General features: G+C 74.0%; 216 protein-coding genes and 1 pseudogene (2 of these 217 cut by a window edge). 98 read left to right on the forward strand and 119 right to left on the reverse strand.

Annotated elements, in window-relative coordinates:
* Positions 1-396: the start of a S8 family serine peptidase gene (locus ABD158_RS04375; RefSeq protein WP_344004250.1), read on the reverse strand. Its footprint begins 1,104 nt before the window's first position; only the first 396 of its 1,500 coding nucleotides appear in the window; its start codon is at positions 394-396; its stop codon lies beyond the left edge, outside the window.
* Positions 397-477: 81 nt separating this feature from the next.
* Here ABD158_RS04375 and galK point away from each other — a divergent pair, with 81 nt between their 5' ends.
* The gene (gene galK / locus ABD158_RS04380) at positions 478-1,677 is read left to right on the forward strand and encodes a galactokinase (RefSeq protein ID WP_344004252.1); all 1,200 of its coding nucleotides are present in this window, start codon (positions 478-480) and stop codon (positions 1,675-1,677) included.
* Positions 1,678-1,690: 13 nt separating this feature from the next.
* On the opposite strand, the gene ABD158_RS04385 is transcribed toward galK, so the two are convergent.
* The 4 genes from ABD158_RS04385 to ABD158_RS04400 are packed head-to-tail and all read right to left on the reverse strand — an operon-like array spanning position 1,691 to position 5,522.
* A complete protein-coding gene (locus ABD158_RS04385; RefSeq protein ID WP_344004255.1) occupies positions 1,691-2,374 on the reverse strand; it encodes a GntR family transcriptional regulator in 684 nt (227 codons plus the stop codon).
* Positions 2,355-3,326: an EamA family transporter gene (locus ABD158_RS04390; protein ID WP_344004258.1), complete on the reverse strand. Its 972-nt coding sequence runs from the start codon at positions 3,324-3,326 to the stop codon at positions 2,355-2,357. The genes ABD158_RS04385 and ABD158_RS04390 overlap by 20 nt, the downstream gene beginning before the upstream one ends.
* A 43-nt stretch (positions 3,327-3,369) precedes the next feature.
* Positions 3,370-4,698, reverse strand: coding sequence for a DUF2252 domain-containing protein (locus ABD158_RS04395; RefSeq protein ID WP_344004261.1), 1,329 nt, complete (start codon positions 4,696-4,698; stop codon positions 3,370-3,372).
* On the reverse strand, positions 4,695-5,522 hold the full coding sequence (locus tag ABD158_RS04400; RefSeq protein WP_344004263.1) for a hypothetical protein: 828 nt from the start codon (positions 5,520-5,522) through the stop codon (positions 4,695-4,697). Before ABD158_RS04400 ends, ABD158_RS04395 begins: the two co-directional genes overlap by 4 nt.
* A gap of 85 nt (positions 5,523-5,607) precedes the next feature.
* Here ABD158_RS04400 and ABD158_RS04405 point away from each other — a divergent pair, with 85 nt between their 5' ends.
* Both ABD158_RS04405 and ABD158_RS04410 read left to right on the forward strand, forming a co-directional pair.
* A complete protein-coding gene (locus ABD158_RS04405; RefSeq protein WP_344004265.1) occupies positions 5,608-5,907 on the forward strand; it encodes a YiaA/YiaB family inner membrane protein in 300 nt (99 codons plus the stop codon).
* Positions 5,908-5,960: 53 nt separating this feature from the next.
* Complete coding sequence (locus ABD158_RS04410; protein ID WP_344004269.1) at positions 5,961-6,977, forward strand: hypothetical protein; 1,017 nt, start codon at positions 5,961-5,963, stop codon at positions 6,975-6,977.
* 111 nt (positions 6,978-7,088) lie between these two features.
* On the opposite strand, the gene ABD158_RS04415 is transcribed toward ABD158_RS04410, so the two are convergent.
* Both ABD158_RS04415 and ABD158_RS04420 read right to left on the reverse strand, forming a co-directional pair.
* Positions 7,089-8,312: an acyl-CoA dehydrogenase family protein gene (locus ABD158_RS04415; RefSeq protein WP_344004271.1), complete on the reverse strand. Its 1,224-nt coding sequence runs from the start codon at positions 8,310-8,312 to the stop codon at positions 7,089-7,091.
* 58 nt (positions 8,313-8,370) lie between these two features.
* Positions 8,371-9,750, reverse strand: coding sequence for an acyl-CoA dehydrogenase family protein (locus ABD158_RS04420; RefSeq protein ID WP_344004273.1), 1,380 nt, complete (start codon positions 9,748-9,750; stop codon positions 8,371-8,373).
* An 81-nt stretch (positions 9,751-9,831) separates the two neighbouring features.
* Here ABD158_RS04420 and def point away from each other — a divergent pair, with 81 nt between their 5' ends.
* The gene (gene def, locus ABD158_RS04425) at positions 9,832-10,434 is read left to right on the forward strand and encodes a peptide deformylase (protein ID WP_344004276.1); all 603 of its coding nucleotides are present in this window, start codon (positions 9,832-9,834) and stop codon (positions 10,432-10,434) included.
* A gap of 42 nt (positions 10,435-10,476) precedes the next feature.
* Here the strand turns inward: def and ABD158_RS04430 are convergent, their stop codons facing one another.
* Genes ABD158_RS04430 through cobA form a run of 3 tightly spaced genes read right to left on the reverse strand, consistent with a single transcriptional unit; the run spans position 10,477 to position 12,901 of the window.
* Positions 10,477-10,857, reverse strand: a complete 381-nt coding sequence (locus tag ABD158_RS04430) for a hypothetical protein (RefSeq protein ID WP_344004279.1) — start codon at positions 10,855-10,857, stop codon at positions 10,477-10,479.
* On the reverse strand, positions 10,854-11,657 hold the full coding sequence (locus ABD158_RS04435; protein ID WP_344004282.1) for a TrmH family RNA methyltransferase: 804 nt from the start codon (positions 11,655-11,657) through the stop codon (positions 10,854-10,856). Before ABD158_RS04435 ends, ABD158_RS04430 begins: the two co-directional genes overlap by 4 nt.
* Positions 11,657-12,901: a uroporphyrinogen-III C-methyltransferase gene (gene cobA, locus ABD158_RS04440; protein ID WP_425573134.1), complete on the reverse strand. Its 1,245-nt coding sequence runs from the start codon at positions 12,899-12,901 to the stop codon at positions 11,657-11,659. Before cobA ends, ABD158_RS04435 begins: the two co-directional genes overlap by 1 nt.
* Positions 12,902-13,050: 149 nt before the next feature.
* Between cobA and ABD158_RS04445 the strand changes: the two genes are divergently transcribed.
* On the forward strand, positions 13,051-13,575 hold the full coding sequence (locus ABD158_RS04445; protein ID WP_344004288.1) for a YbhB/YbcL family Raf kinase inhibitor-like protein: 525 nt from the start codon (positions 13,051-13,053) through the stop codon (positions 13,573-13,575).
* Positions 13,576-13,674: 99 nt separating this feature from the next.
* Here ABD158_RS04445 and ABD158_RS04450 read toward each other — a convergent pair whose 3' ends face one another.
* Both ABD158_RS04450 and ABD158_RS04455 read right to left on the reverse strand, forming a co-directional pair.
* Entirely contained in the window at positions 13,675-14,343 is a 669-nt protein-coding gene (locus tag ABD158_RS04450; protein ID WP_344004290.1) for a CE1759 family FMN reductase, read from the reverse strand.
* Entirely contained in the window at positions 14,340-15,422 is a 1,083-nt protein-coding gene (locus tag ABD158_RS04455; RefSeq protein WP_344004292.1) for an LLM class flavin-dependent oxidoreductase, read from the reverse strand. Before ABD158_RS04455 ends, ABD158_RS04450 begins: the two co-directional genes overlap by 4 nt.
* A gap of 96 nt (positions 15,423-15,518) precedes the next feature.
* Here ABD158_RS04455 and ABD158_RS04460 point away from each other — a divergent pair, with 96 nt between their 5' ends.
* The 4 genes from ABD158_RS04460 to ABD158_RS04475 are packed head-to-tail and all read left to right on the forward strand — an operon-like array spanning position 15,519 to position 19,332.
* Positions 15,519-16,763, forward strand: coding sequence for a tetratricopeptide repeat protein (locus tag ABD158_RS04460; RefSeq protein WP_344004294.1), 1,245 nt, complete (start codon positions 15,519-15,521; stop codon positions 16,761-16,763).
* On the forward strand, positions 16,760-17,815 hold the full coding sequence (locus tag ABD158_RS04465; RefSeq protein ID WP_344004297.1) for a tetratricopeptide repeat protein: 1,056 nt from the start codon (positions 16,760-16,762) through the stop codon (positions 17,813-17,815). The genes ABD158_RS04460 and ABD158_RS04465 overlap by 4 nt, the downstream gene beginning before the upstream one ends.
* Positions 17,812-18,813 (forward strand): tetratricopeptide repeat protein, encoded by a 1,002-nt coding sequence (locus ABD158_RS04470; RefSeq protein WP_344004299.1) that lies wholly within the window; start codon positions 17,812-17,814, stop codon positions 18,811-18,813. Before ABD158_RS04465 ends, ABD158_RS04470 begins: the two co-directional genes overlap by 4 nt.
* Before the next feature lie 60 nt (positions 18,814-18,873).
* Positions 18,874-19,332, forward strand: a complete 459-nt coding sequence (locus ABD158_RS04475; protein WP_344004301.1) for a Fur family transcriptional regulator — start codon at positions 18,874-18,876, stop codon at positions 19,330-19,332.
* A gap of 66 nt (positions 19,333-19,398) precedes the next feature.
* Here the strand turns inward: ABD158_RS04475 and katG are convergent, their stop codons facing one another.
* Positions 19,399-21,666 (reverse strand): catalase/peroxidase HPI, encoded by a 2,268-nt coding sequence (gene katG, locus ABD158_RS04480; RefSeq protein WP_344004303.1) that lies wholly within the window; start codon positions 21,664-21,666, stop codon positions 19,399-19,401.
* Positions 21,667-21,856: 190 nt separating this feature from the next.
* Here katG and ABD158_RS04485 point away from each other — a divergent pair, with 190 nt between their 5' ends.
* Positions 21,857-23,377 (forward strand): catalase, encoded by a 1,521-nt coding sequence (locus tag ABD158_RS04485; protein ID WP_344004305.1) that lies wholly within the window; start codon positions 21,857-21,859, stop codon positions 23,375-23,377.
* A 1,586-nt stretch (positions 23,378-24,963) separates the two neighbouring features.
* Here ABD158_RS04485 and ABD158_RS04490 read toward each other — a convergent pair.
* The 6 genes from ABD158_RS04490 to ABD158_RS04515 are packed head-to-tail and all read right to left on the reverse strand — an operon-like array spanning position 24,964 to position 33,524.
* Positions 24,964-26,676 (reverse strand): L-lactate permease, encoded by a 1,713-nt coding sequence (locus ABD158_RS04490; protein WP_344004308.1) that lies wholly within the window; start codon positions 26,674-26,676, stop codon positions 24,964-24,966.
* A gap of 34 nt (positions 26,677-26,710) precedes the next feature.
* Positions 26,711-28,141, reverse strand: coding sequence for a glycolate oxidase subunit GlcF (gene glcF, locus ABD158_RS04495; protein ID WP_344004311.1), 1,431 nt, complete (start codon positions 28,139-28,141; stop codon positions 26,711-26,713).
* The gene (locus tag ABD158_RS04500) at positions 28,141-29,424 is read right to left on the reverse strand and encodes an FAD-binding oxidoreductase (protein ID WP_344004314.1); all 1,284 of its coding nucleotides are present in this window, start codon (positions 29,422-29,424) and stop codon (positions 28,141-28,143) included. The genes glcF and ABD158_RS04500 overlap by 1 nt, the downstream gene beginning before the upstream one ends.
* On the reverse strand, positions 29,424-30,890 hold the full coding sequence (locus ABD158_RS04505) for an FAD-linked oxidase C-terminal domain-containing protein (protein ID WP_344004317.1): 1,467 nt from the start codon (positions 30,888-30,890) through the stop codon (positions 29,424-29,426). The genes ABD158_RS04500 and ABD158_RS04505 overlap by 1 nt, the downstream gene beginning before the upstream one ends.
* Before the next feature lie 28 nt (positions 30,891-30,918).
* Positions 30,919-31,350 carry a GlcG/HbpS family heme-binding protein gene (locus tag ABD158_RS04510; protein WP_344004320.1) on the reverse strand — a complete coding sequence of 144 codons (432 nt, stop codon included), beginning with the start codon at positions 31,348-31,350 and terminating at the stop codon, positions 30,919-30,921.
* Positions 31,347-33,524 carry a malate synthase G gene (locus tag ABD158_RS04515; RefSeq protein ID WP_344004322.1) on the reverse strand — a complete coding sequence of 726 codons (2,178 nt, stop codon included), beginning with the start codon at positions 33,522-33,524 and terminating at the stop codon, positions 31,347-31,349. The genes ABD158_RS04510 and ABD158_RS04515 overlap by 4 nt, the downstream gene beginning before the upstream one ends.
* 107 nt (positions 33,525-33,631) lie before the next feature.
* Here ABD158_RS04515 and ABD158_RS04520 point away from each other — a divergent pair, with 107 nt between their 5' ends.
* Together ABD158_RS04520 and ABD158_RS04525 are read left to right on the forward strand one after the other, a co-directional pair.
* Positions 33,632-34,405: an IclR family transcriptional regulator gene (locus ABD158_RS04520; protein ID WP_344004326.1), complete on the forward strand. Its 774-nt coding sequence runs from the start codon at positions 33,632-33,634 to the stop codon at positions 34,403-34,405.
* Positions 34,406-34,443: 38 nt separating this feature from the next.
* Positions 34,444-35,415 carry an alpha/beta hydrolase gene (locus ABD158_RS04525; RefSeq protein ID WP_344004329.1) on the forward strand — a complete coding sequence of 324 codons (972 nt, stop codon included), beginning with the start codon at positions 34,444-34,446 and terminating at the stop codon, positions 35,413-35,415.
* Here ABD158_RS04525 and ABD158_RS04530 read toward each other — a convergent pair.
* From ABD158_RS04530 to ABD158_RS04545, 4 genes are all read right to left on the reverse strand, one after another.
* The gene (locus ABD158_RS04530; protein ID WP_344004330.1) at positions 35,412-36,194 is read right to left on the reverse strand and encodes a sulfite exporter TauE/SafE family protein; all 783 of its coding nucleotides are present in this window, start codon (positions 36,192-36,194) and stop codon (positions 35,412-35,414) included. The two genes, ABD158_RS04525 and ABD158_RS04530, sit on opposite strands and share 4 nt — an antisense overlap.
* Entirely contained in the window at positions 36,191-37,318 is a 1,128-nt protein-coding gene (locus tag ABD158_RS04535; RefSeq protein ID WP_344004333.1) for an SPFH domain-containing protein, read from the reverse strand. Before ABD158_RS04535 ends, ABD158_RS04530 begins: the two co-directional genes overlap by 4 nt.
* A 91-nt stretch (positions 37,319-37,409) precedes the next feature.
* The gene (locus ABD158_RS04540; protein WP_344004336.1) at positions 37,410-37,871 is read right to left on the reverse strand and encodes an NfeD family protein; all 462 of its coding nucleotides are present in this window, start codon (positions 37,869-37,871) and stop codon (positions 37,410-37,412) included.
* Between the two features lie 9 nt (positions 37,872-37,880).
* Entirely contained in the window at positions 37,881-38,675 is a 795-nt protein-coding gene (locus ABD158_RS04545) for an ABC transporter ATP-binding protein (RefSeq protein ID WP_344004339.1), read from the reverse strand.
* Positions 38,676-38,763: 88 nt separating this feature from the next.
* Between ABD158_RS04545 and ABD158_RS04550 the strand changes: the two genes are divergently transcribed.
* Entirely contained in the window at positions 38,764-39,528 is a 765-nt protein-coding gene (locus ABD158_RS04550) for a hypothetical protein (RefSeq protein WP_344004342.1), read from the forward strand.
* Between the two features lie 24 nt (positions 39,529-39,552).
* Positions 39,553-40,773, forward strand: coding sequence for a phosphoserine phosphatase SerB (serB, locus tag ABD158_RS04555; RefSeq protein WP_344004345.1), 1,221 nt, complete (start codon positions 39,553-39,555; stop codon positions 40,771-40,773).
* Positions 40,774-40,825: 52 nt separating this feature from the next.
* On the opposite strand, the gene ABD158_RS04560 is transcribed toward serB, so the two are convergent.
* Positions 40,826-41,389, reverse strand: coding sequence for a SixA phosphatase family protein (locus tag ABD158_RS04560; RefSeq protein ID WP_344004348.1), 564 nt, complete (start codon positions 41,387-41,389; stop codon positions 40,826-40,828).
* Positions 41,390-41,412: 23 nt separating this feature from the next.
* Here ABD158_RS04560 and ABD158_RS04565 point away from each other — a divergent pair, with 23 nt between their 5' ends.
* Positions 41,413-42,486: a cyanophycinase gene (locus tag ABD158_RS04565; RefSeq protein ID WP_344004351.1), complete on the forward strand. Its 1,074-nt coding sequence runs from the start codon at positions 41,413-41,415 to the stop codon at positions 42,484-42,486.
* A complete protein-coding gene (gene cphA / locus ABD158_RS04570) occupies positions 42,483-45,248 on the forward strand; it encodes a cyanophycin synthetase (protein ID WP_344004354.1) in 2,766 nt (921 codons plus the stop codon). Before ABD158_RS04565 ends, cphA begins: the two co-directional genes overlap by 4 nt.
* Here the strand turns inward: cphA and ABD158_RS04575 are convergent.
* The 5 genes from ABD158_RS04575 to ABD158_RS04595 form a co-directional block, all read right to left on the reverse strand.
* Positions 45,232-46,581 carry a hypothetical protein gene (locus tag ABD158_RS04575; RefSeq protein ID WP_344004357.1) on the reverse strand — a complete coding sequence of 450 codons (1,350 nt, stop codon included), beginning with the start codon at positions 46,579-46,581 and terminating at the stop codon, positions 45,232-45,234. The genes cphA and ABD158_RS04575 overlap by 17 nt on opposite strands.
* A gap of 139 nt (positions 46,582-46,720) precedes the next feature.
* Positions 46,721-48,427 carry a Mur ligase family protein gene (locus tag ABD158_RS04580; RefSeq protein ID WP_344004359.1) on the reverse strand — a complete coding sequence of 569 codons (1,707 nt, stop codon included), beginning with the start codon at positions 48,425-48,427 and terminating at the stop codon, positions 46,721-46,723.
* 16 nt (positions 48,428-48,443) lie between these two features.
* Positions 48,444-49,217 carry an enoyl-ACP reductase FabI gene (gene fabI / locus ABD158_RS04585; RefSeq protein ID WP_344004362.1) on the reverse strand — a complete coding sequence of 258 codons (774 nt, stop codon included), beginning with the start codon at positions 49,215-49,217 and terminating at the stop codon, positions 48,444-48,446.
* A 47-nt stretch (positions 49,218-49,264) separates the two neighbouring features.
* Entirely contained in the window at positions 49,265-49,969 is a 705-nt protein-coding gene (locus tag ABD158_RS04590; protein ID WP_344004364.1) for a beta-ketoacyl-ACP reductase, read from the reverse strand.
* Between the two features lie 45 nt (positions 49,970-50,014).
* The gene (locus ABD158_RS04595; RefSeq protein ID WP_344004366.1) at positions 50,015-50,227 is read right to left on the reverse strand and encodes a dodecin; all 213 of its coding nucleotides are present in this window, start codon (positions 50,225-50,227) and stop codon (positions 50,015-50,017) included.
* A gap of 74 nt (positions 50,228-50,301) precedes the next feature.
* Between ABD158_RS04595 and ABD158_RS04600 the strand changes: the two genes are divergently transcribed.
* Together ABD158_RS04600 and ABD158_RS04605 are read left to right on the forward strand one after the other, a co-directional pair.
* Entirely contained in the window at positions 50,302-50,628 is a 327-nt protein-coding gene (locus tag ABD158_RS04600; protein WP_344004369.1) for a DUF3099 domain-containing protein, read from the forward strand.
* Between the two features lie 207 nt (positions 50,629-50,835).
* Complete coding sequence (locus ABD158_RS04605) at positions 50,836-51,066, forward strand: hypothetical protein (RefSeq protein ID WP_344004372.1); 231 nt, start codon at positions 50,836-50,838, stop codon at positions 51,064-51,066.
* A 13-nt stretch (positions 51,067-51,079) separates the two neighbouring features.
* Here the strand turns inward: ABD158_RS04605 and moaA are convergent, their stop codons facing one another.
* A complete protein-coding gene (gene moaA / locus ABD158_RS04610; protein ID WP_344004375.1) occupies positions 51,080-52,078 on the reverse strand; it encodes a GTP 3',8-cyclase MoaA in 999 nt (332 codons plus the stop codon).
* A 56-nt stretch (positions 52,079-52,134) separates the two neighbouring features.
* Here moaA and ABD158_RS04615 point away from each other — a divergent pair, with 56 nt between their 5' ends.
* Positions 52,135-52,971, forward strand: a complete 837-nt coding sequence (locus tag ABD158_RS04615; protein ID WP_344004378.1) for an SURF1 family cytochrome oxidase biogenesis protein — start codon at positions 52,135-52,137, stop codon at positions 52,969-52,971.
* A gap of 6 nt (positions 52,972-52,977) precedes the next feature.
* Here ABD158_RS04615 and ABD158_RS04620 read toward each other — a convergent pair whose 3' ends face one another.
* The gene (locus ABD158_RS04620) at positions 52,978-53,733 is read right to left on the reverse strand and encodes an SDR family oxidoreductase (RefSeq protein WP_344004380.1); all 756 of its coding nucleotides are present in this window, start codon (positions 53,731-53,733) and stop codon (positions 52,978-52,980) included.
* Between the two features lie 587 nt (positions 53,734-54,320).
* Positions 54,321-56,204, reverse strand: coding sequence for an ABC transporter ATP-binding protein (locus ABD158_RS04625; RefSeq protein WP_344004383.1), 1,884 nt, complete (start codon positions 56,202-56,204; stop codon positions 54,321-54,323).
* Positions 56,205-56,398: 194 nt separating this feature from the next.
* Here ABD158_RS04625 and ABD158_RS04630 point away from each other — a divergent pair, with 194 nt between their 5' ends.
* A complete protein-coding gene (locus tag ABD158_RS04630) occupies positions 56,399-57,979 on the forward strand; it encodes an adenylate/guanylate cyclase domain-containing protein (RefSeq protein WP_344004385.1) in 1,581 nt (526 codons plus the stop codon).
* On the opposite strand, the gene ABD158_RS04635 is transcribed toward ABD158_RS04630, so the two are convergent.
* From ABD158_RS04635 to ABD158_RS04710, 16 genes are all read right to left on the reverse strand, one after another.
* Positions 57,952-59,550: an ABC-F family ATP-binding cassette domain-containing protein gene (locus tag ABD158_RS04635; protein ID WP_344004387.1), complete on the reverse strand. Its 1,599-nt coding sequence runs from the start codon at positions 59,548-59,550 to the stop codon at positions 57,952-57,954. The two genes, ABD158_RS04630 and ABD158_RS04635, sit on opposite strands and share 28 nt — an antisense overlap.
* A 90-nt stretch (positions 59,551-59,640) precedes the next feature.
* On the reverse strand, positions 59,641-60,609 hold the full coding sequence (locus ABD158_RS04640) for a hypothetical protein (protein WP_344004389.1): 969 nt from the start codon (positions 60,607-60,609) through the stop codon (positions 59,641-59,643).
* Between the two features lie 62 nt (positions 60,610-60,671).
* Positions 60,672-62,438: an esterase/lipase family protein gene (locus tag ABD158_RS04645; protein WP_344004391.1), complete on the reverse strand. Its 1,767-nt coding sequence runs from the start codon at positions 62,436-62,438 to the stop codon at positions 60,672-60,674.
* Positions 62,439-62,572: 134 nt separating this feature from the next.
* A complete protein-coding gene (locus ABD158_RS04650) occupies positions 62,573-63,478 on the reverse strand; it encodes a phosphotransferase (protein ID WP_344004393.1) in 906 nt (301 codons plus the stop codon).
* A 26-nt stretch (positions 63,479-63,504) separates the two neighbouring features.
* On the reverse strand, positions 63,505-64,146 hold the full coding sequence (locus ABD158_RS04655) for an acVLRF1 family peptidyl-tRNA hydrolase (protein ID WP_344004396.1): 642 nt from the start codon (positions 64,144-64,146) through the stop codon (positions 63,505-63,507).
* Complete coding sequence (locus ABD158_RS04660; RefSeq protein WP_344004399.1) at positions 64,143-64,685, reverse strand: GNAT family N-acetyltransferase; 543 nt, start codon at positions 64,683-64,685, stop codon at positions 64,143-64,145. Before ABD158_RS04660 ends, ABD158_RS04655 begins: the two co-directional genes overlap by 4 nt.
* Positions 64,682-66,481 carry a sulfatase-like hydrolase/transferase gene (locus tag ABD158_RS04665; RefSeq protein WP_344004402.1) on the reverse strand — a complete coding sequence of 600 codons (1,800 nt, stop codon included), beginning with the start codon at positions 66,479-66,481 and terminating at the stop codon, positions 64,682-64,684. Before ABD158_RS04665 ends, ABD158_RS04660 begins: the two co-directional genes overlap by 4 nt.
* 89 nt (positions 66,482-66,570) lie before the next feature.
* Complete coding sequence (locus tag ABD158_RS04670) at positions 66,571-67,098, reverse strand: ASCH domain-containing protein (RefSeq protein ID WP_344004405.1); 528 nt, start codon at positions 67,096-67,098, stop codon at positions 66,571-66,573.
* 7 nt (positions 67,099-67,105) lie between these two features.
* Positions 67,106-67,534, reverse strand: coding sequence for a metal-sulfur cluster assembly factor (locus tag ABD158_RS04675; protein WP_344004407.1), 429 nt, complete (start codon positions 67,532-67,534; stop codon positions 67,106-67,108).
* Complete coding sequence (sufU, locus tag ABD158_RS04680) at positions 67,531-68,004, reverse strand: Fe-S cluster assembly sulfur transfer protein SufU (RefSeq protein ID WP_344004409.1); 474 nt, start codon at positions 68,002-68,004, stop codon at positions 67,531-67,533. The genes ABD158_RS04675 and sufU overlap by 4 nt, the downstream gene beginning before the upstream one ends.
* Positions 68,001-69,281 carry a SufS family cysteine desulfurase gene (locus ABD158_RS04685; RefSeq protein WP_344004412.1) on the reverse strand — a complete coding sequence of 427 codons (1,281 nt, stop codon included), beginning with the start codon at positions 69,279-69,281 and terminating at the stop codon, positions 68,001-68,003. The genes sufU and ABD158_RS04685 overlap by 4 nt, the downstream gene beginning before the upstream one ends.
* Positions 69,282-69,330: 49 nt before the next feature.
* Entirely contained in the window at positions 69,331-70,092 is a 762-nt protein-coding gene (gene sufC, locus ABD158_RS04690) for a Fe-S cluster assembly ATPase SufC (protein WP_344004414.1), read from the reverse strand.
* A gap of 51 nt (positions 70,093-70,143) precedes the next feature.
* A complete protein-coding gene (locus ABD158_RS04695; protein WP_344004417.1) occupies positions 70,144-70,536 on the reverse strand; it encodes a non-heme iron oxygenase ferredoxin subunit in 393 nt (130 codons plus the stop codon).
* On the reverse strand, positions 70,533-71,750 hold the full coding sequence (gene sufD, locus ABD158_RS04700) for a Fe-S cluster assembly protein SufD (RefSeq protein ID WP_344004420.1): 1,218 nt from the start codon (positions 71,748-71,750) through the stop codon (positions 70,533-70,535). The genes ABD158_RS04695 and sufD overlap by 4 nt, the downstream gene beginning before the upstream one ends.
* A gap of 73 nt (positions 71,751-71,823) precedes the next feature.
* Complete coding sequence (gene sufB / locus ABD158_RS04705; protein ID WP_344005299.1) at positions 71,824-73,233, reverse strand: Fe-S cluster assembly protein SufB; 1,410 nt, start codon at positions 73,231-73,233, stop codon at positions 71,824-71,826.
* A gap of 64 nt (positions 73,234-73,297) precedes the next feature.
* On the reverse strand, positions 73,298-73,993 hold the full coding sequence (locus tag ABD158_RS04710; RefSeq protein WP_344004422.1) for a helix-turn-helix transcriptional regulator: 696 nt from the start codon (positions 73,991-73,993) through the stop codon (positions 73,298-73,300).
* 131 nt (positions 73,994-74,124) lie between these two features.
* On the opposite strand from ABD158_RS04710, the gene ABD158_RS04715 reads away from it, so the two are divergent.
* Genes ABD158_RS04715 through ABD158_RS04725 form a run of 3 tightly spaced genes read left to right on the forward strand, consistent with a single transcriptional unit; the run spans position 74,125 to position 76,815 of the window.
* Positions 74,125-75,105, forward strand: coding sequence for an ABC transporter ATP-binding protein (locus ABD158_RS04715; protein ID WP_344004424.1), 981 nt, complete (start codon positions 74,125-74,127; stop codon positions 75,103-75,105).
* A complete protein-coding gene (locus tag ABD158_RS04720) occupies positions 75,102-75,878 on the forward strand; it encodes an ABC transporter permease (protein WP_344004426.1) in 777 nt (258 codons plus the stop codon). The genes ABD158_RS04715 and ABD158_RS04720 overlap by 4 nt, the downstream gene beginning before the upstream one ends.
* Before the next feature lie 16 nt (positions 75,879-75,894).
* The gene (locus ABD158_RS04725; RefSeq protein WP_344004428.1) at positions 75,895-76,815 is read left to right on the forward strand and encodes a COX15/CtaA family protein; all 921 of its coding nucleotides are present in this window, start codon (positions 75,895-75,897) and stop codon (positions 76,813-76,815) included.
* 147 nt (positions 76,816-76,962) lie between these two features.
* On the opposite strand, the gene ABD158_RS04730 is transcribed toward ABD158_RS04725, so the two are convergent.
* Entirely contained in the window at positions 76,963-77,919 is a 957-nt protein-coding gene (locus tag ABD158_RS04730; RefSeq protein ID WP_344004430.1) for a heme o synthase, read from the reverse strand.
* A 295-nt stretch (positions 77,920-78,214) separates the two neighbouring features.
* On the opposite strand from ABD158_RS04730, the gene tkt reads away from it, so the two are divergent.
* The 5 genes from tkt to ABD158_RS04755 are packed head-to-tail and all read left to right on the forward strand — an operon-like array spanning position 78,215 to position 84,499.
* Positions 78,215-80,239 carry a transketolase gene (tkt, locus tag ABD158_RS04735; protein ID WP_425573155.1) on the forward strand — a complete coding sequence of 675 codons (2,025 nt, stop codon included), beginning with the start codon at positions 78,215-78,217 and terminating at the stop codon, positions 80,237-80,239.
* A gap of 40 nt (positions 80,240-80,279) precedes the next feature.
* Entirely contained in the window at positions 80,280-81,383 is a 1,104-nt protein-coding gene (gene tal / locus ABD158_RS04740) for a transaldolase (RefSeq protein WP_344004434.1), read from the forward strand.
* A complete protein-coding gene (gene pgi, locus ABD158_RS04745) occupies positions 81,380-83,086 on the forward strand; it encodes a glucose-6-phosphate isomerase (protein WP_344004437.1) in 1,707 nt (568 codons plus the stop codon). The genes tal and pgi overlap by 4 nt, the downstream gene beginning before the upstream one ends.
* Complete coding sequence (gene pgl / locus ABD158_RS04750; RefSeq protein WP_344004439.1) at positions 83,083-83,829, forward strand: 6-phosphogluconolactonase; 747 nt, start codon at positions 83,083-83,085, stop codon at positions 83,827-83,829. Before pgi ends, pgl begins: the two co-directional genes overlap by 4 nt.
* A gap of 49 nt (positions 83,830-83,878) precedes the next feature.
* A complete protein-coding gene (locus ABD158_RS04755) occupies positions 83,879-84,499 on the forward strand; it encodes an alpha/beta hydrolase (protein ID WP_344004441.1) in 621 nt (206 codons plus the stop codon).
* A gap of 13 nt (positions 84,500-84,512) precedes the next feature.
* On the opposite strand, the gene ABD158_RS04760 is transcribed toward ABD158_RS04755, so the two are convergent.
* The 11 genes from ABD158_RS04760 to uvrA all read right to left on the reverse strand — a co-directional run bounded on the left by ABD158_RS04760 (position 84,513) and on the right by uvrA (position 96,981).
* Positions 84,513-84,878, reverse strand: coding sequence for an RNA polymerase-binding protein RbpA (locus ABD158_RS04760; protein WP_344004444.1), 366 nt, complete (start codon positions 84,876-84,878; stop codon positions 84,513-84,515).
* Positions 84,879-84,971: 93 nt separating this feature from the next.
* Positions 84,972-85,211: a preprotein translocase subunit SecG gene (gene secG, locus ABD158_RS04765; protein ID WP_344004447.1), complete on the reverse strand. Its 240-nt coding sequence runs from the start codon at positions 85,209-85,211 to the stop codon at positions 84,972-84,974.
* Between the two features lie 30 nt (positions 85,212-85,241).
* Positions 85,242-86,012: a triose-phosphate isomerase gene (tpiA, locus tag ABD158_RS04770; RefSeq protein WP_344005301.1), complete on the reverse strand. Its 771-nt coding sequence runs from the start codon at positions 86,010-86,012 to the stop codon at positions 85,242-85,244.
* Between the two features lie 23 nt (positions 86,013-86,035).
* Positions 86,036-87,277, reverse strand: coding sequence for a phosphoglycerate kinase (locus ABD158_RS04775; RefSeq protein WP_425573137.1), 1,242 nt, complete (start codon positions 87,275-87,277; stop codon positions 86,036-86,038).
* A 1-nt stretch (position 87,278) separates the two neighbouring features.
* A complete protein-coding gene (gene gap / locus ABD158_RS04780; RefSeq protein WP_344004450.1) occupies positions 87,279-88,274 on the reverse strand; it encodes a type I glyceraldehyde-3-phosphate dehydrogenase in 996 nt (331 codons plus the stop codon).
* A 114-nt stretch (positions 88,275-88,388) separates the two neighbouring features.
* A complete protein-coding gene (whiA, locus tag ABD158_RS04785; protein ID WP_344004453.1) occupies positions 88,389-89,375 on the reverse strand; it encodes a DNA-binding protein WhiA in 987 nt (328 codons plus the stop codon).
* Between the two features lie 76 nt (positions 89,376-89,451).
* Positions 89,452-90,408 (reverse strand): gluconeogenesis factor YvcK family protein, encoded by a 957-nt coding sequence (locus ABD158_RS04790; protein WP_344004456.1) that lies wholly within the window; start codon positions 90,406-90,408, stop codon positions 89,452-89,454.
* Between the two features lie 2 nt (positions 90,409-90,410).
* Complete coding sequence (gene rapZ / locus ABD158_RS04795; protein ID WP_344005303.1) at positions 90,411-91,253, reverse strand: RNase adapter RapZ; 843 nt, start codon at positions 91,251-91,253, stop codon at positions 90,411-90,413.
* 68 nt (positions 91,254-91,321) lie between these two features.
* Positions 91,322-93,385: an excinuclease ABC subunit UvrC gene (gene uvrC / locus ABD158_RS04800; RefSeq protein ID WP_344004459.1), complete on the reverse strand. Its 2,064-nt coding sequence runs from the start codon at positions 93,383-93,385 to the stop codon at positions 91,322-91,324.
* A gap of 50 nt (positions 93,386-93,435) precedes the next feature.
* Entirely contained in the window at positions 93,436-93,885 is a 450-nt protein-coding gene (locus ABD158_RS04805) for a Rieske (2Fe-2S) protein (protein ID WP_344004461.1), read from the reverse strand.
* 30 nt (positions 93,886-93,915) lie between these two features.
* Positions 93,916-96,981, reverse strand: coding sequence for an excinuclease ABC subunit UvrA (gene uvrA, locus ABD158_RS04810; protein ID WP_344004463.1), 3,066 nt, complete (start codon positions 96,979-96,981; stop codon positions 93,916-93,918).
* A 196-nt stretch (positions 96,982-97,177) separates the two neighbouring features.
* On the opposite strand from uvrA, the gene ABD158_RS04815 reads away from it, so the two are divergent.
* The 5 genes from ABD158_RS04815 to ABD158_RS04835 all read left to right on the forward strand — a co-directional run bounded on the left by ABD158_RS04815 (position 97,178) and on the right by ABD158_RS04835 (position 101,145).
* Positions 97,178-97,888 carry a maleylpyruvate isomerase family mycothiol-dependent enzyme gene (locus ABD158_RS04815; RefSeq protein WP_344004466.1) on the forward strand — a complete coding sequence of 237 codons (711 nt, stop codon included), beginning with the start codon at positions 97,178-97,180 and terminating at the stop codon, positions 97,886-97,888.
* Positions 97,882-98,583 carry an MBL fold metallo-hydrolase gene (locus tag ABD158_RS04820; RefSeq protein WP_344004469.1) on the forward strand — a complete coding sequence of 234 codons (702 nt, stop codon included), beginning with the start codon at positions 97,882-97,884 and terminating at the stop codon, positions 98,581-98,583. The genes ABD158_RS04815 and ABD158_RS04820 overlap by 7 nt, the downstream gene beginning before the upstream one ends.
* Positions 98,580-99,521 carry a DMT family transporter gene (locus ABD158_RS04825; RefSeq protein WP_344004472.1) on the forward strand — a complete coding sequence of 314 codons (942 nt, stop codon included), beginning with the start codon at positions 98,580-98,582 and terminating at the stop codon, positions 99,519-99,521. Before ABD158_RS04820 ends, ABD158_RS04825 begins: the two co-directional genes overlap by 4 nt.
* Before the next feature lie 182 nt (positions 99,522-99,703).
* Complete coding sequence (gene map, locus ABD158_RS04830; protein ID WP_344004475.1) at positions 99,704-100,483, forward strand: type I methionyl aminopeptidase; 780 nt, start codon at positions 99,704-99,706, stop codon at positions 100,481-100,483.
* Complete coding sequence (locus tag ABD158_RS04835) at positions 100,480-101,145, forward strand: class I SAM-dependent methyltransferase (RefSeq protein ID WP_344004478.1); 666 nt, start codon at positions 100,480-100,482, stop codon at positions 101,143-101,145. Before map ends, ABD158_RS04835 begins: the two co-directional genes overlap by 4 nt.
* Here ABD158_RS04835 and ABD158_RS04840 read toward each other — a convergent pair.
* From ABD158_RS04840 to ABD158_RS04855, 4 genes are all read right to left on the reverse strand, one after another.
* Positions 101,138-102,244 (reverse strand): prenyltransferase, encoded by a 1,107-nt coding sequence (locus ABD158_RS04840; RefSeq protein WP_344004481.1) that lies wholly within the window; start codon positions 102,242-102,244, stop codon positions 101,138-101,140. The two genes, ABD158_RS04835 and ABD158_RS04840, sit on opposite strands and share 8 nt — an antisense overlap.
* Entirely contained in the window at positions 102,241-102,954 is a 714-nt protein-coding gene (locus ABD158_RS04845) for a class I SAM-dependent methyltransferase (protein WP_344004484.1), read from the reverse strand. The genes ABD158_RS04840 and ABD158_RS04845 overlap by 4 nt, the downstream gene beginning before the upstream one ends.
* Positions 102,941-104,194, reverse strand: coding sequence for a glycosyltransferase family 4 protein (locus tag ABD158_RS04850; RefSeq protein WP_344004487.1), 1,254 nt, complete (start codon positions 104,192-104,194; stop codon positions 102,941-102,943). The genes ABD158_RS04845 and ABD158_RS04850 overlap by 14 nt, the downstream gene beginning before the upstream one ends.
* Positions 104,195-104,262: 68 nt before the next feature.
* Positions 104,263-105,306, reverse strand: a complete 1,044-nt coding sequence (locus ABD158_RS04855) for an NAD(P)/FAD-dependent oxidoreductase (RefSeq protein WP_344004490.1) — start codon at positions 105,304-105,306, stop codon at positions 104,263-104,265.
* 68 nt (positions 105,307-105,374) lie between these two features.
* On the opposite strand from ABD158_RS04855, the gene ABD158_RS04860 reads away from it, so the two are divergent.
* Positions 105,375-106,436, forward strand: a complete 1,062-nt coding sequence (locus ABD158_RS04860) for an AbrB family transcriptional regulator (RefSeq protein WP_344004493.1) — start codon at positions 105,375-105,377, stop codon at positions 106,434-106,436.
* Here ABD158_RS04860 and ABD158_RS04865 read toward each other — a convergent pair.
* The 4 genes from ABD158_RS04865 to uvrB all read right to left on the reverse strand — a co-directional run bounded on the left by ABD158_RS04865 (position 106,387) and on the right by uvrB (position 110,931).
* Positions 106,387-107,676, reverse strand: a complete 1,290-nt coding sequence (locus ABD158_RS04865; RefSeq protein WP_344004496.1) for an MFS transporter — start codon at positions 107,674-107,676, stop codon at positions 106,387-106,389. The two genes, ABD158_RS04860 and ABD158_RS04865, sit on opposite strands and share 50 nt — an antisense overlap.
* A gap of 43 nt (positions 107,677-107,719) precedes the next feature.
* A complete protein-coding gene (locus ABD158_RS04870) occupies positions 107,720-108,277 on the reverse strand; it encodes a hemerythrin domain-containing protein (RefSeq protein ID WP_344004499.1) in 558 nt (185 codons plus the stop codon).
* A gap of 85 nt (positions 108,278-108,362) precedes the next feature.
* Positions 108,363-108,800 carry a VOC family protein gene (locus ABD158_RS04875; RefSeq protein ID WP_344004502.1) on the reverse strand — a complete coding sequence of 146 codons (438 nt, stop codon included), beginning with the start codon at positions 108,798-108,800 and terminating at the stop codon, positions 108,363-108,365.
* A gap of 10 nt (positions 108,801-108,810) precedes the next feature.
* Entirely contained in the window at positions 108,811-110,931 is a 2,121-nt protein-coding gene (gene uvrB, locus ABD158_RS04880; protein WP_344004505.1) for an excinuclease ABC subunit UvrB, read from the reverse strand.
* A gap of 154 nt (positions 110,932-111,085) precedes the next feature.
* On the opposite strand from uvrB, the gene ABD158_RS04885 reads away from it, so the two are divergent.
* The 3 genes from ABD158_RS04885 to ABD158_RS04895 all read left to right on the forward strand — a co-directional run bounded on the left by ABD158_RS04885 (position 111,086) and on the right by ABD158_RS04895 (position 114,043).
* A complete protein-coding gene (locus ABD158_RS04885; RefSeq protein ID WP_344004507.1) occupies positions 111,086-111,916 on the forward strand; it encodes an aminoglycoside phosphotransferase/kinase family protein in 831 nt (276 codons plus the stop codon).
* Between the two features lie 123 nt (positions 111,917-112,039).
* Complete coding sequence (locus ABD158_RS04890; protein WP_344004508.1) at positions 112,040-112,927, forward strand: hypothetical protein; 888 nt, start codon at positions 112,040-112,042, stop codon at positions 112,925-112,927.
* 216 nt (positions 112,928-113,143) lie between these two features.
* On the forward strand, positions 113,144-114,043 hold the full coding sequence (locus tag ABD158_RS04895; RefSeq protein ID WP_344004510.1) for an alkaline phosphatase family protein: 900 nt from the start codon (positions 113,144-113,146) through the stop codon (positions 114,041-114,043).
* Between the two features lie 24 nt (positions 114,044-114,067).
* Here ABD158_RS04895 and ABD158_RS04900 read toward each other — a convergent pair whose 3' ends face one another.
* Positions 114,068-115,462 (reverse strand): M14 family zinc carboxypeptidase, encoded by a 1,395-nt coding sequence (locus ABD158_RS04900; protein WP_344004513.1) that lies wholly within the window; start codon positions 115,460-115,462, stop codon positions 114,068-114,070.
* A 187-nt stretch (positions 115,463-115,649) separates the two neighbouring features.
* Here ABD158_RS04900 and ABD158_RS04905 point away from each other — a divergent pair, with 187 nt between their 5' ends.
* The gene (locus tag ABD158_RS04905; RefSeq protein WP_425573156.1) at positions 115,650-116,855 is read left to right on the forward strand and encodes a phospholipase D-like domain-containing protein; all 1,206 of its coding nucleotides are present in this window, start codon (positions 115,650-115,652) and stop codon (positions 116,853-116,855) included.
* Between the two features lie 177 nt (positions 116,856-117,032).
* Here ABD158_RS04905 and ABD158_RS04910 read toward each other — a convergent pair whose 3' ends face one another.
* Both ABD158_RS04910 and ABD158_RS04915 read right to left on the reverse strand, forming a co-directional pair.
* On the reverse strand, positions 117,033-117,962 hold the full coding sequence (locus ABD158_RS04910; RefSeq protein ID WP_344004519.1) for a DNA-3-methyladenine glycosylase family protein: 930 nt from the start codon (positions 117,960-117,962) through the stop codon (positions 117,033-117,035).
* Between the two features lie 23 nt (positions 117,963-117,985).
* Positions 117,986-119,356, reverse strand: coding sequence for a class I adenylate-forming enzyme family protein (locus ABD158_RS04915; protein ID WP_344004522.1), 1,371 nt, complete (start codon positions 119,354-119,356; stop codon positions 117,986-117,988).
* Between the two features lie 143 nt (positions 119,357-119,499).
* On the opposite strand from ABD158_RS04915, the gene ABD158_RS04920 reads away from it, so the two are divergent.
* The 11 genes from ABD158_RS04920 (at position 119,500) to ABD158_RS04970 (ending at position 130,355) form a co-directional block, all read left to right on the forward strand.
* Positions 119,500-120,351 carry an amidohydrolase family protein gene (locus ABD158_RS04920; protein ID WP_344004525.1) on the forward strand — a complete coding sequence of 284 codons (852 nt, stop codon included), beginning with the start codon at positions 119,500-119,502 and terminating at the stop codon, positions 120,349-120,351.
* A 71-nt stretch (positions 120,352-120,422) separates the two neighbouring features.
* Positions 120,423-120,947, forward strand: coding sequence for an MSMEG_0572/Sll0783 family nitrogen starvation response protein (locus ABD158_RS04925; protein WP_299055414.1), 525 nt, complete (start codon positions 120,423-120,425; stop codon positions 120,945-120,947).
* Positions 120,948-120,957: 10 nt separating this feature from the next.
* Positions 120,958-122,022, forward strand: coding sequence for an MSMEG_0568 family radical SAM protein (locus ABD158_RS04930; protein WP_344004529.1), 1,065 nt, complete (start codon positions 120,958-120,960; stop codon positions 122,020-122,022).
* Positions 122,022-123,455 (forward strand): MSMEG_0567/sll0787 family protein, encoded by a 1,434-nt coding sequence (locus tag ABD158_RS04935; protein WP_344004531.1) that lies wholly within the window; start codon positions 122,022-122,024, stop codon positions 123,453-123,455. The genes ABD158_RS04930 and ABD158_RS04935 overlap by 1 nt, the downstream gene beginning before the upstream one ends.
* Positions 123,452-124,327 carry a carbon-nitrogen hydrolase family protein gene (locus tag ABD158_RS04940; protein ID WP_344004534.1) on the forward strand — a complete coding sequence of 292 codons (876 nt, stop codon included), beginning with the start codon at positions 123,452-123,454 and terminating at the stop codon, positions 124,325-124,327. The genes ABD158_RS04935 and ABD158_RS04940 overlap by 4 nt, the downstream gene beginning before the upstream one ends.
* Positions 124,320-124,634 carry an MSMEG_0570 family nitrogen starvation response protein gene (locus ABD158_RS04945; protein ID WP_344004537.1) on the forward strand — a complete coding sequence of 105 codons (315 nt, stop codon included), beginning with the start codon at positions 124,320-124,322 and terminating at the stop codon, positions 124,632-124,634. The genes ABD158_RS04940 and ABD158_RS04945 overlap by 8 nt, the downstream gene beginning before the upstream one ends.
* Positions 124,631-125,971: an MSMEG_0569 family flavin-dependent oxidoreductase gene (locus ABD158_RS04950; protein WP_344004540.1), complete on the forward strand. Its 1,341-nt coding sequence runs from the start codon at positions 124,631-124,633 to the stop codon at positions 125,969-125,971. The genes ABD158_RS04945 and ABD158_RS04950 overlap by 4 nt, the downstream gene beginning before the upstream one ends.
* A gap of 11 nt (positions 125,972-125,982) precedes the next feature.
* Entirely contained in the window at positions 125,983-126,819 is an 837-nt protein-coding gene (locus ABD158_RS04955; RefSeq protein ID WP_344004543.1) for a carbon-nitrogen hydrolase family protein, read from the forward strand.
* A 25-nt stretch (positions 126,820-126,844) separates the two neighbouring features.
* Positions 126,845-127,936 (forward strand): MSMEG_0565 family glycosyltransferase, encoded by a 1,092-nt coding sequence (locus ABD158_RS04960; protein WP_344004545.1) that lies wholly within the window; start codon positions 126,845-126,847, stop codon positions 127,934-127,936.
* A gap of 73 nt (positions 127,937-128,009) precedes the next feature.
* Positions 128,010-129,557 (forward strand): ATP-dependent DNA ligase, encoded by a 1,548-nt coding sequence (locus tag ABD158_RS04965; protein WP_344004548.1) that lies wholly within the window; start codon positions 128,010-128,012, stop codon positions 129,555-129,557.
* 102 nt (positions 129,558-129,659) lie between these two features.
* Positions 129,660-130,355, forward strand: a complete 696-nt coding sequence (locus ABD158_RS04970; RefSeq protein ID WP_344004551.1) for a TetR/AcrR family transcriptional regulator — start codon at positions 129,660-129,662, stop codon at positions 130,353-130,355.
* A gap of 88 nt (positions 130,356-130,443) precedes the next feature.
* Here ABD158_RS04970 and ABD158_RS04975 read toward each other — a convergent pair whose 3' ends face one another.
* Positions 130,444-131,727 (reverse strand): acetyl-CoA C-acetyltransferase, encoded by a 1,284-nt coding sequence (locus ABD158_RS04975; RefSeq protein ID WP_344004554.1) that lies wholly within the window; start codon positions 131,725-131,727, stop codon positions 130,444-130,446.
* Positions 131,728-131,920: 193 nt separating this feature from the next.
* Here ABD158_RS04975 and ABD158_RS04980 point away from each other — a divergent pair, with 193 nt between their 5' ends.
* Together ABD158_RS04980 and ABD158_RS04985 are read left to right on the forward strand one after the other, a co-directional pair.
* The gene (locus ABD158_RS04980; protein ID WP_344004557.1) at positions 131,921-133,273 is read left to right on the forward strand and encodes a 3-oxoacyl-ACP reductase; all 1,353 of its coding nucleotides are present in this window, start codon (positions 131,921-131,923) and stop codon (positions 133,271-133,273) included.
* A gap of 1 nt (position 133,274) precedes the next feature.
* Positions 133,275-134,177, forward strand: coding sequence for a MaoC/PaaZ C-terminal domain-containing protein (locus ABD158_RS04985; RefSeq protein WP_344004560.1), 903 nt, complete (start codon positions 133,275-133,277; stop codon positions 134,175-134,177).
* Positions 134,178-134,207: 30 nt separating this feature from the next.
* Here the strand turns inward: ABD158_RS04985 and ABD158_RS04990 are convergent, their stop codons facing one another.
* From ABD158_RS04990 to ABD158_RS05020, 7 genes are all read right to left on the reverse strand, one after another.
* The gene (locus ABD158_RS04990) at positions 134,208-135,599 is read right to left on the reverse strand and encodes a peptidoglycan DD-metalloendopeptidase family protein (RefSeq protein ID WP_344004562.1); all 1,392 of its coding nucleotides are present in this window, start codon (positions 135,597-135,599) and stop codon (positions 134,208-134,210) included.
* 141 nt (positions 135,600-135,740) lie between these two features.
* Positions 135,741-136,616 (reverse strand): acyl-CoA thioesterase, encoded by an 876-nt coding sequence (locus ABD158_RS04995; protein WP_344004565.1) that lies wholly within the window; start codon positions 136,614-136,616, stop codon positions 135,741-135,743.
* A 69-nt stretch (positions 136,617-136,685) separates the two neighbouring features.
* A complete protein-coding gene (locus tag ABD158_RS05000; RefSeq protein ID WP_344004568.1) occupies positions 136,686-137,633 on the reverse strand; it encodes a proteasome assembly chaperone family protein in 948 nt (315 codons plus the stop codon).
* A 61-nt stretch (positions 137,634-137,694) separates the two neighbouring features.
* Positions 137,695-139,023 carry a hypothetical protein gene (locus ABD158_RS05005; protein WP_344004571.1) on the reverse strand — a complete coding sequence of 443 codons (1,329 nt, stop codon included), beginning with the start codon at positions 139,021-139,023 and terminating at the stop codon, positions 137,695-137,697.
* Entirely contained in the window at positions 139,007-140,944 is a 1,938-nt protein-coding gene (gene dxs / locus ABD158_RS05010; RefSeq protein ID WP_344004573.1) for a 1-deoxy-D-xylulose-5-phosphate synthase, read from the reverse strand. The genes ABD158_RS05005 and dxs overlap by 17 nt, the downstream gene beginning before the upstream one ends.
* A 24-nt stretch (positions 140,945-140,968) precedes the next feature.
* The gene (locus ABD158_RS05015) at positions 140,969-141,904 is read right to left on the reverse strand and encodes an SMP-30/gluconolactonase/LRE family protein (protein ID WP_344004575.1); all 936 of its coding nucleotides are present in this window, start codon (positions 141,902-141,904) and stop codon (positions 140,969-140,971) included.
* Positions 141,901-142,326, reverse strand: coding sequence for an NUDIX hydrolase (locus tag ABD158_RS05020; protein ID WP_344004578.1), 426 nt, complete (start codon positions 142,324-142,326; stop codon positions 141,901-141,903). Before ABD158_RS05020 ends, ABD158_RS05015 begins: the two co-directional genes overlap by 4 nt.
* 35 nt (positions 142,327-142,361) lie before the next feature.
* Here ABD158_RS05020 and ABD158_RS05025 point away from each other — a divergent pair, with 35 nt between their 5' ends.
* On the forward strand, positions 142,362-143,234 hold the full coding sequence (locus ABD158_RS05025) for an ATP-grasp domain-containing protein (RefSeq protein WP_344004581.1): 873 nt from the start codon (positions 142,362-142,364) through the stop codon (positions 143,232-143,234).
* A 20-nt stretch (positions 143,235-143,254) separates the two neighbouring features.
* Here the strand turns inward: ABD158_RS05025 and ABD158_RS05030 are convergent, their stop codons facing one another.
* Genes ABD158_RS05030 through ABD158_RS05040 form a run of 3 tightly spaced genes read right to left on the reverse strand, consistent with a single transcriptional unit; the run spans position 143,255 to position 144,398 of the window.
* Complete coding sequence (locus tag ABD158_RS05030; RefSeq protein ID WP_344004584.1) at positions 143,255-143,575, reverse strand: putative quinol monooxygenase; 321 nt, start codon at positions 143,573-143,575, stop codon at positions 143,255-143,257.
* Between the two features lie 24 nt (positions 143,576-143,599).
* A complete protein-coding gene (locus ABD158_RS05035; RefSeq protein WP_344004587.1) occupies positions 143,600-143,956 on the reverse strand; it encodes a nuclear transport factor 2 family protein in 357 nt (118 codons plus the stop codon).
* 37 nt (positions 143,957-143,993) lie between these two features.
* Positions 143,994-144,398, reverse strand: coding sequence for a YjbQ family protein (locus tag ABD158_RS05040; protein ID WP_344004589.1), 405 nt, complete (start codon positions 144,396-144,398; stop codon positions 143,994-143,996).
* Positions 144,399-144,506: 108 nt separating this feature from the next.
* Here ABD158_RS05040 and ABD158_RS05045 point away from each other — a divergent pair, with 108 nt between their 5' ends.
* Entirely contained in the window at positions 144,507-145,013 is a 507-nt protein-coding gene (locus tag ABD158_RS05045) for a VanZ family protein (protein ID WP_344004592.1), read from the forward strand.
* A gap of 36 nt (positions 145,014-145,049) precedes the next feature.
* Here the strand turns inward: ABD158_RS05045 and ABD158_RS05050 are convergent.
* Positions 145,050-145,217, reverse strand: a pseudogene (locus tag ABD158_RS05050) (thiamine-binding protein); the annotation flags it as partial.
* 58 nt (positions 145,218-145,275) lie between these two features.
* Between ABD158_RS05050 and ABD158_RS05055 the strand changes: the two are divergent.
* From ABD158_RS05055 to ABD158_RS19245, 6 genes are all read left to right on the forward strand, one after another.
* Positions 145,276-146,706, forward strand: a complete 1,431-nt coding sequence (locus tag ABD158_RS05055) for a recombinase family protein (RefSeq protein ID WP_344004594.1) — start codon at positions 145,276-145,278, stop codon at positions 146,704-146,706.
* Between the two features lie 754 nt (positions 146,707-147,460).
* On the forward strand, positions 147,461-148,486 hold the full coding sequence (locus tag ABD158_RS05060; RefSeq protein ID WP_344004597.1) for a hypothetical protein: 1,026 nt from the start codon (positions 147,461-147,463) through the stop codon (positions 148,484-148,486).
* A 375-nt stretch (positions 148,487-148,861) separates the two neighbouring features.
* The gene (locus tag ABD158_RS05065) at positions 148,862-149,356 is read left to right on the forward strand and encodes a hypothetical protein (protein ID WP_344004600.1); all 495 of its coding nucleotides are present in this window, start codon (positions 148,862-148,864) and stop codon (positions 149,354-149,356) included.
* Positions 149,357-149,393: 37 nt separating this feature from the next.
* On the forward strand, positions 149,394-150,107 hold the full coding sequence (locus ABD158_RS05070; RefSeq protein WP_344004603.1) for a hypothetical protein: 714 nt from the start codon (positions 149,394-149,396) through the stop codon (positions 150,105-150,107).
* Positions 150,104-150,271 carry a hypothetical protein gene (locus tag ABD158_RS05075; RefSeq protein ID WP_344004606.1) on the forward strand — a complete coding sequence of 56 codons (168 nt, stop codon included), beginning with the start codon at positions 150,104-150,106 and terminating at the stop codon, positions 150,269-150,271. Before ABD158_RS05070 ends, ABD158_RS05075 begins: the two co-directional genes overlap by 4 nt.
* Before the next feature lie 360 nt (positions 150,272-150,631).
* The gene (locus ABD158_RS19245) at positions 150,632-151,549 is read left to right on the forward strand and encodes a MerR family transcriptional regulator (protein ID WP_425573138.1); all 918 of its coding nucleotides are present in this window, start codon (positions 150,632-150,634) and stop codon (positions 151,547-151,549) included.
* A 297-nt stretch (positions 151,550-151,846) separates the two neighbouring features.
* Here the strand turns inward: ABD158_RS19245 and ABD158_RS05085 are convergent, their stop codons facing one another.
* The gene (locus tag ABD158_RS05085; RefSeq protein WP_344004609.1) at positions 151,847-152,605 is read right to left on the reverse strand and encodes a hypothetical protein; all 759 of its coding nucleotides are present in this window, start codon (positions 152,603-152,605) and stop codon (positions 151,847-151,849) included.
* Between the two features lie 223 nt (positions 152,606-152,828).
* Between ABD158_RS05085 and ABD158_RS05090 the strand changes: the two genes are divergently transcribed.
* A complete protein-coding gene (locus tag ABD158_RS05090) occupies positions 152,829-154,856 on the forward strand; it encodes a hypothetical protein (protein ID WP_344004612.1) in 2,028 nt (675 codons plus the stop codon).
* 80 nt (positions 154,857-154,936) lie between these two features.
* Entirely contained in the window at positions 154,937-155,704 is a 768-nt protein-coding gene (locus ABD158_RS05095; protein ID WP_344004615.1) for a hypothetical protein, read from the forward strand.
* Positions 155,705-155,785: 81 nt separating this feature from the next.
* Here ABD158_RS05095 and ABD158_RS05100 read toward each other — a convergent pair whose 3' ends face one another.
* The 5 genes from ABD158_RS05100 to ABD158_RS05120 all read right to left on the reverse strand — a co-directional run bounded on the left by ABD158_RS05100 (position 155,786) and on the right by ABD158_RS05120 (position 160,904).
* Complete coding sequence (locus ABD158_RS05100; RefSeq protein ID WP_344004617.1) at positions 155,786-156,094, reverse strand: thiamine-binding protein; 309 nt, start codon at positions 156,092-156,094, stop codon at positions 155,786-155,788.
* Positions 156,095-156,121: 27 nt separating this feature from the next.
* Positions 156,122-156,268 carry a thiamine-binding protein gene (locus tag ABD158_RS05105; protein ID WP_344004619.1) on the reverse strand — a complete coding sequence of 49 codons (147 nt, stop codon included), beginning with the start codon at positions 156,266-156,268 and terminating at the stop codon, positions 156,122-156,124.
* A gap of 50 nt (positions 156,269-156,318) precedes the next feature.
* A complete protein-coding gene (locus tag ABD158_RS05110; RefSeq protein ID WP_344004621.1) occupies positions 156,319-157,248 on the reverse strand; it encodes a TauD/TfdA dioxygenase family protein in 930 nt (309 codons plus the stop codon).
* Positions 157,249-157,307: 59 nt separating this feature from the next.
* Positions 157,308-158,012 carry a sulfite exporter TauE/SafE family protein gene (locus ABD158_RS05115; protein WP_344004624.1) on the reverse strand — a complete coding sequence of 235 codons (705 nt, stop codon included), beginning with the start codon at positions 158,010-158,012 and terminating at the stop codon, positions 157,308-157,310.
* A 75-nt stretch (positions 158,013-158,087) separates the two neighbouring features.
* A complete protein-coding gene (locus ABD158_RS05120; protein WP_344004627.1) occupies positions 158,088-160,904 on the reverse strand; it encodes an aconitate hydratase in 2,817 nt (938 codons plus the stop codon).
* A 191-nt stretch (positions 160,905-161,095) separates the two neighbouring features.
* Here ABD158_RS05120 and ABD158_RS05125 point away from each other — a divergent pair, with 191 nt between their 5' ends.
* Positions 161,096-161,731, forward strand: coding sequence for a GNAT family N-acetyltransferase (locus tag ABD158_RS05125; protein WP_344004629.1), 636 nt, complete (start codon positions 161,096-161,098; stop codon positions 161,729-161,731).
* On the opposite strand, the gene ABD158_RS05130 is transcribed toward ABD158_RS05125, so the two are convergent.
* From ABD158_RS05130 to ABD158_RS05150, 5 genes are all read right to left on the reverse strand, one after another.
* Positions 161,692-162,279: a hypothetical protein gene (locus ABD158_RS05130; protein ID WP_344004631.1), complete on the reverse strand. Its 588-nt coding sequence runs from the start codon at positions 162,277-162,279 to the stop codon at positions 161,692-161,694. The two genes, ABD158_RS05125 and ABD158_RS05130, sit on opposite strands and share 40 nt — an antisense overlap.
* 8 nt (positions 162,280-162,287) lie before the next feature.
* A complete protein-coding gene (locus ABD158_RS05135; protein WP_344004634.1) occupies positions 162,288-164,228 on the reverse strand; it encodes an alpha/beta hydrolase in 1,941 nt (646 codons plus the stop codon).
* Positions 164,225-164,527 (reverse strand): hypothetical protein, encoded by a 303-nt coding sequence (locus ABD158_RS05140; RefSeq protein WP_344004637.1) that lies wholly within the window; start codon positions 164,525-164,527, stop codon positions 164,225-164,227. The genes ABD158_RS05135 and ABD158_RS05140 overlap by 4 nt, the downstream gene beginning before the upstream one ends.
* A complete protein-coding gene (locus ABD158_RS05145; protein WP_344004639.1) occupies positions 164,524-165,177 on the reverse strand; it encodes a hypothetical protein in 654 nt (217 codons plus the stop codon). The genes ABD158_RS05140 and ABD158_RS05145 overlap by 4 nt, the downstream gene beginning before the upstream one ends.
* A 66-nt stretch (positions 165,178-165,243) precedes the next feature.
* Positions 165,244-166,392 carry a hypothetical protein gene (locus tag ABD158_RS05150; protein WP_344004641.1) on the reverse strand — a complete coding sequence of 383 codons (1,149 nt, stop codon included), beginning with the start codon at positions 166,390-166,392 and terminating at the stop codon, positions 165,244-165,246.
* Between the two features lie 21 nt (positions 166,393-166,413).
* On the opposite strand from ABD158_RS05150, the gene ABD158_RS05155 reads away from it, so the two are divergent.
* On the forward strand, positions 166,414-166,863 hold the full coding sequence (locus tag ABD158_RS05155; RefSeq protein ID WP_344004643.1) for a MarR family winged helix-turn-helix transcriptional regulator: 450 nt from the start codon (positions 166,414-166,416) through the stop codon (positions 166,861-166,863).
* A gap of 36 nt (positions 166,864-166,899) precedes the next feature.
* On the opposite strand, the gene ABD158_RS05160 is transcribed toward ABD158_RS05155, so the two are convergent.
* From ABD158_RS05160 to ABD158_RS05170, 3 genes are read right to left on the reverse strand one after another with little or no spacing between them, the layout of a single operon-like run.
* Positions 166,900-168,399, reverse strand: coding sequence for a hypothetical protein (locus ABD158_RS05160; RefSeq protein WP_344004646.1), 1,500 nt, complete (start codon positions 168,397-168,399; stop codon positions 166,900-166,902).
* Between the two features lie 10 nt (positions 168,400-168,409).
* Positions 168,410-169,591 carry a class I SAM-dependent RNA methyltransferase gene (locus ABD158_RS05165; RefSeq protein WP_344005305.1) on the reverse strand — a complete coding sequence of 394 codons (1,182 nt, stop codon included), beginning with the start codon at positions 169,589-169,591 and terminating at the stop codon, positions 168,410-168,412.
* Positions 169,588-171,645, reverse strand: coding sequence for an APC family permease (locus ABD158_RS05170; RefSeq protein ID WP_425573140.1), 2,058 nt, complete (start codon positions 171,643-171,645; stop codon positions 169,588-169,590). Before ABD158_RS05170 ends, ABD158_RS05165 begins: the two co-directional genes overlap by 4 nt.
* Before the next feature lie 18 nt (positions 171,646-171,663).
* Between ABD158_RS05170 and ABD158_RS05175 the strand changes: the two genes are divergently transcribed.
* Together ABD158_RS05175 and ABD158_RS05180 are read left to right on the forward strand one after the other, a co-directional pair.
* The gene (locus tag ABD158_RS05175) at positions 171,664-172,377 is read left to right on the forward strand and encodes a potassium channel family protein (RefSeq protein ID WP_425573141.1); all 714 of its coding nucleotides are present in this window, start codon (positions 171,664-171,666) and stop codon (positions 172,375-172,377) included.
* Positions 172,378-172,387: 10 nt separating this feature from the next.
* Positions 172,388-173,062 carry a potassium channel family protein gene (locus tag ABD158_RS05180; protein ID WP_344004651.1) on the forward strand — a complete coding sequence of 225 codons (675 nt, stop codon included), beginning with the start codon at positions 172,388-172,390 and terminating at the stop codon, positions 173,060-173,062.
* 43 nt (positions 173,063-173,105) lie between these two features.
* Here ABD158_RS05180 and ABD158_RS05185 read toward each other — a convergent pair whose 3' ends face one another.
* The 4 genes from ABD158_RS05185 to dut all read right to left on the reverse strand — a co-directional run bounded on the left by ABD158_RS05185 (position 173,106) and on the right by dut (position 175,449).
* Positions 173,106-173,837: a DUF3159 domain-containing protein gene (locus tag ABD158_RS05185; RefSeq protein WP_344004653.1), complete on the reverse strand. Its 732-nt coding sequence runs from the start codon at positions 173,835-173,837 to the stop codon at positions 173,106-173,108.
* Positions 173,834-174,226: an OB-fold nucleic acid binding domain-containing protein gene (locus tag ABD158_RS05190; RefSeq protein WP_344004656.1), complete on the reverse strand. Its 393-nt coding sequence runs from the start codon at positions 174,224-174,226 to the stop codon at positions 173,834-173,836. Before ABD158_RS05190 ends, ABD158_RS05185 begins: the two co-directional genes overlap by 4 nt.
* A 4-nt stretch (positions 174,227-174,230) precedes the next feature.
* Complete coding sequence (locus tag ABD158_RS05195) at positions 174,231-174,887, reverse strand: DUF3710 domain-containing protein (RefSeq protein WP_344004659.1); 657 nt, start codon at positions 174,885-174,887, stop codon at positions 174,231-174,233.
* Between the two features lie 94 nt (positions 174,888-174,981).
* Complete coding sequence (gene dut, locus ABD158_RS05200; RefSeq protein ID WP_344004662.1) at positions 174,982-175,449, reverse strand: dUTP diphosphatase; 468 nt, start codon at positions 175,447-175,449, stop codon at positions 174,982-174,984.
* 37 nt (positions 175,450-175,486) lie between these two features.
* Here dut and ABD158_RS05205 point away from each other — a divergent pair, with 37 nt between their 5' ends.
* Together ABD158_RS05205 and ABD158_RS05210 are read left to right on the forward strand one after the other, a co-directional pair.
* A complete protein-coding gene (locus ABD158_RS05205; protein ID WP_344004665.1) occupies positions 175,487-175,954 on the forward strand; it encodes a DUF3093 domain-containing protein in 468 nt (155 codons plus the stop codon).
* A gap of 10 nt (positions 175,955-175,964) precedes the next feature.
* Complete coding sequence (locus ABD158_RS05210) at positions 175,965-176,291, forward strand: DUF4235 domain-containing protein (RefSeq protein WP_344004667.1); 327 nt, start codon at positions 175,965-175,967, stop codon at positions 176,289-176,291.
* A gap of 119 nt (positions 176,292-176,410) precedes the next feature.
* Here the strand turns inward: ABD158_RS05210 and ABD158_RS05215 are convergent, their stop codons facing one another.
* The 3 genes from ABD158_RS05215 to ABD158_RS05225 all read right to left on the reverse strand — a co-directional run bounded on the left by ABD158_RS05215 (position 176,411) and on the right by ABD158_RS05225 (position 178,823).
* Entirely contained in the window at positions 176,411-176,701 is a 291-nt protein-coding gene (locus ABD158_RS05215; protein ID WP_344004670.1) for a DUF4193 domain-containing protein, read from the reverse strand.
* A 122-nt stretch (positions 176,702-176,823) separates the two neighbouring features.
* Positions 176,824-177,675: an inositol monophosphatase family protein gene (locus ABD158_RS05220; RefSeq protein ID WP_344004673.1), complete on the reverse strand. Its 852-nt coding sequence runs from the start codon at positions 177,673-177,675 to the stop codon at positions 176,824-176,826.
* Positions 177,672-178,823: a ferrochelatase gene (locus tag ABD158_RS05225; protein WP_344004676.1), complete on the reverse strand. Its 1,152-nt coding sequence runs from the start codon at positions 178,821-178,823 to the stop codon at positions 177,672-177,674. Before ABD158_RS05225 ends, ABD158_RS05220 begins: the two co-directional genes overlap by 4 nt.
* 1,398 nt (positions 178,824-180,221) lie before the next feature.
* Between ABD158_RS05225 and ABD158_RS05230 the strand changes: the two genes are divergently transcribed.
* The 8 genes from ABD158_RS05230 to ABD158_RS05265 all read left to right on the forward strand — a co-directional run bounded on the left by ABD158_RS05230 (position 180,222) and on the right by ABD158_RS05265 (position 187,850).
* A complete protein-coding gene (locus ABD158_RS05230; RefSeq protein ID WP_344004679.1) occupies positions 180,222-180,857 on the forward strand; it encodes a GntR family transcriptional regulator in 636 nt (211 codons plus the stop codon).
* Between the two features lie 65 nt (positions 180,858-180,922).
* Positions 180,923-182,164 (forward strand): NRAMP family divalent metal transporter, encoded by a 1,242-nt coding sequence (locus ABD158_RS05235; RefSeq protein ID WP_344004681.1) that lies wholly within the window; start codon positions 180,923-180,925, stop codon positions 182,162-182,164.
* Between the two features lies 1 nt (position 182,165).
* Positions 182,166-182,969, forward strand: a complete 804-nt coding sequence (locus ABD158_RS05240; protein WP_344004683.1) for a LamB/YcsF family protein — start codon at positions 182,166-182,168, stop codon at positions 182,967-182,969.
* Complete coding sequence (locus ABD158_RS05245) at positions 182,966-183,604, forward strand: 5-oxoprolinase subunit B family protein (RefSeq protein ID WP_344004686.1); 639 nt, start codon at positions 182,966-182,968, stop codon at positions 183,602-183,604. Before ABD158_RS05240 ends, ABD158_RS05245 begins: the two co-directional genes overlap by 4 nt.
* The gene (locus tag ABD158_RS05250) at positions 183,601-184,494 is read left to right on the forward strand and encodes a 5-oxoprolinase subunit C family protein (RefSeq protein ID WP_344004689.1); all 894 of its coding nucleotides are present in this window, start codon (positions 183,601-183,603) and stop codon (positions 184,492-184,494) included. Before ABD158_RS05245 ends, ABD158_RS05250 begins: the two co-directional genes overlap by 4 nt.
* Positions 184,491-185,288, forward strand: a complete 798-nt coding sequence (locus ABD158_RS05255; RefSeq protein ID WP_344004690.1) for a putative hydro-lyase — start codon at positions 184,491-184,493, stop codon at positions 185,286-185,288. The genes ABD158_RS05250 and ABD158_RS05255 overlap by 4 nt, the downstream gene beginning before the upstream one ends.
* 22 nt (positions 185,289-185,310) lie before the next feature.
* Positions 185,311-186,543: an MFS transporter gene (locus tag ABD158_RS05260; protein ID WP_344004693.1), complete on the forward strand. Its 1,233-nt coding sequence runs from the start codon at positions 185,311-185,313 to the stop codon at positions 186,541-186,543.
* A complete protein-coding gene (locus ABD158_RS05265; RefSeq protein ID WP_344004695.1) occupies positions 186,540-187,850 on the forward strand; it encodes a D-arabinono-1,4-lactone oxidase in 1,311 nt (436 codons plus the stop codon). Before ABD158_RS05260 ends, ABD158_RS05265 begins: the two co-directional genes overlap by 4 nt.
* A 76-nt stretch (positions 187,851-187,926) precedes the next feature.
* Here ABD158_RS05265 and ABD158_RS05270 read toward each other — a convergent pair whose 3' ends face one another.
* Entirely contained in the window at positions 187,927-188,562 is a 636-nt protein-coding gene (locus tag ABD158_RS05270; protein WP_344004697.1) for a trimeric intracellular cation channel family protein, read from the reverse strand.
* Positions 188,563-188,660: 98 nt separating this feature from the next.
* Here ABD158_RS05270 and sepH point away from each other — a divergent pair, with 98 nt between their 5' ends.
* The 5 genes from sepH to ABD158_RS05295 all read left to right on the forward strand — a co-directional run bounded on the left by sepH (position 188,661) and on the right by ABD158_RS05295 (position 197,181).
* Positions 188,661-189,686, forward strand: coding sequence for a septation protein SepH (sepH, locus tag ABD158_RS05275; RefSeq protein ID WP_344004700.1), 1,026 nt, complete (start codon positions 188,661-188,663; stop codon positions 189,684-189,686).
* 74 nt (positions 189,687-189,760) lie between these two features.
* Positions 189,761-191,761 (forward strand): SDR family oxidoreductase, encoded by a 2,001-nt coding sequence (locus ABD158_RS05280; protein ID WP_344004703.1) that lies wholly within the window; start codon positions 189,761-189,763, stop codon positions 191,759-191,761.
* A gap of 24 nt (positions 191,762-191,785) precedes the next feature.
* The gene (dhaK, locus tag ABD158_RS05285; protein ID WP_344004705.1) at positions 191,786-193,489 is read left to right on the forward strand and encodes a dihydroxyacetone kinase subunit DhaK; all 1,704 of its coding nucleotides are present in this window, start codon (positions 191,786-191,788) and stop codon (positions 193,487-193,489) included.
* Positions 193,490-194,089: 600 nt separating this feature from the next.
* Entirely contained in the window at positions 194,090-195,409 is a 1,320-nt protein-coding gene (locus ABD158_RS05290; RefSeq protein ID WP_344004707.1) for an AAA family ATPase, read from the forward strand.
* A gap of 1,457 nt (positions 195,410-196,866) precedes the next feature.
* Entirely contained in the window at positions 196,867-197,181 is a 315-nt protein-coding gene (locus ABD158_RS05295; RefSeq protein WP_344004710.1) for a hypothetical protein, read from the forward strand.
* A gap of 511 nt (positions 197,182-197,692) precedes the next feature.
* On the opposite strand, the gene ABD158_RS19250 is transcribed toward ABD158_RS05295, so the two are convergent.
* From ABD158_RS19250 to ABD158_RS05320, 6 genes are all read right to left on the reverse strand, one after another.
* Entirely contained in the window at positions 197,693-197,941 is a 249-nt protein-coding gene (locus ABD158_RS19250) for a recombinase family protein (RefSeq protein WP_425573142.1), read from the reverse strand.
* Complete coding sequence (locus ABD158_RS05300; protein ID WP_344004713.1) at positions 197,839-198,474, reverse strand: recombinase family protein; 636 nt, start codon at positions 198,472-198,474, stop codon at positions 197,839-197,841. Before ABD158_RS05300 ends, ABD158_RS19250 begins: the two co-directional genes overlap by 103 nt.
* Positions 198,475-198,728: 254 nt before the next feature.
* Positions 198,729-199,646, reverse strand: coding sequence for an aldo/keto reductase (locus ABD158_RS05305; RefSeq protein WP_344004716.1), 918 nt, complete (start codon positions 199,644-199,646; stop codon positions 198,729-198,731).
* Positions 199,643-200,524, reverse strand: coding sequence for a sulfurtransferase (locus tag ABD158_RS05310; protein ID WP_344005307.1), 882 nt, complete (start codon positions 200,522-200,524; stop codon positions 199,643-199,645). Before ABD158_RS05310 ends, ABD158_RS05305 begins: the two co-directional genes overlap by 4 nt.
* Positions 200,518-201,528, reverse strand: a complete 1,011-nt coding sequence (locus tag ABD158_RS05315; protein ID WP_344004719.1) for an aldo/keto reductase family protein — start codon at positions 201,526-201,528, stop codon at positions 200,518-200,520. Before ABD158_RS05315 ends, ABD158_RS05310 begins: the two co-directional genes overlap by 7 nt.
* Positions 201,529-201,570: 42 nt before the next feature.
* Positions 201,571-202,251 (reverse strand): ribonuclease H family protein, encoded by a 681-nt coding sequence (locus tag ABD158_RS05320; RefSeq protein ID WP_344004722.1) that lies wholly within the window; start codon positions 202,249-202,251, stop codon positions 201,571-201,573.
* Between the two features lie 87 nt (positions 202,252-202,338).
* Between ABD158_RS05320 and ABD158_RS05325 the strand changes: the two genes are divergently transcribed.
* From ABD158_RS05325 to ABD158_RS05345, 5 genes are all read left to right on the forward strand, one after another.
* Entirely contained in the window at positions 202,339-203,004 is a 666-nt protein-coding gene (locus ABD158_RS05325; RefSeq protein ID WP_344004725.1) for a thymidine kinase, read from the forward strand.
* 55 nt (positions 203,005-203,059) lie between these two features.
* A complete protein-coding gene (locus ABD158_RS05330) occupies positions 203,060-203,281 on the forward strand; it encodes a hypothetical protein (protein WP_344004727.1) in 222 nt (73 codons plus the stop codon).
* A gap of 65 nt (positions 203,282-203,346) precedes the next feature.
* Complete coding sequence (locus ABD158_RS05335) at positions 203,347-204,024, forward strand: response regulator transcription factor (RefSeq protein ID WP_344004729.1); 678 nt, start codon at positions 203,347-203,349, stop codon at positions 204,022-204,024.
* Positions 204,017-205,411 (forward strand): sensor histidine kinase, encoded by a 1,395-nt coding sequence (locus ABD158_RS05340; RefSeq protein WP_344004732.1) that lies wholly within the window; start codon positions 204,017-204,019, stop codon positions 205,409-205,411. Before ABD158_RS05335 ends, ABD158_RS05340 begins: the two co-directional genes overlap by 8 nt.
* An 89-nt stretch (positions 205,412-205,500) precedes the next feature.
* Positions 205,501-206,115, forward strand: coding sequence for a PepSY domain-containing protein (locus ABD158_RS05345; RefSeq protein ID WP_344004734.1), 615 nt, complete (start codon positions 205,501-205,503; stop codon positions 206,113-206,115).
* A 34-nt stretch (positions 206,116-206,149) separates the two neighbouring features.
* On the opposite strand, the gene ABD158_RS05350 is transcribed toward ABD158_RS05345, so the two are convergent.
* From ABD158_RS05350 to ABD158_RS05360, 3 genes are read right to left on the reverse strand one after another with little or no spacing between them, the layout of a single operon-like run.
* Complete coding sequence (locus ABD158_RS05350) at positions 206,150-207,286, reverse strand: alkaline phosphatase family protein (RefSeq protein ID WP_344004736.1); 1,137 nt, start codon at positions 207,284-207,286, stop codon at positions 206,150-206,152.
* Positions 207,283-207,864 carry a DUF5998 family protein gene (locus ABD158_RS05355; RefSeq protein WP_344004738.1) on the reverse strand — a complete coding sequence of 194 codons (582 nt, stop codon included), beginning with the start codon at positions 207,862-207,864 and terminating at the stop codon, positions 207,283-207,285. The genes ABD158_RS05350 and ABD158_RS05355 overlap by 4 nt, the downstream gene beginning before the upstream one ends.
* 23 nt (positions 207,865-207,887) lie before the next feature.
* Positions 207,888-210,641: a bifunctional acetate--CoA ligase family protein/GNAT family N-acetyltransferase gene (locus ABD158_RS05360; protein WP_344004740.1), complete on the reverse strand. Its 2,754-nt coding sequence runs from the start codon at positions 210,639-210,641 to the stop codon at positions 207,888-207,890.
* Between the two features lie 66 nt (positions 210,642-210,707).
* Here ABD158_RS05360 and ABD158_RS05365 point away from each other — a divergent pair, with 66 nt between their 5' ends.
* From ABD158_RS05365 to ABD158_RS05380, 4 genes are read left to right on the forward strand one after another with little or no spacing between them, the layout of a single operon-like run.
* Complete coding sequence (locus ABD158_RS05365) at positions 210,708-213,236, forward strand: DNA gyrase/topoisomerase IV subunit A (RefSeq protein ID WP_344004743.1); 2,529 nt, start codon at positions 210,708-210,710, stop codon at positions 213,234-213,236.
* Positions 213,237-213,240: 4 nt separating this feature from the next.
* A complete protein-coding gene (locus tag ABD158_RS05370; RefSeq protein ID WP_344004746.1) occupies positions 213,241-213,987 on the forward strand; it encodes an LppX_LprAFG lipoprotein in 747 nt (248 codons plus the stop codon).
* A gap of 10 nt (positions 213,988-213,997) precedes the next feature.
* The gene (locus ABD158_RS05375; RefSeq protein ID WP_344004749.1) at positions 213,998-215,776 is read left to right on the forward strand and encodes an MFS transporter; all 1,779 of its coding nucleotides are present in this window, start codon (positions 213,998-214,000) and stop codon (positions 215,774-215,776) included.
* Positions 215,777-215,797: 21 nt separating this feature from the next.
* Positions 215,798-216,292 carry a beta-class carbonic anhydrase gene (locus tag ABD158_RS05380; RefSeq protein ID WP_344004751.1) on the forward strand — a complete coding sequence of 165 codons (495 nt, stop codon included), beginning with the start codon at positions 215,798-215,800 and terminating at the stop codon, positions 216,290-216,292.
* A gap of 39 nt (positions 216,293-216,331) precedes the next feature.
* Here ABD158_RS05380 and ABD158_RS05385 read toward each other — a convergent pair whose 3' ends face one another.
* On the reverse strand, positions 216,332-218,395 hold the full coding sequence (locus ABD158_RS05385; protein WP_344005309.1) for a DNA gyrase/topoisomerase IV subunit B: 2,064 nt from the start codon (positions 218,393-218,395) through the stop codon (positions 216,332-216,334).
* A 269-nt stretch (positions 218,396-218,664) separates the two neighbouring features.
* Here ABD158_RS05385 and ABD158_RS05390 point away from each other — a divergent pair, with 269 nt between their 5' ends.
* Positions 218,665-218,889, forward strand: coding sequence for a DUF7455 domain-containing protein (locus tag ABD158_RS05390; RefSeq protein ID WP_425573145.1), 225 nt, complete (start codon positions 218,665-218,667; stop codon positions 218,887-218,889).
* Between the two features lie 112 nt (positions 218,890-219,001).
* The gene (locus tag ABD158_RS05395) at positions 219,002-219,478 is read left to right on the forward strand and encodes a DUF456 domain-containing protein (RefSeq protein ID WP_344004754.1); all 477 of its coding nucleotides are present in this window, start codon (positions 219,002-219,004) and stop codon (positions 219,476-219,478) included.
* Here the strand turns inward: ABD158_RS05395 and egtD are convergent, their stop codons facing one another.
* The 4 genes from egtD to egtA form a co-directional block, all read right to left on the reverse strand.
* Positions 219,479-220,444 (reverse strand): L-histidine N(alpha)-methyltransferase, encoded by a 966-nt coding sequence (gene egtD, locus ABD158_RS05400; RefSeq protein WP_344004757.1) that lies wholly within the window; start codon positions 220,442-220,444, stop codon positions 219,479-219,481.
* Between the two features lie 164 nt (positions 220,445-220,608).
* Positions 220,609-221,307, reverse strand: coding sequence for an ergothioneine biosynthesis protein EgtC (gene egtC, locus ABD158_RS05405; RefSeq protein ID WP_344004759.1), 699 nt, complete (start codon positions 221,305-221,307; stop codon positions 220,609-220,611).
* Between the two features lie 2 nt (positions 221,308-221,309).
* The gene (gene egtB, locus ABD158_RS05410) at positions 221,310-222,623 is read right to left on the reverse strand and encodes an ergothioneine biosynthesis protein EgtB (RefSeq protein WP_344004762.1); all 1,314 of its coding nucleotides are present in this window, start codon (positions 222,621-222,623) and stop codon (positions 221,310-221,312) included.
* The gene (gene egtA / locus ABD158_RS05415; RefSeq protein ID WP_344004764.1) at positions 222,616-223,839 is read right to left on the reverse strand and encodes an ergothioneine biosynthesis glutamate--cysteine ligase EgtA; all 1,224 of its coding nucleotides are present in this window, start codon (positions 223,837-223,839) and stop codon (positions 222,616-222,618) included. The genes egtB and egtA overlap by 8 nt, the downstream gene beginning before the upstream one ends.
* Before the next feature lie 444 nt (positions 223,840-224,283).
* Here egtA and ABD158_RS05420 point away from each other — a divergent pair, with 444 nt between their 5' ends.
* From ABD158_RS05420 to ABD158_RS05450, 7 genes are all read left to right on the forward strand, one after another.
* Positions 224,284-225,045, forward strand: coding sequence for a FlgD immunoglobulin-like domain containing protein (locus ABD158_RS05420; protein ID WP_344004766.1), 762 nt, complete (start codon positions 224,284-224,286; stop codon positions 225,043-225,045).
* A 121-nt stretch (positions 225,046-225,166) separates the two neighbouring features.
* Positions 225,167-226,255 (forward strand): FlgD immunoglobulin-like domain containing protein, encoded by a 1,089-nt coding sequence (locus ABD158_RS05425; protein WP_344004769.1) that lies wholly within the window; start codon positions 225,167-225,169, stop codon positions 226,253-226,255.
* Between the two features lie 27 nt (positions 226,256-226,282).
* Positions 226,283-226,531: a hypothetical protein gene (locus tag ABD158_RS05430; RefSeq protein ID WP_344004772.1), complete on the forward strand. Its 249-nt coding sequence runs from the start codon at positions 226,283-226,285 to the stop codon at positions 226,529-226,531.
* A gap of 257 nt (positions 226,532-226,788) precedes the next feature.
* Entirely contained in the window at positions 226,789-226,992 is a 204-nt protein-coding gene (locus ABD158_RS05435) for a hypothetical protein (protein ID WP_344004775.1), read from the forward strand.
* A complete protein-coding gene (locus ABD158_RS05440) occupies positions 226,989-227,402 on the forward strand; it encodes a hypothetical protein (protein ID WP_344004778.1) in 414 nt (137 codons plus the stop codon). The genes ABD158_RS05435 and ABD158_RS05440 overlap by 4 nt, the downstream gene beginning before the upstream one ends.
* Entirely contained in the window at positions 227,399-227,701 is a 303-nt protein-coding gene (locus ABD158_RS05445; protein ID WP_344004781.1) for a hypothetical protein, read from the forward strand. Before ABD158_RS05440 ends, ABD158_RS05445 begins: the two co-directional genes overlap by 4 nt.
* Positions 227,698-227,943 carry the 5' portion of a hypothetical protein gene (locus ABD158_RS05450; protein ID WP_344004784.1) on the forward strand. The gene runs 30 nt beyond the window's last position, so the window shows 246 of its 276 coding nt (coding positions 1-246); its start codon is at positions 227,698-227,700; the stop codon falls past the right edge of the window. The genes ABD158_RS05445 and ABD158_RS05450 overlap by 4 nt, the downstream gene beginning before the upstream one ends.

The raw sequence follows: 227,943 nt of genomic DNA on the forward strand, positions 1-227,943 counted from the left end.
CGAGGTCTCCTGCGTCAGCTCGACGGGCTGGTTGCCCTCGAGGTAGGTCACGCCGGGCTCCGTGCGGGCCGCGGCGACCTGGGCCGCGGTGCCGCGGGCCACGACGACGCCGATCCGGTCGAAGGACATCGTGCGCTGCAGGCCGCTCGCCGCGACGGCCTCCTCGGCGGCCTCGAGGTCGGTGCCGTGGACCAGCACCGTGGTGCGCTCGGCCCCCGTGAGGTCGTCGAGCTCGCCGGCCAGGAAGCCCTGCACGTCCGCGAGCGAGGACGCCCGTGGGGGCTCGGGGGCGGCGGGGACGGCCGAGGCGGTGGTGGTGGCCTGGGCGGCCAGGGCCGGCACGAGGAGGGCGGCGAGGGCCGCTCCCAGGGCTGCCGGGCGGGCGGTGCGACGCATGGAGGGGTCTCCTGTCGTGGGCTACCGGTCGGTATACCAACGTGCGGGCCCCGCGGAGGTCACGCCCTAGGGTGGTCCCCCGTGGAGATCCTGGACCCCGGCTCGCCGATGGCGCTCGCCGAGAGCACCCGCACGGCGTTCACCGACTGGACCGGGCGACGGCCCGAGGTCGTGGTCCGCGCGCCCGGACGGGTCAACCTGATCGGGGAGCACGTCGACTACGCGGGCGGGCCGGTGCTGCCGATGGCGCTGCCGCACGCGACGTACGCCGCGGCCGCCCGCCGCGAGGACGGGCTGCTGCGCCTGCGCAGTGCCGCCGACGGCGCGGACGACTGGGAGGGACCGGTCTCCGGCCTCGGCCCCGGGTCGGTCCCCGGCTGGGCGGCGTACGCCGCGGGGGTCGTGTGGGCGCTGCGGGAGGACGGCGTCGCGCCCGACGTGCTCCGCGGGGGCCTCGACGTCGCCGTGGGGTCGACGGTCCCGCGGGGGGCCGGCCTGTCCAGCTCGGCGGCGCTGCTGTGCGCGGTGGGGGTCACGGTCACCGAGGCCGCCGGTCTCGGGCTCGACGACGCGCTGCGCGCCCGCGTCGTGGCCGCCGGCATCCGGGCCGAGGCCGAGATGGCCGGTGCCCCGACCGGCGGGATGGACCAGACGGTGTCGGTCTACGCCCGGCGCGGACACCTGCTCCTCGTCGACTTCGGTGCCCCGGACCCCGTCGCCGGCCGCCGTCACGTCGCGTCCGGCGTCGAGCAGGCCGGGCTCGCCCTGCTGGTCGTCGACACCCGGGTCTCCCACGCCCTCGGCGACGGCGCCTACGCCGAGCGCCGCGCCGACTGCGACCGGGCCGCGCGGCTGCTCGGTCGCGCGCACCTCGCCCACGCGGGGCTCGACGAGGTCGCCGGCCTGCCCGACGACCGGGTGCGGCGCCGCGCCCGCCATGTCGTCTCCGAGACGGCGCGGGTCCACGAGGTCGTCGCCGCGCTCGAGGCCGAGGACTGGGCCGGCGTCGGCCGGGCGATGGACGCCTCCCACGCCTCCCTCCGCGACGACCACGAGGTCTCGGCCCCCGAGCTCGACGTCACCGTCGAGGTCGCCCGGGAGGCCGGGGCGCTCGGGGCGCGGATGACCGGCGGCGGGTTCGGCGGCTCCGCGATCGCGCTGGTGCCGCGCGAGCACCTCCCCGGCGTGGCGGCCGCCCTCGCCGCGGCGTACGAGGGGCGCGGCTGGCGCGCGCCCCACCTGCTGCTGGCGGAGCCCGCCGCCGGCGCCGCCCACTGCTGAGCGGCCCCGGGCCTCAGCCGGGCGGGCGGTCCGTGGTCCCCGCGGCCCGTCGCCCTGCGCGGATCACCTCGGTCGAGTGCGCGAGGTGCGACCGGACCGCGTCCAGGGAGCCGGCCCGGACCTCGCGCAGGTAGGCCCGGTGCTCGGCGGCGAGCGCCCCCGGCCCGTAGTGGGGCCGGACGTGACGCAGCAGCAGGAGCAGCTCGGCGTCGAGGGCCGCGTGCGCCTCCGCGATCCGGGGGCTGCCGGCGGCGTCGACGAGCGCGCGGTGCACGCCGGCGTGCGCGCGGGCCGTGGCGGCCCAGTCGGCGCCGGCCTCGGCAGCGGCGAGCTCCGCCAGCGCGGCATCGAGGGGCCCGGTCACCTGCGGCGGCCAGGCGCTCCCGTGGGTCTCGAGGAGCAGCCGCACGGCCTCGGTCTCGAGGGCGCAGCGCAGCTGCTGCAGCGCGACGAGCGCGGCGTCGTCGAGCTCGGCCACGCGCGCCCCGCGGTAGGCGACCGGGGTGACGAGGCGCTCGGCGGCCAGGGTCGCGAGCGCGCTGCGCAGGGTGTGGCGGGAGACCCCGTGGCGCACGGCCAGCTCCTCCTGCCGCAGGGGGGTCCCGGGCGGCAGGTCCCCCTCCAGGACGGCACGGCGCAGCTCGGCCGCCAGGGCCGCGGCCGTGGTCGGGCCCGGGTCAGGCCGGCGCGAGGGCACGGTCCACCCCCCGGCGGGCGGGGGCGGTCAGCACCACGAGACCCAGGGCGATCAGCAGCAGGCCCGCCGTCGCGGGGGCGGTCAGCCGCTCCCCCAGGACCAGGAGGCCCAGCAGGGTCGCGGTCAGGGGCTCGGCCAGCGTGAGGGTCGAGGCGGTGGTGGCCCGCAGCCGGGCCAGGCCCCAGCCGAAGAGGAGGTAGGCGACGGTGGTCGTCACCACCCCGAGCCACACCACGAGCAGCAGGCCCCGGGCGCCCAGCAGCGCCGGGCCCGTCGTCGCGAGCAGCAGCGGCACGCCGGCGAGTGCCGCGACGCCGAACATCGAGCCCATCGCCGTCACCGGCCCCCAGCCGCGGTCGAGCAGCAGCTTGCCGGCGACCGCGTACAGCGCGTACGCCGCCCCGGCCCCGACCGAGGCCAGCACCCCGCCCGCACCCACCGCGCCGGGTCCCCCACCCGCGCCCGCGTCGGCGCCGCCGACGAGCCCGCCGACCAGCACCACCCCCGCCAGGGCGACCGTCGTGGCCACGACCCAGCGACCGGTCGGCCACCGGCGGCGCACCAGACCCTCGAGGAGGCCGGTGGCGACCGGCGCGGTGCCGAGAGCCACCACGGTGCCGACCGCGACGCCGTTGGCGGAGGTCCCGGCGAAGAAGGCGGGCTGGTAGGCGAGGACCCCGACGGCCCCCAGCGCCACGAGGCCCGGCACCACCGGACGCGCGGCCCGCCCGCCCGCAGGCGCCCGCGGCTCTCGACAGGCCGGGTCGGACGCCTGCCGCCGGCGGGCCACCGTCACCAGGGCGAGCAGCCCCAGCAGCCCTCCGCCCAGCGCGATCCGCGCGGCGCCGACCGCGAGGGGCGAGGCGTCGGTGTCCGCGAGGGCGACGGCGCTGCCGGTGCTGGCGAAGCAGACCGCGGCGGCCAGGACCGCGAGGTGGGGCAGGACCGTCACGGGGAAATTGTTACACAATCCGCCCTGCCAGCGCGTGCGGCCCTCAGGTCGCGCGCACGCCCACCTGCCCCTCGCGGAACGCCTCGACGAACAGGGCGTGGTCGGTGCGGACCTGCTCGGCGTAGGCCAGCCCGAAGTCGACGACCCACTCCGTGAACTCGCGCCGCCGCCCGCGCAGGCTGCGCTCGACGGCGTCCTCGACCTGGAAGTCGACGAGGGTCTGGTCGGAGTCGGAGTCGGACGCGCAGTGGATCTTGGCGGTGGCCCGCCCGAGGTCGGCGACCACGCCGTTGATGTCGTCCGGCTCGGTGAGGTCGCCCCAGTCCAGGTCGATCTCGTACGGCGAGACCTCCGAGACGACGAACCCGACACCGTCGATCTCGGTGTGGCCGAGCAGCGGGTCGGTGTGGGCCTGGAGCGCCCGCTGCGACACGACGGTCCGCTGGCCCTCGTGGTCGAAGTAGGCCTCGACGGCCTCCTCGTCGACGAACCGGCTCATCGCCGGGGTGTTGGCCTGCTTCATCGACAGCACCACGTCGTTGTCGAGGGCCTCGCTGTAGCCCTCGACGAGGAGGCTGTACGCCGGGAGGCCGGCGCTGCCGATGCCGAACCCGGACTTCCCGACCACGTCGTGCAGCCGGTAGAAGAGGTCGCGGTCGAAGCGCTTGTGGTCGGGGATGGTGCGCAGGTAGTCGCGGAAGGCCTTCTCGACCCGGCGCCGCTCCGGCGCCCCGAGGCGCCGGGTGGTGGCGTCGTCGCGGAACGTGCGGTCGCCCTTGCTGGTGGTCGTGAGCCGCGCGAGCAGGTCGCCGCGCTTCTGCTGCCGCGCGACCTCCAGGGCCGCCAGGATCGGCCCCTGGGTGTTGTCGAGGCGCAGCGCGAAGTCCTGGTCGTCCTGGGTGTCGCGGTAGCGGTCGACCTGCCCCAGGTAGCCGCGCAGGTACGTGCGGACCAGCCGGCGGACCTCGTCGGTCGGGAGCGCCTTCTGCCAGCCGACGAGGGCGAGCGAGGCCGCGAACCGGCGCAGGTCCCAGGTGAAGCTGCCCAGGTAGGCCTCGTCGAAGTCGTTGACGTCGAACACCAGGCGGCCGTCGGAGTCGAGGTAGGTGCCGAAGTTCTCCACGTGGAGGTCGCCGTGCACCCAGATGTGCCCGGACCGCTCGTCCGCGTAGGGGTCCTCCTGCCCGGTGACGTCGGCGTAGAACAGGCAGGCGGTGCCGCGGTAGAACGCGTGGGGGTCGGCCGACATCTTGCGGAACTTGCCCCGGAAGGCGACCGGGTCGGCCTTCATCAGGGGCGCGAACGCGTCGCCCAGCGTCGAGACGATGGTCTCGGTCCGCGCACGGGCGCGGTCGGTCGTGGTGCGGCTCATCGGGTCTCCCGGGTGCTGGTGGTCTCGGTGGTGGGTGCGGGCGGCGGCCCGGAGGCCGGAGCGGGGCGGGGCGGTGGGCCGCCGGGGCCGGAGCCGGGAGGCCATCCGGGGGGTCCCTCGGGGCGTGGCCCTCGAGGCGGGCCGGGTGGCGGGCCGGGAGGTCGCGCCGGCGGCGGGCCGCCCGGCGGGCGTGCGCTCGGCGGGCGCTCGGTGGGCGGGCGGACCCCGGAGGCACGCAGCTCCAGCGCGGCGAGCTCGCGGACGATGGCCGGGTCGCCGTCGCGCCAGCGCTCGGCGACGTCGTCGCCCACCCGGCGAAGGGCGGCCAGGGGCTGGCGGGCCAGGGCCCGCAGCGCGAGCAGGTCGAGCTCGGCGGCGCCGAGCGGGGACCGTCCCCCCAGGCGGCGGACGGCGAAGGACTCCCGCACGAACGCGATCCTCCCCGGCAGGTAGACGAATGCGATGAGGGCGACCGGGAGCACGGCCACCACCACCCCCGCCCAGAAGGCGAGCCGGTCGACGGCCGCGGACGCGTCGGCGCCGGCGTCGGCCATCGTCCGCGCCCCGTCGGCGGCGTCCTCGAACGGCGTGGCGACCTCCCCCCCGACCAGGGGCACGCCGCCGAGGAACTCGCCGGCGGACTCCAGACCGCCGCCGAGCCCGGACCCGGCCCGCTCGACGTCGTCGGCCGGGCCGGCGAGGCCACCGACCGCGTCGTGGACCCGGGTCGCGAGCCACACCGCCGCGACGAGGACGGCGACGAACAGCAGGTCACCCAGCACCTGGCGGGCGAGGCGCGCGGGCTGGGCGGCGTACAGGCTCATGGGGGCATCCTTGAGCACGGGCACTCACGCGGTCGAGTACGCCGGCCGGTGGGTCGGGCGCGGTCGCGGCCGCACGCTGGTCGCCATGACCTCCACCGAGAAGAAGACCCCGTCCTCGCCCACGACCACCGCCTTCTACGCGCAGGCGGCCATCTCCTTCGGGCTCGCGCTCGTCGCGATGGTCGGGGCCGTGCTCTACCTGCCCGTCGACCCGTGGATCCGCGCGTTCCTCGCCCTCGGCACGCTGTACCTGACGACGTCGGCGTTCACGCTCGCCAAGTGCGTGCGCGACGCCCAGGAGAGCCAGGCGGTCATGACCCGGCTCGACCAGGCACGGGTGGACGCGATCCTGAGCCAGCACGACCCGTTCCGCCCCCTGGCGTGAGCCGGTGCGTGCTTGAATCGACGGAATCCACCCCGACGCAGGAGGCAACGCCCGTGGCGCGCAAGAACCCGATCGGCAAGATCAAGGACGCGGCGAAGGACACCATCTCCACGGCCCACGACGTCGGGAAGGGCGTCGCCAGTCAGGTCAGCCGCACCGCGGTCGGTCTCGCCGGCGAGGCCATCGGGGTCGTGCGCGACCGCGTGCTCCCCCAGGAGCCCGACCGCCCGGCTTCGCCGCGGACCCCCGAGCCCAACGTCGCGGCCGACGTCGCCCGCACGGCCACCCCGCCCGCCAAGCGCCTGACGGACGCCTCGGCCCCGGTCCCCGCGCCCGCGAAGAAGACGGCCGCGAAGAAGACGGCGACGAAGAAGAGCGCGACGAAGGCGCCCGCCGCGAAGGCGCCTTCGACGACCACCGCGAAGGCGCCCGCGACGAAGACCGCCACCACCAAGGCCCCCGCCGCGAAGAAGGCGACCGCGACGAAGGCGACCGCGACGAAGGCGACCGCGAAGAAGGCGACCGCGAAGAAGGCGACGAGCGCCCCGACCCCGGCGGACGTCGCCGACACGGTCGGCACCCGGACGGCGGCCTCCGCGGCCGCGGTCGAGGTCCCGGCCGCCACGACGGAGGCTCCCACCACGAAGAAGGCGACCACGAAGAAGACGGCCACGAAGAAGGCCACGAAGAAGACCGCCGCCACGAAGAAGACCGCCGCCACGAAGAAGACCGCCGCCACGAAGAAGACGGCCGCGACGAAGACCCCGGCGAGGACGGCGGCCCAGGTCGCCTCGGCCTCGGGCTCCGAGGTCACCACCCCGGTCGGCACGACCGGTGCGGCGCCGGGCGAGAACCCGGCCACCGGCCTCTCCGACCTCCAGCAGCCGGGCACGGAGCCGATCATGGACCCGGCCACCGCGAAGGCCGCCCGCAGCGAGGCCGAGACCATGCGGGCCGCGGCGCAGAGCCCGGCGGAGACGTCGGCTGCGGACGCCGCCGACGAGCCCGCCGCCAAGCCCGACGCCAAGTCCGACGACAAGCCCGCCGAGGGCGGGTCGGCGTCGTCCTGATCGCAGCAGCACCGACGACGCAGCCGGCGACCTCCCCCCAGGGTGGTCGCCGGCTGTCCGTCCCCCTCCGGCGCGGCCGCGTGACGCGGGGCGCGTCGTGACCCGTGGCCGCTACTTCAGCTCGGCGCTGCTCAGCCCGAGCACTCGGCGCGCGATGATGAGCTGCTGGATCTGCTGGGTGCCCTCGAAGATGTCCAGGATCTTGGAGTCGCGTGCCCACTTCTCGAGCAGCTCGCCCTCGCCGTAGCCGATGGCGCCGCACAGCTCGACGCACCCGAGGGTGACGGCCGAGCCGACGCGTCCGGCCTTGGCCTTCGCCATCGACGCCTGCAGCGAGTTCGGCTTGCGGTTGTCGGCCATCCACGCGGCCTGGAGGGTGAGCAGCCGGGCGCCCTCCCAGTCCGACTCGAGGTCGAGGAAGGTCTTCGCGGCGGCGTGCTGCACGTGGCCCGGCCGGTCGTAGTCGACCTCGACCCCCGCCTCGGCCAGCAGCTCGCGGGTCAGGTCGAGGGCGGCGCGGGCACAGCCCACCGCCATGGCGGCGACCAGCGGACGCGTGTTGTCGAAGGTCGCCATCGCCCCGGCGAATCCCTGCTTGACGTCGACCTCGGGCGAGCCCAGCAGGTTCTCGGCGGGCACCCGGCAGTCGTCGAAGATGATCGTGGCGGTGTCGGAGGACTTGATGCCCAGCTTGTGCTCGAGCCGCTCGACGCGCATGCCGGGGGTGTCCTTCGGCACGACGAACGACTTGATCGCCGCGCGGCCCTTCGACTTGTCCAGCGTGGCCCACACGACCACGGCGTCGCAGCGACCGCCGGCGGTGACGTAGATCTTCTCGCCGTTGATGACGTACTCGTCGCCGTCCTTGACCGCGGTGGTGGAGATGTTCGCGGAGTCCGAGCCGACACCGGGCTCGGTGATCGCCATCCCGGCCCAGACGCCCGCGAACCGCTCACGCTGCTCGGCGTTGGCGACCGAGGCGATGGCGGAGTTGCCGAGGCCCTGGCGCGGCATCGACAGCAGGAGGCCGACGTCACCCCAGCACATCTCGGCGATCGAGAGCGCGGAGGCCATGTTGGCGCCGTTGCGGGTGCGGCCGTCGTCGTCGGCGCGGTCGGTCGATGCGTCGCGGCTCACGCCCGACGCCCCGGCTCCCCCGGTGGCGCCGGAGTCGGAGACCCCGTCGACCATCGCGGCGAGCATGTCGAGCTCCTTGGGGTACTCGTGCTCGGCCTTTTCGTACTTGCGCGAGACCGGGCGCAGCATGTTCATCGCCAGCTGGTGGGCCTGGTCGACGAGCGCGCGGTGCTTCTTCGGCGTGTCGAGGTTGATCATCGTCGTCTCCTGGTCGAGAGGGGGTGGGGGTCGAACGGTCAAGGTCGGGCGGGACGCCTCAGACCAGGACCGCGCCCTCCATGACGCCGATCGAGCGCAGGTCGCGGTACCAGCGCTCCACCGGGTGCTCCTTGACGAAGCCGTGCCCGCCGAGCAGCTGCACGCCGTCGAGGCCGATCCGCATCCCGTGCTCGCCGCAGGCGCGCCGGGCCAGCGCCACCTCGCGGGAGAAGTCGCGTCCCTGGGCCGCACGGGAGGCGGCCTGGTAGGTGAGCAGCCGCATCGCCTCGAGCTCGGTGGCGATGTCGGCGACCATGAAGGCCACCGACTGGCGGTGGGCCACGGGCTCGCCGAAGGCCTTGCGCTCCTTGACGTACGGCGTGACGTAGTCGAGGACGGCCTGCCCGACGCCGAGCGACAGGGCGCACCACGCCAGGCGCGACAGCCGCACGCACTCGGCGTACGTCGAGCCGTCGGCGTCGCCCAGCAGGTTCTCGGCCGGCACCCGCACCCCGTCGAGGTGCAGGCGGCCCAGGCTCGCGGCCCGGACGCCCATGGCGGGGTCGGACTCGATCCGGACGCCGTCGGTGGCGGACTCGACGAGGAACAGCGCCGGGGAGGCGTGCCCGCCGCCGTCGTCGACCAGCGCGCCGACGACGAAGAGCTCGGCGGTCACCGCGAGCGGGACCAGCGCCTTCGTCCCGTCCAGGACGTACGACGAGCCGTCGCGGCGCGCCGTGGTGGTGGGGGCGAGGACGTCGAACAGCACCTGGGGCTCGGTGAGCGCCAGCGCGGCGGCGGGCGGCTCGTCACCGGTGAAGGCCGGGAGGTAGGTCTGCTGCTGGTCGTCGGTGCCCCACAGCGAGATCGCGGTGGCGACGGACCCGGGCGCGAGGGTCGCCACGGCGAGGCCCAGGTCGCCGCGGGCGAGGGCCTCCGCGACCAGGGTGCCGGCCATCGCGGAGCGCTCCTCCGAGATCCCGCCGAGCGACTCGGGCACGCCGAGGGTCTGCAGCCCGAGCTCGCGGGCCGCGGCCAGCACCTCCTCGGGGGCGGTGCAGGACTCGTCGGCCTCCGCGGCCGCGGGGCGCACCACCTCCTCGGCCAGCTCGGTGGCCACGTCGACGAGCATCTGCTCGTCCTCGGTGGGGGTCAGGTCGAAGACCCCCGGCCGGGTCGTGGCCGGCACACGGGTCCCCGGCGTGCCGCGGCGCCCGGCGCGGGTGAAGGCGCGGCCGGCGGCACCGGCCGTCGTGAAGCCCGTCCGGGCGATGGTGAACACGCCCTTCTCGGTCTGCTTGCGGATCCCGAGACGGTCGAGGACGTCGCTGCGCGCGACGGCCCCCAGGGCGGCGATCACGTGGCCCAGGGGGTCGCGGCGCTCGGTGGAGGCGACGCCGTGACGGCGGGTCGAGCGGCTGGGGGTGGTGGTGGCCATGGCTTCACTGTAACTCGGAGTTACACAGTGCGCCACAGTCTCGCCTCCGGAGCCGTCCGGAGGCTGGCTACGATGCCGCGCATGCCCGACGAGGACGCCCCCGCGCTCGCCCCGCACGGACCGCTGCCGACCGGCGGGACCGTCCGGCCCATCACCCGGTGGGGCACCCCGGTGATGCACCGGGTCAACACCGCGGTCACGGCGTACGACGAGGAGCTGCGCTCGCTGGTCGCCGACATGGTCGCGACGATGTACGCCGCCGACGGCGTCGGCCTGGCCGCCTGCCAGATCGGGGAGGACGCGGCGGTGTTCTGCTTCGACTGCCCCGACGAGGACGGCCAGCGGGTCGTCGGCGTCGTGTGCAACCCCGAGCTGACCCTGCCGGAGGGCGCCGAGCGCCAGCTCGACGACGGTGACGAGGGCTGCCTGTCGTTCCCGGGCGCCTTCGTGGCGTGCCCGCGGCCCGACACCGCGACGGTCACCGGCACCGGGCTCGACGGGGAGCCGGTCTCCTTCACCGGGACGGGCCTGCTCGCCCGCTGCCTGCAGCACGAGACCGACCACACCCGCGGCACCGTCTTCGGGGACCGCCTGCCGACCAAGCTGCGCAAGCGCCTCACGAAGGAGCACGACCGGTCGGCCGAGGAGTTCGGCGAGGACTGGCCGGTCGGCGAGGTCTCCTGACCCCTGGTCGCGACGGGCGCCCCGGCGGCCGGGACCGGCGGCTCAGGAGCAGATCCCGCCGAGCCGGCCCACGCCCGTGAGCAGGTGGTAGCCGCCGAGGCCCCCGAGGAGCACCACCAGCCCGAGCAGCGTCTGGGTCCCGCAGCGACGCTCCGGGCTCCGGCGCACGTGGGCGACGACGCCGAGCAGGACCAGGACCACCGCGGAGGAGCCGGCCACCAGGTCGGCCCAGTCGACCGAGGCGCAGCCGACCAGGCGCGCGACGGGGCCGGTGACCAGGCCGCGCCACGCGATGACGAAGCCGGCCACCACCGGCAGCACCGCCCACCACAGCGGCTCCGGCACCCGCCGCCACGGGGCCGGCCGCGCCGGCCGGCCGGGGGTGCCCGGGGTGCCGGGCTCGCCGGGGGCGCCCGTGCTCACCGGCGCGCCGCCACGTAGCAGGCGACCGCCGACGCGGCCGCGACGTTGAGGGAGTCGATGCCCGCGGCCATCGGGATCACCGCGCGCCTGTCGGCCGCGGACTGCCAGCGCTCGGAGAGCCCGTGCCCCTCGGTGCCCAGCACCAGGGCGAGACGGTCCACCCCGGCGACCGCGTCGGTGATGTCGACGGCGTCGTCGGCGAGCGTGAGCGCGACCGTGGTGAATCCCGCCGCGCCGAGCTGCGGCAGGGCGTCGTACCAGTCGGGCAGGCGGGTCCACGGCAGCGCGAAGACCGCGCCCATGCCCACCTTGACCGCCCGGCGGTACAGCGGGTCGGCGCAGCGCGGGGAGAGCAGGACCGCGTCGAAGCCGAGCGCGGCGCCGCTGCGGAAGACGGCCCCGACGTTGGTGTGGTCGACGATGTCCTCGAGCACCAGCACCGAGCGGGCGCCGTCGAGCACGTCGGCGACCCCGGGGAGCGGGCGGCGCTCCAGCGAGGCGAGCGCTCCCCGGTGGACGTGGAAGCCGGTGACCTGCTCGGCCAGCGCCTCGTCCACGACGTAGCAGGGCGCTCCGGTCGTGGCGAGGACGTCGGCCAGGCCGTCGAGCCAGCGGGGCGCCATGAGGAAGGACCGCGGCGCGTGGCCGCCCTCCACCGCGCGGCGGACCACCTTCTCCCCCTCGGCGAGGAACAGCCCGTGCTCGGCCTCGAGGTGGCGCCGGAGCTGGACGTCGCGCAGGTCGCGGTAGTCCGCGAGGCGGGGGTCGTCGGGGTCGGTGACGGTGACGAGCTCCGCCATCAGGCGTCCGCTGCTCCCCCGACGCGCGCGCCGACCGCCACCCCGACGACCGGGCCCACGACGATGATCGCCGGCGGCCGGACCGCCTGGGCCTCGATGTCGGCGGCGAGCCGCCCGAGGGTCGTGACGACGAGTCGCTCGGTGGGCATGGTGCCCTCGACGACGACCGCGACCGGCTCCTCGGAGGAGCGGCCGTGGGCGACGAGGACCTCCGCGATGGCCGGGGCGTTCTCGACGGCCATCATCAGCACGAGCGTCCCGCGCAGGCGTGCGACCGCCGGCCACACCACGAGGGAGTCGGGGTGGTCGGGCGGGAGGTGCCCGGAGATCACGGTGAAGTCGTGAGCGACGCCGCGGTGGGTCACCGGGATCCCGAGCCGTGCCGGGACGGCGAGCGCCGAGCTGAGGCCGGGCACGACGGAGACCGGCACCCCGGCCTCGCGGCACGCCAGCACCTCCTCGAACCCGCGACCGAAGACGAAGCCGTCACCGCCCTTGAAGCGGACCACCCGTCGCCCGGCGCGCGCCTGCTCCACGAGCGTGGCGTTGATCTGCTCCTGCTTGACGTGGCGGCCTCGCGGCAGCTTGGCGACGTCGATGATCTCGACGTCGGAGGGCAGCTCGTCGAGCAGCTCGCGCGGCGCGAGCCGGTCGGCCACCACGACGTCGGCGCTCGCGAGCGCGTCCCGGGCGGCGAGGCTGGTCAGCGCGGGGTCGCCGGGGCCGCCGCCGACGAGCACGACCTCGCCGGGCCGGACGACGGGCGCGCCGGGCCGGTCGAGCGAGCCGTCGCGCAGGCCGTCGAGCACGGCGTCGCGCACCGCGGCGGAGCGTCGGGGCTCCCGGTTGGCGAGCACCGCGATCCCGAGGTCGCCGTACCGGCCCTGCGCGGGGGTCCAGGCCGTGGCCTCGGAGGCGTCGTCGGCGCGGACGCAGAAGACCCGACGCTCCTCGGCCGCCGCGCTCACGGCGGCGTTGACGTCCGGGTCGTCGGTGGCGGCGACGGCGTACCAGGCCTCGTCCAGGTCGGCGGCCGTGAACGCGCGGGCGTGCCACGTGATCTCGTGGGCGAGGCCCTCGAGGGCCGGGGTGACGTCGGGGGCCACGACGACGACGTCGGCGCCGGCCGCGATCAGGGTCGGCACGCGCCGCTGGGCGACCTGTCCCCCGCCCACGACCACGACACGGCGGCCGCCCAGGCGGAGGCCGGCGAGGTACGGCGGGTGGTCGCTCACGGGCCCCATCCTCGCGGATGCGCCCGTCCGGTCCCCACGGTGGTCGGCCCCCGGGTCGCCCGGGTCGGCCCAGGGGCCCGGTCAGGGGCCGGCCCGGGGGCCGAGGCGGACCCGGCGAAGGGTGGTCCGAGTTTCAACTCCCGGCTAGGTTCGGTGTCATGAGCCTCGACCGACCCGTGCACCCCGACCCCTACGAGCTGCTGCCGGCGACCGCCTCCTTCGAGGTGACGAGCACCGACGTCGCCGACGGCCAGCCGCTCGCCCCCGCCCAGGTCGCGGGCGAGGACGGCAACGTCTCGCCGCAGCTGAGCTGGTCCGGTGCCCCCGAGGGCACCAAGTCGTTCGTCGTGTCGTGCTTCGACCCCGACGCCCCGACCCCGAGCGGCTTCTGGCACTGGGGCCTCGTCGACATCCCGGCCGACGTGACCTCGCTGGAGACGGGCGCCGCCTCGGGCCAGCTGCCCGCCGGTGCGTTCCAGCTCCGCAACGACGGCGGCGAGCACGGCTTCATGGGCGCCGCCCCGCCGGAGGGCGACCAGGTCCACCGCTACTACTTCGTGGTCCACGCCGTCGGCGAGGAGAAGCTCGGCATCGACGAGTCCGCCTCCTTCGCCGTGATGTCGTTCAACCTCGCCTTCAAGACCCTCGGCCGCGCGATCCTCACCGGCACCTACCAGCACTGAGGGCCTCGGCCCCGGCCGAGCACCCGACCGACGACCCACGCGACAGGGCCCGCACCGACCTCGGTGCGGGCCCTGTCGGGCACCTGGTCCGGCTCGAGGTCAGCGGGGGTGGAGCAGCTGCTCGAACGGGACGGGCTCGGGGAGGTCCTCGACGACGTCCGGGCCGCCCGTGGGGTCGCCGGTGGGCACCGCCCGCAGCGGCGCACGACGGGCCGGCCGGCCGGCGACGGCGTCCGCGAGCTCGCCGGCGGCCCGGGTGATGCGGGTCTCGAGCGCGTCGGCGCCGTCGGCACCGGCGGCGGCGCCGAAGTCCTCGCTGGCCGCGAAGACCCCGGTGGGCACGACGACGGCGCGCAGGTAGGCGAACAGCGGCCGCAGGGCGTGGTCGAGCACCAGCGAGTGGCGCGCGGTGCCCGCGGTGGCCGCGACCAGCACCGGGGTGCCGACGAGGGCGTCGGGCTCGAGGGAGTCGACGAACGTCTTGAACAGCCCCGAGTAGGACGCGGTGAAGACCGGCGTCGCGACGACCAGGGCGTCGGCGCGGCGCACGGCGGCGAGCGCGCCGGCCAGGTCGCCCGCGGCGAAGCCCGTCAGCATCCGGTCGGCCAGCGCGTGCGCCAGCGGCCGCAGCGGGACGTGGGTCACCTCGACCCGCTCCCCCGCCCCCTCCAGCGCCGCGACGGTGGCGGCGCCGAGGCGCTCGGCGAGCATGGCGGTCGACGAGGGTTCCGAGAGTCCGGCCGAGACGACCACCAGCGCGCGCGTCACGCGGCCACCTCCTCGCGGGCGGCCAGGCGCGAGGAGTGGGTGGGCGCGTCCGGGACGTGGGCGCCGCGGCCCTCCGCGAAGCCCGCGCGCAGGTCGGGGAGGATCTCGCCGAGCAGGTCGAGCTGCTCGAGCACCGTCGCGAGCGGCAGCCCGGCGTGGTCGATGAGGAAGAGCTGGCGCTGGTAGTCGCCGACGTAGTCGCGGAACGACAGGGTGCGCTCCAGCACCTGCTGCGGCGAGCCGACGGTCAGCGGGGTCTGCCGCGAGAAGTCCTCCAGCGACGGACCGTGGCCGTAGACCGGCGCGTTGTCGAAGTAGGGCCGGAACTCGCGCACGGCGTCCTGGCTGTTGCGGCGCATGAAGAACTGCCCGCCGAGGCCGACGATCGCCTGGTCGGCCGAGCCGTGGCCGTAGTGCTCGAAGCGGCGGCGGTAGAGGGCGACCATCTGCTGGGTGTGCGAGGCCGGCCAGAAGATGTGGTTGTGGAAGAAGCCGTCGCCGTAGTAGGCCGCCTGCTCGGCGATCTCCGGGGTGCGGATCGACCCGTGCCAGACGAACGGCGGAAGCCCGTCGAGCGGGCGCGGGGTCGCGGTGAACCCGCGCAGCGGCGTCCGGAAGCGGCCCTCCCAGTCCACGACCTCCTCGCGCCACAGACGGTGGAGCAGCGCGTAGTTCTCGACGGCGAGCTCGACGCCGCGGCGGATGTCCTTGCCGAACCAGGGGTAGACCGGCCCGGTGTTGCCGCGGCCCATCATCAGGTCCATGCGGCCCTCGGTGAGGTGCTGGAGGGTGCCGTAGTCCTCGGCCAGGCGCACGGGGTCGGTGGTCGTGATCAGCGTCGTGGAGGTCGACAGCACGATCCGCTCGGTCTGCGCGGCGATGAACGCCATCGTGGTCGTGGGCGAGGACGCCACGAACGGCGGGTTGTGGTGCTGGCCGACGGCGACGACGTCGAGGCCCACCTCCTCGGCCTTCCGCGCGATCGCAACCTGCGCGACGATGCGCTCGTGCTCGGTCGGGGTGCGACCGGTGGTGGGGTCGGTGGTGACGTCCCCGACGCTGAAGATCCCGATCTGCATGACTGCCTCCGGCTGACTGACGTGATTCGTTGTTGAAAGTCGAACAATAGCCCCAACGGACGGCGACCCCACGTTGTTCCGGCCTAACCTCGTCGTGTGACCGACCTGATCGCCAGCCTGCAGCGCGCCGTCGACGCCGCCCCCGACGACCTCGTCCTGCGCCTGCACCTCGCCGAGCAGCTCGTCGCCGCCGGCCGCGGGGCCGAGGCGGTCCCCCACGCCGCCGCCGTGCTCCAGCAGGACCCCGCCTCGACCGCCGCCCGCACCCTGATGCAGCAGGCCCTCTCCCCCGCCGACACGGGCGAGCCGCCGCTGCCCGAGTCCCAGGTGCAGCCCCAGCAGCCCCAGCAGCCCGAGGAGGAGCGCCCGGCCGGCTTCGACTGGACCCGCGCCGAGGAGGACCTCGGCTCCCCGGTCGCGCCCATGTTCGCGGAGTCCTCGGAGACGACCTCCGAGGTCCCGGCGTACGACGTGGAGCGCTCGCGGATCACGCTCGCCGACGTGGGCGGGATGACCGAGGTCAAGAAGCGCCTCCACGCGGCGTTCCTGGCGCCCATGCGCAACGAGAGGCTGCGGCGGATGTACCGCAAGAGCCTGCGCGGCGGTCTGCTGCTCTACGGACCGCCCGGGGTCGGCAAGACGTTCATCGCCCGTGCGCTCGCGGGCGAGCTGGACGCCCGCTTCCTCACCGTGGGGATGTCCGACATCCTCGACCGGTGGTTCGGCGCCAGCGAGCGCAACCTGCACGAGCTGTTCGAGACCGCCCGGGCCAGCGCCCCGTGCGTGCTGTTCCTCGACGAGATCGACGCCCTGGGGCGCAAGCGTGGTCTGTCCAACAGCGACATGCTGCGCACCACCGTCAACCAGCTGCTGCTCGAGCTCGACAGCGTCGCCGACGACAACGACGGCGTCTTCGTGCTGGCCGCGACCAACACCCCCTGGGACGTCGACCCCGCGCTGCGCCGGCCCGGGCGGCTCGACCGCACGTTGCTGGTGCTGCCCCCGGACCGCGAGGCCCGGGAGGCGATCTGGCAGACCCACCTGCGCGAGCGACCCGTGGCGGGCGTCGACGTACGACGGCTGGCGAGGCTCACCGACGGCTACACCGGCGCCGACATCGCCCACCTCTGCGACAGCGCCGCCGAGCTCGCGCTGATGGACTCCGTGGCCGCCGACGAGCCGCGGATGATCTCCCAGCGCGACCTCGAGGCCGCGCTCTCCGAGCTGCGACCGTCGGTCGGGCCGTGGTTCGAGTCCGCGCGCAACGTCGCGATGTTCGCCAACGACGACGGCAGCTACGACGAGCTGCTGACCTACCTGCGCACGCACAAGCGGCTGTGAGCGGACCGGCCGACCACCGCGGCCGGGTCGCCCTCCTCCTCGACCTCGGCCGGTACGTCGAGGCGCGTGCCGCGGTCGAGCGCGCGCTCGCCGAGTCGCCCGACGACCCGGCCCTGCTGGTGGCGTACGCGGACGCCCTGGCCGGCACCGGGGACCACGCGTCCGCGCTGGCCTCCGCCGGGCGGGCGGTCGCGCTCGCGCCGGACGACCCTGCGGCCCACCGCCGCCGCGCCATCGCACTGGCCCGGCTCGGCGACCACGCCGACGCCACGGTCGCGGCCCGCCAGGTCGTCCGTCTCGCCCCCGAGGACTGGTCGGCCCACACCCTGCTCGCGACGTGCGCGGCCGAGGATCCCGCCACGCGCGAGGAGGCCTGGGAGGCGTCGGGCCGGGCCGTCACCCTCGGGCCCACCGTCGCGGAGGCCCACGCCGCCGTCGGGTTCGTCGCCACGCGCCGTGGGGACCGCGCCGCGGCCGTACGCGCCTACCGCGCCGCTCTCGCGCTCAAGCCCGACCACGCCACCTCGATCCACAACCTGGGACTCCTGGAGGGCGGCACGGACCTCGCCCGGGTGGCTCGGGGTGTCGCGGGCGCCCTGCGGCTGGAGCCGCAGAACCCCGACTTCCGCGCCACCGTGGACCGCTGGACGTGGCGCACGGTGGCCGGCGCCTGGGCCGCGCCCCTCGCCGCGCTCCTCGTCGTGGTGCCGGCGTCCCTCGACAACCCCGCGGAGCAGGCCGGGTCCTCCTTCCCGACGTCGGCGTTCAGCGCCGTCCTGCTGGTCGGCGTGCTCGCGACGTGGTGGACGGTGACGCTCGTGCGGCTCCCGCGCGGCGTGCGCCGGCGGGGCGCGGCGTACGTGCGCGACGACCCCGGGCTGCTCGCGATGCTCGTGGCGACCGCGCTGGGCGTGGGCGGTGTGCTGCTGATCGGGTTCTCGCCGCGGGAGGGGCCGCGGGTGGTCCTCACGACCGTCGTGGTGCTCGCCGTCCACCTGGCGACCCTGACCGCGGCGCTCGTGGTCCGGTCACGACGGGGGGTGGTGCGGTGACCCCGGCCGACCGGGACCGCGCCCGCGCCCGGCTCGACGCGCTCCTGGAGCTGGGCCGCCACCGTGAGGCCCTCGACGCCGTCCGCACACTGCTCGCGGAGGAGCCGGACGCCGCGCTGCTGCACGGCCAGGCGAGCCGGGCGCTCACGGGCCTCGGGGACCACCGCGGCGCGCTCGAGGCCGCCGGCCGCGCCGCTGCGCTCGCTCCTGCCTGGCCCTGGGCCCACCGGCTCTGCGCCACGGCCCTGCTCGAGCTGGGTCGGCCCCAGGAGGCGGCGCGGGCCGCTCACGAGGCCGTCCGCCTGCAGCCGGACCGTGCGGTCAACCACGAGGTCTACGCCCAGGTGCTGGTCGATGCGCCGGGGGGCCTGCCGACGGCCTGGCTCGCGGCGCTCCACGCGGTCCGCCTGGCTCCGGACGACGCCGGGTCCCACTTCACGGTCGGCTACGTCGCCGGACGGCGCCGCGACGCCCGCACGGCGATCGAGGCCTACCGCCGCACCCTCGCGATCGACCCCGAGCACGCCACCGCGCTGCACAACCTGGCCCTCCTCGAGTCGGGCACCTCGCTGCGGCGGCGCGCGGACGGGCTCGCGGGCGCACTGCGGCTGGACCCCCAGCGCCGCGCCTTCCACGCCACCGCCGACGCCTGGGCGGACCGCGTCGTGCGCCGCGCGTGGCTCGGGTCCCTCGCCGCGCTGCTCGTCGCGGCGCTGACCGGCTGGGGCGGCCTCGCCGGTCTCGTGCTGCTCGGTCTGTGGTGGCGACGGCTCATGCGTCAGGTCCCGGTCGGCATGCGACGCCTCGTCCGCGACCGGGCGCCGCGCAGCGCCTACCCCGCGCTGCTGGCCGCGGCGACCGTCCTCACCTGCCTGCTGGCGCTGGCGACCACCGTGGCGCCGCTGGACGCCGGCCAGCGCTGGGCGCTCGCCGCCCAGGCGACGTGGCCGACCGTCGCGCTGGCCGCCTGGGGACTGCTGCGGCGCCGCCCGGGGTGACCTGCGACCCCTTTTCTTGATCGGTTCCAGAAACGGTGCTGTAGTGGTGTCGTGCACCCCGTGTCCGAGCACCCGACCCCCGAGGCCGTCCTGCGGTCCGCGGGCCTGCGGGTGACCCGGCCGCGGACGGCGGTCCTGCGGGCCCTCGCCGGCGCCCCCCACTCCGGGGCGGACGCCGTCCTGGGCGCCGTGCGGAGCGAGGCGGAGGTCTCGACCCAGGCCGTGTACGACGTGCTCAACACGCTCACCGCCCACGGCGTGATCCGTCGGTTCCAGCCCGCCGGCTCCGTGGCCCGCTACGAGCTGCGGACGCGGGACAACCACCACCACCTCGTGTGCCGCGGCTGCGGCAGCGTCACCGACGTCGACTGCGCCGTCGGCGAGGCGCCCTGCCTGGACCCGGTGGAGGTCGGCCCGTCGACCGCGGGGTTCGTGGTCGACGAGGCCGAGGTGACCTTCTGGGGTCTCTGCGCGGCGTGCGGCGTCGCCGCCGCCCCGGCCGCTCCCGCCCGGTCCTGACGGCGCGACCGGCGACGGCCGACCCCCGGAGGGGCCGGCCGCGGCCGATGGCGGCCCGGGCTCGGCTCAGCCCGCCGTGACGTCGTAGCGGTCGCTCATCATCACCTTGTCCCACACCGCGACGAAATCGGCCACGAAGCGGTCGTGGGCGTCGCTGGCGGCATAGACCTCGGCGACGGCGCGCAGCTGGGCGTTCGAGCCGAAGACGAGGTCGTTGCGGGTGGCGCGGAAGGCCGTCCCGCCCCCGTCACGGTGCTGCAGCGTGAACGTCGTCCCGGCGTCGTCGGCCTTCGCCCACTCGAGGTCGGTGCTGGTGAGCGCGTCGAGGAAGTCGGTGCTGAGCACCCCGACCCGGTCGGTGAAGACCCCCTCGTCGGAGCCGTCGTGGTTGCAGCCCAGGACCCGCAGGCCCGCGGTGAGCACGACCCACTCGGGGGCGGTCAGGCCCAGCAGCGCCGCACGGTCCAGAGCCATCTCCTCGGGCGCGAGGGTGGAGACGCTCGAGAACTCCGGCATCACGTAGTTGCGGAACCCGTCGACGACCGGGGCCAGCCACTGGAACTGGGTGACGTCGGTCTGGTCCTGCCGCGCGTCGACCCGGCCCGGGGTGAAGGGCACCGACACCTCGGTGCCCCCGGCCGCGGCCGCGTCCTCGATCGCGACGCATCCGGCCAGCACGATCACGTCGGCGAGGCTCACCGTCGCCTCCCCCGCGGCGTTGAACGCGTCGGTCACCTCGCGCAGGCGCGCCACCACGGGCACCGTGCGGGCGTTGACGGCCCAGTCCCGCTGCGGCTCCAGCGCGATGCGAGCACCGTTCGCGCCGCCCCGCTTGTCGGTCCCGCGGAAGGTCGCCGCCGAGGAGAAGGCGGTGAAGGCCAGGTCCGAGGTCGACAGACCGGTGTCGCGCACGGCCTGCGCGAGGCGCGCGATCTCGGCCTCGCCGACGACGGCGTGCTCCCACGCCGGCAGCGGGTCCTGCCAGATGAAGTCCTCCTGGGCCACCTCGGGCCCGAGGTAGCGGGACTTGGGCCCCATGTCGCGGTGGGTGAGCTTGTGCCAGGCCTTCGAAAACTCCTGGGTGAAGTAGTCGAAGTCGGCCAGGAACCGCTCGCAGATCTCGCGGTAGACCGGGTCGACCTTCAGCGCGATGTCGCTGGTCATCATCATCAGCGGGTGCTCGACGCCCTCCAGGTGCGCGTCGGGCGTCGTCGGCGCGTCCGCGTCGGCCGGCATCCACTGCAGGGCGCCGGCGGGGCTGCGGGTCTGCACCCACTCGTGGCCGAAGAGGTTCTCGAGGTAGCTGTTGTCCCACTGCGTGGGGTTCTGGGTCCAGGAGCCCTCGATGCCGTTGGTCATCGTGTGCTCGGCGTTGCCCGACCCCTCGGGGTTGTGCCAGCCCAGGCCCATGGCCTCCATCGGCGCGATCTCCGGCGGCGGGCCGATCCGGTCGGTGCTCACCTGGCCGTGGCTCTTGCCGAAGGCGTGGCCGCCGGCGATGAGCGCCACCGTCTCCTCGTCGTTCATCGCCATCCGCCCGAACGTGATGCGGATGTCGACCGCGGACGCCGCCGGGTCGCCGTCGCCGAGCGGGCCCTCGGGGTTGACGTAGATGATCGAGGAGTGCGAGGCGGCCAGCGGCTGCTGCAGCTCGTAGTCGCTGCTGCCCGGCTCCCCGGTCCAGCGCTGGTCGCGGGCGACCATGTCGTCCTGGGCGTCGGGGTGCATGTTGTTGATCCACTCGGGGCCCCAGTAGGTGCGGTCGTCGGCCTCGTAGGAGTCACGACGCCCGCCCGCGAACCCGGTCGTGGGGAAGCCCATGATCTCGAGCGCGCAGTTGCCGGTGAGGATCATCAGGTCGGCCCACGACAGCGCGTTGCCGTACTTCTTCTTGATCGGCCAGAGCAGGCGGCGGGACTTGTCGGTGTTGCCGTTGTCCCACCAGCTGCTGATCGGCGCGAAGCGCTGGAGCGCCTGGCCGGCGCCGCCGCGACCGTCGGCGATCCGGTAGGTGCCGGCGGAGTGCCAGGCCATGCGGATCATCTGCGGCGCGTAGTTGCCGTAGTCCGAGGGCCACCACGACACCGAGGTCGTGAGGAAGCGCTTGATGTCGGCCTTCAGCTCGTCGAGGTCGAGGGCCTCGAAGGCGGACCGGTAGTCGAAGTCGCGCAGCGGGTCGGCCTGCGGGCCGTCGGTGTGCAGCTGCTCCACCCGCAGGCGGTCGGGGTACCAGTCCTGCAGGGTGGGTCGCGAGGTCTGCGCGCCGCCGATGGTGTTGCCACCAAAGGGGCACTTGCCCGCCAGCACGTCCTCGTACTCGGCGTAGTCGGTCATGTCGTCCGTCTCCTCAAGGTCGGTGGGGCTCGCCTCGGTGTGCCCCGCCGTCCGTGTACCCCCTCCGGGCCCCTGTCGGACCGGTCGTGCATGGATCGTCCGGGACCGGGTACGGCGCTCCGGGTCTCGTCGCGCACGGGACCCGGGCCCGACCAGCCCCGAGCGACCCCGAGCGAACGAGGAGCGACGCATGACCGAGACCACCACGCACGGCCTGAACGGCGGCTCCACGACCGGCAGCGGCGCCCCCGCGCCGAGCGACCGCAACAGCCTGACGCTGGGCCACACCGGCCCGATCCTGCTCCACGACCACCACCTGATCGAGCAGATGGCCCACTTCAACCGCGAGCGCGTGCCGGAGCGCAACGTGCACGCGAAGGGCAGCGGCGCCTTCGGCACCTTCACCACCACCGAGGACGTCAGCCGCTGGACCAAGGCGGCGCTGTTCCAGCCCGGCGTCGAGACCGAGATGCTCGCCCGCTTCTCCACGGTCGCCGGCGAGCAGGGCTCCCCCGACACGTGGCGCGACCCGCGCGGCTTCGCGCTGAAGTTCTACACGACCGAGGGCAACTACGACCTCGTCGGCAACAACACCCCAGTGTTCTTCGTGCGGGACACCATGAAGTTCCAGCACTTCATCCGCAGCCAGAAGCGTCGGGGCGCCAACGGCCTGCGCGACAACGACATGCAGTGGGACTTCTGGACGCTCAACCCGGAGTCGGCCCACCAGGTCACCTACCTGATGGGCGACCGCGGGGTGCCCGCGTCGTGGCGCGAGATGAACGGCTACGGCTCCCACACCTTCATGTGGATCAACGCCGCCGGTGAGCGGTCGTGGGTGAAGTACCACTTCATCTCCGACCAGGGGGTGCGGAACCTGACCCAGGAGGCCGCCAACCAGATCGCCGGCGAGGACAGCGACTTCCACCGTCGCGACCTGTTCGACACGATCGCCGCGGGCGACTTCCCCTCCTGGACCCTGCACGTCCAGGTGATGCCCTACGAGGACGCGAAGACCTACCGCATCAACCCGTTCGACCTGACGAAGGTGTGGCCTCGTGGCGACTACCCGCTGATCAAGGTCGGCACGATGCGGCTCGACCGCAACCCCGACAACCACTTCGCGCAGATCGAGCAGGCCGCGTTCGAGCCGTCCTCGGTGGTCCCGGGCATCGGGTTCAGCCCCGACAAGATGCTGCTCGGCCGGGTCTTCTCCTACGCCGACACCCACCGCTACCGGATCGGCCCGAACTACCAGCAGCTCCCGGTCAACCGCCACCGCGTCGAGGGTGCGTACACGTACCAGTTCGACGGCCCGATGGCCTACGACCACGCGGGCGACCGGTCGAAGTACGCGCCGAACTCCTACGGCGACCCGTACTCCGACCTCACCGGCACCCCGGAGGACTCCTGGGAGGCCGACGGCGAGATGGTGCGCACGGCGTACGAGCTGCGGCCCGACGACGACGACTTCTCGCAGGCCGGCGCGCTGGTGCGCGAGGTCTGGGACGACGCGCAGCGCGAGCGCTTCGTCGGCAACGTCGCGGGCCACGTCCTCGGCGGCGTGAGCGACGAGATCCTGCCGAAGGTGTTCGAGTACTGGAAGTCGGTCGACCCCGACACCGGCAAGCGCATCGAGGAGGCCGTGCACGCGGGCCGGGACGAGAAGGCCCCGGCCCCCGGCCCCACCGAGCGCGTCGGCGTCATCTGAGCCCACCGCCCGACCCGACGGCCCCGTCACCTCGCGGTGACGGGGCCGTCGCGCGTCCCCGCCGCTGCCCGAGCCCGACCGCAGGTCGAGGCACCCGCCCCCGGAGGTCGAGGCGCCCGGGTCCGGAGGTCGAGGTGCCCGGCGGCGACGCAGGAGCCGACGGGCCACGAGACCCCCGCAACCCGCACACCGAACCCGCCCGTCTTCAGGTCGAGGTGACACGAGCCCCCCGCACCACGAAGACCGCGAACGTCACCAGGTCTCGTGGCTCACCCGCTCGTACCTCGCGGGCTCACACCTCGACCTCCGACGGGTCGACGCGCCCGGCTCCGGAGGTCGAGGTGCCCGACGGCGACGCAGGAGCCGACGGGCCACGAGACCCCACGACCCGCACGCCGACCCGCCCGACGGGAGGTCGAGGCGCCACGAGACCCCCGCCCCACGAAGACCCTGAACGTCGCCGGGTCTCGTGGCTCACCCGCTCGTACCTCGCGGGCTCACACCTCGACCACCGACAGGTCCAAGCGCACGAGCTCCGGAGGTCGAGGCGCCCGACGGCGACGCAGGAGCCGACGGGCCATGAGACCCCCGCAACCCGCACACCGAACCCGCCCGTCTTCAGGTCGAGGTGACACGAGCCCCCCCGCACCAGGAAGACCCTGACCGTCACCAGGTCTCGTGGCTCACCCGCTCGTACCTCGCGGGTTCACACCTCGACCTCCGACAGGTCGAAACGCCCGAGCTCCGGAGGTCGAGGTGCCCGACGGCGACGCAGGAGCCGACGGGCCACGAGACCCCACGACCCGCACGCCGACCCGCCCGACGGGAGGTCGAGGCGCCACGAGACCCCCGCCCCACGAAGACCCTGAACGTCGCCGGGTCTCGTGGCTCACCCGCTCGTACCTCGCGGGCTCACACCTCGACCACCGACAGGTCCAAGCGCCCAACCGGCTTCGGAGGTCGAGGTGCCCGACGGCGACGCAGGAGCCGACGGGCCACGAGACCCCCCGCACCACGAAGACCGCGAACGTCACCGGGTCTCGTGGCTCACCCGCTCGTACCTCGCGGGTTCACACCTCGACCTCCGACGGGTCGACGCGCCGGGCTCCGGAGGTCGAGGCGCCCGACGGCGACGCAGGAGCCGACGGGCCACGAGACCCCCCGCAACACGAAGACCCTGAACGTCACCAGGTCTCGTGGCTCACCCGCTCGTACCTCGCGGGCTCACACCTCGACCTCCGACAGGTCCATGCGCCCGGCTTCGGAGGTCGAGGCGCCCGACGGCGACGCAGGAGCCGCCGGGCCACGAGACCCCACGACCCACACGCCGACCCGCCCAACGGGCGGTCGAGGCGCCACGAGCCACCGCACCACGAAGACCCTGAACGTCACCAGGTCTCGTGGCTCACCCGCTCGTGCCTCGCGGGCTCACACCTCGACCACCGAGGGCGGCTCGCGCCTCGACCTCCGGCGCGTCGGGTGGTGCTGCTGCGCGGGTCGGTCACGGGTCCGGACGTGGAAGATCGGTGCCACCAGGTGACACCGATCTTCCCCTCAGCACCCGTCGCCGGGCGTGCTCCGTGGCATCAGGGGGCCTGCGGGACCATCCAGTCGAGGACCGGGGTGGCCTGGAGGCCGACCAGGATGCACATGCCGACCAGCAGGATCAGGCTCCAGCCGATGACCTTGCGGAAGATGTCGCCCTCCCGGCCCGCGAGACCGACGGCGGCCGCGGCGATGGCGAGGTTCTGGGGGCTGACCATCTTGCCGAGCACGCCGCCCGAGGTGTTGGCCGACGCCATCAGGACCGGGTCGAGGCCCGCCTGGGCGGCGGTCTGGACCTGCAGGGCGCCGAAGAGGGCGTTGGCGGAGGTGTCGGACCCGGTGACGGCCACGCCGATCCAGCCGAGGATCGGCGAGAGGATGGCGAACGCCGCGCCGGTCTGGGCGAGCCAGGCGCCGAGCGAGACCGTCATGCCCGACAGGTTCAGCACGTAGGCCAGCGCCAGCACCGCCATGACGGTGAGGATGGCCCACTTCAGCTCGGCGTAGGTGCCGGCGTAGGTCCGCAGGCCCTGCGCGGGCGAGACCTTCAGCACCAGCATCGTCAGCAGGCCGGCGAGGATCATCAGCGTGCCCGCGGCGGGCAGCCAGTTGAAGGTGAACGTCGTCGTCGAGACGGCCTCCCCGGCGGGGTTCAGCACCTCGAGGCCCGGCCAGCTGAAGGCGACGGTCCAGGGCTCGGCGGCGAAGAACTCCTTGACCGCCGGGATGTTCACGACCGAGAAGATCGCAATGATGATCAGGTACGGCGCGTAGGCCTTGGTCACGTCGGCCGTCGAGTCGGTGGCCGGACCGCCCTGCGCGGTGGCGACGCCGCCGGCGGACCCGGTGGACCCGGCGGTCGACCCGGAGGTCGACTTCGCGTTCTGGCGGATGTCCTCCTCCGAGGCCGCGACGATCTCGGAGGGCTGCCACACGCGGCTCAGCGCGACGACCGCGAGCGCGCCGCCGAGGGCGGCGATGATGTCGGCGAGCGGCACGGAGATGAAGTTCGCGGCGACGTACTGCGAGAGCGCGAAGGCGACGCCGCAGACGATGGCGGGCAGCCAGGTCTGGCGGACGCCGCGCTTGCCGTCGACGACGAGCACGAGGATCAGCGGCACGAAGATGGCCAGGATCGGGGTCTGCCGACCGACCATCGCGCCGAGGGTCTCGACGGTGAGGCGCGAGTCGTCGTTGACGCCCGAGGTCACGGCCGCGAGGGTCACGATCGGGGTGGCGAGGGCGCCGAAGGCGACCGGGGCGGTGTTGGCGATCAGCGCGACCACCGCGGCCTTGATCGGCTGGAACCCGAGCGCCATCAGCATCACCACGGTGATCGCCACCGGGGTGCCGAAGCCGGCCAGCGCCTCGAGCAGCGCGCCGAAGCAGAACGCGATGATGATCGCCTGCACCCGCTGGTCGGGGCTGACCTTCTCGAAGGAGCGCCGCAGCACGTCGAAGTGGCCCGACGCGACGGTCAGGTTGTAGACCCAGATCGCGTTGATGACGATCCACAGGATCGGGAAGAACCCGAAGACCGCCCCCTGGGTCGTGGCGAGCAGGGCCTGCCCCACGGGCATGGAGAAGGCGAGCACGGCGAGGACGATGGTCACGGCGAGCGAGATCAGGCCCGCCTGCCACGCCTTCATCCGCAGCGCGCCCAGCAGGACGAACAGCGTGATCAGCGGTACGGCGGCGACGAGCGCGCTGAGGGTCAGCGAGCCGCCGACGGCGTCGAGGTCCTGCTGGAACATGGGGCTCCCGAGGAAGTGGTGGGGTGGGCGGGGGTCAGCGGTCCATCAGGGTCGACAGCGGCGCGCCGTGGATCGACGCGTCGAGGACCTCGATGGTGTGGGCCATCCCCATGGGGCGGCTGCCGTTCTGCTCGGCGTGCCGGTCCAGGGACGCGGTGACCTGCATGAGGCAGCCGGGGTTGGCGGTGACGAGCAGCTCGGCGCCGGTCTTCACGATGTTGGCCGCCTTGCGGTCCCCGAGCTCCTGGGCCGGCTCGGGGTGCAGGATGTTGTAGATCCCCGCGGAGCCGCAGCAGATCTCCGCCTCGGGGATCTCCTTGAGCGTGAGCCCGGGGATGTCGGTCAGGAGGTCGCGCGGCTGCTTCCGGATGCCCTGGGCGTGGGCGAGGTGGCAGGCGTCGTGGTAGGCGATCGTGACGTCGAGCGGGTGCCGCTCGGCGCGCGGACCGAGCTCGAGCAGCACCTCGGAGACGTCGCGCACCAGCTCGGCGAACCGCCGCGCCCGATCGGCGTACGCCGGCTCGTCGGCGAGCAGCTCGGCGTACTCCTTCATGGTGGAGCCGCAGCCGGCGGCGTTCACGACGATCCGCTCGACGCCGGCGTCGTCGAAGGCGTCCACGAGGGCCTTCGCGAAGGCCTTGCCCTCGTCCTCGCGTCCGGCGTGCACCGACAGCGCCCCGCAGCAGCCCTGGTCCTGCGGGACCACGACGTCGCAGCCCTCGGCGCGCAGGACGCGGGCGGTGGCGGCGTTGACGCCGGGGAAGAACGCACCCTGGACGCAGCCGACCAGCATGCCGACGGTCATCCGACGCTCGCCGATCGCCGTGATGTGCGCGGGCAGCGGCATCGCCTTGCCCAGGCGCGGCGCCAGCTTCTCCATCGCGGCGAGCTGGGGCGCGAGGCGCTCGAGCAGGCCGGTCCGGCGCACCGCCCGGTCGAGGCCGGTGCGCTGCATCACCTTCAGCGGGCCGCGCATCAGCCGCAGCCGCTTCGGGTGGGGGAACAGCGAGAAGATCAGGCCCCGCAGCGCCTTCTCGGAGGCGCTGCGCTCGTGGTGGCGCTCGACCTGCGCGCGGGTCTGCTCGATGAGGGTGTCGTACTGGACGCCCGACGGGCAGGCGGTCACGCACGCCATGCACCCCAGGCAGGCGTCGAAGTGGCCGACCATCTCGTCGGTCATCGGCTCGCCCTCGAGGCCCTCCTTCATCAGGTAGATCCGCCCGCGGGGGCTGTCCATCTCCTCGCCCCACAGCACGTAGGTCGGGCAGGTCGGCAGGCAGAACCCGCAGTGCACGCAGTCGCCGATCAGGGCCGCGTCGGGCGGGCTCTTCTCGTCGAAGGCGCCGGCCCGGGGGCCGCCGAGCACGTCGGCGGGGTCGACGGCGAGGGGGTCGGCCCCCTGGGTGCCGGCCATGCCGTCGACGTTGGTGGCCTCACGCCGTTGCGTGGCCGGGTCCTGCGTCATCAGATGCCTCCCACGAAGCGTCCCGGCGCCAGCCGGCGCTCGGGGTCGAACTGGTCCTTGACCCGGCGCATCAGCGCGATCGCCGGCACCGGGCCCCACACGTCGACGGCGTCCTTCACCGCGGCGGGGGCGTCGACCACCGTCGTCGCGCCGCCGTGCTCGGCGCTGGCCCGGCGCAGCCGCGTCAGCACCGTGGCGACCTCGTCGACGCCGGTCGCGGACGGCAGGGCGACGTACACCACGCCGGAGCCCGCGGAGCCGCGCACCTCGGCGGGGGTGCCCGCGAGGGCGCCCAGCACGTCGGCGAGACCGGAGAGGCCGAAGGTCACCTTCAGCGCGACCGCGCGGTCGTCGCCGCGGGCCGTCGGGTCCCAGGGGTACGTCGCGCCCCCGGCCGGGGCGTCCTCGGACACCCCGACGTCGCCGGCGAGGGGGCCGAGGATCGCCGACAGCTCGTCGACGCGGCCCTGCACGCCGGACTCGCGGCCCTCGAGCAGGACGGAGACGGCCCCGGCTCCGCCGGCCCAGCCGACCTCGACCGCGGCCGGCACGACCTGGCTGTGGACCGCGGCCTGCGCGAGGGCGAGGGCCCCGGCCGGGTCGGCCGCGCGGGCGGTGACCCAGCGGGACGCGGCCGGCAGCGGGTGGAGCCGGAAGGTGGCGTCGACGACGACGCCGAGGGTGCCCATCGAGCCGATCAGCAGCTTGCCGAGGTCGTAGCCCGCGACGTTCTTGACCACCCGGCCGCCGGCCTTCGCGACGACGCCGTCGTGGCGGACCATCGTGACCCCGATGAGCAGGTCGCGCGCCGTGCCGACCGCCGTACGACGGGCTCCGCTGGCGTTGGTGGCCAGCATCCCGCCGATGGTCGCGCCGGCCACGGTCTCGTCGACGGTGAGACGCTGCCGCTCCCCCGCCACCGTCTCCTGCACGCAGGCCAGCGGGGTGCCGGCGCGGGCCTGCACGATCAGGTCGCCGGCCGCGTGGTCGACGACCTCGTCGAGCCCGCCGAGGTCGAGGAGGACGTCGACGCCGGCCGGGGGCAGTCCCCAGGTCGACTTGGTGCCGGCACCGCGCGGGACGACGCGCAGGCCGTGGGCGGCGGCCGCCCGCATCGTCCCCGCGACCTGCTCGGTGTCGCCCGGACGGGCCACGACGAGCGGCGCGACGCCGTCGACGTGGTCGGCCGGGTCCGCGTCACGCACGTCGGCGCAGGCCGAGCCCAGCGCCTCCCGCGCGGCGGCGTCGAGGGCGGGTGCCTCCGGTCGTGCCGAGGAGGTCATCAGAACACCTCCGCCAGGCCCGCCGCCTGCAACGGGTGCGCGCCCTTGTGACGTCCGGGGACCTCGCCGCACAGCCGCGGGGTCGGGAACAGCTTGCCGGGGTTGGAGATGCCGGCGGGGTCGAAGGCGCAGCGCACGAGCTGCATGGTGTCGAGGTCGGCGTCGGTGTACATCCGCGGCATGTACTTGGCCTTGTCCATGCCCACGCCGTGCTCCCCGGTGATCGAGCCGCCGTGGGAGATGCACAGGTCGAGGATCGCGCCGGAGACCTCCTCCGCCGCCTCGCCCGCGCCCTCCACGGAGTCGTCGAAGAGGACCAGCGGGTGCAGGTTGCCGTCCCCGGCGTGGAAGACGTTGGCCACCCGGACCCCCGAGGACCGCGACAGCTCGTCGATCGCGGTGAGCACCTCGGGCAGCGCGGTGCGTGGGATCACGCCGTCCTGGACGATGTAGTCGGGGCTGATGCGGCCCACGGCGGCGAAGGCGGACTTGCGGCCACGCCAGATCAGCGCCCGCTCGGTCGGGTCGGTCGCGACCCGGATCTCGAAGGCGCCGGCCTCGCGGCACATCGCCTCGACGTCGTCGAACTCGGCACCCACGTCGGCGGCCGAGCCGTCGAGCTCGATGACCAGCACGGCGCCGGCGCCGTCGGGGTAGCCGCAGGCCGTCGCGGCCTCGGCGGCCTCGATGGCGAGCGCGTCCATCATCTCGATGGCGGCGGGCACGATGCCGGCGGCGATGATCGCGGACGTCGCCGCACCGGCCTGGTCGGTGCTCCCGAAGCCCACCAGGAGCGTGCGGACGTCCTCGGGCAGCCGGGTCAGCTTGACCTCGACGGTGGTGACGATGCCGAGCGTGCCCTCCGAGCCGATGACGGCTCCGAGAAGGTCGTAGCCCGGGGTGTCGGGCGCGGTGCTGCCGAGCCGGACGGTCTCGCCGTCCGGGGCGACGAAGTCCGCGGCCGCGACGTGGTTGGCGGTGAAGCCGTACTTCAGGCAGTGCGCCCCGCCGGAGTTCTCCGCGACGTTGCCGCCGATCGAGCAGATCTGCTGGCTCGAGGGGTCCGGCGCGTAGTAGTAGCCCTCGGGGGTCGCGGCCCGGGTGACGTCGAGGTTGATCACGCCCGGCTCGACGACGGCCCGCTGGTCGGCCCGGCGCACCTCGCGGATCTCCCGCATCCGGGAGGTCACCACCAGCACGCCCTCCGCGTGGGGCAGCGCCCCGCCGGACAGGCCGGTGCCCGAGCCGCGCGCGACGTAGGGCACGCCGTGCTCGGCGCAGGCCGCGACGACCGCGCCGAGCTGCTCGGCGTCCTCCGGGACGACCACCAGCGCCGGGGTGACCCGGTAGTGGGCCAGCCCGTCGCACTCGTAGGTGCGCAGCCGGGTGCGGTCGTCGATGACGCCCTCGGCCGGGATCCGGCGCCGGGCGACGGCGGTGACTGCGTCGATCTCCTGCTGACCCATGCGGGCCTCCCCGTTGGTGTGGGCGGTCTCAGTCGACCTGGGCGACCAGGCCGGCGGCCTCGATGCCGGCGACGGCGGCGGCCTCGTCGTTGTCGGAGGTGTCGCCCGTGACGCCGACGGCGCCGAGGAGGGCCCCGTGGGCGTCGCGCACCAGCACACCGCCCGGCACGGGCACGAGCGCCCCGCCGACGGCGTGGGTCACGGCCGCGACGAAGTACGCCTGCTGCTCGGCGCGGCCCATGATCGAGCGCGAGCCCATCCCGAGGGCGAGGGCGCCGTGGGCCTTGCCGTGGCCGATCGCGAAGCGACCGATGGACGCGCCGTCCTCGCGCTCCACGGCCACGACGTGACCACCGGGGTCGAGGACGACGACGGTCAGGGGCTTGAAGCCCTGCTCGCGGCCGTGCGCGCGGGCGGCGGCGACGAGGGTGCGGGCGGTCTCGAGGTCGAGCTGGCTCATGCGGACTCCTGGGTCTTCGCGAGGGCACGCTGGCGGTGCAGGATGGGCTCGGTGTAGCCGCTGGGCTGCGCGAGTCCGTCGAGGACCAGCGCCTGGGCCGCGGCGAACGCCGGGCCGTCGAAGCCGGGCGCCATCGGGGTGTAGCCCGGGTCGTCGGCGTTCTGGGAGTCGACGACCGCAGCCATCTTGCGCAGCGTCGCCTCGACCTGGTCACGGGTCACGACGCCGTGGTGCAGCCAGTTGGCCACGTGCTGGGCGGAGATCCGGCAGGTCGCACGGTCCTCCATCAGCGGCTCGCCGGAGAGGTCGGGCACCTTCGAGCAGCCCACCCCCGCGTCGACCCAGCGCACGACGTAGCCGAGCAGGCTCTGCAGGTTGTTCTCGATCTCCGCCGTGCGGTCCTCCCCGGACCAGTCGCCGGCGTCGCCGAGCGGGAGCACGAGCAGCTGCTCGCGGGGCACCCGGCGCCCGCCGGCGGCGAGCTCCTCCTGCCGGGCCTTCACGTCGACCTGGTGGTAGTGCAGCGCGTGCACGGTCGCGGCCGTCGGCGACGGCACCCACGCGCAGGTCGCGCCGGCCCGCGGGTGGCCGATCTTGGCCTCGTACATCGCGGCGAGGCTGTCGGGCGCGGCCCACATGCCCTTGCCGATCTGCGCGCGCCCGAGCAGGCCGCACTCGAGACCGACGTCGACGTTGAGGTCCTCGTAGGCCGCGATCCAGTCGGTCTGCTTCATGTCGGCCTTGCGGACGACGGGGCCGGCGTGCATCGAGGTGTGGATGTCGTCGCCGGTGCGGTCGAGGAAGCCGGTGTTGATGAACACCACCCGCTCGCGGGCCCGCTCGATGCAGGCCTTGAGGTTGAGCGAGGTGCGGCGCTCCTCGTCCATGATCCCCATCTTGATCGTCAGCGGCGCCATGCCGAGGAGCTCCTCGACGCGGGCGAAGAGGTCGACGGCGAGCTGGACCTCGTCGGGGCCGTGCATCTTCGGCTTCACCACGTAGGCGGCGCCGGTCCGCGAGTTGGGGCGCTCGGTGCGGCCCTGCACGTCCTTGAGACTGCCCAGGCCGGTCATGACGGCGTCGAGCAGGCCCTCCGGCACGGGCGCGCCGTCGGGGTCGAGCACGGCGTCGGTGGTCATGAGGTGGCCCACCTGGCGGATGAACAGCAGCGAGCGGCCGTGGAGGGTGACCTCGCCGGAGCCGTCGGGCGCGGTGTAGACGCGGTCGTCGTTCATCGCCCGGGTGAAGGTCGTCCCGTTCTTGGTGACCTCCTCGGCGAGGGTGCCGTCCATCAGCCGCATCCAGTTGCGGTAGCCGAGCACCTTGTCCGCGGCGTCGACGGCCGCGACCGAGTCCTCGAGGTCCATGATCGTGGAGACGGCGGACTCCAGCAGCAGGTCCTTGACCCCGGCCCGGTCGGTGCTGCCGATCCGGTCCTCGGCGTCGACCTGGATCTCGACGTGCAGGCCGTGGTGCACCAGCACGACGGCGGTGGGTGCGGCGGCGTCGCCGGAGTAGCCGACGAGCTGCTGCGGCTCCGCGAGGCGTCGCGGCTCGCCGTCGACGGTCGCGGCGAGGCCCTCGCCGTCCACGGCGTACGCCGTGACGTCGGCGTGGGACGCGCCGGCCAGCGGCCAGTGCGCGTCGAGCAGCTCGCGCCCGCGGCGGATGACCTCGTCGCCGCGCGCCCGGCTGTAGCCCTCGCCCGGGGCGAGCTCGCCGTCGGTGGGGACCACGTCGGAGCCGTAGAGCGCGTCGTACAGCGAGCCCCAGCGGGCGTTGACCGCGTTGGTGGCGAAGCGGGCGTTGAGCAGCGGCACGACGAGCTGCGGGCCGGGGATCCGGGCCACCTCGGGGTCGACGCCCTCGGTGGTGACCGCGACCTCGTCGGGCTCGTCGAGCAGGTAGCCGAGCTCGCGCAGGAACGCGGTGTAGGCGTCGCGGTCCGGCGTGCCCGGGTGCGCGCGGTGCCAGTCGTCGAGCGCGGCCTGGATCTCGTCGCGGCGCGCGAGGAGCTCGCGGTGCCGCGGAGCGAGGTCGGCGACCAGCGCCGTCAGCCCGTCCCAGAAGGCCTGCGGGTCGATGCCCGACCCCGGCAGGGCCTCCTCCTCGACGAACCGGTGGAGCTTTCCTGCGACCTGAAGGCCGCCCGCCCGGACGTGCTGGCCCGCCATGTGACTCCCTGTCCTCGTCGCCGGAGGGCCACGAAGCCCTTGCCGACGATTCCGCATTGTGGAAATGTTCTTCCTGTCAACGGAAAACTACGGAGGCGCGCGCGGGCATGTCAACCGTCACACCGAGACCGCAGGGCCGCGGCGGCGTGCAGTCGCTGCACCGTTCGCTCGACCTCATCGAGATGCTCGCCTCGCGCGGCGGGGCGCTGCCCATCGCCGACCTCGCGGAGGCCACCGGCATCGCGCTGCCGACCACGCACCGGCTCCTGGCCACGCTGCGTGCCCGCGGCTACGTGCGACAGCTGCCCGACCGCCGCTACGCCCTCGGCTTCCGCCTCGTGCCCCTGGGCGCGACCGCCGGCTCGGTGGTCGGCGCCGGCGCCGAGCGGGCGCTGGCGCGCCTGGTCGACGAGCTGGGCGAGACCGCCAACCTCGCGGTCCTCGACGGCGACCGGGTCGCCTACGTCGCGCAGGTGCCCGGCCGCCACGCGATGCGGATGTTCACCGAGGTCGGCCGCCGCGTGGATCCCCACTGCACCGCGGTCGGCAAGGCGATGCTCGCGCGGATGCCGCGGGAGCGGGCGCGGGCGATCCTGACCCGGACCGGCCTGGCCCCGCGCACGCCGCGCACGGTCACCGACGTCGACGTGCTGTGCGACCTGCTCGACGAGGTCCGTGCCCAGGGCTACGCGATGGACGAGGAGGAGCAGGAGATCGGCGTGCGCTGCGTCGCGGTGGCCGTGCCGACGACCGACGAGTCGACCCCCCGGGTCGGCCTGTCGGTGTCCGGGCCCGCCCCGCGGATGACCGACGAGCTGGTCGCGCGGGCGGTGCCCCTGCTGACCCGGACCGCGCAGGACATGGCCGGCGACCTCGCCTGAGCGCGGGCTCCCGGACCCGGGGTGCGATCATCGGCGCCATGCCGGATCCGGTCACCGACGTGCTGGGACCGCCGTACACGGCGGAGACGATCGGGCTCGCCCCCGACGCGGAGGGCGAGGTGGTCGCCACGCTGGTCCACCGACCCGCCGTCGGCCCCGCCCGGGGGGCCGTGCTGCACGTGCACGGCTTCGCGGACTACTTCTTCCAGGACGCCTTCGCGACCTGGCTGAGCGAGCGCGGCTGGGACGTCTACGCCCTCGACCTGCGCAAGTACGGCCGGTCCCTGCGGCCCCACCAGACGCCCACCGACGTCGACGACCTCCGCACCTACGGCGAGGAGCTCGACGCCGCGTGGTCGCGCGTGACGGAGCGTGACGGCCACGACCACGTGGTGGTGTCCGCGCACAGCACCGGGGCGCCCGTGGTGGCCCTGTGGGCCCACGACCGGTCCGAGGCGCTGCGCGGCGTGCTGGCCGGGATGGTCCTGAACTCCCCCTGGCTCGACCTGGCCGGGCCCTGGTGGCTGCGCACCGTCGGCACCCGCGCCATCGACCTCGTCGGCGGCGTACGGCCGGCGGTCGTCGTGCCCCGCACCATCGACGGCGGCTACGGCCGCAGCCTGCACGTCGAGTTCGGCGGGAGCCACGACTACGACCTCGCGTGGAAGCCGATCGACTCCTTCCCGGTCCGCTTCGGCTGGCTGCGCGCCGTACGACGGGCCCACGCCGAGCTGCACCGCGGCATCGACCTGCCGTGCCCGGTGCTCGTGCTGACCTCGGACCGCAGCACCGTCCCCCCGCTGTCGGACGACGACCTCGCGACGAGCGACGTCGTCCTCGACGTGGAGCAGATGTGGCGGTGGGCGCCGCGCCTCGGCCGGCGCGTCGAGGTCGTGGCCGTCGAGGGCGCCGTCCACGACGTCGTGCTCTCGCGCGAGCCCGCCCTGGGACGGGTGTACGCCGAGCTGGACCGCTGGCTCGCGGCGTTCGCCGAGACCCCGGCGCCCTAGCTGCTGACGAGGAACGACACGACGGCGGCCAGGCCGACGACGACGATCACCGCACGCAGGGCGACCGCCGGCAGGCGCCGTCCGACGGTCGCGCCCAGCTGGGCCCCGACCACCGCGCCGACGCCGACGAGCAGCACGATCGTCCAGTCGATGTAGGGCTCGACGAGGAAGTGCACCGCGACGAAGACGACGCCGGAGACGCCGTTGACGATCGCCGCCAGCACGTTCTTCACACCGTTGAGGCGCTGGAGGTCCTCCTCGATGCCGATCCCCATCACGGCCATCAGCAGGACGCCCTGCGCGGCGCCGAAGTAGCCGCCGTACACGCCGGTCAGCCCCACCGAGGGCCAGACCCACCAGGCGCCGTTCTCGGGCAGACCACCGGCGGAGGCGTGGCGCCGCGCGACCCAGCGCGACACCCAGGGCTGGACCACCACGAGCCCGACGCCCAGCAGGACCAGCACCGGCACGATCGCCGAGAACGCGTCCTCGGGCAGCGACAGCAGCAGCGCCGCGCCGGCGATGGCGCCGAGGAACGACGCGGCGCCGAGGCGCAGCACGCGACCGCGCTGGCCCTTCAGCTCGCGGCGGTAGCCGATGGCCCCCGAGATCGACCCGGGCACCAGGCCGATCGAGTTGGAGACGTTGGCGGTGACCGGCGGCACCCCGAACGCAACCAGGGTCGGGAAGGTGATCAGGGTGCCGGACCCGACGACGGTGTTGATCAGGCCCGCCGCGAGGCCCGCGAGGACGATCGCGGCGATCTCGACGGGGCTCACGCGCTGCCGGGCGCCCCGGTCTCGGTGTCGCCGGGGCCGTCCGTCGCCGGGCGCGACGAGCCGGGGTTGGCGGCGCTCTCGGCCTCGGCGATCGCGGCCCGCACGTCGGCCCGGGCCTCGGAGAGGCTGGCGTCGGAGTGCGACTCGGTCGCGGAGAGGGCGTCGTCGCCGGTGGGGACCCGCACGCGGGGCCCGTCGACCTCGGCAGGGATGCCGGCCGCCGAGCCGCCGAACGTCGAGCCGAGACCCTCGAGGGCCTTGGTGATCTCGCTCGGGACGATCCACACCTTGTTGGCGTCGCCCTCGGCGATCTTGGGCATCATCTGCAGGTACTGGTAGGCCAGCAGCGACTGGTCGGGGCGGCCGTCGTGGATCGCCTGGAAGACGGTCTGGATGGCCTGGCCCTCTCCCTGCGCCCGCAGGATCGACGACTCGCGGTCGGCCTGGGCCCGCAGGATGGCCGACTCCCGGTCGCCCTCCGCGGAGAGGATGGCGGCCTGCTTGTTGCCCTCGGCGGAGAGGATCGCCGACTGGCGCTGGCCCTCGGCGGTGAGGATGGCGGCCCGCTTGTCGCGGTCGGCGCGCATCTGCTTCTCCATCGAGTCCTTGATCGAGGGCGGCGGGTCGATGCCCTTGATCTCGACGCGCCCGACCCGGATGCCCCACTTGCCCGTGGCCTCGTCGAGCACCCCGCGCAGCCCGCCGTTGATGGAGTCGCGGCTGGTCAGGGTGTCCTCGAGCGTCATGCCGCCGACGATGTTGCGCAGCGTCGTCATCGTCAGCTGCTCGACGGCCTGGATGTAGTCGCCGATCTCGTACGTCGCCGCGACCGGGTCGGTGACCCGGAAGTAGATGACCGTGTCGATCGAGACGGTCAGGTTGTCCTCGGTGATCACCGGCTGCGGCGGGAACGACACGACCCGCTCCCGCAGGTCGATCAGGTAGCGGGTCTTGTCGATGAACGGGACGATCAGGTTCAGCCCGGCGGGCAGCGTGGACTTGTACTTGCCGAAGCGCTCCACGATGCCGGCGCGTGCCTGCGGCACGATCTTGACGGTCTTGGCCAGCACGGCGACCGCGAACAACGCGATCAGCACCAGCAGGACGAGGACGGTGATGCCCACGAGTTCCCCCTCGGGTCGGCGTCGGCCAAGGCTACCCGTGGGCCACCCGGGTCCCGGGTGGGAGGGGCGGGCGGGGCCGCGACCCGGTGGGTCAGCCCTCGAGGCGCGGCACGGGGTGCACGTACGCCGTGGCGCCGCGGATCTCGAACACCTCGACGGTCTCGCCGGCCGTGATGGTGAGGTGCTCGTCGTACGGCGCGGCGCTCCACACCTCGCCGTCGAGCCGGACCCGGCCGTGGCTCAGCGCCGACACGTCCTCGGTGACGAGAGCCCGCTGGCCGACGAGCTTGGTGTGGCCGTGCTGCAGGTCGGGGCCGGAGTGCAGCCGCTTCACGACCGAGGGCCTCACCAGGGCGAGCATCGCGACCGAGACCCCGGCGAAGGCCAGCACCTGCAGCGCCGCGGGGGCGCCGACGAGCGCGACGGCCATCCCGGCGACCGCGCCGGCGGCGAGCATCAGCAGGATCAGGTCGAACCCGAGCGTCTCGGCGGCCGCGAGCAGCACGCCGGCACCGAGCCAGACCTGCCACGCGTGCTCGCTGAACCACTCCATCGCCCGAGCCTAGCGCTGGCGGGTGCGGCGGCGGGCGGCCCAGCGGCCGTCCTCGTGGCTCAGCGCCAGGGGCATCCCGAAGGTCGCCGAGAGCGACTCCGGGGTGAGCACGTCCTCGATCTCCCCGGCCTCGACGACCTTGCCCTGGCGCAGCAGCAGCGCGTGGGTGAAGCCCGGCGGGATCTCCTCGACGTGGTGCGAGACCAGGATCGTCGCGGGCGAGTCGGGGTCGTAGGCCAGCGTCGAGAGCGTCGAGACCAGGTCCTCGCGCCCGCCGAGGTCGAGGCCGGCGGCGGGCTCGTCGAGCAGCAGCAGCTCGGGGTCGGTCATCAGGGCCCGGGCCACCAGGACCCGCTTGCGCTCGCCCTCCGAGAGGGTGCCGAAGGTGCGCTCGGCGAGGTGGGCCACCCCGACCTCGCGCAACAGGTCGTCGGCACGCGAGTGGTCGAGGTCGTCGTAGGACTCGCGCCAGCGCCCCACCACGGCGTACGACGCGGACAGGACCAGGTCGCGGACGGTCTCGCCGCGCGGGATCCGCTCCGCGAGCGCGGCGCTGGTGAGGCCGATGCGGGGGCGCAGCTCGAAGACGTCGACACGGCCGATCAGCTCGCCCAGCACGCCGACGGCACCCGAGGTGGGGTGGACCTGGGCGGCCGCGACCTGCATCAGGGTCGTCTTGCCGGCGCCGTTGGGCCCGAGGATCACCCAGCGCTCCCCGTCCTTGACGACCCAGGTGACGCCGTCGAGCAGGGTGGCCTGCCCCCGCCGCACGACGACGTCGGCGAGCTCTAGGACCGCAGGCATGGCCGCACCCTACCCAGCCCGCGCCGCCGGTCCGTGCACCACCGGCCCGGGCACCGCCGGGCGCCGGCGGATCACCTAGCCTGCCGCGGTGGACGCAGGACTCCCCGACGCCGCCGGTCTCGCGTGGTGGCTCACCGCCTGGCTGCGCGGCTCGGTCAGCCCCGACGACGCGCTGGCGGGCATCACCGGCGACGACGCCCCCCACCGGGTCGTCGGCCTCCCGGCCGGCGCCGACCCCTCCGGGGACGGCGTGGGGTGGGCCCTGGCCGTGGGGGCGCTGCGCTCGGCCGGCGCCGAGGAGGCGGGCCTCGCCCTCCCCGTCGACGGCGACCCCGTGGGTCTCGGCGGCCCGGGACCGTTCAACGTCGCCGCGCTCGAGGTCGGCGAGGCCGTCGTGCTCGGCCCGTTGCTGCCCGGCCAGGACGGCTGGGGCCTGGTGCCCGACCGCACCGGCCACGGCGTGCTGTGGCGGGCGCTGCGCGCCCGGCGGCGCCAGCTGGTGGACCTCGGCCAGGCCGACCGCGACCTCCGCGCGGCGCTCGGCACCGGCGCGGGCGCGCTGGCCGACCTCGACGTGGCCCGCTGGCGTCCCGAGGTCGCGGACGAGCTCATGGACCTGCGCCGCCGCTCGCGGGACCTCGTCGCCCCGCCCGGCACGCCCACCCGGTGCACCGAGCTCGCCGCCCGCGCCCTGCAGGTGCTGGGTATCGTCGACCTGGCCCTCGTCGACGACGGCGGCGCCCTGAGCGTCGCCGAGGCCGTCGCCCGCCGCGACGCGCTGGAGCCGCTGGCCCGCGCCGGGCGCCGCGCGCTGGTCGCGGCCTGCTCCCCCGAGGTGTGGCCGCCGGCGTGACCCGTGGTCGATAGCCTCACGGTGATGACCGCCGAGACCAGCGGGGACACCGCTCCCCCCACGCGCACGGACACGCTGCTGGTCACCCTGACGGGGCCCGACCGGCCGGGGGTCACCTCGCAGCTCCTCGCCACGCTGGCCCGGGCGGGCGTGGAGGTGGTCGACCTCGAGCAGATCATCCTGCGGCGCCGGCTGGTGCTCGGCGTGCTGGTCACGGTCCCCTCGGCCCTCGACGAGCTCGCGTCCCGGGTCGAGCAGGTGGCCGCCGAGCTCGGGATGCAGGTCGAGCTCGAGCGCGGCACGGGCGACAACTCGGCACGACCGCGCGGCCGCTCCCACGTCACGGTCATCGGTGCGCCGCTGCTGGCCACGGCGATGGCCGAGATCACCGCGCTGATCGCCGGCACGGGCGCCAACATCGACCGGATCGAGCGCATGGCGCGCTACCCCGTGACGGCCATCGAGCTCCACGTGTCCGGCGCCGACCCCGACGTGCTGCGCACGCTGCTCGCCGAGGCCTCGGCGAGGCTCGGCGTCGACCTCGCGGTGCAGCCCGCCGGGCTGCAGCGTCGCGGCCGGCGCCTGATCGTCATGGACGTCGACTCCACCCTGGTGCAGGGCGAGGTGATCGAGATGCTGGCGCGTCGCGCGGGCTGCGAGGACGAGGTGCGCGAGGTCACCGAGGCCGCGATGCGCGGCGAGCTCGACTTCGCCGAGTCCCTGCACGCCCGGGTGGAGCGCCTGGCGGGCGTCCCCGAGAGCGCCCTCGACGAGGTGTACGACGAGCTGCGCCTGGCCCGCGGGGCCCGCACGATGGTGCGCACCCTGCGCCGGCTGGGCTACCGCTTCGCGATCGTCTCCGGCGGCTTCAGCCAGGTCACGGACCGGCTGGCCGCCGACCTCGGCATCGACTACGCGCGCGCCAACACCCTCGAGGTCGTCGACGGCCGGCTGACCGGGCGGATCCTCGGCGAGGTCGTCGACCGGCCGGGCAAGGCCCGGGCGCTGCGCGAGTTCGCCCGTGCCGCGGGCATCGACGTGAGCGCGACCATCGCCGTCGGGGACGGCGCCAACGACCTGGACATGCTGGCCGCCGCCGGCCTGGGCATCGCCTACAACGCCAAGCCCGCGGTCCGCGAGGCCGCGGACACCTCGGTCAACGTGCCCTACCTCGACACGATCGTCTACCTCCTCGGCATCTCCCGCGAGGAGGTCGAGGCCGCCGACGCGGCGGACCTCGACTGAGTCGGCCGGTCGGGCTGGCCGAGCGGGGCGGCCCGACCGGGCCGACCGGCGCTCAGCCCCGGCCGACGTGCAGGGCGCGCACGGTGGCGCGGCCCCCGGCGAGGTCCGCCCAGTCCCCGGTCACGTCGAGCACGCAGGTGGCGCTCGTGGGGTACGCCGAGGCGATCGTCGCCCGCGCGGCCGGGTCTCCGTCGCCGTCGTCGAGCCACACCGCCAGCGCGTGCATGGTGGGGTTGTGGCCGAGGACCACGAGCGTGCCGACCGTCGGCGCGACCCGTCGTACGGCCTCGAGGACGACCTCCTCGTCGGCGAGGTAGAGCGCCCGGTCCAGCTCGGGCTCGAGCGACCACCCCGCCGCGGCCGCGACGGCCTCCCAGGTCTGTTCGGTGCGCCGGGCGGCCGAGACGAGCGCCGCCTGCGGGGCCACGCCGCGCGCGGCCAGCCACGCGCCCGCGTCGGCGGCGTCGAGGTGCCCGCGGTCGCTCAGCGTGCGCTCGAAGTCGGTGGCGCCCTGCCGCTCCGCCTTCGCGTGGCGCATCACGACCAGGGTGCGCGTGGCGGACGGGCCCCGGGGGTCGTCGGACGCGTCCGGGCGGACTGTCGCAGGGGGGACCATGACCACACCCTAGGGTGATCGCCATGTCCCGAGGACCCCTCATGATCATCGGCGGCGCCGAGGACAAGCTGCGCGGACGCGCCATCCTCAAGGCGTTCGTGGCCGCCGCCGGGGGCCCCGAGGCCCGGATCGCCGTGATCCCCACCGCGTCGTCGCTCGGCCCCGAGATCGTCGAGGTGTACGACGCGCTGTTCCGCCGCGAGGGCGCCGGCGAGGTGGTCGCGGTGCGGCCGGAGACCCGCGAGCAGGCCCACGACGAGGCCCTCGTGGCCGCGCTGGAGGCCGCGACCGGGGTCTTCATGACCGGCGGCAACCAGCTCAAGCTGTCCGCCACGGTGTGCGGCACCCCGGTCGGCGACGCGATCGTCGCCGCCCACGAGCGCGGCGCGGTCGTCGCCGGCACCTCGGCCGGCGCCAGCATCCAGTCGAGCCACATGGTCGCCTTCGGCGGCCCCGGCTCCACCCCGAAGCAGCGGATGACGCAGGTGGCCGCGGGCCTGGGCCTGCTCGGCGACTCCGTCATCGACCAGCACTTCGACCAGCGCAACCGCTACGGGCGCCTGCTGATGATCACCGCCCAGTCCCCGCAGCTGCTCGGCATCGGCGTCGACGAGGACACCGCCGCGATCGTCGAGCACGAGGTCGCCGAGGACGGCACCGAGCGTCAGGTGCTGCGGGCCCTCGGCCGCGGCGCGGTCACGATCTTTGACCCCTCGCGCATCGTCACCGACGCCTACGAGGCCAAGCGCAACTCCCCGATCCTCGCGAGCGGGGTCGTGCTGCACGTGCTGCCGCAGCCGGCCCGGTTCGACCTGACCAGCCGGACGCTGGTGCCCCGCGAGACCCGGGTCGACGCCGAGGACGCCGCCGAGCTCGCCGAGGCCGGCGCCGACCTGCGCCGCATGGCCCGCGACATCACCCGCGACATCGCCGCCGACGACGTCTCCCCCACCCAGCTGCGCCGCCGACTGGCGCGGAAGGCCCGGCGCGGCCGACCCGAGACCCCGACCGTCAGCCCGAGCGAGAACCCGACCGAGACCCCCGAGACCCCCGAGACCCCCGACAGCCAGGACGCCCAGGACGGAGCCCCCCGATGACCGAGCGCCCCACCCCCGACCTCACGATCGTCGAGACGCGCGTCTACCGCGGGGCCAACGTGTGGTCCTACGACCGGGCGATCCACCTCGTGGTCGACCTCGGCGTGCTCGAGGAGTACCCGACCAACACGCTGCCCGGCTTCACCGACCACCTGGTCGAGATGCTGCCGGGCCTGCGGGAGCACACCTGCTCGCGCCGCAAGCGCGGCGGGTTCGTCGAGCGACTGCACGAGGGCACCTGGCTGGGCCACGTGGCGGAGCACTGCGCCCTCGCCCTCCAACAGGTCGTGGGCCACGACATCCGTCGCGGCAAGACCCGGATGGTCAAGGGTCACCCCGGTCGCTACAACGTGATCTTCGGCTACGCCGACGAGCAGGTCGGGCTGGCCGCCGGGCGCCTCGCCGTCCGGCTGGTGAACCACCTCGTGGAGGCCGACCCCGGCTTCGACTGGGAGGTCGAGCTCGACGAGTTCATCCGTCGCGCGCAGCGCACGGCGTTCGGTCCCTCGACCCAGGCGATCCTGGACGAGGCCGTGTCCCGCGACATCCCGTGGATCCGGCTCAACCAGCACTCCCTCGTGCAGCTCGGGCAGGGCGTCCACGCGAAGCGGATCCGGGCGACGATGACCTCGGAGACCTCCGCCATCGCGGTCGACGTCGCCTCCGACAAGGACCTCACGACCAAGCTCCTCGGCGCCGCCGGGCTGCCGGTGCCGAAGCAGGACTCGGTGCGCACCGTCGAGCAGGCCGTGCGCGTCGCCGACCGGATCGGCTACCCCGTCGTCGTGAAGCCCCTCGACGGCAACCACGGCCGCGGCGTGTGCCTGGACCTGCAGGACGCCGACGAGGTCCGGGAGGCCTTCGAGACCGCCAAGGCGCAGTCGCGGCGCGGCTGGATCGTCGTGGAGTCGTTCGTCACCGGCAAGGACTACCGCTGCCTGATCATCGACGGCCGGATGGCCGCGGTCGCCGAGCGCGTGCCGGCGTCGGTGACCGGCGACGGCACGAGCACCGTCGAGCAGCTCGTCGAGGACGCCAACTCCGACCCCCGGCGCGGCGTGGGCCACGAGAAGGTCCTCACCCGGATCAAGGTCGACGCGGCCGCCGTCGAGCTGGTCCGCGACCAGGGCCTGGAGATGACCGACGTCCCCGAGCGGGGTGCGACCGTCAAGCTCGCCCTGACCGGCAACATGTCGACCGGCGGCATCTCGATCGACCGCACCTTCGAGGCCCACCCCGAGAACGTCGAGATCGCCGAGGAGGCGGCCCGGATGATCGGGCTCGACATCGCCGGGATCGACTTCATCTGCCCCGACATCACCCAGCCGGTCCGCGAGGCCGGCGGCGCGATCTGCGAGGTCAACGCGGCCCCCGGCTTCCGGATGCACACCCACCCGACGATCGGCGAGCCGCAGTTCATCGCGAAGCCCGTCGTGGACATGCTGTTCCCGCCCGGTGCGCCGTCGCGGATCCCGATCGTCGCGGTGACCGGCACCAACGGCAAGACGACGACGTCGCGGATGATCTCCCACATCTTCAAGGGCATGGGCCGCAAGGTGGGGATGACCTCGACCGACGGCGTCGTCATCGACGAGCGCCTGCTGATCCGCGCCGACGCCTCGGGACCGCGCTCGGCGCGGATGGTGCTGCAGAACCCCCGGGTCGACATGGCGGTCTTCGAGGTGGCCCGCGGCGGGATCCTGCGCGAGGGCCTGGGCTACGAGCGCAACGACGTCGCGGTCGTGGTCAACGTCGCCCCCGACCACCTCGGCCTGCGCGGCATCGACACCGTCGAGCAGCTCGCCGACGTCAAGGCGGTGCTCGTCGAGGCCGTGCCCCGCACCGGGGCGGCCGTGCTGAACGCCGACGACCCGCTGGTGCGCGAGATGCGCCGCAAGTGCTCGGGCGAGGTCGTGTGGTTCTCGATGTCGGAGCCCGGCACCGAGGTCCGCGACATGATCGACGCCCACTGCCGCCGCGGCGGCAAGGCGCTGGTGCTGGAGCCGTCGGACCGCGGCGAGATGATCGTGGTGCGCCACGGCCGTCGGGAGATGCAGCTGGCGTGGACCCACCTGCTGCCCGCGACCTTCGGCGGCCGGGCGCGGATGAACGTCCAGAACACCCTCGCGGCCGCGGCCGCGGCGTTCGCCCAGGGCGCGCCGCTGCACGACATCCGTCAGGGCCTGCGCACCTTCTCGACCAACTACTACCTCTCCCCCGGCCGGCTCAACGAGGTCGAGGTGCAGGGCGTCAACGTCATCGTCGACTACTGCCACAACGCGCCCGGCATGGCGATGCTCGGCGACTTCGTCGACCGGGTCGGCGACTCGCTGTCGTCGTCGCACGACCTGGCCCGTCCGTCACGGATCGGCATCATCGCGACCGCCGGCGACCGCCGCGACGACGACATGCGCGAGCTCGGGCGGATCGCCGCCCGCCACTTCGACGTGGTGATCGTCCGCGAGGACGAGCAGCTGCGCGGCCGCGAGCGGGGCGAGGTCGCCCGCTTCGTCACCGAGGGCGTCCGCGAGGCGATCGAGGCCGGCGCGCGCTGCAAGCAGGTCGAGGAGGTCCTCGAGGAGATCGAGGCCGTGCGCCACGCCATGAGCCGCGCCAACCGGGGCGACCTGGTCGTGGTCTGCGTCGACAAGCACGCCCAGGTGATGAGCGAGCTGGAGAACTGGTCCAACCAGGCCTACGCCGGGTCCGGCGCCTCGGAGGACTCGCCGGGCGCCGACCCCGACTTCAGCCCCGAGGCCTGAGGTCCAGCGCGGCGCGCACGAGGGCGGTGGTCTGGCGGACCATCGCGGTGCGCCGTGACTCGTACGACCGTCCACTCAGGCGGTCCCCGGCGGGCAGGCCCAGCACCGGGGTGTGCACGTGGCCCCCGACGTGGGGGCTGCGCCGCCCGTCGCGCAGCAGCGTGGCGCGGTAGGCGATCTCGTTGGACAGGTAGTCGCCGGGGCTACCGGCGACCGCCAGGAAGCCGGGGGTGGGTCCGGAGCGGGTCGTGCGCGTCTCGCCCGTGGCGGGGTCGCGCTCGGTGATCTCGGGGTTGACGACCACGTCGTAGCGGCCGGTGTCGCGGCGCGCCATCGCGCCCACGGGGAGGTCGGTGCGGGTGAACTGCGGCTGCGGGCGGACCGTGGGGTAGCCGGGCGGGATGGGCGCCAGCCCGGTGAGCTCGACGTTCGCGTTGTCGGCGAAGCCGCCGCGGTTGGCGCCGTTCCACACCTCGAGGTCGAACTGCTCGGGTCGCCCCTGACTGACGGTGACGAGGGCGTCGAGACCCTGGCGGGCGTCGGGGTCGCGCCGCACGAACGGGGCCAGGGTGCGCTCGACCTCACCGGCGGCGAAGTCGTCCCAGCGGACCGGGAACACCGCGGTCTCGAGTCGGACCGGCCCGTCGGCGGTGCGGACCACCCGGCCGTCGAGGGCGATCGCGGTGGCCCCGGAGGGGTTGCCGATCCGGGCGTCGACGTCGAGCGTGAACGGGTCGAAGCCCGTGACCACGACGCGGGTCGCGCCACGGGCCGTGGGGACCCGGAGCGTGTCCTGGCCGCGGCTGGTGGTCTCGAGGCGGTCGGTGAGCCCGCCGACGCCGAGGTCGCGCTCGGCGGCCCACTGGGCGAGGACCCGGGTCATCGCCACCCGCGCCCAGTACAGGGGGCGGTCGTCGCCGCCGGGCAGGGAGCCGCGCACGCGGCGCTCCCCCTGGGCGCGCTCGGTCGCCCAGCGCCACAGCCCCCGACCCGCGTCCTGGACGACCGGGCGCGCGGCGGCGACGGAGCCGGTGTCGCACAGCGCCCGGGCGAAGGCCGCGACCGCCTCGTCGGCGGTGCTGCGGCGCAGGATCGCCCGCGGCTGCGGCCGGGTGAGCCGCTCCTGCTCGACCGTGGGCTCCAGCCCGGTGTCGAGGCACCCCGCGGGTGCCGCCACCGCCGCCGACAGCACCACCGCCGGCGCCGCCGCCGGCGTCGCTGCCGGCGTCGCTGCCGGCGTCGCTGCCGGCGTCACCGCCGTGGCCGGCGCCGCCAGCGCGACGGCGGCGAGCGCTCCCGCGACGGCGGTGCTCGCCAGGACGGGACGGCGCACGACAGGACGGCGCAGGACAGGACGGCGCAGGACAGGACGGCGCAGGACAGGACGGCGCAGGACAGGACGGCGCAGGACAGGACGGCGCAGGACAGGACGGGGACCCCGAGAGTCGGTCATGGCCCAGTTCTACACCGTGCTAGACCGCGGCCCGGACCTTGGCGGCCAGCTCCGCCGGCCCGTCCGGGGTGGCCCCGACGGAGGCCAGCCAGTCATAGACCTCCTGGCGCTCGGCGTGGCACATCAGGCCGATCACGTCACCGGGCGCGGCGCGCCCGACGAGGGCCTGCAGCGCCGCCAGCTCGGTGGGGTACGACGGGACGTCGGTGACGCCGACGCGCTCCGCGCCGGCACGCATGAGGGTCTCGAGCTCGTCGGTCGTGCGGCCCCGCAGGTAGCGCTCCTTGTGGCCGATGACCATGACGTCGGAGTCGCGGGCACCGATCTCGGCGAGGGTGTCGATGAGCTCGTCGGTGCGGTCGCCGACGACGCCGAGGCCGAGCAGGACCCTCGCGCCCGGACGTCGTACGCCGTCCATGATCTCGAGCAGGGCCTCGAGGCCGGCCTCGTTGTGGGCGAGGTCCATGACGACGGTCAGGTCACCGTCCTCGGTGGGCAGCGTGAAGGTGTTCATGCGGCCGGGGTTGTGCTCGGCGTCGGGCAGGAACCCCCGCAGGCCGGTCACCACGCTCGCACGGTCGAGGCCGATCGCGAGGCCCGCGGAGGCCGCGGCGAGGGCGTTCTCGACGTTGAAGCGCGAGAGCCCGGCGAGGGTCATGGGCACGTCGACGAGCTCGACGAGGGGGTCGGCGTCGGTGCCGGAGTCGAGGACGCTGACGAAGCCGTCGATGACCGTGGTCGCGCGCCCGCCGTCGGCGAGGACCTCGCGGATCGCCGGGGAGTCGGGGTCGCGGGAGAAGACCCAGGGCCGGGCGCGGGTGACGTGGCGCATGGCGAGCACGCGGGGGTCGTCGGCGTTGAGGACGGCCCACCCGTCGGGGCGGGTGATCTGGGGCACCACCGACTTGACCTCCGCCAGCTGGTCGACGGTGTCGATGCCGTGCAGGCCGAGGTGGTCGGCGGTGACGTTGGTGACGACGGAGACGTCGTTGCGGGTCAGTCCGATGCCCTTGAGGAGGATGCCACCGCGGGCCGTCTCGGTGACGGCGAGCTGCACCTCCGGGTGCGCGAGCACGCGGCCGGCGCCGCTGGGCCCGGAGTAGTCGCCGCTCTCGACCATGACGCCGTCGACGTAGATGCCGTCGGTGTTGGACCAGCCGACGAGGCGACCGTCGACGCGGGCCATGTGGGCGACCCACCGCGACGTGGTGGTCTTGCCGTTGGTGCCGGTCACGGCGACGACGGGCACGCGCGGGGTCAGGGTGCGCGGGCGCTCGCCGGGCTCGCTGGCGGCGACGCGGGCCGCGGCGTGCTCGACGACGGCCTCCACGTCGGTGCCGGGCCCGCCCTCCTGCAGGGCGTCGAGGACGGCGCCGACGGCGCGACCCATCTCCTGGGCGCGCTCGCGGTGGCGCCAGGGGAAGGCCACGACGAGCCGGTCGGGCTCGGCGGTGGGGCGCACCCGGACCCCGAGGCGGCGGGTGCCGGCCTCGGCGGCGAGCGCGCGCACGAGGCGCGCCAGGGCCCGGGCCACGAAGCGCTGGCGGAAGCCGCTCCCGGCCGGACCGGGCCGGGCGGCCGGGAGCCCGATGCGGGCCGCGAACCGCGTGGCGGTGTCCTCCGGCACCCCGGCGAGGCCGGAGACGTCGAGCGTCAGCTTGATGGCCGCGCGGGGGAAGTAGAGGTTCGGTCCCTCGAGGACACGGAGCTCGACGAGTGAGGTCACCGGAGGAAACTACAAGTCAGGCGCCGATGGCGTGGAAGCCCCCGTCGACGTGGACGATCTCGCCGGTGGTGGCCGGGAACAGGTCCGAGAGCAGCGCGCACACGGCACGGGCGGTGGGGCCCTGGTCGCCGTTGTCCCAGCCGAGCGGCGCGCGCTCGTCCCAGGTGGCCTCGAGCTTCTCGAAGCCGGGGATCGCCTTCGCGGCCAGCGTCTTCAGGGGCCCGGCGGAGACGAGGTTGACCCGGACGCCCTCGCGGCCGAGGTCGCGGGCGAGGTAGCGGGAGGTCGACTCCAGCGCGGCCTTGGCCACGCCCATCCAGTCGTACGCCGGCCAGGCGACGGTGGCGTCGAAGGTGAGGCCCACGACCGACGACCCCGCACCCATCAGCGGGCGGGCGGCCTCGGTGAGGGACTTCAACGAGTACGCCGAGACCTGGACGGCCTGGGCGACGTCCTCCCACGGGCCCGCGGTGAAGTCGCCGCCGAGCAGCGTCTCGGGGTTGCCGTAGGCGATCGAGTGCACGAGCCCGTCGAGTCGCTCGACGCCGTGGCCGCGCAGGGTCTCGGCGAGCCCGTCGAGGTGGCCGGTGTCGGTGACGTCGAGCTCGAGGACGACGGGCTCGGTCGGGAGCCGCTTGGCGATGCGCCGGGTGATGCCGAGCGCGCGGCCGAAGTTGGAGATCAGGACGGTGGCGCCCTGCTCCTGCGCGAACCTCGCGGTCGCGAAGCCGATGGAGGAGTCCATCGTGACGCCGGCGACGAGGACGGTCTTGCCGTCGAGGATGCCCATGGTGGTGCCTTTCTGCGGCGGGGAGGGGGTCGGTGCCGGACGGTCGGTCAGTGGCCCATGCCGAGGCCGCCGTCGACGGGGATCACCGCGCCGGAGACGTACGCGGCGGCGTCGGAGGCCAGCCACACGACGGTGCCGGCGACCTCGTCGGGCGAGGCGAACCGGCCCAGGGGGATCTGCGCGCGGTAGGCGGCCTGCTGCTCCTCGGGGAGCCCGGCGGTCATGTCGGTCTCGACGTAGCCGGGGGCGACGACGTTGGTGGTGATCGAGCGGCTGCCGAGCTCGCGGGTCAGCGAGCGCGCGATGCCGATGAGACCGGCCTTCGAGGCGGCGTAGTTGACCTGGCCGGGCGAGCCGAGGAGGGCGACGACCGACGACATCAGCACGATGCGGCCGCGGCGCATGCGCAGCATGCCCTTGGAGGCTCGCTTCACCAGGCGGAAGGTCCCGGTGAGGTTGGTCTCGAGGACGCCGGACCACTGCTCCTCGCTCATGCGCAGGAGCAGGGTGTCGTCGGTGATGCCGGCGTTGGCGACCAGGACCTCGACGGGTCCGTGCTTCTCCTCGATCTCGGCGAACGCCGCCTCGACGGCGGCGGGATCGGTCAGGTCGCACCTCAGGTCGAGGGCGCCCTCGGGGCCGCCCCCGCCCCGGGAGGTCACGGCGACCTGGTCCCCCTGGGCCAGGAACGCCTCCGCGACGGCTCGCCCGATCCCGCGGCTGCCTCCGGTCACCAGCACTGATCTGCTCACGGCCCGGACGCTATCGACTACCGACGGGTAAGGACGATCCGCGCCTCACTCGTCCTCGAGGCGGAAGCCGAGCTTGAGCCCGACCTGGAAGTGGTCGACCTGGCCGTCGAGGACGTGGCCGCGCACCTGGGTCACCTCGAACCAGTCGACGTGGCGCAGGGTCTTGCTGGCGCGCTCCACGGCGTTGCGGATCGCGGCGTCGATGCCGTCGGGAGAGGTGCCGACGACCTCGGAGATGCGGTACGTGCGGTTGGTCATGCGGGGCCTCCTGGTGGGTGCCGGTGGGTACCGGAACGACGGGTCACGTGACACTACCGACGTAGGATGGAGCCATGGCAGGTCTGCAGAAGAGAAGCGACGCGAACGCCGTACGCATCACCACTGCAGCCGGTGATCCGCGCGAGGACCAGCGCCGCCGTCAGCGCAACTACCTGGCCTCGATGAGCCTGCGCACCGTCTGCTTCGTGGGCGCGCTGGTCGTGACCGGGCCGTTCCGCTGGGTGCTGGTCGCCGGAGCCATCTTCCTGCCCTACGTCGCGGTGGTGCTGGCCAACGCCGTGACCCGCCGCGAGGACGACTTCGTGCTCTCGCCGTTCTCCCCCGACACCCCCGAGCTCACCGCCGGGCCCTCGCACGAGGGCGGCTCCGCCACCCGCTGAGGGCCGTCCGCCGAGGTCCGCCCGCGGCGTCGCGACGAACTCGTTGGCATCGCCCGAGCCCCGTGCCAGACTGGCTCGGCCCGGTCCGGTCACCCCCGTCCGAGCCGGGTCCCGGTGCCGGACGGCCTCCCCCGTGGTCGTCCGGCACCGCGGTCTTCCGGCGTCACCACGGTCCGGGCCGCACCCCACCCCCTGAGGAGGCGACGCGTGGACGACCGTCCCGGTCCCGCGCGACCCACGTGCTCGGCCCGCGGCTGCACGAGCAGCGCCGTGTGGGCGCTGCGGTGGAACAACCCGCGGATCCACACCCCTGAGCGCCGCAAGGTCTGGCTGGCCTGCGACGAGCATCGCACGAGCCTCGGCGACTTCCTGACCGCGCGGGGATTCCTGAAGGAGACCCGGCCCCACGACGGGCCCGGCGACGAGGTGGCGGACTAGCCGAGGCCGCGGACTAGCCGCCGATCGCCGACATCGGGCGGTCCGGCTGCAGGAACGACGGGTCGTCGATGCCGTGGCCGGCGGCCTTGCCCCACATCGCGACGCGCCAGCGCTCCGCGATCTCGGCGTCGGAGGCCCCGCCGCGCAGCGCGGCCCGCAGGTCGGACTCCTCGCGGGCGAACAGGCAGGTCCGCACCTGGCCGTCGGCGGTCAGGCGCACCCGGTCGCACGCGCCGCAGAACGGGCGCGTGACGGAGGCGATGATGCCGACGGTGCCGGGGCCGCCGTCGACGGTGAACAGCTCGGCCGGGGCGGAGCCTCGGGGCTCCTCCGCCGGCGTGAGCACGAACTCCCGCTCGAGTCGCTCGAGCGTCTCCTCGGCGGTGACCATCGCCTCGCGGCTCCAGCCGTGCTGGGCGTCGAGCGGCATCTGCTCGATGATCCGGAGCTCGTAGCCCTCGGCCAGCGCCCAGCGCAGCAGCTCGGGTGCCTGGTCGTCGTTGGTCCCGCGCAGGAGGACGGCATTGATCTTGACCGGTCCCAGGCCGGCGGCCCTCGCGGCGGCGAGGCCGGCGACGACGTCGTGCAGGCGGTCGCGCCGGGTGATCTCCGCGAAGGTCTCGGCGCGGATCGTGTCGAGGCTGGCGTTGACGCGCGTCAGGCCGGCGTCCTTGAGGGCCTGCGCGGTCCGCGCCAGGCCCAGCGCGTTGGTGGTCAGGGACATCTCGACGTCGGGGTGCTCGGCGTGGACGCGCGAGACGATGTCGAGCAGGCCCCGACGCACCAGCGGCTCCCCGCCGGTGAAGCGCACCTCCTCGACACCGAGCAGGCCGACCCCGATACCGACGAGGCGCACGACCTCGTCGTCGGTGAGCACCTGTTCCGTCGGGAGCCAGTCGAGACCCTCCGGCGGCATGCAGTACGAGCAGCGGAGGTTGCAGCGATCCGTGAGGGAGACCCGGAGGTCGGTCGCGACACGGCCGTACCGGTCGGCAAGCTGCAGGGGAACCATTGCTCCACCCTACGTGGCGGGGGCCACACGCAGGGTCGCCGGATAGCCTCGTGGACGTGGGTTCGTTCCGCTTCCTCCTCACCCGGCGGTGGGTGCTGTTCTTCGTCGTCGTGGGCCTGCTGACCTGGCTGGCGTACGCCCTGGGCGGCTGGCAGTTCGACCGGCTCCACGAGCGTCAGGACCGCAACGCCGTCATCGCGCGCAACGAGGCCGCCCCGCCGGCGCCCCCGGCCGAGCTGATGACCACCGGCGGCGACGTCTCCGCCGCGGACCAGTGGCGGCGCGTGGAGGCCACCGGCACGTACGCCGTGGAGGACACGGTGATCGTGCGCTACCGCACCCGTGAGGGCCAGGCCGGCGTCAACGTGGTCGTGCCCCTCGAGACGGCCGAGGGCCCGTCCCTGCTCGTCGACCGAGGCTGGGTCGCGACGAGCAACCGCGGCGCGACGGTCGCCGACGTGCCCGCGCCGCCGGAGGGTGAGGTCACGGTCGTGGGCTGGCTGCGCACCAACGCGACCGGCGACAGCTCCGCGGTCACCGACAACTCCACGCGCGCCATCTCCTCGGCGCGGATCGGCCCTGCACTGGACCGCGAGGTGTACGGCGGCTTCGTCGACCTCGACTCCGAGGACCCCGCGCCCGAGGTCGCTCCGTCCCCGAACGGCCTGCCCGAGCTCAGCGAGGGCCCCCACTTCTTCTACGGGCTGCAGTGGTGGTTCTTCGGCCTGCTCGCGATCGTGGGCTTCGGCTACCTCGCCTACGACGAGTGGCGGGGCCGCCCCGGGGGCAGCCGGCCCCGCGCCGCGCGCACCCCGCGCGAGAAGCGTCCGAAGCGGTCCAACCACCCCCACCACCCCAGCAACGCGGACCGGGACCAGACGCCCGTCGCGTGAGCGGGCTCAGAGTGAGCGGAGCATCCCGCCGTCGACCGGGACCGCCGTACCCGTGACGAAGGAGGCGGCCGGGGACAGCAGGAAGGCCGCCACGCGGCCGAACTCCTCGGGCTCCCCGTAGCGGCCGAGCGGGATGGAGGCCAGGGCGCGCTCGCGGGCGGCTGCGGGGTCGCCGGTGGCCTCGTCCAGCTCGGCGACCCGCTCGGTGCCGACGCGTCCCGGCAGCAGGCTGTTGACGCGGACACCGCGGTCGCCGACCTCGTCGGCGAGGGTCTTGGCGACCATCGCCAGGCCGGGGCGCAGGCCGTTGCTGATGGCCATGCCACCGAGCGGCGACCGGACGCTGCTGGACAGCACGAGCGCCAGCGCGCCCCCGTCCTCGACGTGGGCGGCGACCGTCCGCGCGACCCGGACCGCCCCGAGGAACACCGACTCGAACGACCGTGTCCAGTCGTCGTCCGCGGTCCCGAGCACCGAGCCCGGTGGCGGTCCTCCGACGCTGACGAGGGCGCCGTCCAGGCGGCCCCACCGGTCTCGGGCGGCGGTGACGAGGGCCTCGGGCGTGTCGGGGTCGGCGTTGTCCGCCACCCGCGTGGCGCACGACTCCCCCAGCGCCGCCCGGGCGGCGTCGAGGCTCACCGCGGAGCGACCGGACAGCAGGACCCGGGCCCCCTCCGCGACGAGCACGTCCGCGGTCGCTCGGCCGAGGCCCCGCGCACCCCCGGTCACCACGAACACCTTGCCGCTGAGCCCCAGGTCCATGGGTCCCAGGCTAGGGGCGCCCGGGCCCGCGCGCGGTCGCAGACCCCCACACCCGAACGCCGACACCGGAGGTCGAGGTGCCCGCCGTCGAGGCACGAGACGACGGGCCACGAGACCCCCCACACCCGAACACCGGCGTGAAGGCCACCGGGTCTCGTGGCTCGTCGCCAAGGCTCCTCGCACCTCGACCACCGGAGGTCGAGGTGCCCGCCATCGAGGCACGAGACGACGGGCCACGAGACCCCCCACACCCGAACACCGGCGTGAAGGCCACCCGGTCTCGTGGCTCGTCGCCAAGGCTCCTCGCACCTCGACCACCGGAGGTCGAGGTGCCCGACGTCGAGGCACGAGACGACGGGCCACGAGACCCCCCGCGGCCGAACGCCAACACCGGAGGTCACCGGGTCTCGTGGCTCCTCGCCAGAGCTCCTCGCACCTCGACCACCGGAGGTCGAGGTGCCCGGCGTCGAGGCACGAGACGACAGGCCACGAGACCTCCCGCGGCCGAACGCCAACACCGGAGGTCACCGGGTCTCGTGGCTCGTCGCCAGAGCTCCTCGCACCTCGACCACCGGCCGGGTGGGTGGTCAGGTGGTGGCGGGCTCGGTGTCGTCGAGGAACTGGGTGGCGTGCAGCTGGGCGTAGAGACCGCCGCGCTCGAGGAGCTCGGCATGCGTGCCGGACTGGACGACGCGGCCGCGCTCGAGGACGACGATCCGGTCGGCGTGGCGCACGGTCGACAGGCGGTGCGCGATGACCAGGGAGGTCCGACCCTCGAGGGCCGCGTCCAACGCCTTCTGGACCGCGCGCTCGGACTCGCCGTCGAGGTGGGCCGTCGCCTCGTCGAGGACGACGATCGGCGGGGCCTTGAGCAGCAGCCGGGCGATCGCGAGACGCTGACGCTCGCCGCCGGAGAGCCGGTAGCCCCGGTCCCCCACGACCGTGCCGAGGCCCTCCGGCAGACGTCGCACGAGGTCGCCGACCTGGGCGGCCTCGAGGGCGTCCCACATCGCCTCGTCACTCGCCCCGGGCCGGGCGTAGCGCAGGTTGGCGCGGATCGTCTCGTGGAACATGTGCGCGTCCTGGGTCACGTAGCCCACGGCGTCCTCGAGGGACTGCAGGGTCAGGTCGCGCACGTCGCGCCCACCGACGCGCACCGTGCCGGAGCCCACGTCGTACAGCCGCGCGACGAGGTGGGTGATCGTCGACTTGCCGGCGCCGGAGGGGCCCACCAGGGCGACCATCTGGCCGGGCTCGACGCGCAGGGAGACGTCGTGCAGGACGGGCTTGTGCTCGGCCTCGTCCTCGCGCTCGACGCCCTCGAGCGAGGCCAGGGAGACCTCGGAGGCGCGCGGGTAGGTGAACCCGACGTGGTCGAGCTCGACGCCCGAGGACCCGGGGGGCAGCGGAGTGGCGCCGGCCCGCTCGGTGACCGTGGAGGGCAGGTCGAGGACCTCGAAGACGCGCTCGAAGCTGACCAGCGCCGTCATGATGTCGATGCGCACGTTGGCGAGCCCCTGCAGTGGACCCAGCAGGCGCAGGAGCAGGGTGGCCAGCGCCCCGAGCGTGCCGATGGTGACGGCGTCGTTCAGCGCGAGGTGGCCGCCGATGCCGTAGACCATGGCCGTCGCGATCGCCGGCACCGTCATCATGGCGGCGCCGAAGATCCGGGTCAGCAACGTGATCCGCACGCCGAGGTCGCGCACCTGCGCGGCCTTGCCGGCGAAGGACTCGTCCTCCTCCTCGCGGCGGCCGAAGAGCTTGAGCAGCATGGCGCCGCCCACGTTGAACCGCTCGGTCATCACGTTGCCAAGCTCGGCGTTGGCCTCCATCTGCTGCCGGGTCAGGCCGGTCAGGCGGGTGCCCACCCAGCGGGAGATGCCGAAGAGGATCGGGAAGGTCGCGAGGCACAGCAGGGTCACCTGCCAGCTGAGCGCGATCATCGTGATGCCCACGACGACGACCGCGATCACGTTGGAGACCGTGCCGGACAGCGTGGAGGTGAAGGCCCGCTGGGCGCCGATGACGTCGTTGTTGAGGCGCGAGACGAGCGCCCCGGTCTGGGTGCGGGTGAAGAACGCCAGCGACTGCCGCTGGACGTGGCCGAACACCCGGGTGCGGAGGTCGAAGATCAGGCCCTCGCCGATGCGGGACGACAGCCAGCCCATGCCCACCGACAGCAGCGCGCTCAGCAGCGCCGTGCCCACCATCGCCAGCGCCAGGGCGGTGACGAGCGCCGGGTCGCCGCCGAGGATGCCGTCGTCGATGATGTACTTCACGAGCAGCGGCGTGACGACGAGCAGCCCCGCGTCGACCACGGTCAGCGCCAGGAACACCGCGATGATCCGCTTGTGCGGGCCCGCGAACCCGACGACACGGCGCAGCGTGTCCCGCTTCAGCCGGCTGCTCGCGACGGACCGGTCGGTCCGCAGGTGCCGCCAGGCCATCCCCACCCCGGTCATCCCGGACATCGCGACACCTCCTCGTCCTCGTCATCTCGTGCGTGGCCCAGGTCCAGCCCTGGCTCAACGCCGGGGCCACCCACCCTGTTCCCGAACCGGGCACCGCTCAGCGTGCTCCCTCGAGCGCGGTCGAGGTCAACCCTCGCCGCGAGGTTCGCGGGTCACGTCCGGTGCACACCTGTACTGCTCTACGCTCTGCCCTGATGGACACCCCCGTGCCGACCCGCCGCGGGCGCCGATCGCCGTTCGGCTCCCTGCTCCTCGGCACGCCCGAGCAGGGGCGGCGTGTGCTTCGCGTCCGGGTCCAGGTGCTGCTCACGGTCCTGCTGGTCTCGACGAACGTCATCGGCGCCGTGATCGTCGTGGGCGTCTCGGTCCTCGTCGTGCCGGGACCGGCGCCCAACGACGACCTGCTGCTGGCCGCCGCGATCGCCATCCCGGTCTACGTGGGCGTCGCCGTGCTCGTGGGGGCGCTGTGGGGCACGGCGTGGGCGCTGCGGGCACTGCGCTGGGCGAGCGAGGGCCGCGAGCCCTCGGAGCAGGACCGGCGCCGCGCGCTGCGGGTCCCGCTGCGCCTGACCGCCATCCAGGGAGTCCTCTGGGCGACCGCGGCCGGGCTCTTCACCGTGCTCACCGTGATCCTGCAGCCGGACCTGTGGATCGCGGTCGCCCTCACCGCGTCGATCTCCGGGGTGGTCGTCTGCGCGATCGCCTACCTGTTCTCCGAGTTCGCGCTGCGCCCCATCGCCGCCCGCGCCCTGTCGGGCCACGGCCCGCCCCTCGACCGCGGCTCCGGCGTACGACGGCGCATGATGCTGTTCTGGGCCCTGGGCACCGCCGTCCCCACCGCCGGGCTGATGGTCGTCGCGCTGCTGTCCTTCGGCCGCGAGGACATCAGCCTCGCCCGGCTCCGCGTGATCGTGCTCGTGCTGGCCGGCGTGGTCCTCGTCTTCGGGGCGATGATCACGCTGCTCAACGCCCGTGCGGTCGTCGCCCCCATCCTCGCCGTGCGCGACGCGCTCGCCCTGGTGGAGCGCGGCGACCTGGACGTCGAGGTGGTCGTGTACGACGGCACCGAGCTGGGCCGCCTGCAGGCCGGGTTCAACGAGATGGTCACGGGCATGAAGGAGCGCGAGCGCATCCGCGACCTCTTCGGACGCCACGTCGGGCAGGAGGTCGCCGAGGCCGCCGTACGACGGGAGGTCGAGCTCGGCGGCGAGGTCCGCACCGTCTCGGTGCTGTTCATCGACCTGGTCGGCTCGACGTCGTTCGCCGACACCCACCGGCCCGCCGAGGTGGTCGAGGTGCTCAACCGGTTCCTCGCGGTCGTCGTCGACGAGATCGACCGCGGGCGCGGCCTGGTCAACAAGTTCCTGGGCGACGGCGTGCTCGCGGTCTTCGGCGCGCCCGTCGACCACGACGACCACGCGGGCGCGGCGCTCGCGGCCGCCCGCAGGATGGCGGCGCGCCTGCTCGACGAGGTGCCCGAGATCCGCGCCGGCGTCGGGGTCGCGACGGGCGAGGTCGTCGCCGGCAACGTCGGCGACGCCAAGCGCTTCGAGTACACCGTGATCGGCGACGCGGTGAACACCGCCGCCCGACTGACCGAGCTCGCCAAGGAGGTGGAGGGCTGCATCCTCGTCGCCTGCACCTCGGTCGAGGCCGCCGACGGCGACGAGCCGACCCACTGGGTCGATTACGAGCGGGTCACCCTGCGCGGCCGCGGGGAGCCCACGCCCACCGCGGTGCTGGCCCCTCAGGCCAGGGCGACCAGGTCGGCGTAGTCGGCGTTCCAGTGGTCCTCGACGCCGTCGGGGAGCAGCAGCACCCGGTCGGGCTCGAGCGCGTTGACCGCGCCCTCGTCGTGGCTGACCAGGATGATCGCGCCCTCGTAGGAGCGGATCGCGGCCAGCACCTCCTCGCGGGACGCGGGGTCCAGGTTGTTGGTCGGCTCGTCGAGGAGCAGCACGTTGGCCGACGACACGACGAGGATCGCCAGTGCGAGACGGGTCTTCTCCCCACCGGAGAGCACCCCGGCGGGCTTGGTGGCGTCGTCGCCGGAGAACAGGAACGAGCCCAGCACGGTCCGTGACTCGGTGTCGGTGAGCTGGGGCGCCGCGTGGCGCATGTTCTCCAGCACCGACAGCGAGGTGTCGAGCGTCTCGTGCTCCTGGGCGTAGTAGCCCAGCTTGAGCCCGTGGCCGGGCACGACCTCGCCGGTGTCGGCGGCGTCGACGCCCGCGAGCATCCGCAGCATCGTCGTCTTGCCCGCACCGTTGAGGCCGAGGATCACGACGCGGCTGCCGCGGTCGATCGCGAGGTCGACGTCGGTGAACACCTCGAGCGAGCCGTACGACTTCGACAGCCCCGCGGCGGTGAGCGGCGTGCGGCCGCAGGCGGCGGGCTTGGGGAACGCGATCTTGGCGACCTTGTCGGCGCGGCGCTCGCCCTCGACCCCCGCCATCATCTTCTCGGCGCGCTTGAGCATCGACTGGGCCGCCTGGGCCTTCGTCGCCTTCGCGCGCATCTTGTTGGCCTGGTCGGTGAGCGTCTTCGCCTTGGACTCGGCGTTGGCGCGCTCACGCTTGCGGCGCTTCTCGTCGGTCTCGCGCTGCGTCAGGTAGCGGCGCCAGCCCATGTTGTAGACGTCCATCAGGCCGCGGTTGGCGTCGAGGTGGAGCACCTTGTTGACCGTGTCCTCGAGCAGCGCGTTGTCGTGGCTGATCACGATGAACCCGCCCGAGTAGGACTTGAGGAACTCGCGCAGCCAGACGATGGAGTCCGCGTCGAGGTGGTTGGTCGGCTCGTCGAGGATCAGGACCTCGGCCGAGCTGAAGAGGATCCGGGCGAGCTCCACACGGCGGCGCTGGCCGCCGGAGAGCGTGCGTAGCGGCTGGCCGAGGATGCGGTCCTCGAGCCCCAGGCTGGCGGCGATGGTCGCGGCCTCGGACTCCGCCGCGTACCCGCCGCCGGCGTGGAGCTCGTCCTCGGCGCGCGAGTAGCGGCGCATGGCCTTCTCGCGGGTCGCGGGGTCGTCGCTCATCATGTCCTGCTCGGCGCGCCGCATCTTCGCGACGGCGGTGTCGAGTCCGCGGGCGGACAGGATGCGGTCGCGGGCGAGGACGTCGAGGTCGCCGGTGCGGGGGTCCTGGGGGAGGTAGCCGATCTCGCCGGTCACCGACACGGAGCCGGACGCCGGCAGGGCGTCGCCGGCGAGCACCTTGGTGAGGGTGGTCTTGCCGGCGCCGTTGCGGCCCACGAGGCCGACCTTGTCGCCGGGGCCGACCCGGAAGCTGACGTCCTCCATCAGGAGCCTGGCACCGACCCGGATCTCGAGCTTCTGGGCGGTGATCATGGCGTGCCTCATCGTACGGCGGTCCGCGTCCGTCGCGCGCATCGCCGGACCGGGCGTGACGGGCGTCTCAGCCCGCCCGGACACGATCCGTCAGCCGACGACCTCGGGCACGAACGCGGCCAGGGCCGCCGTGGCGAGCGGGGTCGCCACCGTGAGCAGCGTGAGGGGGTTGCGCAGGATCCCCGCGTCGAGCCGGTGCATCGCGAGCAGGGCCGTCCGGGTCGCGAGCGCCGCCGGGTCCCCCGCCGTCGCCGAGCTGGGCGGCACGCGCGCATCGATCACGGCCTGGACCGTGGACCGCCACGCCGCCACCAGGGGCAGCACGACGACGGCCGCGAAGAGGGCCCAGAGCGCGCCGTACAGCAGCACGTCGGTCGTGCTGAAGGAGCTCGAGAGCTGTGCTGCGGTTCGGTCGGAGCCGGTCTGCGACAGCCACAGGCTGCGCAACGCCCCGGTCGGCACCACCGCGACGGTGACGAAGGTCGCCAGCGCCAGGGCCACGGAGACGATCCGGTCCCACGTCTGGGCCAGGGCCGCGAGGTCGACGTCGGTCGAGTCGGCCGATCGCGTCGTGCGGGAGCCGACGCGGCTCGCATCCAGGGACCGGCGGCAGCACCGGACCTCGCGGTGGCTCGACCAGGTCAGGGCGACCCAGGGCGAGGCACTGACCAGCCCGAGAACGACGACGACCTCGAGTCGGAGCTCCATCCCGTCCGACCAGAGCGTGTTGTCGCCGACCACACGGCCGACCAGCAGGCCCAGGAACAGCGCCCAGAGCAGTGCGGCGAGGCCGTAGCGGACAGCAGGTGCTCCGGTCGCGCCGGGCACCCCGGCCGGGGTGGCGTCCCTCCGCGCCCAGCGGAGACGCACGACCCCGCGGATCCCGAGCAGCAGCGCTGCCGCGACACCGAGCGCCACGGTCGCCTTCCAGACGCGCCACTCGCGTGCGCCCACCTCGCACGGAGCGCAGTCGGCGGGCAGGACCTCCGTGCGCGGGTCCATGTCGAGCGCGAGCACGAGGACGACCACCACGGCCAGGAGCAGGAAGGACGAGAGCACCGGGAGATGGCCGGCGACCCCCTTCCACCAGGTCGCCGGGGACCGCGTCCCGCGGGGACCCATCAGGTCGTCGCGTCGGGCGGCACCCGCTCGACGCCCAGCCGGAACGTCCCGCGGAAGCCGGTCCCGGCGACCCGGAACAGCCACGCCCCGGAGTCGCCCTCGACCGGCGTCGCCTCCTGCACGTCCGGGGACGGCCCGCCCTCGTCCCCCAGCGCCTCGCCCGCGGCGCGGGAGGCGGTCTCGGCTGCCTGCTCCGACGTCGCCAGCCGCGACGAGGTGCCCGGCCCCAGCCGCCGCGAGTCGGTGTGGACGAAGACGCGGATCGGGCTCCCGGGGAAGACCTGCACGAAGTACTGCTTGCGGAAGACGATCGTGTCCGAGGCCGCCACGCCGAGGCTGTCGCGCTCGGTCACGCTCACGTCGAGACGGAACACCAGCTCGGGGTCCAAGGGGTCGAGGACGTCGCGCTCGTCCACCCAGCCCTCCCAGATCAGACGCTCCCCGGGCCGGTCACCGGCCCAGTACGTCGTGTCGTCCCCGTCCTCCGCGAGGGGGCGGGCCAGCTCTTCGGCCAGGGCCGGCAACGGGTCGTCCAGGGCGGCCGAGCGGAACGGCCCGTAGCAGTTCTGCGCCTCCGGTGACTGGTGGAACAGGTCGAAGTCGGGGCCCCGCGGCTTGATCCGGACCCCGAGGTACAGCTCCGAGCGCCCGAACGTGTCCAGGCCCGTGAGGACCCGGGCCTCCTCCAGCGACAGCCGGACGTGGTGCGTGCCGTGCAGGAACCGCATGGCGATCTCGTAGGCCTCGCGCGACGTCACGAGCGAGTCCTCCCCGCCGTGGCACTTGTGCACGAACGTGCGCGGCGACCCCGGGAGCTGCGCCGCCGACTGCTTGACGAGGCCGTCGCTGCGGTTCGTCAGCAGCGTGCCCTCGTCGAACAGTGAGGCGAGCCGGTTGCCGGCCGAGGCGACGGCGACCCCGTACGAGCGGAAGTCGGTGCCGACGACGGTCAGGATCCGCCGGGGATCGAACGTCCTCACGACCTCGTGGAAGACCTTCTGTCGCGGGTCGAACGCCGCGAGCTCGTCGGCCGCTCCGCCGGGCACCGCGCTCGTCAGCCAGCGCGGCAGGATCTGGAAGGCGATGCCGCGGTGGGGGGTCCCCAGCGTGACCACCTTGTGGATCACCGCCCCCGGGTGGGGATGCCGGAGCGGCGCCGAGCCGGGCGCCGTCCCGACCTGCCCCTGCTCCGCGCGATGCGCTGCGGACAGCTGCCGGATCGCCTGGCCGGTGATCAGCCCGCCCATGCTGTGGGCGACGACGTCGACCCCGTCGAACGGCGCCCCGGTGACCGCGGCCACCCGGCGGATCAGGTGGATCAGCCGCAGGAGACCGTCCGCGAACGTCGTCATCGATCGTGGCTCGAGGTCGTAGTAGCGGTAGATCCACAGCGTCCCCGCGATCCCGCCGACGCGAGCGGCGAGCGAGCGGGCCTGGTCGGGGTCGAGGACGATCCGGTCGCCCCCGACGTCGCCGGGGTCGAAACCGGCGCACTCCTCCGGGCCGGGCACGGGTCGTCGGTGGTAGCTCACCACGTTGGTGGCGTCGACGTAGCGGAGCCGCGGGGCCTTCACCGCCCGGAGGACGAACCCCTCGTAGATGAAGTTCTCTCCCCGCTTGCCGGGGTAGACCGAGCCCTCGTTGAAGCCCTGGTAGGGGTTGCGCTGCTCGTCGCCCACGCCCAGCGAGCCGAAGCCCCGCACGAGGACGAGCGGGCGTGGTCTCCCCAGGGTGGGGGCCGGGGTGGTGGTCATGGGATCGGACACGGGTCACTCCTGTCTCGCAGGACGACGCCCGAGCGCTCTGGTCTACCGTTATCCGCCTCCCGCGGTGGTGCGTCAACAGCTCGGGGGCCGCTGGCGCCTCTGCCTTCGCGCAAGGCTGCGGGAGGGGTCGAGTCCTACAGCAGCGCCTCGACGTGCGCGGCCTGGCGGGCCAGGGCCCGCAGGTGCGGCGCCACCGCGGGGTGGCGCAGCTTGCCGGCGAGGGCGCCCTCGCCGCCCGCGACGCGCGACAACGCCCACTCGGCGCGCGAGAGCACCGTGAGCACCGCGGTGGTGCGGGCGCCGAGGGCGGCCTCCTCGCGGGTGGCCACGCCGGTCGGGAGCCCGCCGACGTAGGCGTCGAGCAGCGGGTCGAGCTCCTCGCGCGTCGACAGCGACCAGTAGCCGAGGTCCGCCCCCACCGGGCCCCGGCCGAGGGTCCCCCAGTCGACGGCGAGGACCTGGTCCCCGTCGCGGCCGAGCAGGTTGGCGGGCGTCGGGTCGCCGTGCTGGGCCACCTGCGGCAGCGCGGCGGCCCGACCGAGCAGGACGTCGCGCCGGCGCCACAGGTGGTCGGCGACGTCGGCCGCGGTGGTGCGCGCGAGGGTCGGCCACCCGCCGTTGCGCTCGACCCGTCGGACCCGGTCAGCCAGCGGGTCGCGCGCCAGCCAGGTCGCCGCCGGCAGCGTCAGGCCCGCGAACCGGCCCAGCGCCCGTGCGACGAACAGCCCGGTGAGCGGCTCGGTGCCGACGCGCCGGTGGCGCAGTGTCACGCCCTCGCCGTCCTCGTCGACGGCGAGCGCCTCGGGCCCCCGCAGACCGGGGCTGTCGCGCACCAGCCCGGCCCGGGCCACCTCCGCGGCTCGGCGCCAGTACGCCGCGTGGCCGGGCTCGTCGAGCTCGGGCGGGTCGTCGGGACCGGGCGGCACGAGCCGGGTCACGACGCACGGCCCGTCGGGGCCGTCCGGGTCGCACCACACACCCAGCACCGACGGGGAGGAGCCCGACGGCAGGGGCTCCCAGGCCGGGTCCGGCACCCACATGGCCGCGATGCTCCCACAGCGGGGCCTCAGCGCGGGGCGTTCGCGACCTCGACGCGCAGGGCGCGTGCGTCGTCGACCGCGGCGTCGAGCACCACCCGACGTGGCTCCGCCACCTCCAGCCACGGCCCTCGCGGCTCCAGACGTCGCAGCCGCGGGTCGGCGAGCACCGCCTCGACGGCCTCCCGGTCACCCCCGCGGGCCACCGGTCCCAGCCCGTCGAGCAGCCGTGCGGCCACCTCGGCCGCGGCCTCGAACGCGACGCGCGCCTGCCCCGCACGGCGCCGCGCGAACCGCTGCTGGGACTGGCCCCCGGCCGCCGTGCGGCCCTGCACGTGGCGGCTCCCCGTCTTCGTCGCGGTGACCGTCTCCCCCGCGAGCCGCGCCACCGCGAACCCGCCGCGCCGCACCAGCAGGACGCCCCAGTCGGCCGGGAGCGCGGCGGCGGCCGCCGCGGGCAGGGCGCCCGCCACCGCGTCGGGGGTGGCGGGCCCGTCGTACGCCGCACCGAGCGGGAGGTGCGCGACGAACCAGGCTCCGTCGTCCGCGTCCCCGCGCAGCGCGCCGTCGACGACACCGAGGCGCGTCGGCCCGTGGGACGCGGCGAAGTTCCCCCACCAGCGCGGCCACCGGGCGCCGGGGACCACGACGGTCCGCGCGACCGCGCTCACGACGCCCCGGCCGCGGGGTAGCGCCCGTCGTCGAGCGGGACGTCGGACCAGGCGTGGCGCACCACGCCGTCGGCCGGGTTGAGACGCCGGCCCCGGTCCACGAGGCCGGCGCGCGCGGCGACCGCCCCCGAGGCCGGGTTGTGCGCGTCGACCCAGGCGACGCACGGGCGGTCCGGCGCGACCTCGCGCGCCGCCTCGAGCGCCGCGGCGAGCAGCAGCCCGGCGTACCCCCGGCCCTGGTGGGCGGGGGCGACCCGGTAGTTGAGGTTCCAGTGGTCGGCGCCGCCGCGCACGTGGTGCTGGGCGCCGCCCGAGCCGACGACCTCGCCGCTCGCCGCCAGGCGCACCGTCCAGTAGCTGAGCCCCTCGGCCCACCGCTCCTCGGCCCGGCGGGCGTAGGCGCGGGTCGCCGCCACGTCGGCGTGGCGCCCGGTGGGCTCGTGGGCCCACATCGCCGGGTCGCCCAGCTGGGGCCACAGCTCCTCGGCGTCCGTCACCGCCATCGGCGTCAGCAGCAGCGGACCGGCCGCGACCCTCACCGCCGCTCCGCCCCCACTGGGTCCAGCACGAACGGCACCTCCTCGCCCGCACGCACCACCACCTCGCGCGGCCGCGACGAGGACTCCACCCGCCCGTCGGAGTACATCGCGCCGCGCACCGTGAACCGCAGGGGCGCGCTGTCGCGGCGCAGCGTCGCGAGCGGCGCGTCGGTCTCCTCGAGCCACTCCAGCAGCACCTCGCCCAGCTCGGCCACGAGCTCGGGGCGACGCGCCGCGAGGTCGGTGGTCTCCCCCGGGTCGTCGGTGACGTCGTACAGGCGGAATCGGCGGTCCTCGTAGGTGTAGCGCAGCTTCCAACGGGCGCGCCACACCGCCGACTCCGGCCGCTGGTCGCGCCCCTTCGCCAGCAGGTAGCCCGGCAGGTGGGCGAACCGGGCGCGCGGCACCGTCTCCCCCGTCGCGACCGCGCGCGTCAGGCTGGCACCGTCGGGGGTGACGCGCGCGGGCATCTGGTGGTCGGCCCAGTCGAGGAACGTCGGGTAGAGGTCGGTCACGTCCACCGGGGTCGGGTTGACGGTGCCGCCCGCGACCAGGTCCTCGTCGCCGCTCCACACGATCCACGGCACCCGCACGCCGCCCTCGTCGAGCTCGCCCTTCTGGCCGCGCAGCGGTCTGTTGCGCCCGCCGACGTCGGTGCGCCCCCCGTTGTCGGAGACCAGCACCACGACGGTGTTGTCCGCCAGCACCTCCCCGGGCCGTCGGGGGTCGGGCGTGGACTCGAGGTGGTCGACGAGACGACCGACGGTCTGGTCCATCCCCTCCAGCAGGGCGGCGTACGACGGTCGCGTGCCCGGGCGCCCGCGCCACTCCCCGTCGGACGTCGGCTCGGCGGTCGTCCACCGGTCGTCGCGGGCGGCCCGCCGGTCGAGGGCCGCCATCAGGTCGCGCCGCGGCTGGGCGGGCCCCACGGGCGTGTGGACCGCGTAGTGGGACATCACGGCCAGGAAGGGCTGCGCGGCCTGGGCGTCGATCGCGGCGAGGGTGGCGTCGGCGACCGCGTCCGTCAGGTGCTTGCGGGTGCCGACGAGGGCGTCGAGGTCGGCGGCCGCGGAGTCGGGCGAGAACGGCGCGACGACCTCGTCGACGTACTCGCGGGTGTAGTCGCCGGCCCACGGGTCCAGCGACCGGAAGACCGTGCGGTCGAACTCCTGGCCCTGCGCGTGGTACTGCCCGACCACCCCGGCGCGCGTGCCGCCCAGGTTCAGGTCGAACCCGTGGTCGCTCACCACGTCCTCGGCGAAGCGCGTGACGTGGAACTTGCCCGTCCACGAGGTGGCGTACCCGGCGCCCTGCATCGCCTCGCCGAGGGTGACCGCGTCGTCGGGCAGCACCAGCCGGTCGTCCTGGCGGCCCTGCGGCGGGCCCACGAGCTCGCGGTCGCCGCCGCGGTCGAGGCCGCCGACGAGGAAGACGTTGTTGTCCGGGCGCGGGGCCGCCATGCCGGTCAGCAGCGCCATCCGGGTGGGCGAGCAGTTCGGCCCGGCGTACGCGTGGTCGAAGACGGCACCCTCGGCCGCGAGCCGGTCGATCGCGGGGGTGTGCACGAGGGGGTTGCCCTCGCCGCCGTTGACCAGCCCGGTGCCCAGGTCGCCCCAGCCGAGGTCGTCGGCCAGGACCAGCACCACGTTGGGCGGCGGCTCGACGGCCCCCTGCGCCACTCGGGCGTCGGGCTCCTCGTCGGAGCCGGAGCCGGGGCTGGTGAGCACCAGCGCCGGGGCGCACGCGAGCAGGCCCACGACGGCGGCGACGGCCAGGCGGCGGCGGGTGCGTCCCACGCTCGGCCCCCCTCGCCCCCTGCCCACGCTCCCCCCGGCGCAGGTCGCGACCAGGGTACGGGCGCACCCCGGCCGGCCGGGGGCCGGCCTCAGCGGCGAGGTGCGCGGGGGTGCAGGAGCCGGAAGCGCTCCAGGACCACCGGCATGTCGGGCCGGAACCCGCGACCCGTGGGGTCCTGGACGGTGAAGAACCGCTCGTGGTCGGTGCGCCACTGGGCGAGCGTGCGGTCGCCCTCGCCCTCGGCCCAGGCGTGGTCCTCACCGACCTCGTCGAAGGCGACGACGGCCACGTCGGTCACCCCGATCAGCGCCCGTGGCCGACCGCTGCCGTCGAGGACGATGCCGAGGGTGCCCCGCTCCGGCAGCGGCTCACCGGTGGCCGTGTAGTCCTCCGCGGCGCTGGCGGTCGCGGTCTTGGTGCCCTCGAGCACCAGTCCGAGCAGCTCGTCGGCGGTGACGCGGTCGGCGCCGAAGGCCCACGCGGGCGGGCGGACGGACGCGATCACCGAGGGCCCGAGGTAGCCGGGCAGGGACTCGAGCTTGGCGCGACGGCGCGCCTCGACCCAGAAGGTCTCGACCGCCGCGTCGGAGGCCTCGACGAGGTCCGGGTCGCTCACCGCCCGCTCAGACGTTGAAGCCGAGGGCGCGCAGCTGCTCGCGGCCGTCCTCGGTGATCTTGTCCGGGCCCCACGGCGGCATCCACACCCAGTTGATGGCGGCCTCGGCCACCAGGCCCTCCAGGGCGGCGGCCGTCTGGTCCTGGATGACGTCCGTCAGCGGGCAGGCCGCCGAGGTCAGCGTCATGTCGATGACGGCGTTGGAGTGCTCGTCGACGTGCACGCCGTAGACCAGGCCGAGGTCGACGACGTTGATCCCGAGCTCGGGGTCGACGACGTCCTTCATCGCCTCGGTGACCTCCTCGGGGGTCACGGTCGAGGCGGGCGCCGCGGCGCCGTCCACGTGGACGGCGGGCAGGTCGCCGTGGTCGACGGCCTGCTGCAGGTCCTGGTCGACGGACCCGGTCGTGGCGGTGTCGGTGCTCTGGTCGGTCATCGTGCTCCTTCGTTGTCGACGGTGGTGGCGCCGGCGCGGACGAGGGCGTCGCGCCACGCCATCCAGCCCAGCAGGGCGCACTTGATGCGGGCGGGGAACTTCGCGACGCCGGCGAACGCGACGCCGTCCTCGAGGACGTCCTCGTCGGGCTCCACGGCGCCCTTGCTCTGCATCAGCGCGAGGAACTCCTGGTGCACGGCGAGCGCGTCGTCGACGCGCTTGCCGATGAGCAGGTCGCTCATCACCGAGGTCGAGGCCTGGGAGATCGAGCAGCCGACCGCGTCGTACGACACGTCGCCGACCACGCCGTCGGCCACGTGGACCCGGAGGGTGACCTCGTCGCCGCAGGTCGGGTTCACGTGGTGGACCTCGGCCTCGTAGGGCTCGCGCAGGCCCGCGTGCAGCGGGTTCTTGTAGTGGTCGAGGATGATCTCCTGATACAGCGCGTCCAGGTCCTGCCCGCCGGTCATGCGCTCACCTTCCCGGTCACGCCGAAGTAGCGGCGCGTCTCCTCGAGGCCCTCGAGGAAGGCGTCGATCTCGGCCGGGGTGGTGTAGAGGTACGACGACATCCGCGTCGTGGACTGCACGCCGAACCGCGCGTGGGCGGGCCGCGCGCAGTGGTGCCCGGCCCGCACGGCGATGCCGCGGGAGTCGAGCACCTGGGCCACGTCGTGCGGGTGGACGCCGTCGAGCTCGAACGAGATCGCCCCGCCGCGGTCGGCCGCGTCCAGCGGGCCGAGGACCCGGACGCCCCCCATGTCCGCGAGACCGGCGAGGGCCTGCGCGGTGAGGGCCCGCTCGTGGGCGTGCACGGCCTCCATGCCGACGTCGCCGAGGTAGCGCAGCGCCGCGCCGAGGCCGACGGCCTCCACGATCGGCGGCGTGCCGGCCTCGAACTTGTGCGGCAGCGGCGCGTACGTGGAGGACTCCATGCGCACGGTCTCGATCATCTCGCCGCCCCCGAGGAACGGCGGCAGCGCGTCGAGCAGCGCGCGGGAGCCCCACAGCACGCCGATGCCGGTCGGGCCGACGGTCTTGTGGCCGGTGAAGACCAGCGCGTCGGGGCGCGAGTCGGCGGGCATCGACTGCAGGTCGACCGGCATCTGCGGCACGGCCTGCGAGGCGTCCACGACGACGACGGCCCCCACGGCGTGGGCCCGGCGGGCGATGTCGGCGACGTCGTTGACGGTGCCCAGCATGTTGGACACCCAGGTCAGGGAGACCACCTTGGTGCGCTCGGTGATCAGCGACTCGACGTCGGCCGGGTCGAGCCGGCCGTCCTCGGTGAGGCCGATCCAGCGCAGGGTGGCGCCGGTGCGCTGGGTGAGCAGCTGCCACGGGACGATGTTGGAGTGGTGCTCCATCTCGGTGATGAGCACCTCGTCGCCCTCGCCGACCTGGTGGTCGCCGGCCCACGCCATGGTGTTGGCCAGCAGGTTCAGCGCCTCGGAGGCGTTCTTGGTGAAGACCACCTCGTCGCGCGAGGGGGCGCCGATGAACGACGCGACCGTGTCGCGACCCGCCTCGAACGCCTCCGAGGACTCCGCGCCGAGCTGGTGCATGGCGCGGGCCACGTTGGCGTTGTGGTTCTCCAGGTGGTCCACCATCGCGTCGATCACGCACTGCGGCTTCTGCGAGGTGTTGGCGCTGTCGAGGTAGACCAGCGGCCGGTCACCCGCCAGGGTGCGCTCGAGGATGGGGAAGTCCTTGCGGACCACCTCCAGCTCGGGGAGCAGGCCGTCCATGCTCGTCACCTCGTCCTTCGTCTCGTGCGGTCGTGTGGCCCGGCGGCGGTCAGGCCGTCGCGGCCTTCGTGTACTTGTCGTAGCCCTCGGCCTCGAGCTGGTCGGCCAGCTCGGGCCCGCCCTGCTCGGCGATCCGGCCGTTCACGAACACGTGGACGACGTCGGGGGTGATGTAGCGCAGGATGCGCGTGTAGTGCGTGATCAGCAGGACGCCGCGGTCGCCCTTGTCGGAGAACCGGTTGACGCCCTCGGAGACGATGCGCAGCGCGTCGATGTCGAGGCCGGAGTCGGTCTCGTCGAGGATCGCGACCTTGGGGTCGAGCAGCTCGAGCTGGGCGATCTCGTGGCGCTTCTTCTCGCCGCCGGAGAAGCCCTCGTTGACCGAGCGCTGGGAGAAGGTGGGGTCGAGGTCGACGCGCTCGAGGGTGGCGTTGACGTCCTTCACCCAGGTGCGCAGCTTCGGCGCCTCGCCGTCGATGGCGGTCTTCGCGGTGCGCAGGAAGTTGGCCACGGACACGCCGGGCACCTCGACCGGGTACTGCATCGCGAGGAACACCCCGGCGCGGGCGCGCTCGTCGACGGTCATCGCCAGCACGTCCTCGCCGTCGAGGGTGACCGAGCCGCCGGTGACCTCGTACTTCGGGTGACCGGCGATCGAGTAGGCGAGGGTCGACTTGCCGGACCCGTTCGGGCCCATGATCGCGTGGACCTGGCCCGACTCGATGGTCAGCGTGACGCCCTTGAGGATCTCCTTGGGGCCGTCCTCGGTGGCGACCGAGACGTGCAGGTCGGTGATCTCCAGCGTGCTCAATTCAATCTCCTGGTGACTGCGTGGTGCGTAGGAACGTGGGTGGGTCGGGCCTCAGCCCGGGGTGACGCCGTTCAGGGTGCGGGTGGGGTCGACGTAGACCCCGTCGTCGCGGACCTCGACCGGGAAGATCGCGACCGGCTCCGTGGCGGGCAGGCCCGTCGGGCGGCCGGTGCGCATGTCGAACATCGACCCGTGCAGCCAGCACTCGATCTGGCAGCTGCCGTCGACGACGGTGACCTCGCCCTCGGCGAGCGCGACCGCGGCGTGGGAGCACAGGTTCTCGATCGCGAGGACCTCGTCGCCGTCGCGCGCGACCGCGATCTCGAGCTCGCCGACCGTCACGGCCAGCCCCTCGTCGGTCGGGACCTCGTCGAGGGCGCAGACCCGCGTGAAGGCGGGCCCCGTCCCCGGGTCGGTCTCGGGCCCGGTCTCCTGGGCGCTCATGCGACCGGGCCGGTCGACACGGGGGCGTAGCCCTTCAGCACGTTGCGCTCGAGCTCGGACTCGACGGTGCTCATCAGCTGGTCCTCGAGCGCGGGCACGCCGACCTTGCGGATCAGGTCGTTGAAGAAGCCGAAGATCACCAGGCGGCGGGCCTCGGACTCCGAGATGCCGCGTGAGCGGAGGTAGAACAGCTGCAGGTCGTCGAAGCGACCGACGGTCGACGCGTGACCCGCGCCCTCGATCTCGCCGGTCTCGATCTCCAGGTTCGGCACGGAGTCGGCCTGGCAGCCGTCGGTCAGCACGAGGTTGCGGTTCTCCTCGTAGGACTCGATGCCCTCGGCGATCTTGCGGATCAGCACGTTGCCGACCCAGACGGTGCGCGCCTTGGCGCCCTGGAGCGCGCCCTTGTAGACGACGTTGCTCTTGGTGCGCGGCGCGGTGTGGTCGGCGAACAGCCGGTGCTCGAGGTGCTGGCCCTCGTCGGCGAAGTACAGGCCGAGGAGCTCGGCCTCGCCGCCGGGGCCGGCGTAGGTGACGTTGGCGTCCATGCGGACGACGTCGCCGCCGAAGGTCACCGCGACGTGCTTGTACGACGCGTCGCGGCCGACGCTGGCCTGCTGGTGGGTCAGGTGCACCGCGTCGTCGGCCCAGTCCTGCAGCGAGACGACCGACACCTGCGCACCGTCGCCCACCACGACCTCGACGACCTGCGCAAGCGACGCCGAGCCGGTGTGGTTGAGCACGACGACCGCGCGGCTGTGGTGCCCGAAGCGCAGCACCACGTGGCTGCCCGAGGTGGTCGCGGCGTCGGTGCCGCTGACCTCGACCATCACCGGCTCGGTGAGCTCGGCCTCGGCCGGCACGTCCACGAGCAGCGTCTCGGTGAGCTCCGCGAGCACCCGCGCGGACACCAGCGTGTTGGGCACCAGGCCGCTGGCGCCGCGCAGCCCGCGGGCCTCCTCGCCGCCCACCGTCGCCACCCGCACGCCCTCGGGCGCGCTCCACGTGGCGCTCACCGCGTCACCCGCGAGGGTGGCGTCGGCGTGCAGCCCGTGGAGGCGCTTGAGGGGCGTGAAGCGCCAGATCTCCTCGCGGCCGGTCGGCACCGGGTGGGCGTCGACGTCGAACGAGCCCTCGGGGTGCAGGTGGCTGTCCACCCGCGCCATCTCGAGCGCGCTCTCGGCCGCCCGGGCGGTCTGGTCGGTCACAGTCACGTGGGGTGTACCTCTTCTGGGGTGAGCGGGTGCGTGCGGGGAGGCCCGGCGGGCCGGGTGGGAGCGGGGGCGGTCAGCCGACCGCGCCCTCCATCTGCAGCTCGATGAGCCGGTTGAGCTCGAGGGCGTACTCCATCGGCAGCTCCTTGGCGATCGGCTCGACGAAGCCGCGGACGATCATCGCCATGGCCTCGTCCTCCTCCATGCCTCGCGACATGAGGTAGAAGAGCTGGTCGTCGGAGACCTTCGAGACGCTGGCCTCGTGGCCCATCGACACGTCGTCCTCGCGGATGTCGACGTAGGGATAGGTGTCGGAGCGGCTGATCTGGTCGACCAGCAGCGCGTCGCACAGCACGTTGGACTTGGAGCCGTGCGCGCCCTCGTTGACCTGGATCAGGCCACGGTACGACGTGCGCCCACCACCGCGGGCCACCGACTTGCTCAGGATCGAGCTGGAGGTGTGGGGGGCGGCGTGCACCATCTTGGCGCCGGCGTCCTGGTGCTGGCCCTCGCCCGCGAAGGCGATGGACAGCGTCTCGCCCTTGGCGTGCTCGCCCATGAGGTAGACGGCCGGGTACTTCATCGTCACCTTGGAGCCGATGTTGCCGTCGACCCACTCCATCGTCGCGCCGGCGTCGCAGGTCGCGCGCTTGGTGACCAGGTTGTAGACGTTGTTGGACCAGTTCTGGATCGTCGTGTAGCGGCAGCGGCCGCCCTTCTTGACGATGATCTCGACGACTGCGGAGTGCAGCGAGTCCGAGGAGTAGATCGGCGCGGTGCAGCCCTCGACGTAGTGCACGTAGGCGTCCTCGTCGACGATGATCAGCGTCCGCTCGAACTGGCCCATGTTCTCGGTGTTGATCCGGAAGTAGGCCTGCAGCGGGATGTCGACGTGCACGCCCGGCGGCACGTAGATGAAGGAGCCGCCCGACCAGACGGCCGTGTTGAGCGCGGCGAACTTGTTGTCGCCGACCGGGATCACCGTGCCGAAGTACTCGCGGAACAGCTCCTCGTGCTCGCGCAGGGCGGTGTCGGTGTCGACGAAGATGACGCCCTTCTCCTCGAGGTCCTCGCGGATCGAGTGGTAGACGACCTCCGACTCGTACTGCGCGGCGACACCGGAGACGAGGCGCTGCTTCTCCGCCTCGGGGATGCCGAGCTTGTCGTAGGTGTTCTTGATGTCCTCGGGGAGGTCGTCCCACGTGGCGGCCTGCTTCTCGGAGGACCGCACGAAGTACTTGATGTTGTCGAAGTCGATGCCGTCGAGGTCGGAGCCCCAGGTCGGCATGGGCTTGCGACCGAAGAGCTTGTGGCCCTTCATGCGCAGGTCGAGCATCCAGCGCGGCTCGTTCTTCAGCGCCGAGATGTCGGACACGACCTCCTCGGAGAGGCCACGCTTGGCCACGGAGCCGGCGGCGTCGGAATCGCTCCAGCCGAACTCGTAGCGGCCGATGCCCTCGAGGCCGGGGTTGAGCTCTTCGATGCTGGGCTGGGTCTCGGTCGTCACAGGGACGCTCCATCCTTGCTGTCGGTGGTGCTCTGCTGACTCATGGGGTGAACGCCGTGCGCGTCCGGGGACTTCCCGGGCGGGCGGGCAGGTCGGGGATCGACGTGGTGCACACGCCGTCGCCGTGGGCGATGGTCGCCAGGCGCTGCACGTGGCGGCCCAGGACGTGGGAGATCGCCTCGGTCTCGGCCTCGCACAGCTGCGGGAACTCGTGCGCCACGTGGGCCACGGGGCAGTGCTGCTGGCACAGCTGGTGCCCGATCGGGAGGTCGCGCACGCCCGCGGCGTACCCGCCGTCGGTGAGCACCTGCGCCAGCGCCTCGGCGGGGTCGCGGTCCGGCTCGGTGGCCATCAGGCGGGCGTGGTCGCGCTCGACGAACGCGACCCGGCGCCGCGCGAAGGCCATGACGGCCTCGTCGCCGCCGGTCTCGGCGAGGTAGCGCAGCGCCTGCGCGGCGAGGTCGTCGTAGGCCTGGTCGAAGTGGTCGCGGCCGGCGGGCGTCAGCGAGAAGACCCGCGCGGGCCGGCCGCGGCCGCGGGCGCCGCGCACCCGCTGCTGGGCGGAGTCCACGGACCCCTCGGCGACGAGCTGGTCGAGGTGCCGGCGCACCGCGGCGGGCGTGAGCCCGAGCCGGTCGGCCAGCTGGGCCGCGGTCGAGGCGCCGTTCTCGAGGATGGAGCGCGCCACGCGGGCGCGCGTCGGCGCGTCCGTCGGGGTCTCGCTCCTCAATTCCACAACACGAGTGTGACCTTATTGGTGGGAGGCCTTCAAGCAAGGGTCACCTAAGCCCGGTCCGGTGCTCGGACCGGAGCCCGTGCGGGAGGCGCCCGGGACCCCGTCCCGGGCGGGGCTCCTAGACTCGACGGGTGAGCCGCGCCGACCTGCCGACCCCCGACGGGGGCCCCGCCGTGGTCGTCGAGGACCTCGTCATGCGCTACGGCGGCACGACGGCCGTCGACGGTCTCTCGCTGGAGGTCCCCCGGGGCTCGATCACCGCGGTCCTGGGCCCCAACGGCGCCGGGAAGACCACCACCCTCGAGACCTGCGAGGGCTACCGCCGTCCCCAGTCCGGACGCGTCCGGGTGCTCGGCCTCGACCCGGTGCGCCAGCGGCGCGAGCTGCTGCCCCGCGTGGGCGTGATGCTGCAGGCCGGGGGCGCGTGGTCGGGCGTGCGCGCCGACGAGATGCTGCGCCACGTCGCCGCCCTGCACGCCCACCCGCTCGAGGTCGGCATGCTCGTGGAGCGGCTCGGGCTCGCCGAGTGCGGCCGGACGCCGTACCGCCGGCTCTCCGGCGGCCAGCAGCAGCGGCTCGGGCTCGCGATGGCGGTCGTCGGGCGCCCCGAGCTGCTGTTCGTCGACGAGCCCACCGCGGGCATGGACCCGGCTGTGCGGCGCACCACCTGGGACCTGCTGCACGAGCTGCAGCGCGACGGCGTCACCACCGTGCTCACGACGCACTACATGGAGGAGGCCGAGCGTCTCGCCGACCTCGTCCACCTCGTCGACCGGGGCCGCGTCGTGGAGTCCGGCTCGCCGATGCAGCTCGTCCGCGGCCGCGGCGACGCCACGATCCGCCTGGTCGTCACCCAGCCCTTCCCGCCCGGCGCGCCCGAGTCGCTCGCGACCGCCCTGGGCCACGGCACGGAGGTCACCCCGGTCGACGAGCGCAGCCTGGTCGTGACCGGTCCCGCCGACGCCTCGACCCTCGCCGTGGTCTCCGCCTGGTGCGAGCGGCACGGCGTGGTGCCCGAGTCGCTCACCCTGGGCCGGATGACCCTCGAGGACGTGTTCCTCGCCCTCACCGGCCGCGGGCTGGCCCCCGTCGCCGCGGAGCCCGCCGCGTGAGCGCCCCCGGCACCTTCGCCCCCCGACCCGGCGCCGCGCCCTACGCGTCGATGGTGCGCACCCAGGCCGCGATGGAAACCCGGCTGCTGCTCCGCAACGGCGAGCAGCTGCTCGTCGCGGTCGTCATCCCGCTGATCGCGCTCATCGGCGGCGTCGTCGCGGCCAACCGGCTCGGCATCGACCTGGGCGGCGAGCGCGCCGTCGACGCCCTGACCCCGGGGGTGCTCGCGCTGGCCGTGATGTCGACCGCCTTCACCTCGCTGGCGATCGCGACCGGCTTCGAGCGTCGCTACGGGCTGCTGAAGCGGCTCGGCGCCTCCCCGCTCCCCCGCTCCGGCCTGCTGCTGGGCAAGGTCGGGGGGCTCCTGGTGGTCCAGGTCGTGCAGTGGGTCGTCCTCGGGGTCGCGGCGCTGCTGCTCGGCTGGTCGCCCCACCTCGGCGGCGTGCTGCTCGCCGTGCCGTGCGCGCTGCTCGGGACCGCGGCGTTCGCGTCGCTCGCCCTGGTCGTCGCGGGCACGCTGCGCGCGGAGGCGACCCTGGCCGTCGCCAACCTGGTCTACCTGCTGCTGCTCGCCGGCGGCGCGGTCCTGCTCCCGCGGTCGTCGTACGGCGGCGCCTCGGAGGTCCTCGTCGTGCTGCCGTCGGCGGCCCTGGGCGACGCCCTGCGGGGGGCGATGCTGGACGGGTCGCCGGGGTTCGTGCCGCTGCTCGTCCTCACCGCGTGGGCCCTCGGGGCCGCGGCCCTGGCCTCGCGGTCCTTCCGCTGGGAGTAGCGGGGACAATGGTCGCGTGAGCTCCCTGCTGCGCCCCCTGGACCGTCTCGTGCCGTGGCTGTGGCCCCTCGCGGTCGCCGACCTCGTGGCCAACGTCCTCATCGTGGTCACCGGCGGCGCGGTCCGGCTCACCTCCTCCGGGCTGGGCTGCCCGACGTGGCCCCGCTGCACCGAGGACTCCTACGTCTCCCACGGCGAGCTGGGGCTGCACGGCGCGATCGAGTTCGGCAACCGGCTGCTGACCTTCGCGCTGGCGGTGGTCGCGATCCTCGCGCTCGTCGCCGCGTGGCGCTCCGGCCGCCGCCGCGCGACCCGGCTCGCGCTCGTCGTCTTCCTCGGCATCCCCGCGCAGGCCGTGCTCGGCGGGATCACCGTGCTGACGCAGCTCAACCCGTGGGTCGTGGCCGGGCACTTCCTGGTGTCGATGGCGCTGATCGCCGTGTGCGTCCTGCTGCTCGACGAGCTGCGCGGCCCCGAGCGCGGCGCCGCGCCGCTGGGCGTCCGGCGGCTGACGCTGGTGACCTTCGCCCTCGGGTGGCTCTCGCTGTACCTCGGCACGGTCGTCACCGGCTCCGGCCCCCACGCCGGCGACCTCGACGCCCGCCGTACCGGCCTGGACCCGCAGCTGATGTCCCACGTCCACGCCTGGTCGGTCTACGTGCTCGTCGCGGCCACCGTCGTCCTGGTCGTCGTCGCCCGCCGCCGGGGCGCCGCCGGGGTGGCCTCGGCCGCGACGCTGCTGCTGGGCCTTGAGCTCGCGCAGGGCGTCGTCGGCTTCGTGCAGTACTTCACCGACCTGCCGGTCGTCCTCGTGGCGATCCACATGCTCGGCGCCGCGCTGATCTCGGCCTCCCTGGCCCACGTCGTGCTCGCGGGCCGACCGCTCGCCCGTGCGGGGTCCGCCCGCGCCGCCGACCTCGCCACCGCCTCGCGCTGAGGCGCGGGCCCGCCGGCCCGGGCTGCCGGCGTCGGCGGTCACGACGTCGACGGCGGCGGGCCCACACCCCCGTGACCGGGCCCACCGCCGTCACGTGGAGAGACGCGTCGGCGACCGGATCGGTTGCGTCCGGGCCCGAGGTCGTCGTCAGCCGCCGATGAGCGGGTCGAGGGCGACCGCGACGAAGAGCAGCGACAGGTACAGGTTCGAGCTGTGGAAGAGCCGCATCGGGCGGATCAGGGCGAGGTCCTCGGTGCCGCGGGCGCGGCGGTAGAGGGCGACGGCCTCGTAGAGGAACACGGCGCCGAGGACGCCGGCGGCGAGCGGGTAGAACCAGCTGGTGTCGGCCACCGGCCACAGCAGCAGCGAGGTCGCGACCATGACGACGCTGTAGGCCACGATCTGCACCGCCACGCGCTGCGCGGGCAGGATCACGGGCAGCATCGGCACGTCGACCTGGCGGTAGTCCTCGCGGTAGCGCAGCGCCAGCGCCCAGGTGTGCGGGGGCGTCCAGAAGAACACCACCAGGAACAGCACGACGGGCGTCCACGCGAGCGAGCCCGTCACGGCCGTCCAGCCGATCAGGGCGGGGAAGCAGCCGGCGAGGCCGCCCCACACGATGTTCTGGGCCGTCCGGCGCTTCAGCACCATCGTGTAGACGAAGACGTAGAAGGCGTTGGCGAGCACCGACAGCGTCGCGGAGAGCCAGTTGACCCACACCGCCAGCACCACGGTCGAGACGACGCCGAGCACCAGTCCGAAGACCAGTGCCGAGCGCGGCGAGACGATGTGGCGCGGCAGCGCACGGCGCCGGGTGCGGCGCATCTGCTCGTCGATGTCGCGGTCGTAGACGCAGTTGAAGACGGACGCCGACCCGGCGGACAGGGTGCCGCCGACCACGGTCGCGACGACCAGGCCGAGGGGCGGGATGCCCCGGGCGGCGTAGAACATCACCGGGACCGTCGTCAGCAGCAGCAGCTCGATGACCCGGGGCTTGGTCAGCCCGACGTACGCCGCGACCACGTCGCGCAGCGACGCCTTCTCCTCGGGTCCCGCTCCCGCTGCCGCCGTACGGGCGGTGGCCGGCTGGCCGGGTCGGGTCACGGAGGTCCTCGCAGGGGTGGACGGTGGGCGGGCACGGAGGTAACGGGGGCCGGCACACGCGGATGGGACGGCGGGCGGTGGCTACCGGGAGGGAACGTCCACGGCGGGCAGGCTCGGTCGAGTCTAGCCGCGCCCGACAGTAGGCTCGGAAATGCCCGACACCTCGGCCCACCGGCCGTCTCGGACCCGCCCGACCGCTCGACCCCACCCGGGAAGGAACCCCGTGAGCAAGCTCCCCTCGCTCGACTGGAACGAGACCGACGACAAGGCGGTCGACACCGTCCGAGTCCTGGCCATGGACGCCGTGCAGAAGGTCGGCAACGGCCACCCCGGCACCGCCATGAGCCTCGCGCCCGTCGCCTACCTGTTGTTCCAGAAGGTCATGCGGCACAACCCCGCCGACCCGCACTGGCCCGGCCGCGACCGCTTCGTCCTCTCGTGCGGCCACTCCTCGCTGTCGCTCTACCTGCAGCTCTACCTCGGCGGCTGGGGCCTCGAGATCGAGGACATCGAGGCGCTGCGCACGTGGGACAGCAAGACCCCGGGCCACCCCGAGTACAGCCACACCGCGGGCGTCGAGACCACCACCGGCCCCCTGGGCCAGGGCGTCGCCAACGCCGTCGGCTTCGCGATGGCCGCCCGCCGCGAACGCGGCCTGTTCGACCCCGAGGCCTCCGAGGGCGACAGCCCGTTCGACCACCAGGTCTACGCCCTGTGCTCCGACGGCGACATGCAGGAGGGCGTCAGCGCCGAGGCCTCCTCCATCGCCGGCCACCAGGGCCTCGGCAACCTCACCGTCATCTACGACGCCAACAAGATCTCGATCGAGGACGACACCGACGTCGCGTTCACCGAGGACGTCGCCGCCCGCTACGAGGCGTACGGCTGGCACGTGCAGGTCGTCGACTGGACCGCCGGCGACACCTACTCGGAGGACGTCCCCGCGCTGTACGACGCGCTGTCGGCCGCCCGCGAGGAGACCGCACGTCCCAGCTTCATCCTGCTGCGCACCATCATCGCCTGGCCCGCGCCCAACGCCCAGAACACCGGCGCCTCCCACGGCTCCGCGCTGGGCGAGGACGAGGTCGCGGCCACCAAGCAGGTGCTCGGCTTCGACCCCGAGCGCACCTTCGAGGTGCCGACCGACGTGATCGAGCACACCCGCGCCGCGGTGGCCCGCGGCAAGGAGGCCCAGGCCGCGTGGGACGAGTCGTTCCAGGCCTGGAGCGGCCAGCCCGGCGCCGACGTCGCGCTCTACGAGCGCATGCAGACCCGCTCCCTGCCCGACGGCTGGGCCGACGCGCTGCCGACGTTCGAGGCCGACCCCAAGGGCGTCGCCACCCGCAAGGCCTCGGGCGAGGTCATCAACGCCGTGGCCCCCGTGCTGCCCGAGCTGTGGGGCGGCTCGGCCGACCTGGCCGGGTCCAACAACACGACCATCGAGGGCGCCCCGTCGTTCAACCTCGCGGGCAACTCGACCGGGAAGTTCTCGGCCGACCCCTACGGCCGGGTGCTGCACTTCGGCATCCGCGAGCACGCCATGGGCGCGATCATGAACGGCATCGCCAGCCACGGCGGCACCCGCGTCTTCGGCGGCACCTTCCTCACGTTCTCCGACTACATGCGCCCCTCGGTGCGCCTGGCGGCGCTCATGAGGCTGCCGGTGACCTACGTCTGGACCCACGACTCCATCGGGCTGGGCGAGGACGGTCCCACCCACCAGCCGATCGAGCACCTGGCCGCGCTCCGGGCGATCCCCGGGCTCGACGTGGTCCGCCCGGCCGACGCCAACGAGACCGCCGCCGCCTGGCGGGCGATCCTCGACAACCCGGTCCGGCCCGCGGGCCTGTGCCTGAGCCGGCAGAACGTGTCGACCTTCCCGCGCGGCACCGACGGCTACACCGACACCTCCAACGTCCACAAGGGCGCCTACGTGCTGCTCGACGTGGACGGCGAGCAGCCCGACGTCGTGCTGATCGGCACCGGCTCGGAGGTGCAGCTGGCCGTCGCGGCCCGCGAGCTCCTCGCCGCCGAGGGCGTCCGTGCCCGCGTGGTGTCGATGCCGTGCCGCGAGTGGTTCGACGCCCAGGAGCTGTCCTACCGGGAGACGGTCATCCCGCCCGGCGTCCGCGCCCGGGTCTCGGTCGAGGCCGGCATCGCCCAGGGCTGGCGCGAGGTGGTCGGCGACCACGGCCGCATCGTGTCCATCGAGGGCTACGGCGCCAGCGCCGACTACGAGCGCATCTACCGCGAGTACGGCGTGACGGCCGAGGCCGTCGCGGCCGCGGCGCGCGACAGCATCGCCGCGGCGAGCAGCTGACCGACCGCGGACCCGTACGACCCACTCCCCAGGAGGAACCATGTCCGACCGTCTCAAGGCCCTGGCTGACGCCGGTGTCTCCATCTGGCTCGACGACCTCTCCCGCGAGCGCCTGCGCAGCGGCAACCTCGAGCAGCTCGTCGCCGAGAAGTCCGTCGTCGGCGTCACCACCAACCCGTCGATCTTCTCCGCCGCCCTCGGCGAGGGCGACGCGTACGACGACCAGCTGCGCGAGCTCGCCGGCAAGGGAGTCGGCGTCGACGACGCGATCTTCACCATCACCACCGACGACGTCCGCGACGCCTGCGACGTCCTGCGCCCGGCGTACGACACCAACCCGGCCGACGGCCGCGTCTCCATCGAGGTGGACCCGGGCCTGGCCCGCGACACCGACGGCACCATCGCCCAGGCGAAGGCGCTGTGGGCGTCCGTGGACCGCACCAACGCGCTGATCAAGATCCCGGCGACCGAGGAGGGCCTGCCGGCCATCACCGCGGTCATCGCGGAGGGCATCAACGTCAACGTCACGCTGATCTTCAGCATCGACCGCTACCGCGCCGTCATGGACGCCTACATGGCCGGGCTCGAGAAGGCCCGCGACACCGGCCTGGACCTGTCGACCATCCACTCCGTCGGCTCGTTCTTCGTCTCCCGCGTGGACTCCGAGATCGACGACCGGCTCGACACGATCGGCACCGACGAGGCCACGGCCCTGAAGGGCAAGGCCGCCGTCGCGAACGCACGCCTGGCCTACGCGGCCTTCCAGGAGGCGTTCTCGGGTGAGCGCTGGGAGTCGCTGGCCGCCGACGGCGCGCAGCCGCAGCGCCCGCTGTGGGCGTCCACCGGGGTCAAGAACCCCGACTACCCCGACACCCTCTACGTGACCGACCTCGTCGTCGCCGACACGGTGAACACGATGCCGGAGAAGACCCTCGAGGCCTTCGCCGACCACGGCGAGGTCGAGGGCGACAAGGTCAGCGGCCGCGGCGCGGAGTCCGAGAAGGTCTTCGAGCAGATCAGCGCCGTCGGGGTCGACCTCGACGACGTGTACGTCGTGCTGGAGGACGAGGGCGTCGCGAAGTTCGACGACGCCTGGTCCGACCTCACCAAGACGGTGAAGGACCAGCTGGAGAAGTCGGCATGAGCCAGGGGGCGGAGCCGGTCGACCACCCCGTCGACCCCACCACGACGGAGGCCTGGCACAGGCTGCGGACGCTGGCCGACGGCTTCACCCCCGACCTGCGGGCCTGGTTCGCCGAGGACGGGAGCCGCGTCGAGCGGCTCTCGTTCGCGGCCGCCGACCTCCACGTCGACCTGTCGAAGGCGCTGCTGGACGACGACGTGCTCGCGGCCCTCCTCGCGCTGGGCGAGGCCGTCGGCGTGGCGGCCCGCCGCGACGCGATGCTTGCCGGCGAGCGCATCAACGTCACCGAGGACCGCGCGGTCCTCCACACGGCGCTGCGCGTGCCGCGCGACGCCCCCGCCGAGCGCCGACCGCGCGTCGACGGCCACGACGTCGTCGACGAGGTCCACGAGGTCCTGGACCGTGTCTACGCCTTCGCCACCTCGGTGCGGGACGGCTCGTGGACCGGCGTGACCGGCGAGCGGATCCGCACGGTCGTCAACATCGGCATCGGCGGCTCCGACCTCGGCCCGGTGATGGCCTACGAGGCGCTCGCGCCCTACCGTCAGGAGGGGCTCGAGTGCCGCTTCCTGTCCAACATCGACCCGACCGACGTCGCCCTCACCCTGCAGGGCCTCGACCCCGCGACCACGCTCTTCATCGTCTCCAGCAAGACCTTCGGCACCCTGGAGACGCTCACCAACGCCCGGATGTGCCGCTCGTGGCTGCTCGAGGGTCTCGCCGGCTCCGGCGACGTCGACCGCGACGAGGCCGTGGCGAGGCACTTCGTCGCCGTGTCCACGGCGCTCGACAAGGTCGCCGACTTCGGGATCGACCCCGACAACGCCTTCGGGTTCTGGGACTGGGTCGGCGGGCGCTACTCGCTCGACTCCGCGATCGGCACCTCGCTGGTCGTCGCGATCGGCCCGGAGCGGTTCGCCGAGCTGCTCGCCGGGTTCCACACCATGGACGAGCACTTCCGCACCGCCCCGGCCGCCGAGAACGTGCCCCTGCTGATGGGCCTGCTGAACGTCTGGTACTCCGACTTCCTCGGCGCCCAGACCCACGCCGTGCTCCCCTACTCCCAGCTGCTGCACCGGTTCCCGGCGTACCTGCAGCAGCTGACCATGGAGTCCAACGGCAAGGGCGTCCGCTGGGACGGCTCGCCGGTGGTCACGGACACCGGCGAGGTGTTCTGGGGCGAGCCCGGCACCAACGGACAGCACGCGTTCTACCAGCTCATCCACCAGGGCACACGGCTGGTCCCCGCCGACTTCCTCGCCTTCGCGGAGCCGTCGTACCCGCGCACCGACACCCACGACTCCCGCAGCGTCGACGTCCACGAGCTGTTCCTCGCGAACTTCCTCGCGCAGACCCGGGCGCTGGCGTTCGGCAAGACCGCGGACGAGGTCCGAGCGGAGGGCACGGAGGAGTCGGTCGTACCGGCCCGGGTGTTCACCGGCAACCGGCCGACCACGTCGATCATGGCCCCGGCCCTGACGCCGTCGGTGCTCGGCCAGCTGGTGGCGCTGTACGAGCACGTCACCTTCACGCAGGGCGTCGTGTGGGGCATCGACAGCTTCGACCAGTGGGGGGTCGAGCTCGGCAAGAAGCTCGCCCTCGAGGTCGGCCCCGCCCTCGACGGCGACGCCGACGCCCTCGCCGCCCAGGACGCCTCGACGCAGGCCCTGATCGCCTACTACCGGGAGCACCGCAGCCGATGACCACCTCCTCCTCCCCCTCGGGCGCAGCGGCCCCGACCGTCCGGACCCACCCCGACGCGGACGCGCTGGCCCACAGCGTGGCGGTGTCGCTGGTCCACCGGCTCGCCACCTGGCAGGCCGAGGGTCGCGAGCCCGTGGTGGCGCTGACCGGGGGGACCATCGCCGAGCGCATCCACGCCCTCGTGCCGACGCTCGACACCTCGTCGGTCGACTGGACGCGCGTGGACGTCTGGTTCGGCGACGAGCGGTACGTCGCCGCGGACTCCGCGGACCGCAACGACCTCGCGGCCGTGCGTGACCTGCTGGAGCCCCTCGGGGTGCCCGCCGACCGGGTGCACCGCGTGCCGGCCGCGGACGGCCCCGGCGCCGACGTGGACGCGGCGGCGGCGGCCTACGCCGAGGAGCTGCGGGCCGCGGGCGGACGCTTCGACCTGGTGATGCTCGGGCTCGGCCCGGACGGCCACGTCGCCTCGCTGTTCCCCGGCTTCCCCCAGCTCGGCGCCGACGGGACCGCGGTGGGGGTCCGGGAGTCCCCGAAGCCGCCGGCGGAGCGCGTGAGCCTGACCTTCGCGGCGCTCGACCGCACCGACGAGGTCTGGTTCCTGGTCAGCGGCGAGGGCAAGGCCGACGCCGTGCGTCGGGCGCTGGCCGCGGACGGCAGCGTGACCGAGACGCCGGCCCGCGGCGTCACCGGCGGCGACCACACCTGGTGGCTCGACGAGGACGCCGCCTCGGCGCTGTAGCGACCGAGGCCGCGGGCGTCGGTGACGGGTGTTCTCGTAGTCTTCCGGGGTGTCCCGCACCGTCCGCGCCCTCGCCTCGTCCGCCCTGCTGCTCGCGTCCCTCGGGCTCGCCGGCTGCAGCTCCGGCACCGGGGAGACGGTGGACCTCGCGGACGGCGAGGCCCTCGTCTGGGGCGACGGCCCGCAGGGCGTCGTGCTGGCCCACGGTGCGTCGTACGACGCGGCGAGCTGGGAGGACCAGGCCGTCGCGCTGGCCGACGCCGGCGCGACCGTGGTCGCCATCGAGGACCTGTCGGCCGAGGCCGTGGGCGCCGCGGTCCAGCGGCTGCGGCAGGTCGACGGGGTCGAGCAGGTGACGCTGGTCGGCGCCAGCGCGGGGGCGGACACCGTGCTGGGCGCCGTGGCCGAGCAGCCGCGGCTGGCCGACCAGCTGGTGCTGCTCTCGCCCACCGACGCCGTCAGCGACCTGCCCGACCAGCCCAAGCTGTTCGTCGCCAGCCAGGGCGACCCCGTCGCCGCGGCCTCGGACGAGATGGCCGCGACGTCGAGCGGCGACGACAACGAGCTGCTGCTGCTGCCGGGCGACGCGCACGCCCAGGCGATCTTCGAGACCGACCAGGGCGACCGCGTCCTCGACGCGATCACCGAGCGCGTCGAGGACGGGGTCTAGACCCGGACGGGGATCAGAAGATGATCTCCCCGGCCTTGCGCTTGGAGCGCAGGCTGGCGAGGGCCTCGTCGAGGATGGAGGCCGCCTCCGCGTCGCTGCGACGCTCCTTCACGTAGGCGAGGTGCGTCTTGTAGGGCGCGATGCGGGGCGCCTCGGGCGGGTTCTCGGAGTCCAGGCTGGCGGGCATGCCGCACTTCGGGCAGTCCCAGGTGTCGGGCACGTCGGCCTCGACGGAGAACGCGATCACCGACCGGTGGTCGTGGTGACAGAAGTAGGTCACCGTCTGCCGCGGGGCGGCCTCGCCGCGCTCGGCCTCGCCCATCGGGCCGGAGCCGACCCGGCTCCCCCGGATCGCGCTCGCTCCACTTCCACCAGCCATGAACCCTCCCTGTGGTCGTTCTGTGGCGGGACGGCCGCTGCCGCACCGCGAGACGGTCGCCGATCCCTCCCCTGAGTCGGCGACCGGGTGTGACTAGGCGGCGCCGTACGCGTAGAGCAGACCGAGCGCCAGCACGCAGGCGAACCAGATCATGCCGATGCCGACCGTGAACCGGTCGAGGTTGCGCTCCGCGACGGACGAGCCCCCCAGCGAGCTGGAGACACCGCCTCCGAACATGTCCGAGAGCCCGCCGCCGCGCCCCTTGTGGAGGAGCACCATCACGATGAGCAGCAGGCTGGTCAGCATGAGCAGGACGGTCAGAACCAGGGTCACGGTCGGTTACCTTACGTCACGGGCGGGCGCTCAGAGCACCGGCATGTCGTAGAACCGGCAGATCCCGCCGAACTCGTCGGCCTGGAGGCTGGCGCCACCCACGAGGCAGCCGTCGACGTCGGTCTGCGCCATGATGCCGGCGACGTTGGCGGCCTTGACCGACCCGCCGTAGAGCACCCGGAGGCCGTCGGCCGCCGCGTCGCCGTGCACCTCGCGGACCCTCGCGCGGATCGCGCCGCACACCTCCTGCGCGTCGTCGGGCGTCGCGACCTCGCCGGTGCCGATCGCCCACACGGGCTCGTAGGCCACGACCAGACCCGCGACCTCCTCGGCGCCGAAGCCCGCCAGCGAGCCGTCGACCTGCGCGAGGGTGTGGGCCACCTGGTCGCCCGCCTGTCGCACCTCGAGACCCTCGCCGACACACACGATGGGGGTCATCCCGGCGCCGAGCGTGGCCCGCGCCTTGGCGTTGACGAGCTCGTCGGACTCGGCGTGGAACTCGCGTCGCTCGGAGTGGCCCACCACGACGTAACGGCACCCCAGGCGCGCGAGCATGTGCGCGGAGATCTCGCCGGTCCGCGCCCCCGAGGCCTCGGTGGAGACGTCCTGCGCGCCGTACGCGAGCTTGAGCCGGTCGCCGTCCACCAGGGTCTGGACCGACCGCAGGTCGGTGAACGGGGGGATGACGACGACCTCGGCGCGGGCCGGGTCGTGCTTCTTGTCCTGCAGCGTCCACGCCAGCTTCTGCACCAGGTGCACGGCCTCGGCGTGGTCGAGGTTCATCTTCCAGTTGCCCGCCATCAGCGGGGTCCTCGTGGTGGTGCTCACGACACGCTCCTCTCCAGCACGGCGACGCCGGGCAGCTCGGTGCCCTCCAGGAACTCCAGGCTCGCGCCACCCCCGGTGGAGATGTGGCCGAACGCCTCCTCGTCGAACCCGAGGCGCCGCACGGCGGCGGCGGAGTCGCCGCCCCCCACCACGGACAGCCCGCCGGCGTCGGTCACGTCGACCAGCGCCTGCGCGACCGCGCGGGTGCCGTCGGCGAAGGCGTCGGTCTCGAACACGCCCATCGGGCCGTTCCAGAACACGGTGCGGGCGTCGGCGAGGGCCGCGGCGAAGGCCCGGGCGGACTCGGGACCGATGTCCAGGCCGAGCGCGTCGGCGGGGATGGCGTCGGCGGCCACGACCTGCGGCTGCGGCTCGCGCCCGTCCGAGGGGAACGCCGTGTCGACCACGACGTCGGTCGGCAGCAGCAGCTGCACGCCGAGCTCCTCGGCCCGCCGCACGTACTCACGGCAGCGCTCGACCTGGTCGGCCTCGAGCAGCGACCTGCCGACCTCGGCGCCCCGGGCGGCGAGGAAGGTGAAGACCATGCCGCCGCCGATCAGCAGCCGGTCGGCCTTGCCGAGGAGGTTGTCGATCACCCCGAGCTTGTCGGAGACCTTCGACCCGCCGAGCACGACGGCGTAGGGCCGGTCGGGCTCGTGGGTGAGGCGGCGCAGGACGTCGATCTCGGCCGCGACCAGGCCGCCCATGACGCCGGGCAGGTGCTGCGCCACGTCGTAGACGCTCGCCTGCTTGCGGTGCACGACGCCGAAGCCGTCGGAGACGAAGGCGTCGGCGAGCTGGGCCAGCTCGGTCGCGAAGGCCCCGCGCAGCTCGTCCTGCTTCGAGGTCTCGGCGGGCTCGAAGCGCACGTTCTCCAGGACCGCGACGTCGCCGTCGGCCAGGGCCGCGACCGTCTCGGTGGCCGACTCCCCCACCGTGTCGGTCGCGAACGCCACCTCGCGGCCGAGGAGCTCGCCGAGGCGGGCCGCCACCGGCCGCAGGGAGTACGCCGGGTCCGGGGCGCCGTCGGGCCGCCCGAGGTGGGCGACCACGACGACCCGTGCACCGGCCTCGGCCAGCGCGCGGATCGTGGGCACGGACGCCCTCACCCGGCCGTCGTCGGTGATGACCCGCGCGTCGGCCGGGCCGTCGAGCGGCACGTTCAGGTCCGAGCGGACCAGCACGCGCCGGCCGGCGACGTCGCCGAGCCCGGAGAGGGGACCGTCGATGACCGCCACGTCAGAGCGAGCGGCCGACGTGGACGATCAGGTCGGCGAGGCGGTTGGAGTAGCCCCACTCGTTGTCGTACCAGCCGACGACCTTGACCTGGTTGCCGATGACCTTGGTCAGCGGGGCGTCGAAGATGCAGGACGCCGGGTCGGTGACGATGTCGGAGGACACGATCGGGTCGGTCGAGTAGCGCAGGATCGTGCCGTCGGCGGCGGCCTTCACGATCTCGTTGACCTCGTCGACGGAGGTCTCGCGGGCGGCCTCGAAGGTCAGGTCGGTGGCGGAGCCGGTCGGGACCGGGACCCGCAGCGCGTAGCCGTCGAGCTTGCCCTTCATCTCGGGCAGCACCAGGCCGATGGCCTTGGCGGCGCCGGTGGAGGTCGGGACGACGTTCAGCGCGGCGGCGCGGGCGCGGCGGGGGTCCTTGTGGATGTTGTCCTGCAGGTTCTGGTCCGCGGTGTAGGCGTGCACCGTGGTCATCAGGCCCTTCACGATGCCGAGGCCGTCGTTGAGGGCCTTGGCCATCGGGGCGAGGCAGTTGGTGGTGCAGGAGGCGTTCGAGATCACGGTGTGCGAGGCCGGGTCGTAGTCGCCCTCGTTGACGCCCATGACGATGGTGACGTCCTCGTTGGAGGCCGGCGCCGAGATGATGACCTTCTTGGCCCCGCCCTCGACGTGGGCCTTGGCCTTGGTGGCGTCGGTGAAGAAGCCGGTGGACTCGACGACGACGTCGACGCCGACCTCACCCCACGGCAGGGAGGCGGGGTCGCGCTCGGCGAAGGCGCGGATCTCGCGGCCGCCGACGGTGATGGCGGTCTCGGAGCTCGTCACGTCGTGGCCGAGGCGGCCGAGGATCGAGTCGAACTTCAGCAGGTGGGCCAGCGAGGCGTTGTCCGTCAGGTCGTTGACGGCCACGATCTCGATGTCGGCGCCGGAGGCCTCCACGGCCCGGAAGAAGTTGCGGCCGATCCGGCCGAATCCGTTGATGCCTACGCGAACGGTCACTGGTGATGCTCCTCAACCGGGGTGTGTGGTCGGACACCTCGGACACTATCGGCCGTGACCGACGGCGGGTAACCGCTGTCCGGAGTACCGACCGGTAACCCGGTCGCCGCGCCCTCAGGCGTCCTCGGCCAGCATCTCCTCGGTCAGCGACGCCTCGGTGCCGGGGACGCCCAGCTCCTCGGCGCGCTTGTCGGCCATCGCCAGCAGCCGGCGGATCCGGCCGGCGATCGCGTCCTTGGTCAGGACGGGCTCGTGGAGCTGGCCGAGCTCCTCCAGCGAGGCCTGCTTGTGCTCGAGGCGCAGCGTGCCGGCCATGCGGAGGTGGTCGGGCACGTCCTCGCCCAGCAGCTCCATCGCCCGCTCCACGCGGGCCCCCGCGGCGACCGCCGCGCGCGCCGAGCGTCGCAGGTTGGCGTCGTCGAAGTTGGCGAGGCGGTTGGCGGTGGCCCGCACCTCGCGGCGCATCCGCCGCTCCTCCCAGGCCATCAGCGACTCGTGGGCGCCCAGCCGGGTCAGCAGCGCGCCGATCGCGTCGCCGTCGCGGATCACGACGCGGTCGACGCCGCGGACCTCGCGGGCCTTCGCGGAGATCCCCAGCCGGCGGGCGACACCGACGAGGGCCAGCGCGGCCTCGGGGCCGGGGCAGGTGAGCTCGAGGGCCGCGGAGCGGCCGGGCTCCGTCAACGAGCCGTGGGCGAGGAACGCACCGCGCCAGGCCGCCACGGAGTCGCAGCCGCCGCCGGACACGACGTGGGGCGGCAGGCCACGCACCGGGCGACCGCGACCGTCGAGCAGGCCCGTCTGGCGGGCCAGGGCCTCACCGTCCTTGACCACCCGTACGACGTAGCGGCTGCCGCGACGCAGGCCGCTGGCCTGCACCATCGCGACCTCGGAGGAGTGCCCGAAGACCTCGGCGACGTCGGTGCGCAGGCGCCGCGCGGCGGCCCCCGTGTCGAGCTCGGCCTCGATGACGATCTTGCCGCCGACGATGTGCAGGCCCCCCGCGAAGCGGAGCATGGAGGCGACCTCGGCCTTGCGGCAGCAGGTCTTCGTGATCCTCGTGCTCGACAGCTCCGCCTTCACCTGTGCCGTCATCGCCATGGCGCTGATCCTGCCACGGAGGTCAACGACCCCGACCCTCGCCGAGGCCCTCCGCCACCGAACCGTGACGCACCGCTCACCGGTCGAACAGCTCGGCCAGGACCACGGCCAGACGGGCCGGGTCGTGGCGCGCCTCCTCGCCGTCGAGGCCCACGTCGGCGAGCACGAGCCGGGCGCCGTAGGACGCGACGGCGAGGCCGAGCGCGTCCGCGTCGGCGATGCTGCGCCGGTCCGCGACGACGGCGTGGACGGGCAGGTCGGGCACGTGCTCCAGGAGCACCTCGAGGTGGTCCTCCGGGCTGTAGCCGGTGGTCTCGCCGAGCTGCTGCTCGAGGTTGAGCACGACGACGACCTCCGCGGAGGTCTCGCACAGCGCGGCGCGCAGCTCCGGCACCAGGACGTGAGGGATGACCGAGGTGAACCACGAGCCCGGTCCGAGCACGACGAAGTCGGCCTCGCGCACCGCGGCCACCGCCTGGGGGCAGGCGGCGGCGTCCGGCGGGTCGAGCCGCACCGCAGCGATCTCCCCCGTCGTGCGGGCCACCTCGACCTGCCCGCGGACGGTGCTGGTCCCGGCCGGGTCCAGCGCGTCCAGCCCGCGCACGTCGGCGGCGATGTCGAGCGGCACCGTCGCCATCGGCAGCACGCGCCCCTGGGCGCCGAGCAGCCGGGCGACCCACTCCAGCGCCTCGACGTGGTCGCCCAGCCGCTCCCACAGCGAGACGATGAGCAGGTTGCCGACGACGTGGCCGTTCATCTCCCCCGCGCCGGCGAAGCGGTGCTGCAGCACGTCCGCCCAGGTGCGACCCCACTCGTCGTCGCCGCACAGGGCGGCCAGCGCCATCCGCAGGTCGCCCGGCGGCAGGACGCCGAACTCGCCGCGCAGCCGGCCCGAGGACCCGCCGTTGTCGGCGACGGTCACGACCGCGGTCAGCTCGCCGCCGTGCTCCGGTCCGGTGACCCGACGCAGCGCGGACAGCGTCGCGTGGAGTCCGTGGCCGCCGCCGAGGGCGACCACCGCGGGGGCACGCACCGCTACTCCCGGCCGAGGTCGCGGTGGGTGGCGCGGGCGTCGTACCCCTGCGCGCGGAGTCGCTCCGCGATCTGCTCGCTCATCGCCACGCTGCGGTGCTTGCCGCCGGTGCAGCCGATGGCGATGGTCACGAAGCGCTTGCCCTCCTGCAGGTAGCCCCCGGCGACCGTCTCGACCAGCGGCACGTACTGGTCGAGGAAGTCCGCGGCGCCCGGCCGCGCCAGCACGTACTCCGCGACCTCCGCGTCGCGGCCGTTCATCGGCCGCAGCTCGGGCACCCAGTACGGGTTGGGCAGGAAGCGCATGTCGGCGACGAGGTCGGCGTCGACGGGGATGCCGTACTTGAAGCCGAAGCTGACGACCGTGATCTTCAGCCGGGTGGTGTCCGGGGTCCCGAAGGCCTCGGCGACGCGGTCGGTGAGCTGGTGGACGTTGAGCGTGGTCGTGTCGATGACGAGGTCGGCGCCGCTGCGCAGGTCGGCCAGGACCCGCCGCTCGCGGGACAGTCCGTCGAGCAGCCGACCGCCGGCCTGCAGCGGGTGCGGGCGCCGAGCGGCCTCCTGGCGGCGCACCAGGACGTCGTCGGAGGCGTCGAGGAACAGCAGGGTGGTGCGCCGGCCGGTGGTCTGCTGGGCGAGCGTGGCCTGCAGGCTGCCGAAGAACGAGCCGGAGCGGACGTCGACGACGACCGCGATCGCCTGGGTCTGGCCCATCGACTCGTCGACGAGGCGCACGGCGTCGCGCAGCAGGCTCGGCGGCAGGTTGTCGATGACGAAGAAGCCGAGGTCCTCGAGCTCCTTGGCCGCGGTGCTGCGACCGGCGCCGGTCATGCCGGTCACGACCACGAGCTCTCCGTCATGGGTCGTCGTCGCCCCGGCCCCGTCCGCGGGGACCCCCTCGGGATGCTGCTCGCTCACGCGTCGTCCTCCAGGATCTCGCCGGTGGCCGTGTTGACCCGGACCCCCGCATCCTGTCGGCCCGCGGCGCCGCGCGCACCGGCCGGGTCGCCCGGGTCGCCCGCGCCGGGGCTCGCCCTCACGGAGACCGCCTCCTTGATGGCGGCCGCGGTGCGGGGCCCGATGCCGGGGACCTGGGCGATCTCCTCGGGCTCCGCGAGCCGGAGCTTGCGCAGCGACCCGAAGTGCTTGAGGAGGGTCTTGCGGCGCACCTCCCCCAGCCCCGGGACGTCGTCGAGCGCGCTCTCCACCATCGACTTGCTGCGGCGGTTGCGGTGGTGGGTGATGGCGAAGCGGTGGGCCTCGTCGCGGATCCGCTGCAGCAGGTAGAGCCCCTCCGAGGAGCGCGGGAGGATCACCGGGTCGGCCTCCGCCGGCAGCCACACCTCCTCGAGGCGCTTGGCCAGGCCGCAGACGGGGACGTCGTCGATGCCGAGCTCGTCGAGCGCCTGCTGCGCGGCGGCGACCTGCGGCGGACCGCCGTCGACGACCACGAGGCCCGGGGCGTAGGCGAACTTGCGGGGCCGACCGGTCTCCGGGTCGACCAGCATCGGGCCCTCGCCCTCGCCGGCGCCCTCGCGCTCCACGCTCGTGCTCTGCTCGTCGAGCAGCCGTCGGAACCGGCGGGTGATCACCTCGTGCATCGAGGCCACGTCGTTCTGCCCGTCGACGCCGCGGATCACGAAGCGGCGGTACTCCCCCTTGCGCGCCAGCCCGTCCTCGAAGACGACCATCGAGGCGACGACCTCGGTGCCCTGGAGGTTGGAGACGTCGTAGCACTCGATGCGCAGCGGGGCCTCGTCGAGGTCGAGGGCGTCGGCGATCTCCTCCAGGGCCCGGTTGCGCATCGTCAGGTCGCTCGCGCGCCTGGTCTTGTGCAGGCCGAGGGCCTGGAGGGCGTTGCGGCCGACGGTCTCCTGCAGCGCCTTCTTGTCCCCCCGCTGCGGCACCCGGATCGCGACCTTCGCACCACGCAGCTCGCCCAGCAGCTGCTCGAGGGTCTCCGTCTCCGGCGGGAGCGCCGGCACCAGCACCTCGCGCGGGATCGCGTCGCCCGACTCCCCGCCGTACATCTGGAGCAGGAAGCCCTCGACGAGCTCCTCGGTGTCCCCCTCCTCGACCCGGTCGGCGACCCAGCCGCGCTGGCCCCGCACCCGGCCGCCGCGGACGTAGAAGATCTGGACCGCGACCTCGAGGGGGTCCTCCGCGAAGGCGATGACGTCGGCGTCCGCGCCGTCGCCGAGCACGACGGCCTGCTTCTCCAGCGCCCGCTCCATCGCGCCGAGGTCGTCGCGCAACCGGGCGGCGCGCTCGTACTCCTGCGCCTCGGAGGCGGCGTACATCTCCTTGCGGATGCGGGTGAGGAACGGCTTGGTGCGCCCGCCCATGAAGTCACAGAAGTCGTCGACGATCTCGCGGTGCTCCTCGGGCGACACCGAGCCGACGCACGGGGCGGAGCACTTGTCGATGTAGCCGAGCAGGCAGGGGCGGCCCACCTGCTGGCTGCGCGTGAAGACCCCGGAGCTGCACGAGCGCATGGGGAAGACCCGCAGCAGGACGTCGACGGTCTCGCGGATCGCCCAGGCGTGGCTGTAGGGCCCGAAGTAGCGGGTGCCCTTGCGCTTGGCGCCGCGGCCGACCATGACGCGGGGGAACTCCTCGCCGACGGTCACCGCCAGCCACGGGTAGGACTTGTCGTCGCGGTACTTGACGTTGAAGCGCGGGTCGAACTCCTTGATCCAGGAGTACTCCAGCTGCAGCGCCTCGACCTCGGTGCCGACGACGGTCCACTCGACGGACGCCGCCGTCGTGACCATCTGCGCGGTGCGCGGGTGGAGGTTGACGATGTCCTGGAAGTAGGACGACAGGCGCGCGCGGAGGTTCTTCGCCTTGCCGACGTAGACCACGCGCCCGGCGGGGTCACGGAACTTGTAGACCCCCGGCTGGGTCGGGATGGAGCCCGGCTCCGGACGGTAGGACTGGGGTCCCCGCCCGCTCCTCCTCGCCCTCGCCGATGCCACCCGACAACCCTACGAGGCACCCCCGACAGCGGTGTCGGGGGACGGGCTCGTCAGACGACGGTGATCTCGTCGCCCGAGACCGAGATCTCGACCTCGGCCAGGGGGTCCTGCGCCGGCCCGGCCGTGGGGGCGCCGTCGGTCAGCGAGAAGGCACTGCCGTGGCAGGCGCAGTCGATGGTCTCGGTGACCTCGGTGACCTGGCAGCCCTGGTGGGTGCACTCGGCGTTGAACGCCTTGAACTCGCCCTCGGTGGGCTGGGTGACGACCACGTTCTCGTCGGGGAAGATCACGCCGCCACCGACCGGGATGTCCGCGGTGGCCGCGATCGCGGTGCCCGCCGCCGGGGCCTCGGAGGAGCCGCCCGACGCCGAGCCCGAGCCGCTGTCGCCCGAGCCGCAGGCGACGAGCAGCGGGGCACCGATCCCGAGGCAGGCGGCGCCGCCGATCGCCGTACGGCGCGACAGGCAGCGGTGGGCGTGGGCGTCGGGGGAAGCGCTCATGCCGGCGAGCCTAGCCAGGCGGTCGTGGGCTCAGGACGCCGTCGCGGACTTTCTCACCGTCTTCTTGGCCGGACGCTTCGCGGTCTTCTTCGCCGTCTTCGTGGCCGTCGACGACGCCGGCGCCTTCCCAGGCGCCTTCGTCGCCGCGGCGGCCTCGCGGGCGGCGGCCTTCTTGCGGGCCGCCGTGGCCGTGCGGCTGCGGACCGGCAGCTCGTCGGTCGGCGGGCGCTTGGCCCGGCTGCGCGTCGCCTCGCGGCCCTCGATCAGGGGCGCCAGGAAGCGGCCGGTGTGGCTCTCCGGCACGGCCACGACCTCCTCGGGCGTGCCCTGCGCGACGATCGTGCCCCCGCGCGAGCCGCCCTCGGGCCCCATGTCGACCAGCCAGTCGGCGGTCTTGATGACGTCGAGGTTGTGCTCGATCACCAGCACCGTGTTGCCCTGGTCGACGAGGCGGCCGAGCACCAGCAGCAGCTTGCGGATGTCCTCGAAGTGGAGGCCGGTGGTCGGCTCGTCGAGCACGTAGACGGTGCGCCCGGTGGAGCGCTTCTGCAGCTCCGCGGCGAGCTTGACGCGCTGCGCCTCGCCCCCCGACAGCGTCGTGGCGGGCTGCCCGAGCCGGACGTAGCCGAGGCCGACCTCGACCAGGGTGCGCAGGTGCCGGTTGATCGCGGGCACCGCCTCGAAGAAGTCGACGGCCTCCTCGATCGGCATCTGCAGGACCTCGGCGATGGTCTTGCCCTTGTAGTGGACCTCGAGCGTCTCGCGGTTGTAGCGGGCCCCGTGGCAGACCTCGCACGGCACGTAGACGTCGGGCAGGAAGTTCATCTCGATCTTGATCGTGCCGTCTCCCGCGCACGCCTCGCAGCGCCCGCCCTTGACGTTGAACGAGAACCGGCCTTGCAGGTACCCGCGGACCTTCGCCTCCGGGGTCGCGGCGAAGAGCTTGCGGACGTGGTCGAAGACGCCGGTGTACGTCGCCGGGTTGGAGCGCGGCGTGCGGCCGATCGGCGACTGGTCGACGTGGACGACCTTGTCGACGTGCTCGGTGCCCGTGATCTTGCGGTGCCGGCCCGGCACGGTGCGGGCGCCGTACAGCTGCTTGGCCAGCGAGAGGTAGAGGATGTCGTTGACCAGCGTCGACTTGCCGGACCCGGAGACGCCGGTGACCGCGACGAAGAGGCCGAGCGGGAACGACGCGTCGACGTCGTGCAGGTTGTTCTGGCGGGCGCCGTGCACCGTCAGCTCGCGGCCGACCGTCCGGGGGCGGCGCACGGCGGGGACCGGGATCTCCTCACGGCCCGACAGGTAGCGACCGGTCAGGGAGTCGGGGTGCTCGAGCAGGCCCTGGACGCTGCCGGAGTGGACGACCTGGCCGCCGTGCTCGCCGGCGCCCGGCCCGACGTCGACGACCCAGTCGGCGACCTTGATCGTGTCCTCGTCGTGCTCGACGACGATCAGCGTGTTGCCGAGGTCGCGCAGGCGCACGAGGGTCTCGATGAGGCGGTGGTTGTCGCGCTGGTGCAGGCCGATGGAGGGCTCGTCGAGGACGTAGAGCACGCCGACCAGACCGGCGCCGATCTGGGTCGCGAGCCGGATCCGCTGGGCCTCGCCGCCCGACAGCGACCCCGAGGGACGGTCCAGGGAGAGGTAGTCGAGGCCGACGTCGAGCAGGAAGTTGAGGCGCTCGTTGATCTCCTTGAGCACCTGCTCGGCGATCTGCTGCTCGCGGCCGCTCAGCTCGAGGGAGCGCAGGAAGTCGGCGGCCTCGTTGATCGGCAGGGCGCAGACGTCGGCGATGTTGCGGCCGCCGACGGTGACGGCCATCGAGACCGGCTTCAGCCGGCTCCCGCGGCAGGTCGGGCAGGGCACCTCGCGCATGAAGCCCTCGAACCGCTCGCGGCTCGTGTCGGACTCGGCCTCGCGGTGGCGGCGCTCCACGTAGCGGGCGACGCCCTCGAACTCTGAGTAGTACGAGCGCTCGCGCCCGTAGCGGTTGCGGTGCCGCACGTGGACCTTCGTGGCGTGCCCGTCGAGGATCGCGCGGTGGGCGCTGCCGGGCAGCTCCTCCCACGGGGTGTTGAGGTCGAAGCCGAGCTCGTCGCCCAGCGCACCGAGCAGCCGGATGAAGTAGTCGGCGACGTGCGCGCCGCTCCAGGGCTGGATCGCGCCCTCGCCGAGCGTGGCGCCGGGATCGGGCACGACGAGCTCGGGGTCGATCTCCAGCCGCGTGCCGAGACCGGTGCAGGCCGGGCAGGCGCCGAAGGGCGAGTTGAACGAGAAGGAGCGGGGCTCCAGGTCGTCGGTGTCGATGGCGTGGTCGTTGGGGCACGACATCTTCTCGGAGAACTTCATCTCCCGGCCCGGGTCCTTCTCGGGCAGGTCGACGAACTCCAGCACGACCAGCCCGGCGGCCAGGCGCAGGGCGGTCTCGACGGAGTCCGTCAGCCGGCGCTTGGCGGACTCCTTCACCGCCAGGCGGTCCACGACGACCTCGATGGTGTGCTTGCGCTGCTTGTCGAGCTTGGGCGGCGCGTCCATCGGGTGGGTCTCGCCGTCGACGCGGGCCCGGCTGAAGCCCTGGGTCTGCAGCTCGCGGAACAGGTCGACGTACTCGCCCTTGCGGCCGCGGACGACGGGGGCGAGCACCTGGAAGCGCCGGCCCTCCTCGAGGGCGAGGACGCGGTCGACGATCTGCTGGGGCGTCTGACGCTCGATCGGGGCGCCGCAGGTCGGGCAGTGCGGGCGGCCCGCGCGGGCCCAGAGCAGACGCAGGTAGTCGTAGACCTCGGTGATCGTGCCGACCGTCGAGCGGGGGTTGCGCGAGGTCGACTTCTGGTCGATCGAGACCGCGGGCGAGAGGCCCTCGATGAAGTCGACGTCGGGCTTGTCCATCTGGCCGAGGAACTGCCGGGCGTACGCCGAGAGCGACTCGACGTAGCGGCGCTGGCCCTCGGCGAAGATCGTGTCGAACGCGAGGCTGGACTTGCCGGACCCGGACAGGCCCGTGAACACGATCAGCGAGTCCCGCGGGAGGTCGACGGAGACGTCCTTGAGGTTGTGCTCGCGGGCGCCGCGGATGATGAGCTGGTCGGCCATGGGGCTCGAGGGTCCCTCTCGTGGGATCACAGGGTCGGGTCGCTCGAACAAGTGTTCGCGCTGGCGGCGTGGGACGCAAGGTGGCGCGCCGCCCGGCGGGGACTTCCGGGCCGCTGGCGCTGCGGGGTCACGACGTCGTCGCCGTCAACCTTGCCACGCTCGGGCACGCGGTACCCAACGGTGTTGAATGGCCCACATGCCGACCACGCCGTCCGCGGAGATCGTCAGGCTCGCCGACTCCACCCGACGCCTGGTCCGCACCGTCGACGGACTCGACGAGCCCGCCCTGGCCGGGGCCTCGCTGCTCCCCGACTGGTCCCGGGCCCACGTCGTGGCCCACCTGGCCCTCAACGCCGAGGCGATGGCGCGGGGGCTGGAGGGGGCCCGGACGGGCCGCGCCGAGCCGCTCTACGACTCCCCGCGGGCGCGTGCCGACGACGTGGAGGAGCTGGCGCACGCCGGGCCGAGCGAGCTGCGCGAGAGGTTCCTCGGCAGCGCGGCGGTGCTGGCGGACCTCCTCGAGGCGATGCCCGTCACCACGCTGGCGACCGAGGTCGAGTGGTACCCCGGGGGGATGCGTCGGCAGGTGGCCACCTTCGCCGACATCCGGCGGGGCGAGGTCGAGGTGCACCACGTCGACCTCGCGACGCCCGGCTACGACCACACCGCCTGGCCCGGCGACTTCGCCGCGTGGGTGGTGGCGACGCGGGCGGCCGCGCTCGACGCCGACCCGCCGTTCACCGTGTACGCCGGGGACCTCGACCGCGCCTGGTCCGTCGGGGGCGGGGCCGAGGGCGACCCCGTCGTCACGGGGCCGGCGCACACGCTCGCCTGGTGGCTGTCGGGCCGCGGGTCGGGCGAGGGTCTGGCCTGCGACGGCCCGCTCCCTAGGATCGGCGCATGGTGAGCCCCTCCGCGTCGTCCAGCCGGTCCTCCTCCTACACCGGGGCCGTCTCCCCCGGCGGCGACGCGGACGTCCGCGAGCTCCCGGGCCTGACGATCACGAAGGTCGCCGTCGACCCGGAGATGTCGAACAACTGCTACCTGCTGCGCTGCACAGCCAGCGGCGCGCAGCTGCTGGTGGACGCGGCCGCGGAGTCGGCGCGGCTGCTCGAGGTCGTCGCCGACGGCGGTCTGACCGCGGTCGTCACCACCCACCAGCACTGGGACCACCACCGCGCGCTCGCCGACGTGGTCGCGGCCACCGGCGCGGAGACCCTGGTGGGCGCCCCCGACGCGGAGGCCACGACCGAGCAGACCGGCGTCGCCGTCGACCGCCGCCTCGAGCACGGGGACACCGTGACCGTCGGGCAGGTGACGCTCGGCGTCATCGCGCTCGCCGGGCACACGCCCGGCTCCGTCGCGCTCACCTACGACGACCCGTCCGGCCACCCCCACCTCTGGACCGGCGACAGCCTCTTCCCCGGCGGACCCGGGAAGACCTGGTCGCCCGACGACCACGCCACGCTCATGGACGAGCTCGAGGCGAAGGTCTTCGCGACCCTGCCCGACGAGACCTGGTTCTACCCCGGTCACGGCGACGACTCGACCCTCGGCGAGCAGCGCCCCCACCTCGCGGAGTGGCGCGAGCGCGGGTGGTGACGGCGTCCCCCACCCGGGTGGCGCCGCGGTGGGAGGGACTGCTCCTGGTCTGCGCCGCCGGCGTCGTCTGGGGCACGATCGGCCCGGCGGTCGCCCTGGTCGGGGAGTACTCGGACCTCCCGGTGCTGGTGATGGGCGCCTACCGCGCGGTCGCGGCGGTCGCCGTGATGGCCGTGGTCGTCCTCGCGGGTCGCCAGGTCGCGGGCTGTCGCCGGCTGCTCCGGGCCCACGGGGGCCGCGCCGTCGCCGTCGGCCTGCTGACGGCGGCCTTCCAGATGCTCTTCTTCGTGGCCGTGCTGGCCACCGGCGTCAGCGTCGCGACCGTGGTCGCGATGGGCATCCCGCCGGTGCTGCTGCTGGTGCTGCACGCCGTCCGCGACCGCCGGGCCCCGTCCCCCGCCCAGGCCACCACCGTCGGCGTCGCCCTCACCGGTCTGGTGCTCGTCAGCCTGCTCGGCGGCGGTCACGCCCCCGGCGGCGAGACCACGACGACCGGCGTGCTGGTCGCGCTCGCGTCGGGCACGTCGTACGCGTTGTCGGCGGAGGTCGGCGCGCCGCTCACGCAGACCTACGGCGCCGTCCCCGTCGCGACCGTCACCCTGTCGGTGGTCGCGCTCGCGCTGGTCCCCCTGGGCGTCGTGAGCTCGACGGTCCTCGGCCAGCAGCGGACCACCGACGACCCCCGCGTCTGGTCGCTGCTCGTCTACCTCGGGGTCGTGACGATGGCGCTCGCCTACGTGCTGCTGTTCGCCGGGCTGCGCACGACCCCGAGCGGCACGGTCGTGGTGGCCACCCTGCTCGAGCCCGTGACCGCCGTCCTGATCGCGGTCGCGTTCCTCGGCGAGACCCTCACCCCCGCCGGCGTCGTCGGCTCCGCGCTGGTCCTGCTCGCCATCGCCAGCCTGGGCCGCCAGGTCGAGGAGCCCGAGCCGAAGTAGCCGCCGGAGCGCGCGGTGACCCGTCCCCTCCACCTGCCCGTGGCCGGTGGCGGGGCGCCAGGCCGGGACGAGCGGGCGAGCCCGGGAGACCCCTGCCACAGGCGACGCGGACCCGTCGCCGGGTGGGTGGGGCGGCGCCGTCGGTTGTCGGCCGCGACGGCGGATCTGGCAGAGTCGGGGGCATGATCGAGCTCCGCACGCCCACCCAGATCGAGGAGATGAAGCCGGCCGGCCGCTTCGTCGCGGAGGTGCTCGAGGCCCTCGCACAGGCCGCGGACGTCGGGGTCAACCTGCTGGAGCTCGACGCCCTCGCGCACGAGATGATCACGAAGCGCGGGGCCGAGTCCTGCTACATCGACTACCACCCGTCGTTCGGGGCCTCGCCGTTCGGCAAGGTGCTGTGCACCTCCGTCAACGACGCGGTGCTGCACGGGCTCCCCCACGACTACCGGCTGAAGGACGGCGACCTGCTGAGCGTCGACTTCGCGGTGGCCGTCGACGGCTGGGTGTCGGACTCGGCACGCAGCGTCGTCGTCGGCACCCCCCGCGACGAGGACCTGCGGCTCATCGACACCACCGAGCGCGCGCTGGTCGCCGGCATCGACGCCGCCCGGGCCGGCAACCGCATCGGGGACATCTCCCACGCCATCGCCGAGGTCGCGCGGGCCGACGGCTACCTGATCAACACCCAGTTCGGCGGCCACGGCGTCGGGCGCACGATGCACGGCGACCCGCACGTGCCGAACGACGGCCGGCCGGGCCGCGGCTTCCCGCTCAAGCCGGGCCTCGTGATCGCGATCGAGCCGTGGTTCCTGCACACGACCGACGAGATCTACACCGACGCGGACGGCTGGACGCTGCGCAGCGCCGACGGCTCGCGGGGGGCCCACTCCGAGCACACCATCGCCGTCACCGAGGACGGCCCGCTGATCCTCACGGACCGCTCCTTCCTGGCGGCGTGAGGCCCGACCTGCTCGACGCGGCCCGCCGGACGACGGGCTTCATGCCCGACGACGAGGGCCTGTTCCTGCACCGCTGGGCGCTCGTCGCCCTCGCGGAGGGCCCGGTCCTGGAGATCGGCAGCTGGTGCGGCAAGTCCGCCGTCTACCTCGGTGCCGCGGCGCTGGAGGCCGGGGGCGAGGGACGGGTCGTCCTCACCGTCGACCACCACCACGGCTCGGAGGAGAACCAGCCCGGCTGGGAGCACCACGACCCGTCGCTGGTGGACCCGCGGACCGGCCGGATCGACACCCTGCCGCACCTGCGCCGCACCCTGGTCGACACCGGCCTCGAGGACGTCGTCGTCCCCGTGGTCGGCGACTCGACGGTGGTCGCGGCCGTGTGGCGCACGCCGTTGGCGATGGTCTTCGTCGACGGCGGCCACGGCGAGGGTCCCGCCCACGACGACTACACCGGCTGGGCGCGCTGGCTGGGCCCCGGCGGGCTGCTGGTCATCCACGACGTCTTCCCCGACCCCGCCGACGGGGGCCGCCCGCCGTACGACGTCTGGCGGCGTGCGCTGGCCTCGGGAGACTTCGCCGAGGTACCGGGCGCGGACGGGGCGTGCGGCTCGATGCGGGTGCTGCGCCGCGTCCGCGGCGCGGCGGGCGAACCCGTCAGCTGACCGGGTCGCGGTCCCCCGCGCAGCCGCACTCCAGCGCCAGCTCGGGGAACCGGGGCGCCAGCGAGGTGCCGCGCATGATCCCCGACCCGGGGGTGGCGGCGCCGTGCCGCTCCCCCAGGGCGTCCGCGGCGAGCACGACCGCACCGGCGGTGAACGTGGTGTGCTCCGGCGGCCAGCGGACGCCGTCGTCGTAGACGAACCCGGTGGCGTAGCGGCCGTCGTCCTCCCGCAGGTGCTGCAGGTCGCCGAGCAGGCGCAACGCGGTGCCGGTCTCCCCCAGCGCGTCGAGCGCCATCACCAGCTCGGCGGTCTCCGCGCCGGTGACCCACGGGTTGGTCGAGACGCAGCGCACGCCGAGGCCCGGCACGACGAACTCGTCCCAGCGGGCCGCCAGCAGCGCCCGGCCCTCCGCGCCCCGCACCGCCCCGCCGAGCACCGGGTAGTACCAGTCCATCGCGAAGGTGGACTTGTCCATGAACCCGTCCGGGTGCCGTCGTACGGCGTGCCCGAGACGTCCCCCGGCGAGCTCCCAGCCGGGCTGGGGGCGACCGAGCAGCTCGGCGATCGCCACGCCGGCCCGCAGCGCCTGGTAGATGCTCGAGCCGCCGGCGAGCAGCGCGCCGTCCTCGTGCACGTGGGAGGGCCGGCCGTCGACCCAGCACTCCTGCCAGGGGATGCCGCCGAACGGCAGCTGCAGCTCGGTGACCCAGTCCAGGCCGGCGCGCACCGCGGGCCAGCAGCGGCGCACGAACGCGTCGTCGCGCCGCACCAGCCAGTGGTGCCACACCCCGACCGCGAGGTAGGCGGAGAAGTTGGCGTCGCCGGCGTCGTCGGTCACCACGCCGTCGACCACGCTGGTGGGCCAGGACCCGTCGGGTCGCTGCAGGCCGAGCACCCAGTCGTAGGCCCGGTCGGCCGCCGCGTCGCGACCGCCCACGACCAGCGCCATCGCGGCCTCGACGTGGTTCCACACGTCGGCGTGCCGGCCGGGCTCCCACGGGATGGCCCCGTCCGCCTCCTGGACCGCCTCGATGGAGGCGACGCTGGCCGCCACGGCCGCCGCGTCGAGCACGCCCCCGACGTACGGGACGACGCTCATGCGGGCTTGCGGAGGTAGAGCACCATGCTCTTGCCGACCAGCGGGTCGAGCACCCGCTCCGCGAGGCGGGTCGCGAGCGGCCGCCTCATGATGTCCCAGACCAGCACCTGGTGGTAGGCGCGCACCAGCGGGTGACGGTCCTTGCGGACCCCGACCGCGCACTTGATCCACCAGTACGGCGTGTGCAGCCCGTGCACGTGGTCCTTGCCCAGCAGCTCGAGGCCGGCGCCGGTCAGCTTGGTGACGAGCTCGGCGTCGGAGTAGATGCGGATGTGGCCGCCCGGGTTGGAGTGGTACTCCGTAGACAGGCTCCAGCAGACGAGCTCGGGGAACCAGCGCGGCACGGTGACGGCCATCGTCCCGCCCGGACGCAGCACCCGGGCGAGCTCGGCGATCGCGGTGAGGTCGGCGGGGATGTGCTCGAGCACCTCGGCGGCCACGACCCGGTCGAACTCGCCGTCGCCGAAGGGCAGCGCGAGCGCGTCCCCCTCCTTGACGTCGGCGGTCGCACCCGCCGGCACCTGGCCCTCCTCGGCCATCGCGACGAAGAGCTCGCGGACCGCCTCGAGCTCCTCGACGTCCTGGTCGAAGGCCACCACGTCGGCGCCGCGGCGGTAGGCCTCGAAGGCGTGGCGCCCCGCGCCGCAGCCCATGTCGAGGACCCGCTCCCCGGGCGACAGCCCGAGCCGGTCGAAGTCAACGGTCAGCACCGGTGTGCTCCTCCCTGGAGGCCGCCAGGGCCTCCTCGTACGCCTCGACGGTGGCCTCGGCGACCGCCCGCCAGCTGAACCGCTCGGACACGCGCCGCCGGCCGGCCTCGCCCATCCGGGCCCGGCGGACCGGGTCGTCGAGCAGCGCGCCGAGCGCCTGCTCGAGCTCGCCGACGTCGCCGGGGGTGACCAGGTCCGCGCACGCGCCGTCCTCGCCCACGACCTCCGGGATCGCACCGGCCCGCGACACCACCAGCGGGGTCGCGCAGGCCATGAGCTCCGCGGTCGGCAGCGAGAACCCCTCGTAGAGCGAGGGCACGCAGCCGACCTCGGCCGAGCCCATCCAGGCGACGAGCTCCTCGTCGTCGAGACCGTGGACGAACTGCACGTCCTCGGCGATCCCGAGCTCGCCGACGAGGCGCTCGGTGACGCCGCCCGGGGTGGGCCGCGCGACGAGCACCAGCGACACGTCGCGCTCGGTGCGGAGCTTGGCGAAGGCCTCGAGCAGCGTCGCGATCCCCTTCAGGGGCGCGTCGGCGCTGGCCATGGCCAGGATCCGACCGGGCACCCGCGGCGTCGTGGGCGGCACGAACCTCGCGTCCGCGCCGAGCGGCACGACCCGCATCCGTGCCGGGTCGACCCCGAACTCGGCGGCGATGTCGCGCGCGGAGGACTCCGAGACCGTGATCACCGACCGAGAGCGACGCGCGACGCGGGTCTGCATGCGTAGGAAGCCGTACCAGCGGCGCAGCGTGAGCCGCCGCCGCCACGAGGTGGCCTGCGCGAGGTCGATCCGACGGTCCCGCGTGATCGGGTGGTGGATGGTGGTGACGACCGGCAGGCCGTCGGCCTCGACGCCGAGGATCCCGTCGCCGAGGGTCTGGTTGTCGTGGGCGACGTCGAACTCGCCGGCGCGGGCCGCCAGCACGCGCCGCACCCGGTGGGAGAAGGTCCGGGGCTCGCCGAAGCCGGCGGTGCACATCGTGAGGTACTCCACGACGTCGAGGAGGTCGCGGAACTCGCGCAGCCGCGGGGTGCGGAACGGGTCCGGCTCGCGGTACAGGTCGAGGCTGGGCACCTTCGTCAGCGCGACGCCGGGGTCGAGCTCGGGGTAGGGCTGGCCGGAGAAGACCTCGACGGTGTGGCCGAGGGCCACGAGCTCGCGGGAGAGGTGGCGGACGTAGACGCCCTGCCCGCCGCCGTGCGGCTTGCTGCGGTAGGACAGCAGCGCGACCCGCATCGGCCCCTCCCGTCCCGACTCGTTACCCGCCAGTAGGCCCGGCGTCGGAGCCAGCCTAGGGGCGCGCGTCAGAGGGCCGACGAGTGGCCCGGGAAGACGTGGGCGGTGGGGTCGACGTCGACGGCGGCGTTGTTGACGGCGGTCGCGGCCTCCCCGAACCCGACGGCGATCAGCCGCACCTTGCCGTCGTACTCGGTGATGTCGCCGGCCGCGTACACGCGGGGCAGGTTGGTGCGCATCGCCGAGTCGACGAGCACGTGACGCTTGTCGGTCTCGAGCCCCCACTCGCGCAGGGCGCCGAGGTCCGCGACGAACCCCAGGGCGGCGACGAGCGCCTGCGCGGGCAGGGTGCGCGGCTCCCCGTCCACCCGCAGGTCGACCTCCTCGAGCAGGTGCTCGCCGCGCAGGGCGGTGACCTCCGCCCGGGTCACGATCTCCACCCCGCTGGCTCGGACCTCCGCCACGGTGCGCTCGTGGGCGCGGAAGGCGTCGCGGCGGTGCACGAGCGTCACGGAGCGGGCGATCGGCTCGAGGTGCTGGGCCCAGTCGAACGCGGAGTCGCCGCCGCCGACCACCACCACGTCCTTGCCGCCGTACGGTGCGAAGCTGGGCACGAAGAACTCCAGGCCCCGTCCGAGCCACCCCTCGCCGGCCGGCAGCGGTCGGGGGCTGAACTTGCCGATGCCCGCGGTGACGAGGACGGCCCCGGCGGTGATCTCGGTGCCGTCGTCGAGCCCGACGACGACCCGCTCGGACCCACCGTCGGGGGCCGGCACGTGGGCCAGGGTGAGCGCCGTCCGGTCGAGGAAGTACGCCGGGTCCGCGGTCGCCGCCTGCGCCACCAGGCCCTCGACCAGGTCACGCCCCCGCACCGAGGGGAAGCCGGCCACGTCGAGGATCTGCTTCTCCGGGTACATCGCGGTGATCTGGCCGCCGAGCTCCGGCAGCGAGTCCACCACCGCGACCCGCAGGGCGCGGAAGCCCGCGTAGTAGGCGGCGTAGAGCCCGGTCGGCCCGGCGCCGACGACCAGCAGGTCGACCTCCACCGCGTGGCTGGGGCTGCGGGGCGGCTGCCCGGCCGCGGGACCCGCGGCCGACGTGTCGGGGCTCATGCGGGCGATCCTGTCCGGGACGAGGACCGGTGTCGAGGTCCTGCCCGCGCCGCTGGGAGAGTGGAGCGGTGAGCGAGCGGGGCCGCACCGGGTCGGCGTGGGCACTGGTGGCCCTGGCCTCGGTGGCCGCGACCGCGCTGCTCTGGGTGGTACGCCTGCCGACGCCCGCGCTGTTCGGGCCCCTGCTGGTGGGCCTGGCCTGGGCGCTGCTGGCCCCGGTGCGCCTCGACCTGCCGGCGCCGGCCGGCCGGCTGGGGCAGGCGCTGCTCGGCGCCACCATCGGCGCCGTGGTGAGCGTGGACACCCTGCGCCGGCTGGGCACCGACCTGCTGCCCGTCGTCCTGGTGACGGTCGGGACCCTGGCGCTGAGCCTGCTGGCCGGGTGGCTCCTGGCGCTGCGCCGCGACGTGGACCTGCCGACCGGCGTGTTCGCGATGATCGCGGGCGGCGCCTCCGGTGTGGTGGCGGTCTCCCGCGAGCTCGGCGCGGACGAGCGCGTGGTGGCGGTGGTGCAGTACCTGCGGGTGCTGCTGATCCTCGTGGTGATGCCCGCCGTGGCGCTCACGCTGCCCGGCGCCGGGGCGGGCGCCGACACCGGTCCCGCGAGCGGCCCGACCGACCTCGGCGGCGACCTCCTCTTCGTGCTCCTCGCCGTCGGCGGCGGGCTCCTGCTGCACCGCCTGCGCCCGGTCTCGGCGGGCGGCCTCCTGCTGCCGCTCGCGGTGGCCGCCGTGGTCGCGGCGAGCGGGCTCCTGGGCACGGTGGCGGTGCCGGTCTGGCTGCAGTGGCCGGCGTACGCGCTGATCGGCGTGCAGGTGGGGCTGCGGTTCACGCGCGACTCGCTGCGGGCGATCACCCGCATGGTGCCGGTCGTGCTGGGGCTGATCCTCGGCCTGGTGCTGGCGTGCGCGGCCATGGGGGCGCTGCTGGTGCTCACCACCGACGTCGACCCGCTCACGGCGTACCTCGCCACCACCCCGGGCGGGCTGTTCGCGGTGCTGGCGACCGCGGTGGACGGCGACGCCGACGCGACCTACGTGCTGACGCTGCAGGTGGTCCGGCTGCTGGCGATCCTGCTCCTCATGCCGTTCCTGGCACGTTGGCTGGCCCGCCACCCTCGGCGCGGATGAGCGTGCGGGTGCGACGACGCCAGCGCCAGAGCTGGAGCAGGCCGACGCCCCACAGCACGTACTGGGTCGCCATCGCCCAGCGGAAGGACTCGGGCGTGTAGGCCGTGCTGGTGCCGGGCGTGCGCCAGTCGAGCACGAGCCCGATCGCCACGACGAGCAGGAGGCTGGCCACGAAGCCGCCCTGGTTGATGATCCCCGTCGCGCTGGCGAGCCGCTCGGCCGGGTTGGAGGTGCGGCCGAGGTCGAAGCCGATCATCGAGGCCGGCCCACCGACGCCGACCACGACCATCAGGACCAGGAGCAGCCACAGCGGGGAGTCGCCGGGCCACAGCAGCACCACCGCCCAGGTGGCCATCAGCGACCACACCACGGTGATCGCCAGGGTGGAGCGGTGCCACGGCACCTTGCCGATGAACACGCCCATCAGCGGTCCGGTGGCCATCACGGCGACGATGATCAGCGACAGCAGCAGGCCGGCCTCGGCGGCGCTGCGCCCCTCGCCGCGCACGAGGAACGGGAAGCCCCACAGCAGGCTGAGCGTGGTGGAGCTGAACTGGGTGGTGAAGTGGATCCAGAACCCCAGGCGGGTGCCGGGGTGCGCCCACGAGGCGGCCAGGCTGATCCGGACGCCGGTCAGCGACATCGGGGCGCCGCGCAGCCGCCGCACCTCGGGGGTGTCGGCGAGCACGACGAGCGCGAGCAGGCCCACCACCGCGCCCACGCCGGCGGCGGTGAGGTAGGCGCCGGTCCAGCCGATCGTGCCGAGCGCGAACGTCATCGGCACCGCCGCGACGATCGCCCCGGACTGGCCGAGGGTGCCCGTCAGCTGGGTCATCAGCGGGATCCGGCGCGGGGCGAACCAGCTGCTCAGCATCCGCAGCACGCACACGAAGGTCATGGCGTCACCGACCCCGACGCCGACGCGCATGGCGACCGCGAGCGGGAAGCTCCCGACCAGGGCGAACCCGGCCTGGGAGACGACCATCAGCGCGGTGCCGATCAGCAGGATGCTCCGCGAGCCGAAGCGGTCGATGAGCAGGCCCACCGGGATCTGCATGCCGGCGTAGACCAGCAGCTGGAGCATGACGAACGTCGAGAGCTGCGCGGCCGAGATGCCGAACCGCTCGGCCGCGTCGAGACCCGCGACGGCGAGCGACGACCGGTGGAACACGGCCAGGAGGTAGCAGGCGAGTCCCACCCCCCAGACCGTCAGCTGGAGGCGTCGGGTCGGGGTGGGCACTCACCCGAGGCTAGCCCCCGGGCCGGGAGCCGGCGATCGGGGATCAGCCCTCCTCGGGCTCCTCGTCGAGCAGGCCCTCGCCGCGGGCCTCCGCGACGATCCGGCGCACGTTGTCGACGGCGCCGCAGTCGTCGTCGATGGCCGCGTTGCGGGCCTCGGCGAAGGTGCGGCCCAGCTCGGCGCGCTCCCGGTCGGAGACCTCGTCGCGGGCCGGGTTGAGGATGGTCAGCTCCTCCTCGGTCAGGTGGTGGTTGACCGCGGTGGCCAGCTCCTCGACCGCGTCGTCGAAGGCCTGGGTGTCCGTGCCCTTCAGCTCGAGCACCGCGAGCAGCGCCTCGTGGCCCTCGGCGTGCTCCTCCTCACCGTGCTCGGCCTCGTGCTCACCGACCGCCCCGCGCTTCTGCAGTCGCGGGTAGACGTGGGTCTCCTCGGCCAGCGCGTGGGCGACGTGGAGCGCCGAGAACGCCCGCCGGACGGCGTCGCGGTCCGCGGAGGAGTCCCGCAGGTCGCGCAGGAGGGTCTCGAAGCGGCGGTGGTCGTCGAGGATCAGGTCGACGACGTCGCCCGCGACGGGCCGGCCCAGGTCGATGGAGGTGCTCATGGCCGGAGCGTACGACGGGCCGCGGACCGGCCCGGATGCGCACGGCGCGGAGGGCGCGGACGGCGCGGAGGGCGCGGACGCGACGTCAGTCCAGGCAGAACTCGTTGCCCTCGGGATCGGCCATGACGAGGCAGACCTCCTCGGTCGGGGTGGCGTCGAGGCGGCGCACCCGGGTGGCGCCGAGCGCCACGAGGCGCGCGGCCTCGGCCTCGAGCGCGTCCCCGCGCGCCTCGCCCGTCAGGCCGGGGGCGGCACGGACGTCGAGGTGGACCCGGTTCTTCGCCGACTTCGGCTCGGGGACCCGCTGGAAGAACAGTCGCGGCCCGTCGCCGTCGGGGGCTCCGCAGGCGGAGCGGGAGTTCCACTCCGACTCCGGGACGCCCCACGACTCCAGCGCGGCCGGCCAGGAGTCGAAGCCCGGCGGGGGCGGGTCGACGACGTAGCCGAGCACCGCGCACCAGAACGCCGACAGCGCGGCCGGGTCGGCGCAGTCGAACGTCACCTGCACCGTCCGGACGCTCACCGGACCGCCCTCACTTCGTGGCCTCCATCATCTGACGCAGCTCCTTCTTCAGGTCGCCGATCTCGTCGCGCAGGCGCGCGGCGACCTCGAACTGCAGCTCGGCGGCCGCGTTGTGCATCTGGGTGGTCAGCTCCTGGACCAGGTTGGCCAGGTCCGCGGTCGGCATGTCGCTGACGGGCGGCTGCTCGCCGCTCGCCCGGCTCAGCGCCGGGACCGGCTGCTTGGCCTTGACGCCGCCGGCGCGGCCCTTGGCCGCCGTGCCGGCCCACGTCTCGAGCAGGGCCTGGGTGTTCTCGTCCTCGCGGGCGAGCATGTCGGTGATGTCGGCGATCTTCTTGCGCAGCGGCTGCGGATCGACGCCCTTCTCGGTGTTGTAGGCGACCTGCTTGGCGCGGCGACGGTTGGTCTCGTCGATCGCCGACTCCATCGACGGCGTGATGGTGTCGGCGTACATCAGGACCTGGCCCGACACGTTGCGGGCCGCGCGGCCGATCGTCTGGATCAGCGACTTGTCGGAGCGCAGGAAGCCCTCCTTGTCGGCGTCCAGGATCGCGACCAGCGAGACCTCCGGGAGGTCGAGGCCCTCGCGCAGCAGGTTGATGCCGACCAGCACGTCGTAGGTGCCGAGCCGCAGGTCGCGCAGCAGCTCGATCCGCTTGAGAGTGTCGACCTCCGAGTGCAGGTAGCGGGTGCGGACGTCGTGGTCGAGGAGGTAGTCGGTGAGGTCCTCCGACATCTTCTTGGTCAGCGTCGTCACCAGCACGCGCTCGCCCTTGTCGGTGCGGTCGCGGATCTCGGCCATGAGGTCGTCGATCTGACCCTTGGTGGGCTTGACGATGACCTCGGGGTCGATCAGGCCGGTCGGGCGGATGATCTGCTCGACCACGTCGCCCCCGACCTTGTCGAGCTCGTAGTCGCCCGGGGTCGCGGAGAGGTAGATGGTCTGCCCGATCCGCTCGAGGAACTCCTCCCAGCGCAGCGGGCGGTTGTCCATGGCGCTCGGCAGCCGGAAGCCGTGGTCGACCAGGTTGCGCTTGCGGGACATGTCGCCCTCGTACATGCCGCCGATCTGCGGCACCGCCACGTGGGACTCGTCGACGACGAGGACGAAGTCCTCGGGGAAGTAGTCGAGCAGCGTGTTGGGCGCCGAGCCGCGGCTGCGGCCGTCCATGTGCATCGAGTAGTTCTCGATGCCCGAGCAGGACCCGACCTGGCGCATCATCTCGATGTCGTAGGTCGTGCGCATCCGCAGCCGCTGGGCCTCGAGCAGCTTGCCCTGGGCCTCGAAGACCTGCAGCTGCTCGGCGAGCTCGGCCTCGATGCCCGCGATCGCGCGCTCCATGCGCTCGGGCCCGGCGACGTAGTGGCTCGCGGGGAAGACGTAGAGCTCGGTGTCCTCGGTGAGCACCTCGCCGGTCACCGCGTGCAGCGAGGACAGCCGCTCGATCTCGTCGCCGAAGAACTCGATGCGGACCGCGTGCTCCTCGTAGACCGGGAAGATCTCGAGGGTGTCGCCCCGCACGCGGAACGTGCCGCGCGTGAAGGACATGTCGTTGCGCGTGTACTGGATCTCGACGAGCCGGCGCAGCAGCTCGTCGCGGTCGCGCACGTCGCCCACCCGCAGGCGCACCATGCGGTCGACGTACTCCTGCGGGGTGCCGAGGCCGTAGATGCAGGAGACGGTCGAGACGACGATGACGTCGCGCCGCGTCAGCAGCGAGTTGGTCGCCGAGTGCCGCAGCCGCTCCACCTCCTCGTTGATGGAGGAGTCCTTCTCGATGTAGGTGTCGGTCTGCGGGACGTAGGCCTCGGGCTGGTAGTAGTCGTAGTACGACACGAAGTACTCGACCGCGTTGTCCGGGAAGAGCTGCCGCAGCTCGTTGGCGAACTGCGCCGCGAGGGTCTTGTTGGGCTGCATCACCAGCACGGGTCGCTGCACCTGCTCGGCCACCCACGCCACCGTCGCCGTCTTGCCGGTGCCGGTCGCGCCGAGCAGCACGACGTCCTCGGTGCCGCCCTCGACCCGTCGCGAGATCTCCTTGATCGCGGCCGGCTGGTCGCCCGCGGGCTGGTAGTCGGAGACCACCGTGAACGGCGCCACGCGGCGCTCCAGATCGGTGACGGGTCGCATGCATCCAGACTACGACCGGCCGCCGACAGCCGATCCGGGACGCGAGGCCCCGCGGCCGACGGCGGCGAGGGCGGTCGCGACCGGGCCGTCCACGGGCCCGACGGGTCCGAGACGTTTGGCCACACCAACGATTGCCGATCACTACCATCGTCGCGTGCTCGATCTCGATCTCGGCCCGGTGCCCGAGGGGGTCCTCGACCTCTTCGCGGTGCCCGGCGACGTCCGCCCGGTGCCCGGGGGACGCGGTGCCACGGTGGTCGCCGGCGACCTGCTCCTGACCCCCGACCGCGACCCGGCCGTGCAGGGCTGGCTCTCCCCGGTGCTGGCCCGCCTGGCGGTCGCGATGGACGAGCGGCCCGCGCGGTCGGCGCGCGACCTCCGGCTCGCCGTCCCGGTCCCGGCCCGGGACGGGTCGTGGGTCGTCGAGGGCTGGGCGGCCACCCGCTACGAGCCCGGCACCCGGGTGTGCGAGGACCTCGACGTCGTGCTCGCGGCCGGTCGGCTGCTGCACGCCGAGCTGGCCGTGGCGGTGCCCGAGCCGCCCAGCGGTGCGGCACCGCGCCGCGACCGTGGCGCCGAGATCGAGCGGCTGGTGTTCGACGACGCGGACGAGGCGATCGCCACGGCCCGGCGCCACGGGGGCGCAGAGCTCGCGGACCTGGTCGCAGACCTCCTCGCGACGCCGTACGACGACTCGCGTCCCGCCCAGCTGGTGCACGCCGAGCTCGGGGGCAACGTCCTGCTCGACGCCGCCGGCGCCCCGGTGGTGACGGGCGTGGTGCCGTCGTGGCGACCCCCGCTGTGGGCGGACGCGCTGGCCGCGGTCGACGCCGTCCGCGCGGGCGGCGTCCCCTCGCTGCTGCGTGCCTGGTCGACCCCGACCGAGCGGGGCGCCCTCGCCCGGGCCGCCGCGCACCGCCTGCTGCTCGACGGGCCGACCGCCCGGGCGACGTACGCGGAGACCGCCCGCCACCTGGTCGACTGACCCGGCCGCAGGGGTGCCGCTGCGCCCCCCGACCGGTCCAGACCAGGGCTGCACGGCGGCGCGGCACCGCCTACCGTGCGGCCACCGGCCGCGTGGGGACGGCCCGACCGACGAGGACGTGACATGGGGACCCGTAGGTTCTGCAGCCAGTGCGGCGCGCCGCTTCCCTCCCCCTGGGACGCCTGCCGCGCCTGCGCGTCCGGCGGGTCCCCCACCGAGGACGTCCCCACCGGCCTCGCGTCCGCCCCGTCCCACGCCACGCCCCACTCCCCTCCGCGCACGCCGCCGTACCCCGCGCTCCACGGTGCGGCGTACACCCCGGCCGCGGGACCGCCCGCCCCGTCGCGACGTCCGTCGACGCGGCGGGCGACCCTGCTGGGCCTGGCCGTCGCCGCGGTGCTCGTGCTGGCGGTCGGAGCCGGCGGCCTCGCGATGTCGCTCGCACGGGACAGCACGAGCACGGAGGCCGGCAGCACGGCGACGGGGACCGGGGCGAAGGACGGCGGGGCCGCGGAGCCCGGCGGGGAGGCCGCCGCCGAGATGACCCGGCGATCGTCGGCGGGAGCGGACGGGCCCGTGCGCTGCTGGACCGGCCGGCCCGCCGCGGGGGCCGACGAGTGCCCGGAGGGCCCCGACGACAGCCCGACCGCGTTCGCCTGGGTGTTCCCCGCGGTGGAGCTGGACGCCTGCACCTCGGTGCAGCAGCCGCGGCGCCTGATCCGCAGCTGTGAGGTCGGTGACCTGCGGATCGCGCTGTCGCGCTGGGAGAACGTCGGCGCCGCCCGCACCTACTACGAGACCGACATGACCTCGCCCCCGGTGCCCGAGGAGGGTGGCCGGCTGCTGTGGCGGGGGTTCTCCACGACCGAGATGACCTACAAGTCCGCCGTCATGTACGCCGATCACCCCTGGTCGATGACGGTCTACGGGCCCACCCGCGAGGCCACCGACGCCGGGCACCTCCGCTATCGGATGCGCCCCGCCCGGACGCTCCGCGCCGCGGCGGACTGAGGGATGACCTCCCCCGGCACCACGCGCAGGCCGGTCCCGGCGGGCACGGGTGCACCCCGGCGGGCCCGAGTCGCCGCGCTGCTGGTGCTGGCCGGCGTCGCCGTGTCGTGCGCCGCCTGGCCGGGTGCACCGGGAACGGAGCCGCCAGAGGACGGTCCCAGTGCCCGGGCCACGGTGGCACCCGCGGGCGGAGAGCCCGAAGCGCGCGTGGTCGCCGTGTCCGTCGACGGTCTGACGCCCGAGGCGATCGAGGTGCTCGGACGCCGGGGCGCGCCCGCGATCTCCTTCCTCCTCGACCGGGGGGCCGGCACCCTGGACGCACGCACCGCCGTCGAGCAGACCGTGACGCTGCCCAACCACGTGGGCATGATCACCGGGCGCCGGATCGACCGGGACGAGGGCGGCCACGGCGTGACCTGGAACGACGACGTCGTGGGGCCGGTGGTGCCGCCCGACGAGGACGGACGCGCGTTGGCGTCGGTCTTCACCGTCGTGGCCGGGGCCGGCGGCTCCACGGCCCTGTTCTCGGGCAAGACCAAGTTCGCGATCTTCGAGCGCACCTGGCCCGACGCGGTGGACCGGAGCGTCGTCGCGGCCCCGATCGAGGTGCTGGCACGCCGCGCGAGCCGCGACGTCGCGACCGGGCGCCGGACCTTCACGTTCCTGCACCTCGCCGACCCTGACCTCGCCGGCCACCGCTCGGGGTGGATGTCCGCGCCGTACCTGCGTGCGGTCCGCCGCGCCGACCGCGCGCTCGGCCGGGTGCTCGCGGTCCTCCGCGCCGACGCGGACCTCCGCGCGACGACGACGGTCGTCCTGACCGCCGACCACGGCGGCGCCGGGCGTTCCCACGAGGACCCCGCACTGGCGTCGTCGTACACGGTGCCGTTCGTGGTCTGGGGCCCGGGCGTCCCCCGCGGGGACCTCTACGACCTGGCCCCGGGGCTCCAGGACCCGGGTGACGCCCGTCCGGGCTACGGCGACCCGCCACCGGTCCGCAACTGCGACCTGGCCGACGTGGCGACGACCCTGCTCGGACTCGGTCTCGTGCCCGGGAGCGACTGCACCGCGGCCACCCGCATGGAGGACCTCCTCACGGGTGGCCGCGGGGCGTGACCGGGTCCCCGGTCAGCCGCCGGGTCAGTCCCGCTGCTGCTGGCGCAGGACGCGGGCGTCCTCGTCGGCGGCGCGCGCCGAGCCGATGCTGGGGCCGCGCGGCGGGATCGCGTCGTACTCGGCCGGGTCGAGGCGGTCCACCTGGCCGGAGGCGATCGAGGACAGCATCCCGTCCAGGCCGAGGTACGCCGCCCGCGTCAGCACGGCGCGGTAGCGCTGGCCGAGCGTCTGCGTCTGGCCGCGGATCTCGAACAGCACGGCACCGCTGCCGTTGAGCGCGAACGAGCCGAGGGCCGTGCCGGGCAGGTCGATGTCCTGGGGGTAGAGCGTGATGTTGCCGAACAGCGGCCGGTCCGCGGCGGCGGCCTGCAGCGAGCGGTTGACCGCGACGTTGAGGCGCTTGGAGTAGTCGAGGTCGTAGTCGGCCGCGTACTCGGCGTACTCGGGCTTCGTGGCCGGGTCGGCCACGAACTGGCCCGAGATCGACATCGTCACGAACTCGTCGGGGTCGTCGGGCATCACGTAGCAGGCGCCCTGGTGGTGCAGGTCGACGTAGGTGTCGACCTCGCCGAACTCCGCGGTCAGCCCGCGGTAGAGGTCGCGCACCGTGCGGGCCTCGGGCGTGATGTACCAGCCGGTCTCCTCCGAGCTGCCTGGGAAGTCCTCCGCGCGCGGGAAGTAGTCGAGGTCGGGGTTGAAGTCGCGGTTCGTGTCGAAGCCGGGCGCGGCGGCGTAGTCGTCGCCGGTGCGCGGGGTGTCGTAGTAGTTCCACGCCTCCTCGCTGCCCCGCAGCTGCGGGAAGCGGGCGGTGACCTCGGACCACGTCTGGTCGTTGCCGCGACGGTCGAGCTCGGCGCCGTCGGGGTTCATCTTCGGGACCGCGACGATGGTCAGCTCGTCGCGCCACCGCTTCGCCTTCGCGGTCTCGCGGGTGCCGACCCACTCGAGCAGGTCCAGGACGGCCTCCGTGCCCACCTTCTCGTTGCCGTGGATCTCGCTGACGAGCATGACGACCGTGTCGCCGGTGCCGACCCGCGCCGACCAGATCTCGCGTCCGCGGTTGGAGCGCCCGATCTCCTCGACGTCGACGCGGCCCTCGCTGACCCGCTCGATGCGGTCGAGCTCGACGCCGAGCTCGCGATGGTCGGTGAACTCGTTGACCGGCAGCTCGCGGGGGGCGTCGCTGCACGACTCCCGCGCGGTCGTGAACCGCCGGTCGGAGGGCTGGCGCTCGTCGAGGCGGGGGCTGTACGCCGGGAGGTCCTTCAGGGCGGCGCCGTCGCCGTCCGGCGCGGCGACGGCCGTCGGCGCGGTGCTCGCGCCGGCGACCAGGGCGAGCGAGGCCAGGCCCAGGACCGGGGCGAGGACGCGCCGGGCGCGACGGGCGGGTGGGGTCCTGCGGGCAGGGGTGATCGACATCGTGGTGCTCCCGAGAGTGACGTGATGACCGAGCCGCCCCGGACGGTCGTCCGGGTGTCCGGCTCTGTGAGGTTGCTATCAGGAACGCCTGTCTGCGCGCCAGGGGGTTGACTTGTAGGTTGAGCCCGTGTCGCGCCGCTCCCCCACCTCCGCCGAGCGGTGGCTGGTCGTCCTGCGGCGGGCCGTGATGGGTCTGCTCGGGCTCCAGGTCGCCCTGGCCACCGGGCTGACGCTCGTCGACTCCTACCGCCGGCGCGGCAAGAAGCCGAAGGCGTTCCCGGTCACCCCGCCGCGGACCGTGCCGGTCGGCGGCGGCGAGGTCACGACGTACACCTACGGGCAGCACCTCTACGACGACATGATCGCCGCGATCGAGGGCGCCCAGCGTCAGGTGCTGCTGGAGACCTACATCTGGAAGGGCGACGAGGTCGGCGAGCGGTTCAAGGCCGCGCTCGCCGCGGCCGCCGAGCGCGGCGTCGACGTCTACTGCATCTACGACGGCTTCGCGAACCTCGTCGTCTCGCCCCGCTTCAAGCGCTTCCCCGAGTCGATGAAGGTGCTGCGCTACCCGCTCTACAACGCGGGCGTTCGCGTCCTCGACCTGTCCCGCTACGGCCGGGACCACCGCAAGATCCTCGTCGTGGACGACGCGGTCGGGTTCGTCGGCGGCTACAACATCGGCACCGCCTACGCCACCGAGTGGCGCGACACGCACGTGCGGATCACCGGCCCCGGCGTGTGGGACCTCAAGCGGGCCTTCGCCGACTTCTGGAACCTCAACCGCCGTCGCGGGTGGCGCCGCTCGACCGAGCGGCCGCTGCTGCTGGAGACCGCGTCGAGCTGGGAGCCCGCGATCCGGTTCCAGCGCAACGTGCCGCGGTGGTGGATGTTCCCCATCCGGTCGATGTACCTCGAGGCCATCGCCCGCGCCTCCCGCAACGTGTGGATGACCCACGCCTACTTCATCCCCGACCAGGGATTCGTCGACTCCCTGCGGATCGCGGCCATGCGCGGGGTCGACGTACGGCTCCTGCTGCCGCAGAAGTCGAACCACATCGTGGCCGACTGGATCAGCCGCGGCTACTTCGAGCAGATGCTGCTCGCCGGGGTGCGGATCTTCCGCTTCGAGGGCGCGATGGTGCACGCCAAGACCTCGACCATCGACGGCAACTGGTCGACGGTCGGCACCGCCAACGTCGACCGGCTCAGCCTGCAGGGCAACTACGAGATCAACGTCGAGATCATCGACGAGGGCATGGCCTCCAAGCTGGAGGAGATCTTCACCACCGACCTCACCAACGCCACCGAGCTGTCGCTGACGGACTGGGAGTCGCGCTCGGTGCAGCGACGCTTCGCCGAGGCCGTCCTCGCGCCCCTGCGCCCCCTGCTCTGAGGCCGCCTTCCGGCCGGCTCCGGTCGGGCACCCCGCCGGGTCGCTCGCGCGGTTTCACCAGGTATGTCGCAAGACCACCACTTCCCACGGCCTGCAGGACGCGAGAAGTCCGAGTTCGATGACATACCTGGTGAAACCGCGGATCGGCGTACGCCGGGACCGTCGTCGGCGCGGACCTCAGCGCGGCAGGTGCGTGGGGAGGGTGAGCCGCGGGCCGCGGCGGGGCCGTGAGAGGTGGGCGAGCTCGACGAGGCGCTGCACGCGGTGCCGGTGCGGCCGGTAGGGCTCGAGCAGCGCGACCATGTCGTCGTCGTCACCGACGGTCCCGGTCAGCGCCCAGGTCACGTTCTTCGCGATGTGGTAGTCGCCCACGCTGAGCGCGTCCGCATCCCCGAGCGCGCGGAAGCGCACCTCGGCCGACGTCCAGACCCCGACCCCCGGCAGCGTCCGCAGCCGGCGGTCCGCCTCGGCGAGCGGCAGGCCGACGAGCCGCTCGAGCGACGGCGCCACCCGGGCGGCGCGGACGGCGGCCTTCGACCGGGCCGGGTCGACGCCCATCCGCAGCCACTCCCACGACGGGATGCCCGCGACCACCTCGGGGGTCGGCGGCACCCACAGGTCCCGCGCCGCGCCCGGGCCCGGGGCGGGCTCGCCGTACCGGCGGGCGAGCAGCCGCTGCGCGGCGAAGGCCTGCTTGCCGGTGACCTTCTGCTCGATGATGGCCGGCAGCAGGGCCTCGAAGACGAGGCCGGTGCGGGTCAGGCGCCAGTGCTCGTGGCGGCGCTGCGCCTCGACGAGCACGGGGTGCTGCGGCGCGAAGCCGGAGGGGTCGTCCTCGGCGCCGCACATGGCCGGCAGCTGCTCCAGCACCCACTCGCCGCCGGGACCCCAGGCGGCGGCGTGGACCTCGCCGAGGCCCGAGCGCGAGCGGACGACCAGCGTGGCCGGGCCGGCCGGTGTCCGGATCCCGCGCCACACCGTGCCGTCGGGGTCCTGCCGGTAGGTGACGTCACCGCCGCCGCGCTTGAGGATGCGCAGGTTGAGCGCGACCGGGCACGGCCAGGCGGGCCGCCAGGTGCGCCGCAGCCCCGCGTCCGCGCCGTCCACCCCGCCACCGTAGGCGGTCGCCCTCAGCGGTACGACGCGCGGCGGGCCTTGCCCGCGGCGTCGCGCAGGGGGTGGTCCACCGCCTCCCACCCGCGGGGCAGCAGCGGCGGGTCGAGCCGCGTCCCCGCCCACGCGCGGACCGTGTCGAGCGCGTCCGTCTGCACCACGGCCCTCAGGCCGTCGTCGCGGCCGACGACCACCGCGGAGGCGACCGCGGGGTGCTCCAGGAGCACCGCCTCGACCTCCGCCGGCGCGACGCGGGTGCCGTCCACGACCACGAGGTCGGCGAGACGGTCGAGCACCCACAACCACCCCTCGGCGTCCATCCGGCCCGCGTCGCCGAGGCTGTGCCAGCCGCCGCGGTCCTGGGCCGGCGCACCGACGTAGGAGTAGGTGGGCGCGGCCCGGCGCATCACGACCTCCCCCACCTCCCCGGGGGCGCACTCCTCGCCGTCGGGCCGCAGGACCCGGAAGCGGGTCCCGCCGACCCCACGGCCCACCGAGCCGGGGTGACGCAGCCAGTCCTCGCCGCCGATCATCGCGACGCCCGCGGACTCGGTGCCGGCGTACACCTCGACGACCCTCGACGGGCCGAGCCAGGCGAGCCAGTCGCGCTTGAGACCCACCGGGCAGGGCGCGCCCAGGTGGAGGACGCCGTCGAGCGAGGACACGTCGGTGCCCGGGCGGTCGGGGTGCCGCCAGATCGCGCGCATCGTGGTCGGCGACAGCACCGCCCAGCTCACCCGGTGGGCGGCGAGGAGCCGCAGCCACTCACCGGCGTCGACACCGCCGGCTCCCGGGGCGTCCATCAGCACCAGCTCGTGACCGCAGGTGAGGCCGCGCATCGCGTAGACGAACCCCGCCCCGGCGTGGGGCGGCGCGGCGACGAGCTGCACGGCCTCCCGCGGCACGAAGGGCGCGACCGCGGCGTCCGGGTCGACCCGGGCCGGGGCCGCGGCCCGCACCAGCTTGGGCCGCCCCGTGCTGCCGGAGGACGTCGCGACCTTCCACGAGGAGGCCGAGACCTCCGGCAGGAGCGTCCCCGACGGGCCCGGACGGTGGTCGAGCGGCCCGTCCTCGACCCGCGCCGGCCGGGCGAGGTCGAGGAGCGCGGCCCGCTCGTCGGCCGCCAGGCCCGGGGCGAGCGGGAGCGGGGTGGCACCCGCCCGCCAGGTCGCGACGGCGCCGACGACCAGGTCGACCGGGTCCGCGCAGCCCAGCACGACGACCCCGTCGACGCCGAGGCCCTCGGCGACCCACCGCCGTGCCACACGCTCCGCCAGGTCGACCAGGGCGCGGCGGGTGACGACCTGGTCGCCGTGCCGCAGCGCGACCGCTCCGGGCTCCCGCCCGGCCAGCAGCGCGAGCGCCTCCGGGATCGTCACCTCCGCCACGCCTGCAGCCAACCAGCCGCAGGGGCGCCACGGGGGCCGCGCGGCCGATCCCGGGAGCCTGTTACACCGATCTCACGCAGTGGTTCGAAGAACGAGTTCCTCCCGAAACCACCCCGAAACACCCCGATCCTTGACTGGTCGGCATGACCCCGCCGGCCCGACGAGCCCTCGCAGCGCCCCACGACGCGCACCGGCACATCGGCGAGCTCCCGGCGTACCCCTTCTACGGCGGACCGGCCGTCCGGCCCGACACCACCGCCGCGGCGACCGTCGCCGACTTCCGCCGCAGCCTCGACGTACAGGGTGTCGAGCGCACGCTCGTGCTGCCCAACTACGGCGTGCCGGACCCCGACGTCGCCTTCGACCTCAACGCCCTCGCGCTCGAGGCGGCCGCGGCCGACGCACGGGTCTCCTGCGGCCTGTGGGTCTCGCCCAAGGCCTCCGACGCCGCCCGCAACGACACCGCGCTCGGGCTCGTCACCGAGCACGGCGTGCGGGCGCTCAAGACGAGCTTCCTGCTCGGCGGCGGCGTCGACGACCCCGACTGCGCCGAGCAGCTCGAGCGGATCTTCACCACCGCCGCCGCCCACGACCTCGTCGTCCACGTGCACACCTCTCCGGGCGCCGCCTCCGACGTCGACCGGGTCGGCGAGCTCGTCGAGACCTACGGCGACGCGACGCGCATCCACCTCGTCCACCTCGGCGGCGGCATGAGCGGTCACCTCAAGCTCATCGGTGGCCGGTTCTTCGACTGGGTCGAGGCCGGCAAGCAGGTCTGGACCGACACCAGCTGGGCCGTCGGCTTCGCCCCGGGCTGGCTCGTCGCCGAGATCGAGCGCCGCGGCGTCGGGCACGACCGCGTGCTGTTCGCCACCGACGTCCCCTGGGGCGACTTCGCCGGCGAGCACGCCCGGCTCGCCGCCGCGGCCGGCGACGGCGAGCTGGCCCGCGCCTTCTTCGCCGACAACTTCACCGCCCTCTACGGCTCCGGCTGAGCAGCCCCACCGACCCACCCGCAGGACCCACCCGCAGGACCCATCCGCACCACCCATCCCGAGGAGAGCAGATGTCCGTGTTCGACGACGAGATCCTGGCCAACATCGAGAAGTCGGTGGCCGAGGTCCCCCACCCCTCGCAGGCGAAGGGCACCAACCTCTACGGCTCGACGAAGATCTTCCCCGACTACCAGGCCAGCGAGGGCCAGAGCTACCTGACGCTGGTGCACGGCATCCCGCACGAGTCCTCGGTCAGCTTCGTCGCGATCCTCCAGGCCACCCGTGCGCTGCGGAAGGGCTTCGACTCCGTCATCTACTTCTACGGCCCCGGCGCCCTGGCCTGCATGGACACGCGCGGCTTCCCCACGACGGGCGACGTCGCCTTCCCCGGCAACCAGAACATGAACGACTCGCTGAAGACGTTCATCGGCGAGGGCGGCACGGTCTTCTGCTGCCGCTTCGGCATGGCCCTGCACGGCTGCCGCGAGGAGGACCTGATCGAGGGCGTCGTGCCCTGCCACCCGCTCGACGTGCAGGACTGCGTCATCCACTTCGCCAACAAGGGCGCCATCATCAACTCCGTCTACAACCTCTGAGGGCGCGCGCATGACCTCCCGCCCCGACACCCGCGTCGACCTCGCCCTGCAGGGGATCCGGCTGCTCGACCCGCCGGTCTCCCGCACCGGAGGCGCCGGCCCCTCCGACGACGGCCACGTGCTGATCGACGGCGTGGGCGCCGCCGTCCCGCTCAACCCCCGCAGCCCGTACGCCGTGCGCGGCGGGCGGTTGCTGCTGGACGGCGCCGACACGGGTCTCGGGGTGGAGGAGGTCGCCCGCCCCCGCTTCTACGACCTCGTGACCGCCGACGGGGTCCGCTACGAGCAGATCGCCCGCCTGCACTCGGGCCACGTGCTCGCGACCACGGTCGTCCAGACCTGCGTGCGGTACGACGAGTCGCAGCGCTGCCGGTTCTGCGCCATCGAGGACTCGCTGCGCGCCGGCTCGACGACCGCCGTGAAGACCCCGGCCCAGCTCGCCGAGGTCGCCGAGGCCGCCGTCCGGCTCGACGGGGTCACCCAGATGGTGATGACCACCGGCACCTCGAACGGCCGCGACCGCGGCGCGACCCACCTCGCGCGGTGCGTGCGCGCCGTCCGCGAGGCCGTGCCGGACCTGCCGGTCCAGGTCCAGTGCGAGCCGCCGGGCGACCTCGCCACGATCAGCGAGCTCAAGGAGGCCGGCGCGGCCTCGATCGGCATCCACGTCGAGTCGCTCGACGACGACGTGCGGCGTCGGTGGATGCCGGGCAAGGGCAGCGTCCCGATGGCGGAGTACGAGGCCGCGTGGCGCGAGGCGGTCCGGGTCTTCGGGCGCAACCAGGTCTCCACCTACCTCCTGGTCGGGCTCGGCGAGGACCCCGACGAGCTCGTCGCCGGGGCCGAGCGGCTCGTCGAGATGGGCGTCTACCCCTTCGTCGTGCCCTTCCGGCCGCTGGCGGGCACGCTCGCCACCGAGGTCGACGGGGCCGTCGCCCCGCCGCGCGACGTCACCTACGACGTGACCGCCCGCGTCGCGAAGGCGCTGCGCTCGGCCGGGATGCTCGGCTCCGACCAGGCCGCCGGCTGTGCCGCCTGCGGCGCCTGCTCGGCCCTGTCCTGCGAGGGGGCGTGATGCTCGACGGCGGCATCCTGACCGGGCACCGCGCGCCCGCGGCCCCGGCGCCGGCCTACACCGTCGGGCGGGCGGACGCCGCCGACCGTGCGGCGTACGACGGGTTGCGGCGTGCCGAGTTCGTCGAGGTCCAGCGGCTCTTCGCCGGCCACGACCGCGACGAGGCCGACGACGACCCCCGCACCGTCGTGCTCGTGGCCCGCGACGTCCGGGGACAGGTGATCGGCGGCGTCCGCGTGCACCCCGCGCCGCACCCCGCGGTCCGCGCCGCCGGGTCCCGCGACCTCGGGTGGTGGCGCGGCAGCCGCCTGGTCGTGGCGCCGGGCGCCCGTGGCGCGCGGGCCCCGGTCGCGGCGGCGCTGGTCCGAGCGGCCTGCGCGACCGCCGAGGACGTCGGGGCGCTGCGGTTCGACGCCGCCGTGCAGGCCCGCCACGCCGCGCTGTTCACCCGGCTCGGCTGGGCCTCGCGGGGGGCGCCCACCACCCGCCACGGCGTCGCGCACGTCGAGATGGACTGGCCCGTGGCGCGGGTGCAGCGGCTCGTCGACGCGACGAAGGCGCCGCTCGCCGGTCTGCTCGGCCGTCTCGCCGAGCACCCGCTGGGGGGTGGAGGGGCGGGCTGGGTCGGCGACGACGCGGCTCCCGTCCCCGGTGCGCCGCTCGTGGCCGCCTGCGACGCGATCCTGCCCTCGATGGTCGAGCGCGACCCCGAGTGGGCCGGCTGGTGCGCGGTCCTGGTCAACCTCAACGACCTCGCCGCCATGGGCGCGACCCCCGTGGGCCTCCTCGACGCCGTCGGCGCCCGCGACGCCTCGTTCGCCCGTCGCGTCCTGCGGGGGCTGCTCGACGCGGCGGCCGCCTGGGGCGTGCCGGTGCTCGGCGGGCACACCCAGCTCGGGGTGCCGGCCGCGCTGTCGGTCACGGCCCTCGGCGCCACCTCGCGCCCGGTGCCCGGCGGCGGCGGCCGCCCCGGTCACGCGCTGCGTCTGACCGCGGACCTCGGCGGGGCCTGGCGCCCCGGCTACACCGGCACCCAGTGGGACTCCACGACCTCCCGCAGCCCGGCCGAGCTCCGCGCGACCGGCGAGGTCGTCGCCCGCCTCGCCCCGGCGGCGGCCAAGGACGTCTCCATGGCCGGCACCGTCGGCACCACCGGGATGCTCGCCGAGGCCAGCGGCTGCCGGGCCGTGCTCGACGTCGCCGCCGTGCCCGCCCCCGACGGCGTCCCCGCCGGCGACTGGCTCACCTGCTTCCCCGGCTTCGCCGTCGTCACCGCCGACACCCCGGGGGCACCCACGACCCCCCTGCCCGACACCGTCACCAGCCGCGTCTGCGGCGACCTCGTCGAGGGCGCGGGCGTCGGCCTGCGCTGGCCCGACGGCGTGGTCACCGAGGCCGTGGGACCCGCCGTCACCGGACTAGGAGCAGCATGACCACCACCCGCCTCGCCGCCGTCGCCGACGGCTTCGGCCGCGACGTCGAGCAGAACCTCGCCCAGATCGCGACGTACGTCGAGGCCGCCCGCGCCCAGGACGTCGCGCTCCTCGCCTTCCCCGAGGCCTGCCTCGGCGGGTACCTGTCCGTGCTCGGCTCCGGCCGCGACGGCACCCACGCCGACGCGCCCGAGGACCTCCCGCCCGCGATGGACCTCGACGGCCCCGAGCTGCGGCGGGTCGCCGAGGTCGCGGGCGACATGACCGTGGTGGTGGGCCTCTGCGAGGCCGACGGCACCGCGCGCTACAACAGCGCCGCCGCCGTCACCGGGGACGGCGTGGTCGGGGTCCACCGCAAGGTGCACCAGCCGCTCGGCGAGGGCCTGTACTACGACGCCGGCGAGGAGCTGCTGGCCTTCGACTCGCCGGTCGGGCGGATGGGCCTGCTGGTCTGCTACGACAAGGCCTTCCCCGAGGCCGCGCGCGCCCTCGCCCTCGACGACGCGCGCGTCATCGCCTGCATCTCGGCCTGGCCGGCCTCCCGCACCGCCGGCGCCGGCGACGTGGCCGACGACCGGTGGACCCACCGCTTCAACCTCTTCGACTCCGCCCGCGCGCTGGAGAACCAGGTGGTGTGGCTCGCCACCAACCAGACCGGCACCTTCGGGTCGCTGCGCTTCGTCGGCAACGCGAAGGTCGTCGGCCCCGGCGGCGACGTGCTCGACACCACCGGCACCGGGCCCGGCATGGCGCTCGCGTCGCTCGACCTCGACGACGTGCTCGGCACCGCCCGCCGCTCGATGTTCCACCTGCGCGACCGGCGTCCGGACCTCTACCGCGCCGGCGAGCTCGTCGGGGGTGCCCGTGCCTGAGGCGGTGGTGACGGTGCGCTGGCCCGACGGCCGCGTGGAGGAATGCTGGTCGCCCTCGCTGGTCGTCCACGACCATCTCGAGGCCGGCCGTCGCTACCCGGTGGCCGACTTCGTGGCCCGCTGCGTCGCGGCCATGGACGAGGCGGACCGGCGGGTGCGGGCGCGGTACGGGTTCGCCTGCACCGGGGCCGCGGCGACCGTCGCCTCCGTGGGCGCCTCGGCGTCGCGGCACCCGGCCGACGCCGAGGTCGAGGTGGTCCGCGTGCACCCGCCCCTGCCGGCCGACGTGGGGCGGGGGCGCACGTGAGCGGCGTCGCCCCTCCCCCCGGCGCCGCGACCGAGCGCCGTACGTCGGTCGTGGTGGTCGGCGGCGGCCAGGCCGGCCTGTCGGTGAGCTGGCACCTGGTGCGCGACGGCGTCGACCACGTGGTGCTGGAGGCCGCCACCCCCGGCCACGAGTGGGCCGACCGCCGCTGGGACAGCTTCACGCTCGTCACGCCCAACTGGCACTGCCGGCTGCCCGGCTACGCCTACGACGGGCCGGAGCCCGACGGCTTCATGACCCGCGACGAGGTCGTCGCGTGGCTGCGGGCCTACCCCGCGACGTTCTCACCCCCGGTGCGCGAGCACACCGCGGTGACCGGTCTCCTGCCGGGCGCCGACGGCGGGTTCACGGTCTCCGCGACCGGCCCGGACGGCCCCGAGACCTGGCGCGCCGACGCCGTCGTGGTGGCCACCGGCGGCTACCACCTGCCCGTCGTCCCGCCCTGGGCGCCGGCGCTGGACCCCGCGGTGACGCAGCTCCTGTCCGGCGACTACCGCCATCCGGGGCAGCTGCCGGACGGCGACGTCCTCGTCGTGGGCAGCGGCCAGTCCGGCACCCAGATCGCCGAGGACCTCCACCTCGCCGGCCGCGGCGTCCACCTCGCGCTCGGCGACGCGCCGCGGGTGGCACGGACCTACCGCGGGCGGGACACGATGACCTGGCTGGCCGACATGGGCCTGTACGACGTCCCCGTGACCCGCTACCCCGGCGGCCTGGCCGCGCGGGAGAAGACGAACCACTACGTCACCGGCCGCGACGGCGGGCGCGACATCGACCTGCGCCGCTTCGCCGCGGAGGGCATGCGGCTGGTCGGCAAGGTGGGCGGACTGCTCGACGGGCCGGGCGGCCACCGGCTCGGCGTGGCCCCGACCGTGCGCGCCTCGCTCGACGCCGCCGACCGCGTCTACAACTCGATCTGCGCCGACATCGACCGCCACGTGGCCCGCGCCGGGCTCGAGGCACCGCCCGGCTCGTCGTACGCGCCGGTGTGGGAGCCCGGCGCCGAGTCCACCGAGCTGGACCTGGCGGCGGCCGGGATCACCAGCGTGGTCTGGGCCATCGGCTACCGGCCCGACTACCGCTGGGTGGGGGCACCGGTGTTCGACGGCGGCGGGAGACCGGCCCACGTGCGCGGGATGACCGCGGTCCCCGGGCTGGCCTTCGTCGGCCTGCCGTGGCTCCACACCTGGGGCTCCGGGCGCTTCCTCGGCGTCGCCGCCGACGCCGCGCACGTGGCCGAGCGCCTGCGTGCCGGGCTCCTGGACGGCGCCGGGATCGCCGGCGCGGCCGCGTCGTCCTCCCGCCGGCTGGCGGGCTGAGCGTGGCGGGGGTGCGGATCGGCGCGGTCGCGGCGCACTTCGGCCGCGACCTGGCCCGCGCCGTGGCCAAGGTCGAGCGGGTCGTGGCCGACGCCCGGAGCCGGGGCGTGCAGCTGCTCGTGCTGCCGCAGGGCACGCTCGGCGGCTACCTCGGCGACCTGCGCAACCCCGACACCGCCGACCCGCCGCCGGTGGTCGGTCTCGACGGCCCCGAGCTGGACCGGCTGCGCGCGGCGACCGGCCCGATGGTGCTGTGCCTCGGGCTCACCGAGGCCGCGCTGTCCTCCGCCGGCACCGTCGTCCACAACACGGCCGTCTGCCTGACCGGCGACGGGCTGCTGGGACGGCACCGCAAGGTCCACCGGGCGGTCCGGGAGTCGGTGGTCTACGCCGCCGGGGACCGCTTCGCCGCCTTCGACACCCCGGTCGGCCGGCTGGGCCTGCTGGTCGACTACGACAAGACCTTCCCCGAGTCGGCGCGGAGCCTGGCCCTGGACGGCGCGGAGGTCCTCGCCTGCCCCTCGGCCTGGCCGGCCTCCGTCACCGACCGTGCCGCGCGGCTGCCCGCGGACCGTCAGTCCCGCCTCTTCGACCTGTACGACGGGGCGCGCGCCGCCGAGAACCAGGTGGTGTGGGTCTCGGCCAACCAGACCGGCACGACCGGCGGGCTGCGGTTCCTCGGCCAGGCCAAGGTGGTCGGGCCCGGCGGCGACGTGCTGGCGCGCACCGGCGGCAAGGGCGGCCTGGCCCTCGCCGACGTCGACGTCGCCGGCGAGGTCGCCCGCGCCCGGCGCACCCTGCACCACCTCGCCGAGCGGGTGCCCGCGGCGTACGGGGGCGCGCGGTGAGGCCCGCCCGATCGGGTCCCGCCGGATGAGGGTCGCGCTGCTGACCTACTCGACACGGCCCCGCGGGGGCGTCGTCCACACGCTGGCGCTCGCCGAGGCCCTGGACCGGGCCGGCGCCGAGGTCGAGGTGTGGACGCTCGCGCGCGGCGGCGACGCCACGTTCTTCCGGCCGGTGGCCCCGGGCGTCGGGGTCCGGGACGTGCCGTTCCCCGACGTGGCCGGCGAGGACGTCGGCGCCCGGATCGTGCGGTCGATCGACGTGCTGGGCCGCGCGTTCGCGCGGGCCCGCGACGGCTACGACGTGGTCCACGCCCAGGACTGCATCTCCGCCAACGCGGCCCTGCCGTGCGTGCGGACCGTCCACCACCTCGACACCTTCACCACCCCCGCGCTCGCCGCCTGCCACGAGCGGGCCCTCACCGCGCCCCTCGCGCGGGTGTGCGTGTCCGCGTCGGTCGCGGCCGAGGTGCGCGCGGGCTGGGGCCTGCACCCGACCGTGATCCCCAACGGCGTCGACGCCGCGCGGTTCGCCGCCGGCGCGGCGGACCTCCCGGGACGGCGCCGCTGGGCGGAGGCCCACGGGCCCTACGTGCTCGCGCTCGGGGGCATCGAGCCGCGCAAGGCGAGCCTCGACCTGCTCGAGGCGTTCGCGCTGCTGCGCCGCGACCGCCCCGACCTGCGCCTGGTCCTCGGCGGCGGCGAGACCCTCTTCGACTACCGCGACTACCGGGCGGCCTTCGAGGCCCGCGCCGCCGCGCTGGGCGTCGAGCCGGTCGTCCTCGGCACCCTGGCCGAGGACGACCTGCCCGCCCTGGTCGCGGAGGCCTCCGCGCTCGCGATGGTCTCCACGAAGGAGGGCTTCGGCCTCGCCGCGATGGAGGCGCTCGCCGCCGGCGTGCCCGTCGTGGCCCGCGACCTGCCGGTGCTGCGCGAGGTGCTCGGGGACGCCGTGGCCAGGGCCGCGGACGTGCCCGGCATCGCCCGCGCGCTGGCGGCCGTGCTCGACGACCCGCCGGACCCGGACGTCGGCCGGCGCCTCGCCGCGTCGTACACCTGGGACGCGGCGGCCGCGGCGCACCTGGACTTCTACGCCTCGCTGCCGCCCACCCCGGGCTGAGAGCCACGCCCTCCACACGCCCTCCGCACGTCCGTCGCGCCGCGCCGTCGGGGGTGCGTGCTTCGATGGCGTCGTGCAGCTCCTCGACGTGGTCACGACCTCCACCGCCGTGGCCGCCACCCGCTCCCGCAAGGCCAAGACCGCCGCGCTCGCGGACCTGTTCGCGGCCGCCGACCCCGACGCGCCGCTGGAGGTCGAGGTCCTCACCTCCTACCTCGCGGGCGCGCTGCCGCAGCGCCGCACCGGGCTGGGCTGGCGCTCGCTGGCCGACCTGCCCGATCCCGCGACGGAGGCGTCGCTGACGGTGCTCGAGGTCCACACGGCGTTCGAGCGGATCGCGGCGCTCTCCGGACCCGGGTCGCAGGGCGCGCGGGCGGCCGCCGTCGCCGAGCTCTTCGGACGCGCGACGGCGACCGAGCAGGCGTGGCTGCGCGGCGTCGTGACCGGCGAGGTGCGCCAGGGGGCGCTCGACTCGTTGGTGCAGGAGGCCGTCGCCTCCGCGACCGGCGCCTCCCTGCGCGCCGTACGACGGGCCGCGATGCTGGCGGGCTCCACCGTGACCGCGGCCCGGGCGGCGGTGACGGGCGGCGACGAGGCGCTGGCGGCGATCGGGCTCGAGCTGATGCGGCCGGTGACGCCGATGCTCGCCTCGACCGCACCCTCGGTCGTCGACGCGATGTCGAAGGCGGGCGCCGACCCCGACGAGGAGGGCGAGCCGTCCCCGGTCGCCGTCGACACCAAGCTCGACGGGATCCGGATCCAGGTCCACCGCGACGGCGACGAGGTGCTCGTCGCGACCCGCTCCCTCGACGACATCACGGCCCGGCTGCCGGAGGTGGTCGAGGTCGTCCGCGCGTTGCCGGCCCGACGCGTGGTCCTCGACGGCGAGGCGATCGCGCTCGACGCCGAGGGTCGGCCGCGTCCCTTCCAGGAGACGGCCTCGCGCACCGCCAGCGCCCACGAGGAGGGCGCGGTCGCGGTCACGCCGTACTTCTTCGACCTGCTGCACCTCGACGGCCGCGACCTGCTCGACTCCCCCGGCGGCGAGCGGCTCGACGTGCTGGACGCGCTGGTGCCCGAGGCCCACCGCGTGCCACGTCTGGTCACCACCGACCCCGACGCGGCGGAGGCCTTCGCCCGCGAGGCCGTGGCCGGCGGCCACGAGGGCGTGGTCGTGAAGTCGCTCGACGTCCCCTGGGAGGCCGGTCGCCGCGGCGCCGGCTGGGTGAAGGTGAAGCCACGGCTCACCCTCGACCTCGTGGTCCTCGCCGCCGAGTGGGGCTCGGGCCGGCGCCGCGGCTGGCTGTCCAACATCCACCTCGGCGCCCGCGACCAGTCCGCCGAGGGCGGCTTCGTCATGCTCGGCAAGACCTTCAAGGGCATGACCGACGAGACCCTGGCCTGGCAGACCGAGCGGTTCCTGGGGCTCGAGACCCACCGCGAGGGCCACGTCGTCCACGTCCGCCCCGCGCAGGTCGTGGAGATCGCCCTCGACGGGCTGCAGCGGTCGACCCGCTACCCCGGCGGCCTCGCGCTGCGCTTCGCCCGGGTGCTGCGCTACCGCGACGACAAGACCCCCGAGCAGGCCGACACCCTCGACGCGGTCCGCGCCCTGGCCTGAGCCGGCCCGCCCACGAAGGACGGCACAGGCGTCGCACGACGTCGGCGCCGTTCGTGTCACACCTGTGCCACACGGCGTTACACCTGCGCCTACGATGACGGGATGGAGGCCACGAGACCGACCGACGGGCGGCGCTCCGCCGCGGCCCAGCGGCGCCGGGAGCGCGAGCGCGACATCATCGCCGCCACCCGCGAGCTGTTCGACCGCAACGGCGTGCGCGAGGCGCAGATCGAGGACGTCGCCCGCGCCGTCGGCATCAACCGGGCCATCATCTACCGCCACTTCACCGGCAAGGAGGAGCTCTTCGCGCTCACCCTGGTCGGCTACCTCGACGAGCTCAAGGAGTCGCTGGCGGCCGCCGCCGCCACGAGCGACGCCCCCCGTGAGCGCCTCGTGGCGATCACGGAGGCGTTCGTCGACTACGGCCTCGGCCACCCGGCGTTCGTGGACTGCGCGCAGACGCTGATGCGCCGTACCGGGCCCGAGCTGTGGGACGAGATCGCGGAGTCGGCGATCTACCGTCTCGGCCGGTCGATCTCGGGCTGCCTCGCCGTGCTCGCGGCGGCGCTCGAGGAGGGCACGAGCGCCGGGGAGTTCTCGGTCGCCGACCCCCACCTGCTCGCCAACACCCTGTACGCAAGCGGTCTCGGGGCGCTCCAGCTGGCCCGCGTCGGCATCCTCGTGAAGGAGGCCGCGCCCGGGGTCCCGACCGTCGGCACCATCTCGGCCGACCAGGTCACCGACTACCTGGTCACCAGTGCCCTGGCCCTGGCGACCGGCGGCGTGCGCACCCCCTGAGACGCCGAGTCGGCACGAGCTCCCGGCTTCCACCGGGATCTCGTGCCGACTCGGGGCGCTTCGCGGGTGAGCTCCTGACGACTCGCGGTCAGGGGCGCTCGAGGATGGCGGTCACGCCCTGGCCGCCGGCGGCGCACACCGAGATCACGCCGGTGCCCGAGCCCTTCTCGGCGAGCAGCGCGGCGAGCGTGGCGACGATCCGCCCGCCGGTGGCGGCGAACGGGTGGCCGGCCGCCAGCGACGAGCCCACGACGTTCAGCTTGGCGCGGTCGACCGAGCCGAGCGGACCGTCGAGCCCGAGGCGCTCCTTGCAGAACACGGGGTCCTCCCACGCCTTCAGCGTCGAGAGCACCTGGGAGGCGAACGCCTCGTGGATCTCGTAGAAGTCGAACGAGCCGAAGTCCTTGCCCTCGCGCTCGAGCATCCGCGGCATCGCGTACGCCGGGGCCATCAGCAGGCCCTCGCCGCCGTGGACGTAGTCCACCGCCGCCGTCTCGTACGCCGTGAGGTAGGCCAGCACGGGCAGCCCGCGCGCCTCGGCCCACTCCTCGGAGGCGAGCAGCACGACGGAGGCGCCGTCGGTGAGCGGCGTCGAGTTCGCCGCGGTCATCGTGGCCGCCGCGCCCTTGCCGAACACCGGCTTGAGCGTCGCCAGCTTCTCCACCGAGGAGTCGGGGCGCAGGTTCTGGTCGCGCTCGAGCCCCCGGAACGGGGTGACCATGTCGTCGAGGAAGCCCCGCTCGTAGGCCGCGGCGAGACGGTGGTGCGAGGTGACGGCGAGCTCGTCCTGCTCCTCGCGGCCGATCTGCCACTCGACCGCGGTGAGCGCGGCGTGCTCGCCCATGGACAGCCGGGTCCGGGGCTCGCCGTTCTGCGGGATGGAGGGCACGAGGTCGCCGGGGCGGATCTTGGCCAGCGCGGCGATGCGGCCCTGGGTGGTCTTCGCGCGGTTGGCGGCCAGGAGCTTCTTGCGGAGGCCCTCACCGACCGCGATCGGGGCGTCGGAGGTGGTGTCGGTGCCGCCCGCGATCCCGGACTCGATCTGGCCGAGCGCGATCTTGTTGGCGACCTGGATGACGGCCTGCAGGCCGGTGCCGCAGGCCTGCTGGATGTCGGTGGCGGGGGTCTCGGGCGACAGCTTCGAGCCGAGCACCGACTCGCGGGTCAGGTTGAAGTCGCGCGAGTGCTTCAGCACGGCACCGGCCACGACCTCGCCCAGCCGCTCGCCGACCAGGTCGAAGCGGTCCGCGAGGCCGTCGAGGGCCGCGGTCAGCATGTCCTGGTTGGAGGCGGTCGCGTAGACGCCGTTGGAGCGCGCGAACGGGATCCGGTTGCCGCCGACGATCGCGACGCGACGGGTGGTCTGCTGCATGGGGACGGCTCCTGGGGATAGATCGTGAGTCGGTCTGCACCAGCATCCTACTCGCGAGTAACCTGGATGCGGACCACGGTGAGTCCCATCTCACCAAAAGTGGACACCGAGTTACAACAGGCGTTACACCTGAGGGCGCCGCCCCCGACCCCGCGCACCACCCGCGAGAGCGAACAGTGAGGACCCCGACGACATGAGCGACCGCTACCAGGGCTTCGTCAGCACCCCGATCGGCAAGCTGCTGGTCAAGAACCTGGGCCTGCCCGCCCCCGTGAGCCTCGAGCGCTGGACCCCCGGCGCCCCGCTGGTCGACGGCACCGTCCTCGTCGGCGGGCGCGGCCCCCTGGCCGACGCCCTGCCGGCCACCCTCGGGGCGCTGGGGGTCGACGCGACCACGGTCGCCGGCGAGGAGGGCCGGTTCAAGGGCCTCGTCCTCGACGCGACCGGGCTCGAGGACTCCGCGTCCCTGGTCGCGCTGACCGAGTTCTTCACCCCGCTCATGCGCCGCCTGGAGACCTGCCCGCGGCTCGTCGTCGTCGGCCTCGACCCGGCCCACGCCGGTTCCGCGTCCGCCCGCGTCGCGCAGCGCGCCCTGGAGGGCTTCACCCGCTCCCTGGGCAAGGAGGTCGGCCGCGGCGGCACCTCCCAGCTCGTCTACAGCACGCCCGAGGCCCTCCAGCACGGTGCCGACGCGCTCGCGTCGACCCTCGCCTTCCTGCTCTCGCCGAAGTCGGCGTACGTCTCGGGCCAGGTCGTCCGGATCGGCACCCAGGGCGCCACCGCCCCCGCGGAGGAGGCCACCGACCCCGAGCGCCCCCTGGCCGGCAAGGTCGCGCTGGTCACCGGCGCGAGCCGCGGCATCGGTGAGCAGATCGCCCGTGTGCTGCACCGCGACGGCGCCACCGTGGTCGGCGTCGACGTACCGCAGGCCGCCGGCGACCTCGTCGAGCTGGTCCGCGAGCTCGACGGCGACCACGTCGCCCTCGACATCACCGCGAAGGACGCGCCCCAGCGCCTCGCCCAGCACCTGCGCGAGAAGCACGGCGGGGTCGACATCGTCGTCCACAACGCCGGCATCACGCGCGACAAGAAGCTCGCCAACATGAAGGCCGACCGCTGGGAGTCCGTGATCGCGGTCAACCTCACGGCCCCGGAGCGCATCTCGCGCGAGCTCCTCGAGCAGGGCGTCGTCAACCCCAACGGCCGGATCATCGGCGTCGCCTCGATCGCCGGCATCGCCGGCAACGTCGGGCAGACCAACTACGCCGCCTCGAAGGCCGGCGTGATCGGGCTCGTCGACGCCCTCGCGGGCGAGGTCGACGGCGGCATCACCGTCAACGCCGTCGCTCCGGGGTTCATCATCACCAAGATGACCGCCGCGGTGCCGTTCGCGACCCGCGAGGTCGGCCAGCGGCTCAACGCGATGGCGCAGGGCGGGCTCCCGGTCGACGTCGCCGAGACGATCGCCTGGTACGCCCACCCGGGCTCCACCGCGGTCAACGGCAACGTGGTCCGCGTGTGCGGCCAGATGATGCTGGGGGCCTGACGTGACGAGCACCGGCACCACCCCCGAGAAGGAGCTCGTCGGCGAGCCCGGCGGGCTCGCCACCGTGGCCCGGGCCGCGCTCCCGCTGCTGCCCGTGGTCAACCGGCTGCCCGGCGTGCGCAAGGCCCCCCGCTCCTCCTACGACGGGCTGGCCTACCACCGCGCCCCGGTCACGGTCGAGCGCGAGCACGTCGAGGCGTACGGCGCGGTCTGCGGCTTCCCGGTCAAGGACACCGTCCCGATGCCCTACCCGCACGTGCTGGCCTTCGGCCTGCACATGGCGATCATGACCGACACCGCCTTCCCGTTCCCCGCGGTCGGCACGGTGCACGTCGAGAACGACATCACCTCCCACCGGCCGGTCGCCGTGGGCGAGGCCCTCGGCCTGCGCGTGGAGGCCTCGGCGGCGCGACCCCACCCCAAGGGCACGGCGCTGGTGTTCTCCGCGACCGCGACGGTCGGGGACGAGACGGTCTGGGAGAGCACCTCGACCTACCTGCGCCGCGGCCGGGGGTCCGACGAGGCGCCGGCCGGCCTGCGGCTGGAGACGGCACCGCCCAACGGCACGCGGTGGCCGCTGCCCGGTGACCTCGGCCGCCGCTACGCCGCGGTGTCGGGTGACGCCAACCCGATCCACCTGCACCCGCTGACCGCGAAGCCCCTGGGCTTCCCGCGTCACATCGCCCACGGCATGTGGAGCCTGGCGCGGTGCGTGGCGGCGCTGGAGAACCGGCTCGGCGACGCCTCCCGCGTCGAGGTGGCGTTCAAGAAGCCGATCTTCCTGCCGGGCACGGTGGCCTTCGGCTCGCGACCGCTCGAGGGCGCGGAGCGCGGCTACCTGTTCTCGCTGACGTCCCCCACGGACGGTGCCCCGCACCTGACGGGTCGGGCCACCGCCCTCTGAGGTCGGTCGGACGAGGGTCGGTCGACGGGGTCAGTCGCCCCGGAGGTCGAACGCGCCGGTGGCCGGGTCCCAGGTGCCCAGCTCGTCCTGGCCGTCGCCGTCCCAGTCGCCGGCGATCGGCAGCCCGCCCGCGGGTCCGTGGACGAAGCTGCGGAACTTGCCCCGCGGGGTGCGCAGGGTGAAGGTCCGGGTGTCGCGGTCGTAGACGCCGACGTCGGCGCGGCCGTCGCCGTTCCAGTCGCCGACGAACGGCAGCTGGTCGGACTCCCCCATCACGATGGAGCGGAAGACGCCGCCCTCGGCGCCGCGGAGGTCGAAGCGGCCGATCGCGGGGCGCCACACACCGATCTCGTCGACGCCGTCGCCGTCCCAGTCGCCGGCCAGCGGGATCGAGCCCTTGTAGCCGAACCTGATCGTCTGACGGCCCTCGGGGCTGCGCAGGCGGAAGGTGCGCGTCGACGGGCGGAAGTAGCCGGGGTTGGCGCGGCCGTCACCGGTCCAGTCGCCGAGCACGGGCTGGTCCTTGAGCCCGCCCATGACGGTGGTGCGGGTCGTGCCGTCGGCGCGCTCGGCCTCGTAGCGGGCGGGGTCGCTGCGCCGCCAGCGCACCGGGTCGTCCTCGGGGCCGTCCACGACGTTGCCGGCCAGCGGCACGTCACCGGCGAGGGGCTTGGCGGGCGGCTGGGCCGGGGGCTCCGGCTCGGCGCAGTTCTTCGAGGTCAGCGAGGTGTTGAACCGGAACTGCACGCCGTCGAAGAACGGGTGGACGACGGAGCCGTTGCGGCGCTGTTCGTAGTGCAGGTGGGGACCGGTGGAGTTGCCGGTGGTGCCGAGACGGCCGACCATCTGCCCGCGCGGGACCTTCTGGCCCACGCGCACGGCGATGGAGTTGAGGTGGGCGTAGAGCGTGGAGTCGCCGTTGCCGTGGTCGACCACGACCCACTTGCCGTAGCCGCTGGTCGTCGACGAGGCGGTGGTCACCGTGCCGGCCGCCGAGGCCACGACCGGCATGTCGAAGTCGTCGGTGCGGTTCCAGTCGACCGACAAGGTGCTCGGGCTGTGGGAGGAGCGCGTGGAGCCCACCCAGGTCTCGCCGCACCGGAACGGCATCTGGTACGCCGCCCGGGGCGCCTCGGTGGCGCGCGGGGTGAAGGACTCGCGCTGGGCGCGGGGCTCGGCCCGCTCGGCCGCGGTCTCGCGGGAGCCGTCGACCTTCACGCCGTCGACACGGCTGCCGACGGGCACCGAGTCGATGCGCACCCGCTCGCTCTGCGCCCGCTGGTCCTTCCCGTCGGCTCCCGCCACGGCGGCGGACGGCGAGGCCGCACCCGCCACGGAGAGGGCCAGCAGCGCGGCCGTGGCCAGGACACCGCCGGTGCGCGCACGTCGGCGCAGGGTCGAGCGGTCTGGGCGCAGGAGCATCCGGTCACCTCGAGGTCACGGACGACGAGTCACACCAGTCTCAGGGGCACCCATTCGTCACAGGAGCCCCAACCGTAGACACACCTCGGCGTGTCTGTCAGCAAGGTCCCGTGAATTACACCGGTGTCATGCTATGGGCGCTCAGGAACGATCGCGCGAGACCGGCCGGATCAGGCCCTCCTGGGCCACCGACGCGACCAGGCGACCGTCCTCGGCGAACACCCGCGCCGTCGCGAGACCGCGCCCGCCCTGGGCCGACGGCGAGGTCTGGTCGTAGAGCCACCAGCGGTCGGCCCGGAAGGGCCGGTGGAACCAGATGGTGTGGTCCAGCGAGGCGGCCTGGATCCGGGGGTCGCCGATCAGCAGGCCGTGGGGCACGAGCGCGGCCCCGAGCAGGGTGAGGTCGCTGGCGTAGGTGAACGCCGCGAGCTGGTGCAGCCGGTCGTCGGGCAGCTCCCCGGCCACCCGGATCCACAGCCGCGCCCCGACGCTGCGCCCGGCGGGGGCGTCCATGCCGCCGCCCTCGCCGCTGTTGCCGACGTAGCGCACGTCGAGCGCCGCCCACTCCCGCTCCCACCGCTCACGGGCCTCGTCGCCGGCCGAGCCGACGATGTCGGCGAGCTTCATCGCGTCCTCGGGTCCCGGCACGTCGGGCATCGGGTCGGCGTGGTCGAGCCCCTCCTCCACCCGCTGGTAGTTGGCGGTGAGGAAGAAGATCGGGCGTCCGTGCTGGCGCGCCACGACGCGGCGCGTCGCGAACGACCGGCCGTCGCGCAGCACCTCCACGTCGTACAGGATCGGGATGGAGACGTCGCCCGGGCGCAGGAAGTAGGAGTGCATCGAGTGCGCCTCGTACGCCGGGTCGACCGTGTGGGAGCCCGCCACGAGGGCCTGCGCGGCGACCTGGCCCCCGAACACCCGCTGCAGCGTGGTCTCGGGCTGGCGCCCGCGGAAGAGGTTGTCGTCGAGGGTCTCGAGGTCGAGGAGGTCGACGACCTCGGCGGCGGAGGTGGGCACGGCGGTTCTCCTGGCGGGTGCGGGTCGGTGGGCGACGGGCGTGGGTGACGAGCCGGGCGGGCGCCCGGGTCAGCGGGCGGGCGGGGGCGGCTCCTCGCCGCGGTCGAGGCCGGCGAGGAACTGCTCGAACTCGTTGCCGAGCTCGTCGGCGGTCGGGAGCGGCCGGTCCTGCGCGAGGAGGCTGTCGCCGGACTCCTCGGCGCGCCGGAAGGCGTCGTACTGGCGCTCGAGCCCGACGACGACCTCGCGGACCTCGTCGTGCTCGGCGAGGTAGTCGGCCACCTCCACCTCGCGCCGGGCGGCCTCCTCGCGGAGCACCGTGAGGTCCACGGCGATCGCGCCCGCGCGCTCGACGTTCTCCAGCAGCACCACCGACGCGGCGGGGTGATCGAGCTGCGCGAGGTAGTGGGGCACGTGCGCGACGAACCCGCTGGCGGGGTGGCCCCACTCCCCGAGGCGCAGCTCGAGCAGCGCCTGGGCCGAGGACGGCACCCGCATCTCCCCGCGCCACGGGCTCTCGACGGCGAGCAGACCCGAGTCGCGCGCCGGCTCGTTGGCGTGGTGGGTCAGCGTGATCGGCCGGGTGTGCGGCACCGCCATCGGCACCGAGCCCATCGCGAGCACGTGGGAGACCCCGAGCCGCTGGACGACCTCGCGCACGGCGCGGGCGAAGGCCTCCCACCGGTTGTCCGGCTCCGGCCCCGTCAGCAGCAGGTACGGCGTGCCGGCGTCGTCGCGCTGCAGGCGTACGACGAGGCGCGGCGCCTCGTAGGCCTCGTAGTGGTCGCGCGCGAAGGTGATCGGCGGTCGCCGGGCGCGGTAGTCGTAGAACGCGTCGACGTCGAAGGTGGCGACCACCGGCCCCTCGCCGAGGTCCGTGAGGTGCTTCGCGGCGCGCGCCGCAGCGCTGCCGGCGTCGAGGAACCCGTCGAGGGCGAGGACGAGGACGGGCGCGGCGCCCTCGGGCAGACCCGGGACCTCGTCCACGATGTGCACCAGGCGGCTGGACTCACTCATGGGCCCAACCTAGTCGCGTGGCGCAGCACACCCCGGCCCGCCCGGGCCGCGCCCGCCCCCCTCAGCCGTAGGCGGACACGATGCGGTCGGAGGCCTGGGCGGCCAGGTCGTCGCCCGTCGTGCCGAGCACGGTCTCCAGGACCGCCTCGGGGCTGCGGTCCCCGCGGGCCCCCATCGCCTCGAGCAGCGTCCAGAGCGCGTCCTCGCCGTAGACGGCGGCGACCTCCTCGCAGGCCTGCCAGGCGATGCCGTAGTCGGCACCGGAGCGGGCGCCGGTGCTGAAGGAGTCGTCGGGCGGGAGCGTCTCGACGCCGCGGCGCGCCGCGCGGAGCGCCGCCATCGAGATCAGGCGCTCGTCCGCCCGCAGGGGCTGCACCGAGACCCACTCGGCGAGGCCCTCGGAGAGCCAGCGGGGCACCCCGTCGTCGCGGCCGGAGAGCGCGACGTGGGTGAGCTCGTGGCGCAGCAGACGGTCGCGCTCGGCCTCGTCGGCGCGCAGCATGCGGGGGTGCAGGAGCACCCGCTCGGCGACGTCGGGGCCGCCGTCGGCGGGCCGCACGCCGAACGCGACCCCGTCGAGCCCGTCGGCCACACCGGCGGGGAGCCCACCGAGGGCCCGGAGCAGGGTGGTGTCGGAGGGTCCGTAGACGGCCACGTCGCCGGACCAGCGGTAGGGCACGACCGCGGCCACGTCGTCCGCGGCGTCCGCGGCCTCGTCGACGACCGCCTCCCCCACGGCCGCGGCGTCGGGCGCACCCGCGTCGAAGACCCCGAGGACCCCGCCACGGGTCACGGTGGTGACCGGACCGAGGTCCCAGGGCTGCGCGCCGCCGGCGCTCGGGTCGGCCAGCGCGGGGACGTCGGAGACCAGCCGCAGGTCGTCGCCGTCGACGGCGAGGACCATCTCGCGGGGCGAGGACACCGCGCCCGTGTCGAGGCGGCGCAGGCGCGTCCGCAGGTCGACGCCGACCCTCACCTCCCCCTCCGCACCCGCCGCCGGGTCCGGGCTGAGGACGGCGTCCCCGGTGACGTAGCGGAAGGTCGCGACCGGCAGCGCCGCGACGTTGTCGGCGTAGACGCGCTGCGCGCGCTGCGCGTCCGGGTCGTCGGCGACGCCCGCCAGCACCGCGCCGCCGTCCGCGCCGCGCAGCGCCGCGGCGCGCTCCCGCAGCAGCCCGCGCACCGCGCGGGTCAGGCGGGCCTCGTCGTCCAGCAGCGCCGGGCGGGCGTCCCCGCGGACGTCGCCCGACCCGGCACCCGGGTCGCCCGGCGCGCTCGTCTCGGCGGCGCCCGGCTCGACCTCGTCGCTCAGGAACCCGCAGGAGGTGGTCCCGAGGACCAGCGAGACCAGGAGCGGGAGCGCCGCGGCGGCCCTACGCCGAGTCCGCACGACCCGCCCGGTCCGTGCCCGCCCGCCCCTCGGCGCCCGCGGGAGCGGCCGCGCCGTCGAGCGCGGTGACGTCCTCCACGATGCCGCGCGCCAGCGTCTGCGCGTCCAGGCCGATCCGGGCCAGGATCGCCGCGCGCTTGGCGTGGTCGAGGAACTCCTGCGGCACGCCGTGCAGGCGGAACGGGGTGTCGACGCGGGCGTCGACGAGGGCCTGCAGCAGCGCGCTGCCGCAGCCGCCGACGCGCCCGTTGTCCTCCACGCTGACGACGAGCCGGTGCTCACGGGCGAGGTCGACCAGCGCGGCGTCCACGGGCTTGACCCAGCGGGGGTCGACGACGGTGACGCCGATGCCCTGGTCGACCAGGCGGCGGGCGACGTCGACGGCGGTGGTCGCCATCGCCCCGGCGCTGACGAGGAGCACGTCGCGCGGGCCCTCGCGGACCAGCACGTCGCAGCCGCCGACGCGGTCGACGGCCTCGAGGTCGGCGGGCGGCGGACCCTTCGGGAAGCGCACGACGGTCGGGGCGTCCGCGACCTCGACGGCCTCGCCGAGCAGCTCGCGCAGGCGGGCGCCGTCGCGGGGGGCGGCGATCCGCAGGCCGGGGACGACCTGGAGCACCGACATGTCCCACATGCCGTTGTGGCTCGCCCCGTCGTCGCCGGTGACGCCGGCGCGGTCGAGCACGAAGGTGACGCCGCAGCGGTGCAGCGCGCAGTCCATCAGGACCTGGTCGAAGGCCCGGTTGAGGAAGGTCGCGTAGACCGCGACGACGGGGTGCAGCCCGCCCATCGCCATCCCGGCGGCCGACGTGGCGGCGTGCTGCTCGGCGATGCCGACGTCCCAGGTGCGCTCGGGGAACTGCGCCGCGAAGTGGTGCAGGCCGACGGGGTGCATCATCGCCGCCGTCATGGCCACCACGTCGGGCCGGCGGCGTCCGATGTGGACGATCTCGTCGGCGAAGACGTCGGTCCAGATCCGGCCCTTCGGCTTCTCCACGCCGCTGTCGACGTCGAAGGGCCCCGGGGAGTGGAACTGGTCGGCCTCGTGGGCCTCCGCCGCGTCGTACCCGAAGCCCTTGCGGGTCAGCGCGTGCACGATGACCGGACCGCCGAACCGCTTGGCGCTGCCGAGCGCCTGCTCCAGCGCGGCGCGGTCGTGGCCGTCGACGGGGCCCACGTACTTCAGGCCGAGGTCCTCGAAGAGGCCCTGCGGCGCCAGCGCGTCCTTCAGGCCCTTCTTGACCGCGTGCAGCGCGTCGTACGCCGGGCCGCCGACGCCCGGCACCGCCGGCAGGCGCCGCTTGACCTGGCCGAGCACCTGCTCGTAGCGCGGGTTGGTGCGGAGGCTCGTCAGCGCGGTCGCGAGGCCGCCGATGGTCGGGGTGTAGGAGCGGCCGTTGTCGTTGACGACGATGACGAGCCGGGAGTCCTCCGCGATCGCGATGTTGTTGAGGGCCTCCCAGGCCATCCCGCCGGTCAGCGCGCCGTCGCCGATGACGGCGACGACGTGGCGGTCCTCGCCGCGCACGGCGTAGGCCTTGGCGAGCCCGTCGGCGTAGGACAGCGCGGTGGAGGCGTGGGAGTTCTCGACGACGTCGTGCGGCGACTCGGCCTGGCTCGGGTAGCCCGACAGCCCGCCCTCCTGGCGCAGGCCGTCGAAGTCGCCGGCGCGGCCCGTGAGCATCTTGTGGACGTAGGACTGGTGGCCCGTGTCGAGGACGATCCGGTCGCGCGGGGAGTCGAAGACGCGGTGCAGCGCAATGGTCAGCTCGACGACGCCGAGGTTGGGTCCGAGGTGGCCGCCGGTGCGGGCGCAGGTCGAGACCAGCCGGTCGCGGACCTCCGCGGCGAGGGTCTCGAGCGCGTCCGCGTCGAGGTCGCGCAGGTCGCGGGGGGAGGTGAGGTCGTCGAGCAGGCCCATGGCCACGAGCCTACGGGAGCCGGCTCAGCGGTCGAGGACGGCGACGGCGGGCTCGTGGAGGCTCCCGAGCCAGAGCCGACCGTCGTGCTCGCGGACCCCGGTGACCATGTGGAACGCGGCGTCCGCGGTGGCCATCGCGGTCGCGTCGACGTCGTGGACCAGGTCGAGGCCGGCGGGGGTCACGTCGTACCCCCGCACCCGGACCGTACGGCGGGGCGCGGGCTGGAGCGGTGCGGGCAGGCGGGTCGTGAGCCGCTGCAGGGCGAGGGGCGCGCGCCGCACCAGGCCGACGACGGGGTCGACGGGGCTGGCGATCGCGACCCAGACCAGGCCGTCGGTGCCGCGGGAGGCGTTGTCGGGGTAGCCGGGCAGCCCGTCGACGACGTCGGCACCACCGGCCCGGGGTCCGGTCAGGCGCAGGCACCGCAGCCGCGCGGCGGCGGTCTCGGCGACGCAGACCCAGGAGGCGTCCGCGGCGAGCGCGACGCCGTTGGCGAACGCCAGCCCGTCGAGCACGGTCGTCACCGTGCCGTCGGGGTCGCGGCGCAGGAGCCGGCCGGTGCGGGTGTCCTGGACCATCTCGTCCTTCCACCGCTCCCGACCGAAGCGGCGGGAGGAGTCGGTGAAGTAAATCGTGCCGTCGTCGGCGACGGCGGCGTTGTTGCAGAACCGCATGGGCCGGCCGTCGACGGTCGTCACCAGGGGCTCGACCGCGCCGCTGGTCGCGTCGAGGGCGAGCAGGCCGCGGGTGCTGTCGCAGACCAGGACCCGACCGTCGGGCAGCCACTCCAGGCCCAGCGGACGGCCCCCGGTGACGCCGAGCCGCGTCGTGCGCCGCCCGTCGGCCGCGACCCGGGTGACGGCGCCGTCCTCGGTGCCCGTCAGCACGGAGCCGTCGGCGGGGTCGACGAGCACATCCTCCGCGCCGTGGCCCGGGACCGGGTGCACCGTGAGCCTCACCGCGCCTCCCCGGACGCGGCCGGCAGCGGCGAGGCCGTCAGCACCGGCCAGACCTGGCGGGTCGAGACGGTGAGCGGCAGCGCGGGCGCCCGGCCGGGGTCGACGAACACCATCCGGCGACCCTCGCCGCACACGACGTCGTCGTCGGTGACGTCGAGGGCGGCGGTGAACAGGTGGCAGGTGTGCCGGCCGACGACGGGGTGCTCGACCTCGAACGCCCCGAGCCCCGCGAGCCCCGGCGCGGCGAGGCCGGTCTCCTCGGCGAGCTCGCGGTGCGCGGCCTCCTCGGGGCTCTCCCCCGCCTCGATCGCGCCGCCGGGCAGGCCCCAGCACCCCGGGTCGATGACCGGGTGCTCGTCGCGCTCCTGCATCAGCACCCAGCCGCGGGCGTCCACGACGGCGACCACCGAGAAGGACCTCATGGACCCACGCTAACGGCGGCTGGCACGCTGCAGGCATGAGCGGAGAGTCCATCGCCCTGGTCACCTGTGCCGAGGTCCCCGACCTCGACGACGAGGGCCGGCTGCTCGCCGGGGCCCTGCGCGAGCAGGGGGCCCGGGTCGACGCCGTGGTCTGGGACGACGCCGGCGCCGACTGGGCGTCGTACGACCTGGCGGTGGTGCGCTCGACGTGGGACTACGCCGAGCGGCGCGAGGAGTTCCTGGCCTGGGCCGACGCGACCGCGGCGGTGACGCGGCTCGAGAACCCGCCCGGCCTGCTGCGCTGGACCACGGACAAGCGCTACCTCGCCGACCTCGCGGCGGCCGGGGTGCCGACGGTGCCGTCGGCGTTCGTCGACCCCGGCGAGCCCGCCGACCACCCGTGGGCCGACGCCCCGCACGTCGTCAAGCCCAGCGTCGGCGCCGGCTCGCGCGGAGCGCTGCGCTTCTCCGCGGGCGAGGTCGAGCGCTCCCGCGCCCACGTCGCCGCCCTCCACGCCGACGGCGCGACCGCGCTCGTGCAGCCCTACCTCGACCAGGTCGACGCCGCGGGCGAGACCGGGGTCGTGGTGATCGGCGGCGAGATCTCCCACGCCTTCCGCAAGGGCGCCCTGCTCGGCGTCGGTGACGGCCTGGTCGAGGGCCTGTTCAAGGAGGAGGAGATCACGGCCCGCGAGGTCACGGCCGACCAGGCCGACGTCGTACGCCGGGCCCTGGCGGCCGTGCCCGGGGGCAGCGCCGCGCCGCTCTACGCCCGCGTGGACCTGCTGCCCACCGCCGACGGCCCGGTCGTGCTGGAGCTCGAGCTGTGCGAGCCGTCGTTCTTCGTGATCGAGGCCGCGCCCCAGCGGGTCGGCGCCATCGCCTCGGTGATCCGCTCGCGCGCCTGAGCCGCCGGGGTGGCGAGGGCCTACGCGTCACCCGAGAGCACGCGGGTGACGGCGACGTCGTGCTCGGTGACGAGGGCGTCGCGGATCCGGGCGCCGAGGTCGTCGGGGGTGCCGGCGCCCCGGAAGGCCTGGACCGCGTCCTGCGAGGCCCACCGCTCCAGGATGTTGACCCGCGCCGGGTCGAGCAGGTCGGGCGAGAGCGCGAAGTCCAGGCAGCCCTCCGCCGCCCGGCCCCTCGCCACCACCTCCCGGCAGTCCGCGAGGTAGCCGTCGCGGTCGGCGGGGTCGACGAGCAGGTGTCCGGTGACGATGACCATGCTCCGACCGACCGGCTCCGTCACCCGGACTCATCGCCGTGGATGGCGTCAGCGCGACGGGGGCGCCGCCGCGACGTCGGTCCAGACCTCGGTGTTCTCCAGCAGCAGCCCGTCGCGCACCGTCAGGAAGAAGGCGACGGCGTACTCCTGCTCGCCCGTCGCGTCGCGGCCGGTGACCCGGGCCCGACCGACGGCGCGGTCGCCGTGCGCGACGGCGTCGAGGAGGACGAACCGCTCGAAGCCCGGGTAGTCGGCGTTGAAGCGGACCCACCCGGGCGCGTCGAAGGACTCGCCGGTGTGCACCAGCCGACAGGTGAAGTCGGGGTGCAGCAGGGCGGCCAGGGCGTCCCAGTCGTGCGCGTCGACGACGGCGGCGAGGGCCTGCGCGGCGGAGGTGGCGTCCATCGGACGAGTGTGACCCGGACCGCCGACAGCGGGCCCCTCAGCCGGCGAGGAAGCTGAACCGCACGTCGCGGACGTGGTTGTCGACGTTGAGGTCGACCAGGCACACGCTCTGCCACGTGCCGAGCGCGAGGGCCCCGTCGAGCACCGGCACCGTCGCGTACGGCGGCACCAGCGCCGGCATCACGTGGCTGCGGCCGTGACCGCGGCTCCCGTGGGCGTGGCGCCAGCGGTCGTCGACGGGCAGCAGGTCCTCGAGGGCGGCGAGCAGGTCGTCGTCGCTGCCCGCGCCCGTCTCCAGGATGGCGAGGCCGGCGGTCGCGTGCGGCACGAAGAGGTGCACCAGCCCGTCGCCCCGCCCGCGCACCCAGTCGCGGACGTCGCCGGTGAGGTCGAGGACGACGTCGGAGCCGCCGGTGCGGTAGGAGCGGGTCTCGGAGTCCATGGCCACGATCGTCCCAGGCGTCACGCCGGGCGCGCTCGCCGCACACCCGCCGGTGAGCCGGACCGACCCCGACGGGGCGCCGGGCGGGGGCTGGGTAGCGTGCGCCCGGTGATCACCACGGTCCTCGTCGAGCACCCGTGGCTCACCACCGTGGGTCTCGTCGCGTCGGTGGCGCTCGGGCCCCTCGTCGGGTGGTGGCTCGTCGGCCGCCCGCGGCTCACCCGGTGGCTCGCCGCGGCCTCGCTGGCGCCGGTCGTCGTGCTGACCCTCGCGCCGACGAGTCGGTCCCTCGACGTCGGCTGCGTCGCGGAGTGGAGCCTGCCGACGCTCGGCGCGGTCGAGCTGGTGGCCAACGTGGTGCTCTTTGTGCCCCCGGTCCTGCTCCTCGGCGTCGCGACCGGCCGCCCGCTGCTCGTGCTCCTCGGGGCGTCCGCGACCTCGGGCCTGATCGAGCTGGTCCAGGCCCTCGCCCCCCAGCTGGGCCGCTCGTGCTCGACCGACGACTGGCTGTCGAACACCCTCGGCGCGGTCCTCGGCGCCGCGCTCGCGGCGTCGGCCCTCGCGCTGAGCAGGCTCACGACCGGCGCCCGCTCGCGGGAGACGGACCGGCACTGACCCGCCGGGCCGCGGTCGTCGTGCCCGCGTCGGACGCTACTCGGCGTCGCGCAGGGCCTGCTCGACGCGCTCGACCTTGGCGGTGAGCTGACCGGTACGGCCGGGACGGATGTCGGCCTTGAGCACGAGCGAGACACGCGGCGAGGCGGCGGCGACGACGTCGACGGCCTGCTTGACGACCGCCATCACCTCGTCCCACTCACCCGATTGGTTACCGTGGGACATGAGTCGGGGGATCCGGCCTGTCGAGGAGGTCACGAGCATGAGGGTAGTCGGCTACGCGCGTCTCTCGCGGGCGTCGGAGGACTCGACGAGCATCCCGAAGCAGCGCGACGAGATCGAGCGCGCCGCGAGCAATCGGGGCTGGGACCTCGTCGGAATCGAGGAGGACGCGGACTCCTCGGCAACGCGCACGCGGCTCGACCGTCCGGGGCTGACGGAGGCTCGTCGTCGGATCGCGGCGGGCGAGGCGGACGCGCTCCTGTGCTGGCGGCTGGATCGCGTCGCGCGCTCCGTCGTGGATATGAGCACGCTCCTGGACGAGGGTCTCCAAGTTGTGAGCGCGACGGAACCGCTGGACACCACCGACGCAATGGGTCGCGCAATGGTCGAGATCCTCCAAGTGTTCGCAGCGATGGAGTCGCGCACGACCGGCGAGCGCGCCAAGGCCACGAAGGCGTTTCTGAAGTCGCGCGGGCGCTGGGGCGGCGGGCCGCGTCCGTACGGCTTCGAGCCGGTCCCGGCGTCGGACGGTGTCGGGAAGGTGCTACGGGTCGTCGAGGAGGAGGCGGCGGTCGTGCGTCGGATCTTCGAGGCGCTGGACTCCGGCGCAGGGGCTTACGCGGTGGCGCGGTCGCTGAACGCGAACGGCGTTCCGACGCCGACGAGACGCGGTGGATGGCAACCGTCGACCGTGCTCAACCTTGCGCGCTCCTGGCACGTCTCCGGCTACCTCTCGGAGCGCGTGGCTCCAGGTTCGCGCGAGCGGCGTCGAGTCCTGGGCGAGGATGGCGAACCGGTCCGTCCGTGGGTCCCGCTCGTGCCGGACGATCTCGCGGAACGCGTACGGACCCTGGTGACGTCGGTGGCGCTCGACGAGGCTCGATCCGAGGCAACGAAGCGCGGCCTGTCCGGCGAAACGCGGCGGCTCCTCTCGGGGCTCGCGTTCTGCCGCTGCGGCGAGCGACTCTTGGTGAAGACGCGCAAGGGCCGCGCGTTCTACGGCTGCCGTGGCCTGGGCGAGGGCTCGCACGTCCTGGCGGACGCGGAGGCGGTTGAGGAGGCGGCGACGGAGCAGGCGCTCGCGCTCTGGGGCTCCTTCCGCGTGACGGACGTCGAGGTCGAGCGGACCTCGACCGCTGACGCACTGGCGGACGTCGAGCGGGACCTCGCGGTCCTGGGCGCGGAGATCGTCCGCCCTGGCGCTGACGTCGCGGCGCTCTCGGCACGGATCTCGGCGCTCTCAGAGGAGCGGGCTCGGCTGGAGGCGACGGAGGACCGCGTCGTCCGGCGTACCCGTACGGAGACGTACGCGGAGGCGTGGGACGGCTGGAGCGACGAGGAGCGGCGCGAACACCTGAAGATCCTGGGCGCTGAGGTCACGATCCGCGCGGCGTCTCGTCGCGGCGCGTGGGACCCGTCGCGCGTCGTCGTGAGCGGGGAGCTCGACTACCTCGCTGGCCAGGCGGACTGAAGCGCTCGACCTAGGCCTCAACGGATCTGGAGGTGCCCTGGGCTTCGATGCTCTTGGGTGAGCAGGGTCAAGGCCTGAGGCCTTTGCTCCTCCGGCGAGCAGTCGACCAAGCTCCGGCCCACTGCTTCGTCACAGCAATCTCGAGGCACATGAGCAGCTCGACGGCTCCAGGCGGATTCCGACTCTGGGACCTGGAGGAGCGCGCAGAGCGTCACGGGCTGATAACGAAGTCGACGGGCCGTGAGCAGCCGGCCCCGCGTTAGCGGACTCCTCTCCCGTAACCCTGGGGGCCAGCGCTTCGGCGATCGATCTGCCTAGACCGCAAGCAGCGCGAGGGCTCCTGGCGGAGTACACCGCTGTCGCAAGAGACTGAGCAACGCGTCCCTGCGGCGGCTCGCGGGCTCGTTCCCGACGCGGACTGACGCGGGGAGAGGCGCTCTCCTGGTGCGGAAGGCGTCACACAGACGAAAGAACGTCCCTTCCCTATTACTTGTCGAGTCTTCATCTTCTCGACAAAGAACTAGAGGACTCACTTCGGTTCGTCAGTGTGACCGCTTCCGCACCACGCCCCGTGATCTCCCGTCCGGCTGATCCCCGGACGGTCACGGACGGCTTGGTCACCGTTCGTCGTGTCGGGTGCGCCGGCTCCTCCAGGTCGACCGGCTGCGGCTGGCGCTGGAGGGGCTCCGCTCCGCTCCTGACGCGCTCGACCACGACCACAGACCACACACCCGACACCGAAGGACTCTCACTCATGACTAACACTCTCGACACCCTCGCGGCGCTGAAGATCCGCGCCGGTCGCGGTGAGCCTGTGCGGAAGAGGCTGGACTCCGAAGGAGCCCGCGTCTCAGTGACGCTCCCCCATCCGGAGTACCTCGCTCGGACGCTCGGCACGGCGACACTCTTCGGAGTCACCGAAGACCTCACGCTCTACCGGACGGGCTCCTCCGGCGTCGCCCACGCCGACGAGAGCCCGGTCTCGCTCCAGGCTCGCGCGGACGTTCTCGTCGAGGGTTGGGCAGCGCTTCCGGCCCGGACTGACGAGGGCGCGGTCTACCGGGACCTGCGGATCGTCTCGACCACGTCACCGGGCGTCGCACGCGATTACGCGCTCCAGGTCCTCCGGCGTGGCCGAGACCTCTTGGAGCCCGCTCCCGCACGTCGTCCTCGGCGTCCTGGTCGTGGCACCCGGACGCCGGACCGCGACCGCAAGCGGTCGAGCCGCGAGCGACTCCGCGAAGACGAGGAGACCTCGTCGCGCTGGCTCCTGGCGGGATACCTGTCGGGCTGGGGCGACGCGACGGAGGCTCCGCCTCCTGGCGAGGAGGTTCTCCGTACGGCTCTCTACGGCATGGCTCGCGAGCGTTTGGGGGACGTCGTCGAGGAGTACGCGGAGGACGTCACGGCTCCGGCTCCTGGTTCTCCGTCCTGGTTCCGTGATCTCGCGGAGCGGCTGGAGGAGTGGGAGTGGCGAGCGGAGGACGAAGACCTCCCGCTCCGTCCGCGCGTCCCTGGCTCTCGGCGCTTCTACTCCGTGGCTGACGAGGTCCTCGGGGAGTCCCGTGAGATCCGCTCCAGGCAGCACGTTTACAACGTCCCGGACACACGAGGAGGCGCTGTGTCGCTCTACACCGATGAGGAGATCCGCGAGGCTGCGGAAGTCCGGGAGATTGTCGCTCGACTCCGCGAGCAGCGGGAGCGGCTGGGCTCGCGTCCGGCTGCGACCGGAACGGTCGGCGCGGTCGTCGACCTGGAGGAGCGTCGGCGCTCGCGCTGATCTCCTCTCCTGGCGGCTCCTGTTCGAGGAGCAGCTACCGGGCGGGCTGACTGGCTCGCTCCCTCTCTCTCCCCGGTCCGGGGGTTGGCAATCTCTGTCCCCTGCTTGTCCGCTGGGCCTCCGGACTGGGGCTCAATCTGACGACGGGTGCGGTCGAGCGCGATCTGTTCTCCTGCCGACGCTCCCGCGTCCGTCGTCTCTCTGCCCCTGGAGGGCTCGCGCCCCGGCGGGGCTGTCCCTTCGAGGAGCCTCGCGGCTGCGCGGCTGCGGGTCCTCCGGGGGCTCTCACTCTCCTGGCGCGCTGACGGCTGCGCGCTGGGTCCTCGGGCTCGTCGAGATCCGGCGACCCGTAGACACCGAAGGAGGTTCGCGGGCATGACGACCGCGACCACGAAGAGGAACACCACGACCGCGCGTGAGCGCCGGGCCGACTGGAACGCACGCCGGAAGGCTGACGAGTACATGGAGCGCGCGGAGCGGCTGGCGCTGAACAGCGCTCGCGCCGCGGAGGCTCCTGGCGCTCGCACGGCGTACGCGGAGCGCTTCCGGATGCGTCTTCTGGAGGATGCCGACCGGCTCGATGATCTGGACCCCCACGTCTTCGGGCGGGCGTTCTCTCGCGCTGCGGTGGCACTGGCGGAGCGGACCGGGCTGCATCCGAAGGACGCGGAGGCGGTCCGGCTCGACGTCCAGGCGGAGGAGCGCTCACGCCTGGGACTGGAGCGACCCGGCGCGCTGGCCCTAACTCCCTGGGGCGATCTGGTCGAGGCGACGGCTGGCGAGGAGCGCGACGACGAGGACGACCGCCGGGTCCCTGGTCGTGGCCGCGCTCGCGCTGACCGGGTCCGGCGTGGCGGCCCGCGCCGCTGAACAGCACACACACCACACGACATGAAGGAGACGAAGCATGAGCAGGTACAAGGTTCTGAACAGCGGGCGCACGATCGAGGGGCTCCCGGCTCCGGCGATCCTGGAGGACGAGGCGATCCCGGCTCCGGTCGCGGACGCAGTCGCGTCCTGGCGCGAGGCGGTCGAGGCCCTGCACGAGGCGACGTCGGCGCTGCGTGCGGCGGAGAAGGAGGCTCAGGAGTCGACTCTCCGTGTGCGGGGCGAGCGGACTCGCTGGCTGGCTGAGGTCCGGGAGAAGACTAAGAGCGAGCGTCGAGCGCTCCAGGCGGCGGAGCGTCGCTCGTCGGCGGCTGCGAACGGTCTCGTCGGCGCGCTGGAGGAGCACGGCGGAACGCTGCGAGCGATCGGTGCTCGGCTGGCGCTCCAGGCGCACGCGGTGGCCGTGGACGCGGCGGTCGACCTGGACGAGGCGCGGGCTCGCTTCCGCGTGGCTCCGAAGGTCGGCACGCATCCCCTGGTGGACGACGAGCTCGTCTCGCGTGGGCGCATCGGGCAGCGGCAGGAGGGTCCGCTCGTGGACCTGGACCGCGTCGACGTCGCTGCCCTGGCGGAGATCGCTGGCGAGGAGCCGGGACCGTTCGGCTTCGTCGAGCGCGTCTCTCGGCGTCACGCCGCGAGTCTTTGGACGACCGCTCGGCGCGCTGCGCGGCTTGGCTCGGCGCTGGGTGCAAACGACTGGACGACCCGCGAGAACCTTGAGGGCGTCAAGTGAAAGCACGTAGCGGCAGCAGCGGCGAGGACATCACCCGGATGATCCGAGAGGAGTTCTCCCGCTCGGAGGACGCGGAGGTCCGCAAGCACTACTCGACTAATTCCAGCGTCGCGGACGAGGCGGACGAGATCTACCGGGCGGCGCGCGATCGGCGGGGGTACTGATGCCTGACGACGGAGAGCGAATGAGCGATCTCCTGGGCGCGCTAGCGGCGGGCAACTTCGTGCGCTCGTCCGGCGATCCGAACGAGGCAGAGCGGCTACGTCGTGAGCGCGTGGCGGCTCGTGAGGACTTCGCTGTGGAGCGTGCTCGCGCGGCTCGGCTGCGCGGGCTGGGCTGACCCCTGGGGTGGTGAGCACCACCCGGCACTCCTCCGGTGTGAGGGTCGACCGGGGAGGGTCGTGGCTCTCTGGGCTGCGGCTCTCCCGGGGCACACATCCGCTCACGGCAGGTGACGGCCACAGGCATTGGCGCCACTCCACAACATCGCGGACCCACGCCTCGAAGTCGCCTAGGTTGGTGGCATGTCGGACCAGACAGCGCGACGGAAGCGTGCAATTACGTCGGAAGGCCTCACCAATAGGACAATCATCGCCTGTTGGGCCGTGTCGGTCCTGCTGCTTGGGTGTGGCATTACTGCAACTTTCGTCGCCGGCACCGGCCCTGCCCCGGCATCGATGATCCTGTTCGGAAGCCTGTTCTTGTTTCTAGCGCTGATGCGACGAGTACCGCTGAGCCTCGAGGTTGGCGGGGCAAAGTTCGACGCGAGCTATCAGGTTGACGAGGCGTATGACGCGGGTCGCGACATTGGACGACAGTTGGGCGTGGAGGACGCCCTGACCGATGTCAGTGAAGCCAAGGCACGCGGAGAATCGCCCGACGAGGCCCTCCAAGCACTACGGGAGCGCCTTGTGGGCGTCCAGCCCGATCGTGAGGAGAAGCGATCCGGATCCGCTACGGGCTCTGTGTCTCGCCGCGGCAGAGCACATGGCCAGGCGACCGATGAGGTTGGATATCGCGGCCCGACCGCATGCAACGCCGCGGGCATCACGTACCGGCAACTCGACTACTGGGCTCGGACCGGGTTGGTCGAGCCGAGTCTCCGCGGTGGCAGCGGTAGGCAGCGTCTTTATTCTCATCACGACATCCTCATGCTGCGGGTTATCAAACGGCTCCTCGACGCCGGAGTTTCGCTTCAGCAGATTCGCACTGTGATCCTTCATCTAAGGGATCGCGAATCTCGCGAGCTAGAACAGGTAACTCTGATGAGCGATGGCGACTCCATTTATGAGGCAACGAGCAAGGACGAGGTAGTTGATCTGCTCGATTCTGGAGAAGGCATGTTCGGCATTGCCATCGGCCCCTTGAACCGGGACCTTCTTTCGGTGTTGAGAGAACTGCCGGGCAAACGCGGGCACGCAGGTTCGGACGGGGAGCGATAACTCGCCGGTGCCGCCGAGTCTCGCCAGCGATCCCTTCCGGCACTACCCGAGGCGTCCGCTCTTCGGCACAGCCGTGCGACACGCGACGCATGCCGATCAATCTGTCCCCGGAGCGAGCCGCGGCGTCTCAGGCTCCCCGTCCGGGGTGGGGAGGCACTCCCCCTCCCCCCTCCGGCCCTCCTCCGGGAGGCATAGCGCCTCGGATTCTGTACGGGCAAAGAGGTTCCGCGCCGGGCGCAAACGAAAGCCCCGCTCTCCCATGGAGGGCGGGGCTCTCTGCGTGTCACAGATCCGGGCCTACATTCCCCGAGACCTCGCCACCTTCTCGAACTCCCGTCGCTCCTCAATGACGATTCGAGCGAGACGACGCGCCTCCTTGCGCGCGGCGTCGTACGCCGGATAGCCGCCTTCGCGTTCGTGCGGCTGGGCGATCGTGTAACGAAAGGACTTGCCCGCCTCCGGATCCGCGTCTCGATCGCTGGTGTCCGCCGACCCGTTGCCAGCCATCCAGTCGGTGAGCTTGTCGACGGCAGAGCGCAATCTTCCGAAAGCCTCGTTCGCCAGCGGGTCGTTGAAGAACCACTCCCGCCAATGCCCTTCCAGGCGGTACAGCGGGTCGGATTGTTTGTCTGTCCAACGGTCACCCGTGAATGCCGCCTCAAGCCAAGTCATCGTGCCGCGCTCCCATGGGAGCCACTCCTCGACCCGCTTGAACTGGAGGACGTCACGCTCGCTCGGGTAGAGACGTGCGGTCAGGTCGGCTATCTCCCGGTCCTTCACCACAAGTTCGTTCGAGTGCGCCTCGCGCTCGTCCTTCAGGTCGGCTTGTAGCCCGTCTCGGACGTCTTCCAGCGCGGCAACGTCACGATCACTCACGATCCATGTTTCGACGGCCAGCACGCACGCAATGAGGGCGACGAGCCAACCGGTGCCCGCGTGACTGCTGAGCCAATCTCGCGAGTCGGGCCACCACCAGCCGAATCCCCCAACGATCGTCGCGATCCCCAAGACGATCGCGGTTGTGACGTAGATGTGCCGCCGGATCTGCCCGCGCAACGCCTCCTCCTTCAGGGGTCGAGCCTCGTTACGTCCCTCGCCTCAAGGCATCCTTTCACCTGGTCGCAATGCTGGCGATGCTGCGGCGTGTCCTACGAAGAACCGGACCTGCTGCTTCTTCGTTGAACACGCGAGACTCCGGATCGGGGTGACTTCTAGTCGCACGCATCAGTTTCAGCGATACGTTCGGCGATGACCGAAGCCGCTTAGCTTGGGGGCCTCTATGGACGACGAAGAAGACGACGCGCCCGACGGCACCGGCGACGACGCCCCCGGGCCGGAGAACGGTGATCACGAGCAGGAGTCCGCACCAACTCGCGCTCCGACATGGGAAGAAGTGATTGAGTGCGCGAACCTAGCGTTCCTTGTCGGGGGACACTGGCATCGTGTTGCAGGGCGCCTCAAGGGCATCGTTCATAGTCGGGGCCTAGACGAGAACGATCCGCTTCTAGTGCCGCTGCGACGGGGACTGAACTTTTCTCTCGACCCGCGCGCCGGCGACCACGCGAATGTCGACCTGTCGCCCGTGGGCTTTCAGTCGGCGCGCCAAGCGCTGTCAATTAAGTCGGTACCGCCGGCTGAGGTCGACGCCTGGCGAACGCTTGCGACGGAGGCTGACCATCCGGCCGCAAAGGCTCACTTCCACGATCTCCTCTTCAAGAGAGGCGGGCCGCAAGCGCTCCACCACGCCGCAGCAGCTGTTGCCTCCTACATGGACGTCGCGCGAGTTGATCACTACGTTCCCGAGGGCGACGGCGAAGAGGAACGTCGGTTTCAGTGGAACGCACACAGCCGCAACCTTGCGATGGGGAGGGCGCTTTCACTTAGACACGTCGTCGCGAGAGACCCTGCATCCGCGCACCTTGTGGAGGACTCGCAGCGCCTGGCGCTAGCGCGCCTGGGACAACTGCTCGACGATCCGGAACCTCACATCGGGGACATCTTGCTCCTCATCCGTCTTCTCACGCGCGGGCGACGGACACTCGCGTCGGCTCAGGCTCTGACGCTGAAAGCACTGATCGAGTCGGCTGTCGACAAGCACAGAGACCGCGACGACGTGGTCGACGCTCTCGTCGCACAACTGCTGCTCCTAGAGCCGAGTCGTGCCACGGAGCTGAACCGCCTAAGGGTCCAAGTGCGGCTAGATCTTGCTGCATCGCAGTCGCGGGGCGGCGTCCGGATGATTCACCTAGAGCGAGCTGCTTCGCTCGCTCGAGACTTCCAAATTCGAGATCTCCACGACGAAGCGATCCGACAGATGCAGCGGGCCTCAGCCTCGGATCTCGACTTCCAAACCTTCTCGACGGAGGGGGCACTTCAAGCCGAGGTGATAGCGGCCGAGATCGTTCGAGTGAGCGATGGAGCCTCCTGGCGTGACGCGCTCACGTCGTGGCTCAAGACTGGTTCACCCTCCGGTAATGCGGAGGCCAATCGCAGCGGTGCGAGGGACGTTGCACGGTCGTCGCTGGTAAGCCAACTCGGGATGCCCACGATCGTGTATGGGCGTGACGGACTTCCGCGCTGGACGGCGTCCAGTGAGGAGGATCGGCGGGAGCACGAACTGATTCGCCACGAGATGTTCTCCGTCCAGTTCAATGGATTGATCCTCGCCCAAGGCCTAGATGCGATCGCGGCGAGGTTCGGCGTGCCAAAGGTCGATGAGTTGTCCCTGTTCTTGAGCCACGGCGGAGAGGCAAACTTCGAACTGGCGAGGGCTTTCTCGAAGGCACTTCTACGCTACTGGTCCGGTGACTTCGAAGGCGCACTGATGACGTCCGCTTTGCGAGTCGAGGCAGGGGCTCGCCACCTGGCCGTGGCGCTCGATGAGGCCGCGTACGTCACAAGCCGACAGAATGCCCCCGCCGTGTACGTAGGCATCGCTGCTCTAGTGGAACTGCTAGAGAAGCACGGGCTCGATGAAGACTGGAAACGCTTCCTACTGACCTACTTCGTGTCTCCAGCGGGCCGGAGCCTGCGCCACGACCTAGCACATGGGTTCGGGCTAGAAGCGGACGAGCCTAGGGTCGAGGCAGCACTGTCACTGCGAGCTTTGGGCCTGTTCGTCTACGCCGCATGGCAGCCCGGCAAAGACACCGCACCACCAACACCGGTGCTCGGGCTCCACGCAACCGGTGTCGTGGAGGCAGTAAGCCTTTTTGCCTGTCACGTCCGTACCGGCGTCCCTGTGCGGGCACTACTGCGACACGAGGTGAACTCGATCATCAGGCTCGGGAGACGCTTATGGCGCTGAGGCAGCGTTGCGACGAGCCTCGCTTGCTCCAGTCGTGGCTATGAGCGAACTCCTCGGCGCAGCGGCCGTAGAGTCACGACGTGCTCCTCCCTCTCCGCTTTTCGTCCCTGGCAACGGACGCGGCCCAGGTGCCGACATGGCTGCAGATCCTCACGCTGACCCTCGCTCCAGTGCTCGGCTTTGTAGGAGTCGGCGTTGGTGCCCTGCTGCAAAGCAGGTCAAACAAACGCGCCAAACTTCGGGACGATCGCCGGGCCACCTATTTGACCTTCGCCAAGACGGTTCACGAGTTCTACCAATGGTTCGGGTTGGAAGGAACGAAGTCTGCCGATCACCGAGCAGGGGCAGATTTCGCGGGCCACCTCGCTCACATCAAGACCACAATCGGGGCAATCGAGTCTCTGGGGTACGAGGTAGATCTCATCGCTTCGAAGGGTGCTGCCGACGCTGGTCGCAAGTGCATGCAAGAGGTCGTGGTCAGTCAGGCGATATGGATGAACGCCGTCCTAACGAAATCCTTCGATCGAGTCGTATGGTCAAAGTGCTACTTCGACGGCTCTGAGGCGCTTCGGACATTCAGAGACGCTGCGATGAAAGACCTCGGGGTGTCGCGAAGGGACCGGCGGCGGCCTGAGATCGAGACGCCAGACCATGCCCAAATTGAGGATGGGCTAGCGGCGTACCGGAAGACCTTCCCTTGGTTAGACGCAGTTCTGCGGGGTGAGGAATCGACCCAGATGGTCCAGCCCGACATGCCAAATCCGGGCTCGAAGGATCCGCAACCCACGGCACATGAGCCGCAGCCCTCGTCGGGCGAGGCAGCAGGTCCGGATAACTTGAAAACGTAGTGGCTGGAAACGAAACTTTTCGGCCATCTAGTCGTCGACCTGCGGCACTCGGCAGGGCGACACGGGTCGCTAGACGCCCGATTATGACTCGTCGCTGAGCGCGGCCTCTAGCCGCTCAAGCTTCGCATCCAGTTCACCTTCACGACCGGGGCGGATGTCGGCCTTCAGGACAAGAGACACGCGCGACCCGAACGGAGCGACCGCTTCGGTCGCTCGCTTCACCACATCGAAGCAGGCGTCCCAGTCACCTTCGATGGTCGTGAACATCGCATCGGTGCGGTTCGGGAGCCCGCTCTCACGAACGGCCCGCACGGCTGCGGCGACCGCATCTGAGACGGACCCGTCCTCGCGTCCGGTTCCGCTGGGCGCTATCGAGAACGCTACGAGCATCGTTGGACCTCCTATGTCCTCTAGTAACTAATCGCCCTCGACGTTGGTGAACATCGCGTTGGTCTCGCAGGGCAGGCCGGACTCGCGGACGACCCGGACGGCGGCGGCCACGGCGTCGGTGACGCCCCCGGTCTCGTCGGCGGTGGCGGGGGCGAGGGAGAAGGCGACCAGCATGTCGTCACCGTACCGAGCGCCCCCGGCCCCGACCGCCTCCCCGTCCGTCGTCAGCTGATCAGCTCGTCGAGGCGCGAGTACGCCGAGGCGTCGCCGCGCAGGACGCGGCTGGCGCGACCGTCCACCGAGACCGGCACGTCGCCGGAGACGGTGACCCGGCGGACCTCGCGTCGCTGGGTGTCGAAGTCGGCCACCGCGTAGTGCTGGGTCGCGCGGTTGTCCCAGATCGCCACGTCACCCTCGGCCCAGGTCCACCGGTAGGTGTTCTCGAGCTTGGTGACCCGGTTCTGCAGCAGCGTGAACAGCGCGACCGACTCGGCGCTGTTGAGCCCCGAGAAGCGCTTCACGAAGTGGCCGAGCACCAGCGAGCGCTCGCCGGTCTCGGGGTGCACGCGCACGACGGGGTGCTCGGTCTCGAAGACGGTCGAGCGGAACTCGTCGCGCGGGAGGGCGTCGGAGTCGCGCGCGTCGGGGTCCTCGGCCTCGCGGGCGTAGTCGTACTCGTTGGTGTGCACGGCCCACAGCTCGTCGGCGAGCGCCCGCAGCGGGGCGGGCAGGGCGTCGTAGGCGGTGACCGTGTTGGCCCACACCGTCGTCCCGCCGTACGCCGGCATCGTGACGCCGCGCAGCACGCTGAACGCCGGGACCCGGTCGACGAAGGTGACGTCGGTGTGCCAGGAGTTGGCCGCCATGCCCTTCGTCGCCTCGAAGCGGAGCACCCTGGCGTCGCCGGTGCTGACCGTCGGGTGCGCGGTGGTGAGCGGGCCCAGCAGCGAGGCGAACGCCGCCTGGCCGGCGTCGTCGAGGTGGTGCTGGCCGCGGAAGAAGACCACCTTGTGGGCCAGCAGCGCCTCACGGATCTCCGCCACGGTCCCCGCGTCCAGGTCGCCGGAGAGCCGCACGCCGTCGATCCGGGCGCCGATCCTCCCGCCGAGCCGGGTCACGCTGGTCGTGCCGGGGGCCTCGAGCCTCATCGTCATGATCCACACCTTTCTCAACAATCTGTGTAGAGATTGCCGACATTAGCAGGGTCGCGACGTCAGAGCAGCGACGACACCAGCAGGACCAGCGCCGAGGCGGCACACACCCCGAGCACGGCGGGCCGCACGCGGGAGGCCGGCACCCGGTCGCGCAGCAGCCGCGCGGTGAGCAGGCCGAGCACGGTCGGCGCGGCGAGCAGGACGGCGACGACCGCCGAGACCACCTGCAGCTGGCCGCCGAGGGCGAGCCCGCCGATGCTCAGCGCGCCGCCCAGGACGAAGTAGACCGCCAGGGTGCTGCGGATCTGGGTGGGCTCGCGGTGCTGGTAGAGGATCGCCACCGGCGGCCCGCCCACCGAGGTGGTGGTCCCGGTGAACCCCGAGACGACGCCGGCGGCGACCAGCGTGGTGCGCCGCAGCGGCACCCTCACCGAGCGCCACGTGAGGGCGCTCGCGGCCAGCACCATGAGCGCGACGCTCACCCCGAGGGCGTCGTCGGAGAACAGCGCGACAGCGACGACGCCGAGGGCGATCCCGGGCAGCCGGGCCGGCACGGTCCACGCCAGCCCGCGCCAGTGGACGTCGTCGTGGTCGCGCACCAGCGACACCAGGGGCAGCGCGAGCACCAGCCACAGCAGGACGTCGGGCATCAGCCCGGGCGCGACGAGGGCGGTGACCGGGGCGCCCAGCAGGCCCAGGCCCAGCCCCACCAGGCCCTGCACCAGCGCGCCGGCGTACACCGCGAGCGCCAGGACGACGAGCACCCACCACGCGACGACGACCCCGCCGGCCGTGAGGCCGACGGGGTCGAGGTCGATGCCGATGGGGAACGGACCCCGTCAGGCGTTGCGCAGGCTGCGGAGCACGTACTGCATGATCCCGCCGTTGCGGTAGTAGCCGGCCTCGCCGGGGGTGTCGATGCGCAGGCGCGCCTCGAACTCCACGTCACCGGCCTTCACGGTCACCGTGCGCGGGCTGTCGCCGTCGTTCATGGCGGTGACCCCGGTGACCGAGAACTCCTCGTCGCCGGTGAGGCCCAGGCTCTCGGCGGACTCGCCGTCGGGGTACTGCAGCGGCAGCACGCCCATGCCGATGAGGTTCGAGCGGTGGATCCGCTCGTAGGACTCCGCGATCACGGCCTTCACGCCGAGCAGCGCGGTGCCCTTCGCCGCCCAGTCGCGCGACGACCCGGAGCCGTACTCCTTGCCCGCGAGGACGACCAGCGGGGTGCCGGCCTCGGCGTAGTGCTGCGCGGCGTCGTAGACGGTCGTGACCTCGCCGTCCGCGGTGAAGTCCCTCGTCACGCCACCCTCGGTGCCGGGCGCCAGCTGGTTGCGCAGGCGGATGTTGGCGAAGGTGCCGCGGATCATGACCTCGTGGTTGCCGCGGCGCGAGCCGTAGGAGTTGAAGTCACGCTGCTGCACGCCGTTCTCGGCGAGGTAGCGGCCGGCCGGGCTGTCCTTCTTGATCGCGCCGGCGGGGCTGATGTGGTCGGTCGTGACCGAGTCGCCCAGCTTGAGCAGCACCCGGGCGCCGGAGATGTCGGTGACCGGCTCGGGCTCGGCGGGCATGCCGTCGAAGTACGGCGGACGCCGCACGTAGGTCGACTCCGGGTCCCAGGCGAAGGTGTCGCCCTCGGGGGTGGGCAGCGAGCGCCAGCGCTCGTCGCCCGCGAACACGTCCGCGTAGTCCTCGGAGAACATCTCGGCGGTGATCGCGCGGCCGACGACCTCCTCGATCTCGCTCGGCGAGGGCCAGATGTCGCGCAGGAACACGTCGTTGCCGGCCTCGTCCGTGCCCAGCGGGTCGTCGAACAGGTCGACGTCCATCGAGCCGGCGAGCGCGTAGGCGACCACCAGCGGCGGGGAGGCCAGGTAGTTCATCTTCACGTCGGGGTTGATGCGGCCCTCGAAGTTGCGGTTGCCCGAGAGCACCGAGGTCACGGCGAGGTCGTGGGAGTTGACCGCCTCGGAGACCTCGGGGATGAGCGGGCCCGAGTTGCCGATGCAGGTGGTGCAGCCGTAGCCGACGAGGTTGAACCCGAGCTTGTCGAGGTACGGCGTGAGCTCGGCGCGCTCGAGGTAGTTGGAGACGACCTGCGAGCCCGGGGCCAGCGTCGTCTTGACCCACGGCTTGCGCTGCAGGCCCTTCTCGACGGCCTTCTTGGCCAGCAGGGCGGCACCCACCATCACCGAGGGGTTGGAGGTGTTGGTGCAGGAGGTGATCGCGGCGATCGTGACGGCGCCGTGGTCGATCGTCATCTCCTGGCCGTCGATCGTGATCGTGGCCGGGTTGCTCGGACGACCGCCGTCGGCCGGGGCGCACGAGAGGTACTCGCGCGGGGCCCCGCCGCCCTGGGACGACGCGGCGGGCGCGTCGGAGGCGGGGAACGTCTCGTCGAGCGCCTCGTCCTGCGCGCCGTCGATGCCGTCGCCGTCGGTCTCGACGTAGTTGCTCAGCGCGCCGCGGAAGGAGCTCTTGGCGTCGGTGACCGCGACCCGGTCCTGCGGGCGCTTCGGCCCCGCCAGGGACGGCACGACGGTGGACACGTCGAGCTCGAGGCGCTCGGAGAAGCGGGGCTCGGCCGACGGGTCGTGCCAGAGACCCTGCTCCTTGGCGTAGGCCTCGACCAGCGCGAGCTGGGCGTCGTCGCGGCCGGTCAGGCGCAGGTAGTCGATCGTCTGGTCGTCGATCGGGAACACCGCGATGGTGGACCCGAACTCCGGGCTCATGTTGCCGATCGTGGCGCGGTTGGCCAGCGGCAGCGCGGAGACGCCCTCGCCGTAGAACTCGACGAACTTGCCGACCACGCCGTGCTCGCGCAGCATCTCGGTGATCGTCAGCACCAGGTCGGTGGCCGTCGCGCCCTCGGGCAGCTCGCCCGAGAGCTTGAAGCCGACCACGCGCGGGATGAGCATCGAGACCGGCTGGCCGAGCATCGCGGCCTCGGCCTCGATGCCGCCGACGCCCCAGCCGACCACGCCGATGCCGTTGACCATCGTGGTGTGGGAGTCGGTGCCCACGCAGGTGTCGGGGTAGGCCAGCAGCTCCCCGTCGACCTCGCGGGTGAAGACGGTGCGGGCCAGGTGCTCGATGTTGACCTGGTGCACGATGCCGGTGCCGGGCGGGACGACCTTGAAGTCGTCGAACGCACCCTGGCCCCAGCGCAGGAACTGGTAGCGCTCCCGGTTGCGCTCGTACTCGATCTCGACGTTGCGCTCGAACGCCTCGGGGGTGCCGAAGACGTCGGCGATCACGGAGTGGTCGATGACCAGCTCGGCGGGCGCGAGCGGGTTGATCCGGCTCGGGTCGCCGCCGAGGTCGGCCATGGCCTCGCGCATGGTGGCGAGGTCGACGACGCACGGCACGCCGGTGAAGTCCTGCATGATCACGCGCGCCGGCGTGAACTGGATCTCCTCGCTGGGCTCCGCGTCCGCGTCCCACGACGCGAGCGTGCGGATGTGGTCGGCGGTGATGTTGGCGCCGTCCTCGGTGCGCAGGAGGTTCTCCAGCAGCACCTTGAGCGAGAACGGGAGGTTCGCGACGTCGCCGTCGCCGATGCCCTCGCCCTTCACCTGGTCGAGCCGGTAGATCGTGTACGACGTCCCGTCGACGTCCAGGGTGTCCTTCGCGCCGAAGCTGTCCTGACTGGCCATCCGCGATGTCTCCTCGCTGTCGCTGCGCGTCGTCGGTGACGTGGTCTGCACCTCGTGCCATCTTGCCGTCGCACGGGGGTCCGGACCTAGGAAGGCTTGCCTTACCCTCGGCATCCCGACGAAGTCTCTTGACGTCAAGATATCACGGGAACCCAGGTGCGCGGCCCGCTCCGAGGGCCCAGGGTGGGACGGTGCCGCTGACCGACCTCGCCTGGCCCCGCCGTACCGCCCGTCTGCTGCTGCGTCCCGCCGAGGTGCGCGACGCCGAGGCCGTCTGGGCCTTCGTCGGACGACCCAAGGTCGCGCGGTGGACCTCGCTGCCCGGGGTGACGTGGCGGGAGTTCCGCGAGCGGTACGACGACCCGGACCGCCGGGCGGACCGGCTCGTCGTGGAGCTCGGCGGTGTCGTCGTGGGCGACCTCGGCGTGTGGGTGGCCGACGGGTGGTCGCAGGTCGCCGTGCGGGGCGCCGCCGCGGCCACCGAGGCGTCGCTCGGCTGGTCGCTCGACCCCGCCCACCACGGCCGCGGCCTCGCCACGGAGGCCGTCGCCGAGCTCCTGGAGGTGTGCCTGGCCCCGCCGCCGGGCGGGTTGGGGCTGCGCCGCGTCACGGCGAGCTGCTTCGCGGCCAACGAGCCGTCCTGGCGGCTGATGGAGCGGGTCGGCATGCGGCGCGAGGCGCACGCCGTGCGGGACTCCCTGCACGCCGAGCTGGGGTGGCTCGACGGCCTCACCTACGCCCTGCTCGCGGACGAGCGCCGCGGCGGGTCCCCGGACGGTCGCTCCCGTCAGCCCGACAGCCGCGGCAGGTCCAGCTCGGCGACGTAGTCGACGTCGGCGACCTCCGCCGCCAGCGCGTCGGTCTCCTCCTCGTCCCCCGGGTCCGCGCACCCGGACTCGACCGCGACCCGCCCGACCGCCTCGCCGCCGCCGGTGGCCGGCACGCGCACGACGGTGAGCTCGACGTCGCCGCTGGTCGCCGAGAGCTCCTGACCGTCGCGGGCGACCTCCAGCCCGGCGTCCTCGAGAGCGGCGGACAGGGCCTCGAGCGACGGATCGGCGGCGACCAGGTCGCCGTTCGCGCTCCAGCGGGCGGCGCCGAGCCCCCCGCCCCCGCAGCTGACCAGGTCGCTGGAGAACCCCGCCCACCGACCGTCCGGAACAGCGTCGGTGAGCGCCGGGAGGACCCGTCGGACGAGCTCGTCGCCGTCCACGGACGCCGCCCGCAGCTCGCCGGCCGCACCGCCCGAGCCGTCGTCCCCGCCGTCGTCCCCGACGAACGGCAGCAGGGCACACCCGCCCAGCGCGAGCGGGAGCGCGGCCAGGCCGACCAGCAGCGCCGGCCGCGCGGACGGAGGACGTCGACGTCGGGTCACCCGCCCCATCACAGCAGACCCCCGAACGAGATGGGGCGCGGCGCGAGGACCTCGCCCAGGCCGTCGAGGACCTCGCCGGCGTCGTCCGCGCGGTCGCCCGCCCAGTCGCCGACGTCACCGGCGGTGTCCTGGAGGTCGTCCACCCGGTCGCCCGCCCACTGCGTGCCCTCGTCGACGAGGTGGTCGACGCCGGCACCCACCGCGTCCCGCCCCGCGTCGATCGCGAGCTGGGCGCCGTTCTGGTCGCGACCGTCGATCACGGCCCCGTCGTCGAGGGGGCGGTCGGCGACGATGTCGCCGAGGTGGTCCAGGCCGTCCCCGGAGTAGTACGTCGTGTGGTTGTCGAGGTAGGAGGCCGGGTTGACGTCGCCCTCGCCGACGTCGATGCGGGTGGCGCCGAAGTCGTCGTGGGCGGGGTCGGCGCCCAGGCCGAGGGTGGGGACCCCGTCGAGCCACTGCAGCCCCCTCACCCCCGCCAGCGCGCTCGGGTCGTAGCCGTCGGCGTTGCCGAGCCAGGTCACCGGGTCGCGGTCGCGGGCGCCGACGTACAGCTCCCCGTCGGGTCCGACGAGGTCGTCGGCGGAGTCGTTGCCGAGGCCGGCTCCGGGGCTGCCGAGCAGGACGCCAGCGTCGACGTCGTCGCCGGCCCCGCCGGCGAGGGCGTGGGCCAGGGTGGAGGAGCCGTAGCTGTGGCCGATGGCCGTGAGGTCGGTGGGCTCGCCCTCGTGGGTGGCCCGCAGGCCGTCGATGAAGTCCGCGAGGTCCGCTCCCCCGGCGGCGGCCCGGGCCTCCCAGCCGACCGACCCGATGTCGGCCAGCTCGTCGGTGGTGGGGGCGTCGTAGCCGATCCAGGCGATCGTGGACACCGAGGACCCGTCGGCGGCGGCGGCGCGCCACAGGTCGAGCGCCTCCTCCCCGTTCGACCCGATGTTGCTGCCGTCGTTGGTGATCCCGGGCACCGAGACCGAGGTGTGGTCCGCGGTGTCGGGGTCACCGAAGGCCAGGGCCGCGAAGCCGTCGCCGTCCGCGGAGTCGGGCTGGTAGAGGAGCAGCAGGCGCTGCAGCTCCCCGCCGGCGGCCGTGTCGTACTGCCCCGCGCCGAGCTCGAGGGCGTCCTGCGCCGCCTGCGCGCGCTCGAGCAGCCGCTGCTGCTCCTCGGTGCGCTCGTCCTCGGGGATCGCCTCGAGGTCGGCGACGTCCTCGGCCAGCGAGCTGCGGTTGGCCTCGTCCCGCGCGACCGCGGGCACGCCGTCCGTGCTCCCGACGAGATCGGGGTGCAGGGCGCCCAGTGCCTCCCGCTCCGCCGGGCTCAGCGACTCCCACCAGCGGTGGGCGGCCGCGGCGTCGTCCTGCAGCTCGCGCAGCCGGTCCGCCAGGGCGTCGGTGTCGGGTCGGCCCGGGTCGTCGGCGGCGTCCTCGCCCTCCGCGACGGTGTCGACGGCCTGCAGGGCGCGGGTCAGGCGCTCCTCGGCCGCCGTCACGTCGGCGTCCCAGGTGCGCTCGTCGTCGAGCCACGTGTCGACCCGGCGCTGGAGGGCGTCGCGGCGCTGCGTCAGCGCCGGCACCTGCTCGGCCGGGGCGCCGTCGATGTCGGCGGCGAGCGTGTCGATCGCGGCGTTGACGTCGCTCGCCCGGTCGTTGAGCGCCGTACGGCGGGCGTCCAGGCGGTCGAGGTCCGCGGCGTAGGTCTCGATCGCCGTCAACCCCCGCAGCAGGGCCGCGACGACGGCGTCGCCGTCGTCGCCGAAGGCGGTCATCGCGGAGCCGGCCGCCCGCGCGGCGTCGCCCTCGAAGCCCTCGGGCAGGCCGCCGGCCACGGCGTCGCCGACCGCCTCCTCGAGGCCGCGGGCGGAGAGCCGCACCGCGTCCCCCGCATCGCCGACGGCGCTCGCCCGGGCCTCCATCTCGGGCACGGCGGTCACCCGGGGCGGCAGCGTGATCGTGGTCATCGCGCACCCTCCGCGGGCAGCAACCGCAGCAGGTCCGCCGCGGCTGCGGCGTCCTCGGCGTCGAAGTCGGCGGCGGTCACGCGCAGGTCGTCGGCGTGCCGCTGCGCCCGGTCGCGCAGCGTCCCGGCGCGCGCGGCCCACGTGTCGACGAAGGCGTCGAGCGCGGCCCCGGGCGGCCCGAAGCCCGACGAGGTGGCCCGCAGCAGGTCGCGGCGGGCGTCGCCGCAGGCCTCGCCCCAGCCGTCCCACTCGTCCGCGGTCGCCTGCAGGACGGCCGCGGTGATCCGCACGGTCGTCACGACGACCTCCCCTCCTGCGTCCCCTCCTGCTTCCCCTCCTGCGTCCCCTCCCGTCTCCGCTGCCTCACGGCCACGAGGTCGTCGCGGCCCAGCAGCAGCGGCAGCGACCGCACCTCGACCCGCACGTGGGGACCGGTGGCCTCGGCGTCCACGACGCTGCGCCCGTCGCTCGACAGCAGCCGGACCCGGCGCCCGACGACGGCGCGGGCGTCGTGGCCGTTGGCCAGGAGCAGGTCGCCGACTTGCTCCAGGACGTGGCGGGCGGCGTCCGGGTCAGCGGCGGCGAACCCGACCGACGCCGTGTAGGTGGCGCCGCCCGGGTCGTCGCCGCGCCCGGTCCAGCCGCGCCCGCGGCCGGTCGGCGCCTCGGTCCCGTCGTAGACCCCACGGGCGACGAGCCCGGCGAGCACCGCCTCGAGGACGGTGTCGACGTGGTGCGCCACGCGCAGCGCGGTCTCGCGGTCGGCCGGACGCGGCTCGAGCGCGGGCGTGCCGAGGTCGGCACCGGCGCCCGGCCCTCCGGCGTCCCCGGGCGGGAGCACCACGACGTCCACGTCGGGGTGGCGCCGGCGCAGCTCGGCGAGCACCGGGTCGAGGACCACGCGCTCCCGCGGCGGCCCGTCGGGCGGGGTCGGGTCGTCGGACGACATGGCCTCAGCCTGCCCGCCGCGCCCCTCGACCAAACCCTCTGCCGCGGGGGCGACGGCCCGGCACGGTCAGGCGGTCGCGTCCAGCAGGTCGAGGCTGTGGCGGGCCAGGTCGGCGCGCAGGGCGCACAGCGGGCCGAGGACCTCGGCCGGGGCCGCGAGCTGCTCGGACGGCACGGCCGAGAGGCCGGCGTACAGCAGAAGCGCGAGGGCGTGGACGCGCCGGACGACGGCGAGAGGCACGGGCGAGCCCTCGGCGGCGAGCCCGTCGGCGTACGCCCGCACGCAGACCTCGTCGAGGGTGGCCAGGTCCGCGGGCGGGACGACCCCCAGCTGCAGGTCGCCGGCGAGGAGCTGGGTGAGGTCGAACCCGGCCGCCTGCGGCACCCAGAAGCCGAGGTCGACCATCGTGAACGAGACCCCGTCCGGGCCGGGCAGGAGGTTGTGGGCGCAGGCATCGCCGTGGGCCGCGCGGCGCGGGTGCGCGTCGAGCTCGGCGGCGAGGGCGTCGACCCGGTCCGCGGCCGCGAGGAGCCGGCGCCGCAGGCCGGCGTCGAAGGCGGCGGCGACCGCCGGGTGGGCCCACAGATCCTCGGACGACAGCGCGGGCAGCACCTGCAGCCGCAGGCGACCCTCCACGTAGTGCCGGGCGCTCCAGTCGAACCGGCCGACGTCGGCCAGCGGCGCCACGGCTGCGCTGCCGCTCATCCGACCGAGGAGGTGGGCGGCCCCCTCGTGCCGGGTGACGTCCCACGGCACGGCGGGCCGGGTCACGTCCTCGAGCCAGAGCACCCAGGAGTCGGGACAGAGTCCGGGATCGAGGTCCAGGACCGCCAGGGCACGCGGCAGCGTGAGGCCCTCGGGCAGCCGGTCGCGCAGGTCGGAGCGGTAGGCCCCCGCCTCGGGTCGCCACGGCACCGCGGCCGCCGCGACCTTGCGCAGCGGCTCCGGCACCCCCGCGAAGAACGCCGAGTGGTGCCAGGCCTGCACCTGCTTGACGAACACCCGCCACGGCTCCTCGCCCGCCGGGGTCCGCGCGGTGCCCGAGACCCACCAGCGGCCCACCGTCGTGAGGGACGGGACGTCGTGGGCCAGGGGCTCGGCCCGGGCCGTCAGCAGCTCGACGCGCCCCGGCGGACGGCCCAGCAGGTCGGCGACCATCACCGCCAGCGCGGCGTCGTCGACGTCCGCGGGCCCCAACGCCGCTCGTCCCTCCATCCAGATAGTAAAATTGCTTTCATGTCTGGGGTCAACACCGATCCGCACGTGGCCGCCCTCCTCGGCGCCCTCTTCGAGCGCATCCGCGCCGAGGTGACGACCGAGGACCTGCGTCCCTCCCACCACCGCGTGCTGGAGGCGGTCCCCGCGGCCGGCGCTCGCGTGGGCGACCTGGCGGCACGACTGGGGATGACGTCCCAGGGCTGCGGCCAGCTGGTCACCCGACTCGTCGGCACCGGGCACCTGGCCGTCGGCACCGCGACGGACGACGGGCGGGTGCGACTCGTGCGTCGCACGCCGCTCGGGGACGCGGCCGTCGAGCGCCTCGGGCTGGCCCTCGACCGTGTCGAGGACGGGTGGCGCGCCCGCGTCGGGCCGGAGCGCTACGCCGCGTTCCGCGCCGTCCTCGACGACCTCGCGGCCGATGTCTCCCCCGGCAGAGCCCCGGAGGGACGCAGCCGCCGGGGCTGAGCACACGGGACCGTCGGCGCGACCGGGGCCCGGGGATCAGAAGCCCAGCACCTTGCCGATCGCCGAGAACAGGCTGTTGAAGGTCCGTGCGAGGGGGTTGGTCGGCCCCGCCGTGCTCGACTTCTGCCAGAACAGCATGTGGTGACCGGTGAAGTCGTCGTCGACGAGGGGCTCGGTGCCCCGGAGGTAGGGCAGGAAGACCTCGGTCCGGTTCACCCGCTTGACCAGGCGGGAGTCGAACCCCATCACCAGGTGCTGCTCCATCCTCGTCGACCGGCCCCGCGGGTCGGTGGCGACGACGTCGCCCGTGCCCTGGACGACGAGGCTCCCCGCCCCCGCGAACATGATGTAGCGCACCTGCCAGGTGGCGAGGGACTGGATCCCCCACCGCCAGCTCGTCCGCAGGTCGGGGTCGCCGACCACCCCCACGACGTGCCTCGGGTGGACCACCACGCCGGGGTGGTCGCGGAAGTCGATGCGCATCAGGTAGACGTCCGGGTCCGGTGACGCGATCGTCGCCGACGTGACGCCCCCGTCGCCGGTGACCCGGCTGAGGAGGAACAGCCCCGCCGCGTAGCTGATGAACGGCGACGACCACCGGTAGAGCAGCCGGCTCCGGGTCCTGCCCTGCACCGGGCGGACGTACTCGGACCGCGCCGAGAGCACCTGGTCGACGTCGAGGTCGATCCTCAGGGTGCGCTCGGCTCCCGAGGTGTGGAGGGCCGCGTCGGGACGGTCATGCCCGTCCGCCAGACGGAGGGGCCGGTGGACCCGGGCGACGACCGGCATCAGGACGAAGTAGCTGAGCGCCCGGAAGGCCGGTGGGAGGAGCAGCACGAGCACCGCGGCCGTGAGGACCCAGCGCCACGACCGGGCCCACTGGTCGACCACCCACCCCGCCGGGGACCGCTGGGACTCCTCCAGGGCCTCCTGCTCGGCCCGCACCACGTCGAGCTGCGCCTCGGTGGTCTCGATCTCCCGCTGGGCGAAGGACAGCCCTCCTCCCTCGCCGATCCGGTCGAGCTTCTGCTCGGGGCTCAGCGTGGGGTCGGCGAGGACCGCGGCGTCGTCCTCCGCGTCGGCGAGCGTCTCCTCCAGGGCCACCAGGCCGTCCTCGGCGGCTTGTGCCACCCGCTCGGCGGCCTCGCACCTCCCGCCGAACAGCAGGGCGTCGGCCAGCTCGGCGACGAACCCGCAGACCTCGTCCCGCTCCTCGACCGCCCGGGCCACGTCGGACCGCTCCGCGGCGACGTCGTCGCCCAGCTGCTCGACCCGGGCGGCGACCTCACCCGCGAAGAAGTCGACAGTGGCGCTCTCGCCCTCGGCGGCGGAGCTCTCCAGCCGGTCGAGGTCGTCCTGCAGAGCCGCCCGCTGCTCCCGTACCTGCGCGAGCCGCTCCCGGTCCGCCGCGGCGTCGCGGACCGCGGGGACGAGGACCTGGACCAGCAGGTAGCCGACGAACAGGACGAGCACGAGCAGACCCAGCAGGCCGATCTTCCGCAGGACCCAGCCCAGGACGGCGGTCAGCAGGCCCACGAGGTCGGCCTCAGACGCCGGGCGCCGCGGGGGTCGCGTGCTCGAGCAGCGCCACGCACTCGACGTGGTGGGTCATCGGGAACAGGTCGAAGGCGCGCAGGGAGGTCAGCGCGTAGCCGTGGCCGGCCAGCAGCGCCACGTCGCGGGCCAGCGCGGCGGGGTCGCAGGCGACGTACGCGATCGCGCGGGGCCCCCGGGCGGCGACCGCGTCGCAGACCGCCCGCTTGGCGCCGGTCCGGGGCGGGTCGAGCACGACGAGGTCCGCGACGGCGGGCGCCTCCGGCGAGGCCAGCACGGCGGCCACGTCGCCGGGGAGGACGTCGACGTCGGGCAGATTGCGCCCGGCGTACGACGCGGCGACGGCGTCGCCCTCGACGGCCACGACCCGGCCGTCCCGACCGACGGCCTCGGCGAGGAAGGCGCTGAACAGGCCGACCCCGGCGTACAGGTCGAGCACGCTCTCCCCCGCCCGCGGCGCGAGGGCCTCCAGGACCGCGCCGACGAGCGCCTCGGGGGCGCCGGGGTGGACCTGCCAGAAGCCGTCGGCGGCGACGGCGAGGTCGCGACCCCGCACCGTCTCGACGACCTCACCGGGCTCGGGCTCACGGGCCTCGGGGTGGGTGATCAGGCAGTCGTCGACCGCGACGACCTCGTGGGAGCGGTGCTTGCGCAGCCCGCGACGCCCGTCGGGGGTGCGGGCCCAGCGCTGCCGGGTGCGCCACCGGAGCCCGTCGACGTCGCCGGGCACCGGCTCGACGACGACCGGGACCTCGAGCCCGGCGAGGCGCTGCAGCTGCTCACGGACCACGGCGGCCTTCTGGTCGCGCTGCGCGGGCAGGGCGACGTGCTGGAGGTCGCAGCCGCCGCACAGCCCGGGGCCGGCCACGGGGCACGGGGCCTCGACGCGGTCGGGCGACGGCTCCAGGACCTCGACGGCGTCGGCCCGCCAGAAGGAGTCGCCCTCGGTGCCCTCCGTGACCTCCAGGACGACCCGCTCGCCCGGGAGGGCGTGGCGGACGAAGACGACCCGGCCCCGCTCGTGGGCGGGGTCGGGCACCCGCGCGACGCAGTGGCCGCCGTGGGCGACGGGCCCCACGACGACCTCGTGGCGGCGGCCGACGGCGGAGGGGCCGCGGGAGGCCCGCGTGCGCGTGGACCGGCGTGAGCCCTGGCGCGGGCGGGGGCCGCTCACCGGCGGGTGGGGCGCGAGGGGCCGCGGTCGTCGGGGTCGACCAGGCGCCCGCGGCGCACGTCGCCGGCGTGCACGCGGGTCTGCTGACGCTTGACCCGCTCGAGCGCGACCTGCGAGGAGCGCAGCTGGTAGGGCACCGAGATGACCATGACCCCCGGGGCGAACAGGAGCCGGCCCTTGAGCCGCAGCGCGGTCTGGTTGTGCAGCAGCTGCTCCCACCAGTGGCCCACGACGTACTCGGGGATGTAGACCGCGACCACGCCGCGCGGGTTGCCGCGGCGGATCTCCACGGCGTACTCCACGACCGGGCGCACGAGCTCGCGGTAGGGGCTGAAGAGGACCTTCAGCGGCACGTCGAAGCCGCGGTCCTCCCACTCGCCGAGCAGGGTGTTGGTCGCGGCCTGGTCGCTGGAGACGTAGACCGCCTCCAGCACGTTGGGCCGGCTGGCCTTCGCGAACGCCAGCGCCCGCAGCGTGGGCTTGTGCAGCTTGGAGACCAGCACGATCGCGTGGACCCGGGTGGGCAGGACCTTGTCGGACTCGTCGGCCGCCAGCTCGAGGGCGACCTCGTCGTAGTGGCGCCGGATCCGGCGCATCAGCACGTAGAAGAAGCCCATCGCCAGGATGGTGATCCAGGCGCCCTCGGTGAACTTCGTCAGCACGACGATCACCAGGACGACGGCGGTGAACGACAGCCCGATGGTGTTGATCGCGCGCGAGCGCACCATCCGGCGGCGGGTGGCGGGGTCGCGCTCGGTCGCGAGGTGGCGCGTCCAGTGCTTGATCATCCCGAGCTGCGAGAGGTTGAACGAGACGAAGACGCCGACGATGTAGAGCTGGATCAGGCGGGTGACCTCGGCGTCGAAGGCGAGGATCAGCACGATCGACATCACGGCGAGGAACACGATGCCGTTGCTGTAGGCCAGCCGGTCGCCGCGCGAGGCCAGCGCCCGCGGCGCGAAGCCGTCCTGGGCGAGGATCGAGCCGAGCACCGGGAAGCCGTTGAACGCCGTGTTGGCGGCGAGCAGCAGGATCAGGCCGGTCACCGAGACCACGACGTAGAAGCCAGGCGGGAAGCCGTCGAAGATGCCGCGGGCGACCTGCGCGATCAGCGTGCCCTGGTCGTAGCCCTCCGGCAGCATCTCGCCGGTCGCCGTACGGAGCCGGTCGAGCTCGTGGGGCTCCACGTACTTCACGCCCATCTGCCGGGCCAGCACGATCACCGAGATCATCATCGTCACGGCGATGGAGCCCAGCAGCAGCAGCGTCGTGGCCGCGTTCTTGGACTTCGGCCGGCGGAAGGCGGGCACGCCGTTGCTGATCGCCTCGACGCCGGTCAGGGCGGCGCAGCCCGACGAGAACGCCCGCGCGAGCAGGAAGATCAGCGCCGCCGTGGTCAGCGGCTCCTCGAAGCCCGGCTGCGGGATGATCTGCAGGTCCGCGCTCTCCGCCTGCGGGAGGGTCCCCGTCAGCAGCCGCACCAGCCCGTAGGCGCACATCCCGAGGATCGCGACCATGAACGCGTAGGTGGGGACCGCGAACACGCTGCCCGACTCCCGCACCCCGCGCAGGTTGATCGCGGCCAGCAGCACCACCATCGCGGTCGCGAACGTCGCCTCGTGGCCGACGAGGAACGGCAGCGCGGACGCGGCGTACTGGGCGCCCGAGCTGATCGACACGGCCACGGTGAGCACGTAGTCGACCAGCAGCGCGCTGGCCACCGTGGTGCCCGCGCGGGGGCCGAGGTTGGTGGTCGCCACCTCGTAGTCGCCGCCGCCCGAGGGGTAGGCGTGCACCGTCTGGCGGTAGGACGCAATCACGGCCGTCATGACGACCGCGACGGCCACCGCGATCTGCCAGGACCACACGTACGCCGACGCGCCGGCGATCGCGAGCATCAGGAAGATCTCGTCGGGGGCGTAGGCGACCGACGACAGCGCGTCGGAGGCGAAGACGGGCAGCGCGATCCGCTTCGGCAGCAGGGTCTCGCCCAGCTGCGAGCTCCGCAGCTTGCGACCCAGCAGGATCCGCTTGGACGCGTCGGTGACACCCACGAGCGGCAACGGTAAGGCATGTCGGCTCCGGGGCAGCGCCCGACGCGGACTGGCGATAGCGTGCGCCGTGTGCACGTCGTGATCATGGGCTGCGGCCGCGTCGGTTCGACGCTGGCGCGCAGCCTCGAGGACCGGGACCACACGGTCGCCGTGATCGACAGCGACCCCGACGCCTTCCGGCGCCTGGGGCCGTGGTTCAACGGCGACAAGGTCACCGGGGTCGGCTTCGACCAGAAGGTCCTGACGAAGGCCGGCATCACCCGTGCCGACGCCTTCGCGGCCGTCTCCAGCGGCGACAACTCCAACATCATCGCGGCGCGGGTGGCCCGCGAGACCTTCGGCATCGAGCAGGTCGTGGCCCGCATCTACGACCCGGGCCGCGCCGAGGTCTACCAGCGCCTGGGCATCACGACCGTCGCCACCGTCAAGTGGACCGCCGACCAGGTGCTGCGCCGGCTGCTGCCGGTGGGTGCCGAGCCGGACTTCCGCGACCCCTCCGGCACCATCCGCGTCGACCACGTCGTCACGCCCGCGTCCTGGGTGGGCTCGCGGGCGGGCCAGCTGCAGGAGCAGTCGGGCGCCCGGATCGCGTGGATCGACCGGCTGGGCGAGGGCATGCTGCCGACCCGCGACTCGGTCATCCAGGAGGGCGACGTCCTGCACCTCGTGATCCTGGAGAAGTACGCCGGGCACGCCCACCGGGTCGTCGCGCGCGGCCCCGAGAAGGACTGAGAGGCACCCGATGCGTGTCGCCATCGCCGGAGCCGGCGCCGTGGGGCGCTCCGTCGCCGCCGAGCTGATCGAGAACGGCCACCAGGTCCTGCTCATCGACAAGGCCCCCGTGTCGATCAAGCCCGAGCGGGTCCCGGACGCCGAGTGGCTGCTCGCGGACTGCTGCGAGCTGTCCTCGCTCTCGGAGGCCCGCCTGGAGGCCTGCGACGTGGTCATCGCCGCCACCGGCGACGACAAGGCCAACCTCGTCGTCTCGCTGCTGGCCAAGACCGAGTTCGGGGTCCCGCGCACCGTCGGGCGGGTCAACCACCCGGACAACGAGTGGCTGTTCACCGAGGCCTGGGGCGTCGACGTCAACGTCTCGACGCCGCGCATCATGTCGGCGCTGGTGGAGGAGGCCGTCGCCGTCGGCGACATCGTGCGGCTCTTCACCTTCCGCCAGGGCAACGCCAACCTGGTCGAGCTGACCCTGCCCGACGACTCGCCGTACGTCGGGACGCCGACGGGGCTGATCCCGTTCCCGGAGAACTGCGCCCTGGTGACCATCCTGCGCGACGGGCAGGTCTACACCCCGGACGGCGAGCAGCCGATCGAGTCCGGCGACGAGCTGCTGTTCGTGGCCTCGGCCGCGGTCGAGGCCGACCTCGAGCGGCTCCTCGCGCCCTCGCGCCACCCCTCCGAGTAGGCCGGTCCGTCCGGGCCGGTCGCCGCCCGGGCCCGGGCGGGGCTCAGGCGGCGGCGGTGCTGACGGGGGTGCGGTTGCGGCCGAGCACCCACGCCATCGCGGCGAGCGCGGCGACCTGCAGCGGCCAGCCGAGGACGACCTTCATCACGCCCAGCGCGGCGATGACCGGCTCCGCGGACAGCGCCCCGGAGCTGGCGCCCAGCCACAGCGGCGCCTGCAGGGCCACGCGCACCACGCACGGCAGCACCAGCAGCCAGGTCAGCCGCGTGCACAGCCGGACCACCTGCGGGTCGGAACGCCACGCGGTGGGGTCGCCGGTGACGCTGCCGACCATGAAGCCGACCAGCGGCCAGCGGGTGACGCAGCTGAGACCCATCAGCACGGCGTAGCCGGCGTTGTAGAGGATCCCGGGCAGGAAGTAGGCCAGGGCCTGCTCGTCCTCGCTGCCGCCGGAGCGGGCGGAGAGGGTCACGAAGAGCGCGCCGATGCCGATCCCGACCAGCGCGTTGACGACGAACTGCACCGACGAGCGCTGCACCAGCCGCACGACGAGCAGGACCATCGCCGCCGCGACGCTGCACACGAGCGCGAGCCGCAGGTCGCGGGCCGTCAGCCACAGCGCGGTGAACACCAGCGTCGGCACGGCCGCCTCGAGCATGCCGCGGACCCCGCCCAGCGCCTTCGACAGCTGGCCGCGGACGACCTCCTCGACCGTGCGCGCTCCCACCGGCTCGCCGCCGGCGGCCTCGGCCGGGGTCGGCTGCTGCTCGCTCACGACAGCAGCTCGTAGCGGGGGTTGTAGATGACACGGACGCCGTCGGCGCGGCCGATGCGGCCCTCCACGGCCAGCGCCCGGCCGGGGGTGATGCCGCCGATGCGGCGCCGCCCCAGCCAGACCAGCGCGACGCCGCCGGTGCCGTCGTGCAGCTCCGCCTCCAGCGCCGGCGCCCCGCCGCGTGGGCGCAGCGTCACGGTGCGGAGGTGGCCCTCGAGTCGGACCCGCTCCCGGTCGGGGGCCTGCGCGATCGCGCAGGCGCGCGGTGTCGTCGGCGCCGCCGGCTCCCCGCGGTGGCCGTCGGCGCCGGCCGGGTCCGGGCCGGGTTGCGGGTGCGACCCGCCCTCGTCGGGGCGACGGCGGCGCAGCGAGGGCAGTCCGCGGCTCACGCGCTCAGCCGAGCTTGCGCGCGGTGTCGGGCAGGACGATCGGCAGCGGGTCGCCCACGGCCATCGCGTGGGCGCCCCGGCGCACCACGACCTCGGCGAACGCGTCCTCCCAGGGCTTCGCGTCCTCCGCGCTGACGGCGGGCTTGCCGAGCAGCGTGGCGCGCAGCAGCCAGCGGGGGCCGTTGAAGCCCAGCACCCGGGAGGGCTGCTCGGCCGGGGTGCCGTCCTGGCGCTGCACGGTCATGCGACACACGAGCTCGGTGCCGAAGCGACCCTCCCGCTCGGTGGCGCGACCGCCGCGACGCTCGAGGTCCGCGACGATCTGGGGGCGCACCTCCGACCACAGGTCGCCGTTGCGGGGGGCCGCGAAGGCCCGCAGCTCCATCGCGCCGTCGGGACCGGCGACGAGGACCGAGCGCACGGCCTGGGTCTTCTCGTCGACCTGCACCCTGACCTCGCGACCGGCCGAGGGGGCGATGAGCAGCGAGCCGAGGTCGACCCGCTCGGTGCCGGCCACGTCGACGTCGTCGACGTCGTAGGGGCCCGCGCCGGTGTCCGGCTGCCCGTCGGCGTCCGTGGTGGTGTCGCCGGCCTCGGCGGTGGTGCCCGCGGGGTCGGACCCCGGGGCGGCGCCGGTGGCACCCTTGCGGCGGAACCTCACGGTCGGCTGCTCCTCACTGACGGATCTGGCGGTCCTGGCGGTCCTGGGCGGTGCGGGCGGTCCCCGGGACGCCCTACGCGGCCGTCCGGACGGGTCACGCGGACCCGAACCCTCCGGTAGAACCGTAACCCCCGCTACCGCGGGGGGAGTCGGGCAGTTCGTCGGCCTCGGTGAACACCGCGTGAGCGACCTCCTGCACCACCAGCTGGGCCACCCGGTCGCCGCGGCGCAGCTCGACCGCCTCGTGACGGTCGGTGTTGACCAGCAGCACCCCGATCTCCCCGCGGTAGCCCGCGTCCACGGTGCCGGGGGCGTTGACGACGGTGACGCCGTGGCGCACCGCGAGCCCCGAGCGCGGGTGGACCAGCCCGACCCAGCCCTCCGGGAGGGCGATCGCGACACCGGTCGGCACCAGGCGCCGCTCCCCCGGCTCCAGGCGCACGTCGACGGCGGTGCGCAGGTCGGCGCCCGCGTCGCCCGGGTGGGCGTACGACGGGGGCGGCAGGTCGGGGTCCAGACGGCGCAGGAGCACCTCGGGGCGGGCGGGGGTCGCGGGGGGCACGCGCCGCAACCTACGCCGGGGTGGGAGGCTTGGAGGCGTGGACACCGCGCACCCCCGCTACGCCGAGCGGCTCGGCGTGCCGCTGCGCTGGTGGGTGCAGGCCACGATGATGGTCGCCTCGTTCTGGCTCGCCCTCGTGGTCGCGCTGCCCGGGCTGGCGGCCTGGGGCATCACGGCGCTGGTGATGGCGGTCGTCGCCGCCGCCTACCTCACCTACGGCTCGGCCGTGGTGGAGGTCGCCGACGGCCACCTGCGCGCGGGCCGGGCCCGCATCGAGCTCGACCACGTCGGACGGGTCGAGGCCCTCGACCGCGAGCAGGCCCGGCTCGCCGCCGGTCCCCAGGCCGACGCCCGGGCCTTCCTGCTGCTGCGTCCCTACGTGCACCGGGCGGTGCGCGTGGAGATCACCGACCCGGCCGACCCGGCGCCGTACTGGCTGGTGAGCACGCGTCACCCCGAGGACCTGGCCCGGGCGCTGTCCGGCCAGCGCCGCGAGCCTGCGTAGGCTGGCCGTCATGGCCAAGGACAAGGACTCCTCGAAGATCTACTCGGCGTTCGCGCTCGCCTCGGCGCTGTCCGCGGCCGTCGTCGCGAAGAAGGTGCTCGAGACCAGCTGGCGCACCGCCACCGGCAAGAACCCGCCGGCGAACCCGGCCGACCCCGACGTCGAGCTGTGGGAGGCCGTCGCGTGGGCCGCGGCGTCCGGCACGTTCGTCCAGATCGCCCGCATGCTCGCGGCGCGGAAGGCGGCGGGGTACTACACGAAGTCGACCGGCAAGCTGCCCCCCGAGCTGCGCGGCGACGCCCAGGACGCCGCGAAGGCCGGTCCCGCCACCACCTGAGCCCCGCACGCCCCGCCGCCGGGCCCGTCCCCGGGGTCGGAACGGATCGAGCCGCCTCCCGGGTGACCCGGGGGCGGCTCGTTCGGCGTGCGGACGGGAGCGGCCGGCGTCGCGTGCGCTCAGGCGCAGTCGCGGCAGATCAGCTTCTTCTCGTCGTACAGCTGGCTGCGGTGGTGGACCAGGAAGCAGCTCATGCAGGTGAACTCGTCGTCCTGGCGCGGCTTGACCTCGACCGCCAGCTCCTCGTGGGAGAGGTCGGCGCCGGGGAGCTCGAAGGACTCCGCGGCCTCGGTCTCGTCCTCGTCGACCTTGCCGGAGTTCTTGTCGTGCCGGCGGGCCTTGAGCTCCTCGATGCTCTCCTCGGACTGGTCTTCCTCGGTCTTGCGTGGTGCGTCGTAATCGGTTGCCATGGTGGTGCTACTCCCGGGGTGCAGGTGGACCGTCGTGCTGCCGGCGAGTCATGGTGCACCATCCCGACGTCGGGGGCCACACCGGTGTCCGGCAGGGCTGGGCAACCTCGCGGGGGCCCCTCCTATTCCGCGTCGGTACCCGCGACGAACCCCGCCCACTCGACGGCCTCGAGCAGCTCGTCGACGCCGTGTGAGGGGGCGCACACCATGAGGTCGAGACCCCCGACGCCGCGCAGCAGCCGGGTGGTCGCCCCGGCCTCGCGCGCCACCAGCCCGGCGGCCGCGTGGTCCCAGAGGTTGACGCCCTCCTCGACGTAGCCGTCGGCGCGACCGTCGGCGACGAGGCAGATGTCGAGGGCCGCCGAGCCGCGGCGCCGCAGGTCGCGGACAAGGGGCAGCAGGCGGACCCAGGCCTCGGCCTGCTTGGCGCGGACCACGCGGTCGTAGCTGAAGCCGGTGTTGATCAGCCGCTCGGCGAGCGGGGCGGGCCCGCGCACGGCGAGGGGCTCGCCGTCGCGACGGGCGCCGCCGCCCAGGACGGCGTCGTACTCCACCCCCGAGGAGGCGTCGAGGACGACGCCCGCGACGACCTCGGACCGGCCGTCGCGGGTGAGCTCGGCGGCCACGCACACGGCGTACAGGCCCAGGTCGTAGTAGAAGTTCACCGTGCCGTCGATGGGGTCGACGATCCAGCGGACGCCGTCGGCACCCTCCCGCTCGGCCCCGTCGGCCCCGGTCCCGCCCTCCTCGCCGAGCACCCGGTCACCGGGTCGCGCGGCCAGGAGGCGCTCGCGCACGAGCGCCTCGCAGGCGCGGTCGGCCTCGGTGACGACGTCGATGTCGCTGGTCTTGGTCGCGGCCACCTCGACCGGCCGCGAGCGGCGCTCGCGCACCAGCGCGGCGCCCTCCCGGGCGACCGCGAGCGCGAGGTCGCGCAGCTCGTGGGCGTCGACGTCGCCGGTCGGCGCGCTCACGCCTCCTCGATCCCGCCGGCGACGGGCAGCTTCTGCCTCGGGTTGGCGCAGCAGTCGACCGCGCACCGGTCCCAGGCCGGGCCGAGGGCGCCGGTCGTGGCCCGGACGACGTCCTCGCCGCGCTCGACGGCCGCCCGCTCGAGCAGGAGGTCGCGCACGGTGGCGACGAAGCGGGCGTCGGTGCCGGCCGTGGCGGCCCGCACCGCCGGGAGCCCGAGCTCGCGGGCGGTCTCGAGCGCCTCGGTGTCGAGGTCGTAGACGACCTCCATGTGGTCGGAGACGAAGCCGATCGGCGCGATCACGACCGCGGGCACCCCCTGCCCGTGCAGCGCGGCCAGGTGGTCGTTGACGTCGGGCTCGAGCCACGGCACGTGCGGCGGGCCGGAGCGCGAGCAGAAGACGAGGTCGGCGCCGTGGGTGCGGCCCGTCTGCTCCGCGACCTCCGCGACGATCGCCTCCATCACGCTGGTGTGCTGCGCGACGTAGGCGCCGCCGCCCAGGGCGGGGGGCCCGGAGGCGTCGTTCATCGTGGTCGGGATGGAGTGCGTGACGAACACCAGGCGCGCCCCGTCGCGGGCCTCGTCCGGCAGCTGCGCGAGCGCCGCCAGGACGGCGTCGACGTTGGGTCCGAGGAAGCCGGGGTGGTCGAAGTAGACCCGGAACCGGTCGAGCTGGGGCGCCAGGCCGACCTCGGCGGGCACGCCGTCCCGGGCGGCCGCGAGGTTCTCGCGGTACTGCCGGCACCCGGAGTACGACGAGTACGCCGCGGTCACGAAGCAGGCCGCCCGCGTGACGCCGTCGGCGGTCATCTGCGCCAGCACATCGGTGAGGTAGGGGTCCCAGTTGCGGTTGCCCCAGTAGATCGGCAGGTCCAGCCCGGCGTCGGCGAAGTCGGCGCGCAGCAGGTCGAGGAAGGCCCGGTTCTGGTCGTTGATCGGCGACCGGCCGCCGAACGCGAAGTAGTGCTCCCCCACCTCCTCGAGCCGCTCGCGGGGGATGCCGCGCCCACGGGTGACGTTCTCGAGGAACGGGACGACGTCCTCGGGCTTCTCGGGGCCGCCGAAGGACACGAGCAGCAGCGCGTCGTACGGCGAGGGGTCGGGGACGGGCGCGGACTCGGTGTCCGGCGCCGGAGCGGTGGTGGTCATCACCGCCAATCGTAGGCAGCGCGCCCCCGGCCCGGCGCCCGGGAACCCGCTCCGCGCCGGGGGCCGGTCGCTCCCCGTCGCGCGTCGGGGCGGGCACGGCGGGTCACCGGGTCCCGTGGCCCCTCGGCTCCTGCGTCGCGAGCAGCCGTCCGGAGGTCGAGGCGCGAGGGCCCCCCGGGCCCGAGCCACGAGACCCCCCGCACCCCGAACGGCGGCTCACCGGGTCTCGTGGCCCCTCGGCTCCTGCGTCGCCTCCCGGCACCTCGACCTCCGGGCACCTCGACCTCCAGGCAGCCGTCCGGAGGTCGAGGCGCGAGGGCCCCCCGGGCCCGAGCCACGAGACCCCCCAACCCCGAACGGCGGCTCGCCGGGTCTCGTGGCCCCTCGGCTCCTGCGTCGCGAGCCGCCGTCCGGAGGTCGAGGCGCGAGGGCCCCCCGGGCCCGAGCCACGAGACCCCCCAACCCCGGATGGTGGATGGTGGGTCGCCGGGTCTCGTGGCCCCTCGGCTCCTGCGTCGCCTCCCGGCACCTCGACCTCCGCGCACCTCGACCTCCGAGCAGCCGTCCGGAGGTCGAGGCGCGAGGGCCCCCCGGGCCCGAGCCACGAGACCCCCCAACCCCGAACGGCGGCTCACCGGGTCTCGTGGCCCCTCGGCTCCTGCGTCGCCTCCCGGCACCTCGACCTCCCGGCACCTCGACCTCCCGGCACCTCGACCTCCGCGCAGCCGTCCGGAGGTCGAGGTGCGAGGGCCCCCCGGGCCCGAGCCACGAGACCCCCCGCACCCCGGACGGTGGATGGTGGATGGTGGGTCGGCGGGTCTCGTGGCCCCTCGGCTCCTGCGTCGCCTCCCGGCACCTCGACCTCCGGGCACCTCGACCTCCGCGCAGCCGTCCGGAGGTCGAGGCGTGAGGGGCCCCCCGGGCCCGAGCCACGAGACCCCCCAACCCCGGACGCTGGATGGTGGATGGTGGGTCGCCGGGTCTCGTGGCCCCTCGGCTCCTGCGTCGCCTCCCAGCACCTCGACCTCCGAGCAGCCGTCCGGAGGTCGAGGCGCGAGGGCCCCCCGGGCCCGAGCCACGAGACCCCCCGCACCCCGAACGGCGGCTCACCGGGTCTCGTGGCCCCTCGGCTCCTGCGTCGCCTCCCGGCACCTCGACCTCCGCGCAGCCGTCCGGAGGTCGAGGCGCGAGGGCCCCCCGGGCCCGAGCCACGAGACCCCCCAACCCCGGACGCTGGATGGTGGATGGTGGGTCGCCGGGTCTCGTGGCCCCTCGGCTCCTGCGTCGCGAGCCGCCGTCCGGAGGTCGAGGCGCGAGGGCCCCCCGGGCCCGAGCCACGAGACCCCGCGACCCGGTCGGCGGGGTCGGGCTCCGGCGCGGGGCTGGCAGGATCGGCGCATGCCGACCACCGCCGCCCCGGCCGCCGGTCTCGCCGACCAGGTGGCCCGCGAGCTGCGGGAACGCATCCTCACCGGCGACCTCGGCAGCGGCCGGCCGCTGCGGGAGTCGGCGCTCGCAGCCACGCACGCGGTGTCGCGCAACACGGTCCGTGAGGCGTTCCGCCTGCTCGCCCGCGACCGCCTCGTGGTGCACGAGGCGCACAAGGGCGTCGCCGTCCGCACCCTGACCCCGGACGACGTCCGCGACATCTACCGGGTGCGCCTCGCCCTGGAGCCGGCCGGGCTGGCGCTGGTGGACCCCGACGAGCTCGCCGCGGTGGTCGCGGTGGCGCGGCGCGCGGCGGCCGCGGACGACTGGCGGGCCGTCTCGACCGCCGACCTCCGCTTCCACCAGGTCGTCGTCGCGGCGCTGGGCAGCCCGCGGTTCGACGAGATGTTCACCTCGGTGCTCGCCGAGCAGCGCCTCGCGTTCGCGCAGGTGGCGTCGGGCCGGGACCTCCACGCGCCGTACCTGGAGCGCAACGCGGCCATGGTCGAGATGCTGCGCCGCGGCGAGCTGCAGGCGACCGAGTCCGAGCTGCGGGACTACCTGAGGACGGCCCGCGACCAGCTCTGCGACGCCGTCGCCGTGTGACGTCCGCGTAAAATCGTTCAACAATCTCTTGACGGGTTGTTGAACGATTCCTACGGTCGTGGCCCATGACCCCGTCCGAGACCACCCCCGCGCCGGAACCGTCGGCCGAGTCCCCCGCCCTGAAGGTCAGCGGCCGCAGCGGCTTCGTCGGCGCCATGTTCCTCATGGCGGTCTCGGCGATCGGGCCGGGCTTCCTGACCCAGACGACCACCTTCACGATCCAGCTGGGTGCCGCGTTCGCGTTCGCGATCCTGGTGTCCGTGCTGGTCGACATCGCGATCCAGCTCAACGTGTGGCGGATCATCGGCATCTCCGGGCGCCGCGCCCAGGACCTCGCCAACGACGCCGTGCCGCGCTCGGGCTACGTGCTCTCGGCCCTCGACGTGTTCGGCGGCCTGGTGTTCAACATCGGGAACATCGCGGGCTGCACGCTCGGCCTGCAGGCACTGTTCGGCCTCGACGTGCGCGTCGGCGCCCTCGTGTCCGCGGCCTTCGCGATCGCGGTCTTCCTGGTCCGGCGCGCCGGCGTCGCCATGGACCGCCTCATGGTCGTGCTGGGCCTCGCGATGCTGCTGCTCACGACGTACGTCGCGATCACCTCGACCCCGCCCGTGGGCGACGCGCTGATCCAGACCGTCGCGCCCGAGACCGTGAGCTGGCTGGCCGTCGCCACCCTGATCGGCGGCACCGTCGGCGGCTACATCGTCTACGCCGGCGCCCACCGCATGGTCGACAACGGCGTGCGCGGCGTGGACCAGGTCGGCGAGATCACCCGCGCGTCGGTGCTCGGCATCCTCATCACCGCGGTCATGCGGGTGGTCCTGTTCCTCGCGGTGCTCGGCGTCGTCACGACCGGCGCCGAGCTCGACGAGGCCAACCCGGTCGCCTCGGCGTTCACCGCGGCGCTCGGCGAGACCGGGCGCATCTTCTTCGGTGCGGTGATCTGGATCGCGGCGATCACCTCGGTCATCGGCGCGTCCTACACCTCGACGTCGTTCCTCAAGGTCCTCGGCCGGTGGGTCACGGACTGGGAGCGGTGGGTGGTCGTGGGCTTCATCGTGGCCTCGACGGCGATCTTCGTCGTGCTCGGCTCGCAGCCGGTGACGCTGCTGATCTTCGCGGGCGCCTTCAACGCCCTGATCCTCCCGTTCGGCCTGGGGGTCCTGCTCTGGGTGGCGTGGCGGCGACGCGACCTGCTGCACGGCTACGTCTACCCGCGCTGGCTGCTCGTCATCGGCCTGCTCGCCTGGCTGGCGACCTTCGGCGTCGGCGTGCCCGCCGTGCTCGCGCTGCTCGAGGGGATCTGAGGTGGCCACCCCGGACGGCCGGAGGGTCGACCTCAACGCCGACCTGGGCGAGGGCTTCGGCACGTGGCGCCTCGGCGACGACGAGGCGATGCTGGGGATCGTCACCAGCGCCAACGTCGCCTGCGGCTTCCACGCCGGCGACCCGACGACGATCCGGCGGTCCTGCGCCTGGTCGATCGATCGGGGCGTCGTCATCGGCGCGCAGGTCGGCTACCGCGACCTGGCCGGCTTCGGGCGACGGTTCATCGACGTCGCCCACGAGGACCTGGTGGCCGACGTGCTCTACCAGCTCGGCGCCCTCGACGGCCTGGCCCGCGCCGCCGGCGACCGGGTCCGCTACGTCAAGCCCCACGGGGCGCTCTACAACGCGATCGTGACCCACACCGACCAGGCGGCCGCGGTCGTCGAGGCCGTCACGACGTACGCCGGGGCGACCGGCGAGGCCCTGCCCGTGCTGGGCCTGCCGGGCTCGGAGTGGCTGCGCCTGGCCGACGAGGCGGGCCTGGTCACCCACGCCGAGGCCTTCGCCGACCGCGCCTACACCCCCGAGGGCACGCTCGTGCCGCGCCGCGAACCGGGCGCCGTGCTGCACGACCCCGAGGAGGTCGCCGACCGCGTCCTGAGGCTGGTCGTCGAGGGCGTGGTGACCGCGGCCGACGGCACCGACGTGGCCGTCGCGGCCGACTCGGTCTGCGTGCACGGCGACTCCCCCGGCGCCGTCGCCATGGCCGACGCGGTGCGGAGCCGGCTGGCCGGGGCGGGGATCGGGCTCGCGGCGTTCGCCGGGCCTGGGGGCGACGGGTGAGGTGGCGCCCGTGCGGCGACGCCGCCGCCCTCGTCGAGGTCGACGACCTCGACACGGTGCTGCGCCTGCACGCCGCCGTGGCGGACGCCCGACGGGACGGCGGCCTGCCGGGCGTGGTGGACCTCGTGCCCGCCGCCCGCACCCTGCTCCTGCGGTGCGCCACCACCACCGACCTCGAGCGCGCCGCCGAGACCGTGGCCGGCCTGACGCTCCCCGACGTGCCGCCGGCCACCGGGGACACGGTGAGCCTCGAGGTGACCTACGACGGCGAGGACCTCGACGACGTCGCCGGCCACCTGGGCTGCGACGTCGCCGAGGTCGTCCGCCGCCACACCTCGACCGCGTGGCGCGTCGCGTTCACCGGGTTCGCCCCTGGCTTCGGCTACCTGGTCCCGGAGCGCGACCGTGACGCGCCGCACCCCCTCGAGGTCCCGCGCCGGCCCGAGTCCCGCACCCGGGTGCCTGCCGGTGCCGTGGGCCTGGCCGGGGAGTTCAGCGGGGTCTACCCCCGCTCCTCCCCCGGCGGCTGGCAGCTGATCGGGTCCACCCGGACGCCGACCTGGGACGTCGACGTCGACCCGCCGGCCCTGCTGGTCCCGGGCACCCGCGTGCGCTTCGTCGAGGCCGGCGCATGAGCGCGCTCCACGTCGTGGCCACCGGCGCGCCCGTGCTGGTGCAGGACCTCGGCCGCCCCGGCCTGGCCGGCCTGGGCGTCGCGGAGTCGGGAGCCCTGGACCCCGGGGCGCTGCGGCTCGCGAACCGCCTCGTCGGCAACCCCGAGGACGCCGCCGGGCTCGAGGTCACCCTCGGCGGCCTGGTGCTGCGCGCCGAGGGCGAGGTGCTGCTCGCGGTGACCGGCGCGCCGCTCGCGGTCACCGTCGTGCGCGACGGCACCCGTCGTACGCACGGGGTGGGGGCCGCCGTCGCCGTCCCCGACGGCGCCGAGGTCGCGCTGGGCGCCCCCGCGCGCGGCCTGCGCAGCTGGGTGGGCGTGCGCGGCGGCCTCGCCACCGCGCGACCCCTCGGCTCCGCGAGCGTGGACCTGCTCGCCGGTCTCGGCTCGCCGCCCGGCCCCGGGTCGGTGCTGCCCGTCGGGCCCGCGCCCGAGGAGGCCGCGCCCGCGCTGGACCAGGTGCCGCTGCCCGCGCCACCGGATGGCGATCTCGAGCTGCGGGTCGTGCTCGGACCGCGCGACGACTGGTTCGGACCCGACGCGCTGGCCGCCCTGCGCGGCCCGTGGACGGTCGACGCCCGCAGCAACCGGGTCGGGATCCGTCTGGAGGGCCCCGAGCTGGTGCGGCGCGCCGAGCGCCTCGACGCGGAGCTGCCCAGCGAGGGCACCGTCGCGGGCGCCGTGCAGGTCGCCGCCACCGGCCGACCCGTGCTGTTCCTCGCCGACCACCCCGTCACCGGCGGCTACCCCGTCGTCGCCTGCGTGGTGGTCGACGACCTGCCGCTGGCGGCCCAGGCCGCCCCGGGCCACCGGGTCCGGTTCCGCCCCGTGAGAGGACCCCGACTCCCGTGACCGACCCGCGCCCCGCCCCTCCGCGCCTCGCCGCCCCCGCCGAGGCCCGCGCCCGCTTCCGGGCCGGGCTGCGGACGCCGACCTCGGGGTGGTGCGGCGGCTGGACCCAGGCCAACCTCGTCGCCGTCCCCGCCGACCTCGCCTACGACGTGCTGCTGTTCGCCCAGCGCAACCCCAAGCCGTGCCCGGTGATCGACGTGAGCGAGCCCGGCGCGACCTCGCTGTCGGTGCTCGACGGCGACGTGCGCACCGACCTCCCGGCCTACCGGGTCCACGTCGACGGCGAGCTGGTGGCCGAGGTGGACGACGCGACCGCGCACTGGCGGGAGGACCTCGTCACCTTCCTGATCGGCTGCTCCTTCACCTTCGAGGACGCCCTCGCCCAGGCGGGGGTGCCGGTGCGCCACGTCGAGCAGGGCCGCAACGTGCCGATGTACCGCACGACGCTGCCCACCCGCCCGGCCGGGCGCCTGCACGGCCCGCTGGTCGTGTCGATGCGGCCCGTCCCCGCGCACCGGGTCGCCGACGCCGTGAGGGTCACCTCGCGCTACCCCGCCGTGCACGGCGCGCCCGTCCACGTCGGCGACCCCGCCGCCCTGGGGATCGCCGACCTGGACCGGCCCGACCACGGCGACCCCGTCGACGTCCGACCCGGCGAGGTGCCCGTGTTCTGGGCGTGCGGCGTGACGCCGCAGGAGGCGATCGCCGCGTCGCGGCCGCCGTACGCGATCACCCACGCACCGGGGCACATGGCGATCACCGACGTGCGCGACGCGGAATTCGTCGTGCCCTGAGCGCGGACCTACGCTTCTCGACGTGCTGGCGACCTATCAGCGCGTCCTGGTCACCCCGGGCGCGACCGCGTTCAGCGCCACCGGCCTCGTCGCCCGGCTGCCCATCTCGATGGTCAGCCTCGGGCTCGTGCTGCTCGTCTCGGGGCGCACGGGCTCGTACGGCCTCGCGGGATCGGTGGCGGCGGCCTACGTGCTCGCGCAGGCGGCCGCGTCGATCGTGCACGGCCGCCTCGCCGACCGCTTCGGCCAGGACCGGGCGCTGCCGCCGGCGGTCGCCCTGTTCGGCGTCGGCCTGCTCCTGACGGTCTGGGCGGTCGAGGCCGGCACGGCGCCCGTGTGGTGGCACGTGCTGGCGGCCGTCGCCGGCGCCGGCCTGCCCCAGGTCGGCTCCTGCGTGCGGGCACGCTGGTCCCACGTGCTGCGTGACGGCGACGACGGCGCGCGGGTGTCCACCGCCTTCGCGCTGGAGGCCGTCGTCGACGAGGTGGTCTTCATCGTCGGCCCGGTGCTCGTCACCCTGCTGGCGACCGCGATCGACCCGGTGGCCGGCCTGGCCGTGGCGCTCGTCACCGGCGTCGGCGGCACGCTCGCCCTCGGCGCGCAGCGCCGCACGCAGCCGCCCCGCCACCCCCGCGCCCCGCGCACCACGGGCCCGGGCGCCACCGGCACGCGCGCCGCCCGGGCGCCCATGCCCTGGGCCGCGGTCGCGGTGCTGACGGTCGTCGCGCTGTCGTTGGGCGGCGTGTTCGGCTCGGTGGAGGTCGTGACCGTCGCGTTCGCCGCCGAGGTCGGTGCGCCCGCGGCCGCCGGCCCGCTGCTGGCCCTGCTGGCGGGCGGCAGCCTGGTGGCCGGTGTCGTGGTCGGCGCGATCGAGTGGCGCCGCGGCCCCGAGCACCGGCTGCGGTGGGGGGTCGCGGTCCTGACGGTCGCCATGGCGCCCCTCGCGCTCCTGGACTCGGTGTGGCTGATGGCGCCGGCGCTGCTGCTCACCGGGCTCGCGATCTCACCGAGCCTGATCGCGATGATGTCGCTGACCGAGGCGGCGGTGCCCACCTCGCGGCTGACCGAGGGCATGTCGGTGGTCCACACCGGCCTGGCGGCCGGGCTCGCCCCCGGCGCCGCCCTGGCGGGCGCCGTGGTCGACGCCTCCGGCGCGTCCGCGGCGTACCTGGTGTGCGCGGCCGCCGGCGTCCTCGGCGCGGTGGCCGCCTTCGCCGTGCGCGCCCCGGCCCGGGTGCCTACGCTCACGGCGTGAGCACCTGGCAGAACTGGGCCGGCCTCGAGACCGCCACGCCCGTCCGCGTCGAGCACCCCGCCGACGAGGCCGCGGTCGTCGCCCTGGTCCGCCGGGCCGCCCGGACCGGCGCGAGGGTCAAGGTCGTGGGCAGCGGCCACAGCTTCTCCGCGGTCGCCGCCCCGGAGGACACGCTCGTGCGCCCCGACCGGCTGTCCGGGATCCTCGCCGTCGACCGCGCCGCGGGCACCGTCGAGGTGCTCGCAGGCACCCCGCTGCACGTGCTGGGCGACGACCTGGCGCGGCTCGGGCTCTCCCTGTCCAACCTCGGGGACATCGACGCCCAGACCCTGGCCGGCGCGATCTCCACCGGCACCCACGGCACCGGGGGCCACGGCCGCGGGCTCGCCGGTCTCGCGACCCAGGTGGTCGGCCTGCGCCTGGTCACCGGCGACGGCACCGTGCTGCGGGCGACGCCCGACCACCACGCCGACGTGCTCGACCACGCGCGGCTCGGCCTGGGCGCGCTGGGCGTCCTCACCGCGGTGACCCTCGCCGTCGAGCCCGCCTTCCGGCTGTCCGCGGTCGAGGAGGTCGTCGGCTGGGACACGATGCTCGGCGGCATGGCCGAACGGCTCGCCGCGCACGACCACGTGGACACCTACTGGTTCCCCGGCACCGACCGCTGCCTGCTGCGGATCTCCGACCGGGTGCCCGCCGGCGGGCCCGACCCCAGCCCCGTGCCGTCCGCGCGCGAGCGCCTCGTCGCCGACGAGCTGCTCGCCTACGGCGCGCTCGGGGTCGCGACCGCGCTGACCGCCCGGGTGCCGCGCCTGGCGGGGCCGGTCAACCGCGTCGTCGGGCGGCTCGCGGGCGGGCGCGCCTACACCGACACCTCGCACCGCGTCCTCACCAGCACGCGCCGGGTCCGCTTCCGCGAGATGGAGCACGGCGTGCCGATGGCCGCCGCGGCCGAGGCCCTCGCCGCGGTGCGCGCGATCGCCGACCGGCACCGGGTCGGCTTCCCGGTCGAGGTGCGCAGCGCGGGCGCCGAGGACGTGCCGCTGTCCCCGGCGTACGGGCGTGAGACGTGCTACGTCGCGGTCCACGTGCACCGCAGCGTCGACCACGCGCCCTACTTCGCCGAGGTCGAGACGGCCCTGGCCGCGCTCGACGGTCGCCCCCACTGGGGCAAGGTGCACCGCCGGCAGGCCGCCGACCTCGCACCGGCGTACCCGCGCTTCGCCGACTTCCTCGCCCTGCGCGACCGCCTCGACCCCCAGCGGATGTTCGCGAACGCCTACCTGCGCCGGGTCCTCGGCCCCTAGCCCGCCGGGGCGCCCGGGTCCGGCGCCGCCGGGCCCGCGCGGCCGCGTCAGACGCTGGCGGGACCGCGCGGCCGCGTCAGACGCTGGCGGGACCGCGCGGGCGGGGGGCGTTCCAGTGGCGGTACAACGCGAGCAGCCGCCACACCAGGCACACCGCGAAGCCGGCGATCGCGGCGACCAGCGTGGGGACGCCCGCGCTGAAGCCGCCGACCGCCACGGCGGCGCCCGCGAGGGCGGGCACGGCGTACAACCCGCCGGCGAGCACGCCCGGCACCTGCCCGACGAGCAGGTCGCGCGCCATCCCGCCGCCGATCGCGGTGACCATCCCCATCAGCGCGGCCGGCACCGGGCCGAGCCCGAAGTCGGCGGCCTTCAGGGCGCCGGCGACGCAGAACAGCGCCAGGCCGAACGCGTCGAAGACCCCGATGGAGCGCTCCATCCGGCCCAGCGCGGGGTGCGCGACGAAGGTGACGAGACCGGCCACGACCGGCGCCGCGAGGTAGCGCCAGTCCACGAGCGCGGCGGGCGGGGTGGCGTCGATGAGGACGTCGCGCAGGAACCCGCCGCCGAGGCCCGTGGTGCCGGCCAGGACGAGCACCCCGAACACGTCGAGGTCGCGGCGCACGGCCACGAGGCCGCCGGCGAGCGCGAAGACGAAGATGCCGACCAGGTCCAGCACGAGCAGCAACAGGGCGGGATCCACGGGCGACACCCCCGTGACCCTAGGCCGTGCGCGTCCCACCCCCGCGCGCCCGTCTGCCGTAGGCTCGCCGGCACGGTGACCACCCCGGGAGCAGGGACGACGACACGATGACGGCTGAGTCAGAGCGCCTGACGCTCGACCGCGCCGTCGGCACCGAGCTCACCCTGCGCGGCGAGGACGGTCGCCGCTACTCGCTCCAGATCGAGGACGAGCTCCGCGAGGCCGTGCGCCGCAGCCACGACCGACCGGGGCCGGGCTCCCCATCCACCGGATCAGAAGAGGGCACCATGGACACCCCGCTCCGTCCCCGCGACATCCAGGCCCGCATCCGGGCCGGGGCGACCGCCGAGGAGGTCGCCGACGCCGCCGGGGTCACCGTCGAGAAGGTCCTGGTCTACGCGCGGCCGGTGCTCGCCGAGCGCGCCCACATGGCCCAGCGGGCCCAGCGCTCCTCGGTCCGGCGCTCCGGGGGCGACGCGACGTCGGGCCACCGCACCCTGGGCGACGCGGTCGAGAAGCGGCTGCGCGCCGTGGACGCCGACCCCGGTGCCGTCGAGTGGGACTCCCGCAAGCGTGAGGACGGCCGCTGGGTGCTCACCGCGTCGTACACCGCGGGCGAGCGCAGCGGCCTGGCCCGCTTCACCTTCGACCCGCCCGGCAACTTCGTCACCATCGACGACGACGACGCCCGCTGGCTGCTCGGCGACGAGAGCCCCGCGCCCGGGGACCCCCTGGCCGGCTCGCCGACCGGTCCGCGGCTGGTGTCGCTCGAGGACGACGAGCTGCCGCTCGGCGGCGACGCGCTGCGCCTGGTGGCCGACCCGCCCGCGGGCCTCGAGACGTACGCCGTGGAGCCGGACGCCGCCGCGACGCCCCCCGCCGGCACCGCCGGCACCGCCGGCACCACCGCCGCCGAGGCGACGTCCCCGGCCGCGCCCACGGACCGCGACGACACCCGCCAGGACGCCCGCGGCGAGGCCGGGGACCCCTCCGGCGACGACGCGGACGGTCCGGACGGCCCCGACGGGCCCGACGACGAGCCGCCCGCGCGGCGCCGGGTGCGCAAGCGCGGCGGCCGGGCCTCGGTGCCGAGCTGGGACGAGATCATGTTCGGCGGCGGCCGCAAGGAGTGAGCTCCTCCCCCGGCCACCGCGGGGGCCCTACTCACCGGTAGCCCCCGGCCCCCGGGCGCCCCTACCCTGGCCCGATGTCCTACCTGGTCACCGGCGCCACCGGCTTCATCGGTCGACACCTCGTCGAGCAGCTGCTCGCGAACCGTGACGGCGACGTCCACGTGCTGACCCGCCCCGCGTCCCGCGCGCGCATGGAGCGGCGGATCGCGCGGTGGGAGTCCGACCGGGTCCGCGTCGTGCTCGGCGACCTCACCGAGCCGGACCTGGGCGTCGACCCCGCCTGGGTCGCCCAGCACCGGGGCGAGGTCGAGCACCTCGTCCACGTGGCCGCCGTCTACGACATGGCCGCCGACGACGACGCCAACCGTGCCGCCAACGTCGCGGGGACCCAGCACGCCCTCGAGCTCGCGGCGGCGCTCGGGGTGGGCTGCTTCCACCACGTCTCCTCGGTCGCGGTGGCCGGGGACCACCGGGGCCGCTTCGACGAGTCGATGTTCGACGAGGGCCAGCACCTCGCCTCGCCGTACCACCGGACGAAGTTCGTCGCCGAGCAGCTCGTGCGCGACCAGGAGCGGGTGCCGTGGCGGGTCTACCGCCCGGCGATCGTCGTCGGGCACTCGGAGACCGGCGCGATGGACAAGGTCGACGGGCCCTACTACTTCTTCGGGCTGCTGAAGCGACTGCGCGACACGATGCCCAGCTGGGTGCCCCTGGTCGGGCTCGACCTCGGCGACACCAACGTGGTGCCGGTGGACTACGTCGCGGCGGCGATGGACCACCTGATGCACCTCCCGGGCCGCGACGGGGAGGCCTTCCACCTGGTCGACCCCGAGCCGCAGCCGGTGCTCGACGTCGTCAACGAGCTGTGCGCCGCCGCCGGTGCACCGCGGCTCGCGACCTCGGACCGCGGCCTGCTCGGTGCGCTGTCCGTGCCCGCCCGCGTCCGTCCCGGGGCCCTGCTCACCCAGGCCCTCGGCACCGCGCCCGCGCGTCTGCTGCTGGACCGGACGGTCGGCCGCGCCGGCATCCCGGCCGACGTCCTGGCGCACTCGTCGTTCCCGTCCGTCTTCGACTCGGCCGCGACCCGGGAGGCGCTGGCCGGCTCCGGCATCGAGGTCCCGCCGCTGTCGTCGTACGCGCAGCACCTGTGGAACTTCTGGGAGGAGCAGCTCGACCCCGCGGTCGGCCGCGACGCCGCGACCCGGGCGACCCTCGAGGGCAAGCACGTCGTCATCACCGGCGCCTCGTCCGGGATCGGGCGGGTCACGGCCTGGCGGGTGGCGCGGGCCGGAGGCGTGCCCGTGCTGGTCGCGCGCAGCAAGGACAAGCTCGACGAGATCGCCGCCGACATCGCGGAGGCCGGCGGTCGCGCGGTCGTCGCGCCCTGCGACCTCTCCGACCTCGAGGCCATCGACCGGCTGTGCGAGCAGCTGACCGCCGACCTGCCGACGATCGACGTCGTCGTCAACAACGCGGGTCGGTCGATCCGGCGGTCGCTGAAGCTGTCGCAGGACCGGTTCCACGACTTCGAGCGCACGATGCAGCTCAACTACTTCGGGGCGGTGCGCCTCGTGATGGGGCTGCTCCCGACGATGCGGGCGCAGCGCGCGGGCCACGTCGTCAACATCTCCTCGATCGGCGTGCAGACGCACCCGCCCCGGTTCTCGGCGTACGTCGCGTCGAAGGCGGCGCTGGACGCGTGGAGCACCGTCGTGGCCTCCGAGCTGGTGGGCAACGGGATCACGTTCACCAGCATCCACATGCCGCTGGTGCGCACGCCGATGATCGCGCCGACCAAGCTCTACGACCGGTTCCCGGCCATCTCCCCCGCGCAGGCCGCGGACCTCGTGGTCACCGCGATCGTCAGGAAGCCGCACGAGATCAACACCGCGCTCGGCAACCTCGGTGCGATCGCCCACACCGTCACGCCGAAGACGACCTTCCAGGTGCTCTACCGGGCCTACAAGATCTTCCCCGACTCCGCGGCCGCCAAGGGCGAGCTCGAGCCGGCGGACCGCCGGACGGACTCCGAGCGGGCGCTGCTGGCCAAGGTGTTCCGCGGCGTCCACTGGTGAGGCCGCGCGGCTAGGGTCGCGAGCATGAAGAAGCTGATCAACGCCGTCGGTGACGTGGTGCCCGAGATGCTCGAGGGCCTGGTGGCCGGGGCTCCCGGCCTGGTGCTGCTGGAGGGCCAGACGGTGGTGCTGCGGCGCGACCACGCCCGGCTCGGCGGCAGGGTCGCGCTCGTCTCGGGCGGTGGGGCGGGCCACGAGCCGGCGCACGGCGGCTACGTCGGGCCGGGGATGCTCACCGGCGCGGTGGTCGGCGACGTCTTCACCTCCCCCTCGACCGACGCGGTGCTGGCGGCGGTGCGGGCGATCGCGGAGGGCGGCTCGGCGTCGGGCGTGCTCCTGGTCGTGAAGAACTACACCGGCGACCGCCTCAACTTCGGGCTCGCCGCCGAGCTGGCGCGCGCCGAGGGCACCGACGTCGAGATGGTCGTCGTGGGCGACGACGTCGCGCTCGCCGCGGACGGCCACCACGCCGGACGGCGCGGCCTCGCCGGCACCGTCCTGGTCCACAAGGTCGCCGGTGCGGCCGCGGAGCGCGGCGACGACCTGGCCGGCGTCCGGGCGCTGGCGCAGCGGGTGGCCGACGACGTCCGCTCGATGGGGGTCTCGCTCGGCGCGTGCACCGTGCCCGCGGTCGGCGAGCCCGGCTTCAGCCTCGCCGAGGACGAGGTCGAGTGGGGCCTCGGCATCCACGGCGAGGCCGGCGTCGAGCGCGGCGCCATCGCCAGCGCGGACGACACCGCCGCCCGCCTCGTCGGCGCGGTGGCCGAGGACGCCGGCCTGTCCGACGGCGACCGCGTGGTGCTGCTCGTCAACGACCTCGGCGCCACCCCGCCCAGCGAGCTCGACATCGTCGCCCGGGGTGCCCTGGCCCACCTGCGCGAGCGCGGGGTGACGGTCGAGCGGATGTGGGTCGGCCGGTTCCTGACCGCCCTCGACATGCCGGGCTGCTCGGTCTCCGTGCTCCCGGTCGACGACGAGCTCCTCGGGCTGCTCGACGCCCCCACCGAGACCGCCGCCTGGCCGGCCCCCCACCAGGGCCTGGTGGCCGCGCCGGAGGCCGTGACCCCGCCCGCCGCCGCCGAGGAGCCCCCGACCGGGGAGCGGCTGGCCGCCGACAGCCCGGTACGCCGCGCGCTCGACGCGGCCTGCACCGCGGTCCGCGAGGCGGAGCCCGAGCTCACGCGCATGGACAGCGAGGTCGGCGACGGCGACCTCGGCACCGGCCTCGAGCGCGGCGCCACGGCGGTGCAGGACGAGGTCGACCGCTACGGGGCCGACCCGGTGTCCGCGCTGCGCGACACCTCCGCGACCCTGCGCCGGGCCATCGGCGGCACCTCGGGTCCGTTGTACTCGATCCTGCTGATGCGCGCCGCGGCCTCCCTCGAGGACGCCGGCTCGACCGAGCCCGCCGCCTGGGCGGCCGCCCTGCGCGCCGGGGCCGACGGGATCATGGAGGTCGGCGGCGCGGAGGTCGGGGACCGCACGATGCTCGACGCGCTGGTCCCGCTGGCCACCTCGTTCGCCCAGCACCTCGACGCCGGAGACGACCCCGCCTCGGCCTGGCGCGACGCCGTGGCCGCCGCCGAGCAGGGCACCGCGTCGACGGCCGGGACCGCCGCCCGCGTGGGCCGCTCGTCGTACCTCGGCGACCGGGTGAAGGGCACCCCGGACCCGGGCGCCCGCGCCGTGGTCATCTGGGCCGACGCTGTCGGCCGCGCCCTGGGCTGACCCGCCCCCGCGGTGACACCGGCCCCGACGTCCAGGTGCCGGGGGCCTCGAGACCCGGTGAGGCGAACGCCGAGCCCGCCCCGGGGTGGGCGAGCACCTCACGAGGACGTCGCTCGCGGGAGCGCCGATCCGGCAGGTCGGACCGCGGCTCCGGGTCGGGTCACGGGGGTGTGCAGGACGCTCGTGTCGTCCTCGACGCCGGACGCACCCGACGGTTCGTCGACGGCAGGCTCCGCGCCGCCCTCGAGGTCGCCCTCCCCGCCTGCCAGGCCGCCGGGTGCACCATCCCCGCCGCCTGGTGCGACGGCCACCGCCGCACCCCCTGGGCACATGGCGGCACCACCAACGTCACCGAGCTGACAAGTTGCGAAGGCATCCTTTGCGGTCGTGAGCAATCAGCCCTGTGCCCGGCAGTGCAAGGCCGAACTTGCCCGCTCGACTGCTCACAAGTGGAACAGGTCCTCATGGCTTCTAGTGAAGGTGCAATACAGTGCCGCCTAGGCGGAATCCTCGACGCAGGGACTGAAAAACATGTCAGCTAATTCACGGAAGCGCGCAGTTAAACTCAACGCGAGTCGCAGGGAAGACAAACATTTGTACTTGTCGGTCGAGGGCTATAAAGCAGTCCGCAATCGGCAAGAGTTGCGGGTCGCGCCCCTCACTGTGATTTCTGGAGTTAACAGTTCTGGAAAAAGCAGTTTTATGCAGCCTTTTTTACTGATGAAGCAAACTCTCGACTCGGCCTTCGATCCTGGCCCGTTGCTTCTGTATGGAGCAAATGTCAAAGTAACGGAGTACGAACAAATTCTGAGTCGGGGAAAAGCTAAAACCGATGTATCCGAAAGTTTTGCTGCTGGACTACGTCAGGGCAGCCACTCTCGAGTAGTAAGATTTAAGCAGGACGTGTCGGGAGCCCCAAAAATCGACACGGACGTCGTCATTGATGAAGATGAAGGAAACTCAACCTCACTTTCCCAGCCTCTGACTCCTAAGCAGCGTAAGGCGCTTGGGGAGATCGCCGCACGTCGCGTCGAGTCGCTAGCCAAGATGGTACCCAGATTCAAAGCTTCCATGAATTTAGATTGGGAAGTAGAGGCGTATCGAAACAGATGCTTTTTGGAGCCTGTGGTCCGAGTTTCAGAGCCGGGAGAAGAAGGCTTCACTTATCGTTTCGGGCTGGCGACTAGTTCCTATGACGACGACTGGGTAGACCTCCTTCGAGGAATCATTCACGTTCCTGGTCTGCGAGGTAACCCAGAGCGATCGTATCCGCGATCAGCGGTCGGCGAAACATGGCCCGGAACATTCGAGACGTACGTGGCAAGCATTCTTTTTGAGTGGGGAAAGAATAAGCCCGAGCGACTAACTGCTCTAGCTCACGACCTCGAACAGCTTGGACTTACGTGGAAGGTCATGGCACGTCGCGTCAACGACGCATCCGTAGAAGTGATGGTTGGGCGGATGCCACACTCTCAACAAGGCGGCGCGTGGGACCTTGTAAGCGTGGCCGACGTCGGCTTCGGTGTCAGCCAGACGTTACCCGTCTTGGTGGCTCTCCACTCCGCCAAACCTGGTCAGATTGTCTACATCGAGCAGCCCGAAATCCACCTTCACCCGCGCGCACAGTTGGCCCTCGCGGACTGCCTGGTGGCGGCGGCCAAGCGCGGCGTCTTGGTTATTGCCGAGACTCACAGTTCATTGTTGATTAGGGGCCTACAGATCGCTGTCGCCCAGAAGCATCTGAGTCCGGAGAACGTGTCGATGAACTGGTTCAGTCGCGACCCTGACGATGGGTCGCAGGAAATCACTGTTGCGGACCTTGACGCGCAGGGCAGATTTGGCGAATGGCCACTTGACTTCGACGACATCAGTCGAGAAGCAGATTGGGCGTACCTCGACGCAGTTGAGGCGGCAGAGTAATGTCCGCCGTTTCTAATCACCTGATTGTTGACGCTAATATCGCGAAGAGCGCGAAAGATCCTGCTCGACACCCAACAAGCGCGGCTTGCTGGGCACTTGCGCAACTGCTCGCCACGCGAGACTGTGCAACGGGCGCCTTTATGACTCCCACGCTCCGATCGGAGTGGCGGGAACATGCTTCGCCGACGATGGTCAGTTGGTTAGCCAGTATGGAATCGAGAAGGCGAGTACGACGGGAAGCGGATGCGCCGGTTCGCGACCTTCGGTCTGAAATCGCCGCGGTCGCTGACGACGGAATTCGCGCAGCCCTCCTAAAAGATATTCACTTGAGCGAAGCTGCAATCCTTTACGGCGTTCCAGTGGCTTCACAGGATTCACGTCAGCGCCGCTATCTTGAGCAGGTTGGTGAGTCTTACGCACTGGCGGCGAAAGTCCAGTGGTTTAACCCAGTGCAAGATTCAGACTGGGAGACGTGGGTGTACAACGGCTGTGTCGAACGCTCAGAGTTCTGCTGCACCTGACCACCTCTTTACTTGAAGTAGCAACGGAACTCTGAGGGTGGGTCCGAGTTCTGGTGCTGGGTGGAGGGTCGTCGGTGCCCTGGGTGGGCGGGGGCGCTTCTCGGGTCGCAGGGGCCCCGCGTGCGCGACGGAGGAGCGCGGGTGGGGTGGCGGCCGCCCCGCGTGCGCGACGGAGGAGCGCGGGTGGGGTGGCGGCGCGCCCCAGCCCTGGCCACCGACGACCCGGGCGTTGGGAGAGCTATGTGGTTGTCAGTCGGGTGGTGGTGGGTGCATGATTCGTGGCGCGAGACCGGAACGGCACGCCACGGGTGCCGAACTCTTGAGGCTCTGATCCCGGAGTCAGGACGCGTGGGCCAGCGAGCGTGGTCAGGGACGATCCGGTGACACGAAGGTGCTGAGCGGGCGAGATGAACCGCAGGTGGCTAGGGCCCCGCGGTGCCATGGCTGCGTGCGGGGCCGACATTCCTCTGTCGGTCGACTGCTCGGAGTGCTCTGGTGTCTCAATCGATTCTTGTTCGTCCTGATGCGGGTTGGTTCTTGTCGCTGTATCCCGACGCCGGCGAAGCGGAAGGCGCGTTCGTCGCCTCGGTCCGACCTCGGCGCGTGTGGGCGCCACCGGGGTCCGCCGCCGATCCTGTCCGGTCGCGTGCGGAGGCTGGGCGACGCGCCGGGGCGAAGGTTCGCCGCTATTGCGCGGCTACCGATTGAACCATCTCGGGACCCTGACCTACGCCGTGGGTGCCACGACCAGCGCCAGCTGCGCACCGATGTGGCGGCGTTCTTCCTCACGTTGCGGTGCGAGCCGGGTGGGAAGGCGTTCCCCTATGTCTGGGTCCCCGAGTGGCACAAGTCCGACCATGGCCTCCATATGTCCACTTCGCCGTTGGCCAGTACGTCCCCCGCCGGCTGATCGAACAGGCGTGGGGCCGAGGGTTCGTGCACATCACGCTGCTGTCGGATCTGCCGGTGGGCTCGACCTCGCTGAACGAGGCACGCCGTGCGGCCGGCTACCTGTCGAAGTACGTCACGAAGGGCTTCGAGGACCCCGGGCGCGCCCGGCTCACCGGAGCCCACCGCTACGAGGTCGCCCAGGGGTTTCAACCGACAGTGGTTCGCCTCTCGGGCTGCTCATCTGACGCGGTCCTCAACGACGCCATCGAGCACATGGGTTATGAGCCCTCGCAGGTCTGGTCCTCGAATGAGGCTGAGCTCTGGCAGGGACCGCCGGCGGTGTGGTTCGCGTGGGACTGAGCGGGCTGGCTCGCGAAGTGATCGCGACCCTGGTGGCTGCCTCGTGTGAGGCTCAGGACCTTCCGGCGAAGGTTGCTGATCCGACGGTGGTCCGGCGGGTCGGAACACCGCTCGGTGCGAGTGGTACGCCGCAGAGGGGCCCAGTCAAGAGAACCTCAGAGCCACACGTCGAGGGGCGGGGGCGCAAGCGGAGCGGCCCCCGCCCCCATTTCTGGTTCGCCCTGTCTCGCCCCGGTGTTGGTCTGTGTCGGATTGGCCCGAGGGTCAGTGACGCCAGGTGACGGCGACCCGGGCGGGGTCGAGAGTCCGGGCCCCGGGGGTGCCGGGACCCACGGTGACGTGATCGATGATCGCGGTCGTGATCGCGTGTTGGCGCGAGATGTTGAGGTCCGCCCACGACCGGCCCAGCTCGACGCCGTGGCCGGCCAACCCGGTGAGGGCTCCGGTGCGGGTGACCTGGGAAAGCTGCTCTGGGTCGCCTCGAGGCGCTGTTGGATAGGCTTCTTCGCGGTCAACCACTCCGGCATCGAGATCTCGCCCTGGCCGTCGGCTCCCATACCGCCGGGCCGACCACGACCCCACGATGGGCCCGCAGACCCGCGTGGCGACGGCTGATCAAGACCCCCTTGAGGGTGGTGGTGCGCCACGGTCGCCCGGTCACGGTGGCGATGTTCTGATCGTTGAGCCACGTCGACAGCGAACGCACCGATTCCCCGGCCAGGAACCGGTCAACCAGATAGAACAGGATCTCAGCCTCCACCGGGTCGATGGTGATGAAGTCGGCTGCGTACCCGAACGGACGAAGCGCCCCGGGATGGGGAGCCCTTCGGCGGCGGTCTGTTCGGCTTTGCGGCGCAGCCGGCGCGAGGTGTTCGCGGACTCCTTCGCCGCGAACGCCTCCGATACCCGCGCCATCAATAACCCGTCGTCGGTGCCCAGATTCACGTCACCGGTCACGAACTTCACCTGTCTCACCCCAGCGAGGGTCACGGCGATAGCGAACGCTTCCAGCTCGGCAGGTCGACGGGTCAACCGGTCGATGTTGTAGACGATCACACCGTCGAGCACCCAGTCGGCGAGATCGCTCATCATCCGCTTGTACTCCGGTCGCCGCTTCCCGCTGAACGCCGACACGTCGTTATCGACGTACACGTCAGCCACATCCCACCCCAGCGAGTCAGCAAGCTTGCGGCAGTCCGCGATCTGCCGGCGCACCCCCGCACCACGACCTTCGGCATCGTGAGAGATCCGGGCATAGATCGCTACCGCCTTCAACGCGGCCGAGGTCGACATGAGAGGTCACACTGCGACGCACGATTGACGGCGCCCTGCTGTGTCCCCACCACCACTGCCGCGTCCACGACACCCGCTACGAGACCCACTGGAGCCTGTCCGGCAAGGCCACCTTCCACCGACGCCAATAGGCCCCCGCGCCAGAACGATCGTAGACGTCGCCGGGTCTCGTGGCTCCTCGCCAGAGCTCGGAGCACCTCGACCTCCGACGGGTCTGCTCGCACCTCGACCGCCGGCAGGGCCGGGGCGCGGGGTCAGGACCAGGCGAGGGCCGAGCGGGTGGCCCAGTAGGACCCCGGGTCCTCGGCCACGACGTCCGGCACGGGACCGTCGTACGACGAGGCCGCGAGGTTGGCGTGCAGCTGCGCGACGCTGCTGGCGCCGGAGAGGACGACGTCGACGAACGGCTGTCGCCGCACGGCGGCCAGCGCGAGAGCGTCGGGTCCGACGCCGGCCTCGGCTGCCGCCCCGGCGAGCGGGGAGTCCGGGCCGGCGAGACGACCGTTGGCCATCGCCTCCTTGACGACGACCAGCCACCCGGCGTCGTGGGCCTCGGCGAGCAGGCCGCCGACGGAGGTCTCGAGCACGTTCCAGGTCGCCTGGACGGTGGAGAAGGGCGAGTCCGACAACGCCAGCGCCCGCCGCAGCGCCACGGACTGGTCCGCGCCGGAGGTGGACAGCCCCACCCGGACCCCGATCGCGGCCAGGTCGCGCAGCCGGTCCAGCAGGACGCCGTCGGCCAGGGCCGGCGAATCGGTGGTGAGACTGTGCACGAGGTAGAGGTCGGGCTGTCCGAGGGTCTGCTGGGTCTCGGCCCACTGCCGCTCGAAGGTGTCCACCCCGTGGTCCTTGACCTCGTGCTCCTCGGCGCCGGGGGTGAAGTCGGCGACGTAGGTGTAGCCCCACTTCGAGCCCACCCGCAGCTCCGCGCGCCGACCCGGGTGGGCGGCGAGCCACGACCCGACGAAGGCCTCGCCCGACCCGTAGGAGCGTGCCGTGTCGAGGTGGCGGACCCCGGCGTCCCAGGCGGCGTCCAGCACCGCGTGGGCGTGCGCCTCCAACCGGTCGCGGTCGTAGCGGTCGACACCGAGGTCGGCGGCGACCTCACGGTGGAGGGTGATGTACTCCGGCCGACCGAGCGCCGCCGTGCCGAGCCCGATCACGGCGCTCACCGCGCGTCCCCCGGTCCGGGGCCCGTCTCGACCGGACGCGACGGGTCGGAGACCCAGTGGCTCCACGAGCCCGGGTAGAGCGCGGCGCGCACGCCGAGCTGCTCCAGCACGAGCACGTCGTGGGCCGCGGTGATCCCGGAGCCGCAGTAGACCGCGACGTCGGCACCCTCCTCCAGCGCGCCGAGCCCGGCGTAGCGGGCGCGGAGCTCCTCGTCGGGGCGCAGCAGGCCGTCCTCGCCCAGGTTCGCGACGGCCGGCGCGCTCCGGGCGCCCGGCACGTGACCCGCCACCGGGTCGACCGGCTCCACCTCGCCGCGGTAGCGCTCCTGCGGCCGCGCGTCCAGCACGACGCGACCGTCGAGCAGGTCCGCGGGGGACGCGGTCGGCATCGCGCCCGGCACGGGCTCGAAGTCCCCCGGCTCGACCTCGGGTCCGGGGCCGGTCTCGACCTCGTGGCCCGCCGCCACCCACGCGGGGTAGCCGCCGTCGAGGACGGCGACGCGCTCGTGGCCGTGGTGGCGCAGGAGCCACCACGCGCGGGCCGCGGAGGTCCCCCCGGCGGCGTCGTAGCAGACCACCGGCGTGTCGCGTCGTACGCCGAGGGCGCGCACGGCCGCGCCGAACAGGTCCACGTCCGGCAGCGGGTGGCGTCCGCCGTCGACCACGGCGTGGTCGGCCAGCACCGCGTCCATGTCGACGTAGGACGCGCCCGGCAGGTGGCCGGCCGCGTAGCGGTCGAAGCCGTCGGTCGCGCCCAGGCGCCACCGGACGTCGAGCAGCGTCACCGGCCCCGCCGCGCGCAGGGCGACGAGGTCGGCGACGGTGACGACGGGGCCGACCGGATCCAGTGGAGCCGGTCCCGGGTGGGAGCTCAGCAGAACCGCTCCTTGGGGGTCTGCTCCGCGGTCTTGGCCGCGTCGCGCTCCACGACGTCGCCGAGGGCCTCGTCGATGCGGGTCATCAGCTCGGCGGGGATGGTGACCCCGGAGGCCGCGACGTTCTCGTGGACCTGCTCGGGACGCGAGGCGCCGATCAGCGCGGCGGCGACGTTGTCGTTCTGGAGCACCCAGGCGACGGCGAGCTGCGCCATCGTCAGGTCGAGCTCCTGAGCGACCGGCACCAGCTGCTGGACGCGCTCGAGCACGTCGTCGCGCATGTAGCGCTTGATCATGTCGGCGCCACCCTTCTCGTCGGTCGCACGCGAGCCCGCGGGCAGCTCCTGGCCGGGCTTGTACTTGCCCGACAGCACGCCCTGCGCGATCGGCGACCACACGATCTGCGACACCCCCAGCTCGCGGCTGGCGGGAACCACCTCGTCCTCGATGACGCGCCAGAGCATCGAGTACTGCGGCTGGCTCGAGACCAGCTGGAAGCCCAGGTCGCGGGCCAGCTCGACGCCGGCGCGCAGCTGGTCGGCCGTCCACTCCGAGACCCCGATGTAGTGGGCCTTGCCGGCGCGCACGACGTCGGCGAACGCCTGCATCGTCTCCTCCAGCGGCGTGAAGGAGTCGTAGCGGTGGGCCTGGTAGAGGTCGACGTGGTCGGTCTGCAGACGACGCAGCGAGCCGTCGATCGACTCCATGATGTGCTTGCGCGACAGCCCGGTGTCGTTGGGCCCCTTGGGCCCCGTCGGGAAGTAGACCTTCGTGAAGATCTCGAGCGACTCGCGGCGCTCGCCCTTCAGCGCGTCACCGAGGACCGTCTCGGCCTGCGTGTTGGCATAGACGTCGGCGGTGTCGAACGTCGTGATGCCCGCCTCGAGCGCGGCGCGCACGCACTGCGTGGCGACGTCGTTCTCGACCTGCGAGCCGTGGGTGAGCCAGTTGCCGTACGTGATCTCGGAGATCTTGAGACCCGAGCTGCCGAGGTGCCTGTAGTCCATGCTCCGACCCTAGCCAGCCCGCGGCAGGGCGGCCCGCCGCGCTCAGCCGACGGTCCGGCTGGCCTCCACGGCGAGACGGTCGACCAGGTCGTTCATCGGGTCGCCCGAGTGGCCCTTGACCCACCGGAACGCGATCGGCTCCCCGCCGTCGAGCCGGTCGGCGACCAGGTCGACGAACGGCTCCCACAGGTCGCGGTTGGCCACCGGCTTCTTGGTCGAGTTGACCCAGCCACGGCGCCGCCACCCCTTCCACCACTCGTCGCGGAAGCAGTTGACGACGTACGTCGAGTCACTGACCACGACGAGCGGCCCGGGGTGGGCGAGGACGGCCTCGTACGCCGCGCGGATCTCCATGCGCTGGTTGGTGGTCGGCGACTCCGCGCCGGAGGCGTGGTGCTCGAGGTCGGAGGCCCAGGCCCAGCCGCCCGGACCGGGGTTGCCCCGGCAGGCCCCGTCGGTGAACACCTCGATCGCGCCGTCCGGCTGGGCCATGGCCGCCGGCTGGGCCTTGCGCGCGCGCCCGCCGGCCCCGGCGGCGGAGCCCCCCGTGGAGCCCGCCGTGGGGCTCCCCGCGGAACCACCCGTCGAGCCGGCGGCCGCCTTCGCGGCCGCGACGCAGCCCTCGTGGACCCAGGGGCCCTTCGGTCCCGCGCGCAGGATGACCTCGCCGGGGATGACGGCGCCGCCGCACTGCGGGCAGCTGCCCGGGTACCTCGCTTCCACGGGGCCCAGTATCGGTGCCGAGCGGCCCGGCGGGGCCGACGGGGTGCGGCCCGTCGCGCGCCCCGGCGTGTGGAAGGATCGCCGCCCGTGGCGGACCTCCTCTTCTTCACCGGGACGATGGACTCCGGCAAGTCGACGCTCGCCCTGCAGACCAACCACAACCACTCCGCGCGCGGACGGGTGGGTCGCATCTTCACCGCCCACGACCGCGCCGGCACCTCGACACTGTCGAGCCGGCTGGGGCTGACCCACGACGCGATCGAGGTCCCCACCGACCACGACTTCTGGGGCTACGTGGTCGGCGAGCTCACCCAGGGCGGCCGCGTGGACTACCTGATCTGCGACGAGGTGCAGTTCTACACCGCCGAGCAGGTCGAGCAGCTCGCCAAGGTGGTCGACGAGCTCGCGGTCGACGTGTTCGCGTTCGGGATCCTCACCGACTTCCGCGGGCGTCTGTTCCCGGCCACCTCGCGACTCGTCGAGCTGGCCGACCGCATGCTCACCCTCCAGGTCGAGGCGCTGTGCTGGTGCGGGGAGCGCGCCACCCACAACGCCCGCACCGAGGACGGCGTCATGGTGACCGAGGGCGAGGTGGTCGTCGTCGGCGACGTCGGCACCGGTCCCCCGTCCCACCCCGACGACGAGCCCGAGGTCGCCTACGAGGTGCTCTGCCGGCGCCACCACCGGCGTCGCGTGACCGCCGCCCGCGCCCGCGCGACCTCGCTCGTCGCGGATCCGCTGCCCTTCGGCTGAGGTAGGATCGGGTCCCGGGGCCCTCTGCTCCGGGTGACGAGACGGGGGTTTCCTCATGTGGGTCGCCATCACTCTGGCCGTCGCGGCCGCCGCGTTCCTGGCGTACGACTGGCGCCGCGGTTCCGCGCTGAAGAAGAGACTGGCCGAGGACACCTTCCGGCCCAACCTGCCCCACGGGACCACCCCGTCCCCGGACGCCCGTCACAGCATGAGCGCCCACGACCACCTGTCGCGCTCGCACGGCAACACCGCCGCCGGGGGCAGCACGTTCATGTAAGGGTTCAGCCGGCGTTCAGCCGCCGTCGGGGAGGATGAGCCCTTCCCGAGACCCGGAGGTACGTCGTGCGTGTGCTCGTCGTCGACGACGAGGTGCGGCTCGCCCGCGCCCTGAAGGTCGGCCTGGAGGCCGAGGGGTTCGCGGTCGACGTGGCCCACGACGGCACCGACGGGCTCTGGTACGCCCGCGAGAACGACTACGACGCCATCCTGCTCGACCTCATGCTGCCCGGCATCAACGGCTACCGGGTCTGCGCGACGCTCCGGGCCGAGGAGAACTGGACCCCGGTCCTGATGCTCACCGCCAAGGACGGCGAGTGGGACCAGGTCGAGGGCCTCGACACCGGCGCCGACGACTACCTCACCAAGCCGTTCTCCTTCCCGGTGCTCCTGGCCCGGCTCCGCGCCGTGGCGCGACGCGGCGCCCGGGCGCGTCCCACCGTGCTGACCGCGGGCGATCTGCGCCTGGACCCGGCCGCCCGCCAGGCCTGGCGCGGCGACGTCGCGCTGGAGCTGACGACGCGGGAGCTGTCCCTGCTCGCCCACCTGATGCGCCACGTCGACGACGTGGTCTCGAAGCGCCAGATCCTCGACTCGGTCTGGGACGACGACTTCCTGGGCGAGGCCAACATCGTCGAGGTCTACGTGCGCCACCTGCGCAACAAGATCGATCGCCCCTTCGGTCGCGAGGCGATCCAGACCGTCCGTGGCGCCGGCTACCGGCTGGCGGGCAACGGTGGCTGACTCCCCCGCCCGCGGCCGGCTCTCGCGGGCCTCGGTGCGCGTGCGGACGACGGCCGCCGCCGTCGTGGTCGTGGCCCTGGCCCTCGTGGTGGGCGCGGTCGCGCTGGTCTGGCTGCTGCGCGCCTCGCTGACCGACGGCCTCGAGACCGGGGCCGAGCAGCGGGCCGACGCCCTCGCCGCGCAGGTGGAGGCGTCCGGGCCGCCCGGGGTCCTCGGCGAGGACCCCGACGACACCGAGGACCCCGACGACACCGAGGACCCCGAGGACCTCGCCGAGGACGTGCTGGAGCAGGTGGCGACCGACGACGGCGCGCTCGTCGTCGCCACGACGGGGCTCCCCCGCGGACTCCCCCTCGACGACGGCGGTGAGCGCGTCGCCGACCTGCCCGGACGCTGGGTGCTCGCCACCGGTGACGCCGAGGGGCCCGACGGCGCCGACTACGTGGTCACGGTGGCCGTGCCGGCCGAGGAGGTCGACGACTCCGTCGCGGCCCTGGTGCCCCTGCTGGCGCTCGGCCTGCCCGCGGTGCTGCTGGTGGTCGGGCTGACCACCTGGGTCGTCGTCGGCCGCGCCCTGGCCCCCGTGGAGCGGATCCGCGCGGAGGCCGAGGCCGTCGGCGGCGACGCCCTGCACCGCCGGGTCCCCGTCCCCCCCGCCCGCGACGAGGTCCACCGCCTGGCGGAGACCCTCAACCGCATGCTGGGCCGCCTCGAGGACTCCGCGACGCGACAGCGCCGGTTCGTGGCCGACGCGTCCCACGAGCTGCGCTCGCCCCTCGCGAGCCTGCGGCAGACCGCCGAGGTGGCCCGCGCCCACCCGGGAGCGATGGACGAGGGCGAGCTCGCCGACGCGACCCTCGAGGAGACCCTGCGCATGCAGCGGCTGGTCGAGTCCCTGCTCGTGCTGACCCGCGCCGACGCGGGCCGTCGTACGACGCGGGTCGAGGTGGACCTCGACGACCTCGCGCTCGCCGAGGCCTCCCGCCTGCGCCGGGCCGGTGCAGGTGGCTCCGGACCCGTCGTCGACGCCACCGGCGTGGTCCCGGTCCGGGTGCTCGGCGACCCCGTCGCGCTCGGGCAGGTCGTGCGCAACCTCGTCGACAACGCCGCCCGCCACGCGGTGGCCGAGGTGGTGCTGGAGACCGGCGAGGAGCCCGGCCACGCCGTCCTGCGGGTCACCGACGACGGCGCCGGCGTGCCGGTCGAGGACCGCGAGCGGGTCTTCGAGCGCTTCGTGCGCCTCGACGAGGCCCGCTCCCGCGACGCCGGCGGCAGCGGCCTGGGCCTCGCCATCGTGCAGGAGATCGTACGCGCCCACGGCGGGACCGTCCGGGTCCTGGAGGCCACCGGCGGCGGGGCCGCGCTCGAGGTGCGGCTCCCCCGCTGAACGCGTCTTCAGGTGGCTTCAGGTCCGCTTCAGCGGGTCCGGGCGAGCCTGGGGTCATCAGCTCGAGACCCCGACCCGGAAGGACCACCATGACCACCACCCGCACCTCCGCCCTCCGCACCGCCGTCCGCCGCAAGCGCGTGTGGATCCCCGCCGTCGCCACCGTCGCCGTGCTCGGCGTCGGCGGCGCCGGCCTCGCGGTCGCCGCCAACGCCGACGGCACCGGCCCGGTCACCGGTGACGAGCGCGACCGGGTCTCCCAGGCCGCCGTCGACGCCGTCGGCGGCGGCGAGGTGCTCGAGGCCGAGACCAGCGACGACCGCGGCGAGGCCTACGAGGTCGACGTGCTGGACGCCACCGGCGTCGAGTGGAGCATCGCCCTCGACGAGGACCTCGCCGTCGTCACCCGCGACCGCGAGGACGGCGACGACGGTGACGACGACCGGCTCGACGACGACCGGCTCGACGACGACCTGACCGGGACGCCGGACGCCGACGACGTCCCGGTCCTCGGCGCGGAGCGCGAGCGGGTCGAGGCGGCCGCGGTCGAGGCCGTCGGCAGCGGCGAGGCCACCTCCGTGGAGCGGTCCGACGACCGCGGCGAGGCCTTCGAGGTGGAGGTCGTGGCCCAGGACGGCACCGAGTGGGACCTCGCCCTCGCCGAGGACCTCGGCGTCGTCCAGCAGCAGCGGGACCCCCGCTGAGGCACCCCGCACGACGGGGCGGTCCCCGTGCGCGTCAGTCGACGCGCACGGGGATCAGCATCTCCGCCGCCGTCAGCGAGCCGTGCAGGCCCACCAGCCGGGTCTCGTAGGGGAACCGGTCGGTGTCGAAGACGCCGAAGTCGCCGCGGCACGCGACCAGCACGTCGCCCACCCGCGGCGCGACGGCGTCGGTGAGCTCACCGAACCACCCGCGGTCCACCGCGTCGGCCCGCGTCAGCACGAGGGCCTGCTCCCCCAGCTGCTCGCGCCACGTGTCGACCACGTCGCCGACGGCGCCGGGCCGGCAGTACAGGTGCCGCAGCCGGGCCTCGCCGCCGAGGAGCTCGAGGCCCTCGCGCAGCGCCGGCACCTGCGCCACGTCGATCCGGGCGTCGGCCGGGCAGTCGACCATCCCGTGGTCGGCGACGACCACGAGTCGCGAGGACCGCGGCAGGGCGCGGCGCAACCGGTCGGTCTCGGCGTCGATCGCGGCGAGCTGGTGGCGCCAGGCGTCGGAGTCCACGCCGTGGCGGTGGCCGACCCAGTCGAGGTCGCCGTCGTAGCAGTAGGTGACCGAGGGCGTGCGGCGGGCCGCGGCCGCGACGGCCGCGATCCGCTCGCCGGTCTTGTCGGCGCCGGCCCACTGCGCGCCCCGCTGGCCGGCGATCGTGAGCCCGGAGCGGCGGAACGCCCGCTGGTTGACGATCGTCGCGACCACGCCCGCCTCGCCCAGCCGCTCGAACGCCGTCGGGTGCGGCTGCCAGGTGAGGGGGTCGACGGAGTCGTCCCAGCGCAGCGCCTCGAGCAGGCGGCGGGTGTGCGGGATCCGGGAGGAGAACCCCACGACGCCGTGGGTGCCCGGCGGGAGCGCGGTCCCGAACGAGGTCAGGCTGGTCGCGGTCGTCGAGGGCACCCCGGCCCGTGCGCCCGCCCCGGCGCCCGTGGCGTCGGGCAGCGACGACAGGTACGGCGCCAGGTGGGCGTGGCGCTCCAGCAGCTCGGCGCCCAGACCGTCGACCAGCAGCACGACGTACGACGCGGCCTCGGGCAGGTCGAAGCCGGTCGGCGGCTCGCCCAGGACGTCGGGCTCCAGGCCCAGCGCCGCGGCGACGGCGGGGAGGACGTCGGCCAGGGACCGGTCGCCGTACCAGGGGTCGAGCAGGTCGCTCACTGCTGGTGGGTGGCGGCCGACAGCGACTCGGCGAAGGCGAGCAGCCGCGGCACGGCGTCGCCGCCGTCGGCGGCCGCCGAGACGCGCAGCGAGAAGTCGTCGGGGGCGATCACCCCGGTGTAGCCGTGGTCGGCGTCGCACTCCGGGTCCTCGCAGCCGGCGGGCTCGAGGTCGACCCGCCCGCCACCGCCCCAGCCGACGGTCACCACGGCCTCGGCGGGCGGCTTGGGCCCGGCGGTCGGGTCGGCGGTCATCCGGGTCACCACCACCGAGCGCACCGACGAGAGCCGGATCGCCTCGGTCGAGGTCGAGGTGTACGGCTCGGGCAGGAGGTCGTCGCCCTCGTGCTCGTCGGTGTGGCACAGGATCATCCGCGACGGGGTCAGGACGACCACGGTGATGTGGCGGCGCAGCTCGTTGGAGTCGAAGGTCGGCTCGTGGTGGACGTAGAACGACACCACGTCCTCGCCCGCCACGGCGGCGCGGACGCCGTCGGTCACGACGTCGGGGTAGTACCCGGTGCTCTCGATGGCCTGCCGGAGCTCGGAGGCGCGGTCCCCCGCGGTGCGGCTGCGCATGCGGGTGAGTCTGCCACGGACGCTCAGTCCTGGAGCGTGTCGCCCGGCATCGTCGACAGCCGGCGGGCGAACCAGTCCGACCGCGGGTCGGCGACCGGCGCGACGCGGGCGGTCGCGTTGAGCACCCGCGCGCCCTCCGAGCCGACCAGCACGAGGGGCAGGTCCAGCGCGCTGAGCTGCGGCAGGTCGTTCTGCAGGGCCGCGACCCGCCGCACCAGCCGCTCGATCTCCGCGACGTCGGTGGGCTCGGAGCCGCGGTAGCCGAACAGCAGCGGCGCCGCGCGCACCTCGCGCACCATCGTGGCGGCGTCGCGGCGGCTCAGCGGCGGGATCCGGTAGGACTTGTCGCCCAGCAGCTCCGTCAGCGGCCCGGAGATGCCGAACGACACCACCGGCCCGAACAGCGGGTCCTCGATGCTCGCGATCGCGACCGGCACCCCGGGGGGCGCGGTCTCCTGCACCACGAAGCCGGCCCCGGCGGGGTCGGTGACGAGGTGGTTGAGCGACATCCACGCCTCGCGCATCTCGTGGACCGAGCCGATGCCGCGACGCACGTGGGCCTGGTCGGGCCGCTGGCGCAGGTGCTCGGCGGTCGCCTTGAGGACGACGTCCCAGCCGAGCTCGGCCCCGGCGGCCAGGGCCGAGTCGAGGTCGGCCACCGGCCGCGTCCGGCTCAGCGTCACGCCGTACGCCGCCAGCAGGTCGGCGAGCTCCCCGCCGGCCAGCTCGCGGCCCTGCGGGTGGTCGATGAGGATCTGGTTGACGAGCCGCTTGGCGCGGCTGGGGTCGACGTCGGGCTCCTCGTGGACGTCGTCGGCCACGGGGTTGTCGCCGCCGCCGTTCTCGGCGTCCTCGGCCTGGGTGGCGGCCAGCCACTCGACGTAGCCGACGACCCGCGCCAGGGAGCGCACGGCGCTCTCGACCGCCGGGTAGGACGGCACCGAGCCGCGGCCGGCGGTGGCGCCCGCGACGTCGGGCACGCGCAGCAGCTCGGGCACGCCCTCGGCGCCGAGGAAGGAGGACACCAGCGGCTTGTCGGACTGCTCGCCGACCGCGGCGAGCACGTTGGCGACGTCCTCGCCGGACACGTTGAGCGGCGGCACGTAGAGGGCGACCACGGAGTCGACCTCCTCGTCGTCGATGGCCTCGTCGAGCGCGTCCTCGAAGTCCTCGGCGGTCGCGTCCGCGCCCAGCGAGAGACTGCGCGTGATCTGCAGCCCGACCCCGGCGGCCGCGTCGGTGGCGAGGAGGCTGAGCGCGTCGGAGTTGCCCACCACCGCGACCCGACCGCCCGCGGGCAGCGGCTGGTGGGCCAGCAGCTGGGCGACGTCGAACATCTCCTCCAGGGTGTCGACCTGGATGATCCCGGCCTGCCGGAACATCGCGTCGACCGCCTGGTCGGGGGCCGCGATGGCCCGCACGGCGTGGCCCATCGGGACACCCTGGGTGGTGCGGCCCGAGCGGACCGTGATCACCGGCTTGCGCCGCGAGACCCGCCGCGCGATGCGGGAGAACTTGCGCGGGTTGCCGATGGACTCCAGGTAGAGCAGGACGACCTCGGTGGAGTCGTCCTCCTGCCAGTACTGCAGCAGGTCGTTGCCGGACACGTCGGCGCGGTTGCCGGCGGAGACGAACGACGACAGCCCCAGCCCGCGGTTGTTGACCTTCTCGAGGATCGCGGTGCCGAGCGCGCCGGACTGGCAGAAGAAGCCGGCGCGCCCGCGCGGCGGCATCACGGTCGACAGCGAGGCGTTGAGCGACACCGCGGGGTCGGTGTTGATCAGGCCCAGGCAGTTGGGCCCGATCAGCCGCAGCCCGTAGGAGCGGGCCAGACCGACGAGGCGGCGCTGGCGCTGACGGCCCTCGTCGCCGACCTCGGCGAAGCCCGAGGAGATCACCACCAGGCCGTGCACGCCCTTGCCGGCGCAGTCGAGGACGACCTCCTCCACGCGGTCCGCCGGCACCGCGACGACGGCGACGTCCACGTCGTCGGTGATGTCGTTGACCGTCTTGTACGACGGCATCCCGGACACGGCGCCCGCGAGCGGGTTCACGGCGTACACGCGGCCGGTGAAGTCGCCGGTCACGAGGTTGCGCACCAGGGTCTGCCCGATGGTGTCCTGGCGCCGGCTGGCGCCGATGACCGCGACCGAGCGGGCCCGGAAGAACGCCTCGATCGACGCCGACTCCGCGCGGTGCTCGCGCTGCTCCATCACCCCGATCGCGGTCTCGGTCGGGTCGATGCCGAACTCCAGGCGCATCACGCCGTCCTCGTAGCCGCTGGCGACCTGGTAGCCCGCGTCCCGGAAGACCTGGACCATCCGCTGGTTGTCGGGCAGCACCTCGGCGCTGAAGCGGGTCAGACCGCGCTCGCGGCCCGCCTGGGCGAGGTGCTCGAGCAGCAGCTGCGCGACGCCGCGGCCCTGGTGGCGGTCCTCCACGAGGAACGCCACCTCGGCCTCGCCCGGCGAGACCACGTCGTAGCGGCCGACGGCCACCATCCGCTCGGCGATCAGCAGCACCAGCGCGACCCGGTCGTGGTGGTCGACCTGGGTGAACCGGCGCACGTCGCGCTCGGAGAGGTGCGGCATGGGCGTGAAGAAGCGGTAGTACTTCGACTCGTCGGAGACCCGGGCGTAGAACTCGACCAGCAGGTCCGCGTCCTCGGGCCGGATCGGGCGCAGGTGGGCGGTGCGCCCGTCCCGGAGCAGGACGTCGGCCTCCCAGTGGCGGGGCGCGGCCTCCGGGGCGGTCTCCTGCGTCTGCGGCTCGCTCACCCTGGCAACGTACCGGCCCGGCGTGGCCGGTGCCCGGCCGTCGGCGCGGGCGACCACAATGACCCCATGGCACGTCGCGGCACCCGTCAGCCCCCGCCCGAGGACTTCGAGGAGCACATCGTCGACATCGACGTCGGCGAGGAGATGCGCACCTCGTTCCTGGAGTACGCCTACTCGGTCATCTACTCGCGGGCGCTGCCCGACGCCCGCGACGGGCTGAAGCCCGTCCAGCGGCGCATCCTCTACACGATGACCGACATGGGGCTGCGCCCCGACCGCGGCCACGTCAAGAGCGCGCGTGTCGTCGGCGAGGTCATGGGCCGGCTCCACCCCCACGGCGACGGCGCGATCTACGACGCCCTCGTGCGCATGGCGCAGACCTGGTCGATGCGCCTGCCGATGGTCGACGGCCACGGCAACTTCGGGTCCCCCGACGACCCCCCGGCCGCGATGCGCTACACCGAGTGCCGGATGGCGCCGCCGGCGACGGCGATGACGGGGTCGATCGACGAGGAGACCGTCGACTTCCGGCCCAACTACGACTCGCGCGAGACGGAGCCGTCGGTCCTGCCGTCGGCGATCCCCAACCTGCTGGTCAACGGCGCGACGGGCATCGCGGTCGGCATGGCGACCAACATCCCGCCCCACAACCTCGTCGAGGTGGTGGCCGCGCTGCGCCACCTCGTCGACCACCCCGACGCCGACCTGGCCGCGCTGATGCGCTTCGTGCCCGGCCCCGACCTCCCCACGGGCGGCAAGATCATCGGTCTCGACGGCGTCGAGGACGCCTACGCCACCGGGCGCGGGTCGTTCAAGATGCGCGCCACGGCCCGCATCGAGCAGGTCACGCCGCGTCGCAAGGGCATCGTGGTCTCCGAGCTGCCGTACGGCGTGGGCACGGAGCGGGTCGTCGAGCGGATCAAGTCGCTGGTGCAGGCCAAGAAGCTGCAGGGCATCGCCGACCTCAAGGACCTCACCGACCGCGAGCACGGGCTGCGGCTGGTCATCGAGGTGAAGTCCGGCATCTCCCCCGAGGCCCTGCTCGAGCAGCTCTACCGGCAGACCCCGATGGAGGAGTCGTTCGGGGTCAACGCGGTGGCCCTCGTCGACGGTCAGCCGCGGACGCTGGGGCTCAAGGAGCTGCTCGAGGTCTACCTCGCCCACCGCTACGACGTGGTCCGCCGCCGCTCCACCTACCGACGCGGCAAGGCCGCCGACCGGCTGCACCTGGTCGAGGGCCGCCTGCTGGCGCTGCTCGACATCGACGAGGTCATCCAGGTGATCCGGGGCAGCGACGACACCGGGCAGGCCCGTGAGCGCCTGATGGGCGTCTTCGACCTCTCGACCATCCAGGCCGACGACATCCTCGCGATCCCCCTGCGCAGCCTCACCCGGTTCTCCCGCATCGAGCTGGAGGGCCAGCGCGACGAGCTCACCGCCGAGATCGCCGAGCTGGACGCCCTGCTCGCGGACGAGGCACGGCTGCGCGCGAAGGTGTCCTCGGAGCTCGCCGAGGTCGCCACGACGTACGGGACCCCGCGCCGCACGGTCCTGCTCGGCTCGGCCGGGCCGGCGCCGTCGGCCGCGGCCCCGCTCGAGGTGGCCGACGAGCCCTGCTGGGCGCTGCTGTCGGGTGACGGGCTGCTGGCCCGCACCGCCGGGCTGGACGGCGTCGGGGGCGGACCGGCCGACGGGTCGGGCGGCTCGACGGGCGCACGGAGCCGCCACGACGTGGTCGTCTCGGCGGTCGCGACGACGGCGCGCGGCCAGGTCGGCGTGCTGACCTCGGCCGGGCGCCTGCTGCGCCTCGACGTCGTGGACCTCTCGCAGCTCCCGGCCACCGCGGCGGAGCCCACGCTCCAGGGCTGCGTACCGCTGAAGGAGCTGCTGAGCCTCGGCCGCGACGAGCGCGCCCTGGCGCTGGCGCCGCTCGCCGCGGACGGTCCCGGGCTCGCGCTCGGCACCCGCCAGGGCGTGGTCAAGCGCGTGAACCCCGAGGTGCTGGGCCGCGACGAGTGGCCGCTGATCACCCTCAAGGACGACGACGAGGTCGTCGGCGCGGTCGCCCTCGACGACGGCAGCGAGGAGCTCTGCTTCGTCACCTCCGACGCGCAGCTGCTCCACTTCGCCGCCGACGCGGTGCGCCCGCAGGGCCGCAGCGGCGGCGGGATCGCCGGGGTCAAGCTCGCGGCGGGGGCCACGGTGCGGTTCTTCGGGACGCTCCCCGGGGGCTGGCAGGACCGTGAGGGCGACGTCGTCGTGACCGTCTCGGGCTCCGCCACCGCGCTGCCGGGCACGGAGGCCGGCGCGGCCAAGGTGACGCCGTTCGCCGAGTACCCGGCCAAGGGTCGCGCCACCGGCGGGGTGCGCTGCCACCGGTTCCTCAAGGGCGAGGACACGCTGCTGGCCGCGTGGGTCGGACCCGGTCCGGCCCGCGCCGCGGCCGACAGCGGCGTGCCGGTCGACCTGCCGCCCGCGGAGGGCCGCCGCGACGGCTCGGGGGTCCCGCTCCCCCAGCCCGTCGCGAGCCTCGCCGGGCCGCTCGCGGCCCGCGTCGCCACACGGGTTTCGCCACCCGGCCCTGTGGAAGGCTGACGGCATGCCGAGCTCCCCGCCCTCCACCGCCCCGCTCCGGGCGGGCCGCCCCCGCCGCGGCGCGCTCGCCCTCGCGGGCGCCGCCGTCCTGGTCCCGCTGCTGGGGGCCTGCAGCGGCGGGGGCGGTGGCGCCGCCGAGGAGGGCCAGACCCCCGAGGACGTGCTGACCGCGGCGAAGACCAACCTCGACGAGACCCCCGGCCTGAACCTCACGCTGTCCACCGGCGAGCTCCCCGAGGGTGTGCAGGGGGTCACCGGCGCCCAGGGCGTCGCGACCCGGCAGCCGGCCTTCGACGGCGACATCGGGGTCGTCGTGTCGGGCTTCGACGCCGAGGTCCCGGTGATCGCCGTCGACGACGTCGTCTACGCCCAGCTGCCCCTGACGTCGGGGTGGCAGGAGATCGAGCCCGAGGACTTCGGGGCCCCGGACCCGGCCACGCTGCTCGACACCGAGACCGGCTTCTCCTCGATCCTGCCGCTCACCGAGGACGTCGAGGAGGGCGAGTCGGTCCGCGGCGGGGAGGACAACAGCGAGGTCCTCACCGAGTACACGGGCACGGTCCCCGGCGAGGCCGTCACGTTCCTGATCCCCAGCACCGAGGGCGACGTGGACGCGGTCTACACCGTCGACGACGAGCAGCGCCTCCGTCGGGCCGAGCTCACCGGCGTCTTCTACCCCGACACCGAGGCGATCACCTACGTCGTCACCTTCGACGACTACGGCCTCGAGACCGAGGTCACGGCGCCGTGAGCCCCCGGCCGTGACCACCGCGCGGCCCGCGCCGGCCCGCGGCGCCAGGGCGCTCCTCGCCCTCGCGGCGGTTGCGGTCGCGTTCGCGGCCGCCGACACCTACGTCGTCGTCCTGGCGCTGCCGGACATGATGACCAGCGCCGGCGTCCCGGTCGACGAGCTGCAGCGGGCCGCCCCGATCGTGTCGGGCTTCCTGCTCGGCTACGTCGCGATGCTGCCGCTGATCGGCCGGATCGCGGACCTCCGCGGGCGGGTGCCCGTGCTGGTGGCCTCGCTGGTGGTCTTCGCGCTCGGCTCGCTGGTCACCGCGCTCGCCTACGACCTGCCGAGCATGGTCGCCGGTCGCTTCCTGCAGGGCGTCGGCGGCGGCGGTCTGGTGCCCGCGACGCTGGCGCTGGTCGCCGACCTCTACCCCGCCCACCGGCGCGGCGTGCCGCTCGGTCTGGTCTCCGCGGTCCAGGAGATCGGCAGCGTGCTGGGGCCCCTGCTCGGCGCCGTCGTGCTGGCCTTCGCGGACTGGCGGGCGATCTTCGCCCTCAACGTCGCCGTCGGCCTGCTGCTGGCGGCCGCGGTCCGACTGCTGTCCGCCCGGTCCGGCGAGCTCGCCGCACCTCCGCCGGCCCGGGGCCGGTTCGACGTGCCGGGTCTCGTCGCCGCGCTCGCCACCCTCGTCGCGGGCGCGCTCGTATTCCTGCGACCGCCTCCGCTGCTGCGCGACCTGTTCTGGGGCCAGCTGTGGATCCCCTACGCCGGGGACGGCCTGCGCTGGCTGACCCCGATCGGCGCGATCACCATGGCCCTCGCGCTCGCCACGGCCCTGCGCTGGACCTTCGCGCGTCGACCGCTCGTCGACCTGCGGGCGTGGGGCCGCAGCATGCTGGAGGCCGACCTGCCCGGCTCGCTGCTGCTGGCCGTGGCGCTGTCGGGGGTGATCCTCGCGTTCGCGACCGCCGACCCCGAGGTCCAGGTGTTCTCCGAGGGCGGTCCCTGGTACCTGGCCGGTGCCGCGGTGGCCCTCGTCGCCCTGGTGGTGCACCTGCGGCGCGCGGACTCCCCGCTGCTCCCGCGCGCGGCGCTGCGCGCACGTCCCGCGTGGGGCGCGATGGTCGTCAGCTTCCTCGTCGGCGCGGCGCTGATCGCGGCGCTGATCGACATCCCGCTGTTCGCCCGCACGACGGTCTACCCCGACTCCCAGCTCGACGCCGCCCTGGTCCTGGTCCGGTTCCTCGCCGCCCTGCCCGTCGGGGCGCTCGTCGGCGGCTGGCTGCTGCGCCGGGCTCCGGCCGGAGCGGTCGCGGCCGTCGGCATGGCGGCCGCGGCGGCCGGCTTCGTCTGGATGAGCACGTGGGGCCTGGAGAGCCTCGAGAGCTGGACGGCGACCGTGCCCCTGGTCCTGGGCGGCCTGGGCTTCGGGCTCGCCCTCGCCCCGGTGAGCGCGGCCGTGCTCGCGTCGACCGCCCCCGAGGTCCACGGCGTCGCGAGCGCCCTCACCGTCGTGGCGCGCATGGTCGGGATGCTGGTGGGCATCTCGGTCCTGACCACCCTCGGCCTGCGCCGCTACTACGCCGAGCAGGCGGACCTGCCGTCGATCGCCGAGGTCTGCGGTCCCGGTGGCGGGTGCGCGGCGTACACGCGGCTGCTGCGGGAGGCCGGCATCGCCCAGGAGCAGACCGTCTTCCTCGGCGCGGCGGCCTGCGCGCTGCTGGCCGCGGTCCTCGCCGTGGTGCTCCTGCGGGGCGCCGCCACCCGCGACGTCTCGACCGCCGAGGCGCTGCGGGCCGGCACCTGAGCGGTGCCCTACCCTGCCGCCATGGGTGACTTCGACGACCTGCTGGCGGCCAACGAGGAGTTCGCCGCCGACTTCGACCTCGGTGGCTTCGACGGCATCGCGCGCGCCGGTGTCGCCCTCGTGACCTGCATGGACTCGCGCATCGAGCCCCTCGGGATGATCGGCCTGACCCCCGGCGACGCGAAGATCTTCCGCAACCCGGGCGGCCGCGTGACCCCGCAGGCCCTGGAGGCGCTCGTCCTCGGCGTGCACCTGCTCAACGTCGACCGCGTGCTCGTGGTGCCCCACACCCGCTGCGCCGTCGCGAGCTCGAGCGAGGACGAGCTGCGGCGCCGCGTCGGCGAGTCCGCCGGCCAGGACGCCTCGTGGCAGTCCTTCGGCGTCGTCGAGGACCAGGAGGCCACGCTGCGCGCCGACGTCGCCGCCGTGCGCTCCCACCCGCTCGTCCCCGACTCCGTCAAGGTCGGCGGCTTCCTGTACGACGTCGACTCCGGCCGGCTGCGCCAGGTCGTCTGAGACCCCGGCCACGGCCAGCGGCACCGCCGGTGCTGTGGATCAGAAGTCGAGGTCGTCCTCGGTCAGCTGGCCACCGGCGCCGACGATGAACTGCTTGCGCGGGGCGACGTCGGAGCCCATGAGCAGCGAGAAGACGTCCTTCGCGGCCTCCGCGTCGTCGATGGTGATCCGTCGCAGCGTGCGCTGGCGGGGGTCCATCGTCGTCTCGGCCAGCTGGTCGGCGTCCATCTCGCCGAGGCCCTTGTAGCGCTGGACCGGGTCCTTCCACCGCAGGTTCTTCTTCTGCAGCTCCGCGAGCTTCCGCTGCAGCTCGCCGTCGGAGTAGGTGTAGACCACCTTGTCCATCCCCTTGCGGGGGTTGGTGAGCTCGATGCGGTGCAGCGGGGGCACGGCGGTGTAGACGCGGCCGTCGCGGATCAGGTCGGGCATGTAGGTGAAGAACAGCGTCGCGAGCAGGCAGCGGATGTGGGCGCCGTCGGAGTCCGCGTCGGCCATGAAGATGATCCGGCCGTAGCGGCGGGCCTCGAGCTCGAAGGTGCGACCCGAGCCGGCGCCGACCACCTGGATGATCGAGGCGCACTCGACGTTCTTCAGCACGTCGGCGATGGTCGCCTTCTGGACGTTCAGGATCTTGCCGCGGATCGGCAGCAGCGCCTGGAACTCCGAGTCCCGGGCGAGCTTGGCGGTGCCGAGCGCCGAGTCGCCCTCGACGATGAACAGCTCGCTGCGGTCGTTGTCGGAGGAGCGGCAGTCGGCCAGCTTGGAGGGCATCGCGGACGACTCCAGCGCGCTCTTGCGGCGCTGGGTCTCGCGGTGGGTGCGGGCCGCGATCCGGGTCCGCGAGGCGTTCGCGACCTTCTCCAGCACCGTCTTGACCTGGGCCTTCTCGCCGCGCGGCGGCGAGGTCAGGTAGCTCTTGAGCTCGGTCGCGACGACGCCGCGCACGATCCGGCGGGCGTCCGGCGTGCCGAGCACCTCCTTGGTCTGGCCCTCGAACTGCGGCTCGGCCAGCCGGACGGTGACGACCGCCGTGAGGCCCTCCAGGACGTCGTCCTTCACGACGTCGGCCTCCGCGGTCTTGAGGGTCTTCGAGGTGCGCAGCGCCTCGTTGAAGGTCTTGGTCAGCGCGCTCTCGAAGCCGCCGACGTGGGTGCCGCCCTTGGGAGTGGCGATGACGTTGACGAAGGAGCGGAGCTCGGTCTCGTAGCCCGTGCCCCACCGCAGCGCGACGTCGACCTCGAGGTCGCGCTCGACCTCGGTGGAGGTCATCTGACCGGCCTCGTCGAGCAGCGGCACCGTCTCGGTGAACTTCTCGTGCCCCTGGAGCCGGAGCACCTCGGTGACCGGCTCGTCCGCGGCGAGGAACTCGCAGAACTCGGAGATCCCGCCGTCGTGGCGGAAGCTCTCGGTGCGGGGCTCGTCGCCGCGGAGGTCGCTGATGACGAGCTCGAGGCCAGGGACGATGAACGACGTCTGCCGGGCGCGGGTGACCAGCTCGTCGTACTTGAACGTGGCGTCGGCGGTGAAGACCTGCCGGTCGGGCCAGAAGCGGATGCGCGTGCCGGTGACGCCCTTGCGGGCGCGGGCGCCCTTGCGGGTCAGCCCGGACTCGGGCACGAACGGCGCCGAGGGGCCCTCGCCGTCGAAGACGCCGGGGGCGCCGCGGCGGAACGACATGCCGCGCACGGCGGGCGAGCGCTCCACGTCGACGTCGAGGCGCGTGGACAGGGCGTTGACGACGGAGGCGCCGACGCCGTGGAGGCCGCCGGAGGCGTTGTAGGAGCCGCCGCCGAACTTGCCGCCGGCGTGGAGCTTGGTGAAGATCACCTCGACGCCGGGCAGGCCGGTGCGGGGCTCGGTGTCGACGGGGATCCCCCGGCCGTCGTCGTGCACCTCCGCGGAGCCGTCACGGTGCAGCGTCACCTCGATGCGGGTCGCGACGCCCGCCAGGGCCTCGTCGACGCCGTTGTCGATGATCTCCCACAGGCAGTGCATGAGGCCCCGGGTGTCGGTGGAGCCGATGTACATGCCCGGCCGCTTGCGGACCGCCTCCAGGCCCTCGAGGACCAGGAGGTGCGCGGCGTTGTAGGTCTTGTCGGTGATGGTGCTGCTCCTGCGTCGGTGGAGGTCGCGGGGTGGGGGTCGTGCGCCGCGGTCCGGGGCGGGACCGCGGCACGAATCTACCGAGCCCCGCCGACGGCGACGTGAGCGACACGGGCGTGGGTACCGGGGGTGTCCGCACGGCGGGCCGACCGCACGGTCGTGTCCCGGACGTGATGAACTCGATACGTCGAGAAGTGGCGTTCTCCGGGGAATCTTTCAGGCCCACCGCTACTTTGGACTACGTACCGACGAGAGAAGAGAGGCCGATCGTGACAACTGCCGTTGCCCCCGGCTCCGCCCTGACGGCGAGCGACCGCTGCGACCGCTGCGGTGCGCAGGCCTACCTCCGTGTCGAGCTCGTCAGCGGTGGTGAGCTGCTCTTCTGCGCCCACCACGCGCGCGAGCACGGCGAGAAGCTCAAGGAGGTCGCCGCCTCGGTGACCGACGAGACCCACAAGCTCGAGCCCTCCCCCGCCGGCGAGGCGAACGGCTGAGGCTCGACCCCGACTCCACGACGGCCCCGGACCCCACGGTCCGGGGCCGTCGTCGTCCTCGGACCCGTGCCCGGGGCCGTCCCGACGTCGCCGGGCCTGCCAGGCTGGGGCCATGACGTGGGTGGAGGTCCTGGTCGCGGTGGCGATCCTGGTCGGCATCGCGGGCACGGTGGTGCCCGTCGTCCCGGGGTCCCTGCTGGTGGCCGGTGCGGTCGTCGTGTGGGCCGTCGCGGTGGCCGAGCCGGTCGGGTGGGCGGTGCTGGTCGCGGTGCTGGCGATCCTGGGCCTCGGCACCGTCCTGCAGTACCTGCTGCCCGGCCGACGGCTGCAGGCCGCGGGGGTGCCGAACACCACCCTGTGGGTCGGTGCGGCGGTCGCGGTCGTCGGGTTCTTCGTGGTCCCGGTGGTCGGGTTGTTCCTCGGCTTCGTGGCCGGGGTGTACGGCGCGGAGGTCCGCCGCCTGGGCCGTCAGCGCGCGTGGGGGTCCACGACCCACGCCCTGCGCGCCGTCGGCCTGAGCATCCTCATCGAGCTGCTGGCCTGCCTCCTCGCGGCCGGGGCCTGGGTCGCGGGGGTCGTCGCGACCTGATCAGGCGGGCCCGGCGAGAGCCAGGGCGTAGTCGCCGTCGGTCCACCACCGCTGCACGACCAGGCCCGCGGCGGCCAGCTCCGCCTCGAGGCCGGGCCGGCGGAACTTGGCCGAGGACTCCACCCGCAGCTCCTCGCCTGCGGCGAAGTGCACCTCGAGGTCGAGGGCCGCGAAGCGCACCACCTGGTCGACGGTCGAGACCAGGAGCATGTCGACGCGCTCGCGCTCGGCGTCCCAGCGCGCCCGGTAGGTGAACGCGTCCGGGTCGGCGTCACCGCCCAGCTCGCGGTCCAGGACGGTGAGCACGTTGAGCTCGAAGGCGGCCGTCACGCCCGCCGCGTCGTCGTACGCCGCGAGCAGCCGGTCGACGTCCTTGACCAGGTCGACACCGAGCAGCAGGGAGTCCCCGGGGCCCGTGGTCGCGGCGAGGTCGGCGAGCAGGGCCGCGCGCGCGGGCGGCTCGAGGTTGCCCAGCGTGGAGCCGAGGAACGCGACCAGGCGGGCGGGGTGGCGCGGCAGGAGGCGCAGGTGCCGCTCGAAGTCCCCCACGACCGGAGCGACCTCGAGGTCGGGCAGCTCCGTGGCCAGCGCGGCCGCGGCGTCCGCGAGCACGGCCGGGTCGACGTCGAAGGGGACGAACCGCTCGAGGGTCCCGCCCCGCGTCAGCGCGTCGAGGAGCAGGCGCGTCTTCTCCGAGGTGCCGCTGCCGAGCTCGACGAGGGTGCGTGCGCCGGAGGCGTCGGCGGCCTCGTCGGCGTGCGCCGCGAGCAGGGCGCGCTCGGCGTCGGTCGGGTAGTACTCGGGCTGACGGGTGATCTCGTCGAACAGCTCGCTGCCGCGCGCGTCGTAGAGGTACTTGGGCGCCAGCCGCTTGGGGCTCGCCCCCAGGCCGGCGCGGACGTCGTCGGCGAGCTGGGTGGCCAGGCTGGTCGGGTCCAGGTGGACGACCGGGGGCAGGGCGGGCACGGGCTTCCTCTCGGGAGGCGGGGGCAGGTCGGCGGGCAGGTCGGTGGGCAGGTCGGTGGGCAGGTCGGTGGGCAGGTCGGTGGGCAGGTCGGTGGGCAGGTCGGTGGGCAGGTCGGTGGGCAGGTCGGGATGGCCGGTCCGGGGAGGCGGGTCCGGGCGGAGGGTCAGAGGGCCGTGACGGTGACGGTGTCGCGGGTGGCCACGAGGAGGTGTCGGTCGGGCACGTCGACCCAGCGGGGGTCGTCGTCCCAGGGCTCGCTGGCGACCGCCACGCCGTCCTCGGTGGCGAGGTAGCTCGCCGGGTCGCCCCAGGTCACGGCGAGGACCCGCTCCGAGTCACCCAGCAGCAGGCTCAAACGCGCGTCGGGGTCGGCGGCCGCGACCTCGGCGACGGTGTCCGTCAGCCGGTCGACGCCGCGGGCCAGCACGTGGGCGGCGAGCACCGCGGAGTCGCAGCGGGACTCCGCGGCCGCGGCGGCGCTCGCGGGCAGCACGTCGCGGTCGACGCGGCCGTTGTGGGACAGCAGCCACCGGCCGTCGGTGAACGGGGCGGCGGCGGTCTCGTCGGGCGGCATGCCGGGCGTCGCGGAGCGCACGGCGGCCACGACGGAGCGGCTGCGCAGCACGGGGGCGACCGACGCGAACGACGCCTCGCCCCACAGGGGTCGCGCGGAGCGCCAGCGCACCGGGGCGCCGTCCTCCGCGTCGGGGTGGTGCAGGCCCACGCCCCAGCCGTCGGCGTTCATCAGCCCGTGGGACTGCCGGCGGGGGGCGTAGGACTGCGTGAGCAGGCCGTGGGGCGGGTCGAGGACCAGCGACGCGACGCTGCGGCGCTCACCGAGCCAGGCGAGGTGTCGGCACACGCTCAGACGTCCCAGGCCAGGCGCAGGCCGGAGAAGATCTGCCGGCGGACCGGGTGGTCCCAGTTGCGGAACGACGGTCGCAGCGAGGGGGCGCCGACGGCCCACGAGCCGCCGCGGAGCACCTTGTAGTCGCCGCCGAAGAACGGGGCCGAGTAGTCGGCGTACAGCATCGGGGCGAAGCCGGGCCAGGGGGTGATGTCGGAGGTGGTCCACTCCCACACGTCGCCGATCGTCTGCTCCACGCCGTACGCCGAGGCGCCGGCGGGGTAGGCGCCCACCGGGGCCGGGCGCAGGGCGTCGCCGCCCAGGTTGGCGTGCGCCGACGTCGGCGCGGCGGCGCCCCAGGGCCAGCGGCGGCGGGCCCCGTGCCCGCCGCGGCCGTCGGGTGCCTCGGGGTCCCAGGCGCAGGCCTTCTCCCACTCCACCTCGGTGGGCAGCCGTGCGCCGGCCCACGCGGCGTACGCCTCGGCCTCGAAGAAGCACACGTGCTGCACGGGCTCGTCGGGCGGGACCTCCTCGACGATCCCGAACCGGCGGCGCGAGCCGTCGGCGGACCAGAACAGCGGACGCTCCAGCCCGGCCTCGACACGGTGCGCCCAGCCGCGCTCCGACCAGTGGTGGGGGTCGTCGTAGCCGCCGGCCTCGACGAAGCGCTGCCACTCCGCGTTGGTCACGGGCACCCGGCCGATGCGGAACGCCGCGACGTCCACGGTGTGCGCGGGCCGCTCGTTGTCGAGCGACCACGGCTCGTCGGCGCCGTCCACCCCGAGGGTGAAGGGCCCGGCGGGCACCAGGACGGCGTCGTCGGGCGGCAGGGCCCGGCCCGGCGGCAGCGGGGCGCCGGCACCCAGCAGCGGCTCACCGACGCGCAGCTGGTGGGTGGCGGTCATCGTCTCGACGTGCTGCTGCTCGTGCTGGGCGACCATCGCGAACGCGAAGAGCTCGCGGCCGTCGGTGACGGCGGTCGCGTCGAGACCCTCGAGGACCTGGCCGCGGACGTCGCCGAGGTAGCGCCGGGCCTCGGGGGCGCCGAGCAGGGGCAGCGAGACGCGGGTGGCGCGGGGGTGCTCGAAGGCGTCGTAGAGCCGCTCGACGTCGGCGGAGAGCCGGCCCTGGGCGCGGGAGTCGCCGCCGCGGAGCAGCCAGAGGTCCTCCTGCTGGCCGATGTGGGCGAGGTCCCAGACCAGCGGGCTCATCAGGGGGCTGTGCTGGGCGGTGAGCTCGGCGGTGTCGAGGTCGGTGAGCCGCTCGGTGCGGTCTCGGGCGTCGAGCAGGCCGCGCGCGGCCTCCTCGTGCAGCGGGGTGCGGTCAGCCACGGGCTTCCTCCTCGAGCAGGCCGAGGGGTCCGCGGGGGCCCTCGGCGCGGCGGCGGACGTCGTCGGCGGGGGTGCGCCCGTCGGCGACGAGGGCGGCGAGGTCCTCGACCTCGGCGCGCAGCGGCTCCGGGCAGTGCCGGGCCGCGGCGTCGGTGCACGCGCGGGCCGCGCGGGCGACCTCGGGGTCGGCGAGACCGTCGCGGGCGGCGGCCACCCAGGCGTCGGCCACGGGGGCGGCCGCCTCCGCGGCCACCCGGGCGGCGGCGGGGTCGTCGAGCAGGGTGGCGGTCAGCGCCGCCAGCGCGGGCCACCACCGGTCGGGGGCGGCGTCGAGGCATCGCACCTCGACGTACCCGCGGGGCCGCACCGGCGGGAACAGGGTGGTGAGGTGGTAGTCGAGGTCGGCGCGGGTGGGGGGCCGGCCCAGGAGCCCGCCGTCGGGTCCGGCGCGCAGCCAGGACACGAACGGCACCCGCTCGGTGACCGGGACCGCGGTCTCCGGGGCGCCGCCCGCGGCCGGGCGACGCAGCAGCATCACCGGGGCGCCGATCGCGTAGAACGCCCAGGCGGCCCGCGGCTCCCCCGCCGACAGCGGTGCGCAGCGGCCCTGGTCGATGCCCTGCCAGATGCCCTGGCGCATCGAGTGCCAGCCGGAGCGCCGTCCGGCCAGGTACGGCGAGGTCGACGACACCGCGACCAGGACGGGCACGAGGCTCCGCGCCAGCTCCAGCCGGTCGTCCCAGGCCTCCGCCGGACCGGCGTCGAGGTTGACCTGCAGGGCCGCGGTCCCCGCCATCATCGACCGGCCCGCGCCGGCACAGCCGAGGGCGTCGAAGTGGGCCTCCATGGCGTCGTAGCGGGGCCCGGGGTTGACGCGGGCGACCGGGCGGGCGGGGTCGGTGCCGAGCGCCGCGACGCCGTAGCCGTCCGCGGCGAGCGCGGCGCGCAGGACCGCCAGGTCGGCCCGCAGCGCGCCCACCGCGGGGACGACCCCGTCGCCGGGCGGCCCGGAGAGCTCGACCTGGCCACCGGGCTCGAGGGTGACCCGGCTGTCCCCCGGCATCGCGGGCAGGTCGCGGGTCACCGCCAGCACCTCGTCCCAGCCGGGGCGACGTCCGGGCTCGGCGAGGTCGACGAGGTGCAGCTCGAGCTCCAGGCCGACCCGGCCCGTGCCCTCGCCGCCGAGGGCGGTGGCCATGACGTGGTCGCGGGCCACCGCGACCGGGTCGCCGGCGGCGGCGAGCGGCTCGTCGGGGTCGAGGTCGGCGGCCGGCGAGAGCCTGCCGGCGGACGAGCCGACGGGCGACGTGACGGAGGACGCGACGGATGACGTGGCGGAGGACGAGGCGGATGACGTGGCGGTCGGTGCGATCGGGATCGCCCCCTTCAGGTCCGGACCGGCCCCCGAGTGGGCCGCGGGTCTTACGGGGGCGGCGCGTGCTGCCGTCCTCGTCGTGCTCCTCCCACCTAAGCCGATCCGTGGCCGGAACCCAAGGGGCCACCCGGATCGCGGTGAGATCACCTCCCGCGCGCCCCCGCAGGCGATTCGGACAAAGCGGAGGAACCGCTGAGGGAGCGCGGAAGCCTTGCGGGTGCGTGGGTGACGCCGGGGGTCGGGTCGTTCCTAGCCTGGACGCACGCCCCCAGGAAGGTCCCCCTCATGCGCTCCGTTGCCCGCCCGGTCATCCGCACCGCCGTCGTCCTGCTGCTCGGCATCGTCACCGCCCTCGGGCTGTCCGTGACCGCCGCGACCTCGGCCTCCGCCGCCGGTGCCGACGACCCGGCCCGCGAGGGCGGGCAGGTGTGGGGCTTCATCGACACCCCGCGGACGGTCGAGGCCGGCTGGGACGGCGCGCTCGTGGCCGCCTGGCGCAACGCGAGCGAGGACACGCGGTCCTACCGGGTCACCCTCGACGGTGCCGGCCTGGCCGGTGGCGCGACCTACGCCTGGAGCCGGACCCTGACCCTCGAGCCGGGCGGCTCGTTCCGTGAGGAGCTCGTGGTGCCCGCCCTAACCGCGGCCGGCCGCTACACCGCCCGCCTCACGTTCGCCGGCGTGGACGTCGTCACCCCGGCGGTCGTCACGGTGGGCCCGGCCGCGGACACCGCCGGGGTGCGCGTCCTCGACCTGCGCCGCAGCGCCGCCGGGATCCACCTGGAGTCGGCCCGTCGTACGGTGGCGGCGACCTTCGGGGTCTCCCGCGACGCCCGCGTCTCGGCGAGCGTCACCGACGCCCGCGGCCGCAGCGTGCTGGTCCGCAGCCTGGGTCAGCGCGCCGCGGGCAGCACCCACCGCTGGGCCTGGGACGGCCGTGGCGCCACCGGCCGGACGGTGGTCGAGGGCACCTACACGCTGCGCATCACCGCCGTCGCCGACGGGCAGCGCTCCTCGGCCGCCGTGCGGGTCCGCGTCACGCGCTGAGCCCTCGCCTCGGCCCCACCCGCGACCCCACCGCGCGGCTCCTTCCCCGGCGCGGGTCGGGCGGCTTTACTTTGCGCAGCGCCCCGGCACCTCGCCGGGCGCCGACGCGAGGGGATCAGCCATGCCGCCAGTCCGGGTCCTGCAGGCGGCGGTCCTCACCGGCACCGTGCTCGCCACCGTCGTCTCCGGGGCGGTAACGGGGGCCGCGTCCGCCGCACCGTCGGCCACCACGGAGCCCGCCGGGGCGGTGGGGGCGGCGGACCCGAACGCCGGGTTCATGGACCCGCCCGACGTGGTGCCGGTCGGCTGGGACGGGCTGCTGACGTACGGCTGGCTCAACTACGACGTGACCCAGCGCTTCACCGTCGAGGTCACGGGGCCGGGCTACGAGCTGCGGCAGCGGATCCGGATCCCGGAGGGCACGTCGGTACGGCGGCGCGTGCGCGTCGGTCCGCTGACCGCGCCGGGCGACCACCGGGCCGTGTTCCGCGACCGGTCGGGCGGCACGGTCTTCGCCCACGACTTCGTCGTCGCGGCTCCGGTCGACCTGCGGGTGGGCCCACCCAGCGCGGCCACGTTCTGGCCCGTCGTCCGCGACGGGCAGCGCGACACGACCACCGTGCCGTTCACGCTCGACCGCCCCGCGCAGGTCACGGGCCGGGTGCTGGACGCCGCCGGGCGGACCGTGCGGGAGGTGGACCTCGGGCTCCGCGAGGCCGGGGTCGAGCACCGCTGGGTGTGGGACGGCCGGACCCGGGACGCCGGTCCCGAGCGCGGTCGCTACGTCCTGAGCCTCGTCGCGGGTGCGGACGCCCTGGCCTCGGAGCGCGGTGTCGAGGTGCGCGTGGCGTCCTACCGGGTGCCGGTGCGGCGCACGGTCGCGCGCCCGGGCATCGGCGCCGTGGGCCGCGCACCGGGCGGGTGCCGGCTCAGACCCGCGGGCGGCGGCGCCCTGGACGTCGACTGCTCGGGCGCACCCCAGGGGGTGCAGGGCGCGCGGCTGACGTGGCGCTTCTCCCCCGGCACGCGAGCCGGGGCGATCCACCCGGACCTCGTCGGCGCCGGCGTCGCGGCGGGTCCGCGGCCGGGCGTCTCGCTGTCGCGACGGCGCGTCGGGGACGCCGTGCTGGTGACGCTGCGGGTCCGGGCGGGCACGGCGTACACGGTCGAGCGGGTGACCTGCTCCTACCGCGTCCGCCTGCAGCGCTGATCGAACACATGTTCTACTCTGGCCGGTGTGGGACGACCGGCCGGACACCGCGACGCGGTGGACCCGCGACCCTGCTGGGTCCACTGGGACCACCGCGGGTCGACCGGCCCGGGCCGACCGCCGATGCCGGCGATCCTGCTGGAGTGGCGGCGCGTCGAGACCACCCGGGGGGCGCACTGGGAGGGGCTGGTGGCGTACGCGCGCGGCGGCGGGGAGCACCCCTGGGCGCTCGAGCTGCGGTGGGTGCGCGCGTCGTACCTGCGCCCGGGGCGGTGAGCGCCCCGACGACCGGGCCCACCGACGACGACGCCCCGCCCGGCGGTGCCGGGCGGGGCGTCGGGGTGTCGTACGTGGCGCGTCAGTCGAGGTAGTCGCGCGCTACGGAAGGCTGAGCGCTGTGCGTGACCTGCATAAACGCAGGTCGGGCCGGAGCGCTGTGGGTTGCAATATCCCCGACTGAGAAGTCGGCCCCACAGCGATGTAGGAGCACCGCTTTGGGGCCTTGGCACTAGCCCCCAAGGAGGGCCAGCACCATGACCACACTCTGCACCACCCCAGCCCAACGCACCCGGAGCAAGCGTCTCGCCGTCTGGTGGGCGCTGCACACCGAGTGGCTCGAGTGGCCGTTCACCACCAAGCGCGAGCTCCGCCGTCGTGCCCACGCGGCAATGGAGCTTGGGTTCCAGGCCGGCGTCGACCGCAGCGTCGAGGCTGCGCAGAAGGTGGGCAAGCGATGAGCGAGCCCGAGAAGGTCCCCTGCTTCCGCTTCCCCTGCGACACCGCGCACACCAGGGGCAAGCACACGCTCCGCGACGGCGAGGTGTGCCACGAGGTCCACTGGGGCAGCGAGTCCATGCCCGCCAGTGAGGGCGACGACCGCGGTTTCGTCACGGCGTGGACGGTCCGCTCCATCGCCTGGGAGGACGGCCCGTGGCACCCCTACATTTACGTGCGCAACGAGCGCCGCACGATGACCGACCCGACCGACGCCGCCCGCCTCGCCGACGCCATCCACACCGCGAACCGCCACGCCCTGGAGTCCAACCTGCGGGAGAAGTCGGGCGAGCTGGAGGATGCCGAAGCCCTCGCGCGCGACCAGGCCGACGAGCTCACCCAGCTCGAGAAGCTGCTGGAGGTCGACGCATGACCACCACGGCCGTCCGCATCTGGTGCCCCGACTGGTGCATCGTCTCTGAGCAGGACCACCTCGAGAACCTCGACGGCTGGGGCGGCCTCGCGATCCACCACAGCGAGGAAGCCGACGACTGGTCACTCACGGCCATCAACCTGCCCGACGGAACCCCGCAGCCCGAGCACCCCCTTCACGCCCCCGTGATGCTCATGGACCTCGACGCCGTGATCCACCCCGACGACGCCGAACGCCTCGCCCACCAGCTCCTCGCACTGGTCGCACGCGCACGAGACACGCAGGAGGAGCGACGATGACCGACGAACACCAGACCAGCGACAACCTCGACCAGCAGCTCCGTCGACTGCAGAGCGACCGGGAAGCCGCCGAGCAGAATGAACTCGCCGTGGCCCGCGAGGCCGTCCGCCTCGCCATCGCATCCAACTGCGGCTATGAGCGACCCGAACTCGAGGCGCTGCACCTCGGGTGGCAGGCCCTTAATCGAGAGGCCGTTGCCGTCGCCGAGGAGGCGGACGAGGCGTGGGACGCGTGGGCAGTG

The organism is Nocardioides lentus (assembly GCF_039529515.1).
GTDB classification, from domain to species: Bacteria; Actinomycetota; Actinomycetes; order Propionibacteriales; family Nocardioidaceae; genus Nocardioides; species Nocardioides lentus.

Bases quoted from the DNA above. Each gene is read 5' to 3' on its own strand.
- ABD158_RS04395 (WP_344004261.1), bottom strand. From the start codon at position 4,698: ATGAGCCGCACCACGACCGACCGCGCCCGTGCGCGGACCGAGACCATC.
- ABD158_RS04400 (WP_344004263.1), bottom strand. From the start codon at position 5,522: ATGAGCCTGTACGCCGCCCAGCCCGCGCGCCTCGCCCGCCAGGTGCTG.
- ABD158_RS04405 (WP_344004265.1), top strand. From the start codon at position 5,608: ATGACCTCCACCGAGAAGAAGACCCCGTCCTCGCCCACGACCACCGCC.
- ABD158_RS04415 (WP_344004271.1), bottom strand. From the start codon at position 8,312: ATGATCAACCTCGACACGCCGAAGAAGCACCGCGCGCTCGTCGACCAG.
- ABD158_RS04420 (WP_344004273.1), bottom strand. From the start codon at position 9,750: ATGGCCACCACCACCCCCAGCCGCTCGACCCGCCGTCACGGCGTCGCC.
- def (WP_344004276.1), top strand. From the start codon at position 9,832: ATGCCCGACGAGGACGCCCCCGCGCTCGCCCCGCACGGACCGCTGCCG.
- ABD158_RS04435 (WP_344004282.1), bottom strand. From the start codon at position 11,657: ATGGCGGAGCTCGTCACCGTCACCGACCCCGACGACCCCCGCCTCGCG.
- cobA (WP_425573134.1), bottom strand. From the start codon at position 12,901: ATGGGGCCCGTGAGCGACCACCCGCCGTACCTCGCCGGCCTCCGCCTG.
- ABD158_RS04445 (WP_344004288.1), top strand. From the start codon at position 13,051: ATGAGCCTCGACCGACCCGTGCACCCCGACCCCTACGAGCTGCTGCCG.
- ABD158_RS04455 (WP_344004292.1), bottom strand. From the start codon at position 15,422: ATGCAGATCGGGATCTTCAGCGTCGGGGACGTCACCACCGACCCCACC.
- katG (WP_344004303.1), bottom strand. From the start codon at position 21,666: ATGACCGACTACGCCGAGTACGAGGACGTGCTGGCGGGCAAGTGCCCC.
- ABD158_RS04485 (WP_344004305.1), top strand. From the start codon at position 21,857: ATGACCGAGACCACCACGCACGGCCTGAACGGCGGCTCCACGACCGGC.
- ABD158_RS04490 (WP_344004308.1), bottom strand. From the start codon at position 26,676: ATGTTCCAGCAGGACCTCGACGCCGTCGGCGGCTCGCTGACCCTCAGC.
- glcF (WP_344004311.1), bottom strand. From the start codon at position 28,141: ATGACGCAGGACCCGGCCACGCAACGGCGTGAGGCCACCAACGTCGAC.
- ABD158_RS04500 (WP_344004314.1), bottom strand. From the start codon at position 29,424: ATGACCTCCTCGGCACGACCGGAGGCACCCGCCCTCGACGCCGCCGCG.
- ABD158_RS04505 (WP_344004317.1), bottom strand. From the start codon at position 30,890: ATGGGTCAGCAGGAGATCGACGCAGTCACCGCCGTCGCCCGGCGCCGG.
- ABD158_RS04510 (WP_344004320.1), bottom strand. From the start codon at position 31,350: ATGAGCCAGCTCGACCTCGAGACCGCCCGCACCCTCGTCGCCGCCGCC.
- ABD158_RS04515 (WP_344004322.1), bottom strand. From the start codon at position 33,524: ATGGCGGGCCAGCACGTCCGGGCGGGCGGCCTTCAGGTCGCAGGAAAG.
- ABD158_RS04520 (WP_344004326.1), top strand. From the start codon at position 33,632: ATGTCAACCGTCACACCGAGACCGCAGGGCCGCGGCGGCGTGCAGTCG.
- ABD158_RS04525 (WP_344004329.1), top strand. From the start codon at position 34,444: ATGCCGGATCCGGTCACCGACGTGCTGGGACCGCCGTACACGGCGGAG.
- ABD158_RS04540 (WP_344004336.1), bottom strand. From the start codon at position 37,871: ATGGAGTGGTTCAGCGAGCACGCGTGGCAGGTCTGGCTCGGTGCCGGC.
- ABD158_RS04545 (WP_344004339.1), bottom strand. From the start codon at position 38,675: ATGCCTGCGGTCCTAGAGCTCGCCGACGTCGTCGTGCGGCGGGGGCAG.
- serB (WP_344004345.1), top strand. From the start codon at position 39,553: ATGACCGCCGAGACCAGCGGGGACACCGCTCCCCCCACGCGCACGGAC.
- ABD158_RS04560 (WP_344004348.1), bottom strand. From the start codon at position 41,389: ATGGTCCCCCCTGCGACAGTCCGCCCGGACGCGTCCGACGACCCCCGG.
- ABD158_RS04565 (WP_344004351.1), top strand. From the start codon at position 41,413: ATGTCCCGAGGACCCCTCATGATCATCGGCGGCGCCGAGGACAAGCTG.
- cphA (WP_344004354.1), top strand. From the start codon at position 42,483: ATGACCGAGCGCCCCACCCCCGACCTCACGATCGTCGAGACGCGCGTC.
- fabI (WP_344004362.1), bottom strand. From the start codon at position 49,217: ATGGGCATCCTCGACGGCAAGACCGTCCTCGTCGCCGGCGTCACGATG.
- ABD158_RS04595 (WP_344004366.1), bottom strand. From the start codon at position 50,227: ATGACCAACCGCACGTACCGCATCTCCGAGGTCGTCGGCACCTCTCCC.
- ABD158_RS04600 (WP_344004369.1), top strand. From the start codon at position 50,302: ATGGCAGGTCTGCAGAAGAGAAGCGACGCGAACGCCGTACGCATCACC.
- moaA (WP_344004375.1), bottom strand. From the start codon at position 52,078: ATGGTTCCCCTGCAGCTTGCCGACCGGTACGGCCGTGTCGCGACCGAC.
- ABD158_RS04620 (WP_344004380.1), bottom strand. From the start codon at position 53,733: ATGGACCTGGGGCTCAGCGGCAAGGTGTTCGTGGTGACCGGGGGTGCG.
- ABD158_RS04625 (WP_344004383.1), bottom strand. From the start codon at position 56,204: ATGTCCGGGATGACCGGGGTGGGGATGGCCTGGCGGCACCTGCGGACC.
- ABD158_RS04630 (WP_344004385.1), top strand. From the start codon at position 56,399: ATGGACACCCCCGTGCCGACCCGCCGCGGGCGCCGATCGCCGTTCGGC.
- ABD158_RS04635 (WP_344004387.1), bottom strand. From the start codon at position 59,550: ATGATCACCGCCCAGAAGCTCGAGATCCGGGTCGGTGCCAGGCTCCTG.
- ABD158_RS04650 (WP_344004393.1), bottom strand. From the start codon at position 63,478: ATGTGGGTGCCGGACCCGGCCTGGGAGCCCCTGCCGTCGGGCTCCTCC.
- ABD158_RS04675 (WP_344004407.1), bottom strand. From the start codon at position 67,534: ATGACCGACCAGAGCACCGACACCGCCACGACCGGGTCCGTCGACCAG.
- sufU (WP_344004409.1), bottom strand. From the start codon at position 68,004: ATGACCGGCGGGCAGGACCTGGACGCGCTGTATCAGGAGATCATCCTC.
- ABD158_RS04685 (WP_344004412.1), bottom strand. From the start codon at position 69,281: ATGGACGGCCTGCTCCCCGAGCTGGAGGTGGTCCGCAAGGACTTCCCC.
- ABD158_RS04695 (WP_344004417.1), bottom strand. From the start codon at position 70,536: ATGAGCGCCCAGGAGACCGGGCCCGAGACCGACCCGGGGACGGGGCCC.
- tkt (WP_425573155.1), top strand. From the start codon at position 78,215: ATGGACGCCGTGCAGAAGGTCGGCAACGGCCACCCCGGCACCGCCATG.
- tal (WP_344004434.1), top strand. From the start codon at position 80,280: ATGTCCGACCGTCTCAAGGCCCTGGCTGACGCCGGTGTCTCCATCTGG.
- pgi (WP_344004437.1), top strand. From the start codon at position 81,380: ATGAGCCAGGGGGCGGAGCCGGTCGACCACCCCGTCGACCCCACCACG.
- pgl (WP_344004439.1), top strand. From the start codon at position 83,083: ATGACCACCTCCTCCTCCCCCTCGGGCGCAGCGGCCCCGACCGTCCGG.
- ABD158_RS04760 (WP_344004444.1), bottom strand. From the start codon at position 84,878: ATGGCTGGTGGAAGTGGAGCGAGCGCGATCCGGGGGAGCCGGGTCGGC.
- tpiA (WP_344005301.1), bottom strand. From the start codon at position 86,012: ATGGCGGGCAACTGGAAGATGAACCTCGACCACGCCGAGGCCGTGCAC.
- whiA (WP_344004453.1), bottom strand. From the start codon at position 89,375: ATGGCGATGACGGCACAGGTGAAGGCGGAGCTGTCGAGCACGAGGATC.
- ABD158_RS04805 (WP_344004461.1), bottom strand. From the start codon at position 93,885: ATGAGCGCTTCCCCCGACGCCCACGCCCACCGCTGCCTGTCGCGCCGT.
- uvrA (WP_344004463.1), bottom strand. From the start codon at position 96,981: ATGGCCGACCAGCTCATCATCCGCGGCGCCCGCGAGCACAACCTCAAG.
- ABD158_RS04815 (WP_344004466.1), top strand. From the start codon at position 97,178: ATGCCGACCACGCCGTCCGCGGAGATCGTCAGGCTCGCCGACTCCACC.
- ABD158_RS04820 (WP_344004469.1), top strand. From the start codon at position 97,882: ATGGTGAGCCCCTCCGCGTCGTCCAGCCGGTCCTCCTCCTACACCGGG.
- map (WP_344004475.1), top strand. From the start codon at position 99,704: ATGATCGAGCTCCGCACGCCCACCCAGATCGAGGAGATGAAGCCGGCC.
- ABD158_RS04840 (WP_344004481.1), bottom strand. From the start codon at position 102,244: ATGAGCGTCGTCCCGTACGTCGGGGGCGTGCTCGACGCGGCGGCCGTG.
- ABD158_RS04850 (WP_344004487.1), bottom strand. From the start codon at position 104,194: ATGCGGGTCGCGCTGCTGTCCTACCGCAGCAAGCCGCACGGCGGCGGG.
- ABD158_RS04855 (WP_344004490.1), bottom strand. From the start codon at position 105,306: ATGAGCCCCGACACGTCGGCCGCGGGTCCCGCGGCCGGGCAGCCGCCC.
- ABD158_RS04870 (WP_344004499.1), bottom strand. From the start codon at position 108,277: ATGAGCACCTCCATCGACCTGGGCCGGCCCGTCGCGGGCGACGTCGTC.
- uvrB (WP_344004505.1), bottom strand. From the start codon at position 110,931: ATGCGACCCGTCACCGATCTGGAGCGCCGCGTGGCGCCGTTCACGGTG.
- ABD158_RS04890 (WP_344004508.1), top strand. From the start codon at position 112,040: ATGGGGACCCGTAGGTTCTGCAGCCAGTGCGGCGCGCCGCTTCCCTCC.
- ABD158_RS04900 (WP_344004513.1), bottom strand. From the start codon at position 115,462: ATGTCGATCACCCCTGCCCGCAGGACCCCACCCGCCCGTCGCGCCCGG.
- ABD158_RS04905 (WP_425573156.1), top strand. From the start codon at position 115,650: ATGGGTCTGCTCGGGCTCCAGGTCGCCCTGGCCACCGGGCTGACGCTC.
- ABD158_RS04920 (WP_344004525.1), top strand. From the start codon at position 119,500: ATGACCCCGCCGGCCCGACGAGCCCTCGCAGCGCCCCACGACGCGCAC.
- ABD158_RS04925 (WP_299055414.1), top strand. From the start codon at position 120,423: ATGTCCGTGTTCGACGACGAGATCCTGGCCAACATCGAGAAGTCGGTG.
- ABD158_RS04930 (WP_344004529.1), top strand. From the start codon at position 120,958: ATGACCTCCCGCCCCGACACCCGCGTCGACCTCGCCCTGCAGGGGATC.
- ABD158_RS04935 (WP_344004531.1), top strand. From the start codon at position 122,022: ATGCTCGACGGCGGCATCCTGACCGGGCACCGCGCGCCCGCGGCCCCG.
- ABD158_RS04940 (WP_344004534.1), top strand. From the start codon at position 123,452: ATGACCACCACCCGCCTCGCCGCCGTCGCCGACGGCTTCGGCCGCGAC.
- ABD158_RS04960 (WP_344004545.1), top strand. From the start codon at position 126,845: ATGAGGGTCGCGCTGCTGACCTACTCGACACGGCCCCGCGGGGGCGTC.
- ABD158_RS04970 (WP_344004551.1), top strand. From the start codon at position 129,660: ATGGAGGCCACGAGACCGACCGACGGGCGGCGCTCCGCCGCGGCCCAG.
- ABD158_RS04975 (WP_344004554.1), bottom strand. From the start codon at position 131,727: ATGCAGCAGACCACCCGTCGCGTCGCGATCGTCGGCGGCAACCGGATC.
- ABD158_RS04980 (WP_344004557.1), top strand. From the start codon at position 131,921: ATGAGCGACCGCTACCAGGGCTTCGTCAGCACCCCGATCGGCAAGCTG.
- ABD158_RS04990 (WP_344004562.1), bottom strand. From the start codon at position 135,599: ATGCTCCTGCGCCCAGACCGCTCGACCCTGCGCCGACGTGCGCGCACC.
- ABD158_RS05000 (WP_344004568.1), bottom strand. From the start codon at position 137,633: ATGAGTGAGTCCAGCCGCCTGGTGCACATCGTGGACGAGGTCCCGGGT.
- dxs (WP_344004573.1), bottom strand. From the start codon at position 140,944: ATGGGCCTGCTCGACGACCTCACCTCCCCCCGCGACCTGCGCGACCTC.
- ABD158_RS05020 (WP_344004578.1), bottom strand. From the start codon at position 142,326: ATGAGGTCCTTCTCGGTGGTCGCCGTCGTGGACGCCCGCGGCTGGGTG.
- ABD158_RS05025 (WP_344004581.1), top strand. From the start codon at position 142,362: ATGAGCGGAGAGTCCATCGCCCTGGTCACCTGTGCCGAGGTCCCCGAC.
- ABD158_RS05035 (WP_344004587.1), bottom strand. From the start codon at position 143,956: ATGGACGCCACCTCCGCCGCGCAGGCCCTCGCCGCCGTCGTCGACGCG.
- ABD158_RS05040 (WP_344004589.1), bottom strand. From the start codon at position 144,398: ATGGACTCCGAGACCCGCTCCTACCGCACCGGCGGCTCCGACGTCGTC.
- ABD158_RS05055 (WP_344004594.1), top strand. From the start codon at position 145,276: ATGAGGGTAGTCGGCTACGCGCGTCTCTCGCGGGCGTCGGAGGACTCG.
- ABD158_RS05060 (WP_344004597.1), top strand. From the start codon at position 147,461: ATGACTAACACTCTCGACACCCTCGCGGCGCTGAAGATCCGCGCCGGT.
- ABD158_RS05065 (WP_344004600.1), top strand. From the start codon at position 148,862: ATGACGACCGCGACCACGAAGAGGAACACCACGACCGCGCGTGAGCGC.
- ABD158_RS05070 (WP_344004603.1), top strand. From the start codon at position 149,394: ATGAGCAGGTACAAGGTTCTGAACAGCGGGCGCACGATCGAGGGGCTC.
- ABD158_RS19245 (WP_425573138.1), top strand. From the start codon at position 150,632: ATGTCGGACCAGACAGCGCGACGGAAGCGTGCAATTACGTCGGAAGGC.
- ABD158_RS05090 (WP_344004612.1), top strand. From the start codon at position 152,829: ATGGACGACGAAGAAGACGACGCGCCCGACGGCACCGGCGACGACGCC.
- ABD158_RS05100 (WP_344004617.1), bottom strand. From the start codon at position 156,094: ATGCTCGTAGCGTTCTCGATAGCGCCCAGCGGAACCGGACGCGAGGAC.
- ABD158_RS05105 (WP_344004619.1), bottom strand. From the start codon at position 156,268: ATGCTGGTCGCCTTCTCCCTCGCCCCCGCCACCGCCGACGAGACCGGG.
- ABD158_RS05110 (WP_344004621.1), bottom strand. From the start codon at position 157,248: ATGACGATGAGGCTCGAGGCCCCCGGCACGACCAGCGTGACCCGGCTC.
- ABD158_RS05120 (WP_344004627.1), bottom strand. From the start codon at position 160,904: ATGGCCAGTCAGGACAGCTTCGGCGCGAAGGACACCCTGGACGTCGAC.
- ABD158_RS05135 (WP_344004634.1), bottom strand. From the start codon at position 164,228: ATGACCACGATCACGCTGCCGCCCCGGGTGACCGCCGTGCCCGAGATG.
- ABD158_RS05145 (WP_344004639.1), bottom strand. From the start codon at position 165,177: ATGTCGTCCGACGACCCGACCCCGCCCGACGGGCCGCCGCGGGAGCGC.
- ABD158_RS05150 (WP_344004641.1), bottom strand. From the start codon at position 166,392: ATGGAGGGACGAGCGGCGTTGGGGCCCGCGGACGTCGACGACGCCGCG.
- ABD158_RS05155 (WP_344004643.1), top strand. From the start codon at position 166,414: ATGTCTGGGGTCAACACCGATCCGCACGTGGCCGCCCTCCTCGGCGCC.
- ABD158_RS05175 (WP_425573141.1), top strand. From the start codon at position 171,664: ATGTCGGCTCCGGGGCAGCGCCCGACGCGGACTGGCGATAGCGTGCGC.
- ABD158_RS05180 (WP_344004651.1), top strand. From the start codon at position 172,388: ATGCGTGTCGCCATCGCCGGAGCCGGCGCCGTGGGGCGCTCCGTCGCC.
- ABD158_RS05210 (WP_344004667.1), top strand. From the start codon at position 175,965: ATGGCCAAGGACAAGGACTCCTCGAAGATCTACTCGGCGTTCGCGCTC.
- ABD158_RS05215 (WP_344004670.1), bottom strand. From the start codon at position 176,701: ATGGCAACCGATTACGACGCACCACGCAAGACCGAGGAAGACCAGTCC.
- ABD158_RS05225 (WP_344004676.1), bottom strand. From the start codon at position 178,823: ATGACCACCACCGCTCCGGCGCCGGACACCGAGTCCGCGCCCGTCCCC.
- ABD158_RS05230 (WP_344004679.1), top strand. From the start codon at position 180,222: ATGCCGACCACCGCCGCCCCGGCCGCCGGTCTCGCCGACCAGGTGGCC.
- ABD158_RS05235 (WP_344004681.1), top strand. From the start codon at position 180,923: ATGACCCCGTCCGAGACCACCCCCGCGCCGGAACCGTCGGCCGAGTCC.
- ABD158_RS05250 (WP_344004689.1), top strand. From the start codon at position 183,601: ATGAGCGCGCTCCACGTCGTGGCCACCGGCGCGCCCGTGCTGGTGCAG.
- sepH (WP_344004700.1), top strand. From the start codon at position 188,661: ATGACGGCTGAGTCAGAGCGCCTGACGCTCGACCGCGCCGTCGGCACC.
- ABD158_RS05280 (WP_344004703.1), top strand. From the start codon at position 189,761: ATGTCCTACCTGGTCACCGGCGCCACCGGCTTCATCGGTCGACACCTC.
- dhaK (WP_344004705.1), top strand. From the start codon at position 191,786: ATGAAGAAGCTGATCAACGCCGTCGGTGACGTGGTGCCCGAGATGCTC.
- ABD158_RS05300 (WP_344004713.1), bottom strand. From the start codon at position 198,474: ATGTCGACCTCGGCCGCGTTGAAGGCGGTAGCGATCTATGCCCGGATC.
- ABD158_RS05315 (WP_344004719.1), bottom strand. From the start codon at position 201,528: ATGGACTACAGGCACCTCGGCAGCTCGGGTCTCAAGATCTCCGAGATC.
- ABD158_RS05330 (WP_344004727.1), top strand. From the start codon at position 203,060: ATGTGGGTCGCCATCACTCTGGCCGTCGCGGCCGCCGCGTTCCTGGCG.
- ABD158_RS05345 (WP_344004734.1), top strand. From the start codon at position 205,501: ATGACCACCACCCGCACCTCCGCCCTCCGCACCGCCGTCCGCCGCAAG.
- ABD158_RS05355 (WP_344004738.1), bottom strand. From the start codon at position 207,864: ATGCGCAGCCGCACCGCGGGGGACCGCGCCTCCGAGCTCCGGCAGGCC.
- ABD158_RS05365 (WP_344004743.1), top strand. From the start codon at position 210,708: ATGGCACGTCGCGGCACCCGTCAGCCCCCGCCCGAGGACTTCGAGGAG.
- ABD158_RS05370 (WP_344004746.1), top strand. From the start codon at position 213,241: ATGCCGAGCTCCCCGCCCTCCACCGCCCCGCTCCGGGCGGGCCGCCCC.
- ABD158_RS05380 (WP_344004751.1), top strand. From the start codon at position 215,798: ATGGGTGACTTCGACGACCTGCTGGCGGCCAACGAGGAGTTCGCCGCC.
- ABD158_RS05395 (WP_344004754.1), top strand. From the start codon at position 219,002: ATGACGTGGGTGGAGGTCCTGGTCGCGGTGGCGATCCTGGTCGGCATC.
- ABD158_RS05420 (WP_344004766.1), top strand. From the start codon at position 224,284: ATGCGCTCCGTTGCCCGCCCGGTCATCCGCACCGCCGTCGTCCTGCTG.
- ABD158_RS05425 (WP_344004769.1), top strand. From the start codon at position 225,167: ATGCCGCCAGTCCGGGTCCTGCAGGCGGCGGTCCTCACCGGCACCGTG.
- ABD158_RS05435 (WP_344004775.1), top strand. From the start codon at position 226,789: ATGACCACACTCTGCACCACCCCAGCCCAACGCACCCGGAGCAAGCGT.
- ABD158_RS05440 (WP_344004778.1), top strand. From the start codon at position 226,989: ATGAGCGAGCCCGAGAAGGTCCCCTGCTTCCGCTTCCCCTGCGACACC.
- ABD158_RS05445 (WP_344004781.1), top strand. From the start codon at position 227,399: ATGACCACCACGGCCGTCCGCATCTGGTGCCCCGACTGGTGCATCGTC.